The sequence below is a fragment of the Leifsonia sp. 21MFCrub1.1 genome, from assembly GCF_900107895.1.
GTDB lineage: Bacteria > Actinomycetota > Actinomycetes > Actinomycetales > Microbacteriaceae > Leifsonia > Leifsonia soli.
The window spans coordinates 1,926,418-2,150,040 of record NZ_LT629867.1 but is presented as its reverse complement, the minus strand read 5'-3'; the positions used below and the strand labels follow the sequence as shown (position 1 = coordinate 2,150,040).

General features: G+C 70.5%; 219 protein-coding genes, 5 tRNA genes and 1 riboswitch (1 of these 225 only partly in view). Of the genes, 143 read left to right on the top strand and 81 right to left on the bottom strand.

Annotation, left to right across the window (positions count from 1 at the left end):
- Position 1 precedes the first annotated feature (1 nt).
- Positions 2-490, top strand: a complete 489-nt coding sequence (locus BLW09_RS10200; RefSeq protein WP_089911927.1) for a GNAT family N-acetyltransferase — start codon at positions 2-4, stop codon at positions 488-490.
- Between the two features lie 2 nt (positions 491-492).
- Here the strand turns inward: BLW09_RS10200 and hpaD are convergent, their stop codons facing one another.
- The 7 genes from hpaD to BLW09_RS10165 all read right to left on the bottom strand — a co-directional run bounded on the left by hpaD (position 493) and on the right by BLW09_RS10165 (position 8,117).
- A complete protein-coding gene (gene hpaD / locus BLW09_RS10195; RefSeq protein ID WP_089911924.1) occupies positions 493-1,626 on the bottom strand; it encodes a 3,4-dihydroxyphenylacetate 2,3-dioxygenase in 1,134 nt (377 codons plus the stop codon).
- Positions 1,627-1,694: 68 nt separating this feature from the next.
- Positions 1,695-3,242 (bottom strand): 5-carboxymethyl-2-hydroxymuconate semialdehyde dehydrogenase, encoded by a 1,548-nt coding sequence (gene hpaE / locus BLW09_RS10190; RefSeq protein WP_089911922.1) that lies wholly within the window; start codon positions 3,240-3,242, stop codon positions 1,695-1,697.
- Positions 3,243-3,268: 26 nt separating this feature from the next.
- Positions 3,269-3,964, bottom strand: coding sequence for a GntR family transcriptional regulator (locus tag BLW09_RS10185; protein WP_089911920.1), 696 nt, complete (start codon positions 3,962-3,964; stop codon positions 3,269-3,271).
- Positions 3,946-5,442 (bottom strand): fumarylacetoacetate hydrolase family protein, encoded by a 1,497-nt coding sequence (locus tag BLW09_RS10180; RefSeq protein ID WP_231946773.1) that lies wholly within the window; start codon positions 5,440-5,442, stop codon positions 3,946-3,948. Before BLW09_RS10180 ends, BLW09_RS10185 begins: the two co-directional genes overlap by 19 nt.
- Before the next feature lie 26 nt (positions 5,443-5,468).
- Positions 5,469-6,281 carry an HpcH/HpaI aldolase family protein gene (locus BLW09_RS10175; protein WP_089911917.1) on the bottom strand — a complete coding sequence of 271 codons (813 nt, stop codon included), beginning with the start codon at positions 6,279-6,281 and terminating at the stop codon, positions 5,469-5,471.
- Positions 6,266-7,051: a 2-oxo-hept-4-ene-1,7-dioate hydratase gene (gene hpaH / locus BLW09_RS10170; protein WP_089911914.1), complete on the bottom strand. Its 786-nt coding sequence runs from the start codon at positions 7,049-7,051 to the stop codon at positions 6,266-6,268. The genes BLW09_RS10175 and hpaH overlap by 16 nt, the downstream gene beginning before the upstream one ends.
- A gap of 169 nt (positions 7,052-7,220) precedes the next feature.
- Positions 7,221-8,117: a helix-turn-helix domain-containing protein gene (locus tag BLW09_RS10165; RefSeq protein ID WP_231946771.1), complete on the bottom strand. Its 897-nt coding sequence runs from the start codon at positions 8,115-8,117 to the stop codon at positions 7,221-7,223.
- A gap of 102 nt (positions 8,118-8,219) precedes the next feature.
- Between BLW09_RS10165 and BLW09_RS10160 the strand changes: the two genes are divergently transcribed.
- A complete protein-coding gene (locus BLW09_RS10160) occupies positions 8,220-9,098 on the top strand; it encodes an oxidoreductase (RefSeq protein ID WP_089911911.1) in 879 nt (292 codons plus the stop codon).
- Positions 9,099-9,213: 115 nt separating this feature from the next.
- Positions 9,214-10,611 carry an MFS transporter gene (locus tag BLW09_RS10155; protein WP_089911909.1) on the top strand — a complete coding sequence of 466 codons (1,398 nt, stop codon included), beginning with the start codon at positions 9,214-9,216 and terminating at the stop codon, positions 10,609-10,611.
- 119 nt (positions 10,612-10,730) lie between these two features.
- Here BLW09_RS10155 and BLW09_RS10150 read toward each other — a convergent pair whose 3' ends face one another.
- Genes BLW09_RS10150 through BLW09_RS10140 form a run of 3 tightly spaced genes read right to left on the bottom strand, consistent with a single transcriptional unit; the run spans position 10,731 to position 13,458 of the window.
- Complete coding sequence (locus tag BLW09_RS10150; RefSeq protein WP_089911906.1) at positions 10,731-11,534, bottom strand: alpha/beta fold hydrolase; 804 nt, start codon at positions 11,532-11,534, stop codon at positions 10,731-10,733.
- Positions 11,535-11,577: 43 nt separating this feature from the next.
- Entirely contained in the window at positions 11,578-11,775 is a 198-nt protein-coding gene (locus BLW09_RS10145; protein WP_089911901.1) for a hypothetical protein, read from the bottom strand.
- A gap of 9 nt (positions 11,776-11,784) precedes the next feature.
- Entirely contained in the window at positions 11,785-13,458 is a 1,674-nt protein-coding gene (locus BLW09_RS10140) for an HAD family acid phosphatase (RefSeq protein WP_089916799.1), read from the bottom strand.
- A 161-nt stretch (positions 13,459-13,619) separates the two neighbouring features.
- On the opposite strand from BLW09_RS10140, the gene BLW09_RS10135 reads away from it, so the two are divergent.
- The gene (locus BLW09_RS10135) at positions 13,620-14,909 is read left to right on the top strand and encodes a cysteine desulfurase (RefSeq protein ID WP_089911898.1); all 1,290 of its coding nucleotides are present in this window, start codon (positions 13,620-13,622) and stop codon (positions 14,907-14,909) included.
- Entirely contained in the window at positions 14,906-15,343 is a 438-nt protein-coding gene (gene sufU, locus BLW09_RS10130) for a Fe-S cluster assembly sulfur transfer protein SufU (RefSeq protein WP_089911895.1), read from the top strand. The genes BLW09_RS10135 and sufU overlap by 4 nt, the downstream gene beginning before the upstream one ends.
- Before the next feature lie 150 nt (positions 15,344-15,493).
- On the opposite strand, the gene BLW09_RS10125 is transcribed toward sufU, so the two are convergent.
- The 5 genes from BLW09_RS10125 to BLW09_RS19270 all read right to left on the bottom strand — a co-directional run bounded on the left by BLW09_RS10125 (position 15,494) and on the right by BLW09_RS19270 (position 18,576).
- Positions 15,494-15,775: a hypothetical protein gene (locus BLW09_RS10125; RefSeq protein WP_089911893.1), complete on the bottom strand. Its 282-nt coding sequence runs from the start codon at positions 15,773-15,775 to the stop codon at positions 15,494-15,496.
- Between the two features lie 75 nt (positions 15,776-15,850).
- On the bottom strand, positions 15,851-16,597 hold the full coding sequence (locus tag BLW09_RS10120) for an amino acid ABC transporter ATP-binding protein (RefSeq protein ID WP_089911890.1): 747 nt from the start codon (positions 16,595-16,597) through the stop codon (positions 15,851-15,853).
- A complete protein-coding gene (locus tag BLW09_RS10115; RefSeq protein ID WP_089911887.1) occupies positions 16,594-17,472 on the bottom strand; it encodes an amino acid ABC transporter permease in 879 nt (292 codons plus the stop codon). The genes BLW09_RS10120 and BLW09_RS10115 overlap by 4 nt, the downstream gene beginning before the upstream one ends.
- A 9-nt stretch (positions 17,473-17,481) precedes the next feature.
- Entirely contained in the window at positions 17,482-18,330 is an 849-nt protein-coding gene (locus BLW09_RS10110; protein WP_089911885.1) for an ABC transporter substrate-binding protein, read from the bottom strand.
- A gap of 111 nt (positions 18,331-18,441) precedes the next feature.
- Positions 18,442-18,576 (bottom strand): hypothetical protein, encoded by a 135-nt coding sequence (locus BLW09_RS19270; protein WP_269457889.1) that lies wholly within the window; start codon positions 18,574-18,576, stop codon positions 18,442-18,444.
- Between the two features lie 51 nt (positions 18,577-18,627).
- On the opposite strand from BLW09_RS19270, the gene BLW09_RS18930 reads away from it, so the two are divergent.
- On the top strand, positions 18,628-19,002 hold the full coding sequence (locus BLW09_RS18930; protein ID WP_157696930.1) for a hypothetical protein: 375 nt from the start codon (positions 18,628-18,630) through the stop codon (positions 19,000-19,002).
- A 72-nt stretch (positions 19,003-19,074) separates the two neighbouring features.
- Entirely contained in the window at positions 19,075-19,293 is a 219-nt protein-coding gene (locus BLW09_RS10105) for a hypothetical protein (protein ID WP_157696929.1), read from the top strand.
- Positions 19,294-19,342: 49 nt separating this feature from the next.
- On the opposite strand, the gene BLW09_RS10100 is transcribed toward BLW09_RS10105, so the two are convergent.
- Positions 19,343-20,308 (bottom strand): Dyp-type peroxidase, encoded by a 966-nt coding sequence (locus tag BLW09_RS10100; RefSeq protein ID WP_089911879.1) that lies wholly within the window; start codon positions 20,306-20,308, stop codon positions 19,343-19,345.
- Positions 20,309-20,394: 86 nt separating this feature from the next.
- Between BLW09_RS10100 and BLW09_RS10095 the strand changes: the two genes are divergently transcribed.
- Positions 20,395-21,273, top strand: a complete 879-nt coding sequence (locus BLW09_RS10095; RefSeq protein WP_089911876.1) for a metal-dependent hydrolase — start codon at positions 20,395-20,397, stop codon at positions 21,271-21,273.
- 111 nt (positions 21,274-21,384) lie between these two features.
- On the opposite strand, the gene BLW09_RS10090 is transcribed toward BLW09_RS10095, so the two are convergent.
- Both BLW09_RS10090 and BLW09_RS10085 read right to left on the bottom strand, forming a co-directional pair.
- Positions 21,385-22,146, bottom strand: a complete 762-nt coding sequence (locus BLW09_RS10090) for a nuclease-related domain-containing protein (protein WP_231946769.1) — start codon at positions 22,144-22,146, stop codon at positions 21,385-21,387.
- Positions 22,147-22,209: 63 nt separating this feature from the next.
- Positions 22,210-22,416, bottom strand: a complete 207-nt coding sequence (locus tag BLW09_RS10085) for a hypothetical protein (RefSeq protein ID WP_089911870.1) — start codon at positions 22,414-22,416, stop codon at positions 22,210-22,212.
- A 102-nt stretch (positions 22,417-22,518) separates the two neighbouring features.
- On the opposite strand from BLW09_RS10085, the gene BLW09_RS10080 reads away from it, so the two are divergent.
- Positions 22,519-22,782 carry a hypothetical protein gene (locus BLW09_RS10080; protein WP_157696928.1) on the top strand — a complete coding sequence of 88 codons (264 nt, stop codon included), beginning with the start codon at positions 22,519-22,521 and terminating at the stop codon, positions 22,780-22,782.
- Positions 22,783-22,806: 24 nt separating this feature from the next.
- Here BLW09_RS10080 and BLW09_RS10075 read toward each other — a convergent pair whose 3' ends face one another.
- A complete protein-coding gene (locus BLW09_RS10075) occupies positions 22,807-24,183 on the bottom strand; it encodes a cryptochrome/photolyase family protein (protein WP_089911864.1) in 1,377 nt (458 codons plus the stop codon).
- Positions 24,180-24,818: an MBL fold metallo-hydrolase gene (locus BLW09_RS10070; protein WP_089911862.1), complete on the bottom strand. Its 639-nt coding sequence runs from the start codon at positions 24,816-24,818 to the stop codon at positions 24,180-24,182. Before BLW09_RS10070 ends, BLW09_RS10075 begins: the two co-directional genes overlap by 4 nt.
- 86 nt (positions 24,819-24,904) lie before the next feature.
- Here BLW09_RS10070 and BLW09_RS10065 point away from each other — a divergent pair, with 86 nt between their 5' ends.
- The 3 genes from BLW09_RS10065 (at position 24,905) to BLW09_RS10055 (ending at position 28,222) form a co-directional block, all read left to right on the top strand.
- The gene (locus tag BLW09_RS10065; protein WP_089911859.1) at positions 24,905-27,094 is read left to right on the top strand and encodes a copper-translocating P-type ATPase; all 2,190 of its coding nucleotides are present in this window, start codon (positions 24,905-24,907) and stop codon (positions 27,092-27,094) included.
- A 78-nt stretch (positions 27,095-27,172) separates the two neighbouring features.
- Positions 27,173-28,075, top strand: coding sequence for a diacylglycerol kinase family protein (locus tag BLW09_RS10060; protein WP_089911856.1), 903 nt, complete (start codon positions 27,173-27,175; stop codon positions 28,073-28,075).
- A gap of 74 nt (positions 28,076-28,149) precedes the next feature.
- Positions 28,150-28,222: transfer RNA gene (locus BLW09_RS10055), tRNA-Glu, on the top strand.
- A 377-nt stretch (positions 28,223-28,599) separates the two neighbouring features.
- On the opposite strand, the gene BLW09_RS10045 is transcribed toward BLW09_RS10055, so the two are convergent.
- Positions 28,600-29,145 carry a helix-turn-helix domain-containing protein gene (locus BLW09_RS10045; RefSeq protein ID WP_231946768.1) on the bottom strand — a complete coding sequence of 182 codons (546 nt, stop codon included), beginning with the start codon at positions 29,143-29,145 and terminating at the stop codon, positions 28,600-28,602.
- Positions 29,146-29,233: 88 nt separating this feature from the next.
- Entirely contained in the window at positions 29,234-29,461 is a 228-nt protein-coding gene (locus BLW09_RS10040; RefSeq protein WP_089911850.1) for a KTSC domain-containing protein, read from the bottom strand.
- A 210-nt stretch (positions 29,462-29,671) separates the two neighbouring features.
- Between BLW09_RS10040 and BLW09_RS10035 the strand changes: the two genes are divergently transcribed.
- The 18 genes from BLW09_RS10035 to BLW09_RS09950 all read left to right on the top strand — a co-directional run bounded on the left by BLW09_RS10035 (position 29,672) and on the right by BLW09_RS09950 (position 53,284).
- Positions 29,672-30,739: a TerC family protein gene (locus BLW09_RS10035; RefSeq protein WP_089911848.1), complete on the top strand. Its 1,068-nt coding sequence runs from the start codon at positions 29,672-29,674 to the stop codon at positions 30,737-30,739.
- The gene (locus BLW09_RS10030; RefSeq protein WP_089911845.1) at positions 30,736-31,551 is read left to right on the top strand and encodes a PP2C family protein-serine/threonine phosphatase; all 816 of its coding nucleotides are present in this window, start codon (positions 30,736-30,738) and stop codon (positions 31,549-31,551) included. The genes BLW09_RS10035 and BLW09_RS10030 overlap by 4 nt, the downstream gene beginning before the upstream one ends.
- A 7-nt stretch (positions 31,552-31,558) precedes the next feature.
- A complete protein-coding gene (locus BLW09_RS10025; RefSeq protein ID WP_089911842.1) occupies positions 31,559-32,878 on the top strand; it encodes an FHA domain-containing protein in 1,320 nt (439 codons plus the stop codon).
- 5 nt (positions 32,879-32,883) lie between these two features.
- A complete protein-coding gene (locus BLW09_RS10020) occupies positions 32,884-34,563 on the top strand; it encodes a serine/threonine-protein kinase (RefSeq protein ID WP_089911839.1) in 1,680 nt (559 codons plus the stop codon).
- Entirely contained in the window at positions 34,551-35,321 is a 771-nt protein-coding gene (locus BLW09_RS10015) for a hypothetical protein (RefSeq protein ID WP_089911837.1), read from the top strand. The genes BLW09_RS10020 and BLW09_RS10015 overlap by 13 nt, the downstream gene beginning before the upstream one ends.
- Before the next feature lie 166 nt (positions 35,322-35,487).
- Positions 35,488-40,725, top strand: coding sequence for an Ig-like domain-containing protein (locus tag BLW09_RS10010; RefSeq protein ID WP_089911834.1), 5,238 nt, complete (start codon positions 35,488-35,490; stop codon positions 40,723-40,725).
- A gap of 49 nt (positions 40,726-40,774) precedes the next feature.
- A complete protein-coding gene (locus tag BLW09_RS10005) occupies positions 40,775-41,737 on the top strand; it encodes an AAA family ATPase (protein WP_089911831.1) in 963 nt (320 codons plus the stop codon).
- Positions 41,738-41,807: 70 nt separating this feature from the next.
- Positions 41,808-43,124 (top strand): DUF58 domain-containing protein, encoded by a 1,317-nt coding sequence (locus tag BLW09_RS10000; protein ID WP_089911828.1) that lies wholly within the window; start codon positions 41,808-41,810, stop codon positions 43,122-43,124.
- Positions 43,121-45,481, top strand: a complete 2,361-nt coding sequence (locus BLW09_RS09995) for a transglutaminase family protein (protein WP_089911826.1) — start codon at positions 43,121-43,123, stop codon at positions 45,479-45,481. The genes BLW09_RS10000 and BLW09_RS09995 overlap by 4 nt, the downstream gene beginning before the upstream one ends.
- Positions 45,482-45,535: 54 nt before the next feature.
- Positions 45,536-46,018: an FHA domain-containing protein gene (locus tag BLW09_RS09990; protein WP_089911823.1), complete on the top strand. Its 483-nt coding sequence runs from the start codon at positions 45,536-45,538 to the stop codon at positions 46,016-46,018.
- A gap of 153 nt (positions 46,019-46,171) precedes the next feature.
- Positions 46,172-47,671: a 3-isopropylmalate dehydratase large subunit gene (leuC, locus tag BLW09_RS09985; protein WP_089911821.1), complete on the top strand. Its 1,500-nt coding sequence runs from the start codon at positions 46,172-46,174 to the stop codon at positions 47,669-47,671.
- A complete protein-coding gene (gene leuD, locus BLW09_RS09980) occupies positions 47,671-48,270 on the top strand; it encodes a 3-isopropylmalate dehydratase small subunit (protein WP_089911818.1) in 600 nt (199 codons plus the stop codon). The genes leuC and leuD overlap by 1 nt, the downstream gene beginning before the upstream one ends.
- Positions 48,267-49,637 carry a UDP-N-acetylglucosamine 1-carboxyvinyltransferase gene (murA, locus tag BLW09_RS09975; RefSeq protein WP_172824197.1) on the top strand — a complete coding sequence of 457 codons (1,371 nt, stop codon included), beginning with the start codon at positions 48,267-48,269 and terminating at the stop codon, positions 49,635-49,637. The genes leuD and murA overlap by 4 nt, the downstream gene beginning before the upstream one ends.
- Before the next feature lie 54 nt (positions 49,638-49,691).
- Positions 49,692-49,928, top strand: coding sequence for a type II toxin-antitoxin system Phd/YefM family antitoxin (locus BLW09_RS09970; protein ID WP_218857012.1), 237 nt, complete (start codon positions 49,692-49,694; stop codon positions 49,926-49,928).
- Positions 49,922-50,329, top strand: coding sequence for a type II toxin-antitoxin system VapC family toxin (locus BLW09_RS09965; RefSeq protein WP_089911814.1), 408 nt, complete (start codon positions 49,922-49,924; stop codon positions 50,327-50,329). Before BLW09_RS09970 ends, BLW09_RS09965 begins: the two co-directional genes overlap by 7 nt.
- A 70-nt stretch (positions 50,330-50,399) precedes the next feature.
- The gene (locus tag BLW09_RS09960) at positions 50,400-51,155 is read left to right on the top strand and encodes a lysophospholipid acyltransferase family protein (RefSeq protein WP_089911811.1); all 756 of its coding nucleotides are present in this window, start codon (positions 50,400-50,402) and stop codon (positions 51,153-51,155) included.
- Positions 51,148-52,278 carry an NAD(P)H-dependent glycerol-3-phosphate dehydrogenase gene (locus BLW09_RS09955; protein ID WP_172824196.1) on the top strand — a complete coding sequence of 377 codons (1,131 nt, stop codon included), beginning with the start codon at positions 51,148-51,150 and terminating at the stop codon, positions 52,276-52,278. The genes BLW09_RS09960 and BLW09_RS09955 overlap by 8 nt, the downstream gene beginning before the upstream one ends.
- Complete coding sequence (locus BLW09_RS09950; protein ID WP_089911805.1) at positions 52,190-53,284, top strand: D-alanine--D-alanine ligase family protein; 1,095 nt, start codon at positions 52,190-52,192, stop codon at positions 53,282-53,284. The genes BLW09_RS09955 and BLW09_RS09950 overlap by 89 nt, the downstream gene beginning before the upstream one ends.
- Positions 53,285-53,365: 81 nt before the next feature.
- On the opposite strand, the gene BLW09_RS09945 is transcribed toward BLW09_RS09950, so the two are convergent.
- Entirely contained in the window at positions 53,366-53,869 is a 504-nt protein-coding gene (locus tag BLW09_RS09945) for a DUF3515 family protein (RefSeq protein ID WP_089911800.1), read from the bottom strand.
- Positions 53,870-53,894: 25 nt separating this feature from the next.
- Here BLW09_RS09945 and thiL point away from each other — a divergent pair, with 25 nt between their 5' ends.
- Positions 53,895-54,896: a thiamine-phosphate kinase gene (gene thiL, locus BLW09_RS09940; RefSeq protein ID WP_089911796.1), complete on the top strand. Its 1,002-nt coding sequence runs from the start codon at positions 53,895-53,897 to the stop codon at positions 54,894-54,896.
- Positions 54,897-55,013: 117 nt separating this feature from the next.
- Here the strand turns inward: thiL and rsmD are convergent, their stop codons facing one another.
- Complete coding sequence (gene rsmD, locus BLW09_RS09935; protein ID WP_089911793.1) at positions 55,014-55,592, bottom strand: 16S rRNA (guanine(966)-N(2))-methyltransferase RsmD; 579 nt, start codon at positions 55,590-55,592, stop codon at positions 55,014-55,016.
- A 49-nt stretch (positions 55,593-55,641) separates the two neighbouring features.
- Between rsmD and BLW09_RS09930 the strand changes: the two genes are divergently transcribed.
- The 10 genes from BLW09_RS09930 (at position 55,642) to mutM (ending at position 66,299) form a co-directional block, all read left to right on the top strand.
- Positions 55,642-56,376: a tetratricopeptide repeat protein gene (locus BLW09_RS09930; protein ID WP_231946766.1), complete on the top strand. Its 735-nt coding sequence runs from the start codon at positions 55,642-55,644 to the stop codon at positions 56,374-56,376.
- Positions 56,377-56,433: 57 nt separating this feature from the next.
- Positions 56,434-58,665 carry an ATP-dependent DNA helicase RecG gene (locus tag BLW09_RS09925; RefSeq protein WP_089911790.1) on the top strand — a complete coding sequence of 744 codons (2,232 nt, stop codon included), beginning with the start codon at positions 56,434-56,436 and terminating at the stop codon, positions 58,663-58,665.
- A gap of 73 nt (positions 58,666-58,738) precedes the next feature.
- Complete coding sequence (coaD, locus tag BLW09_RS09920; RefSeq protein WP_089911786.1) at positions 58,739-59,221, top strand: pantetheine-phosphate adenylyltransferase; 483 nt, start codon at positions 58,739-58,741, stop codon at positions 59,219-59,221.
- Between the two features lie 11 nt (positions 59,222-59,232).
- Positions 59,233-60,300 carry an AAA family ATPase gene (locus BLW09_RS09915; protein ID WP_089911783.1) on the top strand — a complete coding sequence of 356 codons (1,068 nt, stop codon included), beginning with the start codon at positions 59,233-59,235 and terminating at the stop codon, positions 60,298-60,300.
- A 1-nt stretch (position 60,301) separates the two neighbouring features.
- On the top strand, positions 60,302-61,633 hold the full coding sequence (locus BLW09_RS09910; protein ID WP_089911780.1) for a DUF58 domain-containing protein: 1,332 nt from the start codon (positions 60,302-60,304) through the stop codon (positions 61,631-61,633).
- On the top strand, positions 61,623-63,890 hold the full coding sequence (locus BLW09_RS09905; protein ID WP_089916792.1) for a transglutaminase family protein: 2,268 nt from the start codon (positions 61,623-61,625) through the stop codon (positions 63,888-63,890). Before BLW09_RS09910 ends, BLW09_RS09905 begins: the two co-directional genes overlap by 11 nt.
- Before the next feature lie 11 nt (positions 63,891-63,901).
- Entirely contained in the window at positions 63,902-64,453 is a 552-nt protein-coding gene (locus tag BLW09_RS09900) for a YceD family protein (protein WP_089911777.1), read from the top strand.
- 2 nt (positions 64,454-64,455) lie between these two features.
- Positions 64,456-64,659, top strand: a complete 204-nt coding sequence (rpmF, locus tag BLW09_RS09895; RefSeq protein ID WP_018190667.1) for a 50S ribosomal protein L32 — start codon at positions 64,456-64,458, stop codon at positions 64,657-64,659.
- Between the two features lie 25 nt (positions 64,660-64,684).
- Positions 64,685-65,398 (top strand): ribonuclease III, encoded by a 714-nt coding sequence (rnc, locus tag BLW09_RS09890; protein WP_089916790.1) that lies wholly within the window; start codon positions 64,685-64,687, stop codon positions 65,396-65,398.
- The gene (mutM, locus tag BLW09_RS09885; protein ID WP_089911773.1) at positions 65,376-66,299 is read left to right on the top strand and encodes a bifunctional DNA-formamidopyrimidine glycosylase/DNA-(apurinic or apyrimidinic site) lyase; all 924 of its coding nucleotides are present in this window, start codon (positions 65,376-65,378) and stop codon (positions 66,297-66,299) included. The genes rnc and mutM overlap by 23 nt, the downstream gene beginning before the upstream one ends.
- Positions 66,300-66,459: 160 nt before the next feature.
- Here mutM and BLW09_RS09880 read toward each other — a convergent pair whose 3' ends face one another.
- The gene (locus BLW09_RS09880; protein WP_089911770.1) at positions 66,460-67,521 is read right to left on the bottom strand and encodes a GNAT family N-acetyltransferase; all 1,062 of its coding nucleotides are present in this window, start codon (positions 67,519-67,521) and stop codon (positions 66,460-66,462) included.
- Positions 67,522-67,743: 222 nt separating this feature from the next.
- Between BLW09_RS09880 and BLW09_RS09875 the strand changes: the two genes are divergently transcribed.
- The 6 genes from BLW09_RS09875 (at position 67,744) to smc (ending at position 76,607) form a co-directional block, all read left to right on the top strand.
- A complete protein-coding gene (locus BLW09_RS09875) occupies positions 67,744-68,967 on the top strand; it encodes a branched-chain amino acid ABC transporter substrate-binding protein (RefSeq protein ID WP_089911768.1) in 1,224 nt (407 codons plus the stop codon).
- A gap of 116 nt (positions 68,968-69,083) precedes the next feature.
- Positions 69,084-70,091: a branched-chain amino acid ABC transporter permease gene (locus BLW09_RS09870; RefSeq protein ID WP_089911765.1), complete on the top strand. Its 1,008-nt coding sequence runs from the start codon at positions 69,084-69,086 to the stop codon at positions 70,089-70,091.
- On the top strand, positions 70,088-71,320 hold the full coding sequence (locus BLW09_RS09865; protein ID WP_089911764.1) for a branched-chain amino acid ABC transporter permease: 1,233 nt from the start codon (positions 70,088-70,090) through the stop codon (positions 71,318-71,320). The genes BLW09_RS09870 and BLW09_RS09865 overlap by 4 nt, the downstream gene beginning before the upstream one ends.
- Entirely contained in the window at positions 71,317-72,228 is a 912-nt protein-coding gene (locus BLW09_RS09860; protein WP_089911761.1) for an ABC transporter ATP-binding protein, read from the top strand. The genes BLW09_RS09865 and BLW09_RS09860 overlap by 4 nt, the downstream gene beginning before the upstream one ends.
- Positions 72,215-72,928 carry an ABC transporter ATP-binding protein gene (locus BLW09_RS09855; RefSeq protein ID WP_089911757.1) on the top strand — a complete coding sequence of 238 codons (714 nt, stop codon included), beginning with the start codon at positions 72,215-72,217 and terminating at the stop codon, positions 72,926-72,928. Before BLW09_RS09860 ends, BLW09_RS09855 begins: the two co-directional genes overlap by 14 nt.
- Before the next feature lie 136 nt (positions 72,929-73,064).
- Complete coding sequence (gene smc, locus BLW09_RS09850) at positions 73,065-76,607, top strand: chromosome segregation protein SMC (protein ID WP_089911754.1); 3,543 nt, start codon at positions 73,065-73,067, stop codon at positions 76,605-76,607.
- A 16-nt stretch (positions 76,608-76,623) separates the two neighbouring features.
- Here the strand turns inward: smc and BLW09_RS09845 are convergent, their stop codons facing one another.
- Positions 76,624-77,442, bottom strand: coding sequence for a CHAD domain-containing protein (locus tag BLW09_RS09845; RefSeq protein ID WP_231946765.1), 819 nt, complete (start codon positions 77,440-77,442; stop codon positions 76,624-76,626).
- Between the two features lie 35 nt (positions 77,443-77,477).
- On the opposite strand from BLW09_RS09845, the gene ftsY reads away from it, so the two are divergent.
- The 3 genes from ftsY to ffh are packed head-to-tail and all read left to right on the top strand — an operon-like array spanning position 77,478 to position 80,504.
- Positions 77,478-78,353 carry a signal recognition particle-docking protein FtsY gene (ftsY, locus tag BLW09_RS09840; RefSeq protein ID WP_089911749.1) on the top strand — a complete coding sequence of 292 codons (876 nt, stop codon included), beginning with the start codon at positions 77,478-77,480 and terminating at the stop codon, positions 78,351-78,353.
- An 11-nt stretch (positions 78,354-78,364) separates the two neighbouring features.
- A complete protein-coding gene (locus BLW09_RS09835; protein WP_089911747.1) occupies positions 78,365-78,868 on the top strand; it encodes a DUF2004 domain-containing protein in 504 nt (167 codons plus the stop codon).
- A 49-nt stretch (positions 78,869-78,917) separates the two neighbouring features.
- Positions 78,918-80,504 carry a signal recognition particle protein gene (ffh, locus tag BLW09_RS09830; protein WP_089911745.1) on the top strand — a complete coding sequence of 529 codons (1,587 nt, stop codon included), beginning with the start codon at positions 78,918-78,920 and terminating at the stop codon, positions 80,502-80,504.
- A gap of 54 nt (positions 80,505-80,558) precedes the next feature.
- Here ffh and BLW09_RS09825 read toward each other — a convergent pair whose 3' ends face one another.
- The 4 genes from BLW09_RS09825 to BLW09_RS09810 form a co-directional block, all read right to left on the bottom strand.
- Positions 80,559-81,305: an SGNH/GDSL hydrolase family protein gene (locus tag BLW09_RS09825; RefSeq protein ID WP_089911742.1), complete on the bottom strand. Its 747-nt coding sequence runs from the start codon at positions 81,303-81,305 to the stop codon at positions 80,559-80,561.
- A gap of 82 nt (positions 81,306-81,387) precedes the next feature.
- Complete coding sequence (locus BLW09_RS09820; RefSeq protein ID WP_231946763.1) at positions 81,388-82,104, bottom strand: SGNH/GDSL hydrolase family protein; 717 nt, start codon at positions 82,102-82,104, stop codon at positions 81,388-81,390.
- Between the two features lie 34 nt (positions 82,105-82,138).
- Entirely contained in the window at positions 82,139-82,810 is a 672-nt protein-coding gene (locus BLW09_RS09815; protein ID WP_089911739.1) for an SGNH/GDSL hydrolase family protein, read from the bottom strand.
- Positions 82,811-82,881: 71 nt separating this feature from the next.
- Positions 82,882-84,018, bottom strand: a complete 1,137-nt coding sequence (locus tag BLW09_RS09810) for a glutamate--cysteine ligase (protein ID WP_089911736.1) — start codon at positions 84,016-84,018, stop codon at positions 82,882-82,884.
- Positions 84,019-84,198: 180 nt separating this feature from the next.
- On the opposite strand from BLW09_RS09810, the gene rpsP reads away from it, so the two are divergent.
- The 3 genes from rpsP to rimM are packed head-to-tail and all read left to right on the top strand — an operon-like array spanning position 84,199 to position 85,565.
- Positions 84,199-84,681: a 30S ribosomal protein S16 gene (gene rpsP / locus BLW09_RS09805; RefSeq protein WP_089911733.1), complete on the top strand. Its 483-nt coding sequence runs from the start codon at positions 84,199-84,201 to the stop codon at positions 84,679-84,681.
- A 4-nt stretch (positions 84,682-84,685) separates the two neighbouring features.
- Positions 84,686-84,916 (top strand): RNA-binding protein, encoded by a 231-nt coding sequence (locus BLW09_RS09800; RefSeq protein ID WP_018190686.1) that lies wholly within the window; start codon positions 84,686-84,688, stop codon positions 84,914-84,916.
- A gap of 1 nt (position 84,917) precedes the next feature.
- Positions 84,918-85,565 (top strand): ribosome maturation factor RimM, encoded by a 648-nt coding sequence (gene rimM / locus BLW09_RS09795; RefSeq protein WP_089911730.1) that lies wholly within the window; start codon positions 84,918-84,920, stop codon positions 85,563-85,565.
- Between the two features lie 68 nt (positions 85,566-85,633).
- Here rimM and BLW09_RS09790 read toward each other — a convergent pair whose 3' ends face one another.
- Complete coding sequence (locus tag BLW09_RS09790) at positions 85,634-86,302, bottom strand: GntR family transcriptional regulator (RefSeq protein WP_089911727.1); 669 nt, start codon at positions 86,300-86,302, stop codon at positions 85,634-85,636.
- Between the two features lie 46 nt (positions 86,303-86,348).
- Between BLW09_RS09790 and BLW09_RS09785 the strand changes: the two genes are divergently transcribed.
- Together BLW09_RS09785 and trmD are read left to right on the top strand one after the other, a co-directional pair.
- Positions 86,349-87,560 carry an MFS transporter gene (locus BLW09_RS09785; RefSeq protein ID WP_089911724.1) on the top strand — a complete coding sequence of 404 codons (1,212 nt, stop codon included), beginning with the start codon at positions 86,349-86,351 and terminating at the stop codon, positions 87,558-87,560.
- A gap of 23 nt (positions 87,561-87,583) precedes the next feature.
- Positions 87,584-88,267: a tRNA (guanosine(37)-N1)-methyltransferase TrmD gene (trmD, locus tag BLW09_RS09780; protein ID WP_089911721.1), complete on the top strand. Its 684-nt coding sequence runs from the start codon at positions 87,584-87,586 to the stop codon at positions 88,265-88,267.
- Between the two features lie 102 nt (positions 88,268-88,369).
- On the opposite strand, the gene map is transcribed toward trmD, so the two are convergent.
- Positions 88,370-89,134 (bottom strand): type I methionyl aminopeptidase, encoded by a 765-nt coding sequence (gene map, locus BLW09_RS09775; protein WP_089911717.1) that lies wholly within the window; start codon positions 89,132-89,134, stop codon positions 88,370-88,372.
- Positions 89,135-89,230: 96 nt separating this feature from the next.
- Between map and BLW09_RS09770 the strand changes: the two genes are divergently transcribed.
- The 9 genes from BLW09_RS09770 (at position 89,231) to BLW09_RS09730 (ending at position 98,035) form a co-directional block, all read left to right on the top strand.
- Complete coding sequence (locus BLW09_RS09770; RefSeq protein WP_089916785.1) at positions 89,231-89,728, top strand: hypothetical protein; 498 nt, start codon at positions 89,231-89,233, stop codon at positions 89,726-89,728.
- 227 nt (positions 89,729-89,955) lie between these two features.
- The gene (gene rplS / locus BLW09_RS09765) at positions 89,956-90,303 is read left to right on the top strand and encodes a 50S ribosomal protein L19 (RefSeq protein ID WP_089911714.1); all 348 of its coding nucleotides are present in this window, start codon (positions 89,956-89,958) and stop codon (positions 90,301-90,303) included.
- 102 nt (positions 90,304-90,405) lie between these two features.
- On the top strand, positions 90,406-91,128 hold the full coding sequence (locus BLW09_RS09760) for a ribonuclease HII (protein ID WP_089916782.1): 723 nt from the start codon (positions 90,406-90,408) through the stop codon (positions 91,126-91,128).
- 76 nt (positions 91,129-91,204) lie between these two features.
- Positions 91,205-91,528, top strand: a complete 324-nt coding sequence (locus tag BLW09_RS09755; protein WP_089911711.1) for a DUF2469 family protein — start codon at positions 91,205-91,207, stop codon at positions 91,526-91,528.
- Between the two features lie 137 nt (positions 91,529-91,665).
- On the top strand, positions 91,666-92,022 hold the full coding sequence (locus tag BLW09_RS09750; RefSeq protein ID WP_089911710.1) for a YraN family protein: 357 nt from the start codon (positions 91,666-91,668) through the stop codon (positions 92,020-92,022).
- Positions 92,022-93,563: a YifB family Mg chelatase-like AAA ATPase gene (locus BLW09_RS09745; RefSeq protein ID WP_089911706.1), complete on the top strand. Its 1,542-nt coding sequence runs from the start codon at positions 92,022-92,024 to the stop codon at positions 93,561-93,563. The genes BLW09_RS09750 and BLW09_RS09745 overlap by 1 nt, the downstream gene beginning before the upstream one ends.
- 263 nt (positions 93,564-93,826) lie before the next feature.
- The gene (gene dprA / locus BLW09_RS09740) at positions 93,827-95,131 is read left to right on the top strand and encodes a DNA-processing protein DprA (protein ID WP_231946762.1); all 1,305 of its coding nucleotides are present in this window, start codon (positions 93,827-93,829) and stop codon (positions 95,129-95,131) included.
- Positions 95,132-95,858: 727 nt separating this feature from the next.
- Positions 95,859-96,785, top strand: a complete 927-nt coding sequence (locus tag BLW09_RS09735) for a hypothetical protein (protein ID WP_089911703.1) — start codon at positions 95,859-95,861, stop codon at positions 96,783-96,785.
- A 227-nt stretch (positions 96,786-97,012) separates the two neighbouring features.
- The gene (locus BLW09_RS09730) at positions 97,013-98,035 is read left to right on the top strand and encodes a tyrosine recombinase XerC (protein WP_089911700.1); all 1,023 of its coding nucleotides are present in this window, start codon (positions 97,013-97,015) and stop codon (positions 98,033-98,035) included.
- Positions 98,036-98,125: 90 nt separating this feature from the next.
- Here the strand turns inward: BLW09_RS09730 and BLW09_RS09725 are convergent, their stop codons facing one another.
- A complete protein-coding gene (locus BLW09_RS09725; protein ID WP_231946761.1) occupies positions 98,126-98,557 on the bottom strand; it encodes a murein hydrolase activator EnvC family protein in 432 nt (143 codons plus the stop codon).
- Positions 98,558-99,049: 492 nt separating this feature from the next.
- Here BLW09_RS09725 and BLW09_RS09720 point away from each other — a divergent pair, with 492 nt between their 5' ends.
- From BLW09_RS09720 to BLW09_RS09675, 10 genes are all read left to right on the top strand, one after another.
- Complete coding sequence (locus BLW09_RS09720; protein WP_089911694.1) at positions 99,050-100,552, top strand: sugar porter family MFS transporter; 1,503 nt, start codon at positions 99,050-99,052, stop codon at positions 100,550-100,552.
- Positions 100,553-100,780: 228 nt separating this feature from the next.
- The gene (rpsB, locus tag BLW09_RS09715) at positions 100,781-101,713 is read left to right on the top strand and encodes a 30S ribosomal protein S2 (RefSeq protein WP_089911691.1); all 933 of its coding nucleotides are present in this window, start codon (positions 100,781-100,783) and stop codon (positions 101,711-101,713) included.
- 48 nt (positions 101,714-101,761) lie between these two features.
- Positions 101,762-102,592 carry a translation elongation factor Ts gene (gene tsf, locus BLW09_RS09710; RefSeq protein WP_089911689.1) on the top strand — a complete coding sequence of 277 codons (831 nt, stop codon included), beginning with the start codon at positions 101,762-101,764 and terminating at the stop codon, positions 102,590-102,592.
- A gap of 106 nt (positions 102,593-102,698) precedes the next feature.
- A complete protein-coding gene (pyrH, locus tag BLW09_RS09705) occupies positions 102,699-103,427 on the top strand; it encodes a UMP kinase (RefSeq protein ID WP_089911687.1) in 729 nt (242 codons plus the stop codon).
- Between the two features lie 101 nt (positions 103,428-103,528).
- The gene (frr, locus tag BLW09_RS09700; RefSeq protein ID WP_089911683.1) at positions 103,529-104,083 is read left to right on the top strand and encodes a ribosome recycling factor; all 555 of its coding nucleotides are present in this window, start codon (positions 103,529-103,531) and stop codon (positions 104,081-104,083) included.
- Positions 104,084-104,086: 3 nt separating this feature from the next.
- Positions 104,087-105,160 (top strand): phosphatidate cytidylyltransferase, encoded by a 1,074-nt coding sequence (locus BLW09_RS09695; protein WP_172824195.1) that lies wholly within the window; start codon positions 104,087-104,089, stop codon positions 105,158-105,160.
- A 12-nt stretch (positions 105,161-105,172) separates the two neighbouring features.
- Positions 105,173-105,718: a DivIVA domain-containing protein gene (locus BLW09_RS09690; protein WP_089911680.1), complete on the top strand. Its 546-nt coding sequence runs from the start codon at positions 105,173-105,175 to the stop codon at positions 105,716-105,718.
- 54 nt (positions 105,719-105,772) lie between these two features.
- On the top strand, positions 105,773-106,483 hold the full coding sequence (locus BLW09_RS09685; protein WP_231946760.1) for a lytic transglycosylase domain-containing protein: 711 nt from the start codon (positions 105,773-105,775) through the stop codon (positions 106,481-106,483).
- Between the two features lie 62 nt (positions 106,484-106,545).
- Positions 106,546-106,845, top strand: a complete 300-nt coding sequence (locus BLW09_RS09680; protein WP_089911675.1) for a hypothetical protein — start codon at positions 106,546-106,548, stop codon at positions 106,843-106,845.
- Positions 106,842-107,606: an alpha/beta hydrolase gene (locus BLW09_RS09675; protein WP_089911672.1), complete on the top strand. Its 765-nt coding sequence runs from the start codon at positions 106,842-106,844 to the stop codon at positions 107,604-107,606. The genes BLW09_RS09680 and BLW09_RS09675 overlap by 4 nt, the downstream gene beginning before the upstream one ends.
- 24 nt (positions 107,607-107,630) lie before the next feature.
- Here the strand turns inward: BLW09_RS09675 and BLW09_RS09670 are convergent, their stop codons facing one another.
- Positions 107,631-108,668, bottom strand: coding sequence for an AI-2E family transporter (locus tag BLW09_RS09670; protein WP_089911669.1), 1,038 nt, complete (start codon positions 108,666-108,668; stop codon positions 107,631-107,633).
- 13 nt (positions 108,669-108,681) lie between these two features.
- Entirely contained in the window at positions 108,682-111,516 is a 2,835-nt protein-coding gene (locus BLW09_RS09665; RefSeq protein WP_089911665.1) for a DivIVA domain-containing protein, read from the bottom strand.
- 189 nt (positions 111,517-111,705) lie between these two features.
- Here BLW09_RS09665 and BLW09_RS09660 point away from each other — a divergent pair, with 189 nt between their 5' ends.
- The 3 genes from BLW09_RS09660 to BLW09_RS09650 all read left to right on the top strand — a co-directional run bounded on the left by BLW09_RS09660 (position 111,706) and on the right by BLW09_RS09650 (position 115,598).
- Positions 111,706-113,604 carry a hypothetical protein gene (locus tag BLW09_RS09660; protein ID WP_089911662.1) on the top strand — a complete coding sequence of 633 codons (1,899 nt, stop codon included), beginning with the start codon at positions 111,706-111,708 and terminating at the stop codon, positions 113,602-113,604.
- Between the two features lie 168 nt (positions 113,605-113,772).
- Positions 113,773-114,732, top strand: a complete 960-nt coding sequence (locus tag BLW09_RS09655) for a tetratricopeptide repeat protein (RefSeq protein ID WP_089911659.1) — start codon at positions 113,773-113,775, stop codon at positions 114,730-114,732.
- Between the two features lie 80 nt (positions 114,733-114,812).
- Positions 114,813-115,598 (top strand): SDR family oxidoreductase, encoded by a 786-nt coding sequence (locus BLW09_RS09650; RefSeq protein ID WP_089911656.1) that lies wholly within the window; start codon positions 114,813-114,815, stop codon positions 115,596-115,598.
- A 22-nt stretch (positions 115,599-115,620) separates the two neighbouring features.
- Here the strand turns inward: BLW09_RS09650 and glgB are convergent, their stop codons facing one another.
- Together glgB and BLW09_RS09640 are read right to left on the bottom strand one after the other, a co-directional pair.
- A complete protein-coding gene (glgB, locus tag BLW09_RS09645; protein ID WP_089911653.1) occupies positions 115,621-117,828 on the bottom strand; it encodes a 1,4-alpha-glucan branching protein GlgB in 2,208 nt (735 codons plus the stop codon).
- A 31-nt stretch (positions 117,829-117,859) separates the two neighbouring features.
- Positions 117,860-119,842, bottom strand: a complete 1,983-nt coding sequence (locus tag BLW09_RS09640; protein WP_172824322.1) for an alpha-1,4-glucan--maltose-1-phosphate maltosyltransferase — start codon at positions 119,840-119,842, stop codon at positions 117,860-117,862.
- A 142-nt stretch (positions 119,843-119,984) separates the two neighbouring features.
- Here BLW09_RS09640 and glgP point away from each other — a divergent pair, with 142 nt between their 5' ends.
- Positions 119,985-122,558, top strand: a complete 2,574-nt coding sequence (gene glgP / locus BLW09_RS09635; protein ID WP_089911650.1) for an alpha-glucan family phosphorylase — start codon at positions 119,985-119,987, stop codon at positions 122,556-122,558.
- 89 nt (positions 122,559-122,647) lie between these two features.
- Here glgP and BLW09_RS09630 read toward each other — a convergent pair whose 3' ends face one another.
- The 3 genes from BLW09_RS09630 to glgX are packed head-to-tail and all read right to left on the bottom strand — an operon-like array spanning position 122,648 to position 125,627.
- Positions 122,648-123,064 (bottom strand): GNAT family N-acetyltransferase, encoded by a 417-nt coding sequence (locus tag BLW09_RS09630; RefSeq protein ID WP_089911647.1) that lies wholly within the window; start codon positions 123,062-123,064, stop codon positions 122,648-122,650.
- Complete coding sequence (gene ybaK, locus BLW09_RS09625) at positions 123,052-123,549, bottom strand: Cys-tRNA(Pro) deacylase (RefSeq protein ID WP_089911644.1); 498 nt, start codon at positions 123,547-123,549, stop codon at positions 123,052-123,054. The genes BLW09_RS09630 and ybaK overlap by 13 nt, the downstream gene beginning before the upstream one ends.
- Positions 123,549-125,627: a glycogen debranching protein GlgX gene (glgX, locus tag BLW09_RS09620; RefSeq protein WP_089911641.1), complete on the bottom strand. Its 2,079-nt coding sequence runs from the start codon at positions 125,625-125,627 to the stop codon at positions 123,549-123,551. Before glgX ends, ybaK begins: the two co-directional genes overlap by 1 nt.
- Positions 125,628-125,672: 45 nt before the next feature.
- On the opposite strand from glgX, the gene BLW09_RS09615 reads away from it, so the two are divergent.
- From BLW09_RS09615 to BLW09_RS09560, 12 genes are all read left to right on the top strand, one after another.
- Positions 125,673-126,854: a cysteine desulfurase family protein gene (locus BLW09_RS09615; RefSeq protein WP_089911638.1), complete on the top strand. Its 1,182-nt coding sequence runs from the start codon at positions 125,673-125,675 to the stop codon at positions 126,852-126,854.
- Positions 126,855-126,940: 86 nt separating this feature from the next.
- Positions 126,941-128,041, top strand: a complete 1,101-nt coding sequence (mnmA, locus tag BLW09_RS09610) for a tRNA 2-thiouridine(34) synthase MnmA (RefSeq protein WP_172824194.1) — start codon at positions 126,941-126,943, stop codon at positions 128,039-128,041.
- Between the two features lie 200 nt (positions 128,042-128,241).
- Entirely contained in the window at positions 128,242-130,500 is a 2,259-nt protein-coding gene (gene ligA, locus BLW09_RS09605; protein WP_089911635.1) for an NAD-dependent DNA ligase LigA, read from the top strand.
- 233 nt (positions 130,501-130,733) lie between these two features.
- Entirely contained in the window at positions 130,734-132,014 is a 1,281-nt protein-coding gene (locus BLW09_RS09600) for an alpha/beta hydrolase (protein WP_089911632.1), read from the top strand.
- 53 nt (positions 132,015-132,067) lie between these two features.
- On the top strand, positions 132,068-133,828 hold the full coding sequence (locus BLW09_RS09595) for an alkaline phosphatase family protein (protein WP_089911629.1): 1,761 nt from the start codon (positions 132,068-132,070) through the stop codon (positions 133,826-133,828).
- Between the two features lie 65 nt (positions 133,829-133,893).
- Positions 133,894-134,205, top strand: a complete 312-nt coding sequence (gene gatC / locus BLW09_RS09590; protein WP_089911626.1) for an Asp-tRNA(Asn)/Glu-tRNA(Gln) amidotransferase subunit GatC — start codon at positions 133,894-133,896, stop codon at positions 134,203-134,205.
- Between the two features lie 6 nt (positions 134,206-134,211).
- A complete protein-coding gene (gene gatA, locus BLW09_RS09585) occupies positions 134,212-135,759 on the top strand; it encodes an Asp-tRNA(Asn)/Glu-tRNA(Gln) amidotransferase subunit GatA (protein WP_089911623.1) in 1,548 nt (515 codons plus the stop codon).
- A complete protein-coding gene (gatB, locus tag BLW09_RS09580) occupies positions 135,759-137,279 on the top strand; it encodes an Asp-tRNA(Asn)/Glu-tRNA(Gln) amidotransferase subunit GatB (protein WP_089911620.1) in 1,521 nt (506 codons plus the stop codon). Before gatA ends, gatB begins: the two co-directional genes overlap by 1 nt.
- A gap of 10 nt (positions 137,280-137,289) precedes the next feature.
- The gene (locus BLW09_RS09575) at positions 137,290-137,862 is read left to right on the top strand and encodes a GNAT family N-acetyltransferase (RefSeq protein ID WP_089911617.1); all 573 of its coding nucleotides are present in this window, start codon (positions 137,290-137,292) and stop codon (positions 137,860-137,862) included.
- Positions 137,863-137,866: 4 nt separating this feature from the next.
- Positions 137,867-138,421 carry a YbaK/EbsC family protein gene (locus tag BLW09_RS09570; RefSeq protein ID WP_089911614.1) on the top strand — a complete coding sequence of 185 codons (555 nt, stop codon included), beginning with the start codon at positions 137,867-137,869 and terminating at the stop codon, positions 138,419-138,421.
- 10 nt (positions 138,422-138,431) lie between these two features.
- Positions 138,432-139,352 (top strand): oxygenase MpaB family protein, encoded by a 921-nt coding sequence (locus tag BLW09_RS09565; protein WP_089911611.1) that lies wholly within the window; start codon positions 138,432-138,434, stop codon positions 139,350-139,352.
- Between the two features lie 46 nt (positions 139,353-139,398).
- Positions 139,399-139,911, top strand: a complete 513-nt coding sequence (locus tag BLW09_RS09560) for a PaaI family thioesterase (protein ID WP_089911609.1) — start codon at positions 139,399-139,401, stop codon at positions 139,909-139,911.
- Positions 139,912-139,926: 15 nt separating this feature from the next.
- Here BLW09_RS09560 and BLW09_RS09555 read toward each other — a convergent pair whose 3' ends face one another.
- Positions 139,927-141,672, bottom strand: a complete 1,746-nt coding sequence (locus BLW09_RS09555) for a long-chain-fatty-acid--CoA ligase (protein ID WP_089911605.1) — start codon at positions 141,670-141,672, stop codon at positions 139,927-139,929.
- 10 nt (positions 141,673-141,682) lie between these two features.
- The gene (locus BLW09_RS09550) at positions 141,683-142,345 is read right to left on the bottom strand and encodes an SDR family oxidoreductase (protein ID WP_089911601.1); all 663 of its coding nucleotides are present in this window, start codon (positions 142,343-142,345) and stop codon (positions 141,683-141,685) included.
- 98 nt (positions 142,346-142,443) lie between these two features.
- On the opposite strand from BLW09_RS09550, the gene BLW09_RS09545 reads away from it, so the two are divergent.
- From BLW09_RS09545 to BLW09_RS09530, 4 genes are all read left to right on the top strand, one after another.
- Complete coding sequence (locus BLW09_RS09545) at positions 142,444-142,746, top strand: DUF6412 domain-containing protein (protein WP_089911599.1); 303 nt, start codon at positions 142,444-142,446, stop codon at positions 142,744-142,746.
- A gap of 90 nt (positions 142,747-142,836) precedes the next feature.
- Entirely contained in the window at positions 142,837-143,610 is a 774-nt protein-coding gene (locus tag BLW09_RS09540) for a YidC/Oxa1 family membrane protein insertase (RefSeq protein ID WP_089911597.1), read from the top strand.
- Positions 143,611-143,760: 150 nt separating this feature from the next.
- Positions 143,761-144,009 carry a hypothetical protein gene (locus tag BLW09_RS09535; RefSeq protein WP_231946759.1) on the top strand — a complete coding sequence of 83 codons (249 nt, stop codon included), beginning with the start codon at positions 143,761-143,763 and terminating at the stop codon, positions 144,007-144,009.
- Between the two features lie 77 nt (positions 144,010-144,086).
- On the top strand, positions 144,087-144,815 hold the full coding sequence (locus tag BLW09_RS09530) for a hypothetical protein (protein ID WP_089911593.1): 729 nt from the start codon (positions 144,087-144,089) through the stop codon (positions 144,813-144,815).
- Between the two features lie 126 nt (positions 144,816-144,941).
- Here BLW09_RS09530 and BLW09_RS09525 read toward each other — a convergent pair whose 3' ends face one another.
- Positions 144,942-145,946 carry an aldo/keto reductase family protein gene (locus BLW09_RS09525; protein ID WP_089916769.1) on the bottom strand — a complete coding sequence of 335 codons (1,005 nt, stop codon included), beginning with the start codon at positions 145,944-145,946 and terminating at the stop codon, positions 144,942-144,944.
- Between the two features lie 57 nt (positions 145,947-146,003).
- On the opposite strand from BLW09_RS09525, the gene dinB reads away from it, so the two are divergent.
- The 7 genes from dinB to BLW09_RS09490 all read left to right on the top strand — a co-directional run bounded on the left by dinB (position 146,004) and on the right by BLW09_RS09490 (position 151,633).
- Positions 146,004-147,278, top strand: coding sequence for a DNA polymerase IV (gene dinB, locus BLW09_RS09520; protein WP_231946758.1), 1,275 nt, complete (start codon positions 146,004-146,006; stop codon positions 147,276-147,278).
- A gap of 43 nt (positions 147,279-147,321) precedes the next feature.
- Positions 147,322-147,654, top strand: a complete 333-nt coding sequence (locus BLW09_RS09515; RefSeq protein WP_089911587.1) for a GerW family sporulation protein — start codon at positions 147,322-147,324, stop codon at positions 147,652-147,654.
- Between the two features lie 32 nt (positions 147,655-147,686).
- A riboswitch (TPP riboswitch) is annotated at positions 147,687-147,797 on the top strand.
- 34 nt (positions 147,798-147,831) lie between these two features.
- Positions 147,832-148,458: an ECF transporter S component gene (locus BLW09_RS09510; RefSeq protein ID WP_089911584.1), complete on the top strand. Its 627-nt coding sequence runs from the start codon at positions 147,832-147,834 to the stop codon at positions 148,456-148,458.
- 5 nt (positions 148,459-148,463) lie between these two features.
- The gene (locus tag BLW09_RS09505) at positions 148,464-149,966 is read left to right on the top strand and encodes an ABC transporter ATP-binding protein (RefSeq protein WP_172824193.1); all 1,503 of its coding nucleotides are present in this window, start codon (positions 148,464-148,466) and stop codon (positions 149,964-149,966) included.
- Positions 149,963-150,742 (top strand): energy-coupling factor transporter transmembrane component T family protein, encoded by a 780-nt coding sequence (locus BLW09_RS09500; protein WP_089911581.1) that lies wholly within the window; start codon positions 149,963-149,965, stop codon positions 150,740-150,742. Before BLW09_RS09505 ends, BLW09_RS09500 begins: the two co-directional genes overlap by 4 nt.
- Complete coding sequence (locus BLW09_RS09495; protein ID WP_089911579.1) at positions 150,726-151,358, top strand: ATP-binding protein; 633 nt, start codon at positions 150,726-150,728, stop codon at positions 151,356-151,358. Before BLW09_RS09500 ends, BLW09_RS09495 begins: the two co-directional genes overlap by 17 nt.
- Positions 151,355-151,633, top strand: coding sequence for a hypothetical protein (locus BLW09_RS09490; RefSeq protein ID WP_089911576.1), 279 nt, complete (start codon positions 151,355-151,357; stop codon positions 151,631-151,633). The genes BLW09_RS09495 and BLW09_RS09490 overlap by 4 nt, the downstream gene beginning before the upstream one ends.
- A 33-nt stretch (positions 151,634-151,666) precedes the next feature.
- On the opposite strand, the gene BLW09_RS09485 is transcribed toward BLW09_RS09490, so the two are convergent.
- The 4 genes from BLW09_RS09485 to BLW09_RS09470 all read right to left on the bottom strand — a co-directional run bounded on the left by BLW09_RS09485 (position 151,667) and on the right by BLW09_RS09470 (position 155,522).
- Positions 151,667-152,020 (bottom strand): metallopeptidase family protein, encoded by a 354-nt coding sequence (locus BLW09_RS09485; protein ID WP_089911573.1) that lies wholly within the window; start codon positions 152,018-152,020, stop codon positions 151,667-151,669.
- Positions 152,021-152,027: 7 nt separating this feature from the next.
- Complete coding sequence (locus BLW09_RS09480) at positions 152,028-153,089, bottom strand: hypothetical protein (protein ID WP_089911570.1); 1,062 nt, start codon at positions 153,087-153,089, stop codon at positions 152,028-152,030.
- A 47-nt stretch (positions 153,090-153,136) separates the two neighbouring features.
- The gene (locus BLW09_RS09475) at positions 153,137-153,916 is read right to left on the bottom strand and encodes a hypothetical protein (RefSeq protein WP_089911568.1); all 780 of its coding nucleotides are present in this window, start codon (positions 153,914-153,916) and stop codon (positions 153,137-153,139) included.
- A 340-nt stretch (positions 153,917-154,256) separates the two neighbouring features.
- Positions 154,257-155,522, bottom strand: a complete 1,266-nt coding sequence (locus tag BLW09_RS09470) for an MFS transporter (protein ID WP_089911565.1) — start codon at positions 155,520-155,522, stop codon at positions 154,257-154,259.
- A 73-nt stretch (positions 155,523-155,595) separates the two neighbouring features.
- Here BLW09_RS09470 and BLW09_RS09465 point away from each other — a divergent pair, with 73 nt between their 5' ends.
- The gene (locus tag BLW09_RS09465; protein WP_089911562.1) at positions 155,596-156,177 is read left to right on the top strand and encodes an ArsR/SmtB family transcription factor; all 582 of its coding nucleotides are present in this window, start codon (positions 155,596-155,598) and stop codon (positions 156,175-156,177) included.
- Here BLW09_RS09465 and BLW09_RS09460 read toward each other — a convergent pair.
- Positions 156,174-156,476, bottom strand: coding sequence for a thioredoxin family protein (locus BLW09_RS09460; protein WP_089911559.1), 303 nt, complete (start codon positions 156,474-156,476; stop codon positions 156,174-156,176). The two genes, BLW09_RS09465 and BLW09_RS09460, sit on opposite strands and share 4 nt — an antisense overlap.
- Before the next feature lie 95 nt (positions 156,477-156,571).
- On the opposite strand from BLW09_RS09460, the gene BLW09_RS09455 reads away from it, so the two are divergent.
- From BLW09_RS09455 to BLW09_RS09445, 3 genes are all read left to right on the top strand, one after another.
- The gene (locus tag BLW09_RS09455; RefSeq protein ID WP_089911554.1) at positions 156,572-157,417 is read left to right on the top strand and encodes an SGNH/GDSL hydrolase family protein; all 846 of its coding nucleotides are present in this window, start codon (positions 156,572-156,574) and stop codon (positions 157,415-157,417) included.
- A gap of 9 nt (positions 157,418-157,426) precedes the next feature.
- Positions 157,427-158,050: an oligoribonuclease gene (orn, locus tag BLW09_RS09450; RefSeq protein ID WP_089911550.1), complete on the top strand. Its 624-nt coding sequence runs from the start codon at positions 157,427-157,429 to the stop codon at positions 158,048-158,050.
- A 48-nt stretch (positions 158,051-158,098) separates the two neighbouring features.
- Positions 158,099-158,174, top strand: a tRNA-His gene (locus tag BLW09_RS09445).
- 129 nt (positions 158,175-158,303) lie between these two features.
- On the opposite strand, the gene BLW09_RS09440 is transcribed toward BLW09_RS09445, so the two are convergent.
- Both BLW09_RS09440 and BLW09_RS09435 read right to left on the bottom strand, forming a co-directional pair.
- Positions 158,304-158,376, bottom strand: a tRNA-Arg gene (locus BLW09_RS09440).
- 39 nt (positions 158,377-158,415) lie between these two features.
- Positions 158,416-159,720, bottom strand: a complete 1,305-nt coding sequence (locus BLW09_RS09435; RefSeq protein WP_089916762.1) for an MFS transporter — start codon at positions 159,718-159,720, stop codon at positions 158,416-158,418.
- A 162-nt stretch (positions 159,721-159,882) separates the two neighbouring features.
- Between BLW09_RS09435 and BLW09_RS09430 the strand changes: the two genes are divergently transcribed.
- Positions 159,883-160,737 (top strand): LysR substrate-binding domain-containing protein, encoded by an 855-nt coding sequence (locus tag BLW09_RS09430; protein WP_172824192.1) that lies wholly within the window; start codon positions 159,883-159,885, stop codon positions 160,735-160,737.
- A gap of 6 nt (positions 160,738-160,743) precedes the next feature.
- On the opposite strand, the gene BLW09_RS09425 is transcribed toward BLW09_RS09430, so the two are convergent.
- Entirely contained in the window at positions 160,744-161,961 is a 1,218-nt protein-coding gene (locus tag BLW09_RS09425; protein WP_089911545.1) for a cation:proton antiporter, read from the bottom strand.
- A 98-nt stretch (positions 161,962-162,059) separates the two neighbouring features.
- Between BLW09_RS09425 and nadE the strand changes: the two genes are divergently transcribed.
- The gene (gene nadE / locus BLW09_RS09420; RefSeq protein ID WP_089911542.1) at positions 162,060-162,899 is read left to right on the top strand and encodes an ammonia-dependent NAD(+) synthetase; all 840 of its coding nucleotides are present in this window, start codon (positions 162,060-162,062) and stop codon (positions 162,897-162,899) included.
- An 86-nt stretch (positions 162,900-162,985) separates the two neighbouring features.
- Here the strand turns inward: nadE and BLW09_RS09415 are convergent, their stop codons facing one another.
- Positions 162,986-163,696 (bottom strand): hypothetical protein, encoded by a 711-nt coding sequence (locus tag BLW09_RS09415; RefSeq protein WP_089911538.1) that lies wholly within the window; start codon positions 163,694-163,696, stop codon positions 162,986-162,988.
- Positions 163,697-163,816: 120 nt separating this feature from the next.
- Here BLW09_RS09415 and msrA point away from each other — a divergent pair, with 120 nt between their 5' ends.
- The 5 genes from msrA to BLW09_RS09390 all read left to right on the top strand — a co-directional run bounded on the left by msrA (position 163,817) and on the right by BLW09_RS09390 (position 167,722).
- Positions 163,817-164,341, top strand: coding sequence for a peptide-methionine (S)-S-oxide reductase MsrA (msrA, locus tag BLW09_RS09410; RefSeq protein ID WP_089911535.1), 525 nt, complete (start codon positions 163,817-163,819; stop codon positions 164,339-164,341).
- A 127-nt stretch (positions 164,342-164,468) separates the two neighbouring features.
- Positions 164,469-164,921: a single-stranded DNA-binding protein gene (locus BLW09_RS09405; protein WP_231946756.1), complete on the top strand. Its 453-nt coding sequence runs from the start codon at positions 164,469-164,471 to the stop codon at positions 164,919-164,921.
- 10 nt (positions 164,922-164,931) lie between these two features.
- Complete coding sequence (locus BLW09_RS09400) at positions 164,932-165,426, top strand: DUF6993 domain-containing protein (protein ID WP_231946754.1); 495 nt, start codon at positions 164,932-164,934, stop codon at positions 165,424-165,426.
- Positions 165,427-165,509: 83 nt separating this feature from the next.
- Entirely contained in the window at positions 165,510-167,192 is a 1,683-nt protein-coding gene (ettA, locus tag BLW09_RS09395) for an energy-dependent translational throttle protein EttA (RefSeq protein WP_089911529.1), read from the top strand.
- Between the two features lie 11 nt (positions 167,193-167,203).
- Positions 167,204-167,722 carry an acyl-CoA thioesterase gene (locus BLW09_RS09390; protein ID WP_089911525.1) on the top strand — a complete coding sequence of 173 codons (519 nt, stop codon included), beginning with the start codon at positions 167,204-167,206 and terminating at the stop codon, positions 167,720-167,722.
- A 33-nt stretch (positions 167,723-167,755) separates the two neighbouring features.
- On the opposite strand, the gene BLW09_RS09385 is transcribed toward BLW09_RS09390, so the two are convergent.
- Positions 167,756-168,271, bottom strand: coding sequence for a hypothetical protein (locus tag BLW09_RS09385; RefSeq protein ID WP_089911524.1), 516 nt, complete (start codon positions 168,269-168,271; stop codon positions 167,756-167,758).
- A gap of 7 nt (positions 168,272-168,278) precedes the next feature.
- Positions 168,279-168,728, bottom strand: coding sequence for a QcrA and Rieske domain-containing protein (locus BLW09_RS09380; RefSeq protein WP_089911521.1), 450 nt, complete (start codon positions 168,726-168,728; stop codon positions 168,279-168,281).
- A 77-nt stretch (positions 168,729-168,805) separates the two neighbouring features.
- Between BLW09_RS09380 and BLW09_RS09375 the strand changes: the two genes are divergently transcribed.
- Both BLW09_RS09375 and BLW09_RS09370 read left to right on the top strand, forming a co-directional pair.
- Positions 168,806-169,363, top strand: coding sequence for a sigma-70 family RNA polymerase sigma factor (locus BLW09_RS09375; protein WP_089911518.1), 558 nt, complete (start codon positions 168,806-168,808; stop codon positions 169,361-169,363).
- A complete protein-coding gene (locus BLW09_RS09370) occupies positions 169,360-170,079 on the top strand; it encodes an anti-sigma factor family protein (RefSeq protein WP_089911516.1) in 720 nt (239 codons plus the stop codon). The genes BLW09_RS09375 and BLW09_RS09370 overlap by 4 nt, the downstream gene beginning before the upstream one ends.
- A 28-nt stretch (positions 170,080-170,107) precedes the next feature.
- Here BLW09_RS09370 and BLW09_RS09365 read toward each other — a convergent pair whose 3' ends face one another.
- Positions 170,108-170,980: an acyl-CoA thioesterase gene (locus BLW09_RS09365; RefSeq protein ID WP_089911514.1), complete on the bottom strand. Its 873-nt coding sequence runs from the start codon at positions 170,978-170,980 to the stop codon at positions 170,108-170,110.
- A gap of 42 nt (positions 170,981-171,022) precedes the next feature.
- Between BLW09_RS09365 and BLW09_RS09360 the strand changes: the two genes are divergently transcribed.
- The gene (locus tag BLW09_RS09360; RefSeq protein ID WP_089911511.1) at positions 171,023-171,727 is read left to right on the top strand and encodes a hypothetical protein; all 705 of its coding nucleotides are present in this window, start codon (positions 171,023-171,025) and stop codon (positions 171,725-171,727) included.
- 95 nt (positions 171,728-171,822) lie between these two features.
- On the opposite strand, the gene BLW09_RS09355 is transcribed toward BLW09_RS09360, so the two are convergent.
- The 8 genes from BLW09_RS09355 to pepN form a co-directional block, all read right to left on the bottom strand.
- Positions 171,823-173,469, bottom strand: coding sequence for an FAD-binding dehydrogenase (locus BLW09_RS09355; protein WP_089911508.1), 1,647 nt, complete (start codon positions 173,467-173,469; stop codon positions 171,823-171,825).
- A 37-nt stretch (positions 173,470-173,506) separates the two neighbouring features.
- A complete protein-coding gene (locus BLW09_RS09350; protein WP_089911505.1) occupies positions 173,507-173,905 on the bottom strand; it encodes a globin in 399 nt (132 codons plus the stop codon).
- Positions 173,902-175,236: a mechanosensitive ion channel family protein gene (locus tag BLW09_RS09345; RefSeq protein WP_089911502.1), complete on the bottom strand. Its 1,335-nt coding sequence runs from the start codon at positions 175,234-175,236 to the stop codon at positions 173,902-173,904. Before BLW09_RS09345 ends, BLW09_RS09350 begins: the two co-directional genes overlap by 4 nt.
- A 59-nt stretch (positions 175,237-175,295) precedes the next feature.
- Positions 175,296-175,970: a response regulator gene (locus tag BLW09_RS09340; RefSeq protein ID WP_089911499.1), complete on the bottom strand. Its 675-nt coding sequence runs from the start codon at positions 175,968-175,970 to the stop codon at positions 175,296-175,298.
- Entirely contained in the window at positions 175,967-177,343 is a 1,377-nt protein-coding gene (locus tag BLW09_RS09335) for a sensor histidine kinase (RefSeq protein ID WP_089911496.1), read from the bottom strand. The genes BLW09_RS09340 and BLW09_RS09335 overlap by 4 nt, the downstream gene beginning before the upstream one ends.
- Positions 177,344-177,351: 8 nt before the next feature.
- Positions 177,352-178,218, bottom strand: a complete 867-nt coding sequence (locus BLW09_RS09330; protein ID WP_089911493.1) for an ABC transporter permease subunit — start codon at positions 178,216-178,218, stop codon at positions 177,352-177,354.
- A complete protein-coding gene (locus BLW09_RS09325; protein WP_089911490.1) occupies positions 178,215-179,126 on the bottom strand; it encodes an ATP-binding cassette domain-containing protein in 912 nt (303 codons plus the stop codon). Before BLW09_RS09325 ends, BLW09_RS09330 begins: the two co-directional genes overlap by 4 nt.
- 119 nt (positions 179,127-179,245) lie before the next feature.
- Positions 179,246-181,804 carry an aminopeptidase N gene (pepN, locus tag BLW09_RS09320; RefSeq protein ID WP_089916759.1) on the bottom strand — a complete coding sequence of 853 codons (2,559 nt, stop codon included), beginning with the start codon at positions 181,802-181,804 and terminating at the stop codon, positions 179,246-179,248.
- A 99-nt stretch (positions 181,805-181,903) separates the two neighbouring features.
- Between pepN and BLW09_RS09315 the strand changes: the two genes are divergently transcribed.
- The 4 genes from BLW09_RS09315 to BLW09_RS09300 are packed head-to-tail and all read left to right on the top strand — an operon-like array spanning position 181,904 to position 185,491.
- A complete protein-coding gene (locus BLW09_RS09315; RefSeq protein WP_089911488.1) occupies positions 181,904-182,392 on the top strand; it encodes a ribose-5-phosphate isomerase in 489 nt (162 codons plus the stop codon).
- Positions 182,392-183,387 (top strand): Fpg/Nei family DNA glycosylase, encoded by a 996-nt coding sequence (locus BLW09_RS09310; protein ID WP_089911486.1) that lies wholly within the window; start codon positions 182,392-182,394, stop codon positions 183,385-183,387. Before BLW09_RS09315 ends, BLW09_RS09310 begins: the two co-directional genes overlap by 1 nt.
- Positions 183,388-183,395: 8 nt before the next feature.
- A complete protein-coding gene (locus BLW09_RS09305) occupies positions 183,396-184,034 on the top strand; it encodes an FMN-binding negative transcriptional regulator (protein WP_089911483.1) in 639 nt (212 codons plus the stop codon).
- A complete protein-coding gene (locus BLW09_RS09300) occupies positions 184,031-185,491 on the top strand; it encodes an amidohydrolase (protein WP_089911480.1) in 1,461 nt (486 codons plus the stop codon). Before BLW09_RS09305 ends, BLW09_RS09300 begins: the two co-directional genes overlap by 4 nt.
- Positions 185,492-185,650: 159 nt before the next feature.
- On the opposite strand, the gene BLW09_RS09295 is transcribed toward BLW09_RS09300, so the two are convergent.
- A complete protein-coding gene (locus BLW09_RS09295) occupies positions 185,651-186,133 on the bottom strand; it encodes a Dps family protein (RefSeq protein ID WP_020074922.1) in 483 nt (160 codons plus the stop codon).
- Positions 186,134-186,364: 231 nt separating this feature from the next.
- On the opposite strand from BLW09_RS09295, the gene BLW09_RS09290 reads away from it, so the two are divergent.
- The 3 genes from BLW09_RS09290 (at position 186,365) to BLW09_RS09280 (ending at position 188,754) form a co-directional block, all read left to right on the top strand.
- A complete protein-coding gene (locus BLW09_RS09290) occupies positions 186,365-187,765 on the top strand; it encodes a sensor histidine kinase (RefSeq protein ID WP_231947152.1) in 1,401 nt (466 codons plus the stop codon).
- 94 nt (positions 187,766-187,859) lie between these two features.
- The gene (locus BLW09_RS09285) at positions 187,860-188,525 is read left to right on the top strand and encodes a response regulator transcription factor (protein WP_089916753.1); all 666 of its coding nucleotides are present in this window, start codon (positions 187,860-187,862) and stop codon (positions 188,523-188,525) included.
- A gap of 16 nt (positions 188,526-188,541) precedes the next feature.
- A complete protein-coding gene (locus tag BLW09_RS09280) occupies positions 188,542-188,754 on the top strand; it encodes an antitoxin (protein ID WP_089911477.1) in 213 nt (70 codons plus the stop codon).
- A gap of 8 nt (positions 188,755-188,762) precedes the next feature.
- On the opposite strand, the gene BLW09_RS09275 is transcribed toward BLW09_RS09280, so the two are convergent.
- A complete protein-coding gene (locus BLW09_RS09275; RefSeq protein ID WP_231947150.1) occupies positions 188,763-189,344 on the bottom strand; it encodes a DUF3761 domain-containing protein in 582 nt (193 codons plus the stop codon).
- A gap of 96 nt (positions 189,345-189,440) precedes the next feature.
- A complete protein-coding gene (locus tag BLW09_RS09270; protein ID WP_089911472.1) occupies positions 189,441-190,112 on the bottom strand; it encodes a hypothetical protein in 672 nt (223 codons plus the stop codon).
- Between the two features lie 266 nt (positions 190,113-190,378).
- On the opposite strand from BLW09_RS09270, the gene BLW09_RS09265 reads away from it, so the two are divergent.
- Both BLW09_RS09265 and BLW09_RS09260 read left to right on the top strand, forming a co-directional pair.
- Entirely contained in the window at positions 190,379-191,341 is a 963-nt protein-coding gene (locus tag BLW09_RS09265; protein WP_157696927.1) for a hypothetical protein, read from the top strand.
- Between the two features lie 28 nt (positions 191,342-191,369).
- Entirely contained in the window at positions 191,370-191,900 is a 531-nt protein-coding gene (locus BLW09_RS09260) for a hypothetical protein (protein WP_089911467.1), read from the top strand.
- 35 nt (positions 191,901-191,935) lie between these two features.
- Here the strand turns inward: BLW09_RS09260 and BLW09_RS19335 are convergent, their stop codons facing one another.
- The gene (locus tag BLW09_RS19335; RefSeq protein WP_442911291.1) at positions 191,936-192,052 is read right to left on the bottom strand and encodes a helix-turn-helix domain-containing protein; all 117 of its coding nucleotides are present in this window, start codon (positions 192,050-192,052) and stop codon (positions 191,936-191,938) included.
- 389 nt (positions 192,053-192,441) lie between these two features.
- On the opposite strand from BLW09_RS19335, the gene BLW09_RS09250 reads away from it, so the two are divergent.
- Complete coding sequence (locus BLW09_RS09250; protein WP_157696925.1) at positions 192,442-192,798, top strand: hypothetical protein; 357 nt, start codon at positions 192,442-192,444, stop codon at positions 192,796-192,798.
- Between the two features lie 196 nt (positions 192,799-192,994).
- Here the strand turns inward: BLW09_RS09250 and BLW09_RS18920 are convergent, their stop codons facing one another.
- The 3 genes from BLW09_RS18920 to BLW09_RS09240 form a co-directional block, all read right to left on the bottom strand.
- Positions 192,995-193,576 carry a hypothetical protein gene (locus BLW09_RS18920; RefSeq protein ID WP_157696924.1) on the bottom strand — a complete coding sequence of 194 codons (582 nt, stop codon included), beginning with the start codon at positions 193,574-193,576 and terminating at the stop codon, positions 192,995-192,997.
- Position 193,577: 1 nt separating this feature from the next.
- On the bottom strand, positions 193,578-194,192 hold the full coding sequence (locus tag BLW09_RS09245; RefSeq protein WP_157696923.1) for an N-terminal phage integrase SAM-like domain-containing protein: 615 nt from the start codon (positions 194,190-194,192) through the stop codon (positions 193,578-193,580).
- Positions 194,193-194,321: 129 nt separating this feature from the next.
- Positions 194,322-194,395 (bottom strand) — tRNA-Gly (locus BLW09_RS09240).
- A gap of 123 nt (positions 194,396-194,518) precedes the next feature.
- Here BLW09_RS09240 and BLW09_RS09235 point away from each other — a divergent pair.
- The 6 genes from BLW09_RS09235 to clpX all read left to right on the top strand — a co-directional run bounded on the left by BLW09_RS09235 (position 194,519) and on the right by clpX (position 199,473).
- A tRNA-Pro gene (locus BLW09_RS09235) sits at positions 194,519-194,593 on the top strand.
- A 60-nt stretch (positions 194,594-194,653) separates the two neighbouring features.
- Positions 194,654-196,045 carry a trigger factor gene (gene tig, locus BLW09_RS09230; protein WP_089911454.1) on the top strand — a complete coding sequence of 464 codons (1,392 nt, stop codon included), beginning with the start codon at positions 194,654-194,656 and terminating at the stop codon, positions 196,043-196,045.
- Positions 196,046-196,126: 81 nt separating this feature from the next.
- The gene (locus BLW09_RS09225; protein ID WP_089911451.1) at positions 196,127-196,612 is read left to right on the top strand and encodes a tetratricopeptide repeat protein; all 486 of its coding nucleotides are present in this window, start codon (positions 196,127-196,129) and stop codon (positions 196,610-196,612) included.
- 113 nt (positions 196,613-196,725) lie between these two features.
- Positions 196,726-197,319: an ATP-dependent Clp protease proteolytic subunit gene (locus tag BLW09_RS09220; protein WP_026307152.1), complete on the top strand. Its 594-nt coding sequence runs from the start codon at positions 196,726-196,728 to the stop codon at positions 197,317-197,319.
- A gap of 31 nt (positions 197,320-197,350) precedes the next feature.
- Positions 197,351-198,019 carry an ATP-dependent Clp protease proteolytic subunit gene (locus BLW09_RS09215; protein ID WP_018190794.1) on the top strand — a complete coding sequence of 223 codons (669 nt, stop codon included), beginning with the start codon at positions 197,351-197,353 and terminating at the stop codon, positions 198,017-198,019.
- A gap of 179 nt (positions 198,020-198,198) precedes the next feature.
- Positions 198,199-199,473 (top strand): ATP-dependent Clp protease ATP-binding subunit ClpX, encoded by a 1,275-nt coding sequence (clpX, locus tag BLW09_RS09210; protein WP_089911448.1) that lies wholly within the window; start codon positions 198,199-198,201, stop codon positions 199,471-199,473.
- Here the strand turns inward: clpX and BLW09_RS09205 are convergent.
- Together BLW09_RS09205 and BLW09_RS09200 are read right to left on the bottom strand one after the other, a co-directional pair.
- On the bottom strand, positions 199,430-200,731 hold the full coding sequence (locus BLW09_RS09205) for an ion channel protein (protein ID WP_089911445.1): 1,302 nt from the start codon (positions 200,729-200,731) through the stop codon (positions 199,430-199,432). The genes clpX and BLW09_RS09205 overlap by 44 nt on opposite strands.
- Positions 200,732-200,839: 108 nt before the next feature.
- The gene (locus tag BLW09_RS09200; RefSeq protein WP_089911441.1) at positions 200,840-202,879 is read right to left on the bottom strand and encodes a M3 family metallopeptidase; all 2,040 of its coding nucleotides are present in this window, start codon (positions 202,877-202,879) and stop codon (positions 200,840-200,842) included.
- A 121-nt stretch (positions 202,880-203,000) separates the two neighbouring features.
- Between BLW09_RS09200 and BLW09_RS09195 the strand changes: the two genes are divergently transcribed.
- Genes BLW09_RS09195 through BLW09_RS09185 form a run of 3 tightly spaced genes read left to right on the top strand, consistent with a single transcriptional unit; the run spans position 203,001 to position 205,116 of the window.
- Complete coding sequence (locus BLW09_RS09195) at positions 203,001-203,669, top strand: helix-turn-helix domain-containing protein (RefSeq protein ID WP_089911438.1); 669 nt, start codon at positions 203,001-203,003, stop codon at positions 203,667-203,669.
- Positions 203,669-204,934, top strand: coding sequence for an MFS transporter (locus BLW09_RS09190; protein WP_089911435.1), 1,266 nt, complete (start codon positions 203,669-203,671; stop codon positions 204,932-204,934). The genes BLW09_RS09195 and BLW09_RS09190 overlap by 1 nt, the downstream gene beginning before the upstream one ends.
- Entirely contained in the window at positions 204,931-205,116 is a 186-nt protein-coding gene (locus BLW09_RS09185) for a hypothetical protein (RefSeq protein WP_089911432.1), read from the top strand. The genes BLW09_RS09190 and BLW09_RS09185 overlap by 4 nt, the downstream gene beginning before the upstream one ends.
- A gap of 10 nt (positions 205,117-205,126) precedes the next feature.
- On the opposite strand, the gene BLW09_RS09180 is transcribed toward BLW09_RS09185, so the two are convergent.
- From BLW09_RS09180 to BLW09_RS09160, 5 genes are all read right to left on the bottom strand, one after another.
- Positions 205,127-205,399, bottom strand: a complete 273-nt coding sequence (locus BLW09_RS09180) for a hypothetical protein (RefSeq protein WP_089911429.1) — start codon at positions 205,397-205,399, stop codon at positions 205,127-205,129.
- Positions 205,399-205,872, bottom strand: coding sequence for a GNAT family N-acetyltransferase (locus BLW09_RS09175; protein ID WP_231947148.1), 474 nt, complete (start codon positions 205,870-205,872; stop codon positions 205,399-205,401). The genes BLW09_RS09180 and BLW09_RS09175 overlap by 1 nt, the downstream gene beginning before the upstream one ends.
- A 70-nt stretch (positions 205,873-205,942) precedes the next feature.
- On the bottom strand, positions 205,943-206,389 hold the full coding sequence (locus tag BLW09_RS09170; protein WP_089911422.1) for a GNAT family N-acetyltransferase: 447 nt from the start codon (positions 206,387-206,389) through the stop codon (positions 205,943-205,945).
- A complete protein-coding gene (valS, locus tag BLW09_RS09165) occupies positions 206,386-209,004 on the bottom strand; it encodes a valine--tRNA ligase (protein ID WP_089911420.1) in 2,619 nt (872 codons plus the stop codon). Before valS ends, BLW09_RS09170 begins: the two co-directional genes overlap by 4 nt.
- A 116-nt stretch (positions 209,005-209,120) precedes the next feature.
- Positions 209,121-210,443: an MFS transporter gene (locus tag BLW09_RS09160; RefSeq protein WP_089911417.1), complete on the bottom strand. Its 1,323-nt coding sequence runs from the start codon at positions 210,441-210,443 to the stop codon at positions 209,121-209,123.
- Positions 210,444-210,491: 48 nt separating this feature from the next.
- On the opposite strand from BLW09_RS09160, the gene BLW09_RS09155 reads away from it, so the two are divergent.
- On the top strand, positions 210,492-211,154 hold the full coding sequence (locus BLW09_RS09155; RefSeq protein ID WP_231947146.1) for a TetR/AcrR family transcriptional regulator: 663 nt from the start codon (positions 210,492-210,494) through the stop codon (positions 211,152-211,154).
- Here BLW09_RS09155 and BLW09_RS09150 read toward each other — a convergent pair.
- The gene (locus BLW09_RS09150; protein ID WP_089911414.1) at positions 211,151-211,384 is read right to left on the bottom strand and encodes a hypothetical protein; all 234 of its coding nucleotides are present in this window, start codon (positions 211,382-211,384) and stop codon (positions 211,151-211,153) included. The genes BLW09_RS09155 and BLW09_RS09150 overlap by 4 nt on opposite strands.
- Positions 211,385-211,525: 141 nt before the next feature.
- Positions 211,526-212,326 (bottom strand): cutinase family protein, encoded by an 801-nt coding sequence (locus tag BLW09_RS09145; protein WP_157696922.1) that lies wholly within the window; start codon positions 212,324-212,326, stop codon positions 211,526-211,528.
- Positions 212,327-212,796: 470 nt separating this feature from the next.
- Here BLW09_RS09145 and ileS point away from each other — a divergent pair, with 470 nt between their 5' ends.
- The 4 genes from ileS to ndk are packed head-to-tail and all read left to right on the top strand — an operon-like array spanning position 212,797 to position 218,379.
- Entirely contained in the window at positions 212,797-216,162 is a 3,366-nt protein-coding gene (gene ileS / locus BLW09_RS09140) for an isoleucine--tRNA ligase (RefSeq protein ID WP_089911409.1), read from the top strand.
- The gene (locus BLW09_RS09135) at positions 216,159-217,526 is read left to right on the top strand and encodes a bifunctional folylpolyglutamate synthase/dihydrofolate synthase (RefSeq protein WP_089911406.1); all 1,368 of its coding nucleotides are present in this window, start codon (positions 216,159-216,161) and stop codon (positions 217,524-217,526) included. The genes ileS and BLW09_RS09135 overlap by 4 nt, the downstream gene beginning before the upstream one ends.
- A complete protein-coding gene (locus tag BLW09_RS09130; RefSeq protein ID WP_089916748.1) occupies positions 217,523-217,960 on the top strand; it encodes a DUF4233 domain-containing protein in 438 nt (145 codons plus the stop codon). Before BLW09_RS09135 ends, BLW09_RS09130 begins: the two co-directional genes overlap by 4 nt.
- Positions 217,957-218,379 (top strand): nucleoside-diphosphate kinase, encoded by a 423-nt coding sequence (ndk, locus tag BLW09_RS09125; protein ID WP_089911403.1) that lies wholly within the window; start codon positions 217,957-217,959, stop codon positions 218,377-218,379. The genes BLW09_RS09130 and ndk overlap by 4 nt, the downstream gene beginning before the upstream one ends.
- A 346-nt stretch (positions 218,380-218,725) precedes the next feature.
- Here the strand turns inward: ndk and BLW09_RS09120 are convergent, their stop codons facing one another.
- Positions 218,726-219,343, bottom strand: coding sequence for a vitamin K epoxide reductase family protein (locus BLW09_RS09120; RefSeq protein ID WP_089911400.1), 618 nt, complete (start codon positions 219,341-219,343; stop codon positions 218,726-218,728).
- A 309-nt stretch (positions 219,344-219,652) separates the two neighbouring features.
- On the opposite strand from BLW09_RS09120, the gene BLW09_RS09115 reads away from it, so the two are divergent.
- Complete coding sequence (locus tag BLW09_RS09115; RefSeq protein ID WP_089911398.1) at positions 219,653-222,232, top strand: Rne/Rng family ribonuclease; 2,580 nt, start codon at positions 219,653-219,655, stop codon at positions 222,230-222,232.
- A gap of 38 nt (positions 222,233-222,270) precedes the next feature.
- On the opposite strand, the gene BLW09_RS09110 is transcribed toward BLW09_RS09115, so the two are convergent.
- Entirely contained in the window at positions 222,271-222,549 is a 279-nt protein-coding gene (locus BLW09_RS09110; protein WP_089911395.1) for a DUF4031 domain-containing protein, read from the bottom strand.
- Between the two features lie 289 nt (positions 222,550-222,838).
- Here BLW09_RS09110 and rplU point away from each other — a divergent pair, with 289 nt between their 5' ends.
- From rplU to obgE, 3 genes are all read left to right on the top strand, one after another.
- Positions 222,839-223,147 carry a 50S ribosomal protein L21 gene (gene rplU / locus BLW09_RS09105; RefSeq protein ID WP_089911393.1) on the top strand — a complete coding sequence of 103 codons (309 nt, stop codon included), beginning with the start codon at positions 222,839-222,841 and terminating at the stop codon, positions 223,145-223,147.
- 26 nt (positions 223,148-223,173) lie between these two features.
- Positions 223,174-223,431, top strand: coding sequence for a 50S ribosomal protein L27 (rpmA, locus tag BLW09_RS09100; RefSeq protein WP_018190815.1), 258 nt, complete (start codon positions 223,174-223,176; stop codon positions 223,429-223,431).
- Positions 223,432-223,519: 88 nt separating this feature from the next.
- Positions 223,520-223,623, top strand: partial view of a GTPase ObgE gene (obgE, locus tag BLW09_RS09095; RefSeq protein ID WP_089911390.1) — the 5' end (the start) only. 1,468 nt of this gene lie beyond the right edge of the window; 104 of the gene's 1,572 nt are visible here — the first part of the coding sequence; the start codon lies at positions 223,520-223,522; its stop codon lies beyond the right edge, outside the window.

The window sequence follows — 223,623 nt, the reverse complement described above, 5'->3', positions numbered from 1 at the left end:
GATGGGCGACATCGAGGTGAGGCCGGCGCGACCGACGGAGTGGGCGGCGGTCGGCGGGCTGCGCTGGGACTCGGTGTTCGAGTTCGGCGGTGAGGCCCTCGATCCACGCGAGGTGTTCGCGGAGGAGTTCGCTCGGTGGGCGCGCGACCACCAGGACACGCACGAGTGCGTCGTCGCCGTCACGGACGGCGAGGTGATCGGGATGACGTGGCTGGCCGTTGTCCCCCGGGTCCCGAGCGCACGCGCGTTCGACCGCGCATCCGGCGACCTGCAGTGCGCGTACGTCGCCCCCGGGCATCGCAACCGAGGGGTCGGCGGACGGCTGATCGACGCAATCGTGGACCGCGCTCGCGAACGACGGCTCGAACGCGTGACCGTGCACTCCAGCCCGCGGGCGGTGCCCGTCTACGAGCGGCACGGGTTCAGCTCCGAGGGGCGACTGCTGCACGTCTACGTCGTGCACCGGGATGCGCCCGGCGGCTCCCGCTGAGTTCAGACCTGCGCGCCGAGCTTGAAGCCCTGCGCCTCCTCGCCCTTGCGGGTGTACGAGAAGCCGTCGGCGCCGATCGTGACGTCCATCTCGGAGTCGTCGGTGCGGGTCGTCAGCGGCTGGGGGTTGCCGTCGAGGTCGAGGACGGTCGAGGCCTCCGTGTACCAGGAGGGCACGACGGGGTTGCCCCACCAGTCGCGGCGCTGGTTGTCGTGCACGTCCCAGGTCACGACCGGGTTGTCCGGGTCGCCGGTGTAGTAGTCCTGCGTGTAGATCTCGACCCGGTGCCCGTCGGGGTCGCGCAGGTACAGGTAGAACGCGTTCGAGACGCCGTGGCGGCCGGGGCCGCGCTCGATGCAGTCGCTGCGTCGCAGCGCGCCCAGCTTGTCGCAGATCGCGATGATGTTGTGCTTCTCGTGGGTGGCGAAGGCGACGTGGTGCATGCGCGGACCGTCGCCGCCGGTCATCGCGGTGTCGTGCACGGTCGGCTTGCGGCGCATCCACGCGGCGTAGGTGGTGCCCGCCTCGTCCTGGATGTCCTCGGTGACGCGGAACCCGAGGTCCTCCATGTACTTCACGGCGCGCGGCACGTCGGGCGTGACCTGGTTGAAGTGGTCGATCCGGACGAGCGCGCCGGGCGTGTAGAAGTCGTAGCGCCAGGCCAGACGCTCCACGTGCTCCACCTCGTAGAAGAACTCGTATGGGAAGCCCAGCGGGTCCTCGACGCGCACGGAGTCGCCGACGCCCTTCGTGAACCCCTCGGCACGGCGCTCGACCCGGCAGCCGAGCTCGGTGTAGAACGCCACCGCGCGGTCCAGATCCTCCGGCGTGCGCACGCGGTACGCGAAGGCGGCGACGGCGGCGACCGGACCCTTCCGCAGCACGAGGTTGTGGTGGATGAACTCCTCGAACGACCGCAGGTACACGGCGTTCTCGTCCTCCTCCGTGACGACGAGATCGAGCACGTCCACGTAGAACTCGCGGCTGGCCGCCAGGTCGGTGACGACGAGCTCCATGTAGGCGCAGCGCACGACGTCCGGCGGGGTGGCCTTCGGGGTGGGGATGCGGTCGGTCGGGGCGGGGATGGGGTCGGTGCTGGTCACGACGGGCTCCGGGGAGCCGGGGGTGATGGTCATGGTGGTGCGTCCTCTGCGTTGAGTCTGTGCGGGTGGGTCTGTGCGGGTGGGTCTGCGGTGCTGGGCGGTCAGGCGTCGCCGGCGTCCTCGGCCGCCTCCGCGGCTTCCTCCGGCTGATGTGCGCTCGCGCCGAACCGCGCGGTGTGGACGGGGCCCAGCGTGATGTGCACGGCCTGCTGGTCGGTGTAGAAGTCGATCGAGCGGTAGCCGCCCTCGTGCCCGAGACCCGAGGCCTTCACGCCGCCGAACGGTGTGCGCAGGTCGCGGACGTTGTGCGAGTTGAGCCACACCATCCCGGCCTCGACGTTCTGGGCGAAGGTGTGCGCGCGCTCGAGATCCGTGGTCCAGATGTAGGCCGCGAGACCGTAGCGGACGCCGTTCGCGAGCTCCAGCGCCTCCTCGTCCGAGTCGAACGGCGTGATCGCGACGACCGGGCCGAAGATCTCCTCCTGGAAGATGCGCGCATCGGGCGCGACGTCGGCGAACACGGTCGGGGCGACGTAGTTGCCGTGCTCCAGGCCCTCCGGGCGCCCGCCGCCGGCGAGGAGACGGCCCTCCTGCTTGCCGAGCTCGACGTACGACATGACCTTCTCGAAGTGCTCCGGATGCACGAGCGCCCCGACCTCGGTCTTCGGGTCGTGCGGGTCTCCGACGACGATGTGCTTCGCCCGCTCGGCGTACCGCTCGAGGAACTCGTCGTAGACCGGACGCTCGACCAGGATGCGGGAGCCCGCCGTGCAGCGCTCGCCGTTGAGCGAGAACACGCCGAACAGGGTGGAGTCGATCGCCGCATCCAGGTCGGCGTCGGCGAAGACCACGGCGGGGGACTTGCCGCCCAGCTCCATCGACAGTCCCTTGAGGAACGGCGCCGCGTTGGCGAAGATGATCTGCCCGGTCCGGCTCTCGCCGGTGAACGAGATGAGGGGGACGTCGGGATGCTTCACCAGCGCGTCCCCCGCCTCCTCGCCGAGACCGTTCACCAGGTTGAAGACGCCGTCCGGAACTCCGGCCGCGCGGAAGATCTCGGCCCACAGGCTGGCCGACAGCGGGGTGAACTCGGCGGGCTTCAGCACGACGGTGTTGCCCGTCGCGAGGGCCGGAGCCAGCTTCCAGCTCTCCAGCATGAACGGCGTGTTCCAGGGGGTGATGAGCCCGGCGACGCCGATCGGCTTGCGATTGACGTAGTTGAGCTGGCTGCCGGGGACCTTGTAGGCGTCGTCGGCCTGGGCGACGATCAGGTCGGCGAAGAAGCGGAAGTTCTCCGCGGCCCGCTGCGCCTGACCGAGCGCCTGGGTGATGGGGAGGCCGGTGTCGAAGGTCTCGAGCTCGGCGAGGCGCGCATCCTGCTCTTCGACCGCGTCGGCGATCCGGTTCAGCACCCGGGCGCGTTCGCGGGGCTTCATGCGGGGCCACGGGCCATCGCGGAACGCGCGGCGCGCGGCGGCGACGGCGAGGTCGATGTCCTCCTTCTGCCCGGCGGCGGCCCGGGCGTAGGTCTCGTTCGACACCGGGTCGAGCACATCGAAGGTGGCGCCCGAGACGCTGTCGACGAACCGGCCGTCGATGAAGTGCCGGATCGTGTCCGGGAGGTTCTCGGGGATGTGGTGCTGCGCCATGCGCGGCCTCCTGTCGGTCGGGACGGTCAGTGCTGCTGGTGCTCGCTCGCGGCCGCCTGCTCCTGGCGGCGGTGGAGGGCGTCCAGGGTGGCGAGCCGGTGGCGTCGCGCGGCGAGCTCGATCTCGAGCGGCTCCGCGCCGGACTCGATGAGTTCGACGATGTGCTCGTGCTCGTCCACCGACTCCCGGGCGCGGCCGGGCACGAAGCTGAACGTCGAGTCGCGGAGCACGGTCAGCCGGTTCCAGCCGCGGTGCACCAGGTCGAGGATGTGCGGGTTGGGGCACTCCTCGAAGAGCACGGCGTGGAACTCCTGGTTCAGCTCGGTGAACCGGTGCGGGATGAAGTCGTCCAGGCACGCGATCATCTCACGGTTGATCTCTCGGGCGCGCTCCAGGTGCTCGGCGGTCAGCAGCGGTGCGGAGAGCTGGGTGGCGGCGCCCTCGACGAGAGCAAGCGTCTCCATCGTGTACGTGTACTCGGCCTCGTGAAGCAGGGCGACCTGAGCGCCGACGTTCTTCTCGAACGTCACCAGCCCCTCCGCCTCCAGCCGCCGGATGGCCTCCCGCACCGGGACGACGCTGATGTCGAGCTCACCGGCGATCTGCCCGAGCACGAGCCGGAAGCCGGAGACGTACCGGCCGTCGTCGATGCGGGCCCGGATGAACTCGTACGCGAGCTGCGACTTGCTCGGGGCCGCGGCCTTCAGTGCTGCGTCAGCCATGCGCGGTACCTCTCTCTCCATTCGGCGTCCATCGGGAAGAGCCCGTCGACCGGGTGCCCGGCCGCGACCTGCTCCGCGATGAACTGCTCCTCGCGCTCCTGCTCGATCGCGTCGTCGACGACCTCCTCGACCAGGGCGGGCGGGATGACCAGCAGGCCGTCGGCGTCTCCCACGATCACGTCGCCCGGCTGCACGGCGGCGCCGCCGCACGCGATGGTCACGTCGGTGTCCCAGGGCACGTGCCTGCGCCCGAGCACCGCGGGATGCGGCCCGTTGTGGTAGGTCGGGATGTCGAGGGCGGCGACCACCGCGAGATCGCGGACGCCGCCGTCCGTGACGATGCCGGCAGCGCCGTTGACCTGCGCACGCAGGGCCAGCACGTCGCCGACGGTGCCGCTGCCGCGCTCGCCGCGGGCCTCGATGACGAGCACCTCGCCGGCGCCGACGGAGTCGAACGCGCGCTTCTGGGCGTTGTACCCGCCGCCGTGCGCGGCGAAGAGGTCCTCCCGGTTGGGGAGGTAGCGGAGGGTTCGCGCCGCGCCGACGACGCGGGTGCCCGGCCTCGTCGAGGTGAGGCCGTCGATCGAGACGTTGTCGAGGCCGCGCTTGCGGAGCTGCGAGCTGAGGGTGGCGGTGGAGACGCTCGCGAGCTTCGCGCGGAGCTCGTCGGTCAGCCGCCAGGGCGCTGCCCCTGGCGCCACCGTGCCCCAGGCCTCGGCGCGCTGCACATCGTCGACGCTCGGCTTCGTCCCGAAGTCGCCGAACGGGATGCGGCCTTCGGTGATGCGCGTGACCAGGCGCCCGGTGGCCGGCTCGCCGGGCGCCGTCGGCGCATCCACTTCGACTTCGACCGTGTCGCCGGGTCGCGTGACCGACGACCCCGCCGGGGTGCCGGTCAGGATCACGTCGCCGGGCTCCAGGGTCATCAACTGCGAGAGGTCGGCCACCAGGCGGCCGAACGGGAACAGCAGGTCGTCGGTGGTGCCCTCCTGCACCAGCTCGCCGTTGAGCCAGGTGCGGACGCGGAGGGCGTCGGGGTCGAGGTCGGCCGCCGCGAGCACCGCGGGGCCGAGCGGGGTGAAGCCGTCGCCGCCCTTCGACCGGACGTTGGAGCCCTTGTCCGCGGAGCGGAGGTCGTAGAGCCCGAAGTCGTTGGCGGCGGTCACGCCGGAGACGGCCGCCCAGCCGTCTTCCGGCGAGACGCGGCGGGTGGGGCGGCCGATGATCAGGGCGATCTCGCCTTCGAACGCGAGGAGCTCGGTGCCCGCGGGCCGTTCCAGTTCGGAGCCGGAGGCGGCCACGGAGGAGGAGGGTTTGAAGAAATAGGACGGCTGTGCCGGGGTGCGCCCGCGCTGCGCAGCGCGCGACCGGTAGTTCAGGTGCACCGCGATGATCTTGCCGGGCCGGGCGATGTCCGTCACGGGTGGTGCCTCCTCATCGTCGGGGATCAGTTCGAGCGGGAACGTATTCGAGATCATATACAATCTGTCGAGGCTGCGCCACCTCAGTAGCTCGCCGGAGGAGCGGAGTCGGCCGACGCGCCGATGAAGCGGTCGGCGAGCGCCTCCGATGCCCGCGCCAGCAGCGTGACGTCGGCCCCGACCAGCACGTAGGCGGCGCCCGCCGCCACATAGCGGTCGGCCGTGGCGGGGTCGAACGCGTTCACGCCAACGGGTGTGCCGGCCGCGCGTCCGGCGGCGATCACACCCTCCACGGCCGCGACGACATCCGGGTGATTCTGCTGGCCGAGGAGCCCCAGGGAGGCCGCGAGGTCGGCCGGGCCGACGAGCAGCGCATCCACCCCGTCGACCGCGGCGATCGCCGCGGCCTCTCCGACCGCGTCGGCCGTCTCGATCTGCACGGTCAGCGAGACCAGGTCGTCCGCGCGGGCCAGGTAGTCGGGGATGCGGCTCCATCGCGACGAGCGGGCGAGCGCGCTTCCGACGCCGCGGACGCCGTGCGGCGGGTACCGCACCGCCCGCACCATGGCCTCGGCGTGCGAGACGCTGTCGACCATCGGGACGAGGATGTTCTGGGCGCCGAGGTCGAGGAGCTGCTTCAGCACCACCGGCTCCCCGAACGGCGCGCGCACCACCGGAACCGCCGGGTACGGGGCGACCGCCTGCAGCTGCGCGAGGATCGACTCCAGATTCACGGGGGAGTGCTCCCCGTCGATCAGGACGATGTCGAGCCCGCTGCCCGCGCAGATCTCCGCGACCAGCGGGCTGCCGGCGCAGGACCACATCCCGACCAGGGCGCGGTCGGCAGAGCGGAGTCGGTCGGCGAACGTCGGCGCGGGGTCTAGACGAATCGGCATGTGACGGCTCCCAGGGTTCCGTAGTCGGCGTGGACGGTGTCGCCGCGCTCCACCCACACCGGGCGGGTGAACGAGCCGGCGAGGACGATGTCGCCGGCCTCGAGCCGGCTTCCGTGCTGGGCGAGCTTGTTCGCGAGCCAGGCGACCCCGGTGGCGGGATGGTCGAGCACGGCCGCCGCGACGCCGGACTCCTCGATGGTCTCGTTGCGGTACAGCAGCGCCGAGACCCAGCGGAGGTCCACGGCATCCACGGCGACGGGCCGGCCGCCGACGACCATCCCGCCCATCGCCGCGTTGTCCGAGATGGTGTCGACGATCGTGCGCCCCTGCAGTTCGATCCGCGAGGACAGGATCTCGAGCGCCGGCACGACGTACCGGGTGGCGCCGAGGACGTCGAACAGGGTGACGTCGGGGCCTTCGAGCGGGTCGTCGAGGGCGAAGGCGAGCTCCACCTCGATGCGCACGTTCGAGAACCGGTCGAAGGGGATGACGGACCCGGTCTCGTAGACCATGTCCGAGAAGATCGCGCCGTAGTCGGGCTCCGTGATGCCGGTCGCCTGCTGCATGACCTTCGACGTGAGGCCGATCTTGCGGCCGATGAGGCGTCGGCCCTCGGCGAGGCCGCGTTCGACCCACACGCGCTGGACGGCGTAGGAGTCCTCGACCGTCATGTCCGGATGCCGTGCGGTCAGCAGGGGGACCGTCGACCGGTCGCGCTCGGCGGTCGCGAGTTCGTCGGCGATGGCCTGGATGGTCGGGCGATCGAGCACTCGGGGGTCCCTTCGACGTCGGAGGAGGGGACGATGTCCCCGAGTGGATCGTATATCTTCCTGTACACCGCGGCCACCCGGACGTGCGGGGCGCCGAGTCGTGACTCGATGTCGGTATCCGGGACGAGTGGCGACAGGATGTCGCAACTCGGGGGAGGGCCGGGTTCGCTCAGGAGGCGGGACGGCGGGCGGACGTGGGGGTGGAGTCGGCGGAGGCAGGGGAGGAGAGCGCCGGCTCGTCGGCGCGCTGCTCCCGACCGAGCTCCCGCAGGGCGGCGGCGGACGCCGATCCCGGCGCGGCGTGATAGATCACCAGCAGCTGGCCGCCCGAGTCGCCGATCGGCAGCTTCTCGCGGCTCAGCTCCAGCATCCCGACCCGCGGATGATCGAGCCGGGCGGCGCCTCCGCCCAGCCCGCGCACGTCGTGTCGCGCCCACAGCTTGCGGAAGTGCTCGCTGCCCAACGACAGCTCACCCACCAGCCGGGCTATGCGCGGGTCGTCGACGTCGCTGCCGATGGACGCGCGGAACGACGCGATCAGGCCGGCCGTCGCCTGCTCCCAGTCCGGGTACAGCGCCCGTTCGTCCGCGTCGAGGAAGAGCGAGCGGAGCCGGTTGGCGCCCGGGCGGATGCTGGGGGAGAGCGCCGTCGCGAGCGGGTTCGCGGCGAGCACGTCGAACATCCTGTCCTCCACGAACGCAGGCAGGTCCAGCACCTCCAGCAACTGGAGGACGCCCCTCGGCACCGCACGGCGGGCGGGGCGCCTGGCGCGTGATGGCTGCGGCTCGGCGAGGCTCAGCAGGTACTCGGTGGCGGCCGCGTCGAGATCGAACACGCGGGCCAGCGCGTTCAGCACCTGGGCGGACGGGTGACGGTCTCTGCCCTGCTCGAGGCGCAGGTAGTAGTCCGCGCTGATGCCCGCGAGTGTCGCGACCTCCTCGCGACGGAGCCCCGGCGTCCGGCGGACACCGGTGACGCGCAGGCCGACGGAGGCGGGATCGACGAGCTCGCGCCGGGCGCGGAGGTACTCGCCGAGGGAGTTCGGTTCGGCGCGGGAGGAGGGCACAGCGCGAGTCTAGGAGCCCGCCGGGAGCGCATCCAGGTCCTCCCGCCCCCAGGATCGCGGCGGCACTGCCTGGCGCGCGGACGGCGCAGCAGAGTGGATGCCATGACAGATATCGTCACCACCCGCGCCGCCCTCCCCGGCGGCAGCTACCGCACCGGCGACCTCGACCTCACCCGCTTCGGCTACGGCGCGATGCAGCTCGCCGGCCCGGGCGTCTTCGGTCCGCCGGCCGACCGGGACGGAGCGATCGCGGTCCTCCGCGCGGCCGTCGAGGCCGGCATCACGCACATCGACACCGCCGAGTTCTACGGTCCGCACGTCACGAACGAGCTCATCCACGAGGCGCTCGCGCCCTATCCCGACACCCTTCACATCGTCACCAAGGTGGGCGCGGAGCGCGACGCCGAGGGCAACTGGCCGCATGCGCGGTCGCCGCAGCAGCTTCGCGACCAGGTGCACCAGAACCTGCGATCGCTCGGAGTCGAGGCGCTGGATGTCGTCAACCTGCGCGTCGGCGGGTTCGACCGCCCCGAGCCGGGGTCGCTCGCCGAGCAGTTCGGTGCCCTGGCCGACCTCCAGCGGGAGGGGCTCGTCCGGCACCTCGGGCTCAGCACGGTGAGCGCGGAGCAGCTGGCGGAGGCGCAGGCGATCGCGCCGGTCGTCACCGTGCAGAACTTCTACAACATCGCCAACCGGCAGGACGACGCGCTGGTCGACCAGACCGCGCGCGAGGGGATCGCGTACGTGCCGTACTTCCCGCTCGGCGGGTTCACGCCGCTCCAGTCCGGTGAGCTCGCTTCCGTCGCCGAGCGGCTCGGCGCGACGCCGCTGGCCGTCGCGCTGGCCTGGCTGCTCCACCGCTCGCCGAACATCCTGCTGATCCCGGGCACGTCGTCGGTGGCGCATCTGCGTGACAACATCGCGGGGGCAGCGCTGCGGCTTCCCGAGGACGCGATCGCGGAACTCGACGCCGTCGGCTGAGCCGCGAAGGGGGGTGCGAACATCGCCCGTTGCGTCGGATGCGAAATCGTATATCATTGCCGGATCGGAGCGCCGCTCCGGGACAACGATGTCGCAGCACTGGGAGTACACAACGATGAGCACATCCCCCTTCACGCCCACCGGCAGCATCCGCTCGCAGACGGATCGCCGCCGCGTCGTCTTCGCCACCGTCATCGGAACGACGGTCGAGTGGTACGACTTCTTCATCTACGCCTCCGCCGCCGGCCTGGTCTTCGGCCAGCTCTTCTTCGCGCCGGCCGGCCCGCAGTTCGCGACCGTCCTGTCGTTCCTGACGGTCGGCGTGAGCTTCCTGTTCCGTCCGCTCGGGGCGTTCCTGGCGGGGCACTTCGGCGACCGCTACGGCCGGCGGCAGGTGCTCGTCGTGACGTTGATCCTGATGGGACTCGCCACCGCGCTCGTCGGCCTCCTGCCGACGTACGAGGCGATCGGGATCGCGGCGCCCATCTTCCTGATCCTGCTGCGAGTGCTCCAGGGCATCTCGGCCGGCGGCGAGTGGGGCGGCGCCGTGCTCATGGCGGTCGAGCACGCTCCGACCGCCCGCCGCGGCCTGTTCGGCGCATCGCCTCAGATCGGTGTCCCGCTCGGCCTGCTGCTCGCCTCCGGCGCCATGGCCCTCATGACGGTGATCGCCCCCGGGGATGCATTCCTCGCCTGGGGCTGGCGCGTGCCGTTCCTGTTCTCCGTCGTGCTCATCGCGATCGGCTACTGGGTGCGCCGTCGCGTCGAGGAGAGCCCGGTCTTCACCGAGATCGCGGAGCGCCGTGAGCGCACCCGGATGCCGATCGTGAAGGTGTTCCGCAAGCACGCCCTGCTCGTGGTCGTCGCCGCGCTGGTCTTCGCCGGCAACAACGCCGTCGGCTACATGACGACCGGCGGCTACATCCAGAACTACGCGACCAACCCCGAGGGGCCGCTGAAACTGGAGCGGGGCCCGGTGCTGTGGGCCGTCGCGGCGTCCGCCGTGACCTGGCTGGCCGCGACCTGGTTCGCCGGGTGGCTGAGCGACCGGATCGGCCGCCGCACCACCTACATCATCGGGTGGATCCTGCAGCTGGTGGGCGTCTTCGCCCTGTTCCCGCTGGTCAACACCGGGAACGTCGGCCTGCTGTTCCTCGGCCTGGCGATCCTCACGATCGGTCTCGGCTTCACGTACGGCCCGCAGGCGGCGCTCTATTCGGAGCTGTTCCCGGCGTCCATCCGCTTCTCCGGCGTCTCGATCTCGTACGCGATCGGGGCGATCCTGGGCGGCGCGTTCGCCCCGACCATCGCGACGGCGCTGGTGCAGGCCACCGGGAGCACGCTCTCGGTCACGTGGTACCTCGCCGGGATGACGCTGCTCGGTCTCGTCGCGACCCTGCTGCTGCGCGACCGCACCGGCATCCCGCTCGGACCCGACCACGAGGCGGAGCAGGCGGCCAGCCCGATCCGCGGCTCCCGCCGCGCCGCCGCCGCGGAGCCCGTGCGCGGCTGACGCCCCGCCCCTCGCCCCTTGCCCCCCGCCCCTCAGATCCGAGATTTGCGCCAAATCGCGGTTCTGAGGGGCGGCGGAACCGAGATTTGCGCCAATCTCGGCCGAGGGACGAATGGAGGTCAGGCTGTGAGGTAGGGGATGAGGTGTGGCGATAGGGCCTCGCCGGACACGTCGTGCGTCTGGCCGGCCACCACCGCGAACGCGCCGTCCTGGGCGGAAGCGGCGACGCCCTCCGCGCCGAACCGCAGGAAGCCCGGGCTCTGCTCGCCCGCGAGCGCAAGGACCGGGACGCTGATCGCCTGCAGCAGGACGTCCGGGATGCGGCTGTCGCCCATCGCGACGTCGTCGTAGGCGAGGGTGGGCGCGAGCGCCAGCGTGCCCTCCCAGCCGGGCGAGCGGCGCATCCCCTCGATCCCGGCGTCCGGGACGCCGACCCGGCGGAGGAACAGCTCGACGGCCCCGGCACGGTCGCCCGCCGCCAGCGCGGCGCTCAGCTCGCCCGTGTACGCGGCGGCGGAGGACAGCATCGGGTCGGGCAGGTAGGGCGGCTCGTAGACGGCGGCACGTGGCACGCGGTCGGGGCCGAGGGCGGCGGCAGCGGCGAGTGCCAGCGCCCCGCCCGACGACATCCCGAACAGCGCGGCCGAGCCGCCCGCGGCATCCACCAGGGCGGCGATGTCCTCGATCTCGCGCACGACCGAATCCGCGCGCGCCGCGGGGTCGGCCAGCCGGTCGTCGCTCTCGCCGCGGCCCCTCCGGTCGTAGAGGACGACGGTGAGCCGCTCGCGGAGGGCGGCGGCGATCGGCCGCATCGGCCCCGCAGCGCGGAAGCACAGGGCGCCGTCGACCAGGATCACGGCCGGGCCGGTCCCGTCGATCTCGTATGCGATCGTGGTGCCGTCGGCGGAGGCGAGGGTGTTCATGGTGTGCAGCGTAGCCCCTGCCTCTGGCGCTCAGGGGATGCGGTCAGCGCCCCTGCCGCCGGCGCACGCCGAAGCCGATCAGCACCGCTCCGCCGATCGCGACGAGGACGCCCGCGCCGCGCACGAGCCACTGCGTCTCGCCGGTCAGCGCATCCACCAGCAGCGGACCGGCCAGCCCGACGGCGACGAGCGCGACTCCCAGGATGAAGAACCAGGGGGAACCGTTCGTGCGCTCGACCACGCCTGGAGCCTACGGCAGGTAGTACGTCGGGTTCGGCAGCTTCACGGTGCGGTCGGCGTAGCCGCCGATCAGGTCGCTGTACTGATCCCCGAAGTTCGCCACGATGTCGTACCGGCCACCGGACGGCGACTCGATGTACGCCCGGGTCTGCGCCTTGTACTCGATCGTCGTGCACTTCGCCGTGGCGCACGCGATGTACGACGGCTGCTGGGAGGCGCCGACGCCAGTCCACTTGGTGTAGAAGTTCTGAGCAGTGAAGCCGGTGTAGCCGACCTTCGCGAGGTTGCCGAGCGTCGCGGCCTTCTGATCGTCGTTGCGTCCGGTCAGCCCGATGACGGTGCAGCCGGCCTTCTGCGCCACGGCCGCCAGCGTCGTCATGTGCGGTGTCGCCGGGAACCGCTGCTGCTGCACCCACACGTTCTGCTCGACCGGATCGAACTGGAAGTGCATGTCCGCGACCTCCATGTCGTAGGTCCAGAGCGTGGTGTCGTCGGTGTCGAGCACGATCGCTGGGTTCTTGTGCAGCTTCTTCTCCACGAAGCAGGTCGCTGCGAGCACGGGAGCCTGGCGCAGCACGATGGAGCGCAGCTCGCGGATGTACGGCGAGTCGTCCTTGTTCGCGATACCGGTACCGGGGTCTCCGTAGTAGGTGGCGATCGTCTTCTTGACGGAGTCGATGTTCGGGATCCCCTCACCTCCCTCGGTCGCACCGCTCGAGCCGTCGGGCGCCATGGTGAAGTGCGTGCGGGGTGCGAGCTGCGGCTCGGAGACGCCGGGCAGGTCCGGCGAGGGCAGGTAGTAGGTCGGGTTGGGCAGCTTCAGCGCCTCCTCGGCGTAGCCGCCCTGCAGGTCCGACCACTGGTCGCCGACATTGAGGGTGATCGTGTAGCCGAGGTCCTGGATGTGCTTCCTGGTCTCCGCCTTGTACTCGACGGTCGTGCAGCTGGCCGCCGCACAGGTGATGTAGGAAGGCTGCTGGGACGCGCCGGTCCCCGTCCACTTCGTGTAGAAGTCATCCGCCGCGAAGGCCGTGTAGCCGACCTTCGCGAGGTTGCCGAGCGTCGCCGCCTTCTGGTTGTCGTTGCGACCGGTGAGCCCGAACACCGTGTAGCCGAGCGCTGCGGCCTGGTTCACGAAGTCGACCATGCCAGGAACGGCGGGGAAGCGCTGGCCCTGGACCCAGACATCCTGCTCGGCCGGGTTGAACTGGAAGTGCATGTCCGCGACCTCCATGTCGTACGTCCACAGCGTCGTGTCGTCGGCGTCGAAGACGATGGCCGGCTTCTGTCCCTGCTGCACCGCACGGTCGTACTCCGGCTTGAGCTCGGCCTTCTCGCGGGCGAGGATGCCGCCGAGCTCGCGGATGTAGGGCGAGTCGGTCTTGTTCGCGATCCCGGTGCCCAAGTCGCCGTAGTAGGTGGCGATCGTCTTCTTGACCGAGTCGATGTTGGGGATGCCCTCGCCGCCCTGCGTGGCTCCGCTCGTCCCGTCCGGCGCCATCGTGAACGACGTGCGCGGTGCGAGGGCGGTGTCGCCGTGTCCGTGCCCGTTGCCCGGTCCCGGATCCCAGGCCAGTGCCGCCGGGGCGTCCGCGAGGCCGACGCCGAGCGCGAGCACGAGGGCGCCGGCGGCGCCGACGAGCGCCCGGCGGAATCGGGAGGGGGTGTGGAGGGAATCGGACATGATCGCACCTTCGCCGTCGGGGCCGGCCACGGTCCGGGCCGGATGTCTGCCCCCGTTCGGGGGCCGGGAGCAGCCTAGCGAAGCCTCGGCGCGAGCGGAAGCGGACGGCCGCCGACACACTCAGCGGGAGTGAAGTGGACCCCGCTAACGTTGAAGACGGTATGCGCACCGAAACTCTCGACCCCGCCGCCCTCCGTGCGGACTTCCCGATCCTCTCCCGAGAGGTGAACGGGCACCCCTTCGTCTACCTCGACTCCGGGGCCACGTCGCAGAAACCGCGACAGGTGCTCGATGCCGAGCGGGAGTTCGTCGAGCGGTACACCTCGGCCGTGCACCGCGGTGCGCACACCGTGGCGGGCGAGGCGACCGAGCTGTTCGAGGAGGCCAGGGCGCGCGTCGCCGGCTTCGTCGGTGCGCAGCCCGAGGAGCTCGTGTGGACTTCGAACGCGACCGAGGGCATCAACCTTCTCGCCTACGGGATGTCGAACGCGTCGCTCGGGCGCGGCGGCGCGGCCGCGGAGCGCTTCCGCCTCGGCCCCGGCGACGAGCTCGTCGTGACGGAGGCGGAGCACCACGCCAACCTCATCCCGTGGCAGGAGCTCGCGGCGCGCACCGGCGCGACCCTGCGCGTGATCGGCCTCACCGACGACGGCATGCTGCGCCTCGACCAGGCCGCCGAGATCATCGGACCGCGCACCAGGGTGGTCGCCTTCGCACACGTCTCCAACGTGCTCGGCGGCATCAACCCGGTGGCCGAGCTGGTCGCGCTGGCCCACGAGCACGGCGCGCTCGTCGTGCTCGACGCCTGTCAGTCCGTCCCGCATCTCGCCGTCGACCTGCCCGCTCTCGATGTCGACTTCGCCGTGTTCTCCGGCCACAAGATGCTCGGACCGACCGGCGTCGGTGCGCTGTACGGCCGCAGCGAGCTCCTGAACGCCCTCCCGCCCTTCCTCACCGGCGGCTCGATGATCACGCAGGTGACGCTGGAGGGCGCCGAGTACCTCCCGGCGCCGCAGCGCTTCGAGGCGGGGACCCAGCGCGTGTCGCAGGCCGTGGCCCTCGGGGCCGCGGTCGACTACCTCGATGCGGTCGGGATGCCCGCGATCGAGGCGCACGAGGAGGCACTGGGGGAGCGGCTGCTCGCCCGCCTCGGCGAGCTCGACGGTGTGCGCATCCTCGGGCCAGGGGCCGGCGTCCCGCGGGTCGGTCTCGCGAGCGTCGTGGTGGACGGCATCCATGCGCACGACGTCGGCCAGTTCCTCGACGACCGCGGCATCGCGGTGCGGGTCGGCCACCACTGCGCGCAGCCGGTGCACCGCCGGTTCGGCGCGACGGCCAGCACGCGCATCAGCACCTATCTCTACAACACCGCGGACGAGGTGGATGCGGCCGTCGAGGCGATCGCCTCCGCCCGCGTCTTCTTCGGCGTCACGAGCGGAGGCGTCCGATGAGCGACCTGCAGAACCTGTACCAGCAGGTCATCCTCGACCACGCGCGCGAGAAGCACGGCTACGGCATCGCGGGCGACGAGGCGGCCACCTCGCACCAGTTCAATCCGACCTGCGGCGACGAGGTGACGGTCGGCGTCCGGACGGCAGCCGACGGGCGCATCCTCTCGATCGGCTGGGAGGGGCACGGCTGCTCGATCTCGACGGCCTCCGCCTCGCTGCTCAGCGACCTGGTCGAGGAGACGGATCGGGAGCGGCTGGCCGCATCCATCGCCGCCTTCCGCGAGCTGATGCACTCGAAGGGTGCGCTGGAGGGCGACGAGGAGCTGCTCGGCGACGCGGTCGCGCTGGCCGGTGTCTCGAAGTACGTGACGCGCGTGAAGTGCGCGATGCTGCCGTGGGTGGCCCTCGAGGACGCGCTTCTCAAGTCCGCCTGAGCCGCGCGTCCGGCGGCCGGCGCCCCCGCGCCGGTGCCCCCGGCGCTTGCGTCGGAGATCCAGCGGCTTCCGAAGGAGATTCGTGCCGCAGCCGGCCGAATCTCCTTCAGCACTGCCTTCCGTCGGAGATTTCGGCCCGATTCTCCTTCGCTAGGGCACGGGTGCCAGATCGACCTCGTCCGCGATCGCCACGAGCGCGGAGGGCAGCGACGGGAAGGTCGTCCCGTAGACGAGGCCCGACGGTCCGGCCGCCGTCCACGACTCGGTGCGCTTCTCGACGCGCCCCACCAGGTACCGCTTGTGGCCGCCGAGTACCTGGCGCTGCGCGATCGGCAGGGTCAGCGGGAAGGCGTAGACGTCTCCCTCCGGGCTGACCACCAGCTCCCAGCGGGCCCGCCCCGGGTTGAACTTGCTCGTGAAGATGCGCGACATGATCGACCGTTTGTACCGCGTCGGCGCGCGCCGTCGCCACGAAGATGACGACCTGTTGCGAACGACTGCGCCGCGTTACGCCGTGCGCTCGGCGAAGCGCGCGAGGAACGCGCGGGTGCGGTCCTCACGGGGAGCGCCGAACAGCTGGGACGGCGGCCCCTGCTCCGCGATGACGCCCTGATCGAGGAACACCACGCGGTCGGCCACATCGCGCGCGAATGCCATCTCGTGCGTCGCCATGACGATCGTCGTCCCGGACGCCTTGAGCGAGCGGATGAGTTCGAGCACCTCGCCGACGAGCTCCGGATCGAGCGCGCTGGTGACCTCGTCGAGGAGCAGCAGCTCCGGGTCCGTGGCGATCGCCCGGACGATCGCCGCGCGCTGCTGCTGCCCGCCGGAGAGCCGGTCGGGGAACTCCTTCGCCTTGTCGCCCAGCCCGATGCCGTCGAGCAGGGCCAGCGCCTTCTGCTCGGCCTCGGCCCGGGGGATGCGATGGACCCGACGGGAGGCGAGGGTCACGTTGTCGAGCACGGAGAGGTGCGGGAAGAGGTTGTAGTGCTGGAACACCACGCCGATCCGCCCGCGCACCGCATCGGCCGGAACGCGCGGGTCGCTGATGTCCCGCTCCCCGAGGAAGATCTGCCCGTCGTCGATCCGCTCCAGGAGGTTGACGGTGCGCAGGAGTGTCGACTTGCCCGACCCGCTCGATCCGATCAGGGCGACCACCTCGTGTTCGTGCACGTCGAGGTCGATGCCGCGCAGCACCTCGGTGTCGCCGAAGCGCTTGCGCACCCCGGCCAGCCGCAGCACCGGCGCGGTCATACGATGCTCCCGACCTGCTCGCGACGGCGGATACGCGCCGAGTACCAGTCGGTGAGCCGGATCATCGGCAGCGCCAGGAGCACGAACAGCAGGCCGGCGAGGACGTACGGGGTGAAGTTGTACGTGAGGGCGGTCTCGATCTGGGCGGCCCGCACCGCATCCACCGCTCCGAGCACCGAGATCAGGCCGACATCCTTCTGCATCGCGACGAAGTCGTTCATCAGCGCTGGCGTCACCTTGCGCACCGCCTGCGGCAGGATGACGAGCCGCAAGGTCTGGTAGTGCGACAGCCCGAGTCCGCGGGCGGCGAGCCGCTGCGAGGGATGCACGGCCTCGATGCCCGCGCGGAACACCTCGGACACGTAGGCCGAATAGACCAGGATCAGCGCGATCGTCCCCCAGAACTCCGGTGGCATGCGCGGGAAGACCCCGAGCCCCGGCAGGCCGAAGCCGACCAGGTACAGGACGATGATCAGCGGCATCCCCCGGAACAGGTCCGTGTAGCCGGCTGCGAGCGCGCGCAGGGGGAAGAAGATCGCGCCCCGCAGGGTGCGTGCGGCGGCCAGCAGGATGCTGACGATCAGCACGCCGATCGCCGCGACGATCAGGACACGGATGTTGAGCAACAGCCCCTCGAAGACGCGCGGCCAGGCCTCCACCGCGACGGCCGGATCGAAGAACGTCTGCTGTACGCGGGCCCAGCCGGGCGTATTGATGACGAATGCCCAGGCGATCACCGCGACCGCCGCGGTGCTGACCAGGCTGATCAGCACCGACCGGGTGGTCTGCCGTTTGCGGTACAGCCGGCGGTCGAGCTCCACCGCACTGGGCGGAGGCGCGGCGGCGCGGGCGGTCGAAGTGGAGGTGGTGCTCACCGTCGAAGGCTACTTCAGCACGGGCGCGTTGCCGTCGGCGGCGAGCCACTGAGCGGCCAGCTTGTCGAGGGTGCCGTCCGAGCGGAGCGCGTCGACCGCCTTGCTGACCTTGGTGGTGAGTGGGCTGTCCTTGGCGAGCACGAGGCCGAACTGGTCGCCCTGTTGGCCGGCCGCCTTCGGGAGCTGGCCGACGATCTTGCCGTCGGTGAGTTCCGCATCCCGCAGGTAGAAGGCCGTCGGCAGGTCGACGACGATCGCATCCACCTGCTTGTTCTCGAGCGCGAGCTTGGCGTCGTCGTTGGAGTTGAAGGCCTGCACACCGCCGCTCGGCGCGATCTGCTTCTCGGCAGCGTCGAAACTCGTCGTCGCGGTCTGCGCACCGATGGAGAGCTTCTTGAGGTCGGCGATCGAGGTCGCCTTCGCCGCGGGGGAGGCGGCGGTGGTCACGACGACCTGGCTGGTCTCGTAGTAGGGCGAGGAGAAGTCCACGGCCTTCTTGCGCTCGTCGGTGATCGAGAACTGCTGCAGGTTGAAGTCGAAGGTCTTCGGGCCCGGTGCGATCGCCTGGTCGAACGTGCTGCGTACCCAGGTGACGTCGCTCTTCGTGAAGCCCAGCTTGTCCGCGACGGCGTACGCGACGGCAGCCTCGAAGCCCTTGCCGGACTGCGGCTTGTCGTCGAGCACCCACGGGGAGTAGGCGGGCTCGGCTGTCCCGATCGTCAGCTTTCCCGGGGTGACGTAGCCGGAGTCGGCGGACGGCGACGATCCCCCGCTCGTGCCGGCGGAGCAGCCCGCGAGGGCGAGTGATGCAGCGGCGATGCCGGCGGCGACGACGAGGATACGGCGGGAGCGGGACATGGATCCTCCGGGTGGACTCACGGTGCGAGCAGGGTGACATCCAGGCTCTCGCACGCGCGCGCGAGGGACAACTTCCTTGCGTTGTGTTACGGGGACGCGTGGCATCCGTCGTCAGTCGCCGAGGGACTCCAGGAAGCCGCGGGTCGACGCGAAGAAGGTCGAGCCGGTCGCGGCGGTCGAGAAGTCGAGGATGCGGTCGGCGCCCCGAGCGTCGGTCTCGTCCGTCACATCGAGAATTCGCGTCACGCTCCGCACTCCCGTGCGTCCTAACAGATGACGGGGGAGCCCCGTCTTGTCGTGGACGAAGCGCCCTTCGGTCGGCGGGTGGGGTACCGGGTCCACGCGTTCGATGAAGAACGAAAGGGAGATCACTGTGTGCTGCGGAACGGAAGCAGCTACTTCCTGCAGCCGGGGGAGAGATTGTCCAACTGCAAAGGTTCACGCCTGCAGAAGTACATCAACGGAAGGAACGTTCAGACGATTGCCCTCAACGGCTACGGGTACCCAGGAAATCCGGCTGCCTTCGGGACGCTTGACTGCGTTGTGGCCATCCTCGGCGCAGGGGTGTCCATCTACGGAATCGGCGGCGCCGTGGTGGTGACTGCAAAGGGTGTCATTGCATGGTTGGGCCTGGGAACGTCGGTTTACGGTCTGAAGTCCTGCACCGGATAACGCATGGGACCGACGAAGGAAGTCAGCACTGGGAGAAGTCTGCGAGTCGCGGAGACGATTGTGGCCGGGGCCATGGGTACCTTCCTGGCGATTCGCATCGTCCTGTCGCTGACAGACGCTCTCCCAGGGTTTCTCAATAGCCCGTTGGATGTTGCGGTCTACTCATTGTTCTCCCTCCTGTGCATTCTGATGGGCGTGGAGCAGGCAAAGCGGCGCCGGCCGAAGCACGCGACAGCATGCTTCGTGGGTGCCGCAGCCTGGCTGGCGTTCGCCGTCCTGATTCTGAAGTGAGGTCGGAGAACGAAGGACGCTGCGTATGGGAGAGGCCGATCGCGTCGCGTCAGCCGCCGAGGGACTCCAGGAAGCCCCGGGTCGGCGCGAAGAACGTCGTGCCGGTCGCGGCGGTCGAGAAGTCGAGGATGCGGTCGTAGCTGCCCTCCGGGTCGCCCACGAACATCCGCTCCAGCATCCGCTCGATCACCCAGAGGGCGCGGGAGTAGCCGATGAAGTAGGTGCCGAACTCGCCGTGGCCCGGGCGTCCGAACGGCATGTTGTCGCGGAGGATGTCGTGCTCGACGCCGGCCTCGTCGACGATCGTCGCGAGGGTCTTGTGCGACTTCTGGCCGTGCTCGGCGTCATCCAGCTCGATGTTCTCGACCTTGGTGCGACCGATCACGCCCTCCTGCGACGGCACGGGGAGCCTCTTCCAGGAGCCGAGGTCGTGCAGGTACTTCTGGACGACGACGTAGCTGCCGCCCGCGTGGTCCGGATCCTCGTCGCCGACGATGGCCGCCTGCGACATGTCTCCGCCGGCCGGATTGGCCGTGCCGTCGACGAAGCCGAGCAGGTCGCGCGCGTCGAAGTAGCGGAACCCGACCACCTCGTCCACGACCTCGACGGCGTCGCCGAGCGCGTCGAGCAGCTGGCGCTCCAGCTCGAACGTGAAGTCGCTGCGCTCCGCGCGGATGTGGAACAGCAGGTCGCCCGGCGTCGAGACCGCGGTGTGCACGGACCCGGCGATCTCACGGAACGGGTGCAGCTCGCGCGGCAGCGGCGTGTCGGTGAGGCGCGGCCACAGGGTGGCGCCGATCCCGACGTTGCACGACAGCCGGGCGTCGAGGTCGCGGAACCCGACCGTCTTCACCTGGTCGGTGATGCCGCCGAGCACGTCCTTCACCGTGGCGAGCGCCTCGGGTGTCTCGCCGACCGTCACCACCAGGAAGACGGCGGCACGCGACAGCGGTGCGTCGACGCTCTGCGGATCGATGGGGACGCGCTGCCAGGACTGTTCGCCGGTGTTCGCCATGCGGCCATGCTGCCGTACCGGAGCATCCCGTCGCCACCCGTGCGTGCGCGCGGGCGTGCCCGCCGCGCCCGACCTAGGCTGGAGGGATGAGCCTGCCCAGCACCGACACCGCCGTCACCTACCCGGACGGCGACCTGACCTCCACCGGCGCCGTCGTCTTCGTCCAGTCGCTGGACGACGGCCGCACCGCCGTCGTCCTCGACCGGACCGCCTTCCATCCCGTCGACCCCGTGTGGCCCGACCAGCCCGCGGACGCCGGGACGATCACCGTCGACGGCCGAGCGTACGAGGTCGTGGATGCGGTGGTCGGCGCGACGGACGGCACGACCCTGCACGTCGGTGACGCGCCGGTCCGCACCGGCACGGAGGGCTGGGCGTTCGTGGTGTGCCACCTCGTTCAGGACGCGACGGGCATCGAGCCGGGGGCCGCTGCCGCCGTGAGCGTCGACCCGGCCCGGCGTCGCGCGCTGTCCGCCGGGCACACCGCCTGCCACCTGGCGTCGCTCGCACTGAACGACGCCCTCTCCGGCCTCTGGACCAAGGAGGTCGCCGTCGACGGACGGGGCCGCCCGAACTTCGACCAGCTGGCGATCACCAGCTCGCGCATCCTGGAGGGCGGTTCGGTCGACGAGTACCGGATCGGCAAGAGCCTCCGGAAGAAGGGCTTCGCGGCCGCCGACCTGCCCGCGCGGCTCGACGAGGTGACCTCCGCCGCGAATCGGACGCTCGCCGACTGGATCGCGAGCGGCGCCGCCATTTCGATCGTCCGCGAGGACGGACGTCAGGGCCTCGGCGACCGACGCCGCTGGCATGCCGAGCTACCGGACGGCGTCGTCGAGATCCCCTGCGGCGGGACGCACCTGCGGTCGCTCACCGAGCTCGCCGGCGCCGACATCCACCTGGACCTCGCCGAGACCGAGGGCGCCGTCGTCCTGACCATGCGCACGACCGCCCACCTCGCCTGACCGCTCCCGCCTCCCACGCCGACAGCTCCGGAGTTTTTCGCCTCTGCGGGGCGGAAAGAGCGGAAAAACTCAGGAGCTGCGGGTGGGGGAGCCGGTCAGTGGGGCAGCCCGTCAGTGGGGGAGGAAGGGGAGCGCGGCGGCGAGGAGGGCGAGCCCGGCCGCGAGGCCCCAGCCGGCGCGAACCAGCTGCGCGCTCCGCACCTCGCGCTCGATCGCGCTGAAGCGCTCCGCGGTGTCGTGCGGCGATGCGACGGCTCGCCAGCTGGCGGGGTCGTCGAACAGGCGAGTCGCCTGCGCCAGGGTCTCGTCGTCCAGAACGGCCGGCCGGCGCGTGAGCCAGCGCACGAGCGACTCCGAGCGCAGGACAGCGGTGCGGACCGGCTTTCGGTGGATGCGCACCTCCTTCGCGCCGACGACCACGATCGCCGCGTGGACCGGCGCTTCGATCCCGGCACGGACCAGGAGCCCGCGGACCCGTGAGGCCTCGAGATCGGCGTTGCGCAGGTACGGCTTCTTGACGCCGTTGACCAGCACCGCGCGGTCGTAGACCGCCAGGCGTGCGCCGCGGTGATGCTTCGTGTTGACGACGAACACACCTCCCGGTCCGACGACGAGATGGTCGACGTCTGCGTCGCCGGAGCCGACGGGCAGGGCGTGGAAGGCGCTCCAGCCGATCGGAAGCCGTCCGAGCGCCGCACCGACCTGTCGCTCACCGAGCGCGCCCGTGAACCAGGGCTGTGCGTCGGCGGGCAGCGGATCGACCCCGAAGGCGCGGGCGAGCGGCGATCGCGGCGGCGTGGCCTCCTGCAGCCGGACCACCTGCTCCATCACGGCTGTTCCCGGGGCGCGATCGCGCATCCGCTGTCCACTCATCCGGCCACGGTATCGACCGGTCCGGCGGCGCCCCAGTCCCCGGTCGGGGACGGATCGTCGCGGCTACCCCTGGCCGGGGGTCCCGTTGGTCTCGGGATCCTCGTGGGTCCGGGGGAGGTCGCTGCCGTCCGGGAGACGCTCCTCCAGGGACGCGTTGTGCTCCTCGACCGCTTCGAGGCGGTCGGTGTCGGTCGCGCCGAGCTCGCTCACGGCGTCCGTGAGCTCGTCGGCGTCGCGCGGTGCTGGGGTGTCGTCCGGTCGATCGGTCATGCGGCGCACTGTACCCGCGATCGTTCGGCGCGTCCGGTTCAGGCCGTCCGGTTCGGGGCGTCGGCCTGCGGCGCGCCGCCGGGACGGGCTAGCATGCGGCACATGAGCCGCATTGAAACCGGGATCGTCTCCTACACGCTGTCCGGCGACTACTACGCCCGCGTCGGCGCCGACTTCGACACGGAGGCGGTGGACGACGCCATCCTGGCCGAGCTCAACCGGATGCTGCCGCGCGGCGTCGTCGTCGAGCGCAGCGGCCGGGTGCTCGCCGACGAGGAGGTCGCCGACGAGGCGCGCTCGATCGACTGGGAGTCGCTGCTGCGCAGCATCGACGTCGACCAGATCCTCGCCGAGCACGGCCGCTGAGCCCGGCCCCGCGGCGCGCTCCGATCAGCGTGAGCGCTTGACGACGTCGTAGGCGGCGAGGGCGGCCTGGCGCGTCTCCGCGAGGTCGACGATGGGCTCGGGGTAGTCGGGGGTGTCCCACTCCGGCACCCAGCGGCGCACGTAGTCGCCCTGCGGGTCGAACTTCTTCCGCTGCAGCTCCGGGTTGAAGATGCGGAAGTACGGCGCGGCGTCCGCGCCGCTTCCGGCGACCCACTGCCAGTTGAAGGCGTTGTTCGCGGGGTCGGCGTCGACCAGGGTGTCCCAGAACCACTGCTCGCCGCGGCGCCAGTCGATGAGCAGGTTCTTGATCAGGAAGGACGCGGTCACCATGCGCACCCGGTTGTGCATGACGCCGGTTCTCCACAGTTCCCGCATCCCGGCGTCCACGAGGGGGACGCCGGTGCGACCCTGTTCCCAGGCCCGCAGCGCAGACGGATGCAGCCGCGGCCACGGAAAGGAGTCGTACTCGCGATGGATGTTCACGGTCGCCAGGTCGGGGTGCTCGAACAGGGTGTGGTAGGCGAACTCGCGCCAGCCGACCTCCGAGAGGAAGGTCGACGCGCTCTCCGCCGTCGCGCCTCGCCGCTTCTCGATCGTCGCGTGCCACACCTGGTGGGGGCTGAGCTCGCCCCAGCGCAGACGCGGCGAGAGGCGCGAGGTCGCATCCACTCCTGGCACGTCGCGCTGCTCGCGGTAGTCGCCCAGATCGTCGGCGAGGAAGCGCTGCAGCTGCTCGTGCGCGGCCTTCTCGCCCGGCTCCCACGTCTCGCGCAGGCCGCCGGCCCAATCGGGACGGGTCGGCAGCAGCCCCAGATCGTCGAGCGACACGGTGTCGAGCGACTGCGGGACGGATGCCCCCAGCACCTCGCGCGGCGCCGGTCCCGGCTTGCGTGGCGCGGCAGCCGCCAGACAGGCCCGCCAGAACGGCGTGTACACCGAGAACGGGGTGCCCTGGCCGGTGCGGATCGTCCACGGTTCGAAGAGCAGGTTAGCGGCGAAGCTGGCGGCTTCGACGCCGGACGCGCGCGCTGCGGTCTTCACCGACTCATCGATGCGCCGCTCGACGCCGCCGTACCGCCGGTTCCAGAAGATCGCCGCCGCATCGGTCTCGCGCAGCAGCGTCGCGATCACGCTCTCACTCGGCCCGCTGAGCAGCACGAGCCGGGAGCCCAGACGCTCCAGCGACTCCGCGAGCGACGCCAGGCTGTGGTGCAGCCACCACCGGCCGGCGCCGCCGGGCGCCCGGAGCTCGGGCGTCTCGTCGTCCCAGACGAAGACGCAGAGCACCGGGCGGCCCGACTGCGCGGCCGCGTGGAGGGCCGGGTTGTCGGCGACCCGGAGGTCGTCGCGGAACCAGACGATGGCCGGGCGATCGCTCACAGGTCGAGGGAGTCGCCGGGCTCCAGTGCGGAGAACGCGCCGCCGTTCTGCTCGGTCGCCCACGCGAGGCGCCCGTTCGCCATGTCCTTGCCGGCGCGCGAGAGCACCATCTCGTGGATGGGGAAGGCACGTTTCGGCTTCACCGCGAGCACGTAGTCCATCGTCTCGGCGATCTTCATCCACGGGGCGCCGGCCGGGGCGGCCAGCACATCCACCTCGATGCCCTCCGGCACCGAGAACGAGTCGCCGGCGTAGTACAGAGTGTCATTGATGAGAACGCCCACGTTGTCGACAACGGGGATGCTCTCGTGGATGACGGCGTGGCGGCCGCCGAAGAAGCGGAGCGCGAACGGGCCGGCTTCGACGGTGTCGCCCGGGTGGACGACCGTGATGTCGAAGTCCGCGGCGGCCGCGGCGACACCTTCCGGCCCGAAGATCTTCGCGTCGGGGGAGAGTTCGAGCACGCGATTCAGCTGCTCGGGGGTCCAGTGATCCGGATGCTCGTGCGTGATGACGACGGCGACGGCGTTCGCGGTGTCGGTGAGGGGAGAGGTGAAGCTGCCCGGGTCGACGTAGAGCTTCTGTCCGTCCTTCTCGAGGAGGAGTCCGGCGTGCTCGAACTTGGTGAGTCTCATGCTTCCCAGGAAATACCGGATGAGATGCTCACGCAAGCGCGGCAGGCTTGAGGAATATACCCCTAGGGGGTACTGTTGCGAGAGATATGGACGAGAAGAACGAGCACACAGCGGTCCACGACCACGGGAGCCACGGGCATAACGACCACGCGGCGCACGATCACGCCGAGCACGACCACGCGGCGCACGACCATTCGGAGCACGCGGGTCACGACCATGACCACTCGGGTCCCGAGGGGCACGAGGGCCACGACCACTCGGGTCACGCCGGCCATGACCACTCGGGTCACGCGGGCCATGACCACTCCGGTCACGCCGGCCACGACCCGGCGATCTTCCGCCGCAAGTTCTGGCTGACGCTCGTCCTCACCATCCCGACGCTGGTGTTCTCGACGGGGCTGCAGGAGATCCTCGGGCTCGACGGGCCCCGATTCCCCGGCAGCCAGTACATCCCCGCGGTGTTCGGCGTCGCGATCTTCTTCTACGGCGGCCTGGTCTTCTTGCGCGGGGCCGTGGACGAGCTGAAGGCCAAGCAGCCAGGGATGATGACCCTCATCTCGCTGGCCATCGTCGTCGCCTTCGGCTACAGCGTCGCCGTGACCCTGGGCCTGCCCGGCATGGACTTCTGGTGGGAGCTGGCCACCCTCATCCTGATCATGCTGCTCGGTCACTGGATCGAGATGTCCGCCGTCATGGGGGCGCAGGATGCCCTCGGCGAGCTGGCCAAGCTGCTGCCCGACACCGCCGAGCGGGTCTCCGACATCCACGCGGAGCCCGTCGCCGTCCCGGTCTCCGACCTGCGGGTGGGCGAACTGGTGCGCGTCCGCCCCGGTGCCGCCGTGCCCGCCGACGGCGAGATCGTCGACGGCCGGAGCGACCTGGACGAGTCCCTCCTCACCGGGGAGTCGAAGCCCGTGACGCGCGGGCCGGGGGAGCAGGTCGTCGCCGGCAGCATCTCCGGCAGCGGCTCGCTCGTCGTCCGCGTCGGGCGCACCGGTGGGGACACCGCGCTCGCCGGCATCATGAAGCTCGTCGCCGACGCACAGGCGAGCAAGTCGGGCACCCAGGTGCTCGCCGACCGTGCGGCCGCCTGGCTGTTCTACGTCGCGCTCGCCGTCGCCACGGTCACGCTGATCGCCTGGACCCTGCTGCGTCCAGGCGACCCGGCGTTCGTCCTGGAGCGGGTCGTGACCGTGCTCATCATCGCCTGCCCCCACGCGCTCGGCCTCGCCATCCCCCTTGTCGCGCAGATCTCGACCGCCATCGGCGCCCGGAACGGCCTGCTGATCCGCGACCGCCACGCGATGGAGGACGCCCGCCGCGTCGACGTCGTCCTGTTCGACAAGACCGGGACCCTGACCGAGGGCCGCCAGGGCGTGGCCGCGGCAGTCGCCGAGGACGGCGATGCCGACGCGCTGCTGGCGCTCGCCGCTGCGGTGGAGGCGCCGGCGGAGCACCCGATCGGCGCGGCCATCGTCCGCGAGGCCCGCCAGCGCGGGCTGACGATCGCGCCGGTGTCGGGCTTCGAAGCCCTCGGCGGTCGCGGCGCGTCCGCGGTGGTCGACGGCGAGCGTGTCGCCGTCGGAGCGCCCCGCCTGCTCACCGAGGGTGGGCTGGCGGCCGGCGACGCCGTCCGCGCGGCCGCCGACGAAGCCTCCGGCGCGGGTCAGACGGTCGTCTACGTGCTCCGCGGGGAGCGCGTGGCCGGCATGATCGCGCTGGCCGACGTGGTCCGCCCGGAGTCGCGGGAGGCCGTGCGGTCGCTGCGCGACCGCGGCGTGCGCGTCGCGATGCTCACAGGCGACGCGCAGGCCGTCGCCGATGCGGTTGCCGCGCAGCTCGGCATCGACGAGGTGTTCGCCGAAGTGCTGCCGGGCGACAAGTCCGGCACCGTCGCCCGCCTGCAGGCCGACGGTTCCCGCGTCGCGATGGTGGGCGACGGCGTCAACGACGCCCCGGCCCTCGCTCAGGCGGACGTCGGGATCGCGATCGGCGCCGGGACGGACGTGGCGATCGAGTCGGCCGGGGTGGTCCTCGCCTCGAGCGACCCCCGCGGCGTCGCGAAGGTGATCACGCTCTCCGCCGCGACCTACCGCAAGATGCTGCAGAACCTCGCCTGGGCCACCGGGTACAACGTGATCGCCCTGCCGCTCGCGGCCGGGGTCGCGATCGGCCTGGGCATCGTGGTGTCGCCGGCGTTCGGCGCCGTGCTCATGTCGCTCTCGACGATCGTCGTCGCGATCAACGCCCAGCTCCTCCGCCGCATCCGGCTCTGACCCGCCGGAGTCCGACGCTCCGGCACACCGGCGCCCCGTCTTTCGCAGGCGGGGCGCCGGTGTGTCATCATCGGGACCGTGACCGCACTCCCGCGGGCCGTCGTCGTCGCGGTCAACCCCATGGCGTCCTTCGGCCGACGGCGCGAGGTCGGTCCGCGCGTGATCGAGCGCCTGAGCGATGCCGGCCACCAGGTCGTCGCCATGGGCGAGGCGAACATCGAGCTTCTCCGCCGGGAGACGGCACGCGCGCTGAAGGACGGCGCCGACGCGCTCGTCGTCGTCGGCGGCGACGGGATGGCCAATCTCGGCATCGACCTCGTGGCGAACACGGGCATCCCGCTCGGGATCGTGCCGAGCGGCACAGGCAACGATCTGGCCGACGGCCTGGGCATCCCGATCGACGACACCGAAGCGGCCATCGACCGGCTGCTGGACGCGCTGCAGCGCGAGCCGCGCACCATCGACGCCGGGACCATCCGCCGCGGCGAGCTGACCACGTGGTTCGGCTGCGTCGTGTCGGCCGGGTTCGACGCCACGGTCAATGAGCGCGCCAACCTCATGTCGCGCCCGCGGGGCCGCAGCCGGTACGTCATCGCCCTGCTCCGCGAGCTCGCGACGCTCAAGCCTCGGCCGTACCGCATCCACGCCGACGGCCGAAGCATGGAGGTGGACGCCATGCTGGTCTCGGTCGCGAACAACCGGTCGCTGGGCGGCGGGATGCGGATCGTTCCGGACGCCGATCTCTCCGACGGCCTGCTCGATCTGTTCGTCGTCGGGCCGATGTCCCGGCTGCGTTTCCTCCGCCTGTTCCCGAAGGTGTTCCGCGGCGAGCACACCGGCCTTCCGGAGGTGAGCATCCTGCGCGTCTCATCCGTCCGGATCGAGGCGGACGGGGTCGTCGCCTACGCCGACGGTGAGCGGATCGGGCCGCTCCCGGTCGAGGTCTCGGTCGCGGCCGGAGCACTCCGCGTCCTCGCCTGAGCGACGCGCCCGGGAGGGAGCCGCCGTTTTGGCAGTGCAGGCCCATCTGTGGCATGATCTTCTAGTTGCCAGACGGCCCCATCGTCTAGCGGCCTAGGACGTCGCCCTCTCACGGCGGTAACGCGGGTTCAAATCCCGCTGGGGTCACAAACAGCCCGCTTCCCTTGTGAACACAGGAATGTGAACACCGGGAAGCGGGCTTTTTCGTTGCCGGCGAAGTGCCCTCGAATGCGGTTGCGTGCCCGTTCTATCGCAAGTCGACCGCAGGAGGCCTCCGAACGTCGGGCACGCCGACCCGCAGAATGTCTTCGAGCATGTCGTACCGCGCGGAGTCGGAAGCTCGCCCGGATACTGGGACTCGAAGACGGCCTCTGCCTCGTCCACCGAATCGATGTCGAGTAGGCGAGGAGGACGGCTACGTCATCGTCGTCACGTCCGCGCCGTGCCGCCTTCAATGGTCATGCAGCTCTCGGACCAGCTGGCGCAAGCCGGCGATGACGTCAGCGCGACGGAGGGATACCACGTCACACGCTCCGCAGCGTGTCGCGGGGAATCAGTACGCGTTTACGGAGGAATGCGTCGGGCACGTCCTTCGAGTCCACGGTTGTGACGTACCGGGAGCCGGTGAAGACAGTCGGATCGTCGAGCGGCGCTGTCGCCGAGACCCAAAGAGGGATCGGTGAGCTGGTCTCGCGCAGATGGTGCTCGGTCATCGCCGCGAGGGCGGCGTCGAACAGTCGACTGCCGGTCGGTTCCGGGGGGAAGGCGGCGAGCACGACGCGGTTGACAGCGTCCTCCGCGGCCAGCGCGTCGTTGTAGGCGAGCCAGATGCGGAACGCCTCGGCGTCGTCGGATCCCCTCAGGGCGCGTCGGATTCCTGCGCTCACCTCGAGCGCACCAGGCCGTGTCGTGGGGATGGCCGCCAACCGCGCATCCGATGCGCGGAGGATGCGGTCGAGCTTGTCGGCACGCGGTGAACGACGGCCGCTCTCGATGACCGACAGGTTGGAGGCGGCCTCACCTGTCCTCGCGGCAATGATCGTCTGCGGGATGCGCCGCGAGCGGCGCACGGATCCGGCGATCTCTGCAATCGACATGGCCCCTCCGGCTTACCGGAGCGGCACACCAGGTCGTCGCCGCCGACGGGATCGCGCCGGCTCACCGGGTTGCGGCCCCTGGCATCCACTCCTCGGGGTAGTGGTCGCGCACCTCGGCGTTGAAGTAGGAGCCCGCCGACCCGGCGGCGCGCAGCTCGCGCCAGACCCGCGCGGGCACCAGGAAGTAGCGGTACACCTCGCCCGACACGAACTCGATCTCGAGCGCCCGCACCGACGGGTCGTAGCCGGCTGCGGCGATCACCGAGCTGTCGAAGGCCTCGCGTTCCACGTCGGCACCCTACGCCCGGCCTCCGACGGCACTAGGATGTCGGAAGCGAAGGGGAGTATCCCGAACGGCTCGACAACAGGTGCGAACCTGCGCGACGCCGGCGCTGTGCACGTCATCACGGTCCGCGACGAAGGGGGCCCGGGCACAGCGGCACCATCAGGTGCGGGAGAGACTTTCGGTGGATGTCCCGCGCCCTTCGAAAGGTCCCCAGTGCACACCGCTCTTCCCCTCTGGTTCGAGATCGGCTCCTTCGTCGTCCTCCTGCTGATCCTCGCCTTCGACCTCCTGATCATCTTCAAGAGGCCGCACATCCCGAGCCCGCGCGAGTCGGCGCTCTGGGTCGGGTTCTATGTGGCGCTCGCGCTGATCTTCGCGCTGCTGATGCTGCTGGTCGGGGATGCGGAGCACGCGGGGCAGTTCCTCGCCGGGTGGCTGACGGAGTACAGCCTCAGCATCGACAACCTGTTCGTGTTCGTGATCATCATGGGCAGGTTCGCCGTGCCGAGGAAGTACCAGCAGGAAGTGCTCATGGTGGGCATCATCCTGGCGCTGATCTTCCGCGGCGTCTTCATCCTGCTCGGAGCCGGCCTGATCGCCAGCTTCAGCGCGATCTTCTACCTGTTCGGCGCTTTCCTGCTGTGGACGGCGTTCAACCAGGCCTTCGGCAAGCACGACGACGAGGGCGCGGAGGACTCCTGGTTCATCAGGTTCGCCCGCAAGCACCTGAAGGTGTCGACCCAGTACAACGGCAACAAACTCCGCACGGTGGTGGACGGTCGCCGGATGTTCACACCGCTCATCATCGTGTTCATCGCCCTGGGCACCACCGACCTGCTGTTCGCCCTCGACTCCATCCCCGCCATCTTCGGCATCACCCAGAGCCCGTTCATCGTGTTCACGGCCAACGTGTTCGCCCTGATGGGTCTCCGGCAGCTCTACTTCCTGCTCGGGCACCTGCTCGACAAGCTGGTGTACCTCAAGTACGGGATCGCGTTCATCCTCGCCTTCATCGGCGTCAAGCTGGTGTTCCACGCCATGCACGAGAACGAGCTCCCGTTCATCAACGGCGGCGAGCACATCGAGTGGGCGCCCGACATCAGCACCTGGACCTCGCTGCTGGTGATCGTCGGAGCCATGGTTGTCGCTACGATTGCAAGTCTGGTGAAGCTGCGGATGAGCGGCACCAGCGTCGCCGAGGCCATTCACGGCGACGAATCCGACGAGGACGAGGCCGAGGAAACGGTCGTCGACGGCACGCAGGAGGACCCCCGCACATGAGCTCTGTCGTCGGCGTGACCCTCCGGAGCGACACGGGTGCGGTCCGGCACGTCAACGAGGACAGCGCTCTGGCGCAGGATCCGGTTTTCGTCGTCGCCGACGGCATGGGCGGTCACGCCCGCGGCGACCTGGCCAGCCGGACGGCGGTGGAGAGCCTCGCACGCACGCTGCAGCCGGGCTCCCGCCCGACGCCCGACGAGGTGATCCGCGCCATCGACGAGGCGAACGCCGCCGTGCGGTCGCTCTCCGGCGCCGACGAATCGGGAGCCGCGGTGGCGGGCACGACCCTCGCGGGCATCGTCCGCGTCCGCGTGCCGGAGCTGGCGACGGAGCAGTGGATGGTGGTCAACGTCGGCGACTCGCGCGTCTACGCGTGGGACGGCCGCGCGCTGCGCCAGCTGACCGTCGACCACTCCGCTGTGCAGGAGCTGGTGGATGCCGGACTCATCACCGAGGCGCAGGCCGCGGTGCACCCGGAGCGCAACGTCATCACGCGCGCCCTCGGCGCGGAGGATTTCGTGGACACCGACAGCGAGCTGGTCGCCGAGGACGGACGGCAGATCTTCCTGATCTGCTCCGACGGCCTGACCCGCGAACTGAGCGATGGGAGGATCGCGGAGATCCTCGCCCAGGGTCCGTCCGATCCGGCCTCCGCTCTGGTGGACGCGGCGAACGAGGCCGGTGGCCACGACAACATCACCGTGATCGTGGTTGAATCGGTGACCGGGGAGGACGCAGCGGCCCCCGTCGACACGCGTGAACGCGCCGACGGAAGCGGCCGGGAGTTCGAAGACACGCAGCCGAGGGAGTAGGTCGTCCGTGTTCGAAGTGCAGCAGGCGGCAGCCGGGGAGTGGGCGGTCGTCGCGGGCGGCGCGCGGGCGCTGCTGGTGGCCGAGACCGATCCGGCACGGCTGCGGGCGCTCTTCGAGGCGGTCCGCGCCGGCTTCGCCGAGACTCTGGATGCGCTGGTCGCCGGCGGTCTGAGCCGCACGCCGTCGTTCGCTCTGCTGGACGCATCCACCGGGCCGGTGCTCCTGGCCGTCCGCGGGACGGCGAGTGCGGCCGTCGCCGAAGGCGGCGTGGAGCGTGCCGTCCGCGCGTCCGGGGTGTCGTCGTGGGTCGAGACGCAGCTGACCGATGCGGCGGCCGTGACGCTCGGCGCCGGCGCGGGGGAGACGCTGCCTCTGGCCGAGGGAGTCGTGCGGTCGGCGGGCGTCGTGTGGTCCGCGGCCGAGCGGGCGGAGGATGTCGGCGCGACGGTCGCTGCGCCGCCGCGGCGTGAGCGCGAGACCGGGCCGGTGGAGGCGCTGGCCATCGAGGAGTCCGCGGCTCCGGCCGTGGAAGAGCCGGAACCCGTCGTGGCCGGGCCTGCCGTAGAGGCGTTCGAGCCTGCCGCCGAGCCCGAGCCCGAGCCCGAGCCCGAGCCCGAGCCCGAGCCCGAGCCCGAGCCCGAACCCGCCGCCGAACCCGACCCGCACACGCGCGTCCCCGAGGCGACGTTCGCCGACGTGCCGTCCGTCACTCCGTCCCCCGCGCCGCAGCCGGAGGCCTCCGGCTACGACCACCTGTTCGGGGCGACGATGGTGCGGAGCGTCGAGGATGCCGCCGTCCGGCCGGAGGATGAGGACGCCGCCCCGCCGAAGATCGACCTCCCCGGCTTCATCACCGACTCCTTCCCGCCGGCCGCCGGACGCCTGGAAGGCGACCACGACGGGCTCACCGTGATGAGCGGCGACCTCCCGTCGCGTCCGCACCCGTCGGACTCCGACCAGGAGCCGGCACGGGAGCCGGCACCGCAGACATTCGCCGTGCTGCTCTCCGACGGCCGCCGTGAACCTCTGTCGGCGCCGGTCGTCGTCGGCCGGGCGCCCAGTGTCTCCGCCGTGCCCTCCCTGCGCGGAGCGCGTCCGGTCACGCTGACCACCGCGGAGGACGACATCTCGCGCTCCCACGTCGCCGTCGCGGTGGAGGGCGACAGCGTCGTGGTCACCGACCTGCACTCGCGGAACGGCACCATGATCGTCCTTCCCGGAAAGACCCCGCAGAAGCTCCGCAGCGGCGAGCCCACCACGGTGGTGCTCGGGACTGTGATCGATCTCGGCAGCGGCGCGACCTTGACCGTGGAGTCCGCCGGATGAGGCGCATGGCCTCGCAGCCGCCCGCGCTCGACGGCTTCCACTTCATCCGGCTTCTCGGATCGGGTGGGTTCTCGGACGTCTTCCTCTACGAGCAGCAGCTGCCCAAGCGCAGCGTCGCCGTGAAGGTGCTGCTGACGGACGGCGTCGACGAGTCGGCGCGCGCGCGGTTCGTGGCCGAGGCCAACGTCATGGCCCGGCTCTCCGCGCATCCGTACATCGTCACGATCTTCCACGCGGGTGTCGCGGGCGACGACCGCCCCTTCCTCGTCATGGAGTACTGCTCCGGTCCGTCCCTGGCCGACCGGCTGAAGCGCGAGCGGATCGGCGTCGAGGACGCCCTGCGCACCGGCGTGCGGCTGTCGAGCGCGGTCGCGACCGCGCACGCGGCGGGCATCCTCCACCGCGATATCAAGCCGGCGAACGTGCTCACCAACGCGCTCGGCTGGCCGGCGCTGACCGACTTCGGCATCGCCTCCGCGCTCGAGGAGCTCCCGGTGCACACGACGACGCTCTCGGAGCTGCGGAGCTCGCCCTCCGACACCGCGACCTCCGGCAGCCGCAGCGTGGGCCTCAGCGTGCCGTGGTCTCCTCCGGAGATGTTCTCGGACGACCCGGACCCGGATGTGCGCAGCGACATCTTCTCGCTCGCCGCGACCGTGCACACCCTGCTCGCCGGGCGCACGCCGTTCGAGGTGCCCGGGCGCTCCAACGGCACCCTCGACCTCATGGGACGCATCGAGCGCGGGATGATCACGCCGCTCGACCGGCCGGACGTCCCTGCGTCGCTGACCGCGGTCCTGCGCCGGGGCATGGCGACCCGCCGGGAGGACCGCTACCAGACCGCCGTCGACTTCGCCCGTGCGCTGCAGCGTGTCGAGCTGGAGCTGGGCCTCGCGCCGACGAGCATCGACGTCCCGAACCTCAGCCTGGGCGATGCGCGACCCGGACCGTCCGCCGACGGCGGTGAGCAGGAGACGCGGGCGCGCTCGGTGGCCACGATCCGGGCTCAGCCCGCCGCGCCGAAGCCGGCCGATCCGCCTCCTGCCGCAGAGCCCGCCGCCTCTGCACCAGCGCCTGCCGAGCCGGAGGCGACGCGCGTCCGCGGCGTCGTGCCGATCACGCCGCAGCCGTCCGCCCGCACCGAGCCGCGAGACGAGAAGCCCGCGGCGGAATCCGTGGAGGAGCACACCGTCCTCCGCTCCCGCCCGACCGCCGACGCGGCCGAGGGGACCGGGGAGGCCGCGGAGGACGCCGCCACCGCCCCGCACGACCCGCGGCGCCGCCTGCTCGCCTGGATCGGCGCAGGCGCCGCGGCCGTCGTCGTCCTCGCGGTCGTGGCAGCCGTCGTGGTGAACCTAGTCGGGCCGCCCGCCGCATCCACCGGACCGGGCGCGCGACCCGGCGACGGCGGCAGCATCGCCGTCACCGTCGTACCGCCTCCCGTCCTGGTCTCGGCCGTCCGCGCGCCGGACGGCGCCAGCGCCACCTTCACGTGGAAGACGGCGGACGCGCTGAAGGACGACCAGTTCACCTGGCAGCAGGAGGGCACGACCAACGGGCCGTCCGTGACGGCCGACCGGACGGTCACCCTCACGAACCTGACGCCGGGCGTCCCCGTCTGCATCGACGTCGCGACCGTCCGGGCCGGACGCACCTCCGAACAGCTGAAGGCGTGCGCCCCGTGACCGCCGCGAAACCCCTCACGGTCGAGTTCTGCGGCGAGCTCTACCGGGTCGACCCGGGAAGCGAGTTCGGGATCGGCCGAGAGGCTGAGCTGACCATCGACGACAACCCGTACCTCCACCGCCGCTTCCTCACCGTCGGGCACGACTTCGGGATGTGGTGGCTGAGCAACGTCGGAACCCTGCTGACCGCGACGGTGACCGACGCGACGGGAACCATGCAGGCGTGGCTCGCGCCCGGCGCGAAGCTGCCGATCGTGTTCCAGACCATGCACGTCATGTTCAGCGCGGGCGCGACGACGTACGACTTCACCATCTCGAGCGACGAGGACTACTTCAACACCGCGGTCCAGGTGGATGCGGCGGGCGGCTCCACCACGGTCCTCCCTGTCACGCTGACCACCAGCCAGCGCCAGCTGATCGTCGCCCTCGCCGAGGGCGTCCTCACCCAGACCGTCCCGGGACGCGGCACCATCCCGACCTCCGCCGAGGCGGCCGAGCGCCTGGGCTGGAGCATGACGACGTTCAACCGCAAGCTCGACAACGTCTGCGACAAGCTCGACAAGCTCGGCGTCGCCGGACTCCGCGGCGGGCGCGGCAAGCTCGCGACCAACCGCAGGGCCCGGCTCGTCGAATACGCCGTGACCACCCGGCTGGTCGGCGTCGAGGACCTCCCTCTGCTCGACCGGAACGGCGACGCGGATGTCGAGGCGGCACTTGACCCGACGGCTCCGACGGAGGACCGTAGCAGCGACGACTGAGGCGCTTCCCGCGTGGCCCGGCGGGATCGGCCGGCCGCCCATGGGGAGTGCTCCCCATTCCGGACGCGTCGGGGGGTCGTGTTAGCGTAGACGCGTTTCCGGCCCGGGGGATTTCAGAGTCTTGGTTTCATTGAGTACGTGGTTCCGACAGCGGAAGACGCTCGCCGTGATCACCGCACTCGCCGTGGTCGCCGGCGTCCCGCTGACGATCGCCGTCCTCCACAAGGGCTTCCCGGTCAACGCGGTCGAGCTCGACACCCGCGATGTCTGGGTCACCAACGGCGAGAAGCTGCTCGGCGGCCGTCTCAACCATCAGATCGACGAGCTGGATGCCGCGGTGACGGGAGCCAGCGCCGACCTCGACGTGCTGCAGGACGGCTCCGCCTACTTCCTCACCGACCTCCCGCACGGGACGGTCGACAGGATCGACCCGGCCTTCGTGTCCCTCGGGGGACGCATCCAGGTGCCGGAGGACTCGCAGGTCGGCTACGGCGGCACCACGCTCTCGGTGCTGGCGCCCAACGGCTCCCTGTGGGTGCTGGACGCCTCGGGCCGGCTCGACTTCGACAAGTCCAAGACCAAGCCGGTCGTGAAGGCCGGAGCCGGTGCGAAGCTCGCGGTCGCGAAGTCGGGCACCACGTTCGTGGTCGCTCCGAAGGGCAAGCGGCTGATCACGGTCGATCGTCCCGGCGCGAAGCCCGAGAGCCGGGACTTCCCGGTGCCCGGCGCCTTCCAGGTGAGCGCGGTCGGCGACCAGGCGGTCGTTCTCGACACGCAGCGCAACCGGATGATCACGGGCGGCGGTACCACGGTCGACCTCCCCGCGAAGGGGCTCAGGCTCCAGCAGCCGGGCCCGGACGACCGCGCCGCGGTCGTGGCGACCTCGAACAGCCTGCTCAGCGTCCCGCTCGGGGGCGGGGCGGTCACCGCGAGCCCCGCGGGTGCGACCTCGAAGGGCGGCGCCGACGCGGTCTCGGCCCCCGTCCGCCTGGGGACGTGCTCGTACGGCGCCTGGTCGGGCTCCGGACGGTACCTGTACGCGTGCGACGGCAAGAAGCCCGTCGGCGTCGACATCGACCAGCCGGTGGCGGGCGACGACCTCGAGTTCCGGGTCAACCACGGCGTCATCGCGCTGAACAACCTGCGCGACGGCAGTGCCTGGGTCGTCTCCTCCAACATGCGGCTCGTGCAGAACTGGGCGCAGCTGAAGCCCAACGACACCACGGTGCAGGGCGAGACCGGCGAGGAGAAGCCGGTCGTGCAGTCCTTCGCCGACACGCTCGCGCAGCGGACCGATCAGAACAGGCCGCCGATCGCCGTGAACGACACGTACGGCGTGCGCCCCGGCCGGTCGACGGTGCTCCACGTGCTGACGAACGACACCGATCCGGACGGCGACGTCCTGACCATCTCCGACGTGTCGGCGATCCCTGCCGCGCAGGGCGTCCTGCAGCTCGTCGAGGGAGGCCGCGCCATCCAGTTCACGCCGAAGGACGGCCTGAGCGGCACGATCTCGTTCCGCTACTCGGTCGACGACGGCCGCGGCGGCACGGCCTCCGCGCAGGTGGATGCGACGCTCAAGCAGCCGGCGGTGAACGAGGCCCCGGCATCCGCCCGATCGAGCACCGCGCAGACCGAGGTCGGCCAGTCGGTCACGTACAACGTCCTGAACGACTGGACCGATCCGGACGGCGACGACCTCAGTCTCGTCGCGGCGTCCGCGACGACCGAGGACGACGTGCGGTTCAAGCCGAACGGCGACGTCACCTTCACCAGCAAGACCGGTCAGGCGGGCTCCAAGGAGGTGCGGGTCACCATCTCCGACGGCCGCGCCTCCGCCACGGGCAGTCTCATCGTGACCGTGAAGCCGGCGGGCACGCTCGACCCCGTCGCCGTGACCGACTTCGCCGACGGCTTCACTGGGCGTCCCGTCGTGCTGCATCCGCTCGACAACGACCAGTCGCCGTCCGGGGAGCCGCTGACACTGGTCGGCGCGGGGCTCGACGGCGGGAGCGGAGCGCAGGTCACCGCGGACAGCGCGCGCGGCACGATCACCGTCCGCAGCAACGCGCCGGGGGAGTACTACCTCGTCTACACGCTCGGCGCCGGCCCGAAGACGACGACCGGGCTCGTACGCGTCGACATCGCGCCGCAGGGCGCGAGCGAGGCTCCGCCGATCGCCGTGACCGACAAGGCGTACGTCCGCCCCGGCGAGCCGACCTCCGTCGCCGTGCTCGACAACGATGTGTCGCCGTCGGGGCGTGTCCTCGCCGTGCGTTCCGTGTCGGTCGGCAAGGGCGCTGAGGATCTCAACGTCGAGGTGCTCGACAACGCCGTGGTGAAGATCACGGCGCCGACCGTCCTCACCCAGCAGGTGCAGCTCTCCTACGTCGTGTCCGACGGGATCAACGAGGCCACCGCCGGGATCACGGTGGTCCCCGTCCCGCCGCTCGTGCAGCATCAGCCTCCGGTCGCCGTGGACGATCAGGTGCCCGTCCGGGCCGGCGACGTGGCGACCGTGGCGGTGATGCAGAACGACTACTCGCCCGACAACGCCCCCTTCACCCTCGACACGCAGCTGCGCGACGCGAGCGGTGCCGGGCAGGGCGCGACCGCCTTCGTGAGCGGCGAGAACGTGCGCTACCAGGCGCCGACCGCGCCCGGTCAGTACAACGTGGTCTACGGCATCACGGACAAGTACGGCCAGAAGGCGCAGGCGACCGTCACTTTCGTCGTCGGCGCCCCCGACAAGGGCTCCGACCGCGCGCCGCAGCCGCAGCCGCTGACGGTGCGCGCCTTCGCCGGCTCGTCGGTGCCGGTGGAGGTGCCGCTCGACGGCATCGACCCCGACGGCGACTCCGTCTCGCTCTCCGGACTGGCCACGCAGCCGACCCTCGGCCGCATCTCCGACTCGACCAGCCGCTCGTTCACGTACGAGGCGTACCCGGACTCGGCGGGCAGCGACACCTTCACCTACGAGGTGAAGGACACGTACGGGAAGACGGCCACCGGCACGGTGTCGATCGCCGTGATCCCGCGCCCGAGCCAGGTGCGTCCGCCGATCGCGGTGAACGACCCGGTGCAGGTGAAGCCGGGCCGCACGATCGCCGTGCCCGTCCTCGACAACGACTCCGACCCGAACGGCTATGCGATCGCCCTGCAGAAGAAGCTGCTGCAGGTGGACGACGGCCTGAAGGCGTCGGTGCACGGCAAGATCGTGCTCGTCACCGCGCCGAAGGACGAAGGGTCGTTCGTCGTCCGCTACCAGATCACCAACGGGCAGGGCGGCGTCGCCAGCGCGTTCATCCAGGTGACGGTGACGCCCGACGCCAAGGACGTTCCCCCGACCGCCGTCGATCACGTGCTCGAGCCGGACGAGGTCGCGAACAAGCAGAGCGTCAAGGTGAACGCGCTTCAGGGCGCGACCAATCCGTCCGGTCTCGTCGACGACCTGAAGGTCGAGGTGACCGGACCGAACGCGTCGGCCGCCGACGTCGGGCAGGACGGCTCCATCACGGTGAAGCCGGGCGAGCGGCGCACCGCCATCGCGTACACGCTGACCGACACCGTCACCGGGCTGAAGGGGACCGCGTTCATCGTGGTCCCGCCCAAGGGCGACGCGACGGCCCCTCCGCGCATCAAGGACGGCCTGCCGCAGCAGATCGTCCAGGTCGACGGGTCGAAGACCTGGAAGCTCTCCGACATCCTCACCGTGCCGTCGGGCCGCGGGTACAAACTCACCGGAGCATCCGGAGTCAGCGCGACCAACAGCTCGGGCGCATCCTCCTACGGCGACGAGCAGACGCTGACCTTCACGGCGGCGAAGGGCTACCGCGGTCCTGCTGCGATCACCTTCAAAGTGAACGACGGGCGCGAGGCCGGACAGAGCGCCGACCGGGAGACCACTCTGGTCCTGCCGATCACGGTGGGGGAGCCGGACCAGTCCGACGTGCCTCCGACGTTCACGTCGCCCAGCGAGAAGATCGAGCCGGGCGAGGCCCCGCTCTCCGTCGATCTGCGGGCGTCGAGCTTCCATCCCAACCCCGAGATCCTCAACAAGCTGACGTACTCCGGCGGCACGTCGTCCAACCCGAAGATCCAGTCGAACCTGAGCGGCTCGACGCTCACCCTCTCCGCGCCGCTGGGCGTGCAGGCGGGCGAGACAGCGACGGTCGCGGTGACGATCAGCTCCGGCACGCACACGATCACCGGCACGGTGAACGTGCAGGTGGTGAGCTCGAGCCGTCCGGTCGCGACGCAGAAGAACCCGCCGCAGACGTCGGAGGTCAAGCGCGGTGAGACGGCGACGGTCACCGGCGCATCGAGCGATGCTCAGTGGGTGAACCCGTTCCCGGGGCAGCCGCTGACGATCACCGACGCGACGGCCCAGAGCGCGCCGGCGGGCGTCACCGTGACCCACACCGGCTCGTCGATCAGCGTCAGCGCATCCTCCGGCGCCGCCATCGGGGCCGTGAACGTGGTCTATCACGTCGAGGATGCGACGAAGGACCCGAAGCGCACGGCGTCGGCCATCGGCCAGCTGCGCGTCACCATCCACGACGTCCCGTCGAAGCCGAGCGCCCCGTCGAACCCGCAGGCGAGCGACGGGAAGGTCACCGTCTCGATCAAGGCCCCGGCCGACAACGGAAAGCCCATCACGCAGTACGAGGTGACGGACGGCGCCGGGCACACCGAGACGACGTCATCCGTCGGCACCGTGACGATCGGCGGCCTGACGAACGGCAAGTCCTACTCGTTCACCGTGCGCGCGCAGAACGCCGACGGGTGGAGCGAGCGCTCCGCCGGAAGCACGCCGGTCACGCCGTACGGCAAGCCGACGCAGGTGAGCGGCGTCTCCCTCCGGAGCAGCGGGAACGCGCCGAGCGATCTGACCATGAGCTGGAACGCGCTCTCGGACCCGAACGGGACGGGAGGCGGTCAGGCGACCTACCATTACCGGCTCAACGGCGGGACGTGGCAGACGACGACCGGCACCAGTGCGCAGGCGAACAACAAGGGGGCAGGGACCTACTCCTTCGAGGTCTACGCGTCGAACGCCGGCGGCAACAAGGGACCGACGGCGACCTCCAACAGTGTCGAGGTCAAAGACCCGCCGCCGCCGTCGCCGTCGATCGACCTGGCGAAGGGCGGGCTGAAGCCCGGGTACGCCCACAGCTACACCTACGACGTGACGCTGCACGACTTCCCCGCGAACCGGACGTTCACCATGCAGGTCCACTGCAACGGCGGCCAGCTGGGCAGCAAGTCGATCTCGACCGACGGCAACGGCTACGGCCACTACGTCGGCAACCCGAACAGCGATCTCGACCCGTGGTGCGGGTACCACGGCGTGTACGTCGTCGTGAACGGTGTGCAGAGCCCGGTCCAGGACTGGGCGCCGTGACCCGCGGGCAAAGCACGAACGAAGAAACCGAGGAGATGCAGCAGTGGCAGTGACACAGGAGCAGGCGGACTGGTTCGCCGGGGCGTTCTCGCAATTGGTGGCGAACGTCGACAAGGCGATCCTCGGCAAGGAGCACAGCATCCGCCTGGTGATCACCGCGATGCTCTCCGGCGGCCACGTGCTGCTCGAGGACGTGCCCGGCACCGGGAAGACGGTGCTCGCCAAGGCGCTCGCCAACACGGTCGAGGGCACGCAGTCGCGCATCCAGTTCACCCCCGACCTGCTGCCGTCGGACGTCACCGGCGTCACGATCTACGACCAGTCCAGCGGCCGGTTCGAGTTCCATCCCGGGCCGATCTTCGCGTCCGTGGTGCTCGCCGACGAGATCAACCGGGCGAGCCCCAAGACCCAGTCCGCGCTGCTCGAGGTGATGGAGGAGGGCGTCGTGACGGTCGACGGCGTCGGCCACCCCGTCGGAGCGCCGTTCATCGTGATCGCGACGCAGAACCCGGTGGAGCAGGCGGGAACGTACTCGCTGCCCGAGGCGCAGCTCGACCGCTTCCTGATCAAGACATCGCTCGGCTACCCCGACCACGCGACGACCGTCGACCTGCTGCTCGACTCGTCCAACCGATCGCGTGCGGCGGCCGTCCGGCCGATCATCGCCTCCGACTCGGTCACCACGCTCGCGCAGCTGGCCTCCGAGGTGCACACGGACGCCAGCGTCATGGGGTACCTCAGCGAGATCGTCACCGCCACGCGCGACGACAAGGATGCGGCGCTCGGCGTGAGCATCCGCGGCGCCCTCGCGCTCGCGCGTGCGGCGAAGACGTGGGCGATCTCGGCCGGGCGCACCTTCGTGACGCCGGACGACATCCGCGACCTCGCCCAGCCGGTGCTCGCGCACCGCGTCATCGTCGACCCCGAGTCGGAGTTCGCGGGTGTGACCGCGGCCGACGTCGTCGAGCGGGCGGTCGCGTCGGCGACACCGCCCGCCTACCGCGCCGCCTGAGCCGCTCCGCACCACCCCGACCCCCGCCCGCGCCCGACCCCGACCCCGACCCCGACAGGATCCCGCAGCCATGACCACCGACAGCCCCGCTCGCGGACGCCGTCGTCGCGCGCCCGGCGCCGACCAGGCGCGCATCGCTGCGGAGCTCGTCGCCGGCGCGGTGGCGCGCGCGACCGGTGCGGTGACGTCCCGGATCGCGCCTCTCGGGCGCGCGGTCGGGCGTCGTCTCGCGCCGGTCGTCGGCGTGGTGAGCACCCTCGGCTGGATCGTGCTGGCGACCGCCGCCGTGTCGGTCGTGCTGGCGGTCTGGCTCGGCTGGGCCGAGTTCGTCTACGTCGCGGCAACGCTGCTTGCGGCCTTCGTCATCGCGGCCGCCTTCGTGTTCGGCCGCTCCACATACCGCGTCGGCATCGAGCTCAACCCCCGGCGCGTCGTCGCCGGCGGGCGGGCCCTCGGGCGGCTCATCGTGGCCAACAGCGGATCACGGCCGGTGCTTCCGACGCGGATGGAGCTGCCCGTCGGCGAAGGACAGGCCGACTTCACCATCCCGCGGCTCGCCCCGGGCGCCGAGACGGAGGAGTTGTTCGCCGTGCCGACCGAGCGGCGCGCTCTGATCCTGGCCGGCCCCGCCCTGTCGGTGCGCGGCGACCAGCTGGGACTGCTGCGCCGCACCAACCAATGGACCGAGCAGATCGAGCTGTTCGTGCACCCGAAGACGGTCCGCCTGGCCGCGACGGCACGCGGCCTGGTACGCGACCTCGAGGGGCAGACGACCAAGGTCATCACGGACAGCGACCTCGCCTTCCACGCGCTGCGCACCTACGAGCCCGGCGACGACATCCGCAACGTTCACTGGCGCACGTCCGCCCGGACGGGCCAGCTGATGGTGCGCCAGTATCAAGAGACCCGCCGGTCGCAGCTGCTGCTGGCCTTCGACGCGGAGCGCTCGCACTTCGCGTCCGACGACGAGTTCGAGCTGGGCGTCTCCGTGCTCGCGTCGGTCGGCTGCCAGGTCATCCGCGAGGAGACCGAGATCCGAGCGCTCTGGCAGCGCGGTCCCATGCGCGTGGAGACGCCGACGGCCCTGCTCGACGATTCCTGCCGCATCCACTCGGTGGACGGGGCGCATCCGACCCTCCGCGAGTTCCTGCGGCAGGCGACCCTGCGGCTGCCCGCGCCGAGTCTTGCGGTGACCGTGGTGGGCTCGCAGGTGGACGCGGCCGAGCTGCGCGGAGCATCGGCCCTGTGGTCGACGGACACGGAGACCATCGTGATCCGTGTCGACGAGGGGGCGGAGCCGCGGCTCACCCGACTCGGGCGCTCGATGCTGATCACCGTCTCCGCGCTGCCCGAGCTGCCGTCTCTGCTGAAGCGGGCGGGCCGATGAGCGCGGCGACGGGCACCGGAGCCGGCCGCCGCCGCGATGCGCGGCCCACGGCCGCCTCCCCGCTGTTCGACACCCTGTCGGCGACGACGTGGATCGACATCGCCGTCCTGACCGCTCTCAGCCTGCTCGCCGTTGCGGGCTTCGAGCCGGCGTTCGGGCACTACGCCTTCGCGCAGGCCGCCATCGGCGGCATCGTCGTCGGCGGGGGAGTCGCGCTGCTCGGCCGGCTTCTCCGGATATCGTGGCCGCTCACCACCGTGATCGCGCTGGCCGCCTACTTCCTGTTCGGGACGGCGCTCGCGCTGCCCGGGCAGGCGCTGTACGGGGTGCTCCCGTCGCTCGACAGCCTGTCCGGCCTGGTCGTCGGAGCCGTCTTCGGCTGGTCCGACGCAGTGACACTGCAGGCCCCGCTCGAGGCACCGCCCTATGTCGCGGTGGTCCCGTACGTCGCAGGATGGCTCGTCTCGCTCGTGTCGGTGACCCTGGCCGTGCGATGGCTGCCCCGGGTGCGGCGTCCGTCCGCCGGTCGCGCGGCGGTGGTGCTGGCCGGCCCCGTCCTGCTGCTGCTCTCGGCCATCCTGCTCGGCACCCGCGACCCGTTCTTCGCGGGGGTGCGCGGCGTCCTGTTCGCCGGGATCGCCCTGGTGTGGCTGGCGTGGCGTCGCGCGCGGTTCGCCCGCGATCGGGTCGAGACGGACTCCGGAGTCCGGCGCAGCCGGCTGCTCGGCGGCGCGGCGGTCGTGCTCGGTGCCGTGCTCGTCGGCGCGCTGGCCGGGTCCGTGCTGGCGCCGCCCGCCTCGTCGCGTTTCGTCGTCCGCGACGAGATCACGCCGCCGTTCGACCCGCTCGACTATCCGAGCCCGCTCGCGGGTTTCCGGAAGTACACGAAGGAGCTGCAGAAGACCAAGCTCTTCACCGTCACCGGGCTCAAGCAGGGCCAGGTGATCCGGCTCGCGACGATGGACAGCTACGACGGCGTCGTCTGGTCCGTCGCGTCCCCGGGAAGCGACAGCGACGCCTCCGGCGCGTTCGAACTGCTCGGCAGCACCATCCCGCGGCCGCCGCTGTTCACTGCGGGGGCATCGGCGACCGCGACCATCGACGTGCTCGGCTACTCGGATGTCTGGCTGCCGACCCTCGGCTATACCAACACGCTGACCTTCGATTCGCACACCGGACAGGACCCGGCCTCGACCGTGCGCGTCAACACGGCGACCGGCACCGCGGCGGTCACCAGCGGCGTGCGCAACGGCCTCGACTACACCGTCGGCGCGACGGCGCAGAAGATCCCGAACGATCGGGCCCTCGCCAAAGTCCCCCCGGCGAAACTGACGCTCCCGTCGGTCACCAACGTCCCGGATGTGGTGTCGGCGAAGGCCGAGGAGTACGCGGGCTCGGCCGACACGGCCATCCAGAAGCTGCGCAACATCGAGCGGTCGCTGAAGTCGCTCGGTTACCTCAGCCATGGTCGGGCGTCCGATCCGGTGCCGTCGCGTGCTGGGCAGGGCGCCGACCGCATGACCGACCTGCTGTCCAAGTCGCCGATGGTCGGCGACCAGGAGCAGTACGCCAGCGCCTTCGCCCTCATGGCCCGGCGGCTCGGCTACCCGACCCGGGTCGTCATGGGGTTCGCCCCGAAGGTCTCCGGAGGCACCACCACCGTCACCGGCGACGACGTGACGGCGTGGGACGAGGTCGCCTTCGAGGGCGTCGGCTGGGTGCCGTTCTTCCCGACGCCGACCAAGACGGACGCGCCGAAGAACCAGACGACGAAGCCGAAGCTCGAACCCCAGCCGCAGGTACGCCAGCCGCCGCCCGCCGACCCGCGCGCCGACGACCTGCTGACGCCGGTCAAGACCAAGGACAACGACCCGAAGGACAAGGCGTCCACGTTCCGACTGCCGGTCTGGGCGTGGGTGGTGCTCGGCGTCGTCGGCATCCCGCTGCTTGCGTACTTCGTCCCGCTGCTGCTCATCGCCGCGCTCAAACGGCGACGACGGCGGAGGCGCGAGACCGCCGGACCGCCGGACCGGCGCGCCGCCGGAGCCTGGGACGAGCTGACCGACGGCTACGCCGAACTCGGCCTCGACGTCCCCGACCGCGCGACGCGTCTGCAGGCCGCCGCTGCGCTGGAGGAGCAGTCCGCCGCGCAGGATCTCCCGGTCCCCGACGGTGGGCTCCGCGACCTGGCCCGGCACGTCGACGCCGCGGTGTTCGACGGCAGTGTCGTCGACGAGGAGCGCGTGCAGCACGCCTGGACGTCGGCGGACGAAGCCCTCGGCCGCGCGACCAAGGCGGCCGGGCCACTGCGCTCCCGGCTCGCGGCGTTCCGCTACCGGCGGGCACGCCGCGCCTGACGCCGCCATATCGGAGCCCTGGACCGGTCGGCCGGTTTCCGTATAGTGGGCGGCATGGACGACCGCGGATTCATCGTTCCGCCACCCGGCCTCATCCCGTCGCGACCGCCGGAGCCGACGCCGACGCCCGCGGCCGAGCGCATTGAGGCGGTCGCGCCCGGCCGGGCGCTGCCGGCCTTCACCCCGCCCGCCGGACCGAACGGCCCCGCCGCGCCCGCTCGTCCGGTCTGGCGACTCGTCCTGCCCGGCGGGCGTGTGGTCCCGCTGACCCGGGCGGTCCTCCTCGGCCGCAATCCGACCCGCGGCGCCCATGCCGGCGATGCCGAGCCGATCGCCCTCGACGACCCGACCTCCACCGTCTCGAAGACCCATGCGCTCCTCGTGGTGGAGGGCGACACGCTGACGGTCACCGACCTCCACTCGACCAACGGCGTCGTCGTCGCGGGCGCACGAGCGGAGCCGGGAGAACCGGCCGTCGTACCGGACGGGGCGGAACTGCTGCTCGGCGACCTGAGCATCCGCGCGCAGTTCGCCTGACGGCGGGCCCGCCGGGATCGGGTGATACCCTGTCACTCGTGTACGCGGGTCTTCTCCTCCTTAGCCGCCGCGGCGAGTCCTAGTCTCAGGCCACTCTCGCCGCGGAGTCCGTCGACGGCTGATCCGTTCACACGCTAAGGAGTTCGTACGAGCATGAGCAACCCCACCGGTCCCGTCGCTGCGGGGCCATTGACACTGGCAGAGAAGGTCTGGAACGACCACCTGGTCGCCAAGGGCGAGGAGGGCTCGCCCGACCTCATCTACATCGACCTGCACCTGGTGCACGAGGTCACGAGCCCGCAGGCCTTCGACGGCCTCCGGATGGCCGGCCGTCCCGTCCGCCGGCCCGATCTCACGATCGCCACCGAGGACCACAACACCCCCACGATCGGCATCGACAAGCCCATCGCCGACCTGACCAGCCGCACCCAGATCGAGACCCTGCGGCGCAACGCCGAGGAGTTCGGCATCCGCCTGCACTCGCTGGGCGACGTCGAGCAGGGCATCGTCCACGTGGTCGGCCCGCAGCTCGGCCTGACCATGCCGGGAATCACCGTCGTCTGCGGCGACTCGCACACCTCGACGCACGGCGCGTTCGGTGCCATGGCCTTCGGCATCGGCACCAGCGAGGTCGAGCACGTCCTCGCCACCCAGACCCTCCCGCTGAAGCCGTTCAAGACCATGGCGATCACGGTCGAGGGCGAGTTGCGCCCCGGCGTGACCGCGAAGGACATCATCCTCGCCGTCATCGCCAAGATCGGCACAGGCGGCGGCCAGGGCTACGTGCTCGAATACCGCGGCAGCGCCATCCGCTCGCTCTCGATGGAGGGCCGGATGACGATCTGCAACATGTCCATCGAGGCGGGAGCGCGTGCCGGCATGGTCGCCCCCGATGAGACGACGTTCGCCTACCTCAAGGGCCGACCGCACGCGCCGGAGGGCGCCGACTGGGACGAGGCCGTCGCCTACTGGAAGACGTTGCAGACCGACGACGACGCCGTCTTCGACGCCGAGGTGTACCTGGACGCTGCCGAGATCGAGCCGTTCGTCACCTGGGGCACGAACCCCGGCCAGGGCGTCTCGCTCAGCCAGCCCGTGCCGGACCCGGCGGCGATCGCCGACCCCAACGCCCGGGCCGCGGCCGAGCGCGCGCTGGAGTACATGGACCTGCAGCCGGGCACGCCGATGAAGAGCATCCCGGTCGACGCCGTGTTCATGGGCTCCTGCACGAACAGCAGGATCGAGGACCTGCGGGCCTTCGCGTCCGTCATCAAAGGCAGGAAGAAGGCCGACGGCGTCCGTGTCATGGTCGTCCCCGGCTCGGCGCGCGTGCGCATCGAGGCCGAGGCAGAGGGCATCGACAAGATCGTCGAGGAGTTCGGAGGGGAGTGGCGCTTCGCCGGCTGCTCCATGTGCCTCGGCATGAACCCGGACCAGCTGGCGCCGGGGGAGCGCTGCGCATCCACCTCCAACCGCAACTTCGAGGGCCGGCAGGGCAAGGGCGGCAGGACGCACCTGGTCTCGCCGCTCGTCGCGGCGGCCACCGCGATCCGCGGAACGCTCTCGAGCCCGTGGGATCTCGAGGCCGAAGGCGACGACACGCCGCGCGGTGGCGGCAGCAGCACGCGAATCGGAGAGAAGGTGGGCGCCTGATGGAGAAGTTCGAGACCGTCACCGGAACCGCCGTCCCGTTCCGGCGCTCCGACGTGGACACCGACCAGATCATCCCGGCGGTGTTCCTCAAGCGCGTCACCAAGACGGGCTTCGAGGACGCCCTGTTCCACGCGTGGCGCCAGGACCCGGACTTCATCCTCAACCGGCCGGAGTACCAGGGCGCGACCGTGCTCGTCGCCGGACCGGACTTCGGCACGGGTTCGTCACGCGAACATGCGGTGTGGGCGCTCCGCGACTTCGGTTTCCGGGTCGTCCTGAGCCCGCGGTTCGCCGACATCTTCCGCGGGAACGCGGGCAAGCAGGGCCTTCTCACCGGCATCGTCTCCGAGGAGGACGCCGAGCGGCTCTGGGAGGCGATCGAAGCGCAGCCGGGAATAGCGGCGACGGTGGATCTGGTTGCCAAGACTGCGACCGTCGGTGAAGTCCAGGTGTCTTTCGACATCGACGACTACACTCGCTGGCGTTTGCTCGAAGGGCTGGACGACATCGCCCTCACACTGCGCGACGAGGCGCGAATCTCCGAATACGAATCGGGCCGCGCGAGCTGGCGGCCCACGACCCTCCCGGTGAAACTTTGAACTCACTTCTTCAGGACGCACAGGCAGCAGGAGCACGCGTGGGCCTCAAGGGCGATCGCATCACGATCAACGGCGGCCGCCCTCTGCAAGGCCGCATCGAGGTGCGCGGCGCCAAGAACTTCGTCACGAAGGCCATGGTCGCGGCGATCCTCGGCGAGAGCCCGAGCGTTCTCCGCAACGTGCCGGACATCTCCGATGTCCGCGTCGTGCGCGGACTGCTCGAGGTGCACGGCGTCAAGGTGACCGATGGAGCGGAAGAGGGGGAGCTGCTGCTCGACCCGAGCGCGGTCGAGTCTGCGCACATGGCCGACATCGACGCGCACGCCGGCTCCAGCCGCATCCCCATCCTGTTCTGCGGACCGCTCCTGCACCGCCTGGGCGAGGCGTTCATCCCCGACCTCGGCGGCTGCCGCATCGGCGACCGGCCGATCGACTACCACCTGGAGGTGCTGCGCAAGTTCGGCGCGGTCGTCGAGAAGCTGCCCAGCGGCATCCGTATGACGGCCCCGAACGGCCTCCACGGCGCGAAGCTCGAGCTCCCGTACCCGAGCGTCGGCGCGACCGAGCAGGTGCTCCTCACGGCCGTCCGGGCCGACGGCATCACCGAGCTCAAGGGCGCGGCCATCGAGCCGGAGATCATGGATCTCATCAACGTGCTCCAGAAGATGGGCGCCGTGATCTCGGTCGACACCGACCGCGTGATCCGCATCGAGGGCGTCGACTCGCTCTCCGGCTACACCCACACCTCGCTGTTCGACCGCAATGAGGCCGCGAGCTGGGCTGCGGCGGCGCTCGCGACCGGCGGCGACGTCTTCGTCGGCGGCGCACGCCAGCCCGAGATGCTCACGTTCCTCAACGTCTTCCGCAAGGTCGGCGGCGCCTTCGAGATCCACGACGACGGCATCCGCTTCTACCACCCGGGCGGCGAGCTCAAGCCGGTCGTCATCGAGACGGACGTGCACCCCGGCTTCATGACGGACTGGCAGCAGCCGCTCGTCGTGGCGCTGACCAAGGCGTCCGGCGTGTCGATCGTCCACGAGACCGTGTACGAGCAGCGTTTCGGCTTCGTCGACGCGCTCATCGACATGGGCGCCAAGATCCAGGTCCACAAGGAGTGCCTGGGCGGCCACCCGTGCCGCTTCGGTCAGCGCAACTTCAACCACTCGGCCGTCATCATGGGCCCGGTGGAGCTCAAGGGCGCCGACATCGAGGTCCCGGACCTGCGCGGCGGTTTCAGCCACCTGATCGCGGCTCTGACCGCCGAGGGCCGCTCGACCGTGAGCAATGTCGGCATCATCAGCCGTGGCTACGAGAACTTCATCACGAAGCTCCAGCTGCTGGGGGCCGACTTCGTCCTCGAAGGCTGATCCCGCGGGTTATCCACAGATACCCCCCTGTATCACCCGTGATACAGTCCCCTCATGGAGACTGTCAGCGTGAGAGATCTACGAAACCACGGCGGGGACATCCTCGACCGAGTCGGCCGCGGCGAGCACGTGACCATTACGCGAGACGGTGCGCCCGTCGCCGAGCTGTCGCCCCTGGCCGTGCCCCGCAGGGCGCTGTCGGTGCTCGTCGAGAGCCGTCGCAGCCTTCCTGCCGTCGACCCGGCCGTACTCCGGGCCGACATCGACGAGATCGTCGACCAGCGATGGTGATGCGGCCGGGGCTCCTCGACACGTCCACGTTGATCCTGCTGGCGCGGGCAGATCCTGATGCGTTGCCCGACATCCCCTCGATCAGCGCGGTCACCCTGGCCGAGCTGTCTGTGGGGCCGCTCATCGCGCGCTCGGAGGAAGAACGGGCGGCTCGGCAGGCGCACCTGCAGCTGGCGGAGTCCGATTTCGACCCGATCCCCTTCGACGCGGCGGCGGCTCGGGCATTCGCGCGGGTGGCGCAGTCGTTCCGGGATGCAGGGCGCAAGCCGTCGGCCCGTGCATTCGACGCGCTCATCGCAGCCACGGCGATCTCGCGCGAACTTCCGCTCCACACCTGTAATCCGGCTGACTTCGCCGGGATCCCGGCGCTCGACGTCCGCCCGGTCCCCGTGTCGGCATGACGGGGCGCCGTGCGGCATGCTCCGAGCGGGATGCCGGGTCACCGATAATGGGACGGTGCCAGAAACCGCAATGCCCGTGAAGAAGCAGCGCTCCGAGAAGAGCAGACCGTCGGTGTTCTGGGTGCTCGCCGGTCTCGTCGTTCCGATCGGGAGCCTTCTCGCCCGCTTCCGGATCGTCGACGGCGACAAGTTCCCGCGGACGGGCGCGTTCATCCTGACCCCCAACCACTACAGCGAGATCGACCCGGTCATGATCGGCATGGTCGCCTGGAAGCTGGGGCGGCTCCCGCGATTCCTCGCGAAGGAGAGCCTGTTCCGCGTGCCGGTGGTCGGCTGGTTCCTGCGGCGGTCGGGGCAGGTGCCCGTGTCGCGCGGGGGCAGCGCGCGCGGTTCGGCGCCGCTCGAGGCGGCGCAGAAGATCGCCGACGAGGGCCGGATCGTCGTCATCTACCCGGAGGGGTCGCTGAGCCGTGACCCCGACATGTGGCCCATGCGGGGCAAGACCGGCGCGGCGCGCATGGCCCTCGAGCACGACCTCCCGGTGATCCCGATCGCGCACTGGGGCACCCAGCAGGTGATGGCGCGCTACGCCAAGAAGATCAGCTGGTTCCCGCGCAAGACCATCGACGTCAAGGTGGGCGACCCGGTCGACCTCTCGGCCTTCCGGGGCAAGCCGCTCGACAACTCCACCCTCACCGACGCGACCGCGGTCATCATGGATGCGATCACCGCCCTGCTCGAAGACCTCCGCGGCGAGAAGGCACCCGCCGAGCGCTGGGATCCGTCGCAGCACAACCAGAAGGAGACCGGCCGCTTCGATGGCTAAGGCAGTGAAGGCTCCCATCGTCCGCCCCCGCCGCATCGCCGTACTCGGCGCCGGCAGCTGGGGCACCACGTTCGCGAAGATCCTCGCCGACGGCGGCTCCGACGTCGTGCTCTGGGCGCGACGGCCCGAGCTCGCCCGCGAGATCAACGAGGTCAAACGCAACAGCGACTACCTCGAGGGCATCAACCTCCCGCGCAACCTCCGTGCGACCAGCAGGCTCGGCGAAGCGATGAGCGGTGCGGAGCAGGTGTTCGTCTCCATCCCCAGCCAGACGCTCCGCTCCAACCTGGAGGCGATGATCCCGTTCCTCGGGCCCGAGACCGTCGTCGTCAGCCTCATGAAGGGCGTCGAGAAGGGCACCGGCCTGCGGATGAGCGAGGTCATCGCGCAGGGCCTCCCGATCGAGCTGGAGCGGATCGCGGTGGCATCCGGCCCGAACCTGGCGCTGGAGATCGCGCGCGAGCAGCCGACGGCGGCCGTCGTGTCGTCGGCGAGCCTGGAGACGGCGCAGGCGGTCGCTGTCGCGGCGACCAACCGCTACTTCCGCAGCTTCGTCAACACCGATGTCATCGGGACCGAGTTCGGCGGTGTGCTGAAGAATCTGATCGCCGTGGCGATCGGCATCGTGGACGGCGTTGGCTACGGCGAGAACACGAAGGCGTCGATCATCACGCGCGGCCTGGTCGAGATGACCGACTTCGCCGTGGCGTACGGCGCGCAGCCCGAGACGCTGTCGGGTCTCGCCGGTCTCGGCGACCTCATCGCGACGTGCGAGTCGCCGCTGAGCAGGAACAACACGGCCGGCCGGCTGCTCGGTCAGGGCTACGGCTTCCACGACGTCGTGAAGCAGATGAATCAGACGGCCGAGGGTCTCGCCTCGGTCGCGCCCATCCTGCACCTCGCCGAGGCGCGTGGCGTGGACATGCCGATCGTGCGTCAGGTGAGCCAAGTGCTCGCCGGTACGCTCGATCCGAAAGACATCGCACCGCATCTCACGACGGATTCGGACGAGCCGCAAGGCGAAAGGACTACGGATGACGGACAAGGTCGCGGTCGCACTTCTGTTTGGGGGTCGCTCAAGCGAGCATTCGATCAGCTGCGCGACGGCGGCAGGCGTCCTTGAGGCGATCGACCGCGACAGGTACGAGGTCATCCCGGTCGGGATCACGCGGGACGGCGCATTCACGCTGCAGCCGGACGACGCATCCCGCTTCGCGCTGAACCGGGAGAAGCTGCCGGAGGTCGAGGACAACGGCTCGCGCATCCTGTGGCCGGACAGCGTCGCGACCCGCGAGCTGTCGGTCGTCGACCGTGACGGCGTGCGCTCGTCGCTCGGCGAGGTGGACATCGTCTTCCCGATCCTGCACGGTCCGTGGGGCGAGGACGGCACGCTCCAGGGGATGCTGGAGCTCGTCGGGCTTCCGTACGTCGGCAGCGGTGTGCTCGCGAGCGCGCTGGGCATGGACAAGCACTTCACCAAGACCGTGCTGCAGCAGGCGGGCATCCCGGTGGCTCCGTGGGTCACGGTGAGCGCCTACGAGTGGAGCACGGGCGCGGATGCGGTGCGCGACGCGGCACGCGAGCTGGGCCTTCCCGCGTTCGTGAAGCCGGCCCGGGCAGGGTCCAGCGTCGGCGTGACGAAGGTCAAGGACTGGTCGGAGCTCGACGGGGCGATGGAGATCGCGCTGGCCGAGGACGACCGGGTGCTCATCGAGTCGATGGTCACGGGCCGCGAGGTCGAGATCGCCGTGCTCGGCGGACGGCCCGGCGAGCCGGCCCGGGCCTCGGTCGCGGGCGAGATCGTGGTCAGCGGCCGCGACTTCTACGACTTCGCGGCGAAGTACCTGGATGCGCCGGGCATCGATCTGGTATGCCCGGCCGACCTCACGGACGCGCAGCTGGCGGAGATGCGCGAGCTCGCCATCCGCGGCTTCGACGCCATCGGCGGGGAGGGCCTCGCGCGCGTCGACTTCTTCCTGACGGCGGACGGCTTCGTCATCAACGAGATCAACACGATGCCGGGGTTCACCCCGATCTCGATGTTCCCGCGCTGCTGGCAGGAGTCCGGCGTGAGCTATCCCGCTCTGATCGACGAGCTCATCCAGGTCGCCATCGCACGCGCCGCCTGACCCGGACTTTCGCTCACCGAGTCGTGACTCGGTGCCGGAATCCGGGTCGAGTGGCGACCAGATGTCGCACCGGGGCGGAGGTCAGGGACTCGGGGTCGGGCTCGCCGTCGGGTCCGTGTCAAGGGTCGACAGGCACTTCTGCGTCTGCTTCACCGACGAGACGGCGCTGGCGAACTCGGGCAGCACCGACGAGTCCGAGACGCCGGAGACGTGGTCGATGATGACCTCGGTCGCGGGGATGCGGCCGAAGGTCTGGTAGACGATCGTCTTCGCGGCCGGGTCCGTCATGAGCACCCAGTCGACGCCGTTGACGGTGATGCACGGCTTGGTCGTCGGTCCGATCGGCGGGACGCCGCAGCGCAGGATCACGGCCGCCGGGTCGCCCCACGCGCCGGTCGCCTGCGCATCCGTCTCCCGCTTCGCCTTGTCGGCGACGGAGTCGGGGAGGCGCACGCTGATCTCAGCGCAGCCGGGGGCGTTGCTGTTCGCGGCGGGGTCGAGGGAGACGGTGGGCGCACAGCCGGCGAGAAGCAGGGCGGCGCCCGCGAGCAGGACGGCCGGAAGGGCGCGGCGACGGGACATCATCGGATTCAGGCTACCGTTTCAGATCATGGGAATCTCTGGGAGCGACGCGGCCGGCACCACCATCGGGGAGGCGTCGGAGCGGGAGGCGCTCAGGCGCATCTTCCCGCGGCTCCCGGAGTCCGACGCCACGCTCGTGGGTCCGGGCGACGATGCGGCGGTGCTCGCCGCCCCGGACGGACGCTTCGTGGTGACCACCGACATGATGGTGCACGGTCCGGACTTCCGGCTGGCATGGTCGGGACCGGAGGACCTCGGCTGGAAGGCCGCCGCGACGAACCTGTCGGACATCGCCGCGATGGGCGCCGTCCCGACCGCCCTCGTCGTCGCCATCGCCGCGCCGCCGGAGACGCCGGTCGCCTGGCTGGAAGGCGTGGCCGATGGCTTTCGGCTGGCTTGCACGGAGCTGGCTCCGGGATGCGGCGTCGTCGGCGGCGACCTGTCGGTGTCGGCCACCCTGACGATCGCGGTGACGGCGTTCGGCGACCTGGGCGGCCGTCGTCCGGTGCTGCGCAGCGGGGCGCGCCCCGGCGACGTCGTGGCGGTGTCCGGCGCCCTGGGGAGGGCCGCCGCCGGGCTGCACGCGCTGTTCACGGAGGCGGTGGATGCGGCGGGAGAGCCGGACGCGTCCCGTCTCGCAGCCGTCGTGGCCGCGCATCCCGACAGCGTCTCGGCCCAGCTGCGTCCGCGTCCGCCGATCGGCGACGGCCCGCTCGCGGCAGACGCCGGCGCCACCGCGATGCTCGATCTGAGCGACGGGCTCGCGCTCGACGCGCGCCGGGTCGCGGAGGCGAGCGGCGTCGCGATCGACCTGGATCCGGCCGCTCTCGGCCCGGACCTCCGCACAGCGCTCACCGGGGGAGAGGACCACGGCCTGCTGGCCGCCTTCCCGCCCGGGACGCGCCTCCCCGGCGGGTTCCGCACCATCGGCGCCGTCCACGAGGGCCGGGGCCTCCGCGTCGGCGGCCGCCCCTTCGACGAGCGCGGCGGCTGGGACCCCTACCTCGAATGGGACGGCCGCCGCGGCTGACCCCCCTCCGCCCCCGCCCCTCCGCCCCGCGCCCCTCCGCCCCCACCGTCGAGTCCGCACAAATTGCACACGAACACCCCCGTGAGCGTGCAATTTGTGCGGACTCGACGGCGGGGATCAGGGGCGGTCGGGGGTGAGCCAGTGGATGGCGGTCTCGCCATAGGACTTGCGGCGCACGAGTGCGAGGCCGGCGGGGAGGCTGGGGTCCGGCGTGCGGGTGCTCCGCTCGACGCAGACCTCGGCGTCGTCGGCGAGGAGCGGCTCCAGCGCGGTCAGCACCGCGAGCAGCTCCGCGTCGGGCACTTCGTACGGCGGGTCGATGAACACGACGTCGAACGGTCCGCGGGCGGCAGCGAGGTACGCCTGCACGGCCGACGTCCGCACGTCGATCGCGGGAACAGGCACCCGCGCCGCGCGCGCCGCCGAGACGACCGCTGCCGCATTGCGCTTGCCGACCTGCGCGGCCGCCGCCGCCCTCTCGACGAGCACGACGGAGGCGGCGCCGCGGCTGGCGGCCTCGAGCCCGAGGGCGCCCGATCCCGCGTAGAGGTCGAGGACGCGGGCTCCGTGCAGCGCATCGCGCGCGTCCAGCGCCGAGAAGATCGCCTCGCGCACCCGGTCGCTGGTGGGGCGGGTGCCGCTCTTCGGCACCTGGAGGCTGAGCGAGCCGGCGAATCCGGAGACGATGCGGGTCATGGCCCCCCGAGCCTAGCGTCGGCACCCGGAGTGCCGCCAAGATATGGGCATGGAGGAACGCCTGGAGCAGGCAGAGCTCGACGCGCTGTGGCTTCCCGGCGACCCGATCGCCTCCGCAGAACGGCTGGCCGCTGCTGCCGCCGAACGGGACCGGTCGGAGGTCGTCCGGGCCGAGCTCGAGACACAGCGTGCCCGCGCGCTCGGGCTGCAGGGCCGCTTCGGCGAGGCGGAGGCGCTCCTCGAGTCGCTGGAGCCGGCGGGAGGGGTGCTGGAAGTGCGGGTGCTGCTCGAGCGCGGCCGGCTCCGGACCGCCTCCGGCCGATCGGATGAGGCGGTCCCCGTTCTGGAGGCCGCGCTCCGTGCCGCCCGCCGCGACGGCGATCTCTCGCTCGGGGTCGAGTCGGCGCTCGTGCTCGCCGACGCCGACCGCCCGCGGGCGCTGCAGTGGATCGAGGAGGGTCTCTCCGACCTCGCGGCGACCGGTGACCCGCGCACCCTGCGCTGGGGTGCTGTGCTGTACGACCTGCGCGGCTGGGTGCTGCTGCGCGACGGCGACGCGGATGCCGCGCTCGCCTCGTTCGAAGACGCGGTGGAGTACGCGGAGGCGTACGGCACCCTCGATCAGCAGTTCGCCGCGCACTGGGCCGTCGGACGCTGCCTCCGCGAGCTCGGCCGGACGGCCGAGGCGCGCGAGATCCAGCGGCGCCTGGCGTCGGAGCGTCCGGACGAGCCGGCGGTACAGGCCGAGCTGGAGGCGCTGTCGAGCGCACCGGACGAGACGTGACCGCACGACCGGTGATCCCGGCGGTGGAATGCCGGAGGGGAAGAATACGATCGAGTCATGACCTCCGCCCCCGCCCCGGCCGGCTCCGGGCCTGCTGACGCCGGCACCGTCGGTCTCGACACCCGGCTGAGCGGCGTGCTCGGGGGCCGCACCGCGTCCGCGTTCGAGAAGGCGTTCGGGATGCGCACGGTGGCCGACCTGCTGAGCCACTTCCCGCGGCGGTACGCCAAGCGGGGCGAGCTGACGGCACTGGCGAACCTGCCGCTCGACGAGAACGTGACGATCATCGCCGAGGTGCTGCGGGTGCAGGAGCGCCCGATGCGGGCCAGGCGCGGCAGCATCCTCGAGGTGAAGATCTCCGACGGCGAGGGCATCCTGACCCTCACCTTCTTCAATCAGGCATGGCGCTCGCGCGAGCTCCTTCCCGGCGTCCGCGGTATCTTCGCGGGCAAGGTGTCGGCGTACCGCGGCGCCCTGCAGCTCGCGCATCCCGACTACGAGCTGTTCGAGCCGGATGCGGAGAACGCGGTGATCCCGGGCAGCGCTGCCGCGAAGGAGTGGGCGCAGACGCCCATCCCGATCTACCCGGCGACGGGCACGGTGGCCAGCTGGCAGGTGCAGAAGGCCGTCGGGCTCGCCCTGGACGCGCTCGGGCCTGTGGACGATCCGGTGCCCGACCGCGTCGTCGTGGAGCGCGGGCTGGTGCCGTACCGCGATGCGCTTGAGGGCATCCACCGGCCGCAGAAGGATGCGCAGTGGCAGCGGGCGCGCGACACGCTGCGATTCCAGGAGGCGTTCGTCCTCCAGGCGGCGCTGCTGCAGCAGCGTGCCGCGTCCCGGCAGGTCGCGGCCACGCCGCGCGCGGCCGTGCCCGGAGGGCTGCTCGAACGTTTCGATGCGGCCCTGCCCTTCTCGCTCACCGGGGACCAGGATGTGGTGGGCGGCGAGATCGCGCGCGACCTGGCCGGAACCGCGGCGATGCACCGTCTGGTGCAGGGCGAGGTCGGCTCCGGCAAGACGCTCGTGGCGCTGCGCGCCATGCTAGCCGTCGCCGATTCCGGCGGCCAGTCGGCCCTGCTCGCGCCGACGGAGGTGCTCGCCGCGCAGCACCTGCGGTCCATCGCAGCGATGCTCGGCCCCGATCTCTCGGCGCAGCTCATGCCGACCCTCCTCACCGGCCAGCTCTCGGCCGCAGAGCGGAAGCGCGCACTCCTGCGGACCGTGTCCGGGCAGGCCCGCATCGTCGTCGGGACGCACGCCCTGCTCGGCGACGCGGTCACCTTCTTCGATCTGGGGCTGGTGGTGGTCGACGAGCAGCACCGCTTCGGCGTCGAGCAGCGGGAGGCGCTGCGCGCGAAGGGCGGCACTCCGCCGCACGTGCTGGTGCTGACCGCGACGCCCATCCCGCGCACGGTCGCGATGACCGTGTTCGGCGACCTGGACGTGTCGACGATCGCGCAGCTGCCCGCGGGGCGGCAGGGCATCGAGAGCTTCGTCGTGCCGCTCGCCGACCGCCCCGGATGGGAGCGCCGGATCTGGGAGCGCGCATCGGAGGAGATCGCGAAGGGTCGCCAGGTGTTCGTGGTGTGTCCGGCGATCTCGGGCAAGGATGCGGAGGACGACGGCGAGGAGCCGGAGCCCGACGAGCCGGATGCCGACGGGGCTCCGCCGCGGCCGATCGCGAATGTGGAGGCGGTCGCCGCGCAGGTGCGCGCCGACCCGCTGTTCGCGGGCTCGTGGATCGGCGTGCTGCACGGCCGCCTGCCGTCGGACGAGAAGGACGAGGTCATGCGCGCGTTCGCGGCGGGCGCCATCGACCTGCTGATCGCGACGACGGTGATCGAGGTCGGGGTGAACGTGCCGAACGCCTCGGCGATGGTGGTGCTGGATGCGGACCGGTTCGGCGTGTCGCAGCTGCACCAGCTGCGCGGCCGTGTCGGGCGCGGCGAGATCCCCGGCCTCTGCCTCCTCGTCACGGCGGCGGAGCAGGGCACCCTCGCCCGGGAGCGGGTCGACGCGGTCGCGGCGACGCTGGACGGTTTCGAGCTGGCCACCATCGACCTCGAGCTGCGCCGCGAAGGCGATGTGCTCGGGAGCCGTCAGTCGGGCGGTCGATCGTCTCTCCGGCTGCTGCGCGTCGCGACCGACGGCGAGCTGATCGCCGAGGCGAGGGTCGCCGCGGAGGAGACCCTCGAGGAGGATCCGCCGCTCGCCGAGCATCCCGCGCTGGCCGCGGCGCTGGCCCGCAGGCTCGACGAGAGCGAGCGGGCGTTCCTCGGCAAGTCCTGAGCCGCCCGGACGAAACCCGTTGGTAACGGATTCACAACGAAATGCCGGGAACCGCGGGATAGTCTGGGGGTCTATGAACAGGATCGCCGTTGTCCCTGGATCGTTCGACCCGGTCACCCTCGGGCACCTCGATGTGATCGAGCGTGCCGCTGGTCTGTGGGACGAGGTCCACGTCGTGGTGGTCCACAACCCGGACAAGTCGGCCCTGCTGCCCATCGCGCAGCGCGTGGCCCTGCTGGAGCGATCGATCGAGGATGCCGGCATCGTCGGGAACATCGTCATCGCCTCCTGGTCGGTCGGGCTGCTCGTCGACTACTGCACCGACGTCGGCGCCCACGTGCTGGTGAAGGGCATCCGGTCGTCGGTCGACGTCGCCTACGAGACGCCCATGGCGATCGTGAACCGCCACCTGGCCGAGGTCGAGACCGTCTTCCTGCTGCCGAACCCGGCCAACGCCCACGTCTCCAGCTCTCTGGTGCGTCAGGTGTCGGCTCTGGGCGGTGACGTGAGCCCGTACGTGCCGCCGGCCGTGCACGAGTACCTCCAAGAGACCTAGCCGGGGGAGTCATGAACAGTTACGCGACGCGCCAGCCCACCGAGTCCTCCGTCGCACCCGAGGAGGACGCGGGCACAGCTCCCCTCATGGACCTCGACGAGCTGCGGCGCGCCGCGGAGCAGATCACCGCCAACGTGGAGTCGGTGATCGACGGGAAGCACGAGGCGGTGCAGACCGCTCTGGTGGTCCTGCTGGCCGAGGGGCACCTGCTCATCGAGGATGTGCCCGGCGTCGGCAAGACCATGCTGGCGAAGTCGCTGGCCAAGTCGGTCGACTGCACCGTCAGCCGCATCCAGTTCACCCCGGATCTGCTGCCGAGCGATGTGACCGGTGTGTCGGTCTACAACCAGGCCGAGCGCCGGTTCGAGTTCAAGCCGGGTGCGATCTTCGCGAACATCGTGATCGGCGACGAGATCAACCGCGCGAGCCCGAAGACGCAGTCCGCGCTGCTGGAGTGCATGGAGGAGCGCCAGGTCACCGTCGACGGCTCCACCTATCCGCTCGCGGCGCCCTTCATCGTGGTCGCGACGCAGAATCCTGTCGAGATGGAGGGCACCTACGCGCTGCCGGAGGCGCAGCGCGACCGGTTCATGGCGCGCATCGCGATGGGCTACCCGGACGAGGACTCCGAACTCGCCATGCTGACGACGCGCGACACCTCCAGCCCGCTGTCGCGCATCCGGCCGGTGGTCACGTCGGACGAGCTGCGCGCGATGATGGTGACCGCCCGCGCCGTGTTCGCCTCGACGCCGGTCAAGCAGTACGCCGTCGACCTGGTGCGAGCGACGCGCGAGGACCGAGACCTGCGGCTCGGCGCGAGCCCGCGGGCCACCCTCCAGCTCATCCGCGCGGCGAAGGCGATGGCGGCGCTCGCCGGCCGTGACTTCGTCCTCCCCGATGACGTGGACGCGCTGGCCGTTCCGGTGCTCGGCCACCGGCTGCTGCCGACCAGCCGGGCGCTCGGGCACCACCACGAGAGCGCGCCCGTGATCGCGGACATCGTCCGCCGGATCGTGGCGTCGACACCGGTGCCCGTCGGCTCCGGCGGGGCCGCGGCGCCGGGCGCAACGGGTCGCTGACATGCCGCAGGGCGGCCGTTCCTCCTCTCCGCTGAAGCGGCCGCGTCCGACCGCCCGCGGCTGGACCCTCGGCGCCGTCGGAGTGGTGGCGCTCGTCGCCTCCGCCCTCTTCGGGCGGACGGACGTGCTGTTCGTCGGCGTCTTCCTGACCGTGCTCCCGCTGGCCGCGATGATCTCCGTCACCGTCGACCGGCCCCGGCTGACCGTCACCCGCAGCTTCCACCCGGATGTGGTGGCGGTGGGGGAGAAGGCCACCATCGTCACGACGGCGCGCAACCAGGCGCCGCGGCCGAGCCCCGCCGCGCACTGGCGGGAGTCCGCTCCGGCCGCGGTGGGCGTGCAGGGCTCGGCGCCCTTCCCGCGGCTCGAAGGCCATCAGGCCGACAGCCGCCTCGGGCGGGACACCGTCGTGCTCCGGCAGGACGTCGTCCCGGAGCGCCGGGGCGCGCATCCCGTCGGGCCGCTGGTGGTGAGCCGCGCCGACCCGTTCGGGATCGCCTACGCCGAGTACGCGATCGGACAGCCTCGTCAGCTGCTGGTCACCCCGCGCGTCGTCCCGCTCTCCCGCGGCGAGCTGGATGTCGCCCACAGCGAGGGAACGGAGCACGAGCTGCTGCGCCACAGCATCCCGAGCGCCGACGAGCTCATCGCCCGGGAGTACCGGCCGGGCGACCCGCTGCGTCGCGTGCACTGGAGGGCCACCGCGCGGCACGACCAGCTGATGGTGCGCCAGGAGGAGCAGCGGAGCAACCCGGAGGCGTGGATGCTGATGGACACCCGCCCCCTGCCGGCACACGCCCCGGAGGCGGCCGACGAGTTCGAGACCCTCGTCGACCTGGTCGCCTCGATCGGCGTGCACCTGCTGGACGAAGGATTCGCGGTGAGCGTCGTCGAGACCGGCGAGCGTCAGCTGTCCGGTCGCAGCGGCGCGGGCCGCACCGGGACGATGGGGGCGACGACGGCGACGTACGACGTCGGCAGCGCCGACCGCATGCTCCTGGCCGACCTCGCGGCGGTCGAGACCAGTGTCGCGTCCCGCGACGACGCGGTCGCCGAGCTCGGTGCCGGCCTGCGCCGCGCCGGACGGCCCGTCCCGGTGTTCGCCGTGCTGGCCGGGTCGCCGCCGGCGGAGCTGGGTGCGCTCGCGGCCCTGCGGTCCATGGGCGATCCGGCGGTGGCGCTCGTCGGTGCGACCCTGCCGCAGGAGACGGCGGAGGTGCTCACCGACGCCGGCTGGCTCTGCGTGACCTTCGCCGCGGGGGACGACCCTGCCGAGTGCTGGCAGCGCGCCCTCCGGCGGCAGCGTGCGGGGGTGGTGGCGCGTGGCGACTGAGTCCGTGGCGTTCCCCGTCTCTCGTGTCGGCGTGCGGCGCCGGGTCGGCTACTGGCGCATCACCGGCGCACTCGTGCTGCAGGTGGTGGCGCTGAGCTACGCGCTCTCCGGGCTCATCCAGGGCGTCGGCTGGTGGTTTGCCCTGGTGGCGACCGCCTCCGCCGTGCTCGTCACCGGTGCCGGACTCCGCAGCCTCGGCATCCCGAAGGGCGTCGTGCCCGTGCTGCTGCTCGTCGAGTCGGCGGCGATCATGACCGTGGCGTTCGGCCGGGGGAGCGGGCTGCTCGGGGTCATCCCCACCCCGACGACGGTCACGAACTGGATGCAGTACCTCCAGCAGGCGATGCTCTCGATCTACCAGCAGGGAACACCGGCGGAGGCACTGCCCGAGTTCCTGTTCCTCGTCGTCGGCGGCGGGTGCCTGCTCGCGCTCATCCTCGACACCCTCGCCGTGGCGATCCGCACTCCCGCGTTCACGGCGATCGGCATCGCGGCGGTGCTCGTCGTGCCGGGCGCGCTGCTCGGCGACGGTCTCGACCCGATCGCGCTGGCCGTGTCGGCGGCCGCCTACCTGTGGCTGCTGCGCTGCGACGTGCGCAGCCGGCGCCCGGGCACACCGCGCCCGGGTGCAGCGCTCTCGGTCGGCGCGTCCGCGGTGACGATCGCGGTCGTGCTCGCCGGGACAGCCCCCGGCTTCGACCAGGGCGGCGCGACCTCCTTCACCGCAGGGGGAATCTCGATCGGCGGCACCGTCACGCCGCTGGTCGACCTCGGCAAGGACCTCCGCCGGCCCGCCGCGGTGCGGGCCCTCACGTACACGACCAGCGCGGCCACCGGCCAGTACCTGAAGCTCGCCTCGCTCGACCAGTTCACCGGCTCGGTGTGGAAGCACCGAGAGCGCGACACCAACCGCCTCAGCGAGGGCGCCAAGATCGGCCCGGTCGCCGGGCTCTCGGACACCGTCAAGACGACGAAGATCACCACGACGGTCGCCATCGACAACATGACGAGCCGCTGGCTTCCCGCCCCGACGCCCGTCCAGTCGGTGAAGGGCCTGAGCGGCACCTGGTCGTGGGACCCGGACGACCTGACGATCGGCGGCATCAACTCCACGACGCAAGGGCAGAAGTACACAGCGACCTCCCTGGTGCTGCAGCCGACGGTCGACCAGCTGAAGGCCGCGGGCGGGTTCGTTCCGGTCGAGGTTCAGCGCGACCTCTTCCTGCCGCCCAATCTGCCGTCGATCATCGAGGACACGGCGCTCACCGCGACGAAGGATGCCATCTCCGAGTACGACAAGGCGGTCGCCCTGCAGGACTACTTCCGAGACAACGGCTTCGTCTACTCCACGCAGACCCCGCTCAAGCAGGGATACGACGGGGACGGCGCACGGGTGATCGCGAAGTTCCTCGAGGTGAAGAGCGGGTACTGCGTGCACTTCGCGTCCGCGATGGCGCTGATGGCCCGGACCCTCGGCATCCCGTCGCGGGTGGCGGAGGGTTATCTGCCGGGAGCGACCAGCGGGGGGACGGCGACCAACCCCGGCGAGTACACGGTGACGAGCGACGACCTGCACGCGTGGCCCGAGCTCTACTTCGCCGGTGTGGGCTGGGTGTCGTTCGAGCCGACCGTCGGCCGCGGCACGGTCCCCGACTACACCCGCCCGCAGACCGACCCGGCCGCGGCGCCGCCGAGCTCGGCCGCCACCTCCAGCTCCGCACCGCGTGCACTCGTGCCGACCGACCCCGCCAACCCGGCCGGGTCGGCCACGTTCACGCCGTCGTCGGGCGCGCAGCCGCTCGCGACCGGCATCGGAGTGGCTCTCCTCGTCATCGGCGTGCTGCTCGTTCCGGCGGTCTGGCGCAGGATGCGGCGGCGCAGACGGCTGCGTGAGCTGACCGACGAGTGGGGAGGAGCATCCATCGTCTGGGACGAGCTGCGCGACACCGTGCGCGACCTCGGCTGGACCGCCCCGCCGACCGAGACCCCGCGCGTCTTCGCCGGGCGGGTCGCCGCGGCGGTGGCCGGGACGCCGGCGGAGGACGCGGTGCTCCGGCTGCTCGGCGAACTCGAACGCGACGCCTACGGTCCGCCGACCCGCCGCTGGGCGGGCGGCCTCTCGGACGATCTCGAGACCGTCCTGTCGGCCCTGGAGGCGCAGGCCGGCCCCGTGCTGCGGACGAAAGCGCTGCTCATTCCTGTGTCCTTGCTGCCAGCGGGCTGGCCTTCCGCCGTCCGTCCCCGTGGAGCGGCGTAAAATAGTCGCTCGTGACCACCAAGAACTCGCCGTACACCGTCAATGTGTACGACCTCATCCGCCGCCCGGGCACGATGCGCGAACAGCGCATCTCCATTCCTGTGTCGGAGAAACTCGGCGAGGGCCTGATCGGCGTCCCGGAGGGCGAGACCATCGATCTCGACCTCCGTCTGGAGTCGATGCACGAGGGAATCCTCGCGACCGGAGACGCCCAGACGACCGCCGTCGGCGTGTGCGGCCGCTGCCTGATCGACATCGAGCAGACCGTCCAAGTCGATTTCCAAGAACTTTTCGCGTATTCTTCTGACGAAGCTTTCGATCATGAGGTTCACGACGACCACGTGGATCTTGAACCTCTGATCAGGGATGCGGTAGTGCTGGCACTGCCGTTCCAGCCGGTGTGCCGGCCGGACTGCCCAGGTCTCGACCCCGAGACCGGGGAGAGGCTGGCGGATGTACCGGACCGCGAGCCGTCGCAGATCGTCGATCCGCGCTGGTCTGCGCTTGCGGCCTTCCAGGCTTCCGACACCGATGAACCCCGACCGAACACAGAGAAGAGATAGTCATGGCCGTCCCGAAGCGGAAGCAGTCGCGCGCCAACACCCACGCCCGTCGTTCGCAGTGGAAGGCTGAGGTCCCCACGCTCGTCAAGACGATCGAGAACGGCAAGGTCACCTACAGCCTGCCGCACCGCGCGAAGGTCGTCGAGGACTCTGCGGGCACCGCCCTCTTCCTCGAGTACAAGGGCCGCAAGGTCGCCGACGTCTGATCGTCGCTGACGATCGGTGAACACGGTGGTCGGAGAGAACACTGACCGCACTGCACTTCTCGAGAAGCTCGGGGTCGTCATCGACCCCGAGCTTCTCGAGCTTGCGCTGACCCACCGCTCGTACGCGTACGAGCACGGGGGCATCCCCAACAACGAGCGCCTCGAGTTCCTCGGCGACTCGATCCTCGGGCAGGCCGTCACGGTCAAGCTGTTCCGAGAGAACCCGGACCTCGACGAGGGCGAGCTCGCCAAGCGTCGCGCCAGTCTCGTGAGCTCGGTCGCGCTGGCCGAGGTCGCACGCGGCATCGGACTGGGGGAGTACCTCCGGCTGGGCCGCGGCGAGAACCAGAGCGGCGGCCGCGAGAAGGCGTCCATCCTCGCGGACACGGTCGAGGCGCTCATCGGAGCGACGTACCTGGACGCGGGAGGCGATGCCGCGACCGCACTCGTCCTGCGGTTGGTCGAGCCGCTGCTCGACGACCCGGACCGTTTCGGCGCGGCCATGGATCCGAAGACCAGCCTGCAGGAGGTCGCAGCCCACCGCGGCGCGGGCCTTCCCGTCTACACGGTGACGAACACCGGCCCGGACCACTCCAAGATCTTCCACGCCACGGTCGAGGTGGGCGGGCTCGTCACCGCCACGGGCGAAGGGACGAGCAAGAAACAGGCCGAGATGGCCGCGGCGCTGAGCGCCTGGACGGAACTGACGAGACGACGTGCCCGAGCTTCCCGAGGTTGAGGTCGTCCGCGCGGGCCTGGCGCCCGCGGTCACCGGCGCGACCATCCTCGGTGTCGAGGTCTTCGAGCCGCGATCGCTGAAGCGGCACGACCCCGTCGCCGGCGCGTTCGAGGCGCTCCTGACCGGCCGGGTCATGGAGCAGCCGGTGCGCCGGGGCAAGTTCCTGTGGATCCCGCTGGCCGGCGATCCGCGACGCGCCATCGTGGCCCATCTGGGGATGAGCGGCCAGATCCTCCTGCGCGAGCCCGGAACCGAGGAGGCGGGGCTGCTGCGCATCCGCCTGCACATCGAGCATCCCGTGCACGGCGAGCTCTTGGTCGATTTCGTCGACCAGCGGATCTTCGGCTCCATGGCGGTGGACATGCTCGTCCCCACCGCGGACGGCGCGCCGGGCGGCCGGGGCACCGACGAGCCGCTCGTGCCGACCCAGGTGACCCACATCGCCCGCGACCCGCTCGATCCCGCCTTCGACGACGCCGGCTTCGCCGCGGCGCTCTCCCGCAAGAACACGGGCATCAAGCGCGCCCTGCTCGATCAGACGCTGGTCAGCGGCATCGGCAACATCTACGCCGACGAGGCCCTCTGGGCCGCGCGCATCCACTACGCCCAGCCGGCGAACTCGCTCAGCCGGGCCAAGGTGCGCAGCCTGCTCGCGGAGGTGCGCCACGTGCTCGACAAGGCCCTCGCCGAGGGCGGGACCAGTTTCGACGCGCAGTACGTCAACGTGAACGGCGCCTCGGGGTACTTCTCGCACAGCCTCAACGCCTACGGACGCCAGGGCCGGCCGTGCCCGCGCTGCGGCACGCTGATCGTGCGCGAGCAGTTCATGAACCGCGGGTCGCACTTCTGCCCGCATTGCCAGAGGCTGCGACGGGCCCGCTCCCTGCCTGCCGCGAGCTGACCGCCGGAACCTCCGCTCCGATCCCTTCGTCGTTGCGGAAACGGAGGAGTCGCGTCGCTCGTTCGACCACGATCGCCTCCGTTCACCGCCGACACGCCGGTGCGCAGCCACGAACTCCTCCCTTTCGCCGTCGCCGCCTCCGCTCGCGGCGGGATGCCGATCAGCCGAGTGTCTTCTGCCAGTGGCCGGTGAGCGCGTGCGGCCGGAAGCCGAAGGCGCGGTTGATCGCGAGCATCGGGTCGTTCTCGTCGGCGTTCCAGGTGAGGATGCGCCGGATGTGCGGTGCGAGGCGGCCCAGCTCCTGGATGTTCCGGAGCTTCACCGCGGTGCCCAGCCGGTGGCCGCGGTGCGCGCGCGCCACGAGGGTGTCGTACTGCTCGGCCTTCGTCCCGTCGGCGGGGACGGCCAGCTCGGTGTACGCCGCGATCTCGCCGGTCGCCTCGTGCACCGCCGCCGTGACGAGCAGCGGCTCGCCCCGGGCGACGAGCGTCCGCTCCTGCGAGCGCACCCGCTCTCCATCCCAGTCCTCCGGGTCGACGGCGATGCCGCCCTGCGGGATGTCGGTCGACATCCGCGCCTTCATCGCGGCGAACCGCTCCAGCAGATCGTCCGGGGCGGCGCCCCACCACGACACCAGACGGAAGCCGCTGGGCGTCATGGTCAGGCCGGCCTCGCGCTCGGGCGGGAGCGGCAGGTGCAGCTCGCTCGACCGCTCGATCTGACCCAGCCGGTAGCCGTGCCGCAGCGCGAAGCGCACATCCCGGGATGACGCGGGCAGCCCCGCGGTGCCCGCTGAGGCCCGCACCAGCCGGTCGGCGCCCTCCAGCGTCCGGACGGGATGCTCGGTGTACGCCGAGACGACGCGCCGTCCGCCGTCGGCCGCGAGTTCCTCGCCTTTCGCGAGCAGCGCCGCTCCGATGCCGCGCCCGCGGAGCGCCGGCACGACATCCACCAGCAGCGACACCGTCTCGGAGTCCTCGTCGAGCGGGAAGATCGCCTCCACCCGGCCGACGATCGCGCCCTCCTCGATCGCGACGAAGACGATCCGCTCGACGTAGTCCTGCTCGCGATGCGCCGCGAGTGCTTGATCGGCCGTCTCGACGAAGTCGTCGTCGCCCCACAGATCGACGACGATGCCGTTGAGGACGCCGACCATCTCCTCGAAGGCGGCGGAGCCCGGGGTGCCGAGCGCGTCGGGGATGTCCAGCCGGGTCACACGCATGCGGTCGGGCACCTCCTCGAGCCGTTCGACGGCGAAGGATCAGCCTACCCAGGCGCGCGGCACGGTGTGAAGTGTCGCGCTCGGTTTGGTTTCGATCGTGTAAATCTGCGTTCCGATCGTGGTTGCAAAACGTTGCGATCCATGTATTCTCAGCACACATATTCGTGGCACGAACCGGCGAAAACGGCGAGTTCGTGACGGATTAACGTCGAGAGGCAGAAGATGCTACGGAAGAAAGTCACCATCGGTGCGGCTGTTGCAGCGTCAGTCGCACTGTTCCTCGCGGGATGTGCGAACCAGCCGTCCACGGGGGGATCCAGCAACGGGAACTCGTCGAAGGTCGACATCCCGGCGATCACGTCGGTCGATGTCCCCAAGGACGCAGTGCTCCCCGCGGGCGACGGAAAGGCCACCTGTCCTGCTGGCCTGACCATCGGCTACGTGGGTGCGGAGACGGGCCCGAACGCCCAGCTCGGTATCAACATCTACAACGGCATCCAGCTGGCCATCGACCAGCACAACGAAGCCAACAAGGGATGCCAGGTCGGCTTCAAGAAGTTCGACACGGAGGGCGACCCGAACAAGGCAACCGGCCCGGTCACGCAGGCCGTGAACGAGACCGACATCGTCGGCGTCGTCGGCCTCCCGTTCTCGGGTGAGTCGAAGGCCACCGGCAACATCTTCGAGCAGCAGGGCCTCGTCCACATCACGCCGTCGGCCACCAACCCGGGTCTGACGCAGAACGGATGGAAGACCTTCTTCCGCGGCCTCGGCAACGACGCCGTGCAGGGTCCGGCCGCCGCCAAGTTCCTGACGGACAAGCTGGAGGCCAAGAAGGTCTACCTGGTCCAGGACGACTCCGACTACGGCATCGGCCTCGGCACCCAGACCTCGAAGGCTCTCGGCGACGCGCTCGTCGGAACCGACAAGGTGACCACCGGCCAGAAGGACTTCTCCGCGGTGATCTCCAAGATCATCAACGCGAAGCCCGACGCGGTCTACTACGCGGGTTACTACGCCGAGGGCGCCCCGTTCGACCAGCAGCTGGTCAACAAGGGCTACAAGGGCACCTTCGTCGGCCCGGACGGCGTGAAGGACGACCAGTTCATCAAGCTGGCCGGCGACGCGTCCGGCAACGCGTACTTCACCTGCCCCTGCATCCCGGGTGAGCTGATCCCCGACTTCGAGTCCGCCTACAAGAAGCTCGCCAGCGCCGAGCCGGGCACGTACTCGATCGAGGGCTACGACGCCGCCACCGTCCTCCTCTCCGGTATCGACAAGGGCAAGACGACCCGCGCCGACCTGCTGGCCTGGGTCAAGGACTACGACGCCGACGGTCTGAGCAAGCACTACAAGTGGGACTCCACCGGTGAGCTCCAGGCCCCGGCCGTCTACGGCTACAAGGTCGAGAACGGCAAGATCGTGCCGATCGGCACCATCGGCTGAGGCGACACCTGAAGGGTGCCGCGGGACACGACGGCCCGCGGCACCCTCGTTTTTCGACTACGCTCGCTTTGCTTGTCGGATCGACGGAGATCCGGCACTGAACCCTGGATGCTCGAATGCTCGAAACCCTCCTCCTTCATCCCGCCCTCGACAGCTCCTGGATCAATTTCGACGTCAACGCGCTGGTCCAGAACTTCTGGAGTGCGACGTTCGACGGCCTCACCTTCGGCGCGGTCTACGGCCTCATCGCCGTCGGGTACACGCTGGTCTACGGTGTGCTGAACCTGATCAACTTCGCCCACTCCGAGGTCTTCATCGTCGGCGCGTACGGCGTCGTGATCACCCTCACCTCGCTGGGCTTCGGGCCCAGCGCCCCCAATCTCAGTCCCGGCGCCATCATCGGCGATCTGATACTGGCGCTCCTCGTCGGTGTCGTCGCATCGGCGATCACCGCCTGGGTCCTGGAACGCGTCGCGTACCGGCCGCTGCGAAGGCGGAACGCGCCACGCCTCGTGTTCCTCATCACGGCGATCGGCGCCTCGTTCACCATCCAGTACCTGATCTTCCTGATCCGGGGCGCGAACGCGGAGCCGGCGGTGACGATGTTCATCCCGCAGCCGATCTTCGACGTGTTCGGCACCATCGTGAACAGCCAGCAGCTCATCATCGTGATCGCCTCGGTCATCCTGATGGTGGCGACGGACTGGTTCATCCGCAAGACCCGCACCGGCCGTGGCATCCGCGCTGTCGCACAGGACCCGGACACCGCGACCCTGATGGGTGTGAACAAGGAGCGGATCATCCAGATCACGTTCATCACCGGCGGCATCCTCGCCGGTGCTGCTGCCCTGTTCTACGTGATGCTCGTGCCCTCCGGCGTCATCTACAACGGCGGATTCGTGCTCGGCGTCAAGGCGTTCGCAGCGGCCGTCCTCGGCGGCATCGGCAACGTCCGCGGCGCTCTGCTCGGCGGTCTGCTGCTCGGCGTCATCGGCAACTACGGCCAGATCCTCCTCGGTGACTCGCAGTGGACGGACGTCGTGGCCTTCGTGGTCCTCGTCCTCGTGCTGCTGGTCAAGCCGAGCGGCATCCTCGGCACTTCGCTCGGAAGGAGCCGCGCATGAGCATGACAGAAGGACCCAGGGTCCTCCCCGACGGCCGCGAGGAGCAAGCGGTCGACGCCCTCGAAGCGGCCCGCGGCAAGCGCAGCACCGGACCGTTCGCGAAGCTCCGCGACCGCTGGAACAACCTGCCCCGTCCCGTGCAGTGGGCGTGGCTGCTGATCGTGGTCGTCATCGCGTATGCGCTGCCGTACCTGAACTTCTTCCCGCTCACCACGGCGCCGGGCAACGACTGGGCCCTGGCCTGCTTCTCGATGGCGGTCTACGCCCTCATCGCGATCGGCCTGAACGTCGTGGTCGGCTACGCAGGCCTGCTCGACCTCGGCTACGTGGCGTTCTTCGCCGTCGGGTCGTACACGGCGGCCATGCTGACCAGCCCCGATTCGCCGTTCGTCAAGATCCCGTACCTGTGGACGATCCCGGTCGCCATCGCGGTGACGATGACGTTCGGCATCATCCTGGGCGTCCCGACGCTCCGCCTCCGCGGCGACTACCTGGCGATCGTGACGCTCGGCTTCGGTGAGATCGTGCGCATCCTCGCCACGATCATCCCGGCCATGAAGGGACAGGTCGGCTTCCAGAACGTCGGCCACCCGCCGGGGGAGAACGCCGACGGCATCCCGATCTTCTCCAACTCCAACGGCGTCCCGTGGTACTGGCTGACGATCACCGTCATCATCGTCATCCTGCTGCTGGTCGGCAACCTGGAGCGCAGCCGCGTCGGCCGCGCCTGGGTCGCGATCCGCGAGGACGAGGACGCGGCGGAGATCATGGGCGTCCCGACCTTCAAGTACAAGGTGTGGGCGTTCGCGATCGGCGCCGGCGTCGGCGGGCTCTCTGGTGCGCTGTTCGCCGGGCAGGTCGGCTTCGTGAACAACCAGAAGTTCGACGTGCAGACGTCGATCCTGTTCCTCGCGGCCGTCGTCCTCGGCGGCGCGGGCAACAAGGTCGGCGCCATGCTCGGTGGTGCGATCGTGGCGTACATCCCGCTGCGGTTCACCGTCATCGCCGACTACAAGTACCTGATCTTCGGCATCGCGCTCGTGCTGATCATGATCTTCCGCTCGCAGGGCCTGTTCCCGGCTCGGCAGAAGCTGCTGGCGTACGGCAGGCATGCCTACCGCCGGGTGGTGGACGCCACGACGGGCCGCCCCGGCCCGCGGACCGGGGCGACGCCGGCGGTCGATCCCGGCTCACTCGACGGCGACGGCGCGAAGGGAGGCGCACGATGACGGACGCACAGAACACGGTTCCCGAAGAGGAGCCGGCCCTCGGCGCGAACGAGGACGAACTGGAGGCCGCCGGCATCGACCTGGAGGTCGCCGAGGCCGCCGCACCCGACCGCGAGATCGCGGTCGAGGTCGGCGAGAACATCGTCGAGGTGCGCAACCTGACGGTGAAGTTCGGCGGCCTGACGGCCCTCGACGACGTCACCTTCGACATCCGCCGCGGTGAGATCCTCGGGCTGATCGGCCCGAACGGCGCGGGCAAGACGACGTGCTTCAACGCCATGACCGGCGTCTACAAGCCGACCAGCGGCGACGTGCTGCTGGAGGGTCAGACGATCAAGGGGCGCAAGCAGCACCAGATCACCCGCCTCGGCCTCTCCCGGACGTTCCAGAACATCCGGCTGTTCGGCGAGATGACGGCGCTCGAGAATGTGGTGGTCGGGCTGGATGCGCGGCACCGCACCTCGGTCCCCGGCGCGCTGCTCCGCCTCCCGCGGCACACGCGCGAGGAGAAGTCGTCGATCGAGCGCGGCATGGCTCTGCTCGAGTTCGTCGGCATCGCCGACCAGGCGGGGTCGCTGTCCCGCTCGCTCCCGTACGGCTACCAGCGCCGCCTGGAGATCGCGCGGGCGCTCGCGACCGATCCGAAGGTGCTGTGCCTCGACGAGCCGGCAGCCGGCTTCAACCCGGCGGAGAAGGAGGAGCTCATGGAGCTCATCCGCACCATCCGGGCCGACGGGTACACCGTTCTGCTGATCGAACACGACATGAAGCTGGTCATGGGAGTGACCGACCGGATCGTCGTGCTGGAATTCGGACGCAAGATCGCCGACGACACTCCGGAGGCCATCCGGAACGACCCGCGCGTGATCGCCGCCTACCTCGGGGAGCCCGAAGATGACGTTGCTTGAGCTGAAGAACATCAGCGTTTCGTACGGCCGGATCGAGGCCATCCACGACATGTCCTTCTCAGTGGAGGAGGGCGAGATCGTCAGCCTGATCGGGGCGAACGGCGCCGGCAAGTCGACGACCATGAAGACGATCTCGGGCATCCTGAACCCGTCGAAGGGGTCCATCCTGTTCGACGGCGAGGACATCACGAAGATGAAGGCGCACATCCGCGTCGTCCGGGGCATCTCGCAGGCGCCGGAGGGCCGGGGGATCTTCCCGGGCATGACGGTCATGGAGAACCTCGACATGGGCGCGTTCGGCCGGAAGGACCGCTCCAAGATGGGCGAGGACTTCGACCGCGTGTTCGCGCTGTTCCCGCGGCTCGCCGAGCGCAAGACGCAGGTCGGCGGCACGATGTCGGGCGGCGAGCAGCAGATGCTCGCCATCGGGCGCGCGCTGATGTCGAATCCGCGGCTGCTGCTGCTGGACGAGCCGTCGATGGGCCTCGCGCCGCAGTTCATCCGGCAGATCTTCTCGATCGTGACGGAGATCAACAAGCAGGGCACGACGGTGCTGCTGGTGGAGCAGAACGCCAACCAGGCGCTGGCCCGCGCGAATCGCGGCTTCGTCCTGGAGACCGGCGTGATCACCCGCGCCGGAACCGGCAAGGAGCTCCTCGCCGACCCCGCCATCAAGGAGGCCTACCTGGGCGTCGCCTGACGCCCCTCCCACCCCCTCCGCACCCCCGTCGAGTACGCGAAAACTGCACGCCATCCACCCGGATGACGTGCAGTTTTCGCGTACTCGACGGTGGGGGGACGGGGGCGCGGCGTGAACGTCCGGTAAATTCGCCTGCGTGTACTTGAAGAGTCTGACGCTCAAGGGCTTCAAGTCGTTCGCGCAGCCGACGACGTTCGCCTTCGAGCCGGGCGTCACCTGCGTCGTCGGCCCCAACGGGTCCGGTAAGTCGAACGTGGTCGACGCGCTCGCCTGGGTGATGGGCGAGCAGGGCGCCAAGACGCTCCGCGGCGGCAAGATGGAGGACGTCATCTTCGCCGGGACGGCCACGCGCGGTCCGCTCGGCCGGGCCGAGGTGCAGCTGACCATCGACAACGCCGACGGAGCGCTGCCGATCGAGTACTCCGAGGTGACCATCTCGCGCACCCTGTTCCGCAACGGCGGCAGCGAGTACGCGATCAACGGGCAGTCCTGCCGCCTGCTGGATGTGCAGGAGCTGCTGAGCGACTCCGGTCTCGGCCGCGAGATGCACGTCATCGTCGGCCAGGGTCAGCTCGACGCCGTGCTGCACGCCAGCCCGGAGGACCGACGGGGTTTCATCGAGGAGGCGGCCGGCATCCTGAAGCACCGCCGCCGCAAGGAGAAGACCCTCCGCAAGCTGGAGGCCATGCAGACCAACCTGACCCGGCTCAGCGACCTGGCGGGGGAGGTGCGCCGTCAGCTCAAGCCCCTCGGGCACCAGGCGGAGATCGCGCGCGAGGCGCAGTCGATCGCCGCCGTCGTGCGGGATGCGCGGGCGCGGCTGCTCGCCGACGAGGTCGTCAACCTGCGCCGCACGCTCGACGATCACGGCCGCACGGAGTCCGAGCGGCACAGCGAGCAGATCGTGCTGCAGGAGCAGCTGGAGCAGAAGCAGCTGCGCCGCACCCGGCTGGAGCAGGCGCTCGTGGGCGACGCGGTGGACACGGCGCGCAGCACCGCGTTCGCGCTGGAGTCGGTGCAGGAACGGCTGCGCGGGCTGTTCACCCTCGCCAACCAGCGGGTGGCGTTGCTGGGCAGCCAGGGCGACGCGCCCGATGCGAGCCCGAGCGTGACCCCGCAGAACGTGCAGGACGCCCGTGACGAGGTCGAGCGCCTCCGCGGCGTCGTCGTCGAGGCGGAGGCCGCGTGGACGGCGGCGCAGGCGGCGACGCGGAGCGCCCGGTCCCGCCTGGATGCGGTGGACGAGGAGATCGCGGCGCAGAGCGCGCTGGTCTCCCGTCACGACCTGGAGATCTCGAAGCTGAACGGCCAGGCCGACGCAGCGGCGCAGCGGCTGGCGGCGGTCCGCGGCGAGGTGCTGCGGCAGCAGAACGCGCTGGACGCCGCGACCGAGCGCCGGGAACGCGCCCGCGCCGAGTTCGCCGCCCGAGAGGCGGAGGCCGCGACCGCGGATGTCGGCGAGGGCGACCTCGACGAGGCGTACGAGCTGGCGCAGGCGACCGTGTTCGAGGCGGAGGGCGAGATCGAGCGGCTCCGGGAGGAGCTGCACACGCTGGAGCGCGAACGCGACGCCCTCGCGGCGCGGGTCAGCGCCCTCTCGCTCGCGCTGGACCAGAAGGACGGATCCTCGGCCCTCGTCGCCGCGCGCCTCCCGGGCGTGCGCGGGCTCGTGGCCGAGCACATCCGCGTCCATCCCGGGTACGAAGCGGCCATCGCCGCCGCCCTCGGCACGCTCGCCGACGCCGTGCTCGCCGACGACCGGGATGCGGCCGTCGCCGCGGTGACGCACGCGGCGGCCGACGACCTCGGGAGGGTCGAGGTCGTCATCGCGGACGCACCGGCCGCCACCGTCGATCTCGGCGGCATCGCCGGCGTCGTTCCGGCGACGAGTGTGGTGGATGCGCCGGACGGCGTACGCGGCATCCTCGCCTTCACCGCCATCGCCGACGACCTGGATTCCGCCCGCCGGGCGTTCGCAGCCTTCGGCGGCCGGTCCGCCGGCGGGCCGATCACGATCATCACGACCTCCGGCGACGTGCTCACCGAGCATGTGCTGCGCGGCGGGTCCGGCGCGAAGCAGAGCCGCATCGAGCTCATCGCCGACCGCGACGCCGCGCAGGAGCGTCTCACCGAGGTCACCTCGCTGATCGACCGCGCGAAGTTCGCCCTCGCCGAGCAGCGCGGCGTTCTTCAGGTCGCCAAGGAGCAGTCGCAGGCCGCGCTCGCCACCTTGCGCGAGTTCGACGCCAAGCTGGCGGCGCAGACCGAGCAGGTGAATCGGCTCAAGGTGCAGCTGGAGGCCTCGCAGGCCGAGTTCGACCGGCTCAGCCGGGCGCTCGAGCAGGCGGGCGAGCGCGTCTCCGAGGCCGAGCAGGCGGCGGAGAAGGCGAAGGCGGAGCTGGAGGCGGCTCGTTCGCGTCCGCGTCCCATCCTCGACGTCAGCGCGCGCGACGCCCTGTCGACCGAGCTGGACGCCGCCCGCGAGGCCGAGGTCGAGGCACGCCTGGCGGTCGAGACGGCGAAGGAGCGCGTCCGCGCGGAGGAGGCCCGCGGGGTGGCGCTCGCCCGGCGGCTGGAGGCCGAGCGCGCCGCAGCCGAGGAGGCGGCCCGGCGCGCCGTCATCCGGCGTCGCCAGCTGGATGCCGCCGAGAGCGTCATCGCGGCCCTCCCGGCCGTCCTCGCATCGATCGACCGCTCCGTCGCCCAGGCACGGCTGGAGCTCGCGACGGCGGAGGCCGAGCGCGCCAGCCGCAACGACGAGCTGTCGACCCTGCGGCGCGATGAGGACGCGGTGCGCCAGAGGCTGCAGGCGATCACCGAGTCGGTGCACGGCCTGGAGCTACAGATCTACGAGAAGAAGCTGCACCTCTCGAGCCTGCTGGAGCGGGCGGGCAGCGAGCTGGGCCTGGTCGAGGATGTGCTGGTGGCCGAGTACGGGCCGGAGGTGCCCGTTCCCGTGGACCCGGCGCGCGACGAGGTGCGCGAGCCGGACGCCGAGGTCGAGACCGTCCCGTTCTCACGCGAGCAGCAGCAGAAGCGCCTGGCTGCGGCGGAGCGCAAGCTGTCGCAGCTCGGCCGGGTGAATCCGCTCGCCCTCGAGGAGTTCGCCGCGCTGGAGCAGCGCCACAAGTTCCTCACAGAGCAGCTCACCGACCTCACCAACACCCGCAAAGACCTGCTGACGATCATCGAGGACATCGACGAGCGGATGCAGACCATCTTCGAGTCGGCGTTCGCCGACACCGAGGAGGCATTCAAGCGGGTCTTCCCGATCCTGTTCCCGGGCGGGCAGGGCAGCATCAGCCTGACCAACCCGGACGACCTGCTGACGACCGGCATCGAGGTGTCGGTGAAGCCGGCGGGCAAGAAGATCGAGCGGCTCTCGCTGCTCTCCGGCGGAGAGCGGTCCCTGGCGGCCGTTGCGCTCCTGATCGCGATCTTCAAGGCGCGGCCCAGCCCGTTCTACATCATGGACGAGGTGGAGGCGGCGCTGGACGACGCCAACCTGGGCCGCCTGCTCACGATCTTCGAGGACCTCCGCGAGAGCAGCCAGCTGATCGTCATCACCCACCAGAAGCGCACGATGGAGATCGCGGACGCCCTGTACGGCGTCTCGATGCGCCAGGACGGCGTCTCCGCGGTCGTCGGCCAGCGCGTCGCGCAGGAGAAGGCGAGCTAGGGCCGGTCAGGAGCCGTCACTCCCCGGCCACGGCTTCGATCGCGGCGACCTTCTCGTCCAGCCCGGCGAGGAGCTCCTCGGCCCGCTGGTCGCACTCGGCGGCCAGCACGGCGATCCCGGCGGCGGCCGAGGCGCTGAGACGCCTGGCGTCGGCCCGGTCGCGCAGGTGACGGGCCAGGAGGACGAGGTCGCGATGATCGCCGAGCGCATCCTGCACCGCCTTCGCCGCCGCGGCGATCCGCACGGCCTCCCGTCCCAGGTCGTCGACGACGGCCTCCGCCGCGTACCGCAGCCGGCGCGCCGCCTTCCGTGTCTCGTGCCGCTGCTCGAGGCTCTCGCCGGAGTTCCTCCGCACCCGTCGGGCGGCTTTCGCCAGCCCCTTCCTGGCGACCCGTCGCGGGTGCCTCCGTCCGGGCTTCGCCAGCGGGGGAGCGGCGGCGAACCGCTGCAGATCCGCGAGGAGCGTGCGGTGCGCCCGGCTGCGCAGGTGCCGCAGCAGGGCCGCGTGCTCGCGCTCGTGCTCGGCGCGGGCCTCTGCGGCGATGGCCTCGACCGCATCCACCAGCTCCGGCGCCGATTCCGGGCCGAGCAGACCCTCGAGGTCGCGAGCGCGCACCTCGGCGTCGCGCACCCGGCCGAGCCGCTCGCCGAGCCCGGTCAACCGCCCGCGCATCGCGCGCTGCGCCTCCCGGTCGAACGCCGGCCGGTACACGCTCAGGATGCTGCGCAGCCGCCGGACGCCCGTGCGCGCCTGGTGGACGGCATCCTCCCCGCCGGTCTCGATCGCGACCAGCTGCTCCGCCAGCTCCGCCGAGACCCCCACGAGCGCGTACATGAGCACACCGTACAACCGCGGCTAGTCTGAGTGTCATGGCTGACCGCACCCCCTGGTCTCTGTCGAACGCCCTGCGCGGGCTGTTCGCCAAGAAGACCATCGACGACGACACCTGGGACGACCTCGAGACGGCGCTCATCACGGCCGACTTCGGTCCGGACGTGACCGAGGCCGTGGTCGACGACCTGCGCGCGAAGGTGGAGCGGTACCACACCACCGACCCCGCGGATCTGCAGCGGATGCTGCGCGAGACGCTCGAGGAGCGCCTGTCGAAGCTCGACACCACGCTGAAGCTGAGCGAGCGGCCGGCGATCGTCCTGGTCGTCGGGGTCAACGGCGTCGGCAAGACGACCACGATCGGCAAGTTCGCGAAGTTCCTGCGGACCTACGACCGCTCGGTCGTCGTCGGCGCGGCCGACACCTTCCGTGCCGCCGCCGTCGAGCAGCTGGCGACCTGGGCCGAGCGCGCGGGAGCCGAGATCGTCCGGCCGCAGCAGCAGGGGCAGGACCCGGCGTCCGTGGCCTTCCAGACCGTCGAGAAGGCCAAGCGCGACGGCACCGAGATCGTCATCATCGACACGGCGGGCCGGCTGCAGACCAAGGGCGGCCTGATGGACGAGCTCTCCAAGATCAAGCGCGTCGTCGAGAAGCAGGCCCCGATCGCCGAAGTGCTGCTCGTCCTCGACGCCACGACCGGGCAGAACGGACTGGCACAGGCGGAGGCCTTCCTCGAGCACGCGGGCGTGACCGGGCTGGTGCTGACGAAGCTGGACGGCTCCGCGAAGGGCGGGTTCGTGCTCGCGGTGCAGGAGCGCACCGGCATCCCGATCAAGCTCGTCGGCCAGGGCGAGGGCATCAACGACCTCACCGGCTTCACGCCGCACGTCTTCGCACAGCAGCTGGTGGGATAGGGAGGCGCGGCATGGCGATCGAGCACGACTTCTTCGGCCTCATCGACGAGACGGCGAGCGGCGGACTCGCATGGGACGACACCGTCGAGCTGGGCGACCAGACCGTCGAGGTCGAGCTCCTGGCCGACGACGAGAGCAGCGTCCCGGAGTTCGCCCTGGACTCGGCGGCAGCACTCATCCAGGCGCTGGAAGGCTTCGACGCCCGCGCCCGCGACGCGCTCATCGCCGAACTGAGCTCCCGGCAGTCCGCCACCTCCAGCTACATCGACGACCACGTCGAGAAGCTGGGCGACAGCCTCGTCGATCTGCTGGTCTACAACTCGGGCGACATCGCGATCGATGTGCTGCGGTCCCTCCAGCTGATGAGCGTCGTCATCCAGGCCGACCACTCCGACGAGGACGAGGTGTTCGCGACGTTCGACTACTCGATCGCCCCGGACGAGACGGATGCGCTGCTCACGGTCGCCTTCGACATCCGCGGCGATGTCGTCTCGGTCGAGACGTCGGGCGACTGACGGGCGCTCACGACGCTCAGCCATCGTCGCCCGGTAGAATGACGGGATCATGGCTACTTTCGGCACGCTCTCCGACCGTCTTGCGGACACCTTCAAGAATCTGCGCACCAAGGGCAAGCTGTCGCCGGCGGACGTCGACGGCACCGTGCGCGAGATCCGCCGCGCCCTGCTCGACGCCGACGTGGCGCTCCCGGTGGTCAAGGACTTCACCGCCAAGGTGCGCGAGCGCGCGCTGAGCGACGAGGTCAACAAGGCTCTCAACCCGGCTCAGCAGGTCGTGCAGATCGTCAACGAGGAGCTCGTCGGCATCCTGGGCGGCCAGCAGCGCCGCCTGCAGTTCGCGAAGCGGCCCCCGACGGTCATCATGCTCGCCGGCCTCCAGGGCGCCGGAAAGACGACGCTCGCCGGCAAGCTCGGCAAGTGGCTGGTGAAGGACGGGCACACCCCGCTGCTGGTCGCCGCCGACCTCCAGCGCCCCAACGCCGTGACCCAGCTGCAGATCGTCGGAGAACAGGCCGGCGTCCCCGTCTTCGCGCCGGAGCCGGGCAACGGCGTCGGCAACCCGGTGAAGGTGGCGAAGGACGCCCTGAAGTTCGCCGAGACCAAGCAGTACGACACCGTCGTCATCGACACGGCCGGCCGTCTCGGCGTCGACGCCGAGCTGATGAAGCAGGCGGCCGACATCCGCAAGGCGACCGACCCCGACGAGGTGCTGTTCGTCATCGACGCCATGATCGGTCAGGACGCGGTGGCGACCGCCAAGGCGTTCCAGGACGGCGTCGACTTCACCGGCGTCGTGCTCTCGAAGCTCGACGGCGACGCCCGTGGCGGTGCGGCGCTGTCGGTGGCCTCCGTCACCGGCCGTCCGATCATCTTCGCCTCCACCGGTGAGAACCTCGACGACTTCGAGCCGTTCCACCCGGACCGCATGGCGTCGCGCATCCTCGATTTAGGTGACATCCTCACGCTGATCGAGCAGGCCCAGCAGGCCTTCGACGAGGATGAGGCGCGCAAGGTCGCCGAGAAGTTCGCGACCGACTCCTTCACCCTCGACGACTTCCTCAAGCAGATGCAGCAGCTGCGCAACATGGGGTCGATCAAGAAGATGATGGGCATGCTGCCCGGCGCCGGCCAGATGAAGCAGCAGCTCGACCAGTTCGACGAGCGCGAGATCGTGCGGACGGAGGCCATCATCCAGTCGATGACGAAGGCCGAGCGCACCAACCCGAAGCTGCTCAATGGCTCCCGCCGGCTCCGCATCGCGAAGGGCTCCGGCTCGACGGTCACCGAGGTGAACCAACTCGTCAACCGCTTCGAGCAGGCCGCGAAGATGATGAAGACGGTTGCGAAGGGCGGTGTGCCGAACGTCCCGGGCATGGGGCCCATCCCCGGAGCCTCGTACGCCGGCCGCAAGCAGCAGAAGAACAAGAAGAAGGGCTCGCGCTCCGGCAACCCGGCCAAGCGGGCGGCGGAGAACGCCGCCCTTGCGGCCGGCGTCACGACCGGCGGCGCGTCGCCGAGCGGCAGCGGGTTCGGCCTCGGCGGCGGTGCTGCTGCTGCTGCGCCGCAGGGAGCGCCGGCGGGCGGGCCGTCCGAAGAGGAGCTGGCCGCGCTGCAGAAGTTCCTCGGCCGCTGATCCGCGGCGGACCGGAGGAGTTCCGCCCGGTCGCGTGCCCCGGCCGGCCGGCGGTTACAGCGCCAGGTTGAGCGGTTGGAGCTTCGACTCGATGGTCCGGGCGACGACCTTCTGGCCGGCCGCGTTCGGGTGGATGCCGTCCGCCTGCAGCAGCTCCGGGTGCCCGACGAGCGGGAAGCCGATGTCGAGCCAGGTGCCGTCGACCCCGCGCACCGCGTCACCGACGATCTCGTCGACGCGGGTCATGGTCGCGGGGGGCTGGTCCGAGCCCCAGACCCCGGTGATGCCGACGATCGTGGCCTCCGGGAAGCGCTCGCGGAGTTCGCGCAGCATCCGCTCGGCGTTCGTGGTCACGGCGGCCGGGTCCTGCTCGCGGTCGTTGCGCGTCGCGGCGAGCAGGATCACCTGCGGATGGAGGCGGAGCGCCGCATCGACCTGCTGACGGTAGGTCGTGCCGTTCCACCCCGGCTTGACGAAGCCGGAGCCCGACACCGCGAGGTCGGTGAGCTGCCAGCCATGTGCCTCCGAGACGAGGGCGGGCCACGCCTGATCGGCCGTGACGCCCTTTCCGAACGCGATCGAGTCGCCGATCGCGACCGCGTCGACGACGCCGGAGGCGTCGCGCGCCGCACTGCCCGCTGCGGGTGCGGCGACTGCGGTCGCCTGGGCGGCGGCGGGCTGGGCAGACGGTGCGGAGCTGCAACCGGCGAGGGCGATCAGTGCCACCGTGAGTGCCGCGGGCGCGAGCAGGGGGAGCCGGGTCCTGAGCGGGCGCGAGCGGCGTCGGGTGAGGGTGCGCACGGGTGCGAGGGTAAACGGTCCAGCCTGCGAGAATGCTGTGCGTCGCTTCCTGGCGTGTCGCACCGGTGGTAGGCAGCCCGCGTCAGTGGTCGGAACGCTCAGCGTCGATGGCTCGAACGACGGCGCCCGCGATCAGCCGTTGACCTTCGACCGTGGGGTGCACCTGATCGCTGATCAGCAGTCCGGGATGGCCCTCGAACGGCTGGCCCAGTTCCACCCACGAGCCACCGACGTCGAGGACCGCCTCCCGCACGGTCCGCGAGATCACGGGGACCTGCGCGGGTGCCGGGTCGGAGCCCCACAGCGCGCTGACGCCGATGATGCGCGCGTGGGGGAGCGCGTCCCGCAGCCGGTGCAGCGCGGCGCGGGCCGCGCGATCCAACGCGGGCGTCGCGGCGGACACATCGTTGCGCGTCGCCCCGACGATGACGACATCGGGATGCAGCCTGATCACCGCGCTCACCTGGTCGTCGAAGGTGTGCGTGTTGAGGCCGGGCACAGTGAACCCGGCCCCGCTCTCCGCGAAGTCGTTCAAGGTCCAGCCGAGCCGATCGGCCGCGAGAAGGGGCCAGGCGTCGCTCGCCGGCACGCCGTAGCCGATCGCGATCGAATCACCGATCGCGGCAGCGGTCACGGTGCGCGGAGAGGCCGTGGCCGATGGCGAGGGCGCGGTCGTCGAGTGAGACCCCACGGTCGGCGAGGAGGCGCCGCCGAACGCCGTGCACGCGCTGAGCACGGTGCCGATGGCAAGGGCGAGAAAGGCGGCGAGCAGGGGGGAACGGGGACGTCGTGACCTCACGCGTTCCACCATAAGCGGCCCGCCCGAACGGCTCTCACAGGTTCAGCTTGTCCGCGACCACCGCCGCGATCGCCTGCTGACCCGGCAGGGTGGGGTGCTCGTCGTCGTCCTGCACGAGCCCCGCCTTGCCCCGGTAGGGCTGCCCTAGATCGAGCCAGGTGCCGCCCGCGGCGATGACCGCCTGTCGCAGTGCGTCGTCTCCGCCGGCGAGCTCGTCGTCCCCGGCCTGGCCGCTGAGTGCGTTGAACCCCGCGATGCGGGCATCGGGCAGGGCCGATGCGAGACGGTCGACCGTCGAATGGATGGCGGCGCTCAGCTCGGCGGGGTCGGTGCCGAGATCGTTGTCCGATGCGCCGATCAGCACGAGGTCCGGTCGTGCGGCGATCGCGGCATCCACCTGGGCGGAGAAGTCGTGACCGTCGGACCCCTGTGCGACGAAGCCGGCGCCGGGAACGCTGAGGTTGTCGAGCCGCCAGCCGTGGTCGGCGGCCACGAGGGCCGGCCACGCCTCGGACGGATCGAGCCCCAGTCCGGACTCGATGGAGTCCCCGATCACGGCGACGTGCTCTTCGTGTGCGGCGGACGACTTCGCGACGCCGGCGATGGACGCGGCGGTCGCCGACGAGCACCCCGAGAGGGCGGTCAGAGCCAGGAGCGCGGCCGTCATCGCTGTGGCCGCTGCGGCGAGGGGGCGTCGAGCGAGCATGGCAACACCGTACGCCTGGACCCTATGGATCGGCTTTGGCCGGCCGGTGGATCGGCTCGCCGCCGAGGGGCTCAGCGGGCCAGGCCCGAGCGCAGCTCGTGCGTCAGCGAGCTGACCACCGCCTGGAGGCTGCCGCCGTTCTGCTCCGCCACCGCGAGCTGCCGCTGGTAGCTGGCGCCGGTGTCCAGGATGGTGAGGACCGTCGACAGCTCGTCGACGCATCCCAGCCGCTCGGCCTCCGGCTGCAGGTCGTCCACCAGCTCGCGCAGGGAGTCGGAGACCAGACGCTCGCTGCCGTCCGGCGCCTGGATGATCTCGGCGTCGAGGCCGTACCGGGCCGCGCGCCACTTGTTCTCGCGCACGAACCAGGGCTGCAGGGTGACCGGTTCGACTCCCGCGTCCAGCTGCCCCGACATCCGGTCGGTCAGGCAGTGGATCAGCGCGGAGACGGCGCCGACTTCGTCGGCCGTGGAGAGCCCGTCGCACGCGCGCATCTCGACCGTTCCCCACTTCGGCGACGGGCGGATGTCCCAGCGCACCTCGGAGTGGTCCTCGACGACGCCCGTGGCGACCAGGTCGTCGACGTACGCCTCGTAGTTGGCCCATGTGCCGAACTGCCACGGCAGACCGGCCGTCGGCAGCTGCTGGAACATGAGCGCGCGGTTGGAGGCGTAGCCGGTGCGCGCTCCGGCCCAGAACGGGCTGGACGCGCTGAGCGCCTGGAGATGCGGGTAGTAGGTCAGGAGGCCGTTGACGATCGGCAGCGCCTTGTCGACCGAGTCGATGCCGACGTGCACGTGCACGCCCCAGATCATCATCTGCCGCCCCCACCACTGGGTGCGGTCGAGCAGACGGTCGTACCGCTCGTTCGGCGTCACCTTCTGGTCGAACCACTGCGCGAACGGATGCGTCCCCGCGCACATCAGCTCGACGCCGAGGGGATCCGTCACCTCGCGCACCAGGCCGATGAGCTCCTGGAGATCGGTGATCGCCGCCGGCACCGTGCGGTGGACGCGGCTGACCAGCTCCACCGTGTTCATCAGCAGCTCGTGGGTGATCTGGGGGTGCTCGCGCCCGTCGGGCGTTCCCAGCTCGCGCAGCACCTCGTCGGCGATCTGGACGAGGTCGCCCGTCGCGCCGTCGACGAGGGCGATCTCCCACTCGATGCCCACGGTGGAGCGCTCGGACTCCGAGAAATCGATCTGCATGCGGTCGTTCCATCCGTCCGATTGTTCAAAGCAGCGCAGTATCTGACAGAATAGCTAGTTGAGTTCGACGTACCCGACCCTCTATCCGGTGCGGCGGACGAACAAAGACCTCCTGCCGCGTGTGCCCCCACGCCCACGGCAGTCAGTTCGATACAACTCATCCATTCACACAGGAGAATCGTGGCTGTCAAAATCCGTCTGAAGCGCCTGGGCAAGATCCGCGCTCCCTACTACCGCATCGTCGTCGCCGACTCGCGCACCAAGCGCGATGGTCGCGTGATCGAGGAGATCGGTCTGTACCACCCGACCGAGGAGCCTTCGCGCATCGAGGTCGACTCCGAGCGCGCGCAGTACTGGCTCGGCGTCGGCGCCCAGCCGACCGAGCAGGTCACCGCGCTGCTCAAGCTCACCGGCGACTGGGGTCGCTTCAAGGGCGACAAGAACGCCGTGAGCACCGTCAAGGTCGCCGAGGGCAAGGCCGAGTTCGTCGCGGACGAGAAGAAGAAGCCGGTCCTCAAGCCCAAGTCCGAGAAGCCCGCCGACGTCACCGCCGAGGCGGAGGCCGTCGTCGAGGCCGAGGTCGAGCGCGAGGAGGCCGCCGAGGCCAACGTCGTCGCCGAGGCCGAGGCCATCGCGGACGACGCATCCGACGAGAAGGCCTGACGTCTTGCTCGCACCCGCGCTCACGCATCTGGTCAAGGGGATCGTCGATCACCCTGACGACGTCCACGTCGTGGCCAAGAGCTCTCCGCGTGGCGAGGTCCTCGAGGTTCGTGTGAACCCCGAGGACCTCGGCCGGGTGATCGGCCGGTCCGGCCGCACGGCGAAGGCTCTCCGCACCCTGGTCGCTGCGCTGGCCGACGGCCGGCGCGTCCGTGTCGACGTCGTCGACGACTGAGGTGGCGGACCACAAACTGCCTCGCAAGGAGGTCGCCCCCCGGCCCGGTCAGACCGAGCTGCGCGTCGGGCGCCTCACGAAGGCGCACGGCCTCAAGGGCGCGCTCAAACTGGAGCTCTTCACCGACGAACCGGAGAAGCGGTTCGTGCCGGGCGCCGTGTTCACCCTGCAGGTGCCCACCGCATCCAAGTGGCACGGCAAGACGCTCGAGCTCCGCGAGTTGCGCTGGTACAACGGCCACCCGGTCGGATTCTTCGCCGGTGTCGACGACCGCACCGAAGCCGAGACGCTGGCCAAGGCGATCCTCTGGGTCAGCCAGGACGCCGCGCAGCTCCCCGATGAGGACGACGCCTGGTACGACCACCAGCTGGTCGGCCTCGACGCGGTGCGCGACGGGGTGACCGTCGGGCGCGTCGCCCGCGTCGATCACCTCCCGGCGCAGGATCTGCTCGCCATCGCGACGGCCGGCGGCGAAGTGCTCGTCCCGTTCGTGAAGGCGATCGTGCCGGAGGTCGACATCGCCGCAGGGACAGTGACGCTCACGCCGCCTGCCGGGCTCTTCGAGGAGCTGCCGGACGACGATCCGGAGCCGGAAGGCGAGCCCGCCGGCGCGGAGGACGAGCCGGAACAGGCGCCGTCCGAGGACTGAACGACATCGAAAGAGGGCGACCCGCGCGGGTCGCCCTCTTTCGTCTGCGCCGGGACCGTGCCCGTGGCTCAGGAGACGATCGCGAGTCCGCGTCCGCGCAGCGAGCGCGCGTCGGCGCCCAGTGCGGCCACCAGCCGGTCGTGGGTGCCGACGACATGCTCGTGGATGCGCGCAGCGGCCTCGTCCGCCCGGCGCGCCGCGACGAGGGCGAGGATCTCGCGGTGCTCGTCGGCGGCATGCTCGTCGCGGGCGACCAGCCAGCGCGCGCGGGCCAGCCGGGTCATCGCGTCGTCGACGGCGTCCGCGAAGAAGGCGTTGCCCGAGAGGGCGGCGAGCCGGACATGGAAGTCCGTCCCTGCTCGGACGGCGCCGTCGGGGGAGCGGTCGCCGGCCGATCGGCCCAGGTGCTCGGCCAGTTCCGCGATCTCCGCGTCGGAGGCGCGCGCGCAGCTGAGCCGCACCGCCGCGGATTCGACCGCGTCCCGGAACTCGCTCAGGCGCGCGATCTCGGCCAGATCGATCGGCGTGACCTGCCAGCCGCGTCCGTCCCTGCCGACGAGCCCCTCGGACTCCAGCCGCATGAGGGCGGAGCGCAGGGGAGTGCGGGAGGCTCCGAGCTCGGCCTCCAGGCCGCGCTCGGTGAGCCGGGAGCCTGGCACCCGGTCGAGGTCGAGGATCTGGGAGCGGAGGCGGTCGTAGACGCGGGACGTCTCGGCGACGGGCAGATGCTCGGACATGACGCTCCTTTGGGATACCGGCTTGGTATACCGCTAGGGTATACCCATGTTCAGCGGAACCGTGCGCCGTCCCCGCCCGTGGCTCATGCTGGCCTTCGGCGTCACCGCCCAGGCGAGCTCGACCGTCTTCGTCTCGACGCCGGCGTTCCTCATCCCGCTGCTGCACACCGAGCGCGGCCTGAGCCTCGCCCAGGCCGGTCTGCTGGCGTCCGCGCCGACCCTCGGCCTCGTTCTGACCCTGATCGCGTGGGGTGCTCTCAGCGACCGGATCGGCGAGCGGTGGGTCATCGCGTCGGGTCTGGCCGTCACCGCTCTCGCGGCCGTCGCCGCCATGTTCGTCGACTCCTACCTGGCGCTCGGTGCCCTGTTCCTGGTGGGAGGGATGGCGTCGGCCAGCCCGAACGCGGCGAGCGGGCGCGTGGTGATCGGCTGGTTCCCGAAGGAACGCCGCGGTCTCGCCATGGGCATCCGCCAGATGTGCCAGCCGCTCGGGGTCGCGATCGCCGCGGTCAGCGTCCCTCTGCTCGCCGCGTCCGGCGGAATCGCGGCAGCGCTCGTCGTGCCTGCCGCGCTCTGCGGGGTGTCCGCTGTGCTGTGCGCGATCGGTATCGTCGACCCGCCCCGGCCGCCGCGGAAGGCGCCCGCGGGGGAGGACGCGCATCCCCAGGCCGTCTGGCGGCCGTACCGCGAGACGTCGCTGCTGTGGCGCATCCATGCCGTCTCCATGCTGCTCGTCGTCCCGCAGTTCACGGTCTCGACGTTCGGGCTGGTCTGGCTGGTGTCGCAGCTGCATTTCTCGTCGCTCGCCGCGGGCATCGTGATCGGTGTCAGCCAGTTCGCCGGGGCGATCGGCCGGATCGGCGTCGGAGTGCTCAGCGACCGGGTCGGCAGCCACCTCCGACCGCTCCGGTGGGTCAGCGTGTGCGCGGTCGGCGTGATGCTGCTGATGGCGGCGGCCTCCGCCCTCGGCTCGGTGCCTGCGGCCGTCATCCTCATCGTCGCGGCGATCGTCACGGTCGCCGACAACGGTCTGGCGTACACGTCGGTCGCCGAGATCGCCGGGCCGTTCTGGTCGGGGCGGGCGCTCGGAGCGCAGAACACCGGCCAGTTCCTCGCCGCATCGGTCGTCGGGCCGGCCGTCGGTGCGCTGATCGGGTGGGTCGGCTATCCGATCGCCTTCGCGGTCGTCGCGCTGTGCCCGGCGGTGGCGACACCGCTGGTGCCGCGCGACCGCGAGCTGGCGGTCGTCCCGGCCTAGCGGGGCCCTCCTAGACTCTCCGTATGCGCATCGACATCGTCACGATCTTCCCGACCTTCTTCGATGTGCTCGACATCTCGCTGCTCGGCAAGGCCCGGCAGTCGGGTCTCATCGAGCTCGGCGTCCACGATCTGCGCGACCACACGCACGACCGTCACCGGACGGTCGACGACACCCCGTACGGCGGGGGAGCCGGGATGGTCATGAAGCCGGAGCCGTGGGGCGAGGCGCTCGACGGCATCCTCGACGGCGCGGCCGATCCTGTCGTCATCTTCCCGTCGCCCGCCGGCGAGGTCTTCACGCAGTCGATCGCGCGCGAGCTGGCGCAGGAGCAGCACCTGGTGTTCGGGTGCGGGCGCTACGAGGGGATCGATCAGCGCGTCTTCGACGACACCGCGGCGCGTGCGCGGGTGCGGCTGATGAGCATCGGCGACTACGTGCTCAACGGCGGGGAGGTCGCGACGATGGCGATGATCGAAGCGGTCGGCCGGCTCATCCCCGGCGTCGTCGGCAACCCGGAGAGTCTGGTCGAGGAGTCGCACGAGGACGGCCTGCTCGAGTACCCCAGCTACACCAAGCCCGCGGTGTGGCGCGGACGGGAGGTGCCCCCCGTGCTGCTCTCCGGCAACCACGGCGCCGTCGACGCGTGGCGTCGCGAGCAGCAGCTGGAGCGCACGCGCGCCGTCCGCCCCGACCTCCTGCCCTGACCTGCCTCCACTCCCGTCCCCACCGTCGAGTCCGCAGAAATTGCACGCTCTCGGGGTGGTCGGCGTGCAATTTATGCGGACTCGACGGTGGGTCGGCGTGAGTCAGGGGGCCGTGAGGACGAGGGGGCCGTCGTCGGTGATCGCGACGGTGTGCTCGGAGTGGGCGCCGCGCGATCCGTCCGCGCTGCGGAGCGTCCAGCCGTCGCGGTCGGTGTAGATCTCGTCGGTGGTCTCGAGGAACCACGGCTCGATCGCGACGACGAGTCCCGGGCGCAGCGGGTAGCCGCGGCCGGCGCGTCCGTCGTTCGAGATGTGCGGGTCGCCGTGCATCGTCCGGCCGACGCCGTGGCCGCCGAACTGCGTGTTGATCGAGTAGCCCTCCGCGTGCGCGACCGCGGCGATCGCCGCCGAGATGTCGCCGATGCGCCCCCCGGGCTGCGCCGCCTGGATGCCGGCCGTGAGCGCCCGTCTGGTCGTGTCGATGAGCCGGAGGTCCTCGTCGCGCGGCGTCCCGACCACCAGGCTCACGGCCGAGTCGGCCACCCAGCCGTCGACGCTCGCGGCGAAGTCGAGGGTCAGCAGATCGCCGTCCTGCAGCCGGTAGTCGTGCGGGAGGCCGTGCAGCACCGCGTCGTTGACGGACGTGCAGATCACCTTTCCGAACGGGCTCGCGCCGAAGGACGGGTGGTAGTCGATGTAGCAGGACTCGGCGCCGCGCCGGCGGATGAGGTCGTGCGCGAGCGCGTCCAGCTCCAGAAGGTTGACGCCGACGTGGGCCGCCGCGGCCGTCTGCGCGAGCACGTCGGCGACGAAGCGGCCGGCCGGTCGCATCTGCTCGATCTCGGCGGGGGTCCTCAGCTCGATCACGGGGGCTCCTCTCGGTGTCGGACCCCTCCAGTCTCGCAGGTGGGCGTCCGGGAAATGCGCAGCCGCAGCACAGCCGGCCCCGGCTACGCTGGGCGCGTGATCATCCGCAAGGCGTTCTACTGGTGGCTCTTCCCGTCCGCCGTGGTGCTCCCGGCGTGGCTGCTGGTCGGCTGGGCCGCCTTCAGCCAGGGGAGCGGATGGTCGTTCCTCGGCCTCCTGCTGCTGTGCCCCATCCTCTTCGTCGCCATGCTCGTCGTCGGCGGGATGGTGATGGCACGGCGCAGCGTGCGTGAGAGCCGGGCGGTCTCCTGGTACGACGTCGGCCTGTTCGGCGCCTGGCACCTGGCCATCATCGCGTTCGGTTTCTTCCCGGCCGGCGTGACCGGGTGGCTCGCCGTGCTCGGCATCCTGCTGTTCATCGCCATCTTCTGGGTCGTGCTGTGGGAGCTCCTCACCGAGACCCGGGCACGGGTCGCGATGACGTTCGAGGCCTATCAGCGGGCGGCGCAGCCCCGCCAGGTGCCGCAACCGCCGGGCGAGTCCGTCGACGGAGGCGAGTACATCGTGATCGAGGAGCGCCGCGAGCGCGAGTGAATTCCGGCTCGATCGTCCGGCCGTCTCCTCCATCGATTCGGGACGCTTTGGCAAACCCGTGCTGCGCATGGCAGAATTGACCCTTGTGCCGCGGCCAGGCCCTGCCATAGGGGAGCCAGCATTTCTCGCGGACACCCACTGACCGAACCCAGACGGCCGGAACTCCTGATCGGAGCCGGCCCCGAGTCCGTCCCCGACCTGTGGCGGGTACAGAGAGCGAACACCCCATGCACATCCTCGACCAGCTCGACGCCGCGTCCCTCAAGCAGGACATCCCCGAGTTCCGCGCCGGCGACACCGTCAAGGTGCACGTGAACATCATCGAGGGCACCCGCTCTCGCGTCCAGGTCTTCCAGGGCGTCGTCATCGGCCGCTCCGGCGAGGGCGTCCGCGAGACCTTCACGGTCCGCAAGATCAGCTTCCAGGTGGGCGTCGAGCGCACCTTCCCCGTGCACTCCCCGGTCATCGACAAGATCGAGGTCGTCACCCGCGGTGACGTGCGTCGCGCGAAGCTCTACTACCTGCGCGAGCTCCGCGGCAAGAAGGCGAAGATCAAGGAGAAGCGCGAGAACTGATCTCCGCCTCCCAGCGCTTCCGAAGCCCCCGACCCCTCGTGGATCGGGGGCTTCGTCGTGTCCGGAGCGGCTGACCGCGTCGTGTTCGATCGTCCGCCGGCGATGAGTGACAATGGAACGAGCTTCCCGCAGATCGAGAGGGCGGAGGACGAGGAACGCATGATGACCCCGGTGTCGCCGTCACTGCGGTTCGAGAAGGCCCTCTACCGCGAGGGCGTCACGTCCATCGTCGCCGTCGACGAGGTCGGCCGTGGAGCGCTCGCGGGGCCGGTCGCTGTCGGGATGGTCGTCATCGACACGGCCGTCAAGCGGATCCCGCCGGGACTGCGCGACTCCAAGCTGCTCCCCGAGCCGGTGCGGGAGTCGCTCGAGCCGTTATGCCGTCGATGGGCCATGCATCACGCGGTCGGTCTTGCGACGGCGGCCGAGGTCGACGCTCTCGGGATCATGCGCTGCCTGGGTCTGGCCGGAGCCCGCGCCCTCGCCCAGCTGGAGCAGCAGGGCGCCGTCGTGCACGACAGCACCCTCATCCTCGACGGCAACTACGACTACCTGAACCCGGCATTGATGCGGCCGGCGAGGGTGGTCACCCGGATCAAGGCCGACCGGGATTGCGCCTCCGTCGCCGCCGCCTCGGTCATCGCCAAGGTGCACCGCGACCGGATGATGATCGCGCACGACTCGGAGTATCCGGGCTACGGCTGGGCCAGCAACAAGGGGTACTCGACCCCGGAGCACTTCGCCGCTATCGCGGAGCTCGGTCCGAGCGCACTGCACCGGATGACGTGGCTCAAACAGCCGGCTCTGATCGACATCCCGGAGTGACCTGGTCCGTCGGTTCGTCCACAGCGTGACCGCGACCGACGCGCGAGTCGCCTCAGCGGCATAGACTTGACGGACGATGGATGATGACGAGTTCGACGACTACGACCGCGAGGTCGAGTTGGCTTTGTATCGCGAGTACCGGGACGTCGTCTCGCAGTTCAAGTATGTGATCGAGACGGAACGCCGTTTCTATCTGGCGAACGAGGTGGAGTTCGTGCGCCGCGATACGGAGCACGACTTCTACTTCGAGCTGACCATGAACGACGTCTGGGTGTGGGACGTGTACCGGGCCGACCGCTTCGTGAAGTCGGTGCGGGTCCTGACGTTCAAGGACGTCAACATCGAGGAGCTGTCCTCGAAGGAGTTCGAGCTGCCCAAGGAGCTCGCGCTCGACGAGTGATCGTCGCGGGGTCGTGAGCGCCTGATCGCTCGCCCCCGACCTGTTCACAGGCGCCCCCCCACCGCCGTCTTTCCACAGATCCGTCCTCTCCGCTCCGCCGACCGGCCCCACCGCCGAGGCTGGAGGCGGAGGTTGACATGGCTGAGAAAGACGAATTGGGGCGTCGCGGCGAGCAGGTCGCGGCCGAGTGGCTGCACGAGAACGGGTACACGCTCATCGACCGCAACTGGCGGTGCCCATCGGGGGAGCTCGACCTCGTGCTCCGACACGGCACCACCCTGGTGTTCGTGGAGGTGAAGACCCGGTCGTCGCTGACGTTCGGGCACCCGTTCGAGGCGATCACGTCGCGCAAAGCCGCACGGCTGCGGCGGCTCGCGGCCGCCTGGTGCCGCGAACGGGAGCCCGGGGCCGTGGCCGTCCGCATCGATGCGATCGCTGTGACCGACGCGTGGAGCGATCGGCCGGTTGTCGAGCACCTCACCGGGATCGCCTGATGGCTCTCGCACGCACGTTCGCGATCGCGCTCGACGGACTGCGCGGGCACGTCGTCGAAGTGGAGGCCGACATCTCGGCCGGTCTGCCCGCCTTCGTGCTGATCGGCCTGCCGGACACGGCGTTGGGGGAGTCGCGCAAGCGGGTCGGCGCCGCCGCCGTGAACGCCGGCTGCTCGCTGTCGCAGAAGAAGCTGACGGTCAACCTGTCGCCGGCCGCACTGCCGAAGCAGGGTTCCGGTTTCGATCTCGCCATCGCGGTCGCGGCGCTGTCGGCGGCGGGGGTCGTGCCTCCGGCACCGGCGGCGCGCGCGGTGCATCTGGGCGAGCTCGGCCTCGACGGACGGCTGCGTCCTGTGGCGGGGGTGCTCCCCGCCGTGCTGGCCGCGCGGGAAGCCGGGTTCGACCGGGTGCTCGTGCCGGCGGGCAACCTCGACGAGGCGTCCCTGGTGGACGGGATCGAGGTCGTGGGTGTGACGGGGTTGCGCGCAGCGGCCATCGTGCACGGCGCCGAGCTCGATCCGGTGGAGGAGGATCCGGTCCTCCCTGCGGTGGCGGAGCAGCGCGCCGCACGGGAGCCGGACATGGCGGACGTGTCCGGCAATGGCGAGGCCGTCGAGGCTCTGGTCGCCGCGGCGGCCGGCGGCCACCATCTGGCGATGGTCGGACCGCCGGGGGCGGGCAAGACGATGCTCGCCCGCCGCCTGCCGTCGCTGCTGCCCGACCTGGCCGGAGCCGAGGCTCTGGAGGCGACGTGCATCCGTTCGCTCACCGGGCTGGGTGTCGGTGCCGAGCTCGTCCGCCGGCCGCCATTCGAAGCTCCGCACCATACGGCGTCGGCGGTTTCGCTGGTGGGCGGCGGAAGCGGACGGATCACACCCGGCGCGATCGTCCGCGCCACGCACGGCGTGCTCTTCCTCGACGAGGCTGCGGAGTTCCCGCCGTCCGTGCTCGATGCGCTCCGTCAACCTCTCGAGAACGGGAGCATCACCATCCATCGCGCGAGCGGGGCCGCCTCGTTTCCTGCTCGGTTCCAGCTGGTGCTCGCGTCGAACCCCTGTCCGTGTGGTCACTACGGTTCGGCGGACGCGGAGTGCACCTGCTCGCCGATGGCCAGACGGCGCTACCTGGCGCGGATGTCCGGGCCGTTGATGGACCGCGTCGACATCCGTCTGACCGTGCGGCGCCTGGGGCTGGCCGCCCTGCACGCTGCGTCGGACCTGCACGCGCCGGGCTCGACCAGCAGTGAGCTGCGGGCACGTGTCGAGTCGGCGCGAGCCCGCGCGGCCGAGCGCCTCCGGGGAACGGGGTGGGTGCGCAACGCCGACGCCGCCGGGAGCTGGCTGCGGTCCGGGGAGCGTCGGCTCGGCGCCACAGCGATCGCACCCCTCGACCGTGCGCTGGAGCGCGGCGGCATCACCATGCGCGGCTACGATCGCACGCTGCGCCTTGCATGGACCCTTGCCGATCTCGACGGCGCCTCGTCACCGGACGTCGATCATGTCGGTCGCGCGCTCTTCCTGCGAAGGGGGATCAGCGCATGAGTGGGGCGTGCGACGGGTGTGCTGTCGCGGGGCTCGCCCGTGCCGGCGCGCAGCGAGGCGAGCCGGTCGTGGAGGGTGTGGTTGCGGAGGGTGTGGTCGCGGAGAGTCCCGACCCCGAGACCGGTCCGGCGCGTTGCGAGGAGACGGCAGCCGCGACGGGGCGCGAGTCGGATGGCGGCGATCCGTCCCGGAGTGTGCCGCCGTCGCCCAGTGAGGGACGCCGTGCCCGGACGGTGCTCCCGGGATTATCCGACACCGAGGTCGTGCGACTCGTCACGGCGGTGTCGGGCGGCTCGCCCGGCGGCGGTGCGTGCTCATCCGACGCGGCGGTCGAGCGCTTCGCGCGAGCGGCGTTGACGACCGCGGTCGAACCCGGAGATCTGGAGGCCGGACGCCTGGTCGCCGCGCTGGGTCCGGAGGGGGTCCTCCGGGCCGTCGTCGAGGGCCACGACGCCGAGCGGGTGTTGCGTGCCGCCCGCGACGCGGAAGTCGTGCCGCTCCGACGGGGCGCGCCGCGAGCAGCGTTCGAGGACGCCTCGCCCGAACGTGCGGCAGAGGACGCGCGCGCCGTGCGCCGGATCGCGGAGTGCCTCGAACGGTGGAGGCCCCGACTATCGCTCGACGAGTCGTGCCGCGCCGTGGAACGGGCGTCGCGTCTCGGCGTGCAGCTCCTGACGCCCGACGCGGACGTCTGGCCCGAGGGCTTCGCGTCGCTCGAGGGTGGCGAGCCGCTCGCCCTGTGGATCCGAGGCGACCCGAACCGGCTGACACGGCTGGAGCATTCTGTCGCGCTGGTCGGTGCGCGCGCCTCGACCGATTACGGCGAGCACGTCGCGATGGAGGCGGCGGCCGGACTCGTCGGGCGCGGGTTCGCCGTCGTCTCGGGAGGCGCATACGGGATCGATGCTGCAGCCCATCGAGCGACGCTGGCGAGTGGTGGGCTCACCGTCGCCTTCCTCGCCGGAGGCGTCGACCGCCTGTACCCCGCTGGTAACAGTGACCTGTTGCGCCGCATCGCGGGGGAGGGCGTGCTGGCGGCGGAGCTCCCTCCCGGCAATGCGCCGACGCGATGGCGCTTCCTGATGCGCAACCGGCTCATCGCCGCGGCAGCCAGCGCGACCGTCGTCGTCGAAGCGGGTCGCCGGTCGGGCTCACTCAACACGGCAGGCCATGCCGCTCAGCTGGGGCGACCGCTCGGCGCCGTGCCCGGCAGCATCCTGTCGCCGGCATCGGCGGGATGTCACCGTCTCATCCGCGAGTACGCGGCGATCTGCGTCACGTCGGCCGAGGAGATGGCGGAGCTCGCCGACCCGTTGGGGACAGGGCCGACGGGATCTCCCGCCGCGGCGGCGGTCCGTCCCGTGGAGGGGGAGCCGCGTGGCGGGGATGCGGAGGGGGTCGTCCTGTCGGTTCTGTCGTCGGCACGCAGGGCCGACGCGGACGAGATCGCGGCTCGGGCGGCTCTGCCGTTCACGACGGTCGCCGCGATTCTCGGTCGGCTCGATCTCGCAGGCCGTGCCCGCGAGAGCGGGGGAGGCTGGACCTTGAGCGAACGGAGGCACGCATGACGGTGCGTGGCCGGCCGCCGAACGGTGATCAACGACGCCAGCCGCCCGCTCATCGCCCACCGCGGAATGCTGCTCCGCGAGCGCACCCTGCGGTTTGGCGGCAGACATGGGTGCGGCGCCATCTTTGGTGACTGTCTGCGGCGTTGCCGACTCGTAGCGGTTGGAGTCTCTCAAAACGGTGAAACGGTTCGGCCATTGTCGGAGGGTTCGGCTTTCAGTCCTCGATCCTCTGAGAACGGTCCTGACCGTGCTCTCTCATTCCGTGTTGTCGGCTGCATCCGATGCCCGTGACGTGGTAGTCGAGTCGGACTGTGAAAAATGAGACTTTCACAAATATGCTCCGATCATGAGTTGGGTCCAGCAGAGTAACGGCTGGGCGGTGACGATAGTGCTAGGCGTCGTTGGAGCGGTTGTTATCGCTCTCTGTGCACGGGTATGGAAGAACGGTCCGGACGCCATCCCTGCGCACAAGCGACTTTGGCTGGGCGCACGCAAAGTTCCAGGCACGGCTTGGTCAGTCGGTGCCATTCTCGTCGTCAGCGTGGTTGTCGCGGTCGCCACGTCCGTTGTGCTGGCAACAGCCCCGACGGGTGCCGCGAGTACCGCATCAGCGGCTCCACGCCCCACTTCGACACCCGCAGCGACCGCGCAACCGTCAGACATCGTTCGCGGAGGCTGGGGGCCAAGTCGGACTCTCGCGAAAGACAGCAACCGCCCGGAGACGGCGATGCTCAATTCCGTGGTGGATGATCCGCTCGCTGGCGACGAGCGCGGCCTCATGGCAATCCGGCTGGCCGACGATCCAAGAGCCAAGTGGGGCAACACCTCTGTGGCTATCCCGGGCAACGTCTACGAGGTCGGAATCAACATCAACAATGACGCCAGAGAAGGCGCGCAGGCCGCCAAGGGCGTTCATGTGCGCGTCGAGATGCCAGGAGTGGTCCGTGCGGCGACTGCGATTTCGCAGACGTTCGTCACGTCGTCCAACGTCTCGCCGCGCACGATCTGGGACGGCATCACCCTCGTCAGCGCCGATGACGGTGAGTATGCGTTGAGGTACGTGACAGGATCTGCAGTGCTCCACAACGGCGGCAGAGCGAACGGGCTCACCCTGTCCGACGAACTCTTCACCAGCGGCACGGTCGTCGGATGCGATGCACTCGACGGTGACCTGGCTGCCGGTAGTCGCTGTAGAAGCTGGATCACCTTCAGAGTGAAGATCGATCAGCCGAACTTCGAGGTGAATGCGTCTGCGGGGGAACCGGGCACAGACGTCTGGTCAGGCACCCACGTCGCCGCGGGTGGTGAGCAGGCCACCGTCAGAGTGCAATACAAAAACACTGGGACGACCCTGCAGAAAGACGTGGTGTTCAAGGTCGATCTGCCCTCGAACATGCACTATCTCAACGGGAGCGGAGTCCTGAAGAACCCTTGGAACGATTCCCTCCGCCTGGCCAACGACCAGAACATCGCAACCGGCATCGGAATAAATGTGGGCGACTACGCGCCGGGCCAAAGTGTGATCGTGACGTTCGATGTGGTGCTGGACGGCCCGCCGGGGGATACCGGCCAGAAGCAGACAATCGAGAAGTTCCGCGCCGTGGAGACCAACAACGGCACCAAGAATGCCGCTCTCACGTTCGTGTGGCTCTGAGGCAGACCGAGCGAGGATGTGCGCTGTCACCACGAGGACGCGGGGCACCCATCCCCCCAGACGAAGGCCGCCGCGCGAGTTGGGAAGGCGGGGCTCTCGGTGGACGAGGTGCGCGTGAGGGCACCGGTCGGCGCCCGAGCCGCGACCTAGGTCGTCTGCCCACCCTCTGACGCGGAGAGCGCGCGTCGCTGCTGCTGAGGGCCGTAATCCGGGGCCAAGCTGAGGGGGTGGGTCTGGATGCGGCGATCGGGCAATACGAGCGGCACCTGCGGGTGGAGCGCGGGTACTCGCCGCAGACGATCCGCGCCTACCGATCGGACCTTGAGGCGCTCGCCGCCTTCGCGGCGGAGCGGGGCGTGGCGTCCACGGATGCGCTCACCCTCGACCTCTTCCGGGACTGGCTGTGGGAAGGATCGAAGCGAGGCCTCGCGAAATCGACGCTCGCCAGGCGCGCGGCCTCGGTCCGTGGATTCAGTGCATGGGTCACACGCCAGGCCGAAGGGGAGGACAGGCTCGGCTCTCCCGCGCGTGCGGTGGGGTCGCTCACGGCGGGCGGCATGAGCGAGGAAGACGCGGACTCCGGGACACCGAGCGCGGAAGCGGCGGAGGTGGCGCAGGTGGTCGCCGATCCGGCGGTGCGCCTGCGCTCGCCGAAAGCCGACAAGACGCTTCCCCGGGTGATCACGCGCGAGCAGATCGACGGGATCCTCGTGGGACTCGCCGCCCGGGCGGAGGACGGCGACCCCGGGTCGCTCCGCGACGTCGCCGTCATAGAGCTGCTCTACGCGGCGGGGATCCGGGTGTCCGAGCTCACCGGCCTGGATGTCGACGATGTGGACCTCGACCGGCTGACCGTCCGCGTGATCGGCAAGGGGTCGAAAGAGCGCGTCGTGCCCTTCGGAGTGCCGGCGCTGCGGGCGATCCGTGCGTGGCTGACGGCCGGGCGGCCGCGGCTGGCCTCGGGCGCGTCCGGGCCGGCACTCTTCCTCGGCGCCCGCGGTGCGCGGCTGGGAAGCCGAGCCGTCTACCAGCTGGTGGCCGGGCTCCTCGCCGACGTGCCGGGGCGGGGGCCGTCCGGACCGCACGCCCTCCGGCACACCGCCGCCACGCACCTGCTGGACGGCGGAGCGGACCTTCGCGCGGTCCAGGAGCTGCTGGGCCACGCGAGCCTCGGGACCACCCAGATCTACACGCACGTCTCCACCGAACGGCTCAAAGAGGCGTACCGCATCGCCCACCCGCGCGCCTAGGCCGCGCTCCGATCGCCGTCCCGATCCCGCGCCGCCCCGCCGCAGTCGGGACAGACCGACCCTCGTCGTCGCTCTCACGTCGCCTCCCGTTCACCCGCTCCCGACCGGCAGGAGGACAGCCGGCGGCACGCGAGCGAAGAACAGCATCGGCGACACGTACTCGCCGTGCATGCGCACACCGACGTGCAGACATCCGCCGCCGCAATGACCTCCCGACCCGACCAGGCCGATGACCTCGCCACGCGCGACGGCGGAGCCCACCGGAAGATCGGACGACAGCGGCTCGAAGCTCGACAGCACCCCGCCGCCGTGATCCAGAGTCAGAACAGGACGGTCGACGACGGTCCCGGCGAAGCGCACCACGGCGCCATCCGGTGCGGCGACGGGCGTGCCCGCCGCCGCTGTCAGGTCGATGCCGCGGTGACCGGCGGCATACCTCGTCGGTGGGGCGGCGTACGGAGCGGCGACCGTGGGAGAGACGACCGGCCAGCTCCAGCGGCCCTCCGGCGCGGAAGGATCCACTCTCGATGTCGAGACACGATCGCGCCCGGCCTCGCTCGCGGCCGCTCCCCATCGACCTTCCGTGCCCGGATCCGAGACAGCACCGGCGGCTCCCGGCCGGGCGACCAGCACGCACACGACCAGCGCCCACGAGACGAGACACCACCGGCCCGCCATACGTCGGCGACGTGTCGCACCGCCCCGCCGCGCACAGCCCCGCCGCGCGCCGCCCCGCCGCGCGCCGCCCCGCCGCCGCGTCCGGCATCGTCCGTCGCCCTCCCGCATCCGTCCCACCTTCCGTTCGTCCCTGCGATCACGACCACCCTCTGCTCCAGCGCCGTCGTGCGCGGGCGGCCTCCTGGATCGGTGGAGAACCCGCGTCCCGTCGCTCCTGTGGACACACCCGCGACCGATGGTTCTCCCCGGCGCGATCCCGGCGTACCGTGAGATTCGCCTTCGCGGCCCCCGACCGGTGCCGCCGACAGCGGGCCGCACAACCGAAAAAGGGATGAGATGACTGAAGAGAGCAGGAACGCAGCCGCCACGAGCGAGGAGAACGTGCCTCGGCCGACGGCGGCGATGCGGCGCAGGGTCACCGGACTGGCGATCGCCGCGGCGGTCGGCGGATTCCTGTTCGGTTTCGACTCGTCGGTCATCAACGGCGCCGTCGACTCCGTCCAGAAGAGCTTCGCGCTGAATGCGTTCGTCACGGGGTTCATCGTCGCCATCGCCCTGCTCGGCTGCGCCGTCGGCGCGTTCATCGCCGGTCGTCTCGCCGATCGCTGGGGCCGGCTCAAGGTGATGCTGCTCGGCGCCGTGCTCTTCCTCGCCAGCTCCATCGGAGCCGGCCTGGCGTTCTCGGCCTGGGACCTCGGGTTCTGGCGCGTCATCGGCGGTCTCGGGATCGGCATCGCCTCGGTCGTCGCCCCGGCCTACATCGCCGAGATCTCGCCGCGGCAGTCGCGCGGGCGCCTGGCCTCGCTGCAGCAGCTGGCCATCACCATCGGTATCTTCGTCGCCCTGCTGTCCGACGCCCTGCTCGCCGGAGTGGCCGGATCCGCATCCCAGCAGCTCTGGTTCGGCCTCGAGGCGTGGCGGTGGATGTTCCTGGTCGGCGTCATCCCGTCTGTCGTCTACGGCATCCTCGCGCTGACGCTGCCCGAGTCGCCGCGCTTCCTCCTCGCGAACGGGCGCCACGACGAGGCGCGCCAGATCTTCACGACGCTCGTCCCCGAGGAGGACATCGACCGTCAGATCGGCGACATCGAGCGGGCGATCCAGGAGGACAAGGAGGGCGCGAAGGCGACCCTCGTCGGCAACCGGCTGGGGCTGAAGCCGATCGTCTGGATCGGCATCATCCTGTCGGTCTTCCAGCAGTTCGTCGGCATCAACGTGATCTTCTACTACTCGACGACCCTCTGGAAGGCGGTCGGCTTCACGGAGAGCAACTCGCTGCTCATCACGGTCATCACCTCGGTGACGAACGTGGTCGTCACGATCGTCGCCATCCTGCTCGTCGACCGCGTCGGCCGACGCCCCATCCTGCTCACCGGCTCGGTCGGCATGGCGCTGTCGCTCGGGGTGATGGCCCTGTCCTTCGCGTTCGCGGTCAAGGTGGACGGCGCCGTGTCGCTGCCCAACCCGTGGGGTCCCATCGCGCTGGTCGCGGCGAACCTCTTCGTCATCTGCTTCGGCGCATCGTGGGGACCGCTGGTCTGGGTGCTCCTCGGCGAGATCTTCCCGACCAAGATCCGTGGAAAGGCCCTCGGCGTCGCGGCGGCCGCGCAGTGGATCGCCAACTTCCTGGTGACCGTCTCGTTCCCGCCCATGGCCGACTTCTCGCTGCCCTTCACGTACGGTCTCTACGCGATCTTCGCGGCGCTCTCGTTCTTCTTCGTGTTCTTCAAGATCCCGGAGACGAACGGGATGGCGCTGGAGCACGCCGAGACCCTCTTCCGCGAGGCAGGGGGCAAGCGGAGGGGCGTCCAGGTGCGCTCCAGCGGCGACTCCGCCTGACGCCCGCTTCCTGATAGGATGTCTGAAGCACTCCGCTCGTCGGAGTGACTACGCGTGCCCGCAGAACCTCGCAAGAGGCGCCTTTCACCGGGCGGGGCGCGCATCCACCGGTCTCCCACTCCACTCGACGGCTTCGCCGTGCGGGCGGCGGGATGCGGATGCGCGCGGGGCACCAGGAGTGGCGGCCGCCGGCCGCCGCAGACAACCGAAACCAAAGGAGAAACGGCAATGGCCGTCGTCACCATGCGCCAGCTGCTCGACAGCGGCGTCCACTTCGGACACCAGACCCGTCGCTGGAACCCGAAGATGAAGCGCTTCATCCTCACCGAGCGCTCGGGCAGCTACATCATCGACCTGCAGCAGTCGCTCGCGTACATCGACAAGACCTACGACTTCGTCCGCGAGACCGTCGCCCACGGCGGCACCATCCTCTTCGTCGGCACGAAGAAGCAGGCCCAGCAGGCGATCGCCGAGCAGGCGACCCGCGTGGGCCAGCCCTACGTGAACCAGCGCTGGCTGGGCGGTCTGCTGACCAACTTCTCGACCGTGTCCAAGCGCCTCGCCCGCATGAAGGAGCTCGAGGAGCTCGACTTCGAGGGCACCACCAGCGGCTTCACCAAGAAGGAGCTGCTGATCAAGAAGCGCGAGCTGGACAAGCTCCACAAGTCGCTGGGCGGCATCCGCAACCTCAGCAAGACGCCGAGCGCGCTCTGGGTGGTCGACACCAAGAAGGAGCACCTCGCGATCGACGAGGCCAAGAAGCTGGGCATCCCGGTCATCGGCATCCTCGACACGAACTGCGACCCGGACGAGGTCCAGTACCCGATCCCGGGCAACGACGACGCCATCCGCTCCGTCACCCTGCTGACCCGCATCGTCGCCGACGCGGCGGCCGAGGGCCTCATCCAGCGTCACCAGAAGCCGGAAGAGGGCGCAGAGCCGGCCGAGCCGCTCGCCGAGTGGGAGCAGGAGCTCCTGCAGCAGTCGTCCGAGGAGGTCCAGTCGAGCGCTGAGACCGCCAAGGCCGCTGACGCCGACCTGGCCGAGGCCAAGGCCGACTCCGCCGAGGTCATCGCCGAGGGCGAGGCCGACGCCGAGGCTGCCGACGTCGTCGCCGAGGTCGAGGCGGACGCCGCGGCTGCGGACGCCGAGTCCAAGTAATCCGCGTCTCTTAGAAGTCTTCGAGTAGAAGAAGGTTCCAGTCAGAACATGGCAAACATCAGCATCGCCGACATCAAGGCTCTCCGTGAGCAGCTCGGCACGGGCATGGTCGACACCAAGAAGGCCCTCGAGGAGGCCGGTGGCGACATCGAGAAGGCCACCGAGATCCTGCGCCTGAAGGGTGCGAAGGGCAACGCGAAGCGTGCCGACCGCTCCACCAGCGAGGGCCTCGTCGCCGCCAAGGAGAACGGCAACGGCACCGCCACCATGATCGAGCTCGCGTGCGAGACCGACTTCGTGGCGAAGGGCGACAAGTTCATCGCCCTGGCCGACAAGGTGCTCGACGCGGCCGCGGCCGCCGGCGCCACCACCGTGGAGGAGGCCCTCGCGGCCCCCGCCGGCAGCCAGACCGTCGCCGAGCTCATCGGTGACGAGGCCGCCATCCTCGGCGAGAAGGTGGAGCTCCGCCGCATCGCCGTCGTGAACGGCGAGCACTTCGCGATCTACCTGCACAAGACCTCCAAGGACCTGCCGCCGCAGGTCGGTGTCGTCCTCGGTTACACCGGCGACGACGCGGAGACCGCCCGCAGCATCGCGCAGCACATCTCGTTCGCGAACCCGACGTACCTCGACCGCGCGGACGTCCCGGCCGAAGAGGTCGAGAACGAGCGTCGCATCGTCGAGGAGATCTCGCGCAACGAGGGCAAGCCCGAGGCCGCGCTCCCGAAGATCATCGAGGGCCGTCTCGGCGCCTACTTCAAGCAGGTCGCCCTGCTCGAGCAGGAGTACGCACGCGACAACAAGCTGACCATCGCCCAGGTGGTGAAGGACGCAGGCCTGACCATCACCGGTTTCGCCCGCTTCAAGGTCGGCGCGTAACAGATCATGAAGGAGTCCGGATCGTGAACACGATCCGGACTCCTTTTCTGTGCGCGGGAGCCACTAGCTTTAACCAGAACCACACACGGAAGGACGCTATTCACGCATGTCGTCAGCCATCCAGAGACATCCTTCACAGCGACGCAGGGTCCTTCTGAAACTCTCCGGCGAGGCGTTCGGCGGGGGACAGCTCGGCGTCAACCCGGACATCGTCAGCAGCATCGCGCGTGAGATCGCGCAGGCCGCCCAGGACGTGGAGATCGCCATCGTCGTCGGCGGCGGCAACTTCTTCCGCGGCGCCGAGCTCTCGCAGCGCGGCATGGACCGCGGCCGCGCGGACTACATGGGCATGCTCGGCACGGTCATGAACTCGCTCGCGCTGCAGGACTTCCTGGAGCAGGCCGGGGCCGAGACGCGCGTGCAGTCGGCGATCTCGATGACCCAGGTCGCCGAGCCGTACATCCCGCGGCGAGCGGAGCGGCACCTCGAGAAGGGCCGCGTGGTCATCTTCGGCGCGGGTGCGGGGCTGCCCTACTTCTCCACCGACACGGTCGCCGCGCAGCGGGCCCTCGAGATCAGCGCCGACGTCGTGCTGGTCGCCAAGAACGGCGTCGACGGCATGTACGACGACGATCCCCGGACCAACCCGGATGCGCGCAAGATTGATCAGATCAGCCACCAGGAGGCCCTGCAGCAGAACCTGAAGGCGGTCGACTCGACCGCGCTCAGCCTCTGCATGGACAACGGGATGCCGATGCGCATCTTCGGCATCGAGCCGGCGGGCAACGTCACGGCGGCCCTTCTCGGGGCCGAGATCGGCACCCTTCTCGGCTGAACGCGCGGGCGGGTCTTCTCTCGCCGCCGCCGGTCCCGCACCGGCGGCGGCGGGACCGCGCAATAGACTAGACACCGACCCACCGATCTGAAGGAGAAACCGTGATCGCGGATGTGATTTCCGATGCCCGTCAGCGCATGAGCAAGACCGTGGACGCGGCGAGGGAGGACTTCGGCACCGTGAGCGCGGGCCGGGCCAACCCGGCACTGTTCCAGAAGGTGCTGGTGGACTACTACGGTTCGCCGACGCCGCTCGCGCAGCTCGCCGGCCTGCAGAACCCGGAGGCCCGCGTCCTCATCGTCACGCCGTACGACAAGGCGGCGCTGAAGGACATCGAGCGCGCCATCGTGAACATGCCCAACCTCTCGGCCAACGTCGGGAACGACGGCGAGATCGTCCGGGTCACCCTTCCGGAGCTCACCGAGGACCGCCGCAAGGAGTTCGTGAAGATCGTGCGCGGCAAGGGCGAGGACGCCAAGGTCGCGCTGCGCAACATCCGCCGCCGCTCCAAGGACGAGCTGGACGCGCTGAAGGGCGAGATCGGCGACGACGAGCTGTCGCGCGCCGAGAAGGAGCTCGAGGCGATCACGCGCACGCACGTCGACGCCGTCGACGAGGCGCTGAAGCGCAAGGAAGCCGAACTCCTCGAGGTCTAGCCGATGACCGACGACAGCAGCCCCGGAACGCCGACGCCGGGGGCGTCGACGCCCGGGGCGCCGCAGCCCGTGGTGCCGCCCGTCGTGCTGCCCCCCGAGGCCTCCGGCGCCCCCGACCTCCACGGACGACGGGGCAAGGCACGGTCGCGCGAGGAGTTCCGGGCGCAGGTGCTGGCCACCCGAGCCGATTTCGAGCGGCAGGTGCAGGCCCGCAAGGCACAGCTCGACGCGACGAACGAGCGGATCGCCGAGCGCACCGGACGCAATCTCATCCTCGCGATCGTCATCGGCCTCGCCGTCGGGGCGCTCGTGCTGGTCAGCCTGATCTTCATCAAAGAGCTGTTCCTGGTGTTCGGGATGGCGATGGCCGGGTTCGCCAGCTTCGAGCTGGCGCAGGCGTTCCGGGGTTCGGGGCGCCGGGTGCCGCGCATCCCCACCGTCGTCGCCGCCGTCGGGATCGTGCCTGCGACGTTCTTCCTGCACGCGGGCGGGATGCTCGTGGCGCTCTCGGCCGGCATCGTGCTCATCGTCGTCTGGCGCCTGGTGGAGGAGCTCTTCGTCCCCGCCTCGCGGCACGGCGCTCGCGCGCTCGGCCGCGACCTGCTGTGGTCGGTGTTCGTCCAGCTGTATGTGAGCCTGCTCGCCAGCTTCGTCATCCTGCTGCTGGCCGAGCCCGGTGGCGAGTGGTGGGTGCTCGCCTTCCTCATCCTGGTCGTCTCGGTGGACACCGGCGCCTACGTGAGCGGTCTCTCCTGGGGCAAGCACCCGATGGCTCCGACGATCAGCCCGAAGAAGACCTGGGAGGGCTTCGCCGGCGCCGCCGCCGCGGCGATCATCGCGGGTGTGCTGCTCTCGGTGTTCATGCTGGGGGAGGTGTGGTGGTTCGGCATCGTGTTCGGCGTCGTGCTGCTGCTGACGGCGACGGCCGGTGACCTCGCCGAGTCGCTGATCAAGCGCGATCTGGGCATCAAGGACATGAGCTCGTGGCTGCCCGGTCACGGCGGGTTCCTCGACCGGCTCGACTCGATCCTGCCGTCGGCAGCGGCCACCTACGTCCTTTTCCTGATCTTCCGATGACACAATGGGGGAGTGAGCACCTTCCCCCACAGCCCGAAGTCCAAGCCGGGTTATGACGTCGAACAGGTGGATGAGTTCCTCAAGCTGGCGCGCCGCGCCTACGACGCCGACGAGGATGCTCCGACGCTGACAGCCGCCGACATCCGTCACGCGGCGTTCTCCATGGCCAAGGGCGGCTACTCGACGACGCACGTGGATGCGGCGCTCGAGCGCCTGGAGGACGCGTTCTCCGCGCGTGAGCGCGAAGCGGCGCGCGCCCGGCAGGGCGACGCCTCGTGGTTCGAGGAGGCGCGCACGACGGCGCAGGTCGTCCTGAACCGCCTCGACCGTCCGCTCGGCCATCGTTTCGAGCGGGTGAGCTTCCTCACGCTCGGCTACAACAGGAACGACGTCGATCGATTCACGAACCGTCTGGTGCGCTATTTCCAGGACGGGCGGCCGATGAGCGTCGAGGAGGTCCGGACGGTGACGTTCCGCGAACAGCGCGGCGGCTACCGCGAGGTCCAGGTCGATCTGCTGCTCGACAGCGTCACCGACGTCATGCTGGCGGTTCGCTGAGTGCGGGCGTCGATTCTTGGATCTGAGGCCGATCTCCGTTATCGTTCTGTGATCGTGGGTAGACGAGAAGCAGCAGACATCGTGCCGCTGACTCCGGCCAACCCGGTCGGCGTCGCGTTCAGGCGATCCCGGCGACCGCACATCCGGTCGCGCGCAGCCCTGTGGGGCTTCGCGTTCACCGCCGCCGTCGGGTTCGCTCTGGTGAACGTGGTCGACCCCTTCTCCGGGACCACCACGACGCCCGCCTACGCGGAATCGTTGCAGCAGATCCCCACCACGGCGCGCTACGGCGACGCCCCGACGCAGAGTCTCACCGCTCCCGAGTCCGCTGCGCTGACCATCACGCGTGATGCTGTGACGGTCAAGGCGAAGCCGACACCGACCCCGACTCCGACGCCGACCCCCACCACCAGCGCTAAGAAGTCCACGTCGAGCGGCGCCCCGGCAGCGGGCACGCCCGACCCGGGCTCGGCGCAGGCCATCGCCTACCAGATGCTCAAGGAGCGCGGGATGGGCGACGACCAGTACAGCTGCCTGGTCTCGCTCTGGAACCGTGAGTCCCACTGGAACGTGTACGCCTACAACGCCGGCAGCGGCGCCTACGGCATCCCGCAGGCGCTCCCGGGGAGCAAGATGGCGAGCGCCGGTCCCGACTGGCAGACCAACGCTGCCACGCAGATCACCTGGGGCCTCGGCTACATCACGGGGCGCTATCAGACCCCGTGCGGCGCCTGGGACCACTCCGAGTCCAGCGGCTGGTACTGACACCGACCGCCGCGGCGTGCTGCGTCCGCAGCCCGCTCTGCCGCCCCGTTTAGACTGGGATCATGCCGCGCAGCAACCGACCCCGTGGTCGCCCGGGCGGCCACCGGGACGACGAGCCGGACGGCCTGGAGCGACTGCTCGCCGGCTGGCGCCGCACCGAGGTGCGGCGCGGGGTCGAGTGGAACGTCCAGCCCGTCTCGGCGGCGCAGGCGCAGAAGGCCTACCGCTGCCCGGGCTGCGGCCGTGACATTCCGCCGGGCGTCGCCCACCTGGTCGCCTGGCGCGCCGACGGGGTGCTCGGGGATGCGGCCGACCTTGCCGCGCGCCGACACTGGCACGAGTCCTGCTGGAGGATCGCATGACGACCGAGAACGTGACCCCGTCGAGCATGAGCGGCGAGCCCATCGAGATCCGTGGCGGTGTCGAGCTTCCCGCACGCCGCGAGGACATCGAGCTGCACACCGCGGACGGTCTCACCCTGGTGGGGGAGCTGGCCAGCCCGGTGGACCGCGATCCGGTCGCCACGCTGGTGACGCTGCACCCGCTGCCGACCGGCGGCGGGTTCATGGACTCGCACATCCTCCGCAAGGCCGCCGGCCGGCTCCCGGCTCTCGCCGACATCGCCGTGCTGCGGTTCAACACGCGCGGCACCGCGTCGCCGCGGGGGCGCAGCCAGGGCGCTTTCGACCACGGGGTCGGTGAGCGGTTCGACGTGGAGGCGGCCATGGCGTTCGTCGCCGAGCGCGGCCTCCCGCATCCGTGGCTGCTCGGCTGGTCCTTCGGCACCGAGCTGGCGCTCATGTACGGGCGCGAATTCCCGGTGGACGGCGTCATCCTGCTCTCTCCTCCGCTGCACCGCGCCAAGCCGGAGCACCTCGCCGCGTGGGCGGGGGATCACCGGCCGATCGTCGCGCTCATCCCGGAGCTCGACGACTACCTGCGTCCCGCAGAGGCCGCAGAGCGGTTCCGTCCGCTCCCGCAGATCGAGCTGGTCGACGTCGAGGGCGGGAAGCACCTGTGGGTGGGGGAGAACCAGACCCGGCGCGTCCTGAACGAGATCGTGGAGCGGATCAATCCCGCCGCGCTGCCGCTGCCGACCGAGTGGCCGCCGCCTGCGTCCTAGTGGAGGATCGGCGCCTCGGTCGCGTCAGAGCTCGTTCTGGCGCGGGATGACGACCTGCTTGACGATCAGGAGGATGGCCGCCGCGAACGGGATAGCGACGAGCGCCCCGAGGATGCCGAGGAGCGTGCCGCCGGCGAGGGCGGCGACGACGACCAGCGCGCCGGGCACGGAGACGGCGCGGTTCATGATGCGCGGGCTGAGCACGTACGCCTCGACCTGCATGTAGATCAGGTAGTAGATCGCCGCGGCGATCGCGGTCGGCGTCCCGGACAGGAAGCAGACCGCGACGATGATCACCGAGCCGGTGATCGTCCCGACGAGCGGGATCAAGGAGAAGAAGAACGCGATCGACGCGAGCAGGATCGGGAACTTGGCCCCGATGACCGTCAGGAAGATGGCGCTCAGAATGCCGTTGACGAGCGCCAGCGCGACCTGGCCCATGACGTACTTGCCGACGGAGTCGGTGATCTGGTCGCCCAGGTCGGCGAACCGCGCCCGGCGGGAGGCCGGGACGAGCTGGTACGCGGAGCGCTTGATGGCCGGAAGCGACGCCGTGAAGTAGATCGTCAGGATCAGGACGATGACGACGCCGAACGCCCCCTGGACGATCCCGACGCCCGTCTGCAGCACCTTCGACGTGATGTCGGGCAGGTTCTGCTGCAGCCACTGGGTGACAGCGTCGATGTTCTGCTGGTTGACGATGCCGGGGAACTGATGCTGCAGGCTGAGGAACCACTTCTCGGCGCTGCCGTTGTTCACCCAGGTGATGGTGTTCTGGACGAGCTGGGTGGCCTGGCTGATCGCGACAGGGACGATCGCCCAGATCAGGCCGATGAACGCACCGATGATGACGACGAGCGCGACGACCAGCGCGAGCCAGCGCGGAAACTTGCGGCGTTCGAGGAACGAGATCAGCGGCTCGATGCCGAGTGCGAGGAACAGAGCGGCGCCGATGTAGGTGATGATCGTCGCGAGGCTGGTGATCGCGCTGAGGATGAGGATCCCGAGCCCGACTCCGAGTGCGCCGATCAGGCCGAGGCGGAACGGGTTCTGGATCTTCATGATTCCCCCAGGGTCAGTCGCGGTCGGCAGTCACGCTCTCGGCCTGCTGCAGGACGCCGCGCAGGTTCTCGAAGTACCCGGCCACAGCCTCGCGCTCAATCCTAATCTGGGCCAGCCGCTCCTCCGCGTCAGCCACGAGGCGTTCTGTGCGCTCCTCCGTCTCCTGGAGCAGCGCTGCGGCGCGCTCCTCGGCGTCGTGGATGACCTGGGCGGCGGTGTCCTCTGCCTTCTTCCTGGCCTCGGTGACCGTCCGGCGGGCCTCCGCCTCGAAGGCCTCGGCCTCGGAGCGCGCCTGCGCGGTGCGCTTGACCGCGTCGGCCAGCTGGACGTTGGCCTCGTCGAGGTACTTCTGCGTCTGGGCGACCGCCTCCTGGTGCCGCGTCAGGTACTCCTTCTCGGCCTCGTCGCGGCGGGCCTTCAGCTCGACGTCGAGGTCGATGCGCGCCTGAGCGATCTCGCGCGTGCGCGCATCCAGCTCCTCGAGGGTGGACGTGCGCAGCTGGGTGAGCTCGTTGTCGAGCGCGGCACGGGCGTTCGCCGCCTCCTGCTCGAACTCGGCTGTGCGCTGCGCGATCTCCGCCTCGAGCGCCGTGCGGGCCTCCGCGACCTCGCGGGCGACCTCGGCGCGGGCCTCGGCGGTCTCCTTCTCGAGGGCGACCCGCGTCTGCTGTGCCTCGTCGGCGAGCGCGACACGCGTACACTCCGCGTCCCGCTCGAGCTCGAGCCGCTGCTGCTCCCGCTGGTCGGCGAGCTCGTTCGCGGTCGCTTCGCGCTGCTCGGCGAGTTCCAGGGTGGTGCGGCGCACATCCTCGGCGAGGCGGCTGCGGGTCTCCTCCGACTCCGCGGCCAGGGCGGCCGTGGTCTGCTCGACCTCGGCGGCGAGCGCCTTCGTGGTCTGCTCGACCTCTGCCGCGAGAGCGGACTTCGTGGTGGTCACCTCGGTCTCGAGGGCGGACTTCGTCTGCTCGACCTCGGCGGCGAGCGCCTTCGTGGTCTGCTCGACCTCGGCGGCCAGCTCGGTGCGGGCGCGCTCCGCCTCGTCCGCGAGGGCGGCGCGAGTGGTGGTCGCCTCGGTCTCCAGGGCGGACTTCGTCTGCTCCACCTCGGCGGCGAGCGCCGCTTTGGTCGTGGTGACCTCGGTCTCGAGCGCGGACTTCGTCTGCTCGACCTCGGCGGCGAGGGCGGACGTGGTCGATTCCACCTCCGCAGCGAGCCGGGCGCGCTCGGCGCTGAGCTCGGCTTCGACCCTGCTCCGCTCGCGGGCGATCTCGTCGGCGAGCGAGGTGCGCGCTGCATCCACCTCGGAGGCGAGGTCGGCGCGGAGCTCGGCGGCCTCGGCCTCCAGCTGGCGGCGCTGGCGCTCCGCCTCGGCGGCCAGACGCGCCCGCGTGCTCTCGACCTCGGCGGCCAGCTCGCTGGCGGTCTGCTCGCGGTCGGCGGCCAGCTGGGCCGCGGTCTCCGCACGGTCCGCCTCCAGCCGCGCCCGCGTCCGGGTCGTCTCGTCCTCCAGGGTGGTACGGGTCTGGAGAGTGTCGTCCGCGAGCTTCCTGGTGGTGCGCTCGACCTCCTCGGCGAGGGTCGAGCGGGTGGTCGTGACCTCGTTCTCGAGGGCGGCACGGGTGGAGGTCACCTCGTTCTCGAGCGCGGAACGGGTGGTCGTGACCTCGGTCTCCAGCTCGGATTTCGTACGCTCGACCTCTTCGGTCAGCGCGGACCGGGTGCGGGTGACCTCGTCGGCGAGTTCCGCCTTGGTGCGCTCGACCTCGTCCGTCAGCGCGCTCCGGGCCGTCGTCGTCTCGGCCTCGAGTGCCGATCGGGTCTGCTCCACCTCGGCGGCCAGGGCGGCCTTGGTCTGCGCGACCTCGGCGGCGAGCGCCTTCTTCGTCTGCTCCACCTCGGTGGCGAGGGCGAGGCGGGTCGTCTTGTCCTCGTTCTCGAGGTCTGCGCGGGTCTGTGCGGCCTCCGCGGCGAGGGAGGAGCGCTGCTCCTCGACCTCGGCAGCGAGGTCGGCGCGGGCCTGAGCGGCCTCGGCCGCCAGGGCGTTGCGGGTCTCGGCCTCCTCGGCGGCGAGCCGGTCGGCGGTCTCGGCGACGCGCTTGTCGAGATCGAGACGGATCTGCGCGGACTCGCGTTCGAACGCGGCGCGATCGTCGGCCAGGGCGTTCTCGAGCTCCGCGCGGCGTGCCGCGATGGTGCGGTCGAGTTCGGCCGCCTCTGCGCGTGCCGCCTCGGCTTCGCGGGAGGCGACCGCCTTGAGTTCCGCCGCCTCGCGATCGGCCTCCGCGCGCACCGCGGCGGCCTCGCGCTTGCTCGTGGCGCGCAGCTCGGCGGCCTCCGTCGCGACCGCGCCGCGGATCGCCGCCGCTTCGCGCATCGCGTCGTTGAGCAGCGTCTCCTTGTCGGAGCGGGTCTTGGCGAGCAGCTCGCCCGACTCGATCTGCGCATCCTCCAGCAGCGTGGTGGCGCGGGCCTGGGCGTCGGCCAGGATGCGCTCCGCCTGGGCGGCCGCCGCCTTCTTGACCTTCTCGATCTCGGCCGCGACGCCGGCCCGCAGCCTCTCGGCGTCGATGTCGGCCTGGGCGATGAGGCGCGTCGACTGCTCCTCCGCGACGCGCAGCGTGTTCTCGAGCTTGGTGCCGAGACCGGAGTAGGTGGGACTGCCGACCTCTTCGATCTCGGCGTTGAGGTCCTCGATGCGCGCCTGGAGCCGCTTGATCTCCTTCGCGGACTCGGCGGACTGGGTGTTGGACTTGATGAGCTCGCGTCGCAGCTCCTGGAGGGCCTGGTCGACCTCGTCCTTGTCGTAGCCGCGGAAGACCTGCGTGAAGTTGGATTCGTCGGTGGCCACTGTGTTACTCCTGAGGGGATTCGGGTGGACTCGCTGCGCGCGCGCCGCGTCGATCCTACAATTCGGGGGTCTACGCCCGCACGGGGGGATGCGCGAGCGTCCAGGCAAGGGTTAGCTGCCTTTCAGGCACGTCCGGTATCGTCGTGTGACTGTGCCCGCCCCCGAACTTCGGCACACGAGGAGTCTTGTTTGCGTTTCGTACTCGCCATCGTCGCGTTCGTCGTCGCCGCGGTCATGATCGTGGCCGGTATCGCGCAGCGCACCGTCTTCGCTCCGCCCACCCACATCGAGGCCGGCACGTCCGTCTCCGGCGACACGCGTTACGTGGTCGTCGACGGGTCCGTCCTGAACGCGCACCCCGGCCAGCAGACGCTGACCGTGACCGGTGCGCCCGACGGCGCGAAGCAGGTTGTGGCTTACGGCCGTACAGCGGACGTCAAGGCCTGGCTCGGCGATCAGAAGTACGTCGAAGTCGGCTACCGCACCGCTACGGGCAAGCTCACGACCAAGAGCGTGACGCCGAAGTCGGGCACCAAGGACGAGGGCGCGGCGGACGAGGGCGCGGCGGTCGGCTCGACCGCGACGCCTTCGCCTGCTGCCACGCCGTCCGCGTCCGAGTCCGCCGGGGCCGCGTCCGGCTCGACGAGCGGCGACGCCGCGAAGACCGCCGGACCGAACCCCGCCGGCTCCGACCTGTGGCTCGAGGAGTTCGACGGCGAGGCGGCCCAGGTCACCCGCATGAACATCCCGGACGACGTCAGCGTCATCGTCGCCTCTGACGGCACCAAGGCCGCGCCGTCGCGCGTCACGGTCACCTGGCCGGTCGACTCCAGCACGCCGTGGGCGTTCCCGCTGATCATCGGCGGTATCGTCCTGCTGCTCATCGGCATCGCCCTCTACCTCTGGGGTCTCTACGCGCACCGCCGCTCGCGCGGCCCCCGCCGGAAGAGCGGACCGAAGATGCCGAAGCTCCCCAAGGCCCCCAAGTACAAGCCCACCGCCATGATCGAGACCACCCCGCGCGGCCGCCGCTCGACCCGCCGCGCCCGCGTGATCATCCCCGCCGCCCTCGCCGGAGTCCTCGCCCTGACGGGGTGCACGGCGGGCACGGGCGCCGCGACCACGCCGACCAAGACCGCGACGCCGCTCGCCACCGAGGCGCCCGACGCCAAGGACCAGCTGCCTCCCGCTGTCACCGTGCCGCAGCTCGAGCGCATCGTGAAGCGCGTCTCGGAATCCGCCGCGCAGGCGGACGCCAAGGCGAGCCCCGACCTCGCCAAGGAGCGTTTCACCGGGCCGGCCCTCCAGCTCCGCGAAGCCAACTACGCCATCCGCGCGAAGAAGTCCGACGAGCCGGCGCTGCCCGCGATCCCGGCGAGCCCGATCGTGCTGTCGCTCCCGCAGGCCACCGACGCGTGGCCGCGCACCGTGGCCGCGGTGATCGAGACGCCGAAGGACGCCAAGGGGACCGCGCAGGCGCCGATCGCGATCACCATGGTGCAGGAGACGCCGCGCGACAATTACCAGGTGGAGTACGCCGTCTCGCTCGAGCCGAAGGCCAAGGTCCCGAACCTGGCGCCGGCGAGCATCGGCTCCGCGGTCGTGCCTCCGGACTCCAAGCTGCTCGCGCTTCCTCCCCAGAAGGTCGCCGCCGCCTACGGAGACATCCTGATGAACGGCGACAAGAGTCAGTACGCGAACCTGTTCAGCGCCGAGGGCGACACCCTGCGCACTCAGGTGGGCGCGGACTGGAAGGCGAAGCAGAAGGCCGCCGTGCCGGCCACCGCATCCCTCGAGTTCACGAGCCAGCCGGGGGCGGGGACGGACGTCGCCATGGCCACCAACGACTCCGGTGCGATCGTGTGGACGGACCTGCAGGAGTCGCAGGTGCTCAAGGTCGTCGAGGCGGGTGCCGAGGTGAGCGCGGGAGCGACGGCTGCGGCGCTGACCGGCGCCGCCTCGTCCAAGACGGGCATCGAGTCCACCTTCGGCTACCAGCTGGCGTTCTACGTGCCGCCCGCGGGCTCCGATGCGAAGATCACGCTGCTCGGCTTCTCCCAGGGCATGATCGCCGCCAAGCAGCTCTGATCGCCCCGTCGAGTACGCAAAAACTGCACGCTTTCCCCCCGGCGAGCGTGCAGTTTTTGCGTACTCGACGGGGGTGCGGAGGGTGCTCGGGCGCGCGAGGGCGGCACGGACGCGAGTATCCTTGATTCTCGTGCTGTTACGCGACGCGCGCACGCATCTGGAGGAACAATGAGCAACGTCCCGCCGCCGCCCACCAACCTGCGCGGAGCAGTCGACCTGAGCTCCCTCGTCAATCGCCCGCCTGCCGGCGAGGCGCCCGCGGGGGAGTCGCCCGCCGGCGCCCTCACCCTTCCGAGCCTGTTCTTCGAGGGCACGGACGCGAACTTCAACGACTTCATCGACCTGTCGATGCGGGTGCCGGTGGTCGTCGACCTCGGCACCGAGCGCTCCGACCAGTGGAAGCAGTTCACCGCCGTGCTCGACCGCGTCGTCGCGGGCTTCGGAGGACGGCTCGTGCTGGTCAAGGTGGATGTGGATGCGAACGCGCAGCTGGCGCAGGCCTTCCAGGCCCAGTCGGTACCCGCGGTGGCCGCGCTCGTGGCCGGACGTCCCGTCCAGCTCTTCGTCGGCGCGCTGCCCGAGTCGCAGATCAGCGATGTCTTCGAGCAGCTCCTGCAGCTCGCCGCGCAGAACGGCGTGACCGACACCGTCACGGTCGAGGGCGGAGCGGCGCCCGACGCCGACGCCGCGGCCGAGCCCGCTCCGGAACCCCCGCTCCCGCCGCTGCACGCCGAGGCCTACGACGCGATCGAACGCGGCGACTACGACGGCGCGATCCGCGCCTACCGCACCGCGATCGCCCAGGACCCCCGCGACACCCTGGCGGTCGCCGGACTCGCGCAGGTGAGCCTCCTGGCGCGCCTGAGCGGCCACACGGCCGACGAGCTCCGGTCGGCCGGGGCGCAGGCTCCCGACGATGTCGACGCCCAGCTGGGCGTCGCCGACCTCGACATCTCGGGCGGCCACATCGACGACGCCTTCGATCGTCTGCTCACCCTCTTCCCGAAGCTCGATGCGAACGGCAAGGAGACCGTGCGCACGCGCATCCTCGACTATTTCGAGATCGTCGGCGTCGACGACCCCCGCGTCGGCAAGGCCAGGGCTAGGCTGGCCTCGCTGCTGTACTGAGCCCGTCCCCACCGGGAAGCGCGGCAGCCCATCGTCGTGCCGGACATCTCCGGCAGTCGAAGCCGAGGGAGAGACCCCCCATGTCCCGTGTGCTCGTCATCGGAGGCACCGGCCTGGCCGGGCGCGCCGTGACCGCAGAAGCGGTCGAACGCGGCCACGAGGTGGTCGTCGCGGCCCGCCGCGCACCGGACGACGACTCCGAGCAGTACGTCCTCGGAGCCGCATACGTCACGGCGGACATCGTCACCGGCGACGGCCTCGAGGAGGCGGTGGACGGCGTCGATGTGCTGATCGACACGAGCAATGCGGTCGGCAAGCAGGCCGCCCATGTCTTCGCCACGGGTGCGCGGAACCTCGTGCACACCGCCGCCCGATTCGGTGTGCACCGCGCCGTGCTGCTCTCGGTCGTCGGCACCGACCGGTCGGCGTACGGCTACTACCGTGCGAAGGCCGCGCAGGAGCGCGTCTACCTCGACTCGCCGCTCGACACGCGGGTGGTGCGCGCCACCCAGTTCCACGACTTCGTCACCGCGATCTTCGACCGGGGGAGACCGCTCGGCGCCATCCTCGCGCCCTCCGGGGTGCGGTTCCAGCCGATCGCCGTCACCGACGTTGCGCGTGTGCTGGTCGACGCCGCCGAGGGGGCGGGGGAGCCGGACAGCGTGATCGCCATCGGCGGCCCGCGCGTGGAGTCGGCACGCGATCTGGCCGAACAGCGCAAGCGGGCGAGCGGGAGCCGTCGCTACATCCTGCCGATCCGCCTCGGCGGAGCGCTCGGAAGCACCTGGCGGGCCGGCCGGAACCTGGCGCCGGAGCACGCCGTGGACGGCGTCGGCTACGGCGCCTGGCTCGAGACCGGGGCCTGAGCCCCGGCCTTCGGAGAGCCGGTCAGCGGCGTGGCTTCAGCCACAGCGCGCCGAGCGGCGGCAGGGTCAGCACCGCCGATGCCCGGCGGCCCATCCACGGTTCGTCGACCGCCGTCACGGACCCGAGGTTGCCGACTCCCGACCCGCCGTACGCTTCCGCGTCCGTGTTGAGCAGTTCCTCCCACTCGCCGGCGAACGGCAGCCCGATGCGGTACCCGTCGTGCGGTGCGCCCGAGAAATTGAAGAGCATCGCGATCGGCTCGCCGTCGCGGTCCTTGCGCAGGAAGGCGATGACGTTGCCCTGCGCATCGGACCCGTCCAGCCATTCGAACCCGGCGGGCTCGTTGTCCAGGGCCCACAGCTGCGGGTTCTGGCGGTAGACGGCGTTCAGCTGCGCGACGAGGTTCCAGAGGCCCTGGTGCGCCGGCTGGTCCAGGATCCACCAGTCGAGACCGCGCTCCTCGCTCCACTCCGACGGCTGGCCGAACTCCTGGCCCATGAAGAGCAGCTGTTTGCCCGGATGCCCCCACATGTACGCGAGGAACGCGCGCACGTTCGCCAGCTGCTGCCAGTGGTCGCCGGGCATCTTGGTGAGCAGGGAGCCCTTGCCGTGCACGACCTCGTCGTGGCTGATCGGGAGCAGGAAGTTCTCGCTCCAGGCATAGACGAACGAGAACGTGATCTCGCTGTGGTGGTAGCTGCGGTACATCGGGTCCTCGTGGATGTACTGCAGCGAGTCGTGCATCCAGCCCATGTTCCACTTCAGGCCGAAGCCGAGGCCGCCGGAGGACGTCGGCGCGGTCACCCCCGGGTAGCTGGTCGACTCCTCGGCGATCATCACAGTGCCGGGGTTGCGCTTGTACGCGGTCGCGGTGACCTCCTGCAGGAAGCCGATCGCCTCCAGGTTCTCGCGCCCGCCGTGGATGTTCGGCTCCCACTCGCCGTCGGCGCGCGAGTAGTCGAGGTAGAGCATGGAGGCGACGGCGTCGACCCGCAGACCGTCGACGTGGAACTCCTCCAGCCAGTACAGGGCGTTCGCGACGAGGAAGTTGCGGACCTGCGAGTTGCCGTAGTCGAAGATGTAGGTGCCCCAGTCCTTGTGCTCGCCGCGGCGCGGGTCGGCGTGCTCGTAGAGCGGCTGGCCGTCGAACCGGGCCAGTGCCCAGTCGTCCTTGGGGAAGTGGCCGGGCACCCAGTCCAGGATGACGCCGATCCCAGCCTGATGGAGCCGATCGATGAGGTACTTGAGGTCGTCAGGGGAGCCGAACCGGCTCGTCGGCGCGTAGTAGCCGGTGACCTGGTACCCCCACGAACCCCCGAAGGGGTGCTCGGCGAGCGGCAGGAACTCGACGTGCGTGTAGCCCAGGGCTCCGACGTAGTCGATGAGCTGGTCGGCGGCGTCGCGGTAGCCGAGTCCCGGCCGCCAGGAGCCGAAGTGCAGCTCGTAGACGCTCATCGGCCCCGCGTGCGGGTCGGTTTCGGAGCGGCGGCGCATCCACTCGTCGTCCGCCCACGCGTGGTCGCTGACGGTGATGCGGGAGGCGGTGGCCGGCGGGATCTCGGCGAACTGCGCCATCGGGTCGACCTTGCGGACCCAGCGGCCGTCCTGCGCGAGCAGGTCGAACTTGTAGATCTCCCCGGCGCCGATGCCGGGAACGAACAGCTCCCAGACGCCGGAGGCGCCCATGTTGCGCATCGAGTGGAGGGTGCCGTCCCAGCCGTTGAAGTCGCCGACCACGCGCACGGCGCGGGCGTGCGGCGCCCAGACCGTGAACGCGGTCCCGACGACGCCGCCGAGGTCGCGCACGTGCGCGCCCAGGGCCGTCCACAGCGTCTCGTGCCGTCCCTCGCCGATCAGGTGGAGGTCGAGCTGGCCGATCGTCGGGAGGAAACGGTAGGGGTCGTCGGCCGTCCACACGATGCCGTCGTCGTAGCGCGCCTCGATGAGATAGGCACCGGGGCCGACGATGTCGACGCCCTGCCAGATGCCGTGCCCGACGTGGGCGAGCTCGATGTGCGCGCCGGTGGGGAGCACCGCGACCACCTCGGCGGCGAGCGGGCGGAGTGCCCGGATGACCGTGATGGGGTCGGCGACGCCCGGCGCGGCGACCTGGTGCTGGCCGAGGATCGCGTGCGGGTCGTGGTGGCTGCCCGTCGCCACGGCCGCGAGCAGCGCGTCGTCCAGGGCGGGCAGGTCGACGGCGGCGGCACCTTCGGGGATCGGGGACATGGCGGTACTCCTCAGGTTGTCTTCTGGTCGGTCACAGCGGTCGGACGGCCAGGATGTGCACGGGTTCGGTGAACGCGTCCAGGCGCACGTAGTCGTCGGCGCCCCAGGTCCAGCGCTGGCCGGTCACCCGGTCCTTCACCTCGAACTGGGAGCCGGCCGGCAGGCCGAGCGCGGTCACATCGAGGTGCACGATCGTCTCGCGCACGGAGTGCGGGTCGACGTTGGCGACGACGATCACCGCATCCGGCTTGCCCGTCCGGGTGAACTTCCCGTCCAGGTACTTCGAGTACACGAGGACGCTGTCGTCCTCGCTGTGGTGGAGGTGCAGGTTGCGCAGCTGCCGCAGCGCGGGGTGCTCGCTGCGCGCCCGGTTGAGCATGGTCAGATAGCCCGCGAGCGAACGGCCCTGCGCCTGCGCCTTGGCGTAGTCGCGCGGGCGGTACTCGTACTTCTCGTTGTCGATGTACTCCTCGGCGCCGGGGCGCGCGACGTTCTCGAACAGCTCGTAGCCGGAGTAGACGCCCCAGGTGGGAGCCGCGGTCGCGGCGATGGCGGCGCGCACCTTGAACGCGGCAGGCCCGCCGAACTGGAGGTACTCCGTCAGGATGTCCGGCGTGTTGACGAACAGGTTCGGCCGCAGGTAGTCGGCCGTCTCGTGAGCGAGCGAGTCGAGGAACTCCTCGAGCTCCTCCTTCGTGTTGCGCCAGGTGAAGTAGGTGTACGACTGCTGGAAGCCGGCCTTCGCCAGGGTGCGGAGGAGGGCAGGACGGGTGAACGCCTCGGCGAGGAACACCACGTCCGGGTCGGTCGCGTTGACCGTGTGGATCAGCCACTCCCAGAAGTGCAGCGGCTTGGTGTGCGGATTGTCGACGCGGAAGATGCGGACGCCGAGCGACATCCAGTGCCGGACGATCCGCAGCACCTCCTGACGCAGCCCCTCGTAGTCGTTGTCGAAGTTGATCGGGTAGATGTCCTGGTACTTCTTCGGCGGGTTCTCGGCGTACGCGATGGTGCCGTCGGGGAGCGTGGTGAACCACTCCGGGTGCTCGGTCACCCACGGATGGTCGGGCGACGCCTGCAGGGCGAGGTCGAGCGCGACCTCCAGGCCGGCCTGCTTCGCCTTCCCGAGGAAGAACGCGAAGTCCTTCTCGGTGCCGAGGTCGGGGTGGATGGCGTCGTGGCCGCCCTCCGCACTTCCGATGGCCCAGGGAGACCCGGGGTCGTTCTCCCCGGCGTCGAGCGTGTTGTTCGGGCCCTTGCGGAAGGTCCGGCCGATGGGATGGATCGGCGGGAGGTACACGACGTCGAAGCCCATCGCGGCGACCTCCGGGAGCCGCTTCGCGGCGGTGCGGAAGGTGCCGGACTTCCACGAGCCGTCTGGCAGCTGCTTCGCGCCCTCGGAGCGCGGGAAGAACTCGTACCAGCTGCCGACGCCGGCGCGCGTCCGCTCCACCTGGACGGCGCGCGTGGCGGAGAGGGTGGGAAGGCTGACGACCGGGCGCTCCGTGAGCACCTGCCGGATGCGGTCGTCGACGGCGGCGGCGAAGCGCTCGTCCACCGTCCGCGTGGTGTCGGCGACGACCTTGGCCGCCTCGGAGAGGTGCCGTCGCTCGGCCGTGCTGCGGCGCTTGTCCTTGGAGGCCGTGACGAGGAGGTCGTGGCCCATCCGCAGCATCAGCTCCACGTCGATCCCGGCCGGGACCTTCACCTCGGCGTTGTGGTGCCAGGTCGCGTACTCGTCCGCGTACGCCTGCACGCGGTAGCGCCAGAGGCCGGTCTGGTCGAGCTGCACCTCCACCTCCCACCGGTCGGTGCCGGGGGTCAGCGGGTGCATGTGGTGCTCGGTCTGCTGCCCCGCGGGGTCGAGCAGGATGAGGTCGACGCCGATCTTGTCGTGCCCCTCCCGGAACGCCGTGGCGCGGAACGGGATGACCTCCCCGCTGAACGCGGCTGCGGCCCAGAGTCCCTCGTCGACCTGGGGGGACAGCTCCAGGATCGGGATGCGGCCGAGCAGGGGCTCGTACGGGCCCGGCTCCGGGGCGCTGGGGGCCGCCTCTGTCGCGGCGGCTACGGACCTGGTCGCTGCGTTCTTCACCACGCACCCGACCGTACACTCATTAACCCGCCCGTCACGCGGCTCGTTTACAGTGGACCGAGTGAAGGCCATCCGAAGATTCACCGTCCGCGCCGTCCTCCCCGAGAACCTCTCAGCACTGGAGGAGATCGCAGGCAACCTCCGCTGGTCCTGGCACGAGCCCACCAAGGAGCTGTTCGCCCGCATCTCGCCCGAGCTGTGGCAGCAGGTGAGGCACGATCCCATCGCCCTGCTCGGCGCCGTCGAGCCGTCGCGGCTCGCCGAGCTCGCCGCCGATCAGGGCTACGTCGAGTGGGCGACCCACATCCGCGACGACCTGCGCGCGTACATCCACGACCCGCGCTGGTATCAGTCGCTCGGCGATGCCGCGCCCCAGACGATCGCCTACTTCTCGCCCGAGTTCGGCATCGCGGCGACACTGCCGCAGTACTCCGGCGGTCTCGGCATCCTCGCCGGCGACCACCTGAAGGCCGCGAGCGACCTCGGCGTGCCGCTCGTCGCCGCCGGCCTGTTCTACCGCTCCGGCTACTTCTCCCAGGCGATCACGCCCGACGGGTGGCAGCTGGAGAGCTATCCGGTCCTCGATCCGGACGGCCTGCCGCTGAGCGTCCTGCGCAACCCGGACGGGACGCCCGTCCAGATCTCCCTCGCGCTGCCGGACGGCGTGCTCCACGCCCGCGTCTGGCGCGCCGCCGTCGGCCGCGTCACGCTGCTCCTGCTCGACACCGACATCCCCGACAACGAGGAGCGCCTCCGCTCGGTGACCGACCGTCTGTACGGCGGCGGCGGCGAGCACCGCCTGCTGCAGGAGCTGCTGCTCGGCATCGGCGGCGTGCGCGCCGTCAAGGCGTGGACCGAGCTGACCGGCGCACCCGAGGCGGAGGTGTTCCACACCAACGAGGGGCACGCCGGCTTCCTCGGGCTCGAGCGCATCTCCGACCTGATCGGCGAGGGGCTCACCTTCGACCAGGCGCTGCAGGTCGTGCGCGCCGGGACCGTGTTCACGACGCACACCCCCGTCCCCGCGGGCATCGACCGGTTCGACAGGGCGCTGGTCCAGCGGTACTTCTCCACTTCGCTCCTCCCCGGCGTGAGCGCGGACGAGGTCCTCCCGCTCGGCGCGGAGGACTACCCGGGCGGCTCGCCCGACGTGTTCAACATGGCGGTCATGGGCCTGCGCCTCGGCCAGCACGCCAACGGCGTCTCGAAGCTGCACGGCGACGTCTCGCGGCACATGTTCAACGGGCTCTACCCGGGATTCGACCCCCAGGAGGTGCCGATCGACTCGGTCACCAACGGCGTCCACGCCCCCACCTGGACCGACCCGATGCTGCGCGCCCTGGCGCTCGAGCGTCTCGGGACGGAGGACACCACGCACGCCGACTGGGGCAACGCGTCGGCCGTCGCCGACGCCGACCTGTGGAGCGTCCGCAACCGGATGCGCGAGCAGCTGGTGCAGGACGCCCGGCGCCGTCTGATGGCGGCGTGGGAGGACCAGAACCCGGGCGGAATCGCGCCGGCCTGGATGAGCGACCTGCTCGACCCGAACGTCCTCACCATCGGCTTCGCCCGTCGCGTGCCGACGTACAAGCGGCTCACGCTGATGCTGCACGACCCGGAACGGCTGCGGCGCATCCTCACCGACCCCGACCGGCCGGTGCAGTTCGTCATCGCGGGCAAGTCGCATCCGGCCGACGACGAGGGCAAGCGCCTCATCCAGAAGCTCGTGCAGTTCGCGTCCGAGGCGGACATCCGCCAGCGCATGGTGTTCCTGCCCGACTACGACATCGGGATGGCGCAGCTGCTCTATCCCGGTACCGACGTCTGGCTGAACAACCCGCTGCGCCCGCTGGAGGCGTGCGGGACGTCCGGGATGAAGGCCGCGCTCAACGGCGCGCTCAACCTGTCGATCCTCGACGGCTGGTGGAACGAGTTCTACGACGGCGAGAACGGCTGGGCGATCCCGTCGGCCGATGCCGCCGGGGACGGCGCAGAGCGCGACGCGCTCGAGGCTGAGGCGATGTACGACCTGATCGAGCACCAGATCGCACCGCGCTTCTACGAGCGCGACGGCGACGACGTCCCGACGGCGTGGGTGTCGCGCATCCGCCACACGCTCTCGACCCTCTCGTCGCCGCTGTCGGCCGAGCGCATGGTGCGCGAGTACGTCGAACGTCTCTACCTGCCCGCGTCGGACTACGAGAACCGCCTGAGCGCGGACGACTTCGCCCGTGCGCGGTCGCTCGCCGCCTGGAAGGAGCGGGTCGAGGCCGCGTGGCCCGGCGTCGCCGTGACGCACGTCGACGCCGGCGGCGTGGATGCGGTGCCGCAGGTGGGCGACGAGCTGCACGTGCGCGCGCTGGTCCAGCTGAACGGGCTGCAGCCGTCGGACGTCGAGGTGCAGGTCGTCTACGGCCGCAGCCGCGACGGTGACGAGCTCACCGACGTCCACCGGCAGGCGCTCGCCGTCGACGGCGGCGTGCCCGGAACCCACGACGCGTCGGTGCCGTTCGAGTTCGTCGGCACCGTCCGCCTGGCCTGGGCGGGCTCGTTCGGCTACACCGTCCGCGTGGTGCCGGTGAACGACCTCCTGCTCACTCCCGCCGAGCTCGGCCTCGTCACCACCGCCTCCTGATCCTCGTCGCCCACCGTCGAGTCCGCGATTCTTGCACGTTCGCACCCCGCGCAGCGTGCAAAGATTGCGGACTCGACGGTGGGGACGGGTCAGCGGGTCATGCGGAGGTAGAAGGCCTCGGCGCGGGGGTTGCCGTCCATCACCCACAGGTAGGCGGGAGCGTCGCCGATCGCCGCGTCGAGCAGTCGCTGGCCCGCGCCGGAACCGTAGGCGCTCGCCAGCAGGTAGATGACCTCCAGCTCGCGATCGCGCGGAGCGTCGTCGTCGCGGCCCGCGCCGGCAGTGGCCCAGCCGATGATCGCGCCGGCCTGCTCGGCGACGAAGGCGTCCGTCTCGCCGCGCTCCAGGATGCGGGTCCAGCCCGCCGCCCGGCGATCGACGTCGAGGGAGGCCAGGAACTCGGCGGGCATCCGACCCGCGTACGCCTCGCGCCACGCCGTGACGTGCACCTCGGCGATGCCGCGCGCATCGCCGACGGTGGCCCGCCGCACCGTCATCTCGTCCATGTCGCGATCGCTCCGAAGGCTCCGCCGGTCGCGCGCAGGAGGTCGGCGGGGGAGAGCTCGACGTCGAAGCCGCGCTTGCCGCCGGAGACGAAGACGGTGTCGAACAGCTGCGCGGTCTCATCCACGACGGTGACGTGGCGGGTCTTCTGGCCGATGGGGCTGATCCCACCGACGACGTAGCCGGTGCGACGCTCGGCGACCGCGGGGTCGGCCATCGTCGCCCGCTTGGCGCCGACCGCTGCGGCGAGCGCCTTGAGGTCGAGCATCCCGGTCACCGGGACGACACCGACGACGAGGCCGAGATCGGTGTCGGCCAGGAGCGTCTTGAACACGCGGTCGGGTTCGACGCCGAGCGCCTCGGCGGCCTCCAGCCCGAACGACGGCGCTGCGGGGTCGTGCACATAGGGATGCGCGCTGAACGGGATGCCGGCCGCCGTCAGCGCGACCGTCGCCGGAGTTCCCGCCGGCGCCTTCTGCCGTGCCATCAGACGCGCGGCCCGTTCGCCCGGTACAGCTGCATGGACGTGCCGCCCACCAGCCGGGTCGCTCCGGGTGGGAACTCGGTCTCGTCCTCCGCGATCGGGACCTCGGTCGCCGAGTCCCAGAGCAGCTGGTACGACGTCACGCCCGGCGCCGCGGGAAGCGAAACCTCCACGTCGTCCTCCACCCCGTGCACGATCAGCAGGATGCGGTTGAACTCCTCCTTGTCGGGGGTCGATGCGGCGAGGTACTGCAGGGTGCGGTTCTCCGGCGAGTTCCAGTCCTCGTCGTCCATCCGCTGGCCGGTCGCGTCGTACCAGTCCATGTGGCTGGCGTTCGGCGTCGTCAGGCCGTCCACGGCGTACCGGCTGGGACGGAGGGCCGGATTCTCCCGGCGCAGCTGCAGCAGCCGCTTCGTCGTGTCGTACAGCTCCCGCTGCTCGCGCGTGCGCAGCCAGCTCAGCCAGGTCAGCTCGCTGTCCTGGCAGTAGGCGTTGTTGTTGCCGCGCTGGCTGCGCCCGTACTCGTCGCCCGCGGTGATCATCGGAACACCGGCGGAGAGCAAGAGGGTCCCGAGCAGGTTCCTGATCGCCTTCGCGCGCGTCAGCAGGACGGCCTCGTCCGTCGTCGGGCCCTCGACGCCGTGGTTGAACGACCGGTTGTTGTCCGTCCCGTCGCGGTTGTTCTCGCCGTTGCCCAGGTTGTGCTTGACGTCGTAGGCGGTGAGGTCGGCCATCGTGAAGCCGTCGTGCGCTGTGACGAAGTTCACCGAGGCGAGTGGTCCGCGCTCCGGCGAGAAGGTGTTGGACGAGCCGGCGAGCCGGGTGGCGAATCCACCGATGCCAACGGGAGCCTGGCCGTTGCGGCGCGCCTCCGCGATGTCGGCCAGCCAGAAGTTGCGCACCCGGTCGCGGTAGCGGTCGTTCCACTCCGACCAGCCCGCGTGACCGTCGGAGGGGCCGGGGAAGTTGCCGGTCTGCCAGCCGCCGAGGCCCACATCCCACGGCTCGGCGATCAGCTTCACACCCGCGAGCGCCGGATCGGACGCCGCCGCGAGGAGGAGCGGATGGTCGCGGTGGAAGGACGCGTCCTCCCCGCGACCGAGCGTCGCCGCCAGGTCGAACCGGAAGCCGTCGATCTGCATCTCGTTCGCCCAGTAGCGGAGCGAGTCGAGCACCAGCCGCTGCGGGACGGGGTTGCCGAAGTCGACCGTGTTGCCGCATCCCGTCACGTCGATGTACGCGCCGGTCTCGTCGTGGCGGTAGTAGGTGGCGTTGTCGATGCCGCGGAAGCTCGTGCGCGGACCGCCCATGCCCTCCTCGGCGGTGTGGTTGTACACCACGTCGAGGATCACCTCGATGCCGGCCAGGTGCAGCAGCTTCACCATGCCCTTGAACTCGGCGAGCACCGCCTCCGGTCCGGCCGCCTGCGCAGCCCGCGACGCGTACGCGCCGTGCGGTGTGAAGAAGTTGAGAGTGTTGTAGCCCCAGTAGTTGGTGAGGCCTTCCTGCTGCAGCCGCTGCTCCGAGACGAACGCCTGGACGGGCAGGAGCTCGACCGCGGTGACGCCCAGATCCTTCAGGTAGGCGATGGTCGACTCGTGCGCCAGTCCGGCGTAGCTCCCGCGCAACTCCTCCGGCACCGACGGATTCAGCCGGCTGATGCCCTTGACGTGCGCCTCGTAGATCACGGTGTGGTCGAGCGGGGTCGCCGGCTTGCGCGCATCCCCCCAGTCGAAGCCGTCGGCGACGACGACGGAACGCCAGCCGTCGGAGCTCACGTGCAGGAGGCCGCGCGCGTACGGGTCGATCAGCAGCGCCTCCGGGTCGAACAGGTTGCCGGGCGCCTGAGGGCCGGACACACGGACGGCGTAGCGGCTGCCGACGGCGAGGGACCGCGAGCGGCCCACCCACACGCCGTTCGCATCCCGGCTCATCGGCACGGTCTTGACCAGCCAATCCGGGTCGTGCTCGTCGAACAGGCACAGCTCCATGGCGTCCGCGTTGGCCGAGAAGACCCTCAGCTCACCCCCGTGCGGCCCGACACGGACACCCAGGTTGCGCAGGGGATCGGTCGAGGTCATGCGATCTAGAGTAGTGACACACGCCTGGATACTTCGGAGGGCACCGTGCCGGTCTACCTCGACCACGCCGCCACCACGCCGATGCGCCCGGAGGCGATCGCCGCCTACACCGAGGCCATGGGCGTCGTCGGCAACCCGTCGAGCATCCACAGTCAGGGACAGCAGGCCAGGCGGATGCTGGAGGAGGCCCGCGAGACAGTCGCGGCGACCCTCGGCGCGGATCCGATCGAGGTGGTGTTCACCTCCGGCGGCACGGAGGCGATCAACCTCGCGATCAAGGGGCTGTTCTGGGCGAGGAATGACACGGCCCGCCGCCCGCGCATCCTCGTCCCGGGCGGAGAGCACCACGCGACCGTCGACACCGTCGAGTGGCTGGAGCGGGCCGAGGGGGCCGAGATCGGCTGGCTGCCCCTCGACGGAGACGGCCGCATCGCGGTGCCCGACGGGATCGCCGGAGGCGACACGGCGCTGCTGACCTTCCTGGCGGTGAACAACGAGGTGGGGACGATCCAGCCCGTGTCCGCGCTCGCCGCGGTCGCGCGGTCGGCGGGGGTTCCCGTCCACGTGGACGCGGTGGCGGCGTACGGGCACCTGCCCCTCGACTTCGCCGCGCTCGGTGTGGACGCGCTCAGCGTCTCGGCGCACAAGATCGGAGGGCCGGTGGGGATCGGCGCGCTCGTGCTGAGCCGCGCATCCACCGTCGTCCCGCTGATCCACGGCGGCGGCCAGCAGCGGCAAGTGCGCAGCGGGACGCAGGACGTCGCGGCAGCGGTGTCGTTCGCGGCCGCGGCCCGGCTGGCGGAGGCGGAGCGCGAGGCCGAGACGGACCGGCTGTTCGCGCTGCGCCACCGGCTGATCGCTGGGGTGCGGGCCGTCGTTCCGGAGGCGGTGCTCAGCGGACCGGAGCCGGACACGGGGGAGCGGGTGGCATCCAACGCGCACTTCACCTTCCCGGGCGCGCAGGGCGACTCTCTGCTGTTCCTGCTCGACCTCGCGGGGGTGTCGGTGTCCACCGGCTCGGCATGCCAGGCGGGCATCCCGGAGCCGTCGCACGTGCTCCTCGCGATGGGACGCGACGAGGCGGAGGCGCGCAGCGCGCTGCGGTTCACTCTCGGTCGCGGGTCGACCGACGCGGATGTCGACGCGCTGCTCGCGGCGCTGCCCGGCGCGTACGCGCAGGCGTCGCGCGCCGGCCTCGCGGAGCGCGCGCCGCGCCTGGGGCGCTAGCGCCCGCCGTCCTCGTCCGTGGGATCGAGATGTGGCGCACATCTCTCGAGGAGTGGGCGGCGTTGGGCGGCGGGTAGAATCGGCGGGTGAAGGTTCTGGCGGCGATGAGCGGTGGTGTCGACTCCGCAGTGGCGGCGGCACGTGCCGTCGAAGCGGGGCACGACGTGGTCGGAGTGCATCTGGCACTGAGCCGGATGCCCGGGACGCTGCGCACCGGCAGCCGCGGCTGCTGCACGATCGAGGACTCGATGGATGCGCAGCGCGCCGCGAACATCATCGGCATCCCGTACTACGTGTGGGACTTCTCCGAGCGCTTCAAGCTCGACGTCGTCGACGACTTCATCGCCGAGTACTCGGCCGGCCGGACGCCCAACCCTTGCATGCGCTGCAATGAGCGCATCAAGTTCGCCGCCCTGCTGGAGAAGGCGCTCGACCTCGGGTTCGACGCGGTCTGCACCGGGCACTACGCCGCCATCGTCACCGATGAGGACGGCAACCGCGAACTGCACCGCGCGAGCGCCTGGGCGAAGGACCAGTCGTACGTGCTGGGCGTTCTGACCGCCGAGCAGCTGGCGCACGCGATGTTCCCGCTCGGGGCGACCCCATCCAAGGCGGAGGTGCGGGCGGAGGCGGCAGCGCGCGGTCTGAGCGTCGCGAACAAGCCGGATTCGCACGACATCTGCTTTATCCCCGACGGCGACACCCGCGGCTGGCTGGCCGAGCGGGTCGGCACGGCGACGGGGGACATCGTCGACCGCGAGGGCAACCGGCTCGGCACCCACGAGGGCGCCCACGCGTACACGGTCGGCCAGCGGAAGGGCCTGAACGTCGGCTACCCGTCTCCGGACGGCCGGCCGCGGTTCGTGCTCGAGGTGCGGCCGAAGGAGAACACCGTCGTGGTCGGGCCGCGCGAGGCGCTCGACATCGCCGAGATCGCCGGCTCCCGCTACACCTGGGCGGGGATGGCTCCCAGCGACCCCGCGACGCCCTTCGCCTGCGAGGTGCAGATCCGCGCGCACGCCGACCCGGTGCCCGCTGTCGCGTCCGTCACCGGCGGAGAGCTCGTGATCCGTCCGGACGTGCCGCTCAACGGCGTCGCCCCGGGCCAGACGGCCGTCGTCTACGTCGGCACCCGCGTTCTCGGCCAGACAACGATCGACCGCACCGTCTCCGCCGTCCCCGTCTGACCCGCACGCGCTCCGCCCCCCTCCCCGCTCTCCCGCGCTCCGCCCCACCGTCGAGTCCGCGATTTTTGCACGCCCGCGGCGCGTGTCGCGTGCAAAAATCGCGGACTCGACGGCGGGGGCTCGACGGCGGGGGCTCGACGGCGGGGGCTCGACGAGGGAGGCGGGGCCGCGGCGTCGGGGGTCGCGAATAAGCTTGGGGGGTGGCGATCGAGACGACGACCGACGACCAGCCCGCGGAAGCGCGGGCCGAGGCGCAGCAGCTGACGACGCGCATCCTGGAGTTGCGCGACGCGTACTACGAGCGCGACACGGTGCTCGTCAGCGACGAGGAGTACGACCGCATGATGCGGCGGCTGGAGGAGCTCGAGCGGCTCCATCCGGAGCTCCAGTCGCAGGACAGCCCGACGCAGACCGTCGGCGGCCGCGCCCAGACCACCCTGTTCGCGCCTGTGCAGCACGCCGAGCGGATGCTGAGCCTCGACAACGTCTTCTCCCTGGAGGAGTTCGAGGCCTGGGCCGCGAAGGTCGAGCGCGACGCCGGCCGGCGCGTCGACTACCTGTGCGAGCTGAAGATCGACGGCCTGGCGATCAACCTGCGCTACGAGAACGGCGTGCTCGTCTCGGCGGCGACCCGCGGCGACGGCGTCGTCGGCGAGGACGTGACGGAGAACATCCGCTGGATCCCCGCCATCCCCGCCCGGCTCGCGACCGACGAGCCGCCGGCGCTCGTGGAGGTGCGCGGCGAGGTGTTCTTCCCCGTCGCCGAGTTCGAGGAGCTCAACGCGCACCAGCAGGAGGCGGGCGAGCGCGTCTTCGCCAATGCCCGCAACGCGGCGAGCGGGTCGCTCCGGCAGAAGGCCGAGGGCAAGAACCCGGCGCAGTTGGAGCTCATGCGCGACCGCCTGCGCCGGCTCCACATGCTCGTCCACGGCATCGGCGCGTGGCACAACCCGCCGGTCGACGCGCAGTCGAAGGTGTACGACCTGCTCAAGGGCTGGGGCCTCCCGACCTCGACGCACTTCCGGGTCGTCGACGACGCCGCGAAGGTCGACGAGTTCATCGAGTACTACGGCCAGCACCGCGGAGCGGTCGAGCACGAGATCGACGGCATCGTCATCAAGGTGGACGAGCTGGCCCTGCACGACGAGCTGGGCGCCACCAGCCGAGCGCCCCGCTGGGCCATCGCGTACAAGTACCCGCCGGAGCAGGTGAACACCAAGCTGCTCGACATCGTCGTCAGCGTGGGCCGCACCGGCCGGGCGACCCCGTTCGCGGTCATGGAGAAGGTGCGCGTCGCCGGCTCCGAGGTCCGTCAGGCCACCCTCCACAACCAGGAGGTCGTCAAGGCGAAGGGCGTGCTCATCGGCGACACCGTCGTGCTGCGCAAGGCGGGGGACGTCATCCCCGAGGTCCTCGGCCCGGTGGTCGAGCTGCGCGACGGCACCGAGCGCGAGTTCGTCATGCCCGAGAACTGCCCCGAGTGCGGCACCCGGCTGGCGCCCGCGAAGGAGGGAGACATCGACCTCCGCTGCCCCAATGCCGAGTTCTGCCCGGCCCAGGTGCGCGGCCGGGTCGAGCACATCGGCTCGCGCGGAGCCCTCGACATCGAGGCGCTCGGCGAGGTCGCGGCCGCCGCGCTGACGCAGCCGCGCTTCCCCGCGGAGCCGCCGCTCCCGACCGAGGCCGGGCTGTTCGGGCTGACCCTCGCCGACCTGTTCCCGATCGAGGTCGTGGTGCGGGATTCGGAGACCGGACTGCCGAAACTGACCGACGCGGGGGAGGAGAAGGTAGACACTCCGTTCCGCCGTCGCCGCCAGAAGAAGGACGGCCCGTTCGACCCCGCCGCGGAAGAGTTCTCGGGCGACGAGCTGCATGTGCCGTCGAAGAACGCGATCGAGCTGCTCGCCAACCTGGCCGCGGCGCGCGAGAAGCCGCTCTGGCGCATCCTGGTCGCCCTGAACATCCGCCATGTCGGCCCGGTCGCCGCTCGAGCGCTGGCGAACCACTTCGGGTCTCTCGACGCGATCCGCTCGGCATCGCGCGACGAGCTCGCTGCCGTCGACGGCGTCGGCGGCATCATCGCTGACGCCGTGCTGGCGTGGTTCGAGGTGGACTGGCACCGCGAGATCATCGAGAAGTGGGCCGCGGACGGCGTGCAGTTCGCGACCCCGGGGCACCCGGGCCCCGGGCGTGCGGATGAGGCGGGCGGCGTGCTCGCCGGCCTCACCGTCGTCGCCACCGGCTCGCTCGAGGGATTCACGCGCGAGGGTGCGCAGGAGGCGATCATCGCCGCGGGCGGGAAGGCCGCATCCAGCGTCTCGAAGAAGACCGATTTCGTCGCGGCGGGGCCGGGCGCCGGGTCGAAGCTCGCGAAGGCGGAGGAGCTCGGCGTGCGCATCATCGATGCCGCCCAGTTCAAGACGTTGGTGGAAGAGGGCCCCGCAGCGCTCGATTCCTGAGGATTTCGGTCCTCCTTCTCGCGGACAGGCGATGAATTCTCCCCCTGAATCGGGGGTAGAACGGCTCGCCGTCGGCCACCCGTTCACGGGTAGAGTCGAAGCGTGCGCTCCCCCCGGACGCACATGCAAGGGCTTAGCTCGCTCGCTCTCGGAGGGACCCGGACGGAGTGCTGGTCGGCTTTGCAGCTGTTCTCACTGTTACCTCGGCGGTCTCCGGACTGACCGGGGCCTTTGTGCTGCCTGCCGACGCCCCCGCTGCGCCGATCGCGGCGGTGTCCTACGCCTCCGTCCCGGTGCCCGGCGCCTCGGCCTCCGGCCCCGTCTCGGACGTCCCCGCCGGGCCTGCGGCGCGCTCCGCGTCGACGGCACTGCTCGGCGCCATCGCGAGCGTGGACGCATCGGCGCTCCCGTCGTTCCTCGACGCCAACCGCGCCAAGCTCGACGCGCTCCTCCTCGACGCACCGGCCGCCGTGGATGTGAGCCGGCTCTGGAACCTCATCGACCCCGACAAGCAGAAGGCGCTCATCCAGGCCGCCCCGCACGTCATCGGCAACCTGGAGGGTGTGCCCTACGACGTGCGCGGCCGTGCCAACAGCCTCGACCTCAAGCAGACCATCGCCAGCGTCACCCGAACGCTCAAGACCGAGCACGGGCGCGCGGAGCGGGTCGCGCTGCAGCGGCAGCTCAAGACCCTGCACAACGTCTCCACCGCTCTCGCGAAGCACGACGGGGTCGCGAGGACGCTGGTGACCCTCGACCCGTCGGCGGACGCCAAAGCGGCGATCGTCGTCGGCGACATCCGCACGGCGGACTACGTGAGCGTGCTGGTCCCGGGCATGTACATGTCCGTCGGGGAGCAGATCGAGGCGTGGGCGAAGGTCGCGCAGGAGCAGTACGACCTGCAGACCGGTTTCCTCCGCCGCATCCTCGGCCCGCGCGGCCACGGGGGAGCCCCGGGCGTCGCGGTCGTCGCCTGGATCGGCTACCAGACGCCGGTGCTCACCAACATCGGCGGGACGGCCCTGGCGGAGCAGGGGGCGGACAGCCTGGAGCGCACGCTGGAGGGCATCCGGGCGCTGCGCGGCGCCGACCAGCCCTACCTGAGCGTGTTCGCGCACTCCTACGGCTCCACGGCCGCGCTCATGGCGCTCGAGCGGCACACGGTGACGGTGGACGCGCTGGCCCTGATGGGATCGCCGGGGAGCGCGGCGCAGTCGGTCGCCGGACTCGCGGTGAGCGACGGGAACGTGTTCGTCGGAGAGGCGCCGATGGACCCGATCGTCAACAGCGCTTTCTTCGGCAGCGACCCCGGCTCGCCCGGGTACGGCGCGAAGCCGATGGGGGTGGATGGCGCGGTCGACCCGCTGACGCACGCGTCGCTCACCGGCTCGTCGGGCCACAATGCGTACTTCACCGCGGGGACCGAGTGCATGAGGAACCTCGCCATGATCGGCATCGACCGCGGCGACCTGGTCATCTCCGGCACGAGCGCCGCCACCACGTCGTCGCACTGAACGCATCCCGAGCCTCTGCGCGTGTGTCGGCGGGGCAGCACATAATGGATGGGATGCGACCGGACGACGACCCCTCCCGCCCCGAGCCCCGCGGCTCCAGCAGGCGTGCGTTCCTCAAGGGCGCCGGGCTGGTCGCCGCGGGCGCGGTCACCGGAGGTGCGGCAGGCGGCGCGGCGGGCGCGGCGTTCGGCGTCGCCGCCGGGCAGACCTCCCCGACCGCGGACGAGTCGGGCGAGGAGTACCCGCCGCTTCCCCCGCGAGGCGGAGGGCCGGGGTTCGACCACCTGGTCGTGCTCATGTACGAGAACCGCTCGTTCGACAACCTGCTCGGTCACCTCTACGACGAGGAGACCCTGCCGGAGGGCAAGCGGTTCGAGGGGCTGGCATTCGGCGACTACAGCAATCCCGACCCCGCGGGCGGCCCGGACATCCCCGCGCACATCTACCAGGGCACCACCGACTTCGTGATGCGGCAGCCGTCGCCCGACCCGGGTGAGGTCTATCCGCACGTCAACACCCAGCTGTACGAGGTGATCGATCCGCCGTCGAACGCGGATGCGCGCCTGCGCGAGATGCAGCCGCCGTACAACGCGCCGAAGCCGGGGGCCCGGCCGACCATGCACGGTTTCGTCCGCGACTATCAGGGCGTGCTCCGCAAGGACACCGGCCGCGAGCCGGGTGTGGACGACTACCGCCGGGTGATGGGCGGCTTCTCGCCCGACATGCTTCCGGTCTTCTCCACCCTCGCCCGGCAGTTCGCCGTCTACGACGACTGGCACTGCGCCGTGCCGTCGCAGACGTTCTGCAACCGCTCGTTCTTCCATGCCTCCACCTCGCACGGCTACGTCGACAACGGGGGAGCCGAGGGCCTGCGGAAGTGGTTCGACCCGAAGAACGACACCCCGACCATCTTCAACCGGCTGGAGGAGGCGGGCCGCAGCTGGCGGGTCTACTTCGACGACCGGCAGCTGATCTCCCTGACCGGATTCATCCACGCGCCGGCGCTCGAGCCGTACTGGAAGACCCACTTCCGCACGATGTCGCAGTTCTACGCGGATGCGGCCGAGGGCACCCTGCCGGATTACGCGTTCGTCGAGCCCCGGCTGCTCTACGACCACAACGACATGCACCCGCCGGGCGGTCCGATGACGGGGGAGGACGTCGACGGCGAGGTCATCGTGGGCGGCGCGATCTCCGACGTGCGCGCGGGCGACCTGCTGCTGCACCGCGTGTACTCCGCCATCCGCTCGGCACGCAGCGCGAAGGGCTCGAACGCGCTCAACACCATGCTGCTGGTGACGTTCGACGAGCACGGCGGCACCTACGACCACGTTCCGCCGGGCCCTGCGACCCCGCCCGACGACAGCGGCCCCGGCGAGAACGGCTTCGGGTTCGACCGCCTCGGCGTGCGGGTCCCCGCCATCGCGATCTCCGCCTACACCGAGCGCAACACGATCATCCACGAGGAGATGCACCATTCCGCGGTCGTCGCCACGCTCTGCAAGAAGTTCGGGATGAAGCACCTCACGGCGCGCGACCGCGGCGCCCGCACGATCGACAACGCGATCAACCGCACGTCACCGCGGCAGCCGGGGACGTGGCCGGACACGCATCCGCAGTACCTCCCCGCGAACCCCGAGTCGGACGCGCCTGCTCCCCAGGACGAGGACCGCCCGCTGAGCCCGCCCGGCGTCGGTCTCGTCGGTCTGCTGATGGCGCGCTACGGCGCGCCCGGCGCAGCGGTGCCGCGCACCTACAAGGAGGCGTACCACGCGGTGGACGGGCTGGGGCGCGGGCTGTTCGGCTCGCCCTAGAATCGAGAGGGCGGGCCGCGACACCGGCTCCCGTCACCCACCACCGAATCCACGGAGACGCACCCTTGTCTGAAACCAGCGCAAGCGAGATCAGCGCAGAGCAGGTCGCGCACCTGGCCAACCTCGCCAGGATCGACCTCAGCCCGGAAGAGCTCGAGAGCCTCACGAAGGAGCTCGGCCAGATCGTCGAGTCCGTCGCGAAGGTGCAGGAGGTGGCCGGGCCGGATGTGCCGGCGACCAGCCACCCGCTCCCGCTCACCAACGTGTTCCGCCGGGACGAGGTGCGGCCGTCGCTGACCGTCGAGCAGGCGCTGTCCGGTGCTCCGGAGCGCGAGGGCGACCGCTTCAAGGTGCCCACCATCCTGGACGAGGAGTAGGACGACATGACCGATCTGATCAGGCTCTCCGCCTCCGCCCTCGCCGAGAAGCTCTCCGCGGGAGAGGTCTCGTCCGTCGAGGCCGTCCGCGCCCACCTCGACCGCATCGAGTCCGTCGACACCGACGTGCACGCATTCCTCCACGTCTCCGCCGAGAAGGCCATCCGCACGGCCGCCGAGATCGACGGCCGCCGCGCTGCCGGCGACCCGCTCGGACCGCTCGCCGGGGTCCCCATCGCGATCAAGGACGTCCTCGCGACCGAGGACATGCCGTCCACCTCCGGCTCCAAGATCCTCGAGGGCTGGATCCCGCCCTACGACGCGACCGTGGTCCGCCGCCTCCGCGAGGCCGACCTCGTTCCGCTCGGCAAGACGAACATGGACGAGTTCGCCATGGGCTCCTCCACCGAGCACTCGGCGTACGGCCCGACCCGCAACCCGTGGGACCTGGAGCGCATCCCGGGCGGATCGGGCGGAGGCTCGGCCGCGGCCGTCTCGGCCTTCGAGGCGCCGCTCGCACTCGGCTCCGACACCGGCGGCTCGATCCGCCAGCCCGCCGCGGTGACCGGCTCCGTCGGCGTGAAGCCGACCTACGGCGGCGTCAGCCGGTACGGCGCGATCGCCCTGGCGAGCTCGCTCGACCAGGTGGGCCCGGTGTCGCGCAGCGTGCTCGACGCCGGCCTCCTGCACGACGTCATCGCCGGTCACGACCCGCTCGACTCCACCTCGCTCACCGACACCTGGCCGTCGATGGCGGACGCCGCCCTCGCCGGCCGGCGGGAGGGCGCCCTGACGGGCGTGCGCGTCGGTGTCATCCGCGAGATCGCCGGCGACGGATTCCAGGCGGGCGTCAAGCAGCGCTTCGACGAGGCGCTCGCCCTGCTGGAGTCCGCCGGGGCGGAGATCGTCGAGGTCAGCGCCCCGAGCTTCGAGTACGCGGTCGCCGCGTACTACCTGATCCTCCCCGCGGAGGCGTCGAGCAACCTCGCTCGTTTCGACTCGGTGCGCTTCGGTCTGCGCGTCGACCCCGCCGACCCGCCCGTGACCGTCGAGCGCGTCATGGCCGCCACGCGTGATGCGGGCTTCGGCCCGGAGGTCAAGCGCCGCATCATCCTGGGCACCTACGCCCTGAGCGCCGGCTACTACGACGCCTACTATGGCAGCGCGCAGAAGGTGCGCACGCTCATCCAGCGCGACTTCTCGGCCGCGTTCGAGCGGGTGGATGTGCTGGTCAGCCCGAGCGCGCCGACCACCGCGTTCAAGCTGGGCGAGAAGATCGACGACCCGATGGCGATGTACCTGAACGACATCACCACGATCCCGGCGAACCTGGCCGGGGTGCCGGGGATGGGGCTCCCGATCGGCCTCGCGCCGGAGGACGGCCTGCCGGTCGGCCTCCAGCTGATGGCGCCGGCCCGCGCGGACGCCCGGCTCTACACGATCGGAGCGGCGCTCGAGCAGCTCCTCGAAGAGAAGTGGGGCGGCCCGCTGCTCAGCCAGGCGCCGGATCTGACCGCCACCGAGATGTTCGCGAGCGAAGAGGGAGCCGTCTGATGGCGAACGCCACTGCCCACACAGCGGAGCTGATGGACTACGAGAAGGCGCTGGAGCTGTTCGAGCCCGTTCTCGGCTTCGAGGTCCACGTCGAGCTGAACACCAAGACCAAGATGTTCTGCGGCTGCGCCAACGAGTTCGGCTCCGGCGCGAACACGAACACCTGCCCCACCTGCCTCGGGCTCCCGGGCGGAATGCCGCAGGTGAACGAGAAGGCGATCGAGTCGAGCATCCGGCTGGGTCTCGCGCTCGGCTGCGACATCGCCGCGTCGAGCCGCTTCGCCCGGAAGAACTACTTCTACCCGGACCTCGCCAAGAACTTCCAGACCTCGCAGTACGACGAGCCGATCGCGCACGACGGCGCGATCACCATCGAGCTGGAGAACGGCCGCGAGCTCACGATCGAGATCGAGCGCGCGCACATGGAGGAGGACGCGGGCAAGCTCACCCACGTGGGCGGGGCGACCGGCCGCATCCAGGGCGCGGACTACTCCCTCGTCGACTTCAACCGCGGCGGTGTTCCGCTTGTCGAGATCGTCACCAAGATCATCGAGGGCGCCGAGGCGGACGCACCGGAGGTCGGCCGGACGTACGTTCGCGCCATCCGCGACATCGTGAAGGCGCTCGGCGTCTCCAACGCCCGCATGGAGGAGGGGAACGTGCGCTGCGACGCGAACGTCTCCCTGCGCCGCCGCGGGTCGACGGAGCTCGGCACACGCACCGAGACGAAGAACGTCAACTCGCTGCGCTCGATCGAGCGCGCGGTTCGCTACGAGATCCAGCGACAGGCCGCGATCCTCGAGGCGGGCGGCACCATCGTCCAGGAGACGCGCCACTGGCACGAGGACTCCGGCACGACGAGCGCCGGCCGCCCCAAGTCGGACGCGGACGACTACCGCTACTTCCCGGAGCCCGACCTCGTTCCGGTCGCCCCGAGCAGCGAGTGGATCGAGGAGCTCCGCGGAACGCTCCCGGAGCAGCCGTCGCTGCGCCGGAAGCGCCTGACCGCCGAGTGGGGCTTCACCGCGCTCGAGTTCCAGGACGTCGCCAACGCCGACCTCCTCGACGAGGTCGAGGCCACGATCGCCGCCGGCGCCACCCCCTCCGCCGCGCGCAAGTGGTGGACGGGCGAGATCGCACGACTCGCGAACGCGCAGAACGTCCCCGCCGGCACGCTGGTCAGCCCGCAGAACGTCGCCGAGCTGGCCGCGCTGATCGAGGCGGGAACGCTCACCGACCGCCTCGCGCGTCAGGTGCTCGAGGGCGTCATCGCGGGGGAGGGACGGCCCCAGGAGGTCGTCGACGCCCGCGGGCTCGCGGTGGTCTCCGACGACGGCGCGCTGATCGCGGCCATCGACGACGCGCTGGCGGCACAGCCGGACGTTCTGGCGAAGATCCGCGACGGCAAGGTGCAGGCCGCCGGCGCCGTCATCGGCGCCGTCATGAAGGCGATGCGCGGTCAGGCGGACGCGGCGCGCGTGCGCGAGCTGGTGCTCGAACGCGCGAACGCCGCCGAGTAGCCCGCCGCCCGTGGGGAGCATCCTCGTCGAGCGTGTGACGGAGGAGAGCGCGGAGGCCGACGCCGCCGCGCTCTCCTCCGTGCTCGCGGCGACGGTGGCGGCCGGAGCGAGCGTCGGCTGGATCACGGCGCCGTCGGGGGCGGAGGCCACGGACTGGTGGCGGGCGCTGTTCGCCGACCCCGATGCGGCCAGCTGGGTCGCCCGCGGCGAGGACGGCCGTGCGATCGGCACCGTCACCCTGCTGCGCTCCCCGAAGCCGAACGGCTCCCACCGTGGCGAGGTGATCAAGCTGATGGTGCATCCCGCCGCCCGCGGGCGCGGCGTCGCACCTGCGCTGATGGCGGAGCTCGAACGGCACGCGGTGGAGACGGGATTGACCCTGCTCGTGCTCGACACCGAGACCGGCAGCCGGGCCGAGGCGCTGTACCGGCGATGGGGCTGGGACGCGGCCGGCAGCATCCCGGATTTCGCCGTCAGCCCGTCGGGCGTGCTGCACGGCACCACCGTCATGTACAAGCGGCTGGGCCGCGGCGGCGACGGACCCGAGCTGTTTGCGGACTCCCAGGCGGCGCGGGCAGAGTAGGCGCATGGGCGTCTTCACTCTCGGCGGTCTGACCTCCGCACCGGCTTCCTCCCGCACCGACCTGCTCGCGCCGCCGACGCTCGCAGCGCTCGACGCGCTCGGCTGGCTGGACGAGGTGGGCGTCGTCGAGATCGACCCCGACGTGTCCGACACCGCGGCGACGCGCGACGAGTTCGGGCTGGATGCGGGGGATCTGGCCAACTGCGTCGTGGTCGCGGGCAAGCGCGAGGGCGTCGAGCGGATCGCCGCGTGCGTCGTGCTCTCCACCACCCGCGCGGACGTCAACAACACGGTCAAGCGGCTGCTCGACGTGCGCAAAGCATCCTTCCTGCCGATGGAGCGGGCCGTCGAGCTGACCGGCATGGAGTACGGCGGCATCACGCCCATCGGTCTGCCCGTCGGCTGGCCGGTGCTCGTCGACGCCCGCGTGATCGATGACGGTGTCGTGATCATCGGCTCCGGCGTCCGACGCTCGAAGCTCCTCCTCCCCGGCCGGCTGCTCGGCGAGCTGCCCGACGCGCGGGTGATCGACGGCCTCGGGCTCGAGATCCCGGGATGAGCGGGCCCGCATGACCGGAGCCGCCGTCGAACGGGTGCTCGCGCCTGTCCGTTCCCGTCTGGTCGAGACGCTCGCCGGGCGGTCGGACGAGGTGCCCGCGTGGATCCTGCGGCTGGAGGACGGCGAGGACGCGGGCTACTTCGGTCCGGGCAGCGCCGCGTGGGCGGTCGACGGCGGAATGCCGACGCTGGTCGCGGGTGTCCGCGCCCTGCTGCTGCAGGCTCTGCACCCGGGCGCGCTGGCCGGGGTGCGCGACTTCTCCCGCTACCGGGAGGACCCGCTCGGCCGGCTGGCCGGCACCATCCAGTGGATCCACACCGTCACCTTCGGCAGCCGCGGCCAGGCCGTCGCCGGCTCGGAGATGGTCCGCTCCCTGCACCGTCGCGTCACCGGCCGCTACGTCGACGGGCACGGCGTGGAACGGCCGTACTCGGCCAACGACCCGGACCTCGCCCGCTGGGTCCATCTCGCCTTCACCGACGCCTTCCTGACGGCGCACGAGAACTGGGGCGGGCCCATCCCCGGTGGCGCCGACGGCTACGTCGCCGAGTGGGCGACGGCGGCGGAGCTCATGGGGGTACCCGACGCTCCGCGTTCGGCCGCAGCGCTGCGTGCCGAGATCGACGCCGTCACCGATGCGGGGGAGCTGCGCGGCGGCCCGGAGGTCGAGGAGATCGTCCGCTTCATCCGGCGGGCGCCGCTGCGCCGGATGCTGCGGCCGTCGTACCGCATCGTCTTCCGCGCTGCGGTGTCGACGCTGGAGCCGCGGCACCGCGACCTGCTCGGGTTGCCGGCCACGGCGGCCGAAACCGTGCTGCCGCTGCACGGAGCGACTTCCGCCGTGCTCGCCGGAGCGCGCACGCTGCTGGGCCCGCAGACGCAGGCCGAGCTCGCCGCTCGGCGGCGGCTCACCCGGCTCGCGGGCGCCTGAATCGAGAGCGCTGACCGGGGACCATCGCGCGTGCGAGGATGACGGCATGCACGACGCCGGCACGGACCAGACCCGCACCCGCACCGTCCACTGGGAGGACCCGGCACCGGGCGTCGCCCGGATGCCCACGATGACCGGCCTGGAGTACCTCCGGTCGATGCTGCGCGGCGAGCTGCCGCCTCCTCCGATCACCGAGCTGATGCGGATGACGCTGGTCGCCGCCGACCCGGGCACCGCCACGTTCACGTGCGAACCCGACGAGTCGCACTACAACCCGATCGGCACGGTCCACGGCGGGTTCGTGTGCACGGTGCTCGACTCCGCTCTGGGGTGCGCCGTGCAGACGACACTGCCGCAGGGGCAGGGCTACACGTCCATCCAGATCACCGTCAACTACCTGCGCCCGGTGCACGCCGGGACGGGTCCGCTGACCTGCACCGCGACCGTGACGAAGCCCGGCAACCGCGTCGCCTTCGCCGACGGTGTGATCACCGATGCCGCGGGAAAGACGGTCGCGACGGCGACCGGATCTCTGCTGGTCTTCCCGATCGGCGACTGACCCGGCCCGCGCCTGCTACTGAGGCCGTGCGGCGAGCAGCTGGTCGCGCACCTTGCGGCGGATGACCTTGCCGACGATGGAGCGCGGCAGCTCGTCCACCTGCACGACGTGCTTCGGCACCTTGTACGGCGTGAGGCAGTCGCGGCCGAACGCCCGGATGGCCTCCTCGTCGAAGGAGGCGCCCGGCTCCATCACGACGGCGGCGACCACGTCCTCGCCGCCGCGGCGGTGGGGGAGGCCGACCACGGCGACGTCGGCGACGCCCGGGAAGGAGCGCAGAGCGTCCTCCACCTCGGTCGGCGACACATTGAAGCCACCGGTGACGATGAGCTCCTTGATGCGGTCGACGATGCGGACGAAGCCGTCCTCATCCATCGTCACGATGTCTCCGGTGCGGAACCAGCCGTCCTCCGAGAAGACCTTCGCGGTCTCGTCAGGCTTCCGCCAGTAGCCCGAGAACACCTGCGGACCGCGGGCGAGCAGCTCGCCCTCCTCGCCGAACGCCCGGTCGACCGAGGGGTCGTCCGGGTCCGCGACGCGCAGCTCGGTGCTCGGCAGGGGCAGGCCCACCGTGCCCTCGCGCCTGGTCGCTCCGACCGGGTTGGCCATGAGCACGGGCGAGCACTCCGAGAGGCCGTAGCCCTCCACGAGGTAGCCGCCGGTCTCGTGCTCCCAGAGGTCCACGATGCCCTGCGGCAGGCTCATCGCGCCCGAGATGGCGATCTGGATGCCGGAGAGCGACACCTTCCGCTTCTCCGCCGCCTGCACCAGCCGCTCGTAGATCGGAGGGACCGCGGGGAGGAACGTCGCCGGGTGCTTCTTCACCACATCCAGCACCAGGTCCGGGTCGAACTTGGGGAACAGCACCAGGCGTGCTCCCATGCTCATGGCGAAGGTGAGGCAGAGCGTGAGCCCGTAGGCGTGGAACAGCGGGAGCACCGCGTAGACGACCGACGTGCCCCGCTCGATGGTCGGCACCCAGGCGCGCGACTGCGCCGCGTTCACATTCAGGTTGCCGTGGCTGAGCATGGCGCCCTTCGGCAGGCCCGTGGTGCCGGACGTGTACTGGATGAGCGCCAGGTCGTCGCTCTCCGGGCGCGGGGAGGTCTTCGCGATGCGGCGGGAGGCGACCAGCGAGTCCCAGGCGATCGTTCCCGACGCCTTCGCGGTCAGCTGCTCGCGCGCCGCGCGCGCGGCCGGGACGGGCAGCCGCAGGGCGAACCGCTTGGCGGCCGGCATGGCGCGGGTGAGGTCGACCGAGATGATCGTGGTGACCCCGAGGTCGGCCGGGAGGTCCTGCACGGTCGCGGCCACCTTGTCCCAGACGATCGCGACGGTCGCGCCGTGGTCCTCGAACTGGTGGCGGAGCTCGCGCGGCGTGTACAGCGGGTTGTGCTCGACCACCACCGCGCCCAGACGCAGCACGGCGTAGAACGCCGCGACGTGCTGGGGGCAGTTCGGCAGCACCAGGGCGACCCGGTCTCCCTTCGAGACGCCGAGCTTCCTGAGCCCCTCTGCGGCGCGCTCGATCTGGTCGCCCAGCTCGGCGTAGGTCGTCGTCGCGCCGAAGAACTCGAGTGCGACGTGCTTTCCGTACGTCTTGACCGACGCGTCGATGAGGTGCGACAGCGATCCGGCCGGCACCTCCACCTCGGCGGGAACCCCCGGCGCGTAGCCGGCGATCCAGGGCTTCGAGTCGTACGGCGGGTGGTCGGCGCCTGCGGTCGCGGCTCCGTCGCTGGTGGCGCTGTCGGTGGTCACGGCGGCAAGCCTACGCGGAGGCGACCTGCGCCCGCACGGCGTCCACGATCGGGGTGTCGCCCCCGATGACCTCCCACTGGCGCCCGATCGACCCCGGCTCGTCGAGCACGGCGGCGATGAGGGCGGCGACGTCCTCGCGGGCGATGCTGCCGCGCGGCACGCTGTCGCCGAGCGTGATGCGCCCCGTGCCCTCGTCGGTGGTCAGCCCGCCGGGGCGGAGGATGGTCCAGTCGAGCCCGGAGTCGCGGAGTGCGGCGTCGGCGTCGCGCTTGGCCTCGACGTACGCCTTCCACACCGGGTCGGCGTCGTCGACCGGGGCGTCGACGCCCCAGGCCGAGACCTGCACGAACCGGCGGATGCCGGCCGCTGCGGCTGCCTGCTGCGCCTTCACCGACCCGCCGTAGTCGACGGTGCGCTTCCGCTCGATGCCCGAGCCGGCACCGGCGCCCGCGGTGAAGACGACGGCGTCGCAGCCGCTGATCGCCGCAGCGAGCGCGTCGGCGTCCGCCTTCTCGATGTCGACGAGGGCACCGAGGCCGCCGAGCCGGTAGACGTCCTCAGCATGCTCGTCGTTGCGGACGACGCCGACGAAGTCGTCACCGCGGTCGTAGAGCACCCGCATGAGCTGCTGGGCGACTTTTCCGTGGGCTCCGATGATCGCGACTCGAGTCATGACCCCATCCTTCCACCGAGTGTCGACGGGATGCGACACGCGTCCGCCTCGCGCGAACGCTCTCGGCGTTCCGGACGTGCTCTGTTACGGTCGACTCCATGACCGCCCTGCTCGAGCTTCTCGGACGTACTCTCGCGTCCGTGCTCGGCGTGGTCGGCGGCGGCAGCCCCGCCGGAGTCGTGGCGCTGGCCGGTGTCGCGGGCGCTCTCGGTCTCGTGGCCGTCGTCGCCGCGGCGGCGCTGCGGTCGGTGGCGGCTCTCGCCGCCTCCCTGCGGGTGCGCTCCGCGTGGTCCCGGCCGATCCTCCCGGTCGCCGGGTGGCTCGCCGAGAGCCAGTCGGCTCCGGACGCCGACGGCCGGCCGCGCCCCAGAGCGCCCGGCATCGCCCTGCCGGTCGCGTAGCCGCACCCCGGATCCCGCCACCCGGCGGACGGAGGCGCCCGCGCGACCAGACGCGTCCACGTCCGTCCGAATCGCAGGGATCACACCATCATGGACTTCTACTCCTGGCCGCCGATCGCGGCCCTCCTCGACGGGGCGTACGGCCTCGTCACCGCCCTCTCCGACGCCGTCGAACCGATCGCCGGGACGGCCGCCGGTCTCGTCGCCGTCGTCGTCCTGACGCTGCTCGTCCGCGTCGTCCTCATCCCCGTCGGTGTCAGCCAGGTGCGCGCCGAGTACCACCGGCGGCGCATCGCACCCCGGCTCGCCGAGCTGCAGAGGCGCCACGCGGGCGACCGCGAGACCCTCGCGCAGAAGACGATGGAGCTGTACCGGGAGGAGCAGGTGTCGCCGTTCGCCGGGATGCTGCCGCTGCTCGCCCAGATCCCCGTCGTGACGCTGCTGTACGCCGTGTTCACCCATCCCACCATCGCCGGTCACGCCAACGCGCTGCTCGGCGAGCACGCCTTCGGGGCGCCGCTCGGCACCAGCTTCGTCGGCCTGACGGGAGCCGCGGCCGGCGTCTGGCCCGCGATGCTCGTCTACCTGGGCGTCCTCGCCCTGATCGCCATCGTGACCACCGTCTCCCGCCGGGTGCTGACGCTGCCGCAGCCGGAGGGGTCAACGGCGCCGACCGGGATGCTCCGTGCGCTCTCGTTCCTGCCGTACGTGACCGTGGTGTTCGCGGCGTTCGTCCCGCTCGCGGCCGCCGTCTACATCCTCACGTCCACCACCTGGACCGTCGCAGAACGGTGGACGCTGCGCCGCCTCCTCGATCCGGCCCGGCGAGCTGGCGGGTCCGCACGGCCGACGACGTCGCACTGAGCCGATCCAGTGCAGACCCTGGGGCGGCGCTGAGGCCCCCCACAGCCGCGGGGTGGCAGCATGGACCGCATGTGGAGACGCGCATCCGGTGACCGATCGACGGCAGGCAGGGGGCCGGAGACCTCCGGGAGCCGGGGACCCGGCCTCGGCGTGGGCGTCCAGGTGTACGTGCGGGAGCACGAGCCGGCGACGTCGGACGACTGGGTCGGCGAGCCGACCGGCGTGATCGTCGCGCCCGGCGACCGCGGCCTGCGCAACGTCTACGGTCCGCAGGACGGGCTGACGACGTGGACGGTGTCCTTCTTCGAGCCCCAGCACCGCCGCGACGGACGCGGGCCGTACGAGACCGCGGTCATCCCGGCGTCGCTGCTGGTCGCCGAAGAGCCCTACGACCGCTGATCGTGCCATCCCGGCCCGCGGCTGAACCGGTTCGGCACCCCCTACCTCCCGGCGCGCCGCGAACCTACAATGTCGGCATGTTCGTCGAGGGCACCCTTCGATGGCAGGTCACGGAGGACTGCCCGTGGGACCTGCTCGTCGCCCTCGCCGTGCGCGAGCTCGCCGGCCTCGACGGCCGAGTGGAGCCGGCGCTTCCGCGGGTCGAACCGGCGGTGGTCCCTGTGCTCCAGGCGCGGCGCACGGAGACGGCGGACGGGCGGGGGACGTCCGCGCCCGTGCGGCGCGCCCGGCCGGCTCCCGTCATCCACCCCGCTCGCCCTGCCGGACGCCCCGAATCGCCGGCGGCCGACCCCGGGGGACCGGGGGATGACCGCATCGCGGCCCTGGCCCGGCAGTGGGAGGCGTGGTTCGAGGTCGCGGCCGACCGTCACCGCCGCCTGACGGCTCCGCTGCTGCGGCCCCCGCACTTCGCGGCGTTCGACCGGGTCATCGAGCTGCAGGACGCGGTGATCGCGCACTTCGATGCGGCGGCAGGCTGGGCGACGGCGCGGCACGCCGAATACCTGGCGGACAGCGCGGAGCACCACGCCCGGCGCGCCGCCGACATCGTGGATGTCGTGCGGGAGCGCGAGCACGAACTCCGGCGCCAGGCCGGGTACTTCCGGCTCGACATCGACGTGCTGCCGCTCGCCGAGAAGGGGACGTGGATCGTCGGGCCGCACACCGTGGTGGTCAGCGCGTCGCTGCGGAACGACTCCGTCGCGTTCCGCGACTGGCTGCGCCCCCTGGTCGCCGCCCTCGTCTGACGTCCCTCCCCGCCGAGTCGCGACACCATGTCACCACTCGACGGGGATTCCGACAACGACTCAGGACTCGACGGCCTGGCGGGCAGGCGGCCAGAGGGGAGGGGGAGGGGCGGGGCGAGGGCTGGGTCAGGCGGGGCGACGGGCCGGGGAGGCGGTGAGCGCCGGGTCGGTCTGGGCCACGTCCCCGACGGCCTCGTCGATGCGGCCCATGATGTCGCCGGAGAGCCGGATGCCGGCGGCCGCGGCGTTCGACCGCACCTGCTCCGGGCGCGACGCGCCGACGATCGCGCCGGACACGTTCTGGTTCTGCAGCACCCACGCGACGGCGAGCTGCGCCATGGTGATGCCGAGCTCGTCCGCGATCGGCTGGAGCCCCTGGACGGCGGTCAGCACCTCATCGCGCAGGAAGCCGCGGATGGCGTCGGCGCCGCCCTTCGTGTCGGCCGCGCGGCTGCCCTCCGGCGCCTGCTGTCCGGGACGGTACTTGCCGGTGAGCACGCCCTGGGCGACGGGCGACCAGACGATCTGCGAGATCCCCAGCTCGCCCGAGGTCGGGACGACCTGCTTCTCGATGACCCGCCACAGCATCGAGTACTGCGGCTGGTTCGAGATCAGCTGGATGTCGAGCTCCTTCGCGAGCGCGTGTCCCGCCCGCAGCTGGTCGGCCGTCCACTCGCTGACGCCGATGTAGAGGGCCTTGCCGGAGCGGACGACGTCGGCGAAGGCCTGCATCGTCTCCTCCAGCGGGGTCTCGTGGTCGTACCGGTGAGCCTGGTACAGGTCCACGTAGTCGGTTCCGAGGCGCTGCAGCGACCCGTCGATCGACTCGAGGATGTGCTTGCGCGAGAGCCCGACGTCGTTGTGGCCCTTCGGCCCGGTCGGCCAGTACACCTTGGTGAAGATCTCGAGAGAGGCGCGGCGCTGGTTCTTGAGGGCGTCGCCGAGCACCTGCTCCGCCACCGTGTTGGCGTACGCGTCCGCCGTGTCGAACGTGGTGATGCCCGCGTCGAGGGCGGCGTGGACGCACTCGGTCGCCGTGTCGTTCTCCACCTGCGAGCCGTGGGTGAGCCAGTTGCCGTAGATGATCTCGGAGATCTTGAGTCCGCTGTTGCCGAGGTACCTGAATTCCATGAGCCCAACGTATCCCCGTTCGTCGCGGGTGTCGGCGGAGGGTGAGAAGCTGGAGTCGTGGGACGAGCGGATGGCAGCCAGCGCCAGGTGAGCGCGTCCGACGTCGACGACTCCGAGTCCGCCATCCTGCATGTCGACATGGATGCGTTCTTCGCCTCCGTCGAGCTGCTGGAGCGTCCCGACGCGCGCGGCAAGCCGGCGATCGTCGGGCACGCCGGGGGCCGTGGCGTCGTCACGAGCGCGACCTACGAGGCGCGGCGGTACGGCGTCCGCAGCGCGATGCCGATGTCGCAGGCGCTGCGGCTGTGCCCGAACGCGATCATCCTGCCGCCGCACTACGAGCGCTACACCGAGTACTCGGCCAAGGTGATGGAGATCTTCCGCGAGGTCACACCGCTGGTCGAGCCGCTCAGCATCGACGAGGCGTTCCTGGACGTGTCCGGCGCGCGCCGCCTCCTCGGCTCCCCGCGCCGCATCGCGGAGCTGATCCGCTCGCGCGTGTGGGAGGAGACCGGCCTGACGTGCTCGGTCGGGGTGGCCGCGACCAAGTTCATGGCGAAGCTCGCCTCGGGCCGTGCAAAGCCGGACGGCCTCCTGGTCATCCCGCGCGCAGAGACGCTCACGTTCCTCCGGCCGCTCCCGGTCGGCGCGCTCTGGGGTGTCGGCGCCAGCACGCAGGCGTCGCTCGAGCGGATGGGTCTGCTGACGGTGGGCGACCTGGCGGACGCCCCGCTGCACGTGCTGCAGAAGGCGGTCGGCGATGCGGGCGGACGAAAGCTCCACGACCTCGCGAACGGGCGGGATGCGCGCCGCATCGTCACCGAGTCGCGTGAGAAGAGCATCGGCCACGAGAACACCTTCGGGACGGACGTCGGCGACCTCGACACGCTCCGCCGCGAGTTCCTGCGCCTGTCCGGCCGGGTCGGCGAGCGCCTCCGCACGCACGCGATGATCGCCCGGACGATGTCGATCAAGGTGCGGTTCTCCGACTTCCGCACGATCACCCGGTCGCGGACGCTGGCCGAGCCGACCAACGTCGGCAGACGGTTGTTCGAGGAGGCATGGGATGTGTTCGGCGCCCTGAACCTCGACGTCCGGCAGACCCCGCTCCGGCTCATCGGCGTCCGTGCCGAGCAGCTGCTCGACGCGGGCGGCGACGCCGTCGCACTGTGGGATCCGGACGAGGAGTGGCGGGAGACCGAGCGCACCCTCGACGCCGTGAGCGCGCGGTTCGGCCGCGGGATGATCGGCCCGGCCTCGCTGGTGCGCCGCGCGCGCGACGCGGACGAGGAGGAGCGCGACGGCCGGAACCCCCGGTACGTCAGCGACTGAACGGGCCTGGCAACGCCGGAGGGCGGGGGCTACGGTGGCTACCATGACGAACATCTCGCTCCAGCTCGCGGAGACCCTCAGTGCCTCCGGAATCAAATCGGTCTACGGCGAGCCGGTCGTCGTCGACGGGACGACCATCGTCCCGGTCGCGGCCGTGCAGTTCGGGTTCGGCGCAGGCAACGTCGGCGATGGCGGCGACGACGCCCCGGGCGGCGGTGGCGGCGGTGGCTGGGCCGTGCCCTTCGGCGCGTACGTCTCCGACGAGACCGGGGTCCGCTTCCGGCCCAACCTGATCACGCTGCTGGCCGTCGGCATCCCCTTCCTCTGGGTGGCGGGACACGCCTGGTCGCGGGTGATCCGCGCGCTCAAGAAGTAGCGACGAGCGCTGCGCCCCCGGCGGACTAGTATGGGGGCGAACACGGGAGTCCGGTGAGCCGGGCTGAGAGGAGACTTCTCCAAGTCTCGACCGTCGAACCTGATCTGGGTCATGCCAGCGCAGGGAGGCCATCTCACATCCCGTGCCCTGTTTTCGCTGAATGAAAGGGCACGTCCAGTGCATGCAACCATCACGTCCTCGTCCACCGGCGCGCGGTCGCGCGTCCTCCGCTGGCGCGTCGTCGACATCGTCGTCGCCAGCGTCGTCGCCGTCGCGTCCGGCGTCGTCTTCTGGGTCTGGGGTGTCGTCCAGAACCCGATGTCCGGTCCCGTCGGGGCCGCCCTGCCCGGGTACCAGGGCATCCTCAACGGCCCCTGGCTGTTCGCCGGTGTGCTCGTCGCCCTCATCGTCCGGAAGCCGGGGGCAGCTCTGTTCGGCGAGGTCGTCGCCGCGACCGTCTCCGCGCTGATCGGCACGCAGTGGGGCTTCGCTACCCTGCTCTCCGGTCTGGTGCAGGGGCTCGGCGCCGAGATCGTGTTCGCGCTGTTCCTCTACGCGAATTGGCGCCTCGTCCCCGCTCTGCTCGCGGGCGCCGGGGCCGGCATCGCCGAGTCGATCCTCGACCTGCTGTACTGGTACCCGGGCTCGAAGCCGGAGTTCGCGATCACCTACGCGATCACCACGACGATCTCGGGCATCGTGTTCGCCGGTCTCGGATCGTGGCTGCTGGTCCGCGCCCTCGCCGCGACCGGGGCGCTCAGCCGCTTCGCCGCCGGCCGCGAGTCGCGGATGTCCCGGGCCTGACGGCCATGGAGTCAGGACGGACCGGCCCGGCCGCCGTCCGCGTCGACGGCTGGGGCTGGCGCTACGAAGGACGCGACGGCTGGGGCGCCCGCGGCGTGGATCTGCACATCGAGCCGGGGGAGCGCGTGCTGCTGCTCGGAGCCTCCGGTGCGGGCAAGAGCACGCTGCTCGCCGGTCTCGCCGGTGTGCTCGGCGGCGACGACGACGGCGAGGCCGAAGGGTCGCTGACCGTCGCGGGACGCCCTCCCGCGTCTGCGCGGGGGACCGCCGGGCTACTGCTGCAGGACCCGGACGCCCAGGTCATCCTCGCGCGTGTCGGCGACGACGTCGCCTTCGCGTGCGAGAACCTCGGCGTGCCGCGGGAGGAGCTGTGGCGCCGTGTCCGGCGCGCGCTCATCGACGTCGGGCTCGACGTTCCGCTCGACCGGTCCACGAGCCGGCTCTCCGGCGGTCAGAAGCAGCGTCTGGCGCTGGCGGGGCTGCTCGCCATGCAGCCCGGGCTGCTGCTGCTCGACGAGCCGACGGCGAACCTCGATCCGGACGGGGTGCTGGAGGTGCGGGATGCCGTCCGGTCGGCTCTCGACGCCACCGGTGCGACCCTGGTCGTCGTCGAGCACCGCGTCGCGGTGTGGCGCGACCTGGTGTCCCGGGTCATCGTGCTCGGCGCGGACGGCGGCGTGCTGGCCGACGGTGAGCCCGGCCGGGTTCTCGCGGACACCGCGGGCGAGCTGCGGCGCGCCGGCGTCTGGCTGCCCGGCACGCCCGTCCCGCGGTCGCCGGCCGTCGCCGATGGCGCGCCTCTGCTGACGGCCCGGTCGCTGGTGTTCGGCCGCGGACCGGCGGTGACGCGCCGTCGGAAGCGCGGGCGTCCTCCGGTCGGGGTCCCGGTCGGCCGTCCGGTCGACGCCGACGTGCGCGAGGGTTCCGCTCTGGCGCTGACCGGCGCGAACGGCGCGGGCAAGTCGACCCTCGCGCTGACCATCGGCGGCCTCCTCCCGCCGCTCGGCGGGGCGCTCGTCGCCGAGCCGGCGCTGGCGGCCGGGGCTTCGGCCGATCCCTCGGTCTGGCGCTCGCGCGAGCTCCTGACGCGGGTCGGGAGCGTCTTCCAGAATCCCGAGCACCAGTTCATCGCCTCCACCGTCCGGGAGGAGCTCGCCGCCGGACCCCGGGCTCTCCGGCTTCCCGACGGAGACGTCGAGCGTCGCGTCGACGAGCTGCTCGACCGCCTGGCGCTGACGGAACTCGCCGAGGCCAACCCGTTCACGCTGTCCGGCGGCCAGAAGCGACGGCTGTCCGTCGGGACGGCGCTGGCGACCCGCCCGCGCCTGCTGGTGCTGGACGAGCCCACGTTCGGGCAGGACGCCCGCACCTGGGACGGCCTGGTGCGGACGATCGCCGAGCTGCGCGGCGACGGCCATGCCATCGTGGCCGCGACGCACGACGCGGAGTTCATCGAGGCGGTGGGGGCGGCGCGGCTCACCCTTGACGCTGCGGAGGTGCGGGCATGAGCCTCGTCCAGCCGCTCCGCACCGGTCCGCTCGCGACGCTCAACCCGGTCGCGAAGCTCGGCGCCGCCTTCATCGTCACGCTCGCCCTGCTGCTCTCGATCGACCCGGTGTCGGCGGGCGTCGCCCTCGTCCTGGAGCTCGTCCTGCTGACGCTCGCGCGCATCCCGCTGCGGACCATCGTCACCCGCACCGCCCCGGTCTGGATCGCCGCGCCGCTCGCCGGGCTGACCACAGTGCTCTACGGCCAGACCTCCGGGACGGTCTACGTCCAGTGGTGGGCGGTGGAGATCAGCGACGGCTCGATCGCCCTCGGCGTCGCCACCGCTCTGCGCGTGCTCGCCATCGGGCTGCCCGCGGTGCTGCTGTTCATCACGATCGACCCGACCGACCTGGCGGATGGATTGGCGCAGCTGGTACGGCTTCCCGCGCGTTTCGTGATCGGCGGGCTCGCCGCTCTCCGTCTGGTCGGCCTGTTCGCGGAGGACTGGCGCGCGCTGACGCTGGCACGCCGTGCTCGCGGCGTCGCGGAGACGGGCGCGGTGCGGCGCTTCCTCGGCCAGTCGTTCGCCCTGTTCGTTCTCTCCCTCCGGCGCGGCACGAAGCTGGCGACCGCGATGGAGGCGCGCGGTTTCGGCGCCCCCGGCGCACGCACCTGGGCGCGCCCATCCGTGTTCCGCGGTCGCGACTGGGCGGCCCTCGGCGTTGCGGCACTGGTCGCGGCCGCCGCGATCGCGGCGGCCGTCGCAGTGGGGAGCTGGAATGCGCCGCTCAGCTGACGACCCGCTCGGGGCCCTCTGGTCGGCCGTGGGCCGGTCGGTCGCCGACGCCACCGCCGCGGGTCATACCCCGGTCATCCTGATCGACGGGCCGAGCGGTGCGGGCAAGAGCACCCTCGCCGACCTCCTGATCGCGCGCTGGCCGGCGGAGGGCCGGCCGCGGCTGGTGCGGATGGACGACCTCTACCCGGGATGGGACGGCCTCGACGCCGGAAGCGAGGCGCTCGGCCGCGACCTCCTCGAGCCGTTGCGTTCCATCGGCGCGGGCAGCTGGCAGCGCTGGAACTGGGCCGGGCGCCATCCGTCCGGGGTCGAGCTGGTCGCCGGCGGCGAGCCGCTCGTCGTCGAGGGTTGCGGCACGCTCTCCCGCCGGAATGTCGCCAGAGCGGACCTCGCCGTCTGGCTGGAGGCCGACGATGTGCTCCGCAAGGAACGCGCGCTCGCCCGCGACGGCGCGACCTTCGCGGCGGAGTGGGACCGCTGGCAGGCGCAGTTCGACCGGTTCGTGGCCAGGGAGCATCCTCGCGCGTCGGCGGGTCTCGTCCTGGATGTGTCCGGCCTCGACCTGCCCGGTGGCCTCACCGATGTGCCTGCGGGTACTACGGTGGAGTCATGACCGACGCACGCCAGGACCCCGAATACATCGTCGAGTACGCCGACGGCCCCCTCGCCGGCCAGACCGACCGCCGCTTCCTCGTGGACGGCAAGGTGGACGAGCGCATCGGCGTGATCGCCGCCGTGGAGGGGCTGGAGTCGACGTTCTGGTACGTCGCGGGCGACGAGCGCGAGGTCGAGGGCCAGAAGCTGGTGTCGTACCACTTCGACGCTCCGGACTCCGACCCTGTCGAGGCCGACCAGGAGGACGAGTCGATCTTCGGGTACGGGGCCTGACCCTCCGCTGACGCGGGCCGCCGGTTTCGCAGGCTAGGCCCAGCCCAGCTCGTGCAGACGCTCGTCGTCGATGCCGTAGAAGTGGGCGATCTCGTGCACGAGCGTGATGTGGATCTCGTCGCGCAGTTCGTCCTCGTCGGCGCTGATGGCGAGGAGCGGCTCCCGGTAGAGCACGATCCGGTCCGGCATCTCGCCGAAGCCGTACGTGTCGCGCTCGGTGAGCGCGACGCCGTCGTAGAGGCCGAGCAGGTCGAGGGAGCCGTCCTCCGGGCGGTCCTCGACGACGAACACGACGTTGTCGAGGCCGTCGACCATCTCGTCCGGCAGCAGGTCGAGTTCGTCCGTGACGATCGCCTCGAAGGCGTCGTGGTCGAGGTCCAGAGTCACCGGAGGCTCACCACGCCTCGGCGACGACGGCGTGCAGGTCGAGCAGCCCGGCCGTGCGCTCGCTCGGGCCGCGCCCGAACCCGCACTCGGTCGCCACGCCGAACCGGGGCTGTGCGGTCGCGGCCGCCCGAACCCGGCGGCGGGCGCCCTCCACGCCGTCCTCGTGGTGCAGAAGGCCCAGGTACAGTTCCGTCCCGTCGGGGACGACCACGTCCGCGAGCGGGGCGAAGTAGGCGGCGTCGTCCCGCTCGATCGGCACCGGGAGGTGCACCCACGTGACCGGGCGGGGAGCGGCGTCGAGCAGGCCGTCGAGCACCGCGGCGAGCCGTCCGGCGTCGGCCGGCTGCACGAAGTGCTGCTCCTCGACATCGCCGTAGCAGAGGTGGTAGCCCAGCTCGACATCCCCGGGCACGACGGCGGCCTGCCGGGCGGCGCGCTCGACGACGCCCGCGAGCACGTCGTCGCCGAACCACGACGGCATCCGGCCCTCGAGCAGCGCGAACTCGACGGCGGTGTCCCACTGGATCGCGAGATCGTCGTGCGGGATGCCGTCGAGGATGCGCTGCAGCTCGCCGAAGAGGGCCCGCTCGTACGCGGGTTCGACCGCGGCGCGGTCCTCCGGGACGACGAACGGCCCCACCACGCCGGCCGGCGTCGGCAGGGACACCTGGAACCGCACGCCGTTCGGGATGACGCCGTCCGCGCGGAGGCTCCGGAAGACGGCGTACGAGTCGAGCGCCGCCTCCGCGTAGCCGAGGTCGGGGAAGACGAGGTCGTCGGCCGAGACGCCCTCGTCCAGCTGGAACGGGCGCGGGTCGAAGACGCCGCGCAGCAGCGGCGCGTCGCCGGGCACACGGGAGAGGCCGCTCATGGTGTCGAGACGGCCGGTCTGGAACTGCACCCAGTAGAAGCGTTCGCCCACCTCGCCGTCCGGGATGCGGTGCATCCGGTCGCCGAGGTGGGCGCTCACCGTGCGGAGCACCGTCTCGGCATCGGGCAGGTTGACGCTGCCGACGAGATGGGCTCCACGGATGACGGGGGAGGAGGCGGGGGCGTGCTCGGTGCTCACTCGCGGGAGTCTACCGGCGCGCCGCTCCCGCCTCCGCTGCTCTCAGGTCAGTACCAGTTGACGGACTCCGAGTGTCCCCAGGCGGAGCAGGGCGTCCCGTAGCCGCGGGAGATGTAGTCGAGTCCCCACTTGATCTGGGTGGTGGCGTTGGTCGCCCAGTCGGACCCGAAGGTCGCCATCTTGCTTCCGGGAAGCGCCTGCGGGATGCCGGTGGCGCCGCTGCCGGAGTTCGAGGCCTGGTAGTTCCAGCCGGACTCGCGCTGCCAGAGCTTGTCGAGGCACTGGAACTGGTCGGCACCCCAGCCGTACTGGCTGGCGGCGATGCTGGCCGCGGTCGCCTTCGCTCCGGCGGGGGTGTTCGCGTTCGCGAGGGCGGCGGCCGCTGCTGCTGCGGCCTCGGCGGCGCGGCGGTCGGCCTCGGCTCCGGCCGCAGCCAGGGCGTCGGAGGCGGCCTGCGTCTCCACGATGCTGTCGCGGAGGGTGCCCTCGTCGAGCTTCGTGTATCCGCTCAGGCCGGCGATCGCGGTCTTCGCCGCCGACGCGTCGGCCTTGGCCTCGTTGGCGGCGACGGTGGCCTGGGCGCCGCTCAGTGTGGTCTTCGCCTCGCGCTCGAGACGGTCGCGCACGATCGAGTCGTAGACGGACAGCTGCTCGTGGCGCATCCCGGTGGCCTGGGAGAGCTCGCGGGTCTTCTGCTCGCTCTCCTGCTGCTGGGCCATCGCAGGGGCGAGGAGGCTGGCGCTGACCAGCACGGCGGCGGCGCCGGCGACGACGCGGCCGAAGGGGACGGGACTGTTCTTGAGGGTGGTACGGAGAGAACTCAGCATGCTTTTCCTGGATCGGGCTTCCCCGCCTGACGCGTGGCGACGCCGTGGGCGTGCACGCGACCGGACCAGGTGATGTCGGGTGGTCCTGCGGGCTGACGACCGCGAAGCACGCGCGGAAGCGCCCCGTGGACCCGTGGTCCGGAAGGCGCGGCATGCGACGCGGATGTGCCGGGCATGAAGAGCTGCGCGTCCAGGGCGACGCCGTCGGGCGTCTCAGGTGGGGGTTGGGGGCTGGATGCGCGCCTGCGCGGCACGGACGGCTTTCACTGCCGTCGACCATCGACCCTAGGCGCTGTTTCTGGACGGTTCGGGCATAGAGCCTGGCAAAGTCGTGTACGCGTCAACGACCTGACGTGGCGTCCCCGACGGCCTGCTGCTCCTCTTTCTCGGCCGCCGACTCCGCGTCGTCCATGCGCCGATCCGTGATCCAGAGCATCGGGATGAGCTGGAGGACGACCAGGATCCCCATGACCAGGAACACCCAGCGCACGCCGAACAGCTGGCCGATGAGACCTCCGGCAAGCGCCCCCAGCGGCATCGTCCCCCAGGCGAGCAGCCGGTAGGCGCTGTTGAGCCGGCCGAGGAGGCGCGTGGGGGTCACACGCTGACGCAGGGAGACCGTGATCACGTTCCAGACCGAGACGGTGATGCCGCCGATCAGCATCCCGCCCGCGATGAGGAAGGGGTTCGCGGTGAAGAACGGGGTGGCGACGGTGAACAGCGAGCCGATGACGGTCAGCGTGAGGGCACGCGCCCGGCCGAGCAGCCGCTCCGCCGGCTCGGCGAGGAAGGTGCCGAGCACGCTCCCGATCGCCGAGGCCGTGAGCAGCAGGCCGTAGGCGGGATCGGTGAGCTTCATCGCGGACTGCGGGCCGACGGCGTAGAGCACGAAGACGGTGTACACGGCGGAGCTCGCGAAGTTGAAGACGCCGACCATGATCGCGAGGGTGCGCAGCAGCGTGCTCCTGCCCAGGAAACGCAGCCCCTCGGCGATGTCGGCGCGGATGGTCGTGCGCTCGGGGCGGTCGGCCCGGAATCGTCCGCGGAGCAGCAGCAGCATCCCGATCGCCGCCACCCAGAGCAGAACGGGCGTTCCGAAGGCGAGCGCGACCCCGGTCGCCACCAGGAACCCGCCGAGCGGCGGTCCGATGAATTCGTTCGCGGTGAGCTCGGCCGCGTACAGCCTCCCGTTCGCGCGGGAGAGCCGGTCGCGGGGGACGAGCTGCGGGAGGATCGACTGCGCCGACGTGTCGTAGACGGTCTCGGCGACCCCGATGCAGAGCGCCGCGGCGTACAGCATCCAGATGGATCCGATCCCGGTCAGGGTGGCGACCGTCAGGAACGCCAGGAAGAGCGCGCGCGCCGCGTTCGCGATGAGCATGAGCCGACGGCGGTCCAGCCGGTCGGCGAGCGCGCCGGCGGTCAGGGCGAAGAGGAGCCAGGGGAGGGTGAAGGCGAACGTCAGGCCGGCGATGAGGGCGGGGGAGTCGGTGTAGCGCACGGCGACGAGCGGCAGCGCGACCTTCATCACGCCGTCGGCGAGGTTGGAGAGGCTCGCCGATGTCCACAGCTTCGCGTAGCGTGCGCCGAGTCCGTTCGCGGTCATAGGGCAAGGGTCGCACACGGATTGAGAAAACTCAATCGATGATGGGAATCCAAATCCGGGCTAGAGTCGGACCGTGACCGACGAACGCCGCACCGACCCGGAGGCCAAGCGCCGCCCGGCGACTCCGCAGGAGCTCAAGGCGCTGTCGCACCCCCTGCGCGTGCGCATCGTGCGTCTCTGCGGCGACCGCGAGCTCACCAACAAGCAGCTCGCCGACCGGCTGGGCGTCGACCCGGGCACGGCCTACTATCACGTGCGCCAGCTCGTGGACGCCGGGTTCCTGGAGCCTGCGGAGGTGCGCACGGGGGAGACGGGTGCGCTCGAGAAGCCCTACCGGTCCACCGGGCGCACCTGGTGGCTGTCGGTGCCGCTCGAGGATCTCGATCTCAGCGAGGGCTTCGCGCCGGTGGACGCGTTCCAGCAGGAGCTCGCCGAGGCCGGTCCCGACTCCATCGCGACGTATGCGCGCTTCTCGCTGCACCTGTCGCCGGAGGACGTGGCCGAGCTCGACCGGCGGATCGTCGCGGTCATCGACGAGTTCGTCGAGACCGACGCCGAGCGGCGGCATCTTCCGGCGCACGGCGGGCTCTTCCTGCTGCACAGGACGGAGCCGGCTCACGGCGCCACGGGAGGAACCGCGCCCGCCGGCGACTAGAGCGCGGTGGCCGCCGCGGCCAGCACCTGCGCCAGGGTCGGGACGCCCTCCGCGCGGAAGACCTCGGTGCCGTCTGCGGCCTCGACGATCACCGTCGGGGTCGAGCGGATGCCGTCGCGCTCGGCGCGCTCCAGGTGGCGTGCCACATCCAGCTCGGTCACGACGATCCGCGGCGCGAGCCGTGTCGCCTCGGCCAGCACGGCGCGCGTCTGCATGCAGGGCTCGCAGAAGGCGGACGTGTAGAGGGTGAGCTGCGCCTTCCCGGTGACCTCCGGGACAACGGCCGGTGTCGTATCCACACCGTCAGTGTACGTCCGGGGAAATCGCGGCGACGATCCCGCGGAACCGGGCGTCCCGCCCACTCCCGGAAGGCCCGGACCAACAGAATCGTCCCGTGAGCCGAACGACCTTCACGCGCTACGTCGCCCTCGGAGACTCGCTCACCGAGGGTCTCTGCGACCGCGCCCCCGGGCAGCCGGACGCCTTCCTCGGCTGGGCCGACCGCCTGGCCGGCATCCTCGACGGCGACGCACGGCTCGCCGGCGCCTCGCTGGAGTTCGCCAACCTCGCCGTGCGCGGGCGGCGCATCGCGGACGTGGTGGATGCGCAGATCCCGCACGCGATCGACCTCCGGCCCGACCTCGTCTCCGTGATGATCGGGGGCAACGACCTGATGAGCCCCTCCGCGGATCCGGACGCGCTCGCCGGTCGCCTCGAAGCGGGCATCCGCGCCCTCCGGGCCTCCGGGACGACCGTCCTGCTCGCCAACATCTTCGACCCGCAGTTCGCGTTCTTCCTCAAGCCGTTCCGCGGGCGCGCCGCGGTGTTCAACGCGAACATCTGGAGCATCGCCCGGGACCAGCGTGCGATCGTGCTCGATGTGTGGGGCGTGCGGGAGTTCCGCGACCCGGCGATGTGGGCGTCCGACCGGGTGCATCTGAGCACGCGCGGCCACCGGCTGCTCGCGGCGCAGGCCGCCCATGCGCTCGGGGTCCCGTACGCGGAGGTGAGCAGGCCGCAGGCGGCGATCGCTCCGGAGGGCTCCGCGCCGGTCCCGCCCGACGCTGTGCCCTTCCGGACCTGGCTGCGCGTCTACGCCCTCCCGTGGATCGCGCGGCGCGTCCGCCACGTGTCGACGGGCGACGGGATGGGGCCCAAGCTGCCCGTGCCGCAGCGGGTCGAGTTCGGTGGCCTGTCCGGCGGTGTCGGCCTGTCCGGGGGTGTCGGGGGCCCGCATTAGACTCCTGTTATGGCTACTTCCTCGGATCGACTGGTCTGGATCGACTGCGAGATGACCGGCCTCGACCTCGAGGTCGACGAGCTGGTCGAGATCGCGGTGGTCATCACCGACTTCGAGCTGAACGTGCTCGACCCGGGCCTCAGCATCGTCATCAAGCCCGACGACTCGGCGCTCGCGAACATGGGCGAGTTCGTCCGGCAGATGCACACCACATCCGGCCTGATCGACGAGATCCCCGACGGCAAGAGCCTGGCCGAGGCCGAGTACGAGGTGCTCGAGTACGTGCTGAAGTTCGCACCGGCCGCCCGCACCGCCCCGCTCGCCGGCAACACCATCGGCACCGACCGCATGTTCCTGGCCAAGTACATGCCGCGTCTCGACAACCACCTGCACTACCGCAACGTCGACGTGTCGTCGATCAAGGAGCTCGCCCGCCGCTGGTTCCCGCGGATCTACTTCAACGCACCGGAGAAGAACGGCGGCCACCGGGCGCTCGCCGACATCCTGGAGTCGATCCGAGAGCTCGACTACTACCGCTCCGCCGCGTTCGTCGCCCCGCCCGGGCCCACCACCGAGGACACCCAGGCGCTGGCCGCGGGTGTGGTGGAAAAATGGGCTCCCCGGATGTACTAGAATCGATGAGTTGCTTCGGTCGGTCCGCGTGATCGGCGAGGCGCCGTGGTGGGTATAGCTCAGTTGGTAGAGCGCCTGGTTGTGGTCCAGGAGGTCGCGGGTTCAAGCCCCGTTACTCACCCCACACAAAGGGCCGGACTCCGAGAGTCCGGCCCTTTTCGCATCCCCGCCGCCCACCGACGAGTCCGCAAACTTTGCACGCTCAGCGTGCCGACAGCGTGCAAAGTTTGTGTACTCGGCAGTGGGGAGGGGGTGCCCCCGGCAGGAATCGAACCTGCGACCAAGAGATTAGAAGGCTCCTGCTCTATCCGCTGAGCTACGGGGGCGACGACTCCACGATACCGGAGCCGTTCCCGAGCTCCGCGTCAGAGCGTCTGGCCGGTCTTGCCCGCGCGGTTGACGATCGCGATCACCGGGCGGCGACCGCGGAGGCCGAAGCGGAGGCGGAGGCTGGCCTGCCGGGCGATGAGCACGGCGATGACCGCGGCGGCCGCGGCGGGCACGAGCCCGGAGATCGCCATGGCGATGTGCGGACCGACCTGCTCCACGATCCATCCCATCAGCGGGCCGCCGATGGCCTGCCCGCCGAGCAGCACGAGGATGTAGAGCGAGATGACGCGTCCGCGGATCTGCACGTTGGACGACATCTGCACCAGCGAGTTGGCGGCCGTGATGAAGAGGAGGTTCCCGACTCCGACGGCGACCAGCAGGAGGCCGAAGGCGAGCTCGCCCGGAGCGAACCCGGCCAGTGCCTGCACGACGCCGAGGGCCGCAGCCGTGCCGACCACCATCGACAGCCGGACGCTGGTGCGGCGCGTCGACGCGAGCGCACCCGCGAGGGCGCCCGCGGCGACGAGGGCGTTGAACATCCCGTACCCCTGAGCGCCGACGTGATAGACGTTGTTCGCGTACGCGGCGAGGAACACCGGCATGTTGAAGGCGAAGACGGCGACCACGGCGACCATGACGATCGTCCAGAAGATGACCGGCTTGCGGCGCACGTACCGCATCCCCTCGGCCAGCTGCCCCTTGCCGCGCGGCGCCGCCGGGGACGCGTGCAGTTCCGACCGCTTCAGCGTCGCCACCGCGAACACCACCGCCAGGCAGGCCACGGCGTTGATCGCGAACGACCATCCGCCGCCGACCGCGGTGATGAGGATGCCGCCGACGGCCGGCCCGATGAGCCCGCCGAGCTGGAAGATCGAGGAGTTGAGGCTGATCGCGTTGCGCAGGTACCGCGGTCCGACGAGCTCGTTCACGAACACCTGCCGTGCCGGGTTGTCCACGACGGTCACCAGCCCCAGGACGAACGAGATCGCGTAGACGTGCCAGACCTGGACCTCGCCGCTGAGCGTGAGCACGGCGAGCAGAGCTGCGAGCGCGGCCGCGCACGACTGCGTGATGACGAGCAGCCGCTGCTTCGAGTAGCGATCGGTGATGACGCCGCCCCACAGGCCGAACAGCAGCATCGGCGTGAACTGCATGAACACGGTCACGCCGACCGCTGCAACGCTCCCGGAGAGCTGGAGCACCAGCCAGTCCATCGCGATGCGCTGCATCCACACCGCCGTGTTGGCGACCAGGTTGCTCGCCGCGAACCGGCGGTAGTTGGGCACCCGCAGGGAGGCGAAGGTCTCGCGCCATGGCGGCCGGGTGGTGAGGACCGGCATGGGGCCGGTGGGCGGGGCCGCTGCGGGGGAGTGCGCCACGTGCGTGTTACCTCGATGTCATCGCTGGTTCCGTATGAAGTCTCCCTTCGAGGTTACGCACTCCAGGCTATTCTTGGAGCCGATCACGGCTATAAGTCCCATTGGCTTTTCGAATGGATGCGCATGTTCGACCCCGTTCTGCTCCAGACCTTCCTCGCCGTCGCCGACACGCGCAGCTTCACCAAGGCCGCCGGGCGGCTCGGCATCAGCCAGCCCACCGTGAGCCAGCACATCCGCAAGCTGGAGCAGGCGGCGAAGCGGCAGCTGATCGCCCGCGACACGCGTGAGGTGCGACTGACCGACAACGGGGATGCGATGGCCGGCTTCGCCCGCGCCATCCTGGCCGCGCATGCCGAGGCGGACAGCTACTTCAGCGGTTCGGCGATGCGCGGACGCCTGCGGTTCGGCGCTGCCGACGATCTCGCGATCACGACCCTCCCGCGCATCCTGCGCCACTTCCGCCAGCAGAATCCGCAGATCAACCTGGAGCTGACGGTCGACCAGTCCGGTCCGCTGCACCGCAAGCTGAAGGCCGGGCAGCTCGACCTCATCTTCATCAAGCAGACGCCGGGGACGACCGAGGGTGCGGTGGTGGCCACCGACGAGCTGGTGTGGATGGGGCAGGAGAAGACCGTGCTCGACCCGGACGGGCCCGTCCCGCTCATCTCGTACCAGGGCCCGAGCCTCAGCCGTCAGGCCGCCATCGACGCCCTGGAGGCCTCCGGGCGCACCTGGCGGATCACCTGCAACACGCGTGAGGTGAACGGGGTGCTGGCGGCGGTGCGCGCCGGGATCGGTGTCGCCGTCTTCCCGCGATCCCTCATCCCGACCGATCTGATCAAGGTGACGAACCGCTTCGGGCTGCCGGAGCTGGGCCATGTCGACTTCACGCTGCTGTCGAACCCCTCGGCCGCCCGGGAGCCGGTGGATGCGCTGACCACCGCGATCCTGGCGCGCGCGGTCAGCCGCGTCGCCTGAACCGGCTCACCCCTCGATCGGCACCGCGTCCGGATCGGACGGCCGGATGCCGCCGTCCGCCGACGATCTCCGCAGGATGAGGGCGATCAACGGGAAGAGCAGCACCGACAGCATCCCCGCTCCCACCAGGGCCGTCGCGGTGCCGACCGGGAGGTCGTGTTCGCGCACCCCGATCGCCGTCACCGCCACGATGATCGGGAGCCCCGTCGCACTGAACAGCGTGAGGGCGGCGCGGTCGCGGAACGTCGAACCGGGCGGGGCCGAGAACGAGGCGGGCACGCCGCGCAGGAGCAGCAGCAGGACGAGGAAGATCGGCAGCAGGATGAGCGCGCGCGGGTCTCCGAGCAGCGCCTTCAGGTCGAACCCGATGCCGGTGTTGATGAAGAAGACCGGCACGAGCACGCCGAACGCGACCGCCTCCAGCTTGCTCTCGATGTGGTGCGCGTCCTCCGGCTTCGCCCCGGAGAGCAGGATGCGGCAGAGCACCCCCGCCGCGAAAGCGCCGAGCAGCATGTCGAGCCCGAGCGCGATGCTGAGTCCGACGAGGGCCGCGATGACGCACACCACGAAGCGGACGGCGAACTGGCCGCTGGTGTGGAGCGTCGCCCGCACCAGGCGGTGGAAGCGCTCGTGGCCGCCGCGGGAGGCGACCCAGATCGCCGCACCGGAGATCACCGCGAAGCCGATGAGCACCAGGGCGGCCGCGAGCGGCTTGCGGCCGCTGAGGAACAGCGAGATCGCGAGCAGCGGGCCGAACTCGCCGACGGCGCCGATCGCGGTCACGACCCGGCCGAACGGCGTGTGCATCTCGCCGGCGTCGCGCAGCACCGGCATCAGCGTCCCGAGGGCGGTCGAGGTCAGCGCGATGCCGATGTAGACGCCGGGGACGATCGAGCCGGCGATGAGGGTGGCGAGCACGATCGCGACCACGAGTGAGAACAGCCAGCCGAGGGAGGCGCGGCGGATCGGCCGGCCCGCGATCGCCGGGAAGTCGATCTCGTTGCCCGCCATGAAGAACAGGAAGGCGAGGCCGAAGTTGGCGATCGCATCCAGCCCGGCCGTCTCCGGCACCCAGCCGAGGACGCTCGGGCCGATGATCAGGCCGAGGACGATCTCGAAGACGACCAGGGGGATCTTCACGAACCGGCCGATGGCGGTGGTGAGGAGCGCGGCGAGGACGCCGAGGAGGGGGACGAGCACGACGCTCGAGACGGCGGGTTCCATGCGCGCATGCTAGCGACCGCCGCACCGTTCGCGGCAGACCGTGCGCGGGGGAGTGGCGCGTTCACACGGGCGAAATCCGGCGGGGATAATCTGGCGTCATGCGCGAACTTCAGGCACAGATCATCGAAGAGCTGCACGTCCGTCCGGAGATCGACCCGGCCGCCGAGATCGAGCGGCGCGTCGGCTTCCTGGTGGACTACCTCCGGTCGACCGGTGCGGCCGGTTTCGTCCTCGGCGTCAGCGGCGGCCAGGACTCCAGCCTCGCCGGGCGACTCGCCCAGCTGGCGGTCGAGCGGCTCGCCGCAGAGGGCACCGACGCCGACTTCATCGCGGTGCGGCTCCCGTACGCGGTCCAGCGGGACGAAGAGGATGCGCAGCTGGCGCTGTCGTTCATCCAGCCGAAGAACTCGGTGGTCTTCAACATCCAGCGGGGCACGGACGGGGTGGAGGACGAGTACGCGGACGCGCTCGGCGAGCCCATGAGCGACTTCGTGAAGGGCAATGTGAAGGCGCGCATCCGCATGGTCGCGCAGTACGCCATCGCAGGCCAGCGCACGCTGCTCGTCATCGGCACCGACCACGCAGCGGAGGCCGTGACCGGCTTCTTCACCAAGTACGGCGACGGCGGGACGGACATCCTCCCGCTCAGCGGCCTCACCAAGCGGCAGGGCAAGCTGCTGCTCGCGCACCTCGGCGCACCCGCCCGGCTCTACGAGAAGGCGCCGACGGCCGACCTGCTCGACCTGAACCCCGGGCAGACCGACGAGGACAACCTGGGCCTGACGTACGCGGACATCGACGACTTCCTCGAGGGGAAGGACGTGGCGGACGAGGTCGCGGAGGCGCTGGAGGCGCGGTATCGCGCCACCGAGCACAAGCGTCAGCCCCCGGCGAGCATGTTCGACTCGTGGTGGGGCGAGGGAAGCTACAGCCGCTGATCCTCAGCGGGGGACGACGAAGGGCGCCGGCGTGATGCCGGCGCCCTTCGTGTCGGGTGGAGTGCCTGCCGCCGGAGCGGCGGACGTCAGACGGGCTGCCCGAGGCGGGACGTGGGGGACGTGTCCTGCGGCCCGGCGCCGGCGGCCGCAGCCTGGACGAACGAGTTCGTCTCCGCCGTGTCGTCGCGCGTCGTCGCCGCCGAGGCGGGCGCGGCCGGTGCCGCGGGAGCCGCGTACTGCTCGTGGTGCTGCTGGGCGACCCACGCGTCCTGCTGGGCGATCAGCGAACGCTCGGTGTCGGTGTTCTCGAAGCGCCACCGCTCGAGGTCGCTCTGGAAGATGCGCCGAGCGCGACGCGGGTTGTTCTGCCATTCGAGCAGGCGGTCGCGGAACTCCGCGATCGCCGGGTCGAGCTGGTAGCCGAAGGTGGCAGAGGCCCGCTTCATCTCGGCGAGCTGGTGGCCCGCCCACGTGGCGGCCAGACCGGCCGTCTTGATGGGGAGCAGCCGGACCATGATGTCCGCCTGACCGACGGCGCGGTCCGAGAGCACCTGCTCGGCCGGGGTGAGCGAGTTCCAGACGGAGGCCTCGGTCGCAGCGTCGACGAGCGCGGCGATCGCGGAGGCCTTCTGCTGACGGTCGGTGCGGGAGAGGAGTCCCTTGAGGGCGCCCCGGGCGATCCACGCGGAGATCAGGCCGGAGACGATCACGGCGACCGCGAGGACCGCCGCGTAGAAGACCGCCGGGCGCGCGGCCGGCGACGTGAGCCAATCGACGAAGTCATTCCACCAGTGCATGCCGTGATGGTAGCCGGGGTTCCGTGCGCGGCCGGGGACCCTCCGCGTCGTGTCGTCAAACGGGCGCACGGCTCGGTCTGCGAGCGGCAGAATGGAGTCAGAGGATCGAAAGGGGACCCCATGCAGACCTTCGTGCTGGCAGGCGGATGCTTCTGGTGCCTGGATGCCGTGTACCGCGTGCTCCGCGGCGTTCAGGATGTCGTGTCCGGGTACACCGGCGGGACGGCCGTCGACCCGACCTATGAGGAGGTCTGCACCGGCCGCACCGGTCATGCCGAGGCGGTCGCGGTGACGTTCGACCCCGAGGTCATCCCGCCCGGCGTCATCCTCGACGTGTTCTTCACGCTGCACGACCCGCGCCAGCTGAACCGCCAGGGCAACGACATCGGCACCCAGTACCGGTCGGCGATGTTCTACGACAGCGAGCATCAGCGCGAGCTGTTCGAGGGCGCGCGCGACCGCGCGGCGGAGTACTGGGACGGCGGCATCGTGACCACCATCGAGCCGCTCGGGCCGTTCTACCGAGCCGAGGAGTACCACCAGGACTTCTTCGCCAAGAACCCGGGGCAGGGCTACTGCCTCGCTGTCGCCCTCCCGAAGGTGAACAAGATCCGGGCCTCGTACTCGGACTACGTGACGGCCTGAATCCGTCCACCTCTTCGCGGGTCCGCCGGTTCTCCACAGATGTGATCGTCTGCGGTCGGCGACCCAGCCCGAACGGCGAGGCTGGGACTGTGCCCGCCGCCGGGGCGGGCGCAGAGAAGAGGAGACCATGTCCGACACCGTCGCCGTCCGCGGCTTCGTCGCCACCAAGCCCCGTCACGTCGTCACCGAGGGCGGCCTGCCGATCACGAGCTTCCGGCTCGTCACCACGCATCGCCGGTACAACCGCGAGGCATCGTCGTGGGAGGACGGCGAGAGCAACTGGTACACCGTGAGCGCGTTCCGGCGTCTCGCGCTCGGCGCAGCAGCCTCCGTCGCCAAGGGCGACCCCGTGCTGGTCGCCGGCCGGCTGTGCCTGCGCGAATGGACGGGCGGGAAGCAGGGCATGACCGTCGAGATCGAGGCGGAGTCGATCGGTCACGACCTCACCTGGGGCCGATCCCGGTTCACCCGGGCGGCCGGAGCCGATCCCGCCTCGGATGCGGAAGCGCCGGCGCGGGCGGATCCTTCGCCCCCGCCTCCCGAGGGCCCTCCCGAGGGAATCCCAGCGGCGGCACCCTAAGATGCCGGATATGCCGTCTTCCGTGATCCGCCGGGCCGGTGCGTCCGCTCTCGGCCTGGTGGCCGGACTGACCATCGCCCTCGCCCTGGCCGGGTGCACCGGGCCCACGCCGCAGGCGACCGCATCCCGCACCGCGACACCGGCTGCCACGAGCACGGCGACGCCCACCGCGGCGGGGCTCGTGCCCGGCGGGACGGCGCAGGAGAACCTGGCGTACTTCAATACGGTCAACCAGGCGACGCTCGCCGCGAACCCGAACGCGCAGGGCCGCGACTTCATCGACGCGCTCGTCGCGGCCGGCTTCACCAAGGCCGACATGCAGGTGACCGTCGACACCACGACCATCGGCCTGAAGGCGAACTCGATCCAGTTCTCGGTGCGGATGGGCGACAGCTGCCTGATCGGCCAGAACGGCGCCGACGCCGGCGGCTACTCCAGCATGGTGACGCCCGTGCTGTCCACCGGGAGCTGCCTCATCGGGCAGACCCGTCCGATCGACTGGTAGGGCCGGAGCCGCCCGCGAGGCGGCGCAACGCCGGTATCCTCGAATACGGCAGTCAGCCGACGACAGGGAGTTGAAGAAGAAGAGTGGCCGAATACATTTACTCGATGGTGCGCGCCCGCAAGGCGGTCGGCGACAAGGTGATCCTCGACGATGTCACGATGGCGTTCCTTCCGGGAGCGAAGATCGGTGTCGTCGGTCCCAACGGCGCCGGTAAGTCCACCATCCTGAAGATCATGGCCGGTCTGGACACGCCCTCCAACGGCGACGCCAAGCTCAGCCCCGGCTACACCGTCGGCATCCTGATGCAGGAGCCCGAGCTGGACGAGAGCAAGACCGTGCTCGAGAACGTCCAGGAGGGTGTCGGCGAGATCAAGCAGAAGGTCGACCGCTTCAACGAGATCTCCGGTCTGCTGGCCGACCCGGACGCCGACTTCGACACGCTCCTCGCCGAGATGGGCACGCTGCAGGAGCAGATCGACGCCGCCGACGCGTGGGACCTCGACTCCCAGCTCGACCAGGCGATGGACGCGCTCCGCTGCCCGCCGGGCGACTGGCCGGTGCACACGCTGTCCGGAGGTGAGAAGCGCCGCGTGGCGCTCTGCAAGCTGCTGCTGCAGAAGCCCGACCTCCTGCTCCTCGACGAGCCCACCAACCACCTCGACGCCGAGAGCGTGCTCTGGCTCGAGCAGCACCTGGCCAAGTACCACGGCGCCGTCCTCGCCGTGACCCACGACCGATACTTCCTCGACCACGTGGCCGAGTGGATCGCCGAGGTCGACCGCGGGCACCTGTACCCGTACGAGGGCAATTACTCGACCTACCTCGAGAAGAAGCGCGAGCGGCTCGAGATCCAGGGCAAGAAGGACGCGAAGCTGGCCAAGCGCCTCTCCGAGGAGCTCGACTGGGTGCGCAGCAACGCCAAGGGACGCCAGGCGAAGTCGAAGGCGCGTCTGGCGCGCTACGAGGAGATGGCGGCCGAGGCGGAGCGCACGAGGAAGCTCGACTTCGAGGAGATCCAGATCCCGCCGGGGCCGCGCCTCGGCCAGGTCGTGATCGACGCCAAGAACCTCGAGAAGGGCTTCGGCGACCGCAAGCTCATCGACGGCCTCACCTTCACGCTGCCCCGCAACGGCATCGTCGGCGTCATCGGCCCGAACGGCGTCGGAAAGACCACGCTGTTCAAGACGATCGTCGGCCTCGAGCCGCTCGACGGGGGCGACCTGAAGGTCGGCGAGACCGTGCAGATCTCGTACGTCGACCAGACCCGCGGCGGCATCGACCCCAACAAGAACGTCTGGGAGGTCGTGTCCGACGGGCTCGACTACATCCAGGTCGGCAAGACCGAGGTGCCGTCGCGCGCCTACGTCTCGACCTTCGGCTTCAAGGGTCCGGACCAGCAGAAGAAGGCCGGCGTGCTCTCGGGTGGTGAGCGCAACCGCCTCAACCTGGCGCTCACGCTGAAGCAGGGCGGCAACCTGCTGCTCCTCGACGAGCCGACCAACGACCTCGACGTCGAGACGCTCTCCAGTCTCGAGAACGCCCTGCTCGAGTTCCCCGGCTGCGCGGTGGTCATCACCCACGACCGGTGGTTCCTCGACAGGATCGCGACCCACATCCTCGCCTACGAGGGCACCGAGGAGAACCCGGCCGACTGGTACTGGTTCGAGGGCAACTTCGAGGCGTACGAGGAGAACAAGGTCGACCGCCTCGGCCCGGACGCCGCGAAGCCGCACCGGTCCGCGTACCGCAAGCTCACGCGCGACTGAGCGGCCCGGCCATGCGACTGCACGTCCCGATCAAGCTCCGCTGGAGCGACCTCGACGCGTACGGCCACGTCAACAACGCCGAGATGCTGCGCCTCCTGGAGGAGGCGCGCATCGAGGCGTTCTGGGCGACCGACGACACCGCGACCGACGACGGGACGCCCGTCGACGGAACGGTCGGAAGCGGGCAGGCGGTCGGCGGGTCGACGGCGGTGCTCGACGGCCGCCCGGGGGCGGACACGCTCACGCTGATCGCACGGCAGGAGATCGAGTACCTCGCGCCCATCCCGTACCTCCGGCAGCCTCTCGACGTGCAGCTGTGGCTCGGCAGGCTCGGGGGCGCGAGCCTCGAGGTCTGCTACGAGGTGTGGTCGCCGGAGGGCACGGAGCCGAAGACGCTGTTCACGCGTGCCGCCACGACCATCGTCCTCGTCGACGCGACCAGCCAGCGTCCCCGGCGGATCAACGAGCGCGAGCGGGACGCCTGGACACCGTACCTCGACGAACCGGTGGCGTTCGCCAAGCGGACGTAGCCGCGACCGGCCGCGCGGCGTCCCGCTCCGCGCTCACGGCGTCGGCGTCGGGCTGCTCTGGATGGGGTCCGGGCTGAACGAGTTCTGCCAGATCGCCCGCGACCCCGCCTCACCGATCAGGACGACCTCGACGGTGGTCCCGACGGCCAGCACGAGCGCGAGCACAGTGAGCACGACGATCGCGATCCGCCGCACCACCGCGCTGGGCCGGCGCGGCGAGTCCGGCCGATCGAAGAAGAAGAACCAGGCCCACTGCACGACCGTGAAGACGAACAGGGCGATCACCCACGGCAGCAGCATCCGGCCGAGGGCGGCGTGCTCCTGGATCAGCGGCGTGGCGGGCACGCGGGCCATCAGCCACTCGCCGGCGGACATGACCACAGGGACCAGGATCAGATCCGCGAGCGCCAGCAGCGGCACCACGATGCCGAGCCGCCTGCGCGCAGCCGGCCAGATCGGCACCAGCACCGCGGCGATCGCCGTCAGCGGCACCAGCACGACGACGAAATGGACGAGCAGGACGTGCAGCGGCAGCCCGTTGACCTCCATGGCGCGCCTACGCGGAGACGGTGACGGAGTCGCCCGACACGGTCGCCTTCAGCTTCGGCAGCGGGTCGCGCGCCGGGCCGTTGAGCACATCGCCCGTCGTCGCATCGAACTTCGAGCCGTGGCAGGGGCAGTCGAACTCCTTGCCCTGCGGAGCGACCGTGCAGCCCTGGTGCGTGCAGACGGCGCTGAACGCCACCACCTGACCGGCGCTCGGCTGCGAGACGACGATGGGCTTGCCCGCGAGCGTCGCCGACACGGCCCCGCCGACGGGGATGGACGCGAGCGAGACCTCGGCCGTGCTCCCGCCGCCCGAGGACGAACCGCTGGAGTCCCCGGTGCCCGCCCCATCCGCACCCTGCCCGCCTCCGGGCGTGCAGGCGGCGAGCAGGACCGCTCCGGCGGAAGCCCCGCCGATCGTGACGAGGGTGCGGCGGGTGAGCGGTGCGTGGTCGTTCATGCGGATTCCTCCCGTTCGGCGGATGCGTCTTCTACGGTTATCACGAGACGGTCGCGCGGTCGGTTCAACCGTTCCGGATGAACCTTTCCGTCGGCTGCATCGTGTACGAGATGGAGGTGAACATGCCGGAGGAGGACGCCCGCCTGCTGCGCGAGCTGCACGATCAGCACGCGCAGGCCGTCTGGCGGTACGTCGTGCACCTCACCGGCGACCGCGCGATGGCCGACGACGTGGTGCAGGAGACGCTGTTGCGCGCCTGGCGGAAGCCGTCGGTGCTCGATCAGTCGCAGCAGTCCGCGCGCACCTGGCTCTTCACCGTCGCCCGCAACCTCGTCATCGACGGCCGCCGCAGCGCGGCCCACCGGCACGAGTTCGGCACAGACACCCTCCCGGAGCACCCGGCGCCGGACAGCGAAGCGGACGCCGTCCTCGACGCCTGGCTGGTGTCGGACGCCCTGGCGGAACTGTCCGTCGAACACCGCGCGGTCATCGTGCACGCCTACTACGGCGGACGCTCGATCGCCGAGATCGCGCGCGAGCTCGACATCCCGGAGGGCACGGTCAAGTCGCGCCTCCACTACGGCCTGCGGGCCCTGCGGCTCGCACTTCAGGAGAGAGGGGTGACGGAACGATGACCACGCACGACGAGTTCGCCACCTGGGACGCCGCGTACGTGCTCGGCGCGCTCTCACCGACGGAACGCCGCGCCTTCGAGGCCCACCTGCGCGAATGCGACCGGTGCTCGGAGGCCGTGGCGGAACTGGCGGGGATGCCCGGCATCCTGAGCCGCGTCCCGCGTGAGCAGGCCGCTGCACTGCTGGAGGAGCCGCTGTCCGCTCCGAGCACGGCCGACCGGGCCGCCGCCGACGGCCCCGGGCCCGACGTGCTCCCTTCGCTGCTGCACCGGGCGCGCCGTCGCCGCGTCCGCGCCCGCTGGCTGGTCGCCGGACTGTCGGCCGCGGCGGCGGCGATCGTGGTGGGTTTCGCCGCCTTCGCCCTTCCCGCGATCCTGCAGCCCGCCTCCGCGCCCACCGCGTCCGTCGTCATGAAGCAGGTCGAGCCGAGCCCGCTCACCGCCGACCTCCGGCTGACGTCCGAACCCTGGGGCACGCGCATCGACTCCGACTGCCGTTACGCCCGTCTCGCGGGGGACGAGGGCGGCCACGCCTGGACGTACGCGATGGTCGTCACCGACCGCTCGGGCGCGCAGCACGAGATCTCGACCTGGACGGCCGAGGAGGGGACCGTCGCAACCCCGGTCGCGACCACGAGCATCCCGATCGCCGACATCGCCGCGGTCGACATCCGCGCGGCGGGCGGGACGGTCCTGCTGCGCAGCACGTTCGACTGAAGCCGCTGAGCCCGCCATACGGGCGGGCTCAGTCGGCGTGGGGCAGCCGGATGGTCGCCTCCTGTGCAACGCTCGCCACGAGGCGCCCGTCGCGCGAGAAGATGCGTCCGAGCGACAGCCCGCGCCCCCCGCCGGCGGTGGGCGACTCCTGTACGTACAGCAGCCACTCGTCCACCCGCGCCGGCCGGTGCCACCACATCGCGTGGTCGAGGCTCGCCGCTTTGAGCCCCGGGGTCGCCCAGGCGATGCCGTGCCGACGCATGATCGACTCCATGATCGTGTAGTCGCTCGCGTAGGCGAGCGCGGCGCGGTGCAGTGCAGGGTCGTCCGGCATGTCGCCGATCGTGCGGAACCAGACCGCCTGGTGCGCGACCCGGTCGCCCTCGACCGACAGGTAGACCGGCGAGGTGACGTGCCGCATGTCGAACGGGCGCTGGCTGGCCCAGTACTGCGCGACGGGATGCCGCACATCCTCCAGCGAGGTGGCGGTCGACGGCAGGCTCTCCGGCTCCGGCAGGCCCTCGGGCATCGCATCCTGGTGCTCGATGCCCTCGTCCTCGGTCTGGTACGACGCGATCATCGACAGGATGGGGAGGCCGTTCTGGTACGCCTGCGTGCGCCGGGTCGAGAAGGACCGCCCGTCGTGGATGCGGTCGACCGAGAACGTGATCGGGAAGTTCACGTCGCCCGGACGCAGGAAATACCCGTGCATCGAGTGGATGCTGCGGTCGTCATCGACCGTTCGGGTGGCCGCAATGATGGACTGCGCGAGCACCTGGCCGCCGAACACGCGGCCCAGCGGCATCCACTGCGACGGGCCGGTGAAGATGTCCTCACTGGTGCGGGCGCCGGTGTCGGTGAGATCGAGCGCGGTCAGTAGAGAAGCCAGGGGCTCGGTCACGGTGCCTCCAAGTCGGTGGTGTGTTGGTAGTTTAGACATCCGATGAGCCAGTCGTTTTCTCTAGTCGATCTCCTCGCCGTCGCCGATCTGCAGACCTATCTGTCGCGGGCGGCCCGCGTCGAGGAGGGCTCCGTGCGCCTGATCGCCGGATCGGGGGTCCTGGCCGTCTACACGGCGATCCTCTATCCGCGCGGTCTGATGGACGAGACGCCCACCGTGCTGGGCCTGCGCACCTTCGCGACGGGCGAAGAGGTGGAGTTCGACGTCGTCGTCCCCATCCGCTCGCTGCTCGACCGGGTGGCGCGGGTGCGCGAGGGCGCCGAGGCCGCCGAGGCAGCCGAGGGCGAGGGCACGGCCGGTGCGCCGATCGAGATCCGTCTGCCGCTCGAGGTCTCGACGGTCACCTGGGCGGGCATCTCGCCGCCGCGCGGCGGGTGGCAGAAGGTCGGCGAGACGTCCTCGGCGCTGCTGCAGTCGACGGCGAAGGCCGGTGTCGCCGAGGTCGCGGAGGCCGTGCCGACCGGCACGGGGGAGCAGCTGGTGCAGCGCGTGCGTGCCGAGGTGTGGGGGCGTCCGATCGACGACCTGGAGTACATCCCCGCCGGTGCGGCGTTCGCCGCGGACAGCCTCGGCTTCGTCGGCGACGACGACACCGTCACCATCCACGAGACGGGCCGCTGGACGCGCCTCACGACGCGCCGCGGCCACACCCTCGTCCGCCGCCAGGCCTGGACCCTCCGCCGCTAACCAGCTCACAGCTCCTGCAGCCCACCGTCGAGTCCGCGATCTTTGCACGCTCGAAGGCCGTTCAGCGTGCAAAGATCGCGGACTCGACGGCGGGGCTAGGCGCGGGCGGCAGCGCGACCGGCCTGACGGCCCGAGAAGAGGCAGCCGCCGAGGAACGTGCCCTCCAGCGCCCGGTAGCCGTGCATCCCGCCGCCGCCGAAGCCGCTCGCCTCGCCGACCGCGTACAGCCCGGGCACCACGGACCCGTCGGCCGACAGCACCCGTCCGTCGAGGTCGGTCTCGATCCCGCCGAGGCTTTTCCGGGTGAGGATGTGCAGCTTGACCGCGATGAGGGGTCCGGCCGCCGGGTCGAGCAGCTTGTGCGGCGATGCGACGCGGATGAGGCGGTCGCCCCGGTAGCGGCGCGCCGCCCGGATCGCGGCGAGCTGCAGGTCCTTGCCGAACTCGTTGTCCAGCTGCCTGTCGCGTTCGTGCACGTGCCGCGCGACCAGCTCGGTGTCGAGCGGGACGTCGGCGATGCGCTGCATCCCGGCGAGCAGCTCGTCGAGCGTGTCCGCGACCACGAAGTCGGCGCCCTTCTCCTTGAACGCCTCCACCGGCCCCGGCGCGCCCGGGGTGACGCGCTTGGCGAGCAGCCGCACGTCCTTCCCGGTCAGGTCCGGGTTCTGCTCGCTGCCGGACAGCGCGAACTCCTTCTCGATGATCTTCTGCGTCAACACGAACCAGCTGTAGTCGGACCCCGTCCGCCGCAGGTGCTCCAGCGTCCCGAGCGTGTCGAACCCCGGATAGAGCGGCGAGGGCAGCCGCTCGCCGCGCGCGTCGAGCCACAGCGACGACGGGCCGGGAAGGATGCGGATGCCGTGCCGCGCCCAGATCGGGTCCCAGTTCTGGATGCCCTCGGTGTAGTGCCACATCCGGTCGCCGTTGATCAGGTGCGCACCGGCGGTCTCGGCGATCCCGAGCATCCGTCCGTCCACGTGGGCCGGGACGCCCGAGAGCATGGAGGCGGGAGGCTCGCCCAGCCGGGCGGGCCAGGCCGCGCGGACGAGGTCGTGGTTGCCGCCGATCCCGCCGGAGGCGACGATGACGACCGGCGCCCGCAGCTCGAAGTCGCCGACCACGTCCCGGTTGCTCGGCGCCCCGCGCTCGGCGCCGTCCGGCGCGAGGACGGCCCCCCGCACACCGGTGACGCGGCCGTCCTCCACGATCAGCTCGTCGACCCGGTGGCGGTTGCGGATCGCCGCGCGTCCGTTCGCCGCGGCCGACTGCACCCGTCGAGCGAAGGGCTCGACCACTCCCGGTCCGGTGCCCCACGTGATGTGGAAGCGGGGGACCGAGTTGCCGTGACCGCCGGCCGTTCCGTCGCCGCGCTCGGCCCAGCCGACGACGGGGAAGAAGCGGACGCCCTTCTCGTGCAGCCACGCGCGCTTCTCGCCGGCCGCGAACTGCAGGTAGGCCTCCGCCCACTGCCGCGGCCAGTGGTCCTCGTCGCGGTCGAACCCGGCCGTCCCGAACCAGTCGTCGCGGGCGAGCGCGAGGGAGTCGTGCACGCCCATCCTGCGCTGCTCGGGGGAGTCGATGAGGAACAGGCCGCCGAACGACCACCACGCCTGGCCGCCGAACGACGCCGATGGCTCCTGCTCGACGATCGTGACGCGGCGGCCGGCATCCAGCAGTTCGGATGCGGCGACCAGGCCCGCGAGGCCCGCGCCGACGACGATCGCGTCGGGTTCGTAGGTCATCCGTGTCTCCTTCGGCACCGGGATGGCGGGAGGAGGGCTACTCCTCGAATGTGTTGACCATAGCGAACGCGGCACGCTCCAGGTAGTTCCAGAGCGTCTCCTCCTGCAGCGGCGGCAGCCCGAGCTCGTCGACGGCGGTGCGCATGTGCGCCAGCCAGCGGTCGCGGGCGTCCGGGTTGACCTTGAAGGGGTTGTGCCGCATCCGCAGGCGGGGGTGCCCGCGCTGCTCGCTGTACGTCGTCGGGCCGCCCCAGTACTGCTCCAGGAACAGCGTCAGCCGCTCCTTGGCGGGACCCAGGTCCTCTTCCGGGTACATCGGGCGCAGCACCGGGTCGTCCGCGACATCGCGGTAGAACGCGTCCACCAGCCGGACGAACGTCTCGTGCCCGCCGATCTGGTCGTAGAAGCTCGGCTGCGGGCCGACGGGGATGCTCACCGCGACACTCCGTCCGGGTCGGCGCCATCGCCGGGCGCGTGATCGCCATCGGGTTTCGTCGACGCGGGCTTGCGCGCGGCGGGCTTGTCGGTCTTCACCGGCGATGTGGCGGGCTTGTCCGCCGCCGGCTTGTCCGTCGCGGGCTTCGGCGCCTCGGGCTTCGCGGTCGCGGGCTTCTCCGCCGTCGGCTTCGCGGTCGCGGACTTCTCCGCCGCCGTCCGAGCCGACGCGGTGCCCCCGACCGCCGGCGTGATCCGGATCGCGCCAGGGTCGACCGGCCGCCCCGCTGTGGCCGGCCGCCCCGCCGTGGCCTGGCGCTTCGCGGCGGCGCGCGCCTTGCGGCCCTTCAACGGCGGCTCCGGCGTGACGATCGGGCTCGGCCGGGTGCGCGGGGGCTTCGCGCCCATGACGCTCGCGGCGCTGTCGAACCCGCTGAGCACGACGGCCGAGAGCGACGGGAGCTTCACGCCCATCTCGTCCAGGGCGCGCTTGAGCTGCGTCCGCAGCTCCCGCGACACATCGTCCTTCGCGGTGGTGCGGGTCTTCAGCACGATACGGATGACGACGGCGTCGGCCGAGATGGACTCGATGCCCCACAGCTCCGGCTTCTCGAGGATGCGCGAGCGCCACTTGGTGCTGGTCGCCAGCGCCGTCGCGGTCTCCATCATCGTGGCCTCGACCGCCTCGACGTCGACGTCGTAGGGCACGGCCAGGTCGATGATCACGCGCGCCCAGCCCTGCGACATGTTCCCGACGCGCACGATCTCGCCGTTGCGCACGAACCACAGCGTCCCGTTCACGTCGCGCACCTGGGTGACGCGGATGCCGACCGCTTCGACGACGCCGGTGGCGGAGCCGAGGTCGACGACATCGCCGACGCCGAGCTGGTCCTCCATGACCATGAACAGCCCGTTGAGCACATCCTTGACGATGTTCTGCGCGCCGAAACCGAGCCCGGCTCCGATCGCGGCCGTGAGCAGGGCGAACGACCCGAGCGCGTTGGGCACGAACACGTTGAGGATGAGGATGATCGCGATGATGCCGATCGTCACGTTGACGATGTTCGTCAGCACGGAGCCGAGCGTCCTGGTGCGCTGCACGACGCGGACGGCGGCCAGCGGCGATGCCACCAGCGCCTGCGTGTCGCTGACGTTCTGGCCCTTCTTGACGCCGCTGACGATGCGGGCGACCACCTTGCGGATGACGACGCGCAGGATCCAGCTGAGCAGCAGCGCGCCGCCGATGATGCACACCGCGCTGACGAGCTTCCAGCCGGCGTCGACCGACCACGTCCCGAGGTCGGTCCAGAAGTCTGATTTCAGGATTCCCATACCCCGTCGAGCCTACCGAGCCGCGGCTTGGCGGTCGCTGGAACCGCGGGCGCGGCGGGTCATCGCTCCAGCAGCCCGTGCTCGTAGGCGAAGATCACCGCGTGCACGCGGTCGCGCAACTGCAGCTTCGACAGCACGCGGCCGACGTGCGTCTTCACCGTCGACTCCGTCAGGTAGAAGCGCGCGCCGATTTCGCCGTTGCTGAGTCCTTCGCCGATGGCCAGCAGGATCTCGCGCTCCCGCGGGGTCAGCGCCGCCGCAGGGTCGTGTCCGGCCGGGGTGCGCGACGACCCGGCAGGGAGCCGGTCGGCGAACATCTCCAGCATCGCCCGGGTGACCCGGCCCGAGACGGCGGCGTCGCCCGCGGCCACCGCGCGCACCGCGCCGATCAGCTCGTCGGGCCGCGCATCCTTCAGGAGGAAGCCGCTCGCGCCGGCGCGCAGCCCCCCGAAGGCGTACTCGTCGAGGTCGAACGTGGTCAGGATGATGATCCGCGCGCCCGGGTCCGTCTCGACGATGCGCCGGGTCGCCTCGATGCCGTCGAGCACCGGCATCCGCACGTCCATCAGCACGACATCCGGGCGCACCTGAGCGGTCAGCCGGACAGCCTCCGCGCCGTCGGGCGCCTCGCCGACGACGACCAGGTCCGGTTCGGCCTCCAGCACCATCCGGAAGCCCATGCGGACCAGCTGCTGGTCGTCGACGAGCAGGATGCGGATGGGGGCGTCGGTCACGGGTTCTCCTTGGTCGTGGTCGTGGTCGAGGGTGCCGGCGTCGGTGGCGTCTTCGGATCGGATGGGGCCGGCGGGGTCTCAGCGGTCGGCGACGCGGTGGATTCCGGCGCAGCCGCGCGCACCGCGTCGAACACCGCGCGCACCCTCCACCCGCCGCCCGGGCGCGGCCCGGCCTCCAGCGTGCCCCCGTACAGCCCGACGCGCTCGCGCAGGCCGATCAGTCCCCGGCCGGACCCGTGCCCGGCCGAGGGATGCAGCGCGGCGTCGTCGTCGATCGTCACGATGACGGTTCCCGGCCCGAAGACGATGACGACGCGAACGGCGGTCGCCGAGGCGGCGTAGCGGAGCGCGTTGGTGAGTCCCTCCTGCACGACGCGGAAGATGGTGAGCTGCTGTCCGACGTCGTCCGGCGGGAGGCCGGTGATCGTGATCCGGACGGGGAGGCCGGCCGCGCGGAACGTCTCGATCAGCTCGCCGATCTCGCCCACGCCCGGCTGCGGCTCGCGGGCGGCACTGCCGTCCTCGCCGTCGCGCAGCACGCCGAGGAGTCTGCGCATGTCGGCCAGGGCGCCGCGCCCGGTCTCGGCGACGAGGCGCATGGCCTGTGCCGACCGCTCGGCCTGGTCGGGTCTGTCGGCCGCCGCCTCCGCCATCCGTGCAGAGCCGTCGGCGAGGGTGATCATCACCGTGAGACTGTGCGACACGATGTCGTGCATCTCGCGGGCGATCCGGCTGCGCTCGGCCGCAGCGGCGATCTCGGCCTGCTGGTCGCGCTCCCGCGCGAGCTGGCGGGCGCGGTCGATGAGGGCGTTCAGGTACCGGCGCCGGTTTCCGACATTGCTCCCGATCAGCACCGCGACGACGCTGAACGACAGCACGAGGATGCCGGAGGGCACGGCCGCCGTCTCGAGCGGCGTGAACGCCTTCGCCTGAGCGAGCAGCACCTCCACGACGAGTGTGGAGACGGTGACGGCGGAGGTCACGGCGAAGGCCACCCACGCCGAGCGGATGGAGCGGTAGACCGCCAGCGCGTACAGCGCGAACAGGGTGGGCACCACATCCATGTCGCGACCCAGGAAGACGCTGGTGCCGAGCAGCACGGTCGCGATCGCGAAGACCACGGCCGGCTGCTGGCGCCGGGCCAGGAGCGCGGCACCGGCCACTGCCGACAGGACGAGGTGGATGAGCTCCTGCGGCGTCGGGTCGACGGCCGAGGCGACCAGCGCCCCGATGACCGAGGGGATCAGGTAGAACGCCGCGACGAAGATGTCGACGGCGAGCGGATGCGCCCCCAGGAAACGACGGACGACCCCGGGCGGTCTCGGCAGTTCGAGTCCGCCCGGGGTCTGCGTGGTGGTCGCCTCCGCGGTCACGTCGGGGGTCAGGCGTCCCTGCGCTGCAGCAGCAGGGCGCCGCCGACGAAGGCGACGGCGGCCCAGACGAGCACCGTCACGACGTTCGCCCACGGCTCGATGTCGCCGTTGGCGACGCCGGCGAGGCCCTGACCGGCGTTGCTGATGAGGTAGTGCTGCGCGTCGGCCACCCACTGGGTGCGGGTCAGGCCGCTGATCAGGCTGGCGATGATCGGGAGCACGAGCAGAACGCCGAGGGCGCCGGCGATGCCGCCGGCGGTCGACTTCAGGATGGCGCCGACGCCGAGCGCGAAGACCGCGACGAGCCCGAGGTAGGCGCCCGCGCCGAGGATCGCCCACAGGGTGTCGGACGACAGCAGGTCGCCCGCGTATCCCTTGCCGTTGAGGATCGGGATGGCGACCGCCCACGATGCGGCGGAGGAGACGAGGCCGACGAGGAAGGCGACGACGAACAGCACGAGCGTCTTCGCCGCGAACACCGGGAAGCGGCGCGGAACGGCGGTGAACGACGAGCGGATCTGGCCGGTGGAGAACTCGCCGCTGATGACGAGGACGCCGAGGACGGCGATCACGAGCGAGGCGAACGTCAGACCGGCGGTTGCAGCCGAGGTGGCGAAGGCCGAGCTCTGCGCCTCGATGGCGGCACGCTGACCGGCGGGCACCTGACCCACGAGCACCGACTTGTCCGGGATCGCGACGGCGACGAGGGCGGCGATGCCGACCACGAGCACGACGGCGCTGATCAGCGTCCAGAAGGTCGAGCGGAGGGTGCGGAGCTTGATCCACTCGGACCGGATGACGCGCGGGAAGCTGAGCCGCCCGAGCGAGGTGTGCGGGTGGGTGAGCGGGCTGGCGGGGGATGTGGCGGTGCTCATCGGCTGACCTCCGTGCGGTACTCGACGTCGTCCTGGGTGAGCTCGAGGTAGGCCTCCTCGAGGGATGCGCTGATCGGGGTCAGCTCATGGAGCACGATCCCGTCGCGCGCGGCGGTCTCGCCGATCTGCGCTGCGGTGAGCCCGGTGATCTCCAGCAGCTGCGCCTCGACGCCGGTGACGGCGACGTCCGCGCCGGCGACGGCTCGTGCGAGCTGCTCGGGCTGGGGCGTCCGCACCCGGACCGCGTGGCGGGTGGCGGCGGCGAGGATGCTGTCCACGGGGGCGTCCGCGAGCACGCGGCCGCGGCCCAGCACCACGATGTGGTCGGCGGTCTGCGCCATCTCGCTCATCAGGTGCGACGAGAGGAACACCGTGCGGCCCTGCGAGGCCAGGTGGCGCGCGAACTGCCGGACCCAGAGCACACCCTCCGGGTCGAGCCCGTTGACCGGCTCGTCGAGGATGAGCGTCGCCGGGTCGCCGAGCATGGCCGCGGCGATGCCGAGCCGCTGGCCCATCCCGAGCGAGAAGCCGCCGACGCGCTTGCCGGCGACCGACTCGAGGCCGGTCATGCCGATGACTTCGTGGACGCGGGACTTCGGGATGCCGTGGGTGGCCGCAAGCGACAGCAGGTGCGCGTAGGCGGTGCGGCCGGTGTGGATCGCCTTGGCGTCGAGCAGGGCGCCCACCTCGGTGAGCGGCGACCGGAACTCGGCGTAGCGCTTGCCGTTGATGAGGGCTTGTCCGCGGGTCGGGCGGTCGAGTCCCATGATCATGCGCATGGTGGTCGACTTGCCCGCGCCGTTCGGGCCGAGGAAGCCCGTCACTTTGCCGGGCTGGATGGTCACGGAGATGTCGTCGACGGCGGTCTTGGCGCCGAAGCGTTTGGTGAGGTGATCGAGCTGGATCATGACTCCGAGACTAGGGGCGGCGGGCGGCTCCGTCATCGTCCCGCGGTACGACGGCGGGTCGGCCCCGGCATGACACGAGGGGCCCCACCGCGGTGAGGCCCCTCGTGTTCCGCCGTTCGCTACTGCGCATCCCGCTTCTGAGCCGCGAGTGCGCGCTCGACACCCGCGAGGTTCTCCACGACCATGCGGCGGAGGGCGGCGGGCTCCGGGTTGGCGTCGAGCCAGGTCCGGGTGGCGTCGCGCAGGGCCTCGTTCGCCAGCGGCGCCGGATACATGCCCTCGACCAGGTACTCCGCGATCTTGTAGGTGCGCGACGTCCAGATCTGCTGCAGGGCGGCGAAGTACGGCTCGACGAACTGGGCGAGCACGCTCTTGTCCTTCGCGCGCTGGAAGCCGATGCCGGTGTACCGGACGATGGTGTTGGGCAGGCTGTCCGAGCCGAAGACCGAGTCCCAGGCCGCCTGCTTGCCCTCGAGCGTCGGGATGCTGGCCCGGGCCTGCGCGGCGAACTGGCCGCCGTTCGCGGTGTTGTCCGCGGCGAGGGCCGCATCGATCTCGGCCGTGCCGGCCGCTCCACCCGCGACGAGGGAGATCAGCAGCTCCCACGACAGGTCGGTGTCGATGGTGAGACCCTCGAGCGTCACGGAGCCGTCGCGCAGCGCCGCGACCGTGGCGAGCTGCTCGTCGGTGGAGGCGAGCGCGGCGAAGAACTTCACGAACTGGAACTGCGCGTCGCTTCCGGCCTCTGCGCCCTTCGCCAGCTCCCACAGCGCGGAGGCCGCATCCTGAGCCGTCTGCTGCTGACGCTCCGGGGCGACGTACGCGGTAGCGGCGAGCACCAGCTGGTTGAGCGTGGTGCGGATGGTCGTCGACTCGGTCTCGGAGGCGATGTTGCCGAGCACCAGGCGCACGTAGTCGCTCGCGCTCGTCTCGGCGTCGCGGGTCGCATCCCACACCGCGCCCCAGACCAGGGAGCGGGCGAGCGGGCTCTCGATGTCGGAGAGGTGCTCGATCGCGACCGCCAGCGACTCCTCGTCGAGACGGATCTTCGCGTAGGCGAGGTCGTCGTCGTTGATGAGCACGAGGTCGGGGCGGCGGGTGCCGACCAGGTCGGCGACCTCGGTGCGCTCGCCGTCGACGTCGAGCTCGAAGCGCTCGTCGCGGACCAGGCTCTGCTTCCCGTCGCCGGCGTCGCGCAGGTTGTAGAGGCCGATCGCGAGGCGGTGCGGGCGGATGGTGGGGTAGTCCGGGGCCGCCGACTGCAGCACGGCGAACGAGGTGATCGTGCCGTCCGCATCCACCGTCAGCTCGGGGCGCAGCGTGTTGACGCCGGCGGTCTCGAGCCACTTCGTCGACCAGTCGGTGAGGTCGCGCCCGCTGGTGGCCTCGAGCTCGACCAGGAGGTCCTTCAGCTCGGTGTTGCCGTGCGCGTGCTTCTTGAAGTACTGCGCGACGCCGGCGAGGAAGTCGTCCTGCCCGACCCAGGCGACGAGCTGCTTCAGGACGGAGGCGCCCTTCGCGTAGGTGATGCCGTCGAAGTTGACCTGCACGTCCTCCAGGTCGTTGATCGTCGCGACGATCGGGTGGGTCGATGGCAGCTGGTCCTGGCGGTACGCCCAGCTCTTCTCCATGGCCGCGAACGTGGTCCACGCCTCGGTCCACTCCGTCGCCTCGGCCGTTGCGAGGGTGGAGGCGTACTCGGCGAACGACTCGTTCAGCCAGAGGTCGTTCCACCACTTCATGGTGACCAGATCGCCGAACCACATGTGGGCGAGCTCGTGGAGGATGGTGACGACCCGGCGCTCCTTGATGGCGTCGGTGACCTTCGAGCGGAAGACGTACGTCTCGGTGAACGTGACGGCTCCGGCGTTCTCCATCGCCCCGGCGTTGAACTCGGGGACGAACAGCTGGTCGTACTTCTCGAACGGGTACGCGTAGTCGAACCGCTCCTCGTAGAAGGCGAAGCCCTCGCGGGTCTTGTCGAAGATGTAGTCGGCGTCGAGGAACTCGGCCAGGCTCGTGCGCGTGTAGACGCCCAGCGGGATGGTGCGGCCGTCGCGGCTGGTGAGCTCGCTGTGCACCGACTGGTACGGGCCGGCGACGAGCGCGGTGATGTAGGAGGAGATGACCGGGGTCGGCGCGAACGACCAGACCTTCTTATCGTCGCCCGCGTCCTGCGGCTCGGGGGTGGGGGAGTTGCTGACGACGGCCCAGTGGGCGGGAGCGGTGACGGTGAAGGTGAACTGCGCCTTCAGATCCGGCTGCTCGAAGACCGCGAACATGCGGCGCGAGTCCGGCACCTCGAACTGGCTGTAGAGGTACACCTCGCCGTCGACCGGGTCGACGAAGCGGTGCAGGCCCTCACCGGTGTTGGTGTAGATCGCGTCGGCGACGACGGTCAGCTCGTTCTCCTCCTGGAGGCCGTCGAGCTGGATGCGCACCCCGTCGCTCACGGCCGCCGGGTCGAGCTCTGCACCGTTCAGCGTCACGCTGTGCACCGTCCGCGTGATCGCGTCGATGAAGGTCGACGCACCCGCGGCGGCCGAGAACCGCACCGTGGTGGTGCTGAGGAAGGTCTCCGGCCCGGTCGTCAGGTCGAGGCTGACGTCGTAGCTGTGGGTGCGGACGAGCGACGCGCGCTCCTGTGCTTCGATGCGGGTGAGGTTTTCTCCGGGCAACGCTGACTCCTTCGAGGGATCGGACGGGTGGATCGTGTCCACCCGTCCACCTTAGCCACCGGTTCCGACGCCGTCGGTGGCCGTCCCTAGACTGTGGATATGCGCATCCACATCGCCACCGATCACGCCGGACTCGACTTCAGCAGGCACCTGCAGGAGCATCTGACCGCTGCCGGTCACGAGGTGGTCGACCACGGACCGGTCGAGTACGACCCGATCGACGACTACCCGGCGTTCTGCATCAATGCGGCCGCCGCCGTCGTGCGCGACCAGCAGGCCGGTGTGGAGGCGCTCGGCGTGGTGTTCGGCGGCTCCGGGAACGGCGAGCAGATCGCCGCCAACAAGGTCCGCGGGGCGCGCGCCGCCCTGGTCTGGAGCGAGTCCACCGCGCTGCTCGCCCGCCAGCACAACGACGCCAATGTCATCGCGATCGGGGCACGGCAGCACACGGTGGAGGAGGCCACCGCCTTCATCGACACCTTCATCGCCGAGCCGTTCTCGTTCGAGGAGCGCCACGTCCGCCGCATCGCCCAGCTGGCGGAGTACGAGGCCACCGGCGACATCGCGGGCAAGCACGTGGACCGCTGATGCCCGAAGGTCACTCCGTCCATCGCATCGCCCGGCAGTTCGCGGTCAACTTCGTCGGCCACCGCGTCTCCGTCTCGTCGCCGCAGGGGCGGTTCGCCGCGGATGCGACGCGCATCGACGGTCGCGTGATGACCGACGCGCGGGCCGTCGGCAAGCAGATGTTCCTCGAATTCGACAACGGGCTCTGGCTGCGCGTGCACCTCGGCCTCTACGGTGCGTGGGACTTCGCGGGCGACATCAGCATCGACCCGACGATCGCGAGCGCGAACGGCCGGATGGGTCAGACCAACCAGCGGGGCACCGACCTCGACGGTGCTGATCCGATCCTCGACTCCGCCGGCGAGAACTCGCTCCACTCGATCGGTGCGCCCCGGCGCACCCGGCTGCGCATGGCCGAGTCCGAGAAGGTGGAGGCCGAGATCACGTCCTTCCCGCCCGAGCCGATCGGCCAGGTGCGCGTCCGGCTGCTGACCGACACGGCGGTCGCCGACCTCCGCGGGCCGACGGCCTGCGAGGTGCTCGACCCGGCGCAGGTCGATGCGGTGATCGCGAAGCTGGGGCCCGATCCCCAAGTCGACGACAGTCAGGAGGCGGAGGACCGCTTCGTCTCGATCGTGCGCCGCAAGCCGACCGCCATCGCCCTCCTGCTCATGGACCAGAGCGTGGTGAGCGGCATCGGCAACGTGTACCGCGCCGAACTGCTGTTCCGCGCGAGGCAGAACCCGCACACGCCGGGCAAGCAGGTGCCGGAGGAGACCGTCCGCGCTCTCTGGCGCGACTGGGTGCACCTGCTCCGCATCGGCGTCGAGACGGGCCAGATGATGACGATGGACGACCTCGACGAGCAGTCCTACCGTCGGGCGATGGCGAACCGCGACGACCGTCACTGGGTCTACAAGCGCGAGGGGTTGCCGTGCCGGATCTGCGGCACGCACATCCTCATGGAGGAGCTGGGCGGCCGCAAGCTGTACTGGTGCCCGGTGGATCAGGCGTAGGAGGGCCCGTGCGACAGAATCCGAGCTTCACGCTCACCGATCCGGCCGAGCTGAAGCGGCTCGTGCGCGAGAACCCGTGGGCGACGTTCGTGAGCAGCACGTCGAACGGGCTCGTCGCCTCCCACTACCCGGTCATCCTCGACGAGACGCGGGAGGAGCTCACGCTGCTCAGCCACGTCGGCCGGCCGGACGAGCAGCTGCACGAGCTGGGGGAGCACGAACTGCTGGTGATCGTCCAAGGGCCGCACGGGTACATCTCGTCCGGCTGGTACGACGAGAAGCCGGCCGTTCCCACCTGGAACTTCATCGCGGCGCACTTCTCGGGCGTTCCGGAGCTGCTGAGCGACGAGGAGAACCTCGAGGTCCTGGCCCGGCTGGTCGACCACTTCGAAGGCGAGCTGCCCGAGCCGCGCCGCATGCGCGGCACCCCGGCCGACGCGCAATACGCCGAGCGCATCGTCTCGGGCACGGTCGGCCTGCGCCTGACGCCGACCCGCGTCGTCGCCAAGCAGAAGATGAGCCAGAACCGTCCGGACCACATCGTCGACGCGATCCTCGGCGAGCTCGGGGGCGACGGACCGTACGCGAGCGCCGGCCTGCTGCGCGAGATGCAGATCGTGCACGACCGGCGGCGCGCCGCGCGATGACGCTGCTGCTCGCCGGGGCGCGGCTGCCCGGACGCGACGGGCTCGTGGACGTTGTGATCGACGGCGGACGGATCGCGTCGGTCGAGCCGACCGGATCGGCGACGGGCGTGGCGGCGGGGGAGCGCATCCCGCTCGACGGCCGCTGGCTGGTGCCGGGACTGTGGGATCAGCACGTGCACTTCACGCAGTGGGCGCAGACCGCGCGCCGGTTGGATGTGTCCCGCGCCGGGTCTGCCGCCGAGGCCGCCGCGCTGGTGCGGGCCCGCGCCGAGGCGTCACCGGCGGACTCGCCGGACGACGTGCTCGTGGGCTTCGGCTTCCATGATGCGCTGTGGCCGGACCTCCCGACACGCGAACTGCTGGACGCCGCCGCCGGCGACCGTCCGGTCGTCCTGATCGCCGGCGACCTGCACTGCTCCTGGCTGAACACCGCCGCCGCCGCCCGGTTCGCACCCGGCACGCCGGACGCCGTGCTGCGGGAGGACGCCAGCTTCGCCGTGACCAGCCTGCTCACTGCCGCGGACGACGCGACCCTCGACCGCTGGGCGGCCGACGCCGCCCGGGTCGCCGCGACCCGCGGAGTGGTCGGCATCGTCGACCTCGAGTACGGCTGGAATCTCGACGTGTGGCGGCGGCGCATCGCCGACGGCGCTCCCGGGCTGCTGGTCGAGTTCGGCATCTACGGCGACCACCTCGACCGCGCCGCGGGTCTCGGGTTGCGAACGGGGGACGTGGTGGAGGGCACCGGGGGCCTGCTCACCGTCGGCCCGTACAAGGTGATCTCCGACGGCTCCCTGAACACCCGCACCGCGCTGTGCACGCATGCCTACCCGGACGGCGGCCACGGCGTCGCCAACCTCGCACCGAGCGAACTGGTCGAGCGGATGCGGTTCGCCGTCGACCACGGGCTGGTCCCCGCCGTCCACGCGATCGGCGATGAGGCGAACCGTCGCGCGCTCGACGCCTTCGAGGCCGTCGGCGCGGGCGGCAGGATCGAGCACGCCCAGCTGATCGACGCATCCGACATCCCGCGCTTCGCCCGGCTCGGCGTGACCGCGAGCGTGCAACCCGAGCATGCGATGGACGACCGGGATGTCGCCGAGCGGCTCTGGCACGGCCGCACCGACCGCGCCTTCCCGCTCGCGGACCTCCACGCCGCCGGCGCGCGCCTCGCGTTCGGCTCCGATGCGCCCGTCGCGCCCCTCGACCCCTGGGCGGCGATCGCCTCCGCCGTCGGCCGCTCCCGCGACGGGCGTGACCCGTGGCATCCCGAGCAGTCGCTTCCGCCCGAGGCCGCCCTGGCGGCGTCCGTGCGTTCGTCCGTCACGCCGGGTGCCCGGGCCGACCTCGCGGTGCTCGACCGCGACCCCCTGACGTCTGCGCCCGACGACCTCCGCACCATGCCGGTCGCCGCGACCTTCGTCGCCGGCCGCGCCACGCACGACACCCTCCGCTGACCGCGCCGTCCCTCCCCGCCCCTCGACGGCGCCACGATTTGCGCCAAATGTGCGTTCTGGCGCCGCCCCAACGGCGATGTGGCGCAAATCTCGCAGGGATGAACGACGAAGGGGCCGCCCGCATCCGCGGACGGCCCCTCGCACCGGAAGCGGCGCGGTCTACTCGCTGATGTGCGCGAACAGGAACCAGCGGTCCTTGTCGAGTCCGCGGGCGATCTCGATGGCGACGTCCTGGCTGGTCTGGTCGAGCTCGGCCAGCTCGCGCACCGCGGTGTTCACACCGGCGAGGGCCGCGTCGAGCTGTGCGATGACCTCGGCGATGGTCTCGTTCGAGGGGCGGAATCCGGCGGTGAGCTCGCCGGTCGTGGTCTTGGCGGCGACGGTCCCGAGGCGGGCGTCGACCGGGAGGCCGAGGGCGACGATGCGCTCCGCGGCGAGGTCGGCCCACTCCTGGGCGTGGTCCACGATCGTGTCCAGCAGCTCGTGCACGCCGATGAAGTTGGCTCCGCGCACGTGCCAGTGGGCCTGCTTGCCGTTGACCACGATCGCGGTCAGGTCGATGACGACGGGGGTGAGGAACTGGGCGACCCCGGCGGCGACGTCCGGGTTCGAGACACTCTGGGTTGCGGCGATGTCCGTCATGGTTGGCGTCCTTTCTTCTGCCTGCCATAACGCTACTCAGCCCGCCGAATTCCGCAACGAAGCGAAGGCTCGGCTTAGTTAGCCTGCCCTGTCATCCGCCCGTCTCGGGTTAACCCCCGGACGGTTCCGGCGGCGCCCGGGATGGGGCCGCGAGCCGCGGACGACGAGGCTCGAAGAAGGACATCGGAACCGCTCCGCCCGCCGGAAGCGGACCACGAAAGGACGCCAGTCATGACCACAGAGACGGACACCGGGCAGCCCGGCACCGCCCAACCTTCTGCCACGCTGGATGCTGTGACACCATCCCAGCCCCACCTCGCCCGCACGGGCTACGGCTCGCTCTGGCGCGGGGTGCCGCGCGAGCTCGGCTTCCTGCTGCTCACCATGCCGATCGCGATCGTCGGGCTGTCCGTGCTGATGTCGCTGTTCTGGACGGGCGTCGGCACCATCGTGATCTACGTCGGCTTCTTCATCATCGTCGCCGCCTTCTACACGGCCCGCGGCTTCGGCGTGGTCGAGCTGACGCGACTGGACTGGGCGGGCCGGCCGGCCGTCCCGCGCCCGGTCTGGGAGAAGCCGGGCACCCCGCGCACGTTCCTCCGGGCCGTCTTCGGTCCGTTCGCGAACGGCCACTACTGGCTGTACCTGCTGCACGGCATGATCATCAACCCGATCGTCAGCATCTTCTCCTGGACGGTGACCATCGTCTGGGCGTCGGTCGCCCTGGGCGGCCTGACCGGCTGGATCTGGGAGCCGTTCATCCCGCAGGGGGACCGCAGCTTCTTCCTCTCGCAGACCGTGGTGGATGCGGTGTTCCGCACGACGTCGACCTTCGACCCGACCGTCGGCGACCGCATCCTGTACCTGATCGCCGGCGTGCTGTTCGCGGTGACCCTGCCGTTCGTGACGCGCGGCCTGACTCTGATGCACGAGGGCATCGCCCGCGGCGTGCTCGGTCGCTGGCCGTCGGAGGCGCTGCAACGCGAGGTCGCCGACCTGTCCGCCTCGCGCGGTGCGGCCGTCGCGGCAGAGGATCAGGCCCTGCGCCGGCTGGAGCGCGACCTGCACGACGGTCCGCAGCAGCGCCTCATCCGGTTGCAGATGGACATCGCCGCCGCCGAGCGCAAGCTCGCCGACGACCCGGACGCCGCCGCGACGCTGCTCGCCGAGGCGCGCCAGCAGGCGGGCGACACCCTGGAGGAGCTGCGGGCCCTATCGCGCGGCTTCGCCCCGCCCATCCTGCAGGACCGCGGCCTGGTCGCCGCTGCGGAGTCGCTCGCCGCGCGCAGCCCCATCCCGGTCACCGTGGAGTCGTCCCTGCAGCCGGGGGAGCGGTTCAGCCCGGAGATCGAGCGGAACGCCTACTACGTGCTGGCGGAACTGGCCGCGAACCTGGCCAAGCACTCCGGCGCGCAGGCCGGCCGGCTCTTCCTGGAGCGGGTGGTGGATGCGTCGGGCGCCGCCTGGCTGAGCGTCTGGCTGACCGACAACGGCCGCGGGGGAGCCTCCCTCGTCGACGGCCACGGCCTGCGCGGGCTGGAGGAGCGGGTGCGCGGTCTGCGCGGCGAGCTCGTGGTCGACAGCCCGGAGGGCGGTCCGACGCGGATCGGCGCGCGCATCCCGCTCGCCTGACCGCCCGCCCGTCCCCTGCTTGACACGACACGCCGTCCGGCCGCCCGCCGGGACGGCGTGTCGTGTCAACCGGATGCGGCCCTAGGCTGGGGTGGTGCCGAGCGACCCCAGCCCCGTCCCGTTGCGCGTCGTCGTCGCGGACGACTCCGTCCTGCTGCGCGAGGGCCTCATCCGGCTGTTCGACGAGGCCGGCTTCGACACCGTCGGGGCGTTCGGCGACGCGGACACGCTGCTGGAGGCCGTTCCCGACCTAATGCCCGATGTCGCGGTGCTCGATGTGCGGATGCCGCCGACGTTCCGCGACGAGGGCGTTCGGGCCGCGCTGCGCATCCGCCGCGAGCATCCGTCGATCGCGGTCCTGCTGCTGTCGCAGTACGTCGAGGGGACGTACGCGCAGGAGCTGCTGGCCGGCGGCGAGGGCGGAACCGGCTACCTGCTGAAGGACCGCATCGCCTCCCTCGACGAGCTGCGGGATGCGGTGACCCGTGTCGCCGCGGGCGGAACGGTGCTCGATCCGCAGGTGGTCCGCGAGCTGCTGACCCGCCGCACCGACCCGCTGGAGCGCCTGACCCCGCGCGAGCGGGAGGTGCTGGAGCTGATGGCCGAGGGCCGGACGAACGCCGCGATCGCCGCGCGCATGGTCGTCGGCGTCGGCGCCGTAGAGAAGAACGTCACCTCGATCTTCCAGAAGCTGGGCTTGGAGGACTCCGGCGACGACCACCGCCGGGTGCTGGCGGTACTGGCCTTCCTGCAGCGCTGAGGTGTTGGATGGCCGCATGGCTGGATTCGACGACATCACCAAGAAGGCGCAGGAGTTCCTGAACGACCCGAAGGTCAAGGACGCGCTCAGCTCCGAGCAGGCGGAGGACGTCAGCGACAAACTCCTCGACGGCGTCGCCGGCGCCGCGAAGAAGGTCACCGGCGGCAAATTCGACGACAAGATCGACGGTGCGCGCGACGCCGCAGACAAGCACGTCGGCAACGAATAGCGGTCAGGTCAGCGGTACCACTCTCTGACCCCACCGTGGTGGGAACACGTTCCCTGGTGGTGAGCGGAGAAGGACAGGGTTCCGTCGTTGCACAGTGCCGTCGCTCCGCCCGGAGCGGGGGCTGGCGCTTGTGCGGGTGCGGGCGCCGGGGCAGGAGGCGGTGGCGGCGGCGAGATGATGAGCCGGACCGTGGACCCGGCCGGCAGAGTCGATCCCACCAAGGGCTCTTCGCCGACGACCGACCAGCCGATCTCGCTCGGCAGAATGTTCCCCGCGGTGTCCGCGAACGCGACAAGAAGGCCCTGCGCTGTGACTTCTGCGCTTGCCTTCTCGGACGTCTCACCCACGTGATCTGCCTGCGTGACGGGAGGGAGCGAATCGGCGGTCGGGTTCGCTGCAGTCGATGGAGTCTCGGTAGAGTCATCGGCGCTGTATCCCGTGTCGCCACTGTCGTCGATCGACGCCGAGTACGAGTCGTTCTGCTGGCCGGCCTGACTGACCGATTGGACGCAGGAACTGATCCCGCCGACGGTGAGCAGGAGCACGAATGCCGCAGCGACGAAACCGGCCGAACTTTTCTTCTTACTCACGCGGAACCCCCTGACGCGTGCACAGTAGCGCCGCAAAAATGAGATGTCCTCACCCAATTCGAGGGCCATGTCTCGCGGACATCGCGAGCGCGTGAATCAGTCGCTCGGCCGCAGCGGCCGGTAGACGCGGAACGCCTTGTTGTAGGTCCGCATGCCCCAGAGCAGTGAGACCAAGACGACCGCCACGGCGACGATCCCACCGAGCACGGCCGCGACGGCGGGATGCGCGCCGAGCGCCCACGACGTCCCGCCGACGAGCAGGCCGACGACGATCGCCTCCACGATGGTGATGATCATCATGGAGCTGCCGAGCACCGGACTCGGCCCGCGCGGATAGAAGAAGTGGTACGTGACCCGCGCTCCGTCCTCGTCGTCGTGAGCAGAAGCCAGCAGGTACTGCTCCAGCCCGGGGTCGAGCTCCACGTACGCCGCCCGCAGCCGATTCATGGCCACCACGTACATCAGATCCTCACTGGCCGTGTTGAACGCACGCACCTCGGTGACCAGCCCGAGCAGCGCGAGCGCGAGCAGCACCCCGAGCGCCGCCACCCCGAACCACCCGCGGAACCCGCTCGCCTGCCCGATGAACCCGAGCGTCACAAGCCCGGCCGACACGAGCGTCAGGAAGATCGCGATCCGCGTCAGCACCTCGCTCTGCGTTGTACTCCGCGACGCCAGCAGCCCCCAGTGCTCGGTCGCGAGCAACTGCGCCCGCAGGCTGCGCTGCGCATCCGTGAGCCCGTCGCCGGGCGGCGGTGGTGCCGTCATGGGGGCATTGTGGCGCTGAATGCGGGGACGCGGCACCAGTGGATGTGACGGTGAGTGACAGGCTGTGGAGGGGATGACGGGAATCGAACCCGCGTAATCAGTTTGGAAGACCGAAACTGACCCATTCCGCTGCCCCGTGATTTCGGGCCTGACCAGTAAAAACTTCTTTTGAACCGGACGTGCCCAGTGTACATGCGGAAGCGAAAGGGGCACGAAAGGGCGCGGCCTTTCGCAGGAGTAGACCGCACAGTCGCTATCCTCTCGCTATGCAGCACACGCGCCCGGGGAGGGTGTTTACACTTCGTCTCATTCCGCCAGCACAGCAGACGTTATTGGAGACGCCCGAAGAACACATCTTGGAGGCGATCTCGCCCGGGAGACGCGCAACACGATATGGGCGAGAGTGGATTGTGGGCCAAACCTCGCTAGAGCATGCCGAGGCGGGCAGCCGACAGGGAGACCTCACCGGGCGAATCGGTTTCCAGGGCGAGGCGGGAACCGCTGAGATATGGGACGACGACCTGCAAGACTTCGTTCCGACCGCAATCCCGAGCGGACTAACTGCGCCATTCGCAATTGATCTGCAAACCTTGACCGCTGCGATGCAGCCGCGCGGTTCGATTATCAGGATCAATTCTCTAATCGGCGCGTTTGAGGCACTGCTCAGCGCTCCGGGCCAGCGGTGGCAAATCGTGGGCTTGCGAAACCGGATGTCGTTGGAGGAGTGGAAGTCGTCGGTCTCGAAAGTCACAACCGTGAAGTTCTGGATCCGCGAGCCGAATCCCCACTACTTCGACGCGCACAACCTCAAGGACATCATGGAGGACGTTCGCAGCGAAGCAATCCAGCTAGAGGCCCGAAACGACGCGGGCCTAAACGCGGATAGCTCTTTCATTCGGGAGACGGAGGGGCATATCGAGCGAGGGTACGGAGAGGCTGAGTACAAGGGCGTTCGCGGCGAAGGGTCAGAGGCTCGTGAGACCGTATATAGCACCAAGGTGGGCGCGGAAGAGGAGTCAGAAGAGATTCCGGTAGACCCTAAATCGGGCGAAGTCGCTGCCTCCTCGCTAGTGGAAGTCCTGGCCAATACCAAGCAGGGAGAGAACAATGACGCGTATGGACGACGTGTCAAAGGGACGCGCGCGGAAGGGTCAGCGGACGGCCACCGCTCGGAGCGTCGGTCCCGGGAACTCGGGAGCGCTGGAGAAGCCGAAGCCGAATCCGAATGAACGCCCGGCCCGCTCCTGGAAAGAGCGGGTGCAGAGCACCAAGGTTGGTGCGCTGCTGTTTTCGTGGGACTTCATCACAGGGCTGCTTGTCGGAGGCGTATTGGGCTTGGTTGTTGCTCTTGTGCCGTCGCTACAGGCCAACGGGTTCACTTTCATGATCACCCTCAGCGGGATTGGCGCGGCGGTAGCGGCGCTGGTTCTCGCGCCCATGGCGATGCTTTTGGCGTCGATGAGTCCGCAGTTCCATCAGCTCATCGAACTCACCAGGAGTGGTATCGCTGGCGTCTTACTGCCGTTTAAGCAAGTCGCAGTCATCGCAGTTGGTGCTTGCGTTACCGGACTTGTCGTGTCGGTGCTCGCGCCCTTGTACAAAACCACTCAGTGGTGGGCTATCTGGATCGCTGCAAGCGTGCCGATCATTCTTCTGATTTGGGCAGTCGCCGGATGCGTCCAGGTAACGGGCTTTGTGATTCAGATGATCCAAACGGACAGGGAAGCGCAGAAGGATCTTGCCCGACTCGACGACGCCAAGCAAGGGAAAGGTTCCCACGCGGCCTGATTGTGGCGGCAGGCTCCCACCCGCATCAACGCTGGTCAGGCCCTCGCGGCGGCTAGATATCGGTATACGGTCGGCTCGGATACCTTCAGCAACCTTGCGATCTCGCGCACCGACTTTCCTTCGTCTGGAGAGGCGAACCGCAAACGCGGCACTATCGCTCGTCAGCGCCCGTGGGCGACCTCCCACGCGACCCTGAGTGCGCGCTTCAGCCAGTCCGGCGCGGGTGCGGTGCTGAATAAATCGGCTCTCCATGCCCGCGAGGCATCTAGCGCGGGCGCTAGACACTCAGCCGTCGTGCTCAGGCGATAACAAGCGAGCCAAGGTCGGCTCACCCCGCAAGTGCAACCGGTCCCCGGAATAGGGCTGCTGGCTCATCTGGACGGGGATTGACGCGGCCACAGCGTTACAGGCTCAGTCGCCTACGCTTGCCGATCTTGTCGCTCTCAAAGCGTCTGACGGGATGGAGGCCGTTGTCGATGCAATTCGCCTTCGAGTAAGCAACGCTCCTCGCTTATTCCGGGTGTATCACGAGGACGCAGACGTGGACGTCGTGGAGCTGGCGAGGCATGAAGGGGGGCACATCGTCGGCCACTCCTTCAAGAACTGCCTATTACATGGCCCCGCTGTCCTTGCGGTCGCCGCGAGTGACGTGATCATTCATCAACGCTTGGACTATGGACAGATCTGGCCCCTCGAAATCGGGAGACCATACATGGGTCAAATCGACCTGGTCGAAAGTCGAATCGAAGACTGCAAGTTTGACCGAGTAGGTTTCGCCTTCCCGCCCAAGCGGCTAGCCCAACTGCCACTCCCGAGCGAAACCGGCGCGAAGGCCGTCTTCGGATCGATGCCGAACATGTCGGTGTACCTGGAAGAGGACGACGCGGGCGAAGCATGAGGTTGAAGCGAGTCTGGGCCTAAGAGAGTAACAGCGCAACTCGCCATTTACGCCCGCCGTCCTCCGACACGGAGGCCTCACGGTTGTAGCGGCGACGCGTGGTATCGAGCCGGAAGCTCGTGATCGGCGGCCCCCCGCAGCATTTACCAGAACACATTGTGACTAAGCAGGGTGGGGAGCGCTGTGTGGGTCACCATCAACGTCGGCGGAAAGCTGCTCTAAGACCTTCGGCAATACTGTGGAACGCAGAGACCAAGCCTCTGGCCACATCGCGAAAAGCCAAGGCAGCGCTTGTGCCAATAGCCACCAGCCCCTGACCCAGCGAGCGCACGCCCACCGCCAACACCTCCGACGGTGCTGCCACAACCTGGAAGAGCACGGTCCAGAAATCGCGTGCTACTTCAAAAGAGGCAAGGCCCGCCGTGAGAATTTGCCGAACGTACTCGCTGGACGCTGCTGCTCTAATTGCCGTTGACGTGGCCACCCAGCGCAACAACACCCCGGCAAACAACACAACAAGGATCAGCCACATCCAGCGCGCATCCTGCGATCCATGGGAATGTTGAGCCGTGCCCAGCACTCCGAACTCTAAAACGATTGCCGCCACGGCGATGGACAGGTTTCCTAAGAATCCAAGAAACAGTCCGAGAGCGGAACGCTTTGGACTCCTCAATCGAGCCTCGAAGAGCAGGGACAGCATTAGCACTGGGACCAACTGAGCGATAATCCCCGCGGTTCCGCGATCCATGACGTTCCAGTCGGGCAGCACGTCGATCACTTTAGCGGTGGGGATCAGGCATACCGGGCCGCTCAGGAACCTGCAAGTCGGCGGGCAGCTGCATCTTGATGGTGTCGAAGTCGTCCACGGACCTGTACGGGCGCGGCGTGCTGTCGTCGGCGAAGCAATCTTCGACACGGCACGGCGACTTGCCGATGAGGTCCCGGGAGACGGCCCACGTCATGATGCCAGAGAGCAGCGAATAGGCCTGCTTGCGCGAGACCTTCAGCTTGCCGTGCCAGCGATCCACCTGGGTCGGGGTGATCTCCTTCAGGGGCAGGTGTCCGAAGGTCGGGAGCAGGTGCCGACGGAGGAGGCTGGCATAGCCCTCCACGGTCCGGGGCGTGCGCTTCCCAGCACGCACCTTCTGCTCCTGGAGTCGCATATAGCGGTCCGCCCAGTAGTTGAAGGTCTCCGCTCCCAGGTCCGGGTTACGCCACGTCTCCTTGCGGATCTCGGCGTTGATGTCGTGCAGGAAGGTCTGAGCCTCCTTGCGGGTGTGGAAGGTCTGCGGCCCCGTCTGCTCCTTGCCGCCCGGCCCCATGTATCGGGCCTGGAAGCGTCCACTGTCTAGCTCTCGGATCTTGCCGCCTACGGTGCGCGGTGCCTTTGTCATCGGCCGTCCCATGCGTCCTACGCCGGTCGGGAGGCGTCCGAAGTGCACAAGGGGCACGGGAGGGGCACAACCGGCTTCATTAGGTCCGGCACGATGGAAGGAAATGGCTGATCGGAAGCCGTACTCAAGTGGAGGGGATGACGGGAATCGAACCCGCGTAATCAGTTTGGAAGACTGAGGCTCTACCATTGAGCTACATCCCCGGCGCCGCAGGTGCGGCACGGTGGCCGCCCGATTCTGCGCGGCGGCCGACGACCATCGTAGTACACGCGCGGGGGAGCACGCGTGCAGTAGACTTGCCCACGGTCTTTCGCACCGCTTCAAGCCGGGGCGTAGCTCAGCTTGGCTAGAGCGCCCGCTTTGGGAGCGGGAGGTCGCAGGTTCGAATCCTGTCGCCCCGACGAGGACCTCGTTCCTTGCGAGAAGACCATCGTTCGATCATTCAGGAGAACCCAGACATCGTGAAGACCACGGTCGAGAAGCTCAGCCCCACCCGCACCAAGCTCACCATCTCGGTGACGCCGGAGGAGCTGCAGCCTTCCATCAAGCACGCGTACGAGCACATCGCCGAGCAGGTGACCATCCCCGGTTTCCGCAAGGGCAAGGTGCCGCCGCCCATCATCGACCAGCGGGTCGGCAAGGCCGCCGTCCTGGAGCACGCGGTCAACGAGGGTCTCGACGGCTTCTACCGTCGCGCCGTGGAGGAGAACGACGTTCGTCCCCTCGGCCGCCCGGAGGCCGACATCACAGAGTGGCCGAACGAGAAGGACTTCTCGGGCGACCTGCTCCTCACCATCGAGGTGGACGTGCGCCCCGAGGTGAAGCTGCCCGACTTCGACGACATCACCATCACGGTCGACGCGGCCGAGGTGGGCGTGGATGACGTGGAGGAGGAGCTGGACCGGCTCCGCAGCCGCTTCGGCACCCTCGTCACCGTCGACCGTCCGGCCAAGACCGGTGACTTCGCGCAGATCGACCTGGTCGCCGTCATCGGCGGCGAAGAGGTCGACACCGCCGCGAACATCTCCTACGAGATCGGCTCGGGCGAGCTCATCGACGGCATCGACGAGGCCCTCGACACCCTGACCGCCGGCGAGACCACCACGTTCGAGGCGCCGCTCATGGGCGGCGACCACGAGGGTGAGAACGCGCAGATCACCGTCACGCTGAACGCCGTCAAGGAGCGCGAGCTCCCCGAGGCCGACGACGACTTCGCCCAGATCGCCAGCGAGTTCGACACCATCGGCGAGCTGCGTCAGAGCCTGCGCACGCAGGTCGAGCGCGCCAAGGTGTTCGGCCAGGGCACGGCCGCCCGCGACCAGCTGGTCGACAAGCTCCTCGAGCTGGTCGAGATCCCGGTCCCGGAGCAGCTGGTCGAGGACGAGGTCCACCGTCACCTGGAGCAGGAGAACCGCCTCGAGGACGACGTCCACCGCGCCGAGGTGAAGGAGTCCAGCGAGAAGACCTTCAAGACGCAGATCCTCCTCGACGAGGTCGCGCAGGAGAACGACGTCAAGGTCAGCCAGGACGAGCTCACCCAGTACCTCGTCCAGGGTGCCGCGCAGTACGGCATGGACCCGAACGAGTTCGTCAAGATCCTCAGCGAGAACGGCCAGATCCCGTCGATGGTCGGCGAGGTCGCCCGCAACAAGGCGCTCGCGATCATCCTCGGCAAGGTGAAGGTCGTCGACAGCAACGGCAAGCCGGTCGACCTGGCCGAGTTCACCGCGATCGCCGACGGCAACGACACCGACGCCGAGGCTCCGGCCGACGAGGCCCCCGCGGCTGAGGAGGCTCCCGCCGAGGAGAAGCCCAAGAAGCGCTCCACCAAGAAGAAGGCCGACGACAAGTAGGCCCATCCTCTGGTTGACACGACACGCCGTCTCGTACTGTTGCGAGACGGCGTGTTGTGTCATGTGGATGAAGGAGTGCGGATGGACGACTGGCGACAGCGGGTGGATGCGGTCTGGGCCGACGCGGACGACACGCACGAACAGCAGACGCTCGACGCGATCGACGCCCTCGTCGCCGAGCGCCCCGCCAACGACCCGGAGGCGCTGTTCGAGGCGGCGAGCGCCCGCGACTTCGCCGGCCGCGAGGTCGACGCGGAGCCGTTCTACCGCGCAGCGCTCGCACACGGCCTCGCCGAGCCGTACCGGGGGCAGGCGATCGTGCAGCTGGCGAGCACCCTCCGCAACCTCGATCGTCCGGCTGAGGCGCTCGGCCTGCTGCGCGACTTCCTCGGTGCAGAGCCCGAGCATCCCCTCGCCGACGCCGCCCGCGCGTTCGCCGCGCTCTGCCTCTTCGACGACGGGATGCCCGCCGACGCGCTCCGCGAAGCGCTGTTCGCCCTCGCCCCGCACCTGCCGCGGTACAGCCGCTCGGTGACCGCCTACGCGGCCGCGCTCGACGACGACTGACCACCGCATCCGACCCCGGCCGCCCGGCTCTCTCTGCCGAGGGCGAACAGCGCCGAATTGCGCTCGGCCCTCCGATAGATTCGACACCAAGCGACAAAGGAAACGGAGCGAACATGGCCGATATGGGTATCCAGCCCAGTGTTTTCGACAGACTTCTCAAGGACCGGATCATCTGGCTCGGTTCGGAGGTCCGGGACGAGAACGCGAACGAGATCGCCGCGAAGCTGCTGCTCCTGGCCGCGGAGGACCCCAAGCGGGACATCTACCTCTACATCAACTCCCCGGGTGGCTCGATCACCGCGGGCATGGCCATCTACGACACGATGCAGTTCGTCCCGAACGACATCGTCACGGTCGGCATCGGAATGGCCGCGTCGATGGGGCAGCTGCTCCTCACCGCAGGCACCAAGGGCAAGCGCTACATCACCCCGAACGCACGCGTTCTTCTGCACCAGCCGCACGGCGGGTTCGGCGGAACGGCGAGCGACATCCAGACCCAGGCTCAGCTCATCATCGACATGAAGAACCGCCTCGCTCAGATCACCGCTGAGGCGACCGGCAAGTCGGTCGAGCAGATCAACGCCGACGGCGACCGCGACCGCTGGTTCACCGCCCAGGAGGCGCTGGAGTACGGCTTCGTCGACCACATCCGGGAGTCGGCCCTCGACGTCTCGGGCGGCGGCGGGACCGAGCCGGAGTCCAAGTAGCAGGCCGCTGAATAGGAATAGGACAAATTCGATGAACACCCCCATGCTCGGCGGTCAGGCCTTCAGCGGCGTTCAGGCGCCCGGCGCCCGCTACATCCTCCCCAGCTTCGAGGAGCGCACGGCGTACGGCTACAAGCGCCAGGACCCGTACGCGAAGCTCTTCGAGGACCGCATCATCTTCCTCGGCGTGCAGGTGGACGATGCGTCCGCCGACGACATCATGGCCCAGCTCCTCGTGCTCGAGAGCCAGGACCCGGACCGCGACATCGTCATGTACATCAACTCGCCCGGTGGCTCGTTCACCGCGATGACGGCGATCTACGACACGATGCAGTACATCCGCCCGCAGATCCAGACCGTCGTGCTCGGCCAGGCCGCATCGGCCGCCGCCGTGCTGACGGCCGCCGGCACCCCTGGCAAGCGTCTGGCGCTGCCGAACGCCCGCATCCTCATCCACCAGCCCGCCGTCGGCGAGGCCGGACAGGGGCAGGCGTCCGACATCGAGATCCAGGCCAACGAGATCATGCGGATGCGCACCTGGCTGGAGGAGACGCTCTCGAAGCACTCCAACCGCTCGGTGGAGCAGGTCAACAAGGACATCGACCGCGACAAGATCCTGTCGGCGGCCGAGGCCCTCGAGTACGGCCTGATCGACCAGGTGCTCACCAGCCGCAAGTCGCTTCCGGCGCTGGTCAAGTAAGCCGCGACACCCGCAACGGGGTGGCCGTCCTCACGGGCGGCCACCCCGTTCGTGCGTCCGGCGGGAGTCATCTGCTGTGAGCAGAACCGCCGCGTGAACGAAAACGGCCGGGCTGCGCATCATTGTCGTCCGCACGGGTTAGGCTCGTCTGAACAGACCCGAAGAAGGAGGGGAGAGGGATGGCACGCATCGGGGAAAGCGCCGATCTGCTCAAGTGTTCCTTCTGTGGCAAGAGCCAGAAGCAGGTCCAGCAGCTCATCGCCGGTCCTGGCGTGTACATCTGCGACGAGTGCGTCGAGCTCTGCAACGAGATCATCGAGGAGCGACTCGCCGAGGCGGGTGAGGAGGCGTCGAGCGAGTTCGACCTTCCGAAGCCCAAGGAGATCTTCGGGTTCCTGGAGGAGTACGTCATCGGCCAGGAGCAAGCCAAGCGCGCTCTGGCCGTCGCGGTGTACAACCACTACAAGCGCGTCCGCGCCCGGCAGAGCCTCACGGCCGCCGACACGATGGACGACGTCGAGATCGCGAAGTCGAACATCCTGCTGATCGGCCCGACCGGCTGCGGCAAGACGTACCTCGCGCAGACGCTGGCCCGGCGCCTCAACGTGCCGTTCGCCGTCGCCGACGCGACCGCCCTCACCGAGGCCGGCTACGTCGGAGAAGACGTCGAGAACATCCTCCTCAAGCTCATCCAGGCCGCCGACTACGACGTCAAGCGGGCCGAGACGGGCATCATCTACATCGACGAGGTCGACAAGATCGCCCGCAAGGCGGAGAACCCGTCGATCACGCGCGACGTCTCCGGCGAGGGCGTGCAGCAGGCGCTGCTGAAGATCCTCGAGGGCACGGTCGCCTCGGTTCCGCCGCAGGGCGGTCGCAAGCACCCGCACCAGGAGTTCATCCAGATCGACACGACGAACGTGCTGTTCATCGTGGCCGGCGCGTTCGCCGGGCTGGAGGAGATCATCTCCTCGCGTGCGGGCAAGAAGGGCATCGGCTTCGGCGCCCCGCTGCACTCCAAGGGTGACGACATCAACCTCTTCAGCGAGGTGCTGCCGGAAGACCTGCACAAGTTCGGTCTCATCCCCGAGTTCATCGGCCGGCTCCCGGTCGTGACGACGGTGACGCCGCTCGACCAGGATGCGCTGATGCAGATCCTCACCGAGCCGAAGAACGCGCTGGTGCGGCAGTACCAGCGCATGTTCGAGCTCGATGGTGTTCAGCTGGAGTTCGATCACGCCGCTCTCGAGGCGATCGCCGATCTCGCGGTGCTCCGCAAGACCGGTGCCCGTGGCCTCCGCGCCATCATGGAGGAGGTGCTCGGCCCGATCATGTTCGAGGTGCCGTCCAGCTCCGAAGTGGCCCGTGTGGTCGTGACGAAGGAGGCGGTGCTCGAGAACGCGGCGCCGACTATCGTCCCGCACCGCCCGCGGCGGGAGGAGAAGTCGGCGTAACCGCCGGCTCCCGGATCAGCATCTCCGGCGCCTTCGTCACCATCAGCCAGGTCGGAAGCACGACCAGGCACAGGATCGGCAGGATCAGCAGGTTCTGTGTGACGGCGACGCCGATGAAGATGGCGATCCAGCCGTCGCGCGCGATGGCCAGGGTCAGCCCGAACACGCCGGCCGCGACTGCGATCTGCACGGGCACACCCGGAACCAGCGCGTTCGCGAGCGTGCCGACGGCCGCGCCGATGAACACGGCCGGGAAGATGCGGCCGCCGCGGAATCCGGACCCCGCGGCCACGAGCAGGGCGGCGAGCTTGACCACGAGGATGAGCGCCAGCTGAGCCGCCGTGTAGTCGGCCCGTGAGGTGACCAGCTCGCTCATCTGTGTCAGCCCTTTGAACAGGGTGATCGGTCCGCCGAGAGCGCCGAGGCCGCCCAGCACCGCGCCGCCGAGCACCGTGATCAGCAGGGGATGCCGGAGGGCGTGGAAGCCGCGGTGGACCAGCGGAAACAGGTACACGCCGACCAGGCCGATCGCGGTGGCGAGGACCCCGATGACCAGCGCGGCGAGCACATCCCACCCGGTGACCGTCGTGTAGGCGGGCATCGGGATCGCGAAGTGCGGATGCGCCAGGAACGTCATCGTCAGCGACCCGGCCGCCGCCGAGACGAGCGGCAGGAACAGCTTGTCCCAGAGCGCGCCTCCGCCCTTCACCGCTGCGACCATCCCGGTGAAGACCAGTGCGGCCGCCACAGGCGTACCGAACAGGGCGCCGATGGTGCCGGAGGCGGCCATCATCATGACGATGCGCGTCGGGACGGCCTTCCACACGCGCGCGACGAGCGCGACCATCAGGCTCGTGTTGATCGCGATGATCGGATTCTCGGGCCCCAGGCTGACGCCGCCCGCCAGCCCCAGCACGGCGGCGAGGGCGAGCGAGGGGACGACGGCGGGGCGAAGCGGCGGCGCCACCAGCTCGGTGGTGGCCGAGTCCGGCCCGGCGTGACCCGGGACGAGCCATACCGTCAGTCCGACCGCCGCTCCCGTGACGGTGAGGACGGCGAAGATCCACCAGCCGGAGGACGGGTCGATGCCGAGAGCCTGCGGCAGACCCGTCCACACGCCGTCCTCGATGAGACCGGCCAGTTCCTCGATCGCCCACAGGGCGAGCGCGCTGACCACCCCGACCACCACCGCCGGGATGCTGAGCAGCACCAGCTGCCGCACGGAAGGCGCCGTGAGCTCCGGCTCCGTCGTCGTCATCGTCGCCCCTCCTGAATGCACTCAGGCGCTGAGTGCGCTCAGCGCTCGAGAGCGCTCAGCGCGCGAATGCGCTCAGCGTAGAGGGTGGCCGACGAGGCGGGCTAGGGCTCAGTTGTCGAGGCCGCGGCGCTTCAGCAGCGGCTCGATCTCGGCGTCGCGGCCCCGGAAGTCGCGGTACGCCTCCAGCGGGTCCTTCGATCCGCCGACGCCGAGGAGCCGCGAACGGAACCGGTCGCCGTTGTCCCGCTTCAGCCCGCCGTTCTCGCGGAACCACTCCACGGTGTCGGCGTCCAGGACCTCGCTCCAGATGTAGGAGTAGTACCCGGCGTCGTAGCCGCCCGAGAAGGTGTGCGCGAAGTACGTGCTGGCGTAGCGCGGCGGGACGGCCGGGTTGTCCAATCCGACGTCGGCGAGCGCCCGCGCCTCGAAGGCCGCGACGTCCTCGACCGCGTCGTCCGCGGTGATCCGGTGCCACGCCTGGTCGAGCAGGGCGGCCGCGAGGTACTCGCTGGTGGCGAAACCCTCGTTGAACGACTCGGACGCGTGCAGCTTGTCGACGAGCTCCTGCGGCATGCGCTCGCCCGTCCGGTAGTGGACGGCGTAGTTCTCGAGCACCTCGGGCCACAGCATCCACATCTCGTTGACCTGGCTCGGGAACTCGACGAAGTCGCGGAACACGTTCGTGCCGGCGAACCGGGGATAGGTCACTCGCGCGAACAGGCCGTGCAGCGCATGCCCGAACTCGTGGAAGAGGGTGTTCGTCTCGTCGTACGTGAGGAGGGTCGGCTCGCCCGCGGCGGGCTTCGGCACGTTGAGGTTGTTGACCACGACGGTCGGCGTGTCGAGGAGGGCGGACTGCGAGATGAGCGGGTTCATCCAGGCGCCGCCGCGCTTCGAGTCGCGCGTGTACAGGTCGAGGATGTACAGGCCGAGCTCCGAGCCGTCCTCGTTGCGGGCCTCGAAGACGCGGGCGTCGGGGTGGTAGGCCACGAGATCGGGCCGCTCGGTGAAGGTGATGCCGTAGAGACGGTTCGCCGCGTAGAAGACGCCGTCGCGCAGCACGCGCTCTGCCTCGAAGTACGGGCGCATCGCGGCGAAGTCGACGTCGAACTTCTCCGCGCGCACCTTGCCGGTGAGGTAGGCCCAGTCCCAGGCCTCCACGGTCTCGTCGTCGCCGAGCTGACGCTGCAGGTCCGCCTGCTCGGCGCGGGCGTTGCGCGCCGCTGCCGGGGCGAGGCGGCCGAGCATGTCGGCGACGGCCTCCGGCGTGCGCGCGGTCTGGTCGGCCGTGACGTACGCGGCGTGGGTGTCGAAGCCGAGCAGGCGCGCCCGCTCGGCACGCAGACGGGTGATCTCGAGCACCAGGTCGCGGTTGTCGTTGTCGCCTCCACGGATGCCGCGGGAGCGGGAGGCTGCCATGATCCGCTCACGGCTCTCGCGCCGGGTGAGGTCGGCGAGCCACGGGTGCCCGGTGGGGAGGACCAGCGTGACGACGTATTTGCCGTCGAGTCCGCGTTCGGCGGCGGCCTGGGCGGCAGCGGACAGCTCGCCTTCACCGAGACCGTCGAGCTCCTCGGCGCTGTCGAACACGACCGCGAGTTCGTTGGTGTCGGCGAGGAGGTTCTTCTCGAACCGTGTGGTCAGGGTCGACAGCCGCTGGTTGTACTCGCGCAGCCGCTCCTTGTCGGCGTCGTCGAGACCGGCGCCCGCCAGGGTGAACTCGGTGTAGTAGCGCTCGACGAGGTAGCGCGACTCCGGGTCGAGGCCCAGCTCGTCGAGTCGAGCGTGGAGGGCCGCGATGCGCGCGTACAGCTCCGGGTTCAGGCGGATCGCATCCTGGTGGGCCGCCAGCCGCGGCGCCATCTCCTCCTCCAGGGCGTTCGTGAAGTCGGTGCTGTCGCTGGAGCTCTTGTTGAAGAACACCTCGGCGACACGCTGGAGGGTCTGGCCGGAGCGCTCGAGCGGCAGCATCGTGTTCTCGAAGGTGGCGGGCTCGCCGCCCGCGACGATCGCGTCGATCTCGGCCAGCTGCTCCTCGAAGCCGCGCTCGAAGGCCGGCCGGTAGTGCTCGTCGCGGATGTCGGCGAACGGGGGCAGCTGGTACGGGAGGGTGCTGGGGGAGAAGAAGGGATTCGCGGTGTCGGCCATAGGCCCAGCCTAGACAACCGGTGGTGCCGCTTGCAAAGGAATCATTGCAAAGGGTCAATTGCAAAAAGGCAATTGCAAAGAAGTAGTTGCAAAGAAGTCTTTGCACTCGTATTCTGGTCACATGACGAACCAGGAACAGCCCGAGCAGACCGACCAGGCCGGGCAGAGCGAGCAGCCGGCCGGCGTCGCCGGGGGAGCCTCCCGCTACGAGGAGGCCCTGGGCATGGCGGCGCTGCGGGCCCTGGCGCATCCACTCCGCGTCGAGCTCATGAACGAGCTGTCCGACTTCGGCCCGGCCACGGCGAGCATGCTGGCCGAGCGCCTGGGGGAGTCGAGCGGCGCGACCAGCTACCACCTCCGGCAGCTGGCGAAGCACGACATCATCGTCGAGGACACCGAGCGGGGCTCCGGCCGGGAGCGCTGGTGGCGCATGGCGCCCGGCGGCGTCACGATCGGTTCCGCCGAGACGCTGGCCACGCCGGCCGGCCGGGAGGCCAGCGAGCTGATCTCGCTCGGCTGGCAGCAGAACAACGAGCGTCGCCTGGCGTCCTTCCTCCGTCGTGGTCTCGACACCTTCGGGTTCGACTGGATGGAGTCCAGCACCCTGTCGACCTCGCACCAGGAGCTCACCCGCGAGCAGCTCGCCGAGTTCGGCCGCGAGTACTACGCCCTGCAGGAGCGCCTCAAAGAGAAGTGGAAGGCCGAGACCCCGGAGGGGGAGGCCGCCGACCGCAAGCGCGTCCAGATCCAGTTCAACGCCTTCCCGCTCGTGGAGCAGGAGGACCGCTGATGTCCGCTCCCGTAACGCGCACGCCGCTCGGCGCGGGCTTCGGCCGGCTGTGGACGGCGGCGATCGCCAGCAACCTGGCCGACGGCCTGGGTCGCACGGCCGTCCCGCTGATCGCGACGACGCTGACCCGCGACCCCGCGCTGATCGCCGGAGTGAGCGCCGTGACGTTCCTGCCGTGGCTGCTGTTCGGCATCCCCGCCGGCATGCTCCTGGACCGGGTCGACCGCCGCGTCGCCATGGCGGTGGCCAACTCGCTGCGCTTCGCGGTGGCCGCCGTGCTCGCGATCCTCATCACCACGGACGCCCTGACGATCTGGCTGCTCTACGCCTGCGTTCTGGCGTTCGGGCTCGGCGAGACCGTGTTCGACAACGCGACCTCGACCGTCGTCCCCGCGCTCGTCTCGCGGGATCAGCTGGATCGCGCGAACGGGCGGATGCAGTCGGCCGAGATCACCATCCAGAACTTCATCGCCACGCCGATCGCCGGCTTCCTGTTCGCCGTGGCGATCGTGCTGCCCGTCTGGCTGACCGGCGCCGGGTTCCTCGTCGCGGGGATGCTGGCGCTCAGCATCCCCGCAGCCGCCTCCCACGCCGCGCACCAGGGTGGGTCCGGCGAGCAGGGGACGACCGAGCCGCGCCCGACGCTCTCCGCTGTCGTCGGGTTCCTCTGGCAGCAGCGCTTCCTGCGGTGGATGATCCTGCTCACCTCGACGACGGCGTCCGCGCTGGCGTTCGCGCAGGGCAGTGTCGTGCTCCTGCTGCTGCAGACCTTCTCGGTTCCCGCGGCGCTGATCGGCGTCGTCACCGCGGCCGTCGGCGTCGGGGCGCTCGTCGGAGCCCTCGTCTCGAGCCGTTTCGTCGAGCGGTTCGGCCGCGGCCGTGTCATGTTCTGGGCGATCCTCGTCAGCGGCGTCGGCATCCTCGGCGTCGGGGTCACCGCGAACGTCTTCATCGCCATCGGCGCGTACGCGATCGGCGCCTTCGGCGTCGCGGTCTGGAACGTGCCGTGGGGCGCACTCCGTCAGGCGATCATCCCGAACGCCATGCTCGGTCGCGCGCTCGGAATCGTCCGCACCCTCGGCTGGGGGCTCACACCCATCGCCACCGTCCTGGGCGGCTTCGTCGCCCGTATCGACCTCCGGCTGCCGTTCGTCATCGGCGGCGGGCTGGTGGTCGTCCTGACGCTCGTCGCGTCACGTCTGATCCTGTCGGCGTCCGTGCAGACGCCGGCCCACGAACCCGTCCCGGAAGGACAACCGTCATGACCGCCGTCCTGGTCACCACGTACCGCCCGTTCACCCACCGCGTCGCCCTGCGGGTCGGCCGCGCCCTCACCGCGTGGGGTGCTCGTCCACTGCCGCACGGCCTCGGCCACGCCGACCGGGTGGAGCGCATCGAGCGCACCCGCGACACCGCGGCGCTCACTCTGCCGCAGCTGCCGCGCTGAGTGTCCGGCGCTACGCCTCGTCCGCGTCGTAGTCCGACGTGTCGGCCTCGATCGTCTGCGTGATCGTGGCCGAGTCCTCCTGGGGGTTGTACCGGATCTCGGTGCCGTCGTCGAGCGTGACGACCGGCTTGCCCTCCAGCCAGGTGAGGGTCCAGCTCCAGCCCGTCGTCTCCACATCGGTGGCGACGAGCTCCTCCTCGACGGTCTGCACGGCGTACGCGACGACCTCGGGGAGGGAGGCGGGAGCCTGCTCGCCGACCGCCCAGCGCGTCCCGAGCTGCATCAGGCGTTCCCCGCCTGTGCGCGGGCGGCCGCCAGGTCGATCTCGTACGTCACCCACGACGTGCGGCTCGCGACCTGGTCGTACAGCTTCTGCGCGTCGGTGTTGTCCTGCGCGGTGATCCACTGCACCACACCGAGCCCGCGCTCCTCGGCGAGGGAGCGGGCGGTCTGGATGAGCGCGCCGCCGACACCCTTGCCGCGCTCCTCCTCGACGACGAACAGGTCGTCCAGGAACAGTCCGCGGTCGCCTTCGAGCGGGCGCGCGAACTCGCGCACGTGGGCGAGCCCGACGATGCGGTCGCCGTCGACGGCGACGTAGCCGTCCTCCTCGTGGTCGTCATCGGTGAGCCAGGACCACAGGACCAGGGCCTTCTGGTCCGTCAACTGGGTGTCGTAGAACTCGGCGTACTTCGCGTACACATCGAGCCAGGCGAAGAAATCGCCGTCCTTGACCGGTCGAACCTCGATCGACATGGATTCCTCCGTTCGCGTTTCGCGCCCGGCTGTGAGTCCGGTGCGTGCTCCGACCATATAACGGTCGGGTTCAGGGGACGAGATCGTAGGTGACCCACTTGGTCTTCTCAGCGAACCTGTCGTACAGGCGCCGCGCCGTCTCGTTGTCCTTCGCCGTGACCCACCGGACGACCGAGAGCCCGCGCTCCTTGGCGCTCTCCCGCAGGGCCTCCAGCAGGGCGGAGCCGGCTCCGGCACCGCGCGCGTCGGCGCTCACGAACAGGTCGTCGAGGTACAGGCCCTTGCTGCCGTCGAGGGGACGCACGAACTCGCGCACGTGCGCGAGGCCGATCGGAGTGTCCTCCTCGTCGACGGCGAAGTACGCCTCCAGCTCGTTGTCCGGGTCCGAGATCCAGCTCCACACCAGCAGGGCCTTCTCGTCGGTGACCGGACTCTCGTAGAAGTCGCCGTAGCCCGCGTAGAGGTCGAGCCAGGTGAAGAACTCGTTGTCTCGTACGCGCCGGACGCTCGCCGTCATCGTGCCTCCTCGGTCGGGGTCGCGGCGAGCAGGATATCGGTCACCTGCAGCTCATCGGCGGAGGCGAACCGCAGGTCGGCGATTCTGCCGACGGAGCGGAGGTCTCCGGCTGCGGACTTCACGGCCACGATCTCGACGGCGGGGCCGGCGATGACGGCCGAGTCGACGGGGGTGCGCTGCGACGCCTTGGCGGCCGTCTTCGCCCCGCGGATGCCCGTGAGAGCGCGGCCGACGATGGCGAGGACCTCGCGGTCCGCGCTCCAGTCCAGAGCGACCTCCCTGGCCTCGGGCCAAGGCGCGACATGCACGGAGCCCTCCTCGGACCAGCTCCACGCCTCCTCGGCCGCGAAGGGCAGCACGGGGGCGAAAAGGCGCAGGAACGCGGAGAGTGCGACCCGCAGCGCGACGACGGCGGAGGCCTGCTCGGCACCCGCCTCTCCGTAGGCGCGCTCCTTCACCAGCTCCAGGTAGTCGTCGCAGAACGTCCAGAAGAACGGCTCGACGATCTCCAGCGCGCGGGAGTGCTCGTAGTTCTCCAGCGCCGCCGTCGCGTCCGCGACGACCCCGGCGAGGTTCTGCAGCATGCTGCGGTCGAGCGGGCTCGTCACCTGGTCGAGGTCGAGCGACGCGGGCGCCTCGAACCCCAGGATGAACTTGGCCGCGTTGAGGAGCTTGATCGCCAGGCGGCGGCCGATCTTGATCTGCGTCGGGTTCTGCGGGTCGAAGGCCGCGTCGGTGCCGAGCTTGCTCGAGGCCGCCCAGTACCGCACCGCGTCGGAGCCGTGACGCTCCAGGATGTCGGCGGGCGTCACCACGTTGCCCTTCGACTTCGACATCTTCTTGCGGTCGGGGTCGACGATGAAGCCGGAGAGGGCGGCGTTGCGCCACGGCGCGACGTCCGCCTCCAGCTTCGCGCGGAGCAGGGTCGAGAACAGCCAGGTGCGGATGATGTCCTGCCCCTGCGGGCGGAGGTCGAACGGGAACACGGCGTCGAACAGCTCGTCGTCGCGCATCCACCCGCCGGCCAGTTGCGGGGTGAGCGAGGACGTCATCCAGGTGTCCATCACGTCGTGCTCGCCGACGAACCCGCCGGCCTGCCCGCGCTGCGCCTCGTCGAACCCGGGCGCGGTGTCCGACGACGGGTCGACCGGCAGCATGTCCTCCGACGGGAGGATCGGCTGGTCGAAGAGCGGATTGCCGTCCGCATCGAGCGGGTACCAGACCGGGATCGGCACGCCGAAGAAGCGCTGGCGCGAGATCAGCCAGTCGCCGGTGAGGCCGTTGACCCAGTTCTCGTAGCGGACGCGCATGAAGTCGGGGTGCCAGTCGATCTCACGGCCGAGCTCGATGAGGCGCGCGCGCAGCTCCTCGTCGCGGGCGCCGTTCTTCACGTACCACTGGCGGGTGGAGACGATCTCGAGGGGCTTGTCGCCCTTCTCGAAGAACTTCACCGGGTGCTGGATGGGCTTGGGCTCGCCCTCGAGGTCGCCGGAGGCGCGCAGCAGGTCCACGACGGCCTGCTTGGCCGAGAACACGGTCTTCCCGGCGAGCTGGGCGTAGGCCTCCCTGCCCGCGTCGGACGTGATCACCGCGGGCGGCTCGGGGAGGATGCGGCCGTCGAAGCCGATGATCGCCCGGTTGGGGAGATCGAGCTCGCGCCACCAGGTCACGTCGGTGATGTCGCCGAAGGTGCAGATCATGGCGATGCCCGATCCCTTGTCCGGCTGGGCCAGGTGGTGGGCGACGACCGGCACCTCCACGTCGAACAGCGGGGTGCGGACGGTCGTGCCGAACAGGGGCTGGTAGCGCTCGTCGTCGGGATGCGCCACCAGCGCCACACAGGCCGGCAGCAGCTCCGGGCGGGTGGTCTCGATGGAGACCGGGCCGTCGGCGCCGTGGAAGGCGACGCGGTGGTACGCGCTCGGCTGCTCGCGGTCCTCGAGCTCGGCCTGGGCGACGGCGGTACGGAAGGTGATGTCCCACAGGGTGGGCGCCTGCGCCTGGTACGCCTCACCACGCGCGATGTTGCGCAGGAAGGCCAGCTGGGAGGTGCGGATCGAGTCGCGCCCGATGGTCCGGTAGGTCTGCGACCAGTCGACCGAGAGGCCGAGGGTGCGCCAGAGCGCCTCGAACTGCTTCTCGTCCTCCTCGGTCAGGCGCTCGCACAGCTCGATGAAGTTGCGGCGCGAGATCGGCTTCTGGTCGGCGGCCTTCGTGCTCTTGTTGTCGCCGCCTTCGAACGGCGGCTCGAAGTCGGGCTCGTAGGGGAGCGACGGGTCGCAGCGCACGCCGTAGTAGTTCTGGACGCGGCGCTCGGTGGGAAGGCCGTTGTCGTCCCATCCCATCGGGTAGAACACCTTCCGCCCACGCATGCGCTGGAAGCGCGCGATCACGTCCGTGTGCGTGTAGCTGAAGACGTGGCCGATGTGCAGGGACCCGGAGGCCGTCGGCGGCGGAGTGTCGATCGAGTACACGCCGTCGCGCCCGGCGGCGAGGGCGCCTGCGCGGTCGAACTCGAACGTGCCGTCCTGCTGCCAGCGATCCCCCCACTTCGACTCGAGACCCTCCAGCGCGGGCTTGTCCGGTACGCGAGCGGCGGGCGTGTTCTCGCTCATAGGGGTCCTCCGAGTCGATATGTGCGGCACCGTGTCCACGGGGTGCCTGAGTGTGGGATCCCCTCCAGCGTACCGAACCTCGGGTGCGAACGCGTCGCCGCGCGCGCTCTGCCGGGTCAGACCTCGTCGACGATGGGCGTCCTCCGTGCCGCGAACAGCGCCGCCACGAGGGTGATCGCCGACATGACGACGAGCACGATGCCCGGGTGCCACCACGCGTTGCCGGTGGCCTGTCCGAAGATCAGCGTGAGTGCGGGGACGAACGAGGTCAGCAGCGCCGCGAGGCTGTAGGCGACGGACAGTCCGCTGTAGCGCACCTCGCTCGGGAACAGGTCGGACATCAGTCCGCCGAGCCCCGCCCAGGACAGGGTGGGCAGGATGCCGCCGATGATCATGCTCCCGACCAGGATGCCGAACGACGCGTACTGCAGCAGGAAGTACATGGGGAAGGCGACGATGAGCGTGCCGACCGCGCCGATGGCCACGACCTTCGCCGACCCGATCCGGGTCGCCCACAGGCCGAAGAGCGGGATGGTGACCAGCTGCAGCAGGCCGCCGATCGTCGTGGCGACCAGCAGATCCTGGTACTGGAAGCCGAGCACGGATGTGCCGTAGTCGACCATGTAGGTGTTCATCAGCGAGTAGGAGCCGATGCCGAGCACGGCGGCGCCGATGCCGATGACGAAGCCGGAGGGCGCCTTGCGGAAGACGTCGATCACCGGGAAGCGGTCGCGCGTGCCGGTCTCCAGCAGCTTGCGGAACACGGGCGTCTCGTCGATCGACCACCGCAGGTACAGCGACACGAGCAGCAGCGGGAACGCCGTCAGGAAGGGGATGCGCCATCCCCACGCCGCGAGGTCGGCCGACGACATGGTGAGGGTGAGCACGATGAACACGACGGCGCTGAGGATGGAGCCGACCGGCGACCCGAGCTGGGGGAGCGCCGCGTAGAACCCGCGCTTCTTCGGGTTGGCGTACTCGGTCGCGAGGAGGATCGCTCCACCCCATTCGCCGCCGACCGAGAAGCCCTGCAGCAGGCGCAGCAGCACGATCGCGATGGCGCCGAACCAGCCGGCGGCCGCGTAGGTCGGGAGCAGGCCGACGAGCCCGGTGCTCAGCCCCATCAGGAGGATGGTGATGAGCAGGGTCGGGCGGCGTCCGATCCGGTCGCCCAGGTTGCCGAACACCACCGCGCCGATCGGGCGGATGACGAATCCGGCGGCGATGGCCAGGAACCCGGCGAGCGCGCCGCCGAGCGCGCCGAGCGGCGCGAAGAACAGCGGCCCGACGAAGAATGCCGCGAAATAGGCGTAGAGGTAGAAGTCGTACGACTCGAGCGCCGTTCCGACGAACGAGGCGATGGTGACGCGTCGCGCGGTGCCGGGGGTGATGCCCGGGCGGTCGGTCTCGCTGCGGACGGGGCTGGTGGTGGTTGTCACGGGTGTCCTTCAGAACGGATTAATATGTGGACTGGGTCCAATAATGGCATGGGAGGGGAACGCACGATGACGCTGCCGCATTCCCCGCGCCCGTCGGGCTCCGGCCGGCCCCGTTCGTCCTCACGGGAGATGCTGGCCGAAGCGGCGGCCGAGCTCTTCCTGGAACAGACCTACGCCGGGACGACGGTCGACGACATCGCCCGCCGCGCCGGCGTCAGCCGGGCCACGTTCTTCAACTACTTCGGCTCGAAGAGCGACCTGCTGTGGCTGGAGGTCGATGAGGCGCTCGCCGCATTCGACACGACCCTCGCGGCCGTCCCCGCGGACCTGCCGCCGATGGATGCGGTGCTCGACGCGGTCACCCGGCTCGCGGACGCCTTCGGCCCCGGCCGCCTGCCGCTCGCGGTGACGCAGGTGGAGCTGATGGGAACGGACGCCGAACTGCAGGCCTCCGCCCTCCCGCGGTTCCTGGCGCTCGTCCGCAGCCTCCAGTCGTTCATCGCGGCCCGCGCCGGCTCTGCGCCCGACGCGCTGCTTCCGCGCGCAGCGGCGACGGCGGTCGTCGGCGCGGCCGTCTCCGCTGCGGCGGCCTGGGCCCGCTCCGGTGTCCGCCGCGGCGCCCTCGCCCCGCTCGTCCGCGCGGCGGTCGCTCCGGTCTGCGCCGGCTACGCCTCCGCGCCCTCAGGCGCTCTGAGGTACTCGCAGGGTTAGGGGATCGCGATGTCCGTCAGGAGCACCGACACCGCGAAGGCGATGATCGTGGCGGCGATCCCGAGGGACGGAATCCACCAGGAGGGGAGTGACCACGGTATGCGGACGATGAGGCCGAAGATGGTCGCCAGAACCCCCAGCGCCGCCGTTGCCGGCGTGAGGTAGAAGGCCCAGCCCAGGAGGTCGTCGTTGCAGGCCGCCGGATTCCCGCTGCACGCCGCGACGCTCATTTGATTCAAGAAGGCCAGAAAGGAGAACGACAATCCACCTAGTAGGAGAAACAGAAGCAATACGGTGGTTGCCGCAAGGTCGAGCCCCCCTGGTCGCGACCGTGGAGATCGCCTGGCTGAAATCATGCTTACGTCTCGCTCCTAGTTGTTGTCGGTTAGCCACGCTCTTACGAACGTCCACGAATCGTCGACAACTGACGTCGTTTTATACGATTCATGAATGTCCATGCCCGCAGGTGTGAGATTGGCCTGGCAGAAGGCGTCCCCCGTCAGGCAGTATGACCGGATGACAGACTGCGCCTGCAGCGCATAGCTCGGCGGCACATATGCGAGTCTCTGGTACAGAGACAGATTGACTGACGACGCACTGCCGAGGATGCCGTTCGAGGTACCGGACCCTGGAGCATTCCACGGGTCCCCGGCGTGGTAGGCGGGGGACCCGTACATCACTACAGCAGAGATGTGATTGCGGGCATTCTGAGACAACAGGCCGATTTGCCCGTTGAGGACTCCGTCGATGACGTGGGCGCCTTGGGAATAGCCCGCCAGGACGATGTTGGTCATCGGGCAGACGAGAGCCAGGTTCTCGATCTCGTCGAAGAGCTTGCGCATTCCGGCCTGCCAACTGCTTGTGTACGTTGGCGCGGATGCATTTGCCGGATCGGAGATCACGGCGGGATAGTTGATCCCCTCGACCCAGAAGGGAAGATCGCGATCGATGGTGGCGCTATAGGCGAGAGCGCCGACCACGGAGCCCAGGCCGCCTGACGCATAGGTGCGGCCACCGTTAGCAGATCCGCTACCAGCGGGTTCTGTGCTTCCTCGCACGCCGACCAGCGTTGTGAACGCGCATCGCTGTGACGCTTGGTTCGCCGCGGCGGGAACGGCGGGTGACGCCGTGATCAAAGTCGCGACAACCGTAGCGAAGGCGACGGCGGACAAGCTTATTCGTCGTATGTGGGATAGGCATGGAAATGCATGCGAAAGAGACATATCAACTCACCTTTAAATCGGAAATGTCAAAGTATCGGAATCACCGTGGCGGGTGCTGATTTAGGTCACGGGGCGCATGCGGACCTCGTCTCGCTGGCCGGTCTTCCTGCTGCCGAGGTGCTCGACGATGCGACGCGGGCCGGCGTGTCGGCCGCACCTGCGAGCACCTCGCGAAGCGAGCGACGATCGGGCATACAATGGCTGCACAGGCAGTGATCCGGGTATCGCCGGGGAGTCTTCGGAAGAACGGCGACCGCGAGAGCGGCGCTCACTAGAACCGAACGGGTCCGGCCCGTCACAGCCGAAGAATGAGAGGCTCTGTCCGCCACCGGCGGCGGGCGGGGCAAGCGGGGTGGTACCGCGGCGGGCGTGCGAGCGTCCGGCGTCCTCGTCCAGCACGAGAACCTGCCAGGAGTGAGATGCCGTACCCCAAGTCCGCGCCGGACTCGCCGCACGACGGCGAGCAGCAGCGCGCCGACGTGCAGCCCCGTGACGTCGTTGCGAGCCCCGCCTTCCCGGAGATCGAGACCGACGTCCTCGCGTTCTGGGACCAGGACGGGACGTTCCGCGCCTCCATCGACAACCGCGCCGACGCCGAGGAGTGGGTCTTCTATGACGGCCCGCCGTTCGCGAACGGGCTCCCGCACTACGGTCACCTGCTGACCGGGTACGCGAAGGACGTCTTCCCGCGGTTCCAGACGATGCGCGGCAAGAAGGTGGAGCGCCGCTTCGGCTGGGACACCCACGGCCTGCCCGCCGAGCTCGAGGCCGAGCGGCAGCTGGGCATCACCGACAAGAGCCAGATCGAGGAGATGGGGCTCGCCGCGTTCAACCAGGCGGCGAAGGACTCCGTGCTCCGGTACACCCGCGAGTGGCGCGAGTACGTCACCCGGCAGGCGCGCTGGGTCGACTTCGACAACGACTACAAGACGCTCGACACCACGTACATGGAGTCGGTGATCTGGGCGTTCAAGCAGCTCCACGAGAAGGGCCTCGCCTACGAGGGCTACCGCGTGCTGCCGTACTGCTGGCGCGACCAGACGCCGCTGTCGAACCACGAGCTGCGGATGGACGACGACGTCTACAAGATGCGTCAGGATCAGACCGTCACCGTCACCTTCCCGCTGGTCGGCGAGAAGGCCGAGGTGCTCGGTCTCACCGGAGTGCGCGCCCTGGCCTGGACGACGACGCCCTGGACGCTGCCCACCAACCTGGCGCTCGCGGTCGGCCCCGACATCGAGTACGCCGTGCTGCCCTCCGGCCCGAACGGCGCGGCCGACTCCTCCGGCGACCCCGACCGGGAGGTCTTCAGCGGCCGTTACCTGCTCGCGAAGGATCTGGTCGGCAACTACGCGAAGGACCTGGGCTACGACACGCCCGCCGACGCCGTCGCCGCGATCACCGGCACCGTCCGCGGCGCCGAGCTCGACGGGGTCGAGTACGACCGGCTGTGGGACTACTACGCCGACACCGAGAAGTGGGGCACGCAGAACGCGTGGCGGATCCTCATCGACGACTACGTCACGGTCGAGGACGGCACCGGGATCGTGCACCAGGCTCCGGCCTACGGCGAGGACGACCAGCGGGTCACCGAGAAGGCCGGCATCCCGGTCATCATCTCGGTGGACGACGGCGGGCGCTTCCTGCCGGACGTGCCCGATGTCGCCGGTCTGCAGGTATTCGACGCGAACAAGCCGCTGACCCGGCTGCTCAAGGAGCAGGGCCGGCTGCTGCGCCAGGCGAGCTACGAGCACTCGTACCCGCACTGCTGGCGCTGCCGCAACCCGCTGATCTACAAGGCGGTGTCGAGCTGGTTCGTGCGCGTCACCGACTTCCGCGACCGGATGGGCGAGCTCAACCAGGAGATCACCTGGGTTCCCGAGAACGTCAAGGACGGTCAGTTCGGCAAGTGGCTGGCCGGCGCCCGCGACTGGTCGGTGTCGCGCAACCGCTACTTCGGTTCGCCGATCCCGGTGTGGAAGAGCGACGACCCGGCGTACCCGCGCGTCGACGTCTACGGGTCGCTCGAGGAGCTGGAGCGGGACTTCGGCCGTCTGCCGCTCAACGCGGCGGGGGAGCCGGACCTGCACCGTCCCTTCATCGACGAGCTCACGCGCCCGAACCCGGACGACCCGACCGGGCGGTCGACGATGCGCCGCATCCCGGATGTGCTCGACGTCTGGTTCGACTCCGGCTCGATGCCGTTCGCGCAGGTGCACTACCCGTTCGAGAACCGCGACTGGTTCGACAGCCACAACCCGGCCGACTTCATCGTCGAGTACATCGGGCAGACCCGCGGATGGTTCTACCTGCTGCACACGCTGGCGACGGCGCTGTTCGACCGCCCGGCGTTCAAGAACGTCATCAGCCACGGCATCGTGCTGGGCAGCGACGGGCAGAAGATGTCGAAGTCGCTGCGCAACTATCCCGACGTCAACGAGGTGTTCGACCGCGACGGCTCCGACGCGATGCGCTGGTTCCTCATGTCGAGCCCCGTGCTGCGCGGAGGCAACCTCGTGGTCACCGAGGAGGGCATCCGCGAGGGCGTCCGCCAGGTGCTGCTCCCGCTGTGGAACACGTGGTACTTCTTCTCGCTGTACGCCAACGCGACCGGATACGAGGCCACGCGCTCCACCGCGTCCACCGACGTGCTCGACCGTTACCTTCTCGCCAAGACGCGCGACCTGGTGGAGGCCGTCACCGCCGACCTGGAGGCACTCGACTCGACGCTCGCCGCCGCCAAGCTGCGCGACTTCGCCGACGTGCTCACCAACTGGTACGTGCGACGCTCGCGCGACCGGTTCTGGGAGGGCGTGCGCGAGGATGGCAGCGGAACCGAGGCGTTCGACACCCTGTACACCGTGCTCGAGACGGTGACGCGGGTCGCCGCCCCCCTGCTGCCGCTCGTCAGCGAGCGGATCTGGAAGGACCTCACCGGAGGCCGCAGCGTCCACCTCACCGACTGGCCGGAGGCCGCCGAGTTCCCGGCCGACGACGCCCTGGTGGATGCGATGGACCGCATCCGCGCCATCAGCTCCACGGCGCTGTCGCTGCGCAAGCAGGCCGGCAAGCGCGTGCGGCTGCCGCTGGCGTCGCTCACGGTGGTCGCGCACGACGCCGCGGCGCTCGGACGCTTCGAGGGCATCCTGCGCGACGAGCTGAACGTCAAGGCGGTCCGGCTGGTCGAGCTGGAGGACGACAGCGCCGCCCGGTACGGCATCACGAGCAAGCTGACCGTGAACGCCCGTGCGGCCGGTCCGCGACTCGGCAAGCAGGTGCAGCAGGTCATCCAGGCCGCCCGGGCGGGCGACTGGACGGAGGCGGATGGGGTGGTCACCGTCGGCGGCGTCGAGCTGGTCGAGGGCGAGTACGACCTCGTGCTCGAGACCGCATCGGACGGCGACGGCACCTCGGCGCTGGCGCTGCTCGCCGGCGGCGGGTTCGTGCTGCTCGACACCGCGACGACGCCGGAACTCGAGGCGGAGGGGCTCGCGCGCGACATCATCCGTGCCGTGCAGGACACCAGGAAGGCGGCAGGGCTCGACGTCAGCGACCGCATCCGGCTCGCCCTCTCGTTCGAGCACGAGGACGACGCGCGAGCGCTCGGCCTGGCGGCGGACGTCGACATCGCGACCGAGACGCTGGCCCTAGCCGTGCAGGTGTCGGCCGCGGGAGCATCGACCCGGGAGCGGCCTGCGTACGAACAGCAGTTCGGCGCCGGGCAGTTCGCCAACGCCGGCGCCTTCACCGTCGGCGTCACCAAGCTGAACGAGGAGGAGTCGTGACCGACGAGGACGACGAGCGCGAGCGCGCCGACGCCGTCTACCAGGCGCTTCTTGCGCGGGTCGGCGAGGGGGCTCCGGAGCGGCGTCTCGACGCCACCCGGCGCGCCGTGGAGCTGCTGGGCGACCCGCAGCGGGCGTACCCGATCATCCACGTGACCGGTACCAACGGGAAGACGTCGACCAGCCGCATCGCGGAGAGCCTCCTGCGCGCCTACGGGCTGCGCACCGGGCTGCTGACCAGCCCGCACCTCGTCCGCTTCAACGAGCGCATCGTGATCGACGGCGAGCCCATCGCCGACGAGGCGCTGGTGCGCAACTGGGAGGACATCAGCCCGTACCTCGAGATCGTGGATGCGGAGCTGACGGAGGCGGGCAAGGCGCCGCTGACCTTCTTCGAGGCGCTGACGGCGCTGGCGTTCGCCGCGTTCGCGGACGCGCCCGTCGACGTCGCGGTGATCGAGGTCGGCATGGGCGGCGAGTGGGACTCCACCAACGTCGGAGACGGCCAGGTGGCGGTGTTCACGCCGATCGCCCTCGACCACACGAAGGCGCTCGGTGACACCGTCGAGGAGATCGCCCGCACCAAGTCCGGCATCGTGAAGCCGTCGGCCGATGTCGTCTCGTCCGCGCAGACCCCCGAGGCCGACCGCGTGCTGCGGGATGCCGCCCTGCTCACCGAGTCGACCTTCGCCGAGCAGCCGGGCGACTTCGACGTCGCGTCGACGCGCGTTGCGGTCGGCGGCCAGCTGGTCACGGTGCGCGGGCGGGCCGCGACCTACGAGGACGTCTTCCTCCCGCTCTACGGCGACCACCAGGCTCAGAACGCGGCCGTCGCGGTCGCCGCGGTCGAGACCTTCCTGGGGCGCGGCACTCAGCCGCTCAACCCGGCGCTCGTGGAGGAGGGGTTCGCGACCGCCACGTCGCCCGGGCGCCTCCAGCTGATCGGCATCGAGCCCAGCATCCTCGTCGACGCCGCGCACAACCCCGCGGGCGCCGAGACGCTCGCCGAGGCGCTCCGCACGTACTTCGACTTCGACGAGATCACCTTCGTCATCGGCATCCTGGGCGACAAGGATGCGCGCGGCGTCATCCGCGCGCTCGCCCCGGTCGCCACGCAGTTCTTCGTCACGCGACCCGACTCCGATCGGGCGAGGGAGGCGGAGGACCTGGGCGACCTGGTGCGCGAGGAGGTCGGCGACGAGGCGACGATCGTCTACTCGGACGCCATCGACGCGCTCGAGTCGGCCCGCGACTGGGCCGGCGAGGAGGGCCGCCGCGCGGTCGTCGTGGCCGGCAGCATCGTGCTGGTCGGCCAGGCGATGGCCTACGCCGAGGAGCAGGAGTGGAAGAAGGCGGCCACGTGAGCGAGGCCGGGTCCACCGGCGAGGCGCCCGAGCAGGGGCCGTCCGGCCGCGCTGGCCGGCCGCGCCGTCAGCGTTCGCTGCGCGAGCTGCTCGGCTCGATCGTCCTCGGCTTCGAGCTGCTCGTCGTCTTCCTCGGAGCGCTCGTGCTGTTCGGCCTGGGCTCGCTGCCCGCCGCCGTCGCGCTCGGCGGGGGAGCGGCGCTCATCGTCCTGATGATCGTCGCGATCGGGCTGCTGCGGAACACCGTCGGCGTCGTCCTCGGCTGGATCGTCCAGGTCGTGATCGTCGCCGCCGGACTGCTCGTCCCCGCCTTCTTCATCGTCGGCGCGATCTTCACCGCCATGTGGGCGTATTGCATGATCGCCGCCGCACGCATCGACCGAAACAACCGGGCCGCGAGCGCCGCGGCCGACAATGGAACGGAGAACCCATGACCAGTGCCGTCGAAGAGACCCTCGTCCTCGTCAAGCCGGACGGAGTGGCCCGCGGGCTGACCGGCGAGATCCTGCGCCGGATCGAGGCGAAGGGCTACTCGCTCGTCGACCTGCGGATGCTGCAGGCCGACCGCGATCTGCTCGCGCAGCACTACGCCGAGCACGAAGGCAAGCCGTTCTACGAGCCGCTGGTCGAGTTCATGGAATCCGGCCCCATTGTGGCCATCCGCCTCGCGGGCAACCGCGTGATCGAGGGCTTCCGCTCCCTCGCCGGCGCGACCGACCCGACCACGGCGCTCCCCGGGACGATCCGCGGCGACCTCGCCCGCGACTGGGGCCTCAAGGTGCAGCAGAACCTCGTGCACGGCTCGGACTCGCCCGAGTCCGCCCAGCGCGAGCTCGCCCTCTGGTTCGGCTGAGCCGACACCTACACGAAACGGAGGTGCCCCCGGCCGCTACGGGCCCGGGCGCCTCCCTTTCGCGCATCCACCGGCGTGCCGGGTCGGATGCTCCTCCGTTTCCCGCCGCCTTGCGTTTCGCGCGGAAAGGGAGGGACATCGGTCAGACACGCCGGGAGAGCGCTGCGAACGGAGGGACATCGGTCAGACACGCCGGGGGAGCGCTGCGAACGGAGGGATATTCCGAGAAGGAGTGCCCGGAATGCCTCCGTTTCTCGCGCTGCTTCCCACGGCGCAGACGAGGATTCAGCGCGCCGCCTCCGGTCGGAGAGTAGGCGATCCGGCGGTCGGTGGCGCCGCGAGGCGATCAGACGAACGCGCGGTGGATCCAGTCGAGCTGGATCTGCGCGAGGATCGCGACGATCGCGTAGCAGACGATCGTGATCAGCGGCACCCAGCTGTAGAGGGTGCGGAAGACGCGACGCGCCCGCTCCGGCACGGGGATGTTGCCCTCCTTGAGGTTGTAGAGGGTCACCGCCCAGAAGGTCGGGATCGTCACCGACCAGGTGACCATGCACCAGGGGCACAGCACGTCGAGCACCGTGATGGACTGCGTGATCAGGAAGATGACGAGGATCAGCGCGAGCAGGACGCCGACGTTGAACGCGATCCAGTACCAGCGGGCGAAGCGCGCGCGGGTGGCCAGCAGGCCGGCCCCAACCGCGATCGTCGCCGTCCAGCCGCCGAGACCGAGGATCGGGTTCGGGAAGCCGAGCAGCGATCCCTGCCAGGAGTTCAGGTTCTTGGCGCACCCGATCAGCACGGAGAAGTTGCAGGAGAGCTGCGCGTCCGGGTCGGCGAGCAGGTGGAACTTGTCCACGGTGAGCATGAACGCCGCCCAGACTCCGATGAGTCCGGCGACGATCAAGAAGACGGCGAGAGCGGTCGGGCGGCGGTAGGAAACCTCGGCGGGGCTGTCTGGCACCCTCGGATTATGGCATGACGTCTGCGTGTCGTCCTGGGAGGAGACTTCGGTCGAGCCGCGCGCGTGCGATAATCGTTGCAGCAGTCGTCCCGGCCGAGGCCGGGAGCACCGACAGAAGGCTTGAGGGCGCCCTGAGCGTCCGTGAAGAATGCCGGCCGTGAAGGCCGGCGCAGACCATGAGCCGGATGCAGGCCGCGCCACGAGCCCGGCGGTGTCCGCACAGGATTGAGGGAGGCGCCGCTCGCGCCGCCTCCCGACGGAGAGACCCGGCGAGCGGGCAACCGCCACCGGTCGAGGAGTGCACCAGCGATGGTGGATAACGAAAATATCGACAACACGGACAACAACGACACGGAGACGGGAGGACGGAAGCGCAAGGGGCTCTTCGGCGCACGACGCGTCGTGAGGAAGCCCTCCCAGGCCGCACAGGCCGACGCCTTCCCGACATCCGCCGAGGACGACGCACCGGAGACCGCGCCCGGCGCCCCCGCCGAGGCACCGGAGGCGCCCGCCGCCGACGAGGCCGCGGCGCAGCCGGCCCTCGTCGCCGACGGCGCCCAGCCGACGGCGGCCGCGATCGAGCCGCCCGCCCTCCCGGACAAGCACGGCGAGCCGGAGGCCCCGGTCGTCGGCGCCGCCGCACCCGGCCTGCCGCCGACGACTCTGCTCTTCCAGGCGCCGGACGTGCTGCCGCTCCCGCCGCTCCCCGAGGGCGACGAGGAGCCGGCCGGCGGTGTCCGCCGCCGTTCCCGCCGGCGCGCGGGGGAGTCGCGCGACAACGCGAACGACCCGGCGAACACCGTCGTCAAGGTGCGGACGCCGCGCGAGCCCGAGCTCATCACCGAGCCGCAGAAGGTCAAGGGCTCCACGCGCCTCGAGGCCAAGAAGCAGCGCCGTCGCGACGGGCGCGACGCCGGCCGCCGCCGCCCGGTGATCACCGAGGCCGAGTTCCTCGCCCGCCGTGAGTCGGTCGACCGGCAGATGGTGGTCCGCTCGAAGGGCGGCCGCATCCAGATCGGCGTGCTCGAGGACAAGGTGCTCGTCGAGCACTACGTGGCCCGCTCGCAGGAGGCGTCGCTCATCGGCAACGTCTACCTGGGCCGCGTCCAGAACGTGCTCCCCAGCATGGAGGCCGCGTTCGTCGACATCGGCCGCGGCCGCAACGCCGTCCTCTACTCGGGCGAGGTGGACTGGGATGCGGTCGAGACCGGCAACCAGCCGCGCCGCATCGAGCTCGCCCTGAAGCCGGGTGACCGCGTCCTCGTCCAGGTCACGAAGGACCCGGTCGGGCACAAGGGCGCCCGCCTCACCAGCCAGATCTCGCTGCCGGGCCGCTACCTCGTGTACGTGCCGGGCGGATCGATGAACGGCATCAGCCGCAAGCTGCCGGACACCGAGCGCTCGCGCCTGAAGAAGATCCTCAAGGAGGTTCTGCCCGAGAACGCCGGCGTCATCGTGCGCACCGCCGCAGAGGGCGCCACCGAGGAGCAGCTGACGCTCGACGTCACCCGCCTCACCTCCCAGTGGGCCGACATCAGCACCCGGGTGGAGACCCAGCAGGCGCCCGCGCTGCTGCACAGCGAGCCGGACCTCCTGATCAAGATCATCCGCGACGTCTTCAACGAGGACTTCCAGAAGCTCGTCATCGCCGGCGACGACGCGCGCCAGACGATCGAGAACTACCTGCGCCAGGTCGCCCCCGACCTGCTCGACCGGGTCGAGCCGTACACGGGGGAGCGCGACGCGTTCGACGAGTACCGCATCACCGAGCAGATCGAGAAGGCGCTGGAGCGCAAGGTGTGGCTCCCGTCCGGCGGCTCGCTGGTCATCGACCGCACAGAGGCCATGACCGTGGTCGACGTCAACACCGGCAAGTTCGTCGGCTCCGGCGGCAACCTCGAGGAGACGGTCACCAAGAACAACCTGGAGGCGGCGGAGGAGATCGTCCGCCAGCTCCGGCTGCGCGACATCGGCGGCATCATCGTCGTCGACTTCATCGACATGGTCCTGGAGTCGAACCGCGACCTCGTGCTCCGCCGCCTGGTGGAGTGCCTGAGCCGCGACCGGACGAAGCATCAGGTCGCCGAGGTCACCTCGCTCGGTCTCGTGCAGATGACGCGCAAGAAGCTCGGACTCGGACTGCTGGAGACTTTCAGCGAGGCGTGCGAGGTCTGCGCCGGCCGCGGCGTGATCGTCCACCACGACCCGGTCGTGAAGCACCGTCAGCCGCAGCAGCAGCCGAACGAGCGTCGCCGCGGTCGCGGTGCCAACGCCGGCGGCGGCAACGGCGGATCCAACAGCGGATCCACCGGCAACGGCTCGAACGCTGCTGCCGGCCACAACGGAACGCACGCCATCACGGACGACGCGAAGAACGCGCTCGCCAAGATCGCGGCGTCGACCATCCACCACGAGGAGGCCACGGCCGCCGAGGGTGCTGCGTCGGCGGAGGCCGAGGAGATCAGCGTGACCGAGGTCGTCCTGACCGAGGTCACCGCCACGAAGAAGCGCCGCCGGAAGGGCAAGGGCGGAGCCGACCGGCAGCAGCCCGAGGCCGCCCCGGCCGACGAGGCGCTGAACGGATCGGGTTCGGGCGAGAGCGCCGGCACCGAGCAGCCCGAGAGGGACGCGCAGCCCGAGGGGGACGCGCAGCGGGCTGAGGCGTCCGAGCCGGCCGCCGAGCCGATCCTCCCGCTCCTCGACCTGCCGGAGCCGGCGGAGGTGCGCCCGCCCGCGGTGCGCCCGTCGCCGGAAGAGGCGGAGCTGCTCCTCGGCTCCGTCCTCGAGGCGCTTCCGCAGCCGAAGGAGCCCGGTCAGGGCCGCAACCGCAGCCGCCGTGCGAGCACGACGGTCATCGCCGGGGGCGAGCTCGCGCCGAAGGGCGAGTAGCCCGGAGCGCCGGACGCGGAGCAGCGACCGGGACGCCGTCAGTGCCGACGGCGGACCCGGTCGCGCGCGCGCACGCGCAACCCGCTCGCGATGAGCCGCGACACCAGCTCCTTGCCGGAGACGGGATGCGCCCCCGCGGCCACGAGCTCGTCGTAGCGGCGGTCCGGCACGTCGTAGTGGTCGACGTCGAAGGCCCGGCGCTGGATGTCGTTCGCCTCGGCGAAGGCGTGCAGCTCGTCGAGCGATGCGTCGCTGACCAGATGCGACCACAACATGCCGTGGGCCGGCCATGCCGGGGGATCGATCAGGACCGTCATAGAATGATTCTAGGAACCGGTTCCGCAGTCGGAGCCGGACGGTCCCGGGGCCCGGAACGGTGTCGCCACCGTGATGACGGCCGCTGAATTGACGGCCTGTCGGGCGTCGGGTAAAGTTGACCGTTGGTGTGTGCCGGGTGTGACCCGCGCAGCCATCATGGTTTTCTGAGAGCAGCCGGGAGCATGTCGCTACCGGCGGGACTCGCCAGTGACTTCCAAACAGTTGAAGAAGCAGGACCAGGTCCGCGGCAGCGCCGGGAACTGTTCCCCGACGAAAAGGTACTGACAAGTGGTTTACGCAGTTGTGCGCGCCGGTGGCCGGCAGGAGAAGGTCGAGGTCGGCACCATCGTGACGATGGACCGTATCAAGGCCGACAAGGACGGCAAGGTCGTGCTCGCGCCGGTGCTGCTGGTCGACGGTGACAAGATCACCTCCGACGCCAAGTCGCTCGCGAAGGTCACCGTGACCGCCGAGGTCCTCGGCGACCTCCGCGGCCCGAAGATCGTCATCCAGAAGTTCAAGAACAAGACCGGCTACAAGAAGCGTCAGGGCCACCGCCAGGAGCTCACGCGCGTCAAGATCACCGGCATCAAGTAGCCGACGGCTCTCGAGGAGAAGACACCATGGCACACAAAAAGGGAGCGAGCTCCACTCGCAACGGCCGCGACTCCAACGCGCAGCGCCTCGGCGTGAAGCGCTTCGGCGGCCAGACCGTCAACGCGGGCGAGATCCTGGTCCGCCAGCGCGGCACCCACTTCCACCCCGGCGTGAACGTCGGCCGTGGCGGTGACGACACGCTGTTCGCCCTCGCCGCCGGCGCGGTCGAGTTCGGCACCAAGGGCGGCCGCAAGGTCGTCAACATCGTGGCGGCCGAGGCCTGAGCCTCGACCACGAGCACCACTCTTCCGGATGGGCGGGCTTCGGCCCGCCCATCCGCCGTTTCAGCACCACAAGCAGTAGGAGAGCACCATGGCGACGTTCGTTGATCGCGTGACGTTGCACTTGCGCGCCGGCAACGGCGGCAACGGGTGCGTCTCGGTCCGGCGCGAGAAGTTCAAGCCGCTGGCCGGTCC

Bases quoted from the DNA above. Each gene is read 5' to 3' on its own strand.
- BLW09_RS10200 (WP_089911927.1), top strand. From the start codon at position 2: ATGGGCGACATCGAGGTGAGGCCGGCGCGACCGACGGAGTGGGCGGCG.
- hpaD (WP_089911924.1), bottom strand. From the start codon at position 1,626: ATGACCATCACCCCCGGCTCCCCGGAGCCCGTCGTGACCAGCACCGAC.
- hpaE (WP_089911922.1), bottom strand. From the start codon at position 3,242: ATGGCGCAGCACCACATCCCCGAGAACCTCCCGGACACGATCCGGCAC.
- BLW09_RS10185 (WP_089911920.1), bottom strand. From the start codon at position 3,964: ATGGCTGACGCAGCACTGAAGGCCGCGGCCCCGAGCAAGTCGCAGCTC.
- BLW09_RS10180 (WP_231946773.1), bottom strand. From the start codon at position 5,442: ATGATCTCGAATACGTTCCCGCTCGAACTGATCCCCGACGATGAGGAG.
- BLW09_RS10175 (WP_089911917.1), bottom strand. From the start codon at position 6,281: ATGCCGATTCGTCTAGACCCCGCGCCGACGTTCGCCGACCGACTCCGC.
- BLW09_RS10160 (WP_089911911.1), top strand. From the start codon at position 8,220: ATGACAGATATCGTCACCACCCGCGCCGCCCTCCCCGGCGGCAGCTAC.
- BLW09_RS10155 (WP_089911909.1), top strand. From the start codon at position 9,214: ATGAGCACATCCCCCTTCACGCCCACCGGCAGCATCCGCTCGCAGACG.
- BLW09_RS10150 (WP_089911906.1), bottom strand. From the start codon at position 11,534: ATGAACACCCTCGCCTCCGCCGACGGCACCACGATCGCATACGAGATC.
- BLW09_RS10140 (WP_089916799.1), bottom strand. From the start codon at position 13,458: ATGTCCGATTCCCTCCACACCCCCTCCCGATTCCGCCGGGCGCTCGTC.
- BLW09_RS10135 (WP_089911898.1), top strand. From the start codon at position 13,620: ATGCGCACCGAAACTCTCGACCCCGCCGCCCTCCGTGCGGACTTCCCG.
- sufU (WP_089911895.1), top strand. From the start codon at position 14,906: ATGAGCGACCTGCAGAACCTGTACCAGCAGGTCATCCTCGACCACGCG.
- BLW09_RS10125 (WP_089911893.1), bottom strand. From the start codon at position 15,775: ATGTCGCGCATCTTCACGAGCAAGTTCAACCCGGGGCGGGCCCGCTGG.
- BLW09_RS10120 (WP_089911890.1), bottom strand. From the start codon at position 16,597: ATGACCGCGCCGGTGCTGCGGCTGGCCGGGGTGCGCAAGCGCTTCGGC.
- BLW09_RS10110 (WP_089911885.1), bottom strand. From the start codon at position 18,330: ATGTCCCGCTCCCGCCGTATCCTCGTCGTCGCCGCCGGCATCGCCGCT.
- BLW09_RS10105 (WP_157696929.1), top strand. From the start codon at position 19,075: ATGGGTACCTTCCTGGCGATTCGCATCGTCCTGTCGCTGACAGACGCT.
- BLW09_RS10100 (WP_089911879.1), bottom strand. From the start codon at position 20,308: ATGGCGAACACCGGCGAACAGTCCTGGCAGCGCGTCCCCATCGATCCG.
- BLW09_RS10095 (WP_089911876.1), top strand. From the start codon at position 20,395: ATGAGCCTGCCCAGCACCGACACCGCCGTCACCTACCCGGACGGCGAC.
- BLW09_RS10090 (WP_231946769.1), bottom strand. From the start codon at position 22,146: ATGAGTGGACAGCGGATGCGCGATCGCGCCCCGGGAACAGCCGTGATG.
- BLW09_RS10085 (WP_089911870.1), bottom strand. From the start codon at position 22,416: ATGACCGATCGACCGGACGACACCCCAGCACCGCGCGACGCCGACGAG.
- BLW09_RS10080 (WP_157696928.1), top strand. From the start codon at position 22,519: ATGAGCCGCATTGAAACCGGGATCGTCTCCTACACGCTGTCCGGCGAC.
- BLW09_RS10070 (WP_089911862.1), bottom strand. From the start codon at position 24,818: ATGAGACTCACCAAGTTCGAGCACGCCGGACTCCTCCTCGAGAAGGAC.
- BLW09_RS10065 (WP_089911859.1), top strand. From the start codon at position 24,905: ATGGACGAGAAGAACGAGCACACAGCGGTCCACGACCACGGGAGCCAC.
- BLW09_RS10030 (WP_089911845.1), top strand. From the start codon at position 30,736: ATGAGCTCTGTCGTCGGCGTGACCCTCCGGAGCGACACGGGTGCGGTC.
- BLW09_RS10020 (WP_089911839.1), top strand. From the start codon at position 32,884: ATGGCCTCGCAGCCGCCCGCGCTCGACGGCTTCCACTTCATCCGGCTT.
- BLW09_RS10000 (WP_089911828.1), top strand. From the start codon at position 41,808: ATGACCACCGACAGCCCCGCTCGCGGACGCCGTCGTCGCGCGCCCGGC.
- BLW09_RS09995 (WP_089911826.1), top strand. From the start codon at position 43,121: ATGAGCGCGGCGACGGGCACCGGAGCCGGCCGCCGCCGCGATGCGCGG.
- BLW09_RS09990 (WP_089911823.1), top strand. From the start codon at position 45,536: ATGGACGACCGCGGATTCATCGTTCCGCCACCCGGCCTCATCCCGTCG.
- leuC (WP_089911821.1), top strand. From the start codon at position 46,172: ATGAGCAACCCCACCGGTCCCGTCGCTGCGGGGCCATTGACACTGGCA.
- leuD (WP_089911818.1), top strand. From the start codon at position 47,671: ATGGAGAAGTTCGAGACCGTCACCGGAACCGCCGTCCCGTTCCGGCGC.
- BLW09_RS09970 (WP_218857012.1), top strand. From the start codon at position 49,692: ATGGAGACTGTCAGCGTGAGAGATCTACGAAACCACGGCGGGGACATC.
- BLW09_RS09965 (WP_089911814.1), top strand. From the start codon at position 49,922: ATGGTGATGCGGCCGGGGCTCCTCGACACGTCCACGTTGATCCTGCTG.
- BLW09_RS09960 (WP_089911811.1), top strand. From the start codon at position 50,400: ATGCCCGTGAAGAAGCAGCGCTCCGAGAAGAGCAGACCGTCGGTGTTC.
- BLW09_RS09955 (WP_172824196.1), top strand. From the start codon at position 51,148: ATGGCTAAGGCAGTGAAGGCTCCCATCGTCCGCCCCCGCCGCATCGCC.
- BLW09_RS09950 (WP_089911805.1), top strand. From the start codon at position 52,190: ATGACGGACAAGGTCGCGGTCGCACTTCTGTTTGGGGGTCGCTCAAGC.
- BLW09_RS09945 (WP_089911800.1), bottom strand. From the start codon at position 53,869: ATGATGTCCCGTCGCCGCGCCCTTCCGGCCGTCCTGCTCGCGGGCGCC.
- thiL (WP_089911796.1), top strand. From the start codon at position 53,895: ATGGGAATCTCTGGGAGCGACGCGGCCGGCACCACCATCGGGGAGGCG.
- rsmD (WP_089911793.1), bottom strand. From the start codon at position 55,592: ATGACCCGCATCGTCTCCGGATTCGCCGGCTCGCTCAGCCTCCAGGTG.
- BLW09_RS09930 (WP_231946766.1), top strand. From the start codon at position 55,642: ATGGAGGAACGCCTGGAGCAGGCAGAGCTCGACGCGCTGTGGCTTCCC.
- BLW09_RS09925 (WP_089911790.1), top strand. From the start codon at position 56,434: ATGACCTCCGCCCCCGCCCCGGCCGGCTCCGGGCCTGCTGACGCCGGC.
- coaD (WP_089911786.1), top strand. From the start codon at position 58,739: ATGAACAGGATCGCCGTTGTCCCTGGATCGTTCGACCCGGTCACCCTC.
- BLW09_RS09915 (WP_089911783.1), top strand. From the start codon at position 59,233: ATGAACAGTTACGCGACGCGCCAGCCCACCGAGTCCTCCGTCGCACCC.
- BLW09_RS09910 (WP_089911780.1), top strand. From the start codon at position 60,302: ATGCCGCAGGGCGGCCGTTCCTCCTCTCCGCTGAAGCGGCCGCGTCCG.
- rpmF (WP_018190667.1), top strand. From the start codon at position 64,456: ATGGCCGTCCCGAAGCGGAAGCAGTCGCGCGCCAACACCCACGCCCGT.
- BLW09_RS09880 (WP_089911770.1), bottom strand. From the start codon at position 67,521: ATGCGTGTGACCCGGCTGGACATCCCCGACGCGCTCGGCACCCCGGGC.
- BLW09_RS09875 (WP_089911768.1), top strand. From the start codon at position 67,744: ATGCTACGGAAGAAAGTCACCATCGGTGCGGCTGTTGCAGCGTCAGTC.
- BLW09_RS09870 (WP_089911765.1), top strand. From the start codon at position 69,084: ATGCTCGAAACCCTCCTCCTTCATCCCGCCCTCGACAGCTCCTGGATC.
- BLW09_RS09865 (WP_089911764.1), top strand. From the start codon at position 70,088: ATGAGCATGACAGAAGGACCCAGGGTCCTCCCCGACGGCCGCGAGGAG.
- BLW09_RS09860 (WP_089911761.1), top strand. From the start codon at position 71,317: ATGACGGACGCACAGAACACGGTTCCCGAAGAGGAGCCGGCCCTCGGC.
- BLW09_RS09855 (WP_089911757.1), top strand. From the start codon at position 72,215: ATGACGTTGCTTGAGCTGAAGAACATCAGCGTTTCGTACGGCCGGATC.
- BLW09_RS09845 (WP_231946765.1), bottom strand. From the start codon at position 77,442: ATGTACGCGCTCGTGGGGGTCTCGGCGGAGCTGGCGGAGCAGCTGGTC.
- ftsY (WP_089911749.1), top strand. From the start codon at position 77,478: ATGGCTGACCGCACCCCCTGGTCTCTGTCGAACGCCCTGCGCGGGCTG.
- BLW09_RS09835 (WP_089911747.1), top strand. From the start codon at position 78,365: ATGGCGATCGAGCACGACTTCTTCGGCCTCATCGACGAGACGGCGAGC.
- ffh (WP_089911745.1), top strand. From the start codon at position 78,918: ATGGCTACTTTCGGCACGCTCTCCGACCGTCTTGCGGACACCTTCAAG.
- BLW09_RS09815 (WP_089911739.1), bottom strand. From the start codon at position 82,810: ATGCTCGCTCGACGCCCCCTCGCCGCAGCGGCCACAGCGATGACGGCC.
- BLW09_RS09810 (WP_089911736.1), bottom strand. From the start codon at position 84,018: ATGCAGATCGATTTCTCGGAGTCCGAGCGCTCCACCGTGGGCATCGAG.
- BLW09_RS09790 (WP_089911727.1), bottom strand. From the start codon at position 86,302: ATGTCCGAGCATCTGCCCGTCGCCGAGACGTCCCGCGTCTACGACCGC.
- BLW09_RS09785 (WP_089911724.1), top strand. From the start codon at position 86,349: ATGTTCAGCGGAACCGTGCGCCGTCCCCGCCCGTGGCTCATGCTGGCC.
- trmD (WP_089911721.1), top strand. From the start codon at position 87,584: ATGCGCATCGACATCGTCACGATCTTCCCGACCTTCTTCGATGTGCTC.
- rplS (WP_089911714.1), top strand. From the start codon at position 89,956: ATGCACATCCTCGACCAGCTCGACGCCGCGTCCCTCAAGCAGGACATC.
- BLW09_RS09760 (WP_089916782.1), top strand. From the start codon at position 90,406: ATGAGTGACAATGGAACGAGCTTCCCGCAGATCGAGAGGGCGGAGGAC.
- BLW09_RS09755 (WP_089911711.1), top strand. From the start codon at position 91,205: ATGGATGATGACGAGTTCGACGACTACGACCGCGAGGTCGAGTTGGCT.
- BLW09_RS09750 (WP_089911710.1), top strand. From the start codon at position 91,666: ATGGCTGAGAAAGACGAATTGGGGCGTCGCGGCGAGCAGGTCGCGGCC.
- BLW09_RS09745 (WP_089911706.1), top strand. From the start codon at position 92,022: ATGGCTCTCGCACGCACGTTCGCGATCGCGCTCGACGGACTGCGCGGG.
- BLW09_RS09735 (WP_089911703.1), top strand. From the start codon at position 95,859: ATGCTCAATTCCGTGGTGGATGATCCGCTCGCTGGCGACGAGCGCGGC.
- BLW09_RS09720 (WP_089911694.1), top strand. From the start codon at position 99,050: ATGACTGAAGAGAGCAGGAACGCAGCCGCCACGAGCGAGGAGAACGTG.
- rpsB (WP_089911691.1), top strand. From the start codon at position 100,781: ATGGCCGTCGTCACCATGCGCCAGCTGCTCGACAGCGGCGTCCACTTC.
- tsf (WP_089911689.1), top strand. From the start codon at position 101,762: ATGGCAAACATCAGCATCGCCGACATCAAGGCTCTCCGTGAGCAGCTC.
- pyrH (WP_089911687.1), top strand. From the start codon at position 102,699: ATGTCGTCAGCCATCCAGAGACATCCTTCACAGCGACGCAGGGTCCTT.
- BLW09_RS09695 (WP_172824195.1), top strand. From the start codon at position 104,087: ATGACCGACGACAGCAGCCCCGGAACGCCGACGCCGGGGGCGTCGACG.
- BLW09_RS09680 (WP_089911675.1), top strand. From the start codon at position 106,546: ATGCCGCGCAGCAACCGACCCCGTGGTCGCCCGGGCGGCCACCGGGAC.
- BLW09_RS09675 (WP_089911672.1), top strand. From the start codon at position 106,842: ATGACGACCGAGAACGTGACCCCGTCGAGCATGAGCGGCGAGCCCATC.
- BLW09_RS09670 (WP_089911669.1), bottom strand. From the start codon at position 108,668: ATGAAGATCCAGAACCCGTTCCGCCTCGGCCTGATCGGCGCACTCGGA.
- BLW09_RS09655 (WP_089911659.1), top strand. From the start codon at position 113,773: ATGAGCAACGTCCCGCCGCCGCCCACCAACCTGCGCGGAGCAGTCGAC.
- BLW09_RS09650 (WP_089911656.1), top strand. From the start codon at position 114,813: ATGTCCCGTGTGCTCGTCATCGGAGGCACCGGCCTGGCCGGGCGCGCC.
- glgB (WP_089911653.1), bottom strand. From the start codon at position 117,828: ATGTCCCCGATCCCCGAAGGTGCCGCCGCCGTCGACCTGCCCGCCCTG.
- BLW09_RS09630 (WP_089911647.1), bottom strand. From the start codon at position 123,064: ATGGACGAGATGACGGTGCGGCGGGCCACCGTCGGCGATGCGCGCGGC.
- ybaK (WP_089911644.1), bottom strand. From the start codon at position 123,549: ATGGCACGGCAGAAGGCGCCGGCGGGAACTCCGGCGACGGTCGCGCTG.
- glgX (WP_089911641.1), bottom strand. From the start codon at position 125,627: ATGACCTCGACCGATCCCCTGCGCAACCTGGGTGTCCGTGTCGGGCCG.
- BLW09_RS09595 (WP_089911629.1), top strand. From the start codon at position 132,068: ATGCGACCGGACGACGACCCCTCCCGCCCCGAGCCCCGCGGCTCCAGC.
- gatA (WP_089911623.1), top strand. From the start codon at position 134,212: ATGACCGATCTGATCAGGCTCTCCGCCTCCGCCCTCGCCGAGAAGCTC.
- gatB (WP_089911620.1), top strand. From the start codon at position 135,759: ATGGCGAACGCCACTGCCCACACAGCGGAGCTGATGGACTACGAGAAG.
- BLW09_RS09570 (WP_089911614.1), top strand. From the start codon at position 137,867: ATGGGCGTCTTCACTCTCGGCGGTCTGACCTCCGCACCGGCTTCCTCC.
- BLW09_RS09565 (WP_089911611.1), top strand. From the start codon at position 138,432: ATGACCGGAGCCGCCGTCGAACGGGTGCTCGCGCCTGTCCGTTCCCGT.
- BLW09_RS09560 (WP_089911609.1), top strand. From the start codon at position 139,399: ATGCACGACGCCGGCACGGACCAGACCCGCACCCGCACCGTCCACTGG.
- BLW09_RS09550 (WP_089911601.1), bottom strand. From the start codon at position 142,345: ATGACTCGAGTCGCGATCATCGGAGCCCACGGAAAAGTCGCCCAGCAG.
- BLW09_RS09545 (WP_089911599.1), top strand. From the start codon at position 142,444: ATGACCGCCCTGCTCGAGCTTCTCGGACGTACTCTCGCGTCCGTGCTC.
- BLW09_RS09540 (WP_089911597.1), top strand. From the start codon at position 142,837: ATGGACTTCTACTCCTGGCCGCCGATCGCGGCCCTCCTCGACGGGGCG.
- BLW09_RS09530 (WP_089911593.1), top strand. From the start codon at position 144,087: ATGTTCGTCGAGGGCACCCTTCGATGGCAGGTCACGGAGGACTGCCCG.
- BLW09_RS09525 (WP_089916769.1), bottom strand. From the start codon at position 145,946: ATGGAATTCAGGTACCTCGGCAACAGCGGACTCAAGATCTCCGAGATC.
- BLW09_RS09515 (WP_089911587.1), top strand. From the start codon at position 147,322: ATGACGAACATCTCGCTCCAGCTCGCGGAGACCCTCAGTGCCTCCGGA.
- BLW09_RS09505 (WP_172824193.1), top strand. From the start codon at position 148,464: ATGGAGTCAGGACGGACCGGCCCGGCCGCCGTCCGCGTCGACGGCTGG.
- BLW09_RS09500 (WP_089911581.1), top strand. From the start codon at position 149,963: ATGAGCCTCGTCCAGCCGCTCCGCACCGGTCCGCTCGCGACGCTCAAC.
- BLW09_RS09495 (WP_089911579.1), top strand. From the start codon at position 150,726: ATGCGCCGCTCAGCTGACGACCCGCTCGGGGCCCTCTGGTCGGCCGTG.
- BLW09_RS09490 (WP_089911576.1), top strand. From the start codon at position 151,355: ATGACCGACGCACGCCAGGACCCCGAATACATCGTCGAGTACGCCGAC.
- BLW09_RS09475 (WP_089911568.1), bottom strand. From the start codon at position 153,916: ATGCTGAGTTCTCTCCGTACCACCCTCAAGAACAGTCCCGTCCCCTTC.
- BLW09_RS09470 (WP_089911565.1), bottom strand. From the start codon at position 155,522: ATGACCGCGAACGGACTCGGCGCACGCTACGCGAAGCTGTGGACATCG.
- orn (WP_089911550.1), top strand. From the start codon at position 157,427: ATGGCTACTTCCTCGGATCGACTGGTCTGGATCGACTGCGAGATGACC.
- BLW09_RS09435 (WP_089916762.1), bottom strand. From the start codon at position 159,720: ATGCCGGTCCTCACCACCCGGCCGCCATGGCGCGAGACCTTCGCCTCC.
- BLW09_RS09430 (WP_172824192.1), top strand. From the start codon at position 159,883: ATGTTCGACCCCGTTCTGCTCCAGACCTTCCTCGCCGTCGCCGACACG.
- BLW09_RS09425 (WP_089911545.1), bottom strand. From the start codon at position 161,961: ATGGAACCCGCCGTCTCGAGCGTCGTGCTCGTCCCCCTCCTCGGCGTC.
- nadE (WP_089911542.1), top strand. From the start codon at position 162,060: ATGCGCGAACTTCAGGCACAGATCATCGAAGAGCTGCACGTCCGTCCG.
- BLW09_RS09415 (WP_089911538.1), bottom strand. From the start codon at position 163,696: ATGCACTGGTGGAATGACTTCGTCGATTGGCTCACGTCGCCGGCCGCG.
- msrA (WP_089911535.1), top strand. From the start codon at position 163,817: ATGCAGACCTTCGTGCTGGCAGGCGGATGCTTCTGGTGCCTGGATGCC.
- BLW09_RS09405 (WP_231946756.1), top strand. From the start codon at position 164,469: ATGTCCGACACCGTCGCCGTCCGCGGCTTCGTCGCCACCAAGCCCCGT.
- BLW09_RS09400 (WP_231946754.1), top strand. From the start codon at position 164,932: ATGCCGTCTTCCGTGATCCGCCGGGCCGGTGCGTCCGCTCTCGGCCTG.
- BLW09_RS09390 (WP_089911525.1), top strand. From the start codon at position 167,204: ATGCGACTGCACGTCCCGATCAAGCTCCGCTGGAGCGACCTCGACGCG.
- BLW09_RS09385 (WP_089911524.1), bottom strand. From the start codon at position 168,271: ATGGAGGTCAACGGGCTGCCGCTGCACGTCCTGCTCGTCCATTTCGTC.
- BLW09_RS09380 (WP_089911521.1), bottom strand. From the start codon at position 168,728: ATGAACGACCACGCACCGCTCACCCGCCGCACCCTCGTCACGATCGGC.
- BLW09_RS09375 (WP_089911518.1), top strand. From the start codon at position 168,806: ATGAACCTTTCCGTCGGCTGCATCGTGTACGAGATGGAGGTGAACATG.
- BLW09_RS09370 (WP_089911516.1), top strand. From the start codon at position 169,360: ATGACCACGCACGACGAGTTCGCCACCTGGGACGCCGCGTACGTGCTC.
- BLW09_RS09360 (WP_089911511.1), top strand. From the start codon at position 171,023: ATGAGCCAGTCGTTTTCTCTAGTCGATCTCCTCGCCGTCGCCGATCTG.
- BLW09_RS09355 (WP_089911508.1), bottom strand. From the start codon at position 173,469: ATGACCTACGAACCCGACGCGATCGTCGTCGGCGCGGGCCTCGCGGGC.
- BLW09_RS09345 (WP_089911502.1), bottom strand. From the start codon at position 175,236: ATGGGAATCCTGAAATCAGACTTCTGGACCGACCTCGGGACGTGGTCG.
- BLW09_RS09330 (WP_089911493.1), bottom strand. From the start codon at position 178,218: ATGAGCACCGCCACATCCCCCGCCAGCCCGCTCACCCACCCGCACACC.
- BLW09_RS09325 (WP_089911490.1), bottom strand. From the start codon at position 179,126: ATGATCCAGCTCGATCACCTCACCAAACGCTTCGGCGCCAAGACCGCC.
- BLW09_RS09315 (WP_089911488.1), top strand. From the start codon at position 181,904: ATGCGCATCCACATCGCCACCGATCACGCCGGACTCGACTTCAGCAGG.
- BLW09_RS09310 (WP_089911486.1), top strand. From the start codon at position 182,392: ATGCCCGAAGGTCACTCCGTCCATCGCATCGCCCGGCAGTTCGCGGTC.
- BLW09_RS09300 (WP_089911480.1), top strand. From the start codon at position 184,031: ATGACGCTGCTGCTCGCCGGGGCGCGGCTGCCCGGACGCGACGGGCTC.
- BLW09_RS09295 (WP_020074922.1), bottom strand. From the start codon at position 186,133: ATGACGGACATCGCCGCAACCCAGAGTGTCTCGAACCCGGACGTCGCC.
- BLW09_RS09290 (WP_231947152.1), top strand. From the start codon at position 186,365: ATGACCACAGAGACGGACACCGGGCAGCCCGGCACCGCCCAACCTTCT.
- BLW09_RS09280 (WP_089911477.1), top strand. From the start codon at position 188,542: ATGGCTGGATTCGACGACATCACCAAGAAGGCGCAGGAGTTCCTGAAC.
- BLW09_RS09270 (WP_089911472.1), bottom strand. From the start codon at position 190,112: ATGACGGCACCACCGCCGCCCGGCGACGGGCTCACGGATGCGCAGCGC.
- BLW09_RS09265 (WP_157696927.1), top strand. From the start codon at position 190,379: ATGCAGCACACGCGCCCGGGGAGGGTGTTTACACTTCGTCTCATTCCG.
- BLW09_RS09245 (WP_157696923.1), bottom strand. From the start codon at position 194,192: ATGACAAAGGCACCGCGCACCGTAGGCGGCAAGATCCGAGAGCTAGAC.
- BLW09_RS09225 (WP_089911451.1), top strand. From the start codon at position 196,127: ATGGACGACTGGCGACAGCGGGTGGATGCGGTCTGGGCCGACGCGGAC.
- BLW09_RS09220 (WP_026307152.1), top strand. From the start codon at position 196,726: ATGGCCGATATGGGTATCCAGCCCAGTGTTTTCGACAGACTTCTCAAG.
- BLW09_RS09215 (WP_018190794.1), top strand. From the start codon at position 197,351: ATGAACACCCCCATGCTCGGCGGTCAGGCCTTCAGCGGCGTTCAGGCG.
- clpX (WP_089911448.1), top strand. From the start codon at position 198,199: ATGGCACGCATCGGGGAAAGCGCCGATCTGCTCAAGTGTTCCTTCTGT.
- BLW09_RS09205 (WP_089911445.1), bottom strand. From the start codon at position 200,731: ATGACGACGACGGAGCCGGAGCTCACGGCGCCTTCCGTGCGGCAGCTG.
- BLW09_RS09200 (WP_089911441.1), bottom strand. From the start codon at position 202,879: ATGGCCGACACCGCGAATCCCTTCTTCTCCCCCAGCACCCTCCCGTAC.
- BLW09_RS09195 (WP_089911438.1), top strand. From the start codon at position 203,001: ATGACGAACCAGGAACAGCCCGAGCAGACCGACCAGGCCGGGCAGAGC.
- BLW09_RS09190 (WP_089911435.1), top strand. From the start codon at position 203,669: ATGTCCGCTCCCGTAACGCGCACGCCGCTCGGCGCGGGCTTCGGCCGG.
- BLW09_RS09185 (WP_089911432.1), top strand. From the start codon at position 204,931: ATGACCGCCGTCCTGGTCACCACGTACCGCCCGTTCACCCACCGCGTC.
- BLW09_RS09180 (WP_089911429.1), bottom strand. From the start codon at position 205,399: ATGCAGCTCGGGACGCGCTGGGCGGTCGGCGAGCAGGCTCCCGCCTCC.
- BLW09_RS09175 (WP_231947148.1), bottom strand. From the start codon at position 205,872: ATGTCGATCGAGGTTCGACCGGTCAAGGACGGCGATTTCTTCGCCTGG.
- BLW09_RS09170 (WP_089911422.1), bottom strand. From the start codon at position 206,389: ATGACGGCGAGCGTCCGGCGCGTACGAGACAACGAGTTCTTCACCTGG.
- valS (WP_089911420.1), bottom strand. From the start codon at position 209,004: ATGAGCGAGAACACGCCCGCCGCTCGCGTACCGGACAAGCCCGCGCTG.
- BLW09_RS09155 (WP_231947146.1), top strand. From the start codon at position 210,492: ATGGGAGGGGAACGCACGATGACGCTGCCGCATTCCCCGCGCCCGTCG.
- BLW09_RS09150 (WP_089911414.1), bottom strand. From the start codon at position 211,384: ATGAGCGTCGCGGCGTGCAGCGGGAATCCGGCGGCCTGCAACGACGAC.
- ileS (WP_089911409.1), top strand. From the start codon at position 212,797: ATGCCGTACCCCAAGTCCGCGCCGGACTCGCCGCACGACGGCGAGCAG.
- ndk (WP_089911403.1), top strand. From the start codon at position 217,957: ATGACCAGTGCCGTCGAAGAGACCCTCGTCCTCGTCAAGCCGGACGGA.
- BLW09_RS09115 (WP_089911398.1), top strand. From the start codon at position 219,653: ATGGTGGATAACGAAAATATCGACAACACGGACAACAACGACACGGAG.
- BLW09_RS09110 (WP_089911395.1), bottom strand. From the start codon at position 222,549: ATGACGGTCCTGATCGATCCCCCGGCATGGCCGGCCCACGGCATGTTG.
- rpmA (WP_018190815.1), top strand. From the start codon at position 223,174: ATGGCACACAAAAAGGGAGCGAGCTCCACTCGCAACGGCCGCGACTCC.